Raw genomic sequence first — 227,089 nt, forward strand, 5'->3', positions numbered from 1 at the left:
CTCGACTTCGTCAACAAGTACAACCTCGGCAACACGCCGGTGGTATGCCCCGAGGGCCAGGATCCGACGTCGTTCGTCATCACCGACACCGCCTATGACGGTGACGGCCGCATGATCAATTCGCGCTTCCTCGACGGCATGACCATCGAGCAGGCCAAGGACGAGGTCGCCAAACGTCTGGAAAGCGAGCTGCGCGGCAACGCGCCGGTCGGCGAGCGCCAGGTGAATTTCCGCCTGCGCGACTGGGGTATCTCACGCCAGCGCTATTGGGGCTGCCCGATTCCCGTCATCCATTGCCCGAAATGTGATGTGGTGCCGGTACCGGATGCCGATTTGCCGGTCACGCTGCCTGACGATGCGACCTTCGATAAGCCCGGCAATGCGCTCGACCATCATCCGACCTGGAAGCACGTCACCTGCCCCAAATGCGGCGGCAAAGCCCAGCGCGAAACCGACACCATGGACACCTTCGTGGATTCGTCCTGGTACTTTGCGCGCTTCACCGATCCCTGGAACGAGACCGCGCCGACGACACCCGCCGTCGCCAACCGGATGCTGCCGGTCGACCAATATATCGGCGGCGTCGAGCACGCGATCCTGCATCTGCTCTACAGCCGCTTCTTCACCCGCGCGATGAAGGCGACCGGGCACATCGCGCTGGACGAGCCGTTCGCCGGCATGTTCACGCAAGGCATGGTGGTGCACGAGACCTACCAGAAGGCCGACGGCACCTATGTGCAGCCGGCCGAGGTCAAGGTCGAGGTCGGCGGAAATGGCCGCCGCGCAACGCTATTGACGACGGGCGAAGACATCCAGATCGGCCCGATCGAGAAGATGTCGAAATCGAAGAAGAACACGGTCGATCCCGATGACATCATCGAGACCTACGGCGCCGATGTCGCCCGCTGGTTCATGCTGTCGGATTCCCCGCCCGACCGCGACGTGATCTGGAGCGACGAGCGCGTCCAGGGTGCCTCGCGTTTCGTGCAGCGGCTGTGGCGGCTGGTGAACGATTCCATTGAGCTCGGCAAAGCCGCGCCGGCGGCCCGGCCGGCCAGCTTCGGCCCGGACGCGACTGCCTTGCGCAAGGCCGCCCATGGCGCGCTCGACAAGGTCACCACCGGAATCGAGCGGCTGCACTTCAACGTCTGCCTGGCCCATATCCGCGAATTCGCCAATACCTTCTCGGAGATCCTGCAGCGACCCGGCCAGCCCGCTGCAGATTTGGCCTGGGCGATCCGGGAAGCCAGCCAGATCCTGGTCCAGCTGTTCTCCCCGATGATGCCGCATCTTGCCGAAGAGTGCTGGCAGGCTCTGGGCCAGAGCGGGCTGGTTTCCGAGGCCAATTGGCCGCAAATCGAACGCGATTTGCTGGTTGAAGACAGCGTGACCCTCGTGGTCCAGGTCAACGGCAAGAAGCGGGGTGACGTCACAGTTGCAACAGCGGCCCAGAATCCGGAAATCGAGGCTGCCGTTTTGGCTCTCGATGCAGTAAAACTGGCCCTGGACGGCAAGCCCGTCCGCAAGGTGATCATCGTCCCCAAGAGGATCGTAAATGTTGTCGGCTAGGATCCGCATCGCAGCCCGCTTGCTGGCGGTCGCCGCATTGGCGGCGCTGACGGCTGGTTGCTTCCAGCCGATGTATGCCGAGCGTGGCGACGGCACCCCCGGCTTGCGCGAGAAGCTGATGGGGGTCGAGCTCCCGCCGATCGCCAAGCCCAATGCCTCCCGCGAGGCCCGCATCGGTGTCGAAGTCCGCAATGCTCTCGCCTTCAAGCTCTACGGCACTGCGACGGGAATGCCACCGACCCATCGGCTGGACATCCGCTTCATCTCCAGCCGTTCTTCGCTGATCGTCAGCGCCACGACGGGATTGCCGACCAGCGAAAACCTCGGCATCGACGCCCAGTACAATCTGATCGAGGTCGCGACCGGCAAGTCGGTGATGACCGGCACCACGTTCTCGCGCGTGTCCTATGACATGCCCGGGTCCTATCAGCGCTTCTCCCGCACCCGCGCCGTCCGCGACGCGGAGGATCGTGCCGCCAACGAGATCGCCGAGAACATCACGACCCGGCTCGCCTCGTTCTTCACCGCTGGCACCTGATTATTCCCGTCATTCGGGGCTCGCGAAGCGAGAACTACGGTGCGCAATTGCGCACCTGAGAATCTCGTTTCCCAACCTCTGGATTCCGGGTTCGCGCTTCGCGCGCCCCGGAATGACAAGGCAACAGGCAACATGGTCGCGCTGCGTGGAAAAGAGATCGACGCCTTCCTCGCCCGCCCCGATGCGGGCCGCCCGATCATCCTGCTCTACGGTCCCGATGCCGGCCTGGTGCGCGAGCGCGCCGATGCGCTGATCGCATCGGCAGTCGATGATCCCAACGATCCGTTCTCGCTGGTCAAGCTCGACGGCGACGAGCTCTCCGCCGAGCCCTCGCGCCTCGTCGACGAGGCCATGACGGTGCCGCTGTTCGGCGGCCGCCGCGCCATCCGCATCCGCGCCGGCTCGCGCAGCTTTGCCAGCGGCATCGACACGCTGGCCGAGATGAGCGTGAAGGATTGCCGCATCGTGATCGAGGCCGGCGAGCTGCGTCCGGACTCGCCGCTGCGAAAAGCCTGCGAGAAGGCCAAGGCCGCGGTGGCGATCGGCTGCTATCCCGACACGGAGCGCGACCTCGCCAAGCTGATGGATGACGAATTGCGCATCGCCAATTTGCGCATCGCGCAGGATGCCCGTGCGGCGCTGATGTCGTTCCTCGGCGGCGACCGCCAGGCCTCGCGCAACGAGCTGCGCAAGCTGACGCTCTACGCCCACGGCAAGGGCGAGGTCACGCTGGATGACGTGATGGCCGTGGTCGCCGACGCCTCCGAGCTGAAGCTCGACCCGATCGTCGACGGCGCCTTTGCCGGACGGCCCGACATCGTCGAGACCGAATTCGCAAAAGCCATGATCGCCGGCACCTATCCCGGCGTGATCATTTCCGCCGCGCAGCGCCAGGCTGCGTGGCTGCACAAATCCGCGCTCGCGATCGCCGAGGGTCAGCCTGCCTCCGCTGTGCTCGACGGCGGCTATCCGCGCCTGCATTTCTCACGTAAGCCCGCGGTCGAAACGGCGCTGCGAAATTTCAGCGTGGCGCGGCTCGCCGCCATTATCGAGCAGCTCGCAACCGCGGCGCTCGACACCCGCAAGCAGTCCACGCTAGCCGCCGCCATCGCCCAGCGGACATTGATGGCCATTGCTGCGAATGCAAAGCGGCGGGGCTGAGCCACGCTGTCATCCCCGCGAACGCGGGGATCCATAATCACAGGAAGTGGTTTGGCGAAGACTTGCAGTCCGGTACTGCGCCCCCGGCCCGATCGCTAAATCACGCGGTATGGGTCCCCGCGTTCGCGGGGACGACAGCGAGGGCTTGGCCTACAGCGCGCCCTTGGCCAGCCGCTTCATCACCTCGTCGAGCTGATCGAGGTTGCGGTAGCTGATCTGGACCGAGCCGCCGGGGTCGCGGTGATTGACGGTGACCTTGAGACCGAGCGCGTCGCTGACGCGCTTCTCCAGGTCGATCGTGTCGGGGTCCTTTTCCTTGCCCCCGATAGCGCGCGCCTTCTGCGGCTTGCGCTCGGGCACGCCCTCTTCATGCGCGAGCGCTTCGGCCTGGCGGACGTTGAGGCCCTCCTCGACGATGCGCTTGGCGGCGGCGAGCGGATCCGGCACGCCGATCAGGGCGCGGGCGTGACCTGCGGTCAGCTCGCCGGTCGCGATGAAGGCCTGCACCTCCGCCGGCAGCTTCGTCAGCCGCATCATGTTGGCGACGTGGCTGCGGCTCTTGCCGACGACTTTTGCGATGTCGTCCTGGCTGCGTTTGAACTCGTTGGCGAGCGCGTGATAGCCTTGCGCCTCTTCCATCGGGTTGAGGTCCTCGCGCTGCACGTTCTCGACGATCGCGAACTCCAGCGCATCGCTGTCGCTGATGTCGACCGGGACGATCGGCACCTCGTGCAGGCCGGCCATCTGCGAGGCGCGCCAGCGCCGCTCGCCGGCGATGATCTCGAAGCGATCCTGTGCGCCCTTCACCGGACGCACCACGATCGGCTGGATCACGCCGTGCTGCCTGATCGACTCGCTGAGCTCCTTCAGCTCGGTGTCCGAAAAGGTGCGGCGCGGATTGCGGGGATTGGCCTTGATGAACTCGATCGGCACCTTGCGCTGCGCGCGCGGCCGATCGACATGCTGGGCCTCGCCGCCGACATCACCGATCAGACTTGCAAGACCCCGGCCCAGTCGCGAACGCGCTTCGTCGGCCATCGCCAGCTCCCTTGGATTCACGCTACAGCACTCCAGAACTGAATTTCGAACGTAGGGTAGGCAAAGCGCAGCGTGCCCACCGGTTGCTTATGCGGTGAAGATGGTGGGCACGGCGAAGACGCCTTTGCCCACCCTACGGCACCGTCAATGCGTGACGCGTAGCTCGCGCTCGCGCTGAATCACTTCAGTGGCAAGCCGCAAATACGCTTCGCTGCCGACGCATTTGAGATCGTAGACCAGCACCGGCTTGCCGTAGGACGGCGCTTCGGAGATGCGCACGTTCCGCGGGATCATGGTCTTGTAAACCTTCTCGCCCATGAACTGCCGGACGTCGGCGACGACCTGGTTCGAGAGGTTGTTGCGCGAGTCGAACATGGTCAGCACGATGCCGTGGATCGACAGGTTCGGATTGAGCGTCGAACGAACCTGCTCCACCGTCTGCAGCAATTGCGACAGACCTTCGAGCGCGAAGAACTCGCACTGCAGCGGCACCAGGATCGCATCGGACGCCGCCATCGCGTTCACCGTGAGCAGGTTGAGCGAGGGCGGGCAGTCGATCAGTACATAGGTGTAGTCGGCGTCCGGAGAGACGTTGTTGTTGAGCGCTCCGATCGCGTCGCGCAGCTTGAAGGCGCGGCCTGGCGTGGTGCCGAGCTCGAGCTCGAGGCCGGAGAGATCCATGGTCGAGGGCGCGATGTGCAGCCGCGGCACCGCGGTCGAGACCACGGCCTCGCGCAGCGGGGCTTCACCGATCAGCACGTCATAGGTCGAGCATGAGCGGTTGCGGCGATCGATGCCGAGGCCGGTCGAGGCGTTGCCCTGCGGATCGAGATCGACGATCAGGACGCGCTCGCCGATCGCAGCGAGCGCCGTGCCGAGGTTGATCGCTGTGGTTGTTTTTCCCACACCGCCCTTCTGATTCGCCAGCGCCAGGATGCGCGGATGGCCATGCGGCACCTCGCTGGTCGGTTCTTGGGTCTGTTCTTGCTGCGGCTCGTCAATCACGGTCATCGAAATTTTCCCCACTCAACCCCTGAGCGCCTCAGCTGCGCCGTTCGGCGGCATCGAGCTCCACGATCCAGCCGTCACCCGTGCGGCTTTGGTGGAGCCGAGGCTCGATATTCCAATATTTAGCGGCTTCGGTCAATTCAGCCTCTACATCTTGACCCTTAGGAAATAACGCCTTTGCGCCCTGGCGCATCAGCGGCTCCGCAAAGCCGATGAGTTGATGTAGCGGAGCCAGCGCACGCGCGGTGACGCAATCGACGGGGCCGGTGATTCTATCCACATTATCCCCGATCTCAGCGAGATGTACGACTCCCGGAGATGTGGTGACGCGAATTGCTTCGCGCAGAAATGCCGCCTTCTTGGCGATTCGCTCGACGAGGTGAACTTTCGCGTCCGGCGACGCCGCCATAGCGCAGGCCAGCACGACGCCGGGAAAACCGCCGCCGCTGCCGAGGTCAGCCCAGCGCTTTGCGGTCGGCGCGAGATCGACAAGCTGGAGCGAATCGGCGATGTGCCGGGTCCAGAGGTTTGGCAGGGTCGAGGGCGCGACGAGATTGGTCTTGGCCTGCCACTCCCGCAGCAGCGCAATGTAGCGGTCGAGCCGTATCTCGGTTTCACGTGAAACGGGCGCGAGTTTGAGCGCCGCGATCTTGTCCGCGGCGATGATGGCATCGAGCGACTGATCATTGGCGCTGCTGGCCTTGTCGATCTTCGGTCTTGCCGGCGGTTCGCTACGCCGCCCAGCGCCCTCACCCGTTCCGGGTCGTCGCGATAGCGGTCTGTCCCCGCCCGGTCCGCGCTGTTTCACGTGAAACGCCTATGCGATTGCCTGGGAAGTCTTCCGTGCCTCGCGGCGGAGATAGGCCGCGAGAATACCGAGTGCCGCCGGCGTCATGCCATCGATGCGGCCGGCCTGACCGACCGTGAACGGCCGTGCCTTCGCCAGCTTGGCGCGCACCTCATTGGAGAGCCCGGGCACCTGCTGGTAATCGACGTCCGCCAGCACCAGCCCCTCGTCGCGCCGGAAGGCTTCGACGTCGGCGCTCTGGCGCTCGAGGTAGACATCGTACTTGGCGTCGATCTCGAGATGGGTGGCGATAACAGGGTCGATGGCCGACAGCTCCGGCCAGATCGCGCGGATCTGGCTCCAGCCGATATCCGGGTAGGCCATCAGCGAGAACGCCGACCGGCGTTGGCCGTCCCGATTCAGGGACAGTCCGTGCTTGATCGCCTCGTTCGGGGTGATCGCCAGCGACTTCGAGAGCGTCCTGGCCGCGTTCAGGGCGTCCATCTTGGCACGGTGATGCTGGGTCCGGGCACTGCCGACGCACCCCAAAGCGATCCCCTTCTCGGTCAGGCGCTGATCAGCATTGTCCGCCCGCAGTGTCAGCCGGTACTCGGCCCTAGATGTGAACATTCGATAGGGCTCGCTGATCCCGCGGGTCACGAGGTCGTCGATCATCACGCCGAGATAGCCATCGGCGCGGTCGAACACGGTCAGTGCGGCCCCGCTCGCAGCCAATGCCGCGTTCAGGCCGGCCACGATGCCCTGCCCGGCGGCCTCTTCGTATCCGGTGGTGCCGTTGATCTGTCCGGCCAGGAACAGGCCGCGCAGACGCTTGGTCTGCAGGGTCGGATCGAGCTCGCGGGGATCGATATGGTCGTATTCGATGGCATAGCCCGGGCGGACCATCTTGACCCGCTCCAGGCCAGGAATGCTGGCGAGGATCGCGAGCTGGACTTCCTCGGGCAGCGAAGTCGAGATGCCGTTGGGATAGACCGTGCTGTCGTCGAGCCCTTCCGGCTCCAGGAAGATCTGGTGACCGTCGCGATCGCCAAAGCGGACGATCTTGTCCTCGATCGAGGGGCAATAGCGGGGACCAGAGCTCTTGATCTGGCCGGAGTACATCGGCGAGCGATGAACATTGGCCCGGATCACCTCATGGGTCGCGGACGTGGTCCGGGTGATGCCGCACTGGATCTGCGGGGTCGTGATCCGCTCGGTCATCACCGAGAACGGCTCCGGCGGCTCGTCGCCGGGCTGCATTTCGACCGCCGACCAGTCGATCGTGGTGCCGTCCAGACGCGGCGGAGTGCCGGTCTTGAGCCGTCCCAGGGTGAAGCCGGCGCGCTCAAACGAGCCGGAAAGACCCATCGCGGGCGCCTCATCGACGCGGCCGGCCGGCCAGTTCTTCTCGCCGAGATGAATGAGACCGCGGAGGAAGGTGCCCGTGGTGACAACCACAGCCCCTGCCCGAAGCTCACGGCCATCGGCCAGGCGCAGACCGGTGACTCGGCTATCGGCCACGATCAACTCGTCAGCCTCGCCCTCGATGACCGAGAGACCCTCGGTCTGCCGGATCGCGGCCTGCATCGCGGCGGCATAGAGCTTCCGGTCTGCTTGGGCGCGAGGACCGCGGACGGCGGGACCTTTGCGGCGATTGAGCACGCGAAACTGGATGCCGCCGGCATCGCCCACGCGACCCATCAGACCGTCCAGCGCATCGACCTCCCGAACCAGATGACCCTTGCCGAGGCCGCCGATCGCGGGATTGCAGGACATCGCACCGATCGTGGAGAAACGATGCGTCACCAGAGCGGTCGTCGCGCCCATCCGGGCGGCCGCAGCCGCGGCTTCACAGCCGGCGTGGCCGCCGCCAATCACGATGACGTCGAAGCTTTCTCGCACTGTTCGCATGGCGGACTTCTAGCTCAGTGTCGGGAAAGCCGGAAGAAGAAACTCGTGGGCGGATGTTTCACGTGAAACACGGATCAGGGGGCCCAAGCGATTTCGCGAAAACTACCCCATGCACAGTAGAATGACAGTTGGATTGGCTCGTGTTTCACGTGAAACGAAATCGGCATTCCCCGGACAAAGTGCCGACCGGTGGATGTTGGGTCCGCTCGCCGCCACACTCTTCATTGCGAACAAAGCGCAATCCAGAATCCCTCCTCAGAAGGCAGTCTGGGTCTCTTCGTCGCGAGGTTCCTCGCAATGACTGGGCGAGCGTAGCGCCGCTGAAGCGGTCCTTTGTGCACAGAGAGAGGGAACTTCCATTCGCCGTGCTCGCGCTGTGCCCATCCGAACTTCAAAGCGGATCCAGATATCGAGCGACAACGAGCCCTGGAATGTTTCACGTGAAACACAAAGAATGGAACAAGGGCTAGTTCTACAATGAAGAACTAGACTTACTTTCCGATACAGAACTTTTGGAAGATGGCTCCGAGGACGTCTTCGACATCCACCCGGCCCAGCAATCGGCCCAAGGCATAAGCGGCAGCGCGCAGCTCTTCGGCCGCAAGCTCCTCGCCGTCTTCTACAAGGTCCAGGCTCCGGCGCAAGCTTTCTGACGTCCGGACCAACAGATCCCGCTGGCGAGCCCGGGTCACCAGCGCGCCCTCGGTGGCTCCGAAAAACTCAGAGGCGAATTTAACCAGCGCGTCCACAAGGTCCGGGACACCATCCCCCCGGCTCGCGGAGATCTCGAACTCGGCCCGCGGTACGACGCCCTCGCTCAGGTCGATCTTGTTGCGGACGATCCAGACCGGTCCACCGGACGGATCGCCCTCATCAGACGTCCGCGGCGACCGCATCGCACTGGGATCGACGGCCTGCTCCGCCTCCACCAGCCACAGCACGAGGTCGGCGTCTTCGGCGCGGGCCCTCGCCCGGCGCACGCCCTCCTGCTCGACCGGATCATCCGTCTCGCGAATGCCGGCAGTGTCGATCACCGTGACGGGATAACCATCGAGATCGAGCTGGACCTCGATCACGTCGCGCGTCGTGCCGGCATAGGGCGAGACGATCGCGACCTCGCGGCGCGCGAGCTGATTCATCAGGGTCGACTTGCCGACATTCGGCTCGCCCGCGATCGCAACCACGAGGCCCTCGCGCAGACGTTCAGAATGTCCCTGTGCTGCAAGGACTTCTGCAATTTCATCGTGCAGCGCTTTGATCGCTTGCACCGCCGGCGCCCTTAGCTCCGCCGGCACATCACCCTCATCGGAAAAATCGATGCCGGCCTCGATCAGCGCCGACGCCTCGATGATGCGCTCGCGCCAGTCGCGCGCACGGTCCCCGAGCAGGCCCTGCAGCTGGCGCAGCGCCTGACGGCGCTGGCGGTCGGTGTCGGCGTGGATGAGATCGTCGAGGCCCTCGGCTTCGGTGAGGTCGAGCTTGCCATTCTCGAAGGCGCGCCGCGTGAATTCGCCGGGCTCGGCCGCACGCGTATTCGGAATTACAGAAATAGCAGCAAGCAGCGCGGCCAGGACCGCGCGGCCGCCATGCACGTGGAATTCGGCGACGTCCTCGCCGGTCGCGCTGGCCGGCCCCGGAAACCACAGCACGACCGCATCGTCGATCGGCTGGCCCGCGCCGTCACGAAGCAGCCGGCGGCTGGCCTGCCTCGACGCCGGCAGCTTCCCCGCCAGGGTCGTCAACGCCAAGCCGGCCTGTGGACCCGAAATGCGCACCACGGCGATCGCACTCGGCGCCCGGCCGGACGACAGTGCAAAGATGGTCTGGTCTCGCGGATGCATGGCCTATTTGTCCGGCTCGCGACGAAAAGGCAAACGGGGCCATTCCCTAGACCGCGGCGGGTCGGTTTTGCTGCGATTTTGCCGCAGCAAAGATCATATTGCATTGCAGCAAAGACCCAGGAATTTGCTGCAAAAATCTCGCCGATTGGAAGGTCCACCCAACGCACGTCAAATATTGTGTAGACATATCAACATCTTCCGAGCAGCCCGGATCTGCGCTTCGATATAGCTCCATGCTGCACCTTCGCTGCAGCAAAGCTGCACAACAAAAAGGGCGCCCGAAGGCGCCCTTAAATTTCATATTGCACTGCAATCAGGTGTTCATGGAGTCGAAGAACTCCGAATTGCTCTTGGTCGAGCGCAGCTTGTCGAGCAGGAAGTCGATCGCGTCCATCGTGCCCATCGGGTTGAGGATGCGGCGGAGCACGTACATCTTCTTGAGCACCTGCGGATCGGTGATGAGCTCCTCCTTGCGAGTGCCGGAGCGCGAGATGTCGATCGCCGGGAAGGTGCGCTTGTCCGAGACCTTGCGGTCCAGGATCAGCTCCGAGTTACCGGTGCCCTTGAACTCTTCGAAGATGACTTCGTCCATGCGGCTGCCGGTATCGACCAGCGCGGTCGCGATGATGGTCAGCGAGCCGCCCTCCTCGATGTTGCGGGCGGCACCGAAGAAGCGCTTCGGGCGCTGCAGCGCGTTGGCGTCGACACCGCCGGTCAGCACCTTGCCGGATGACGGCACCACGGTGTTGTAGGCGCGACCGAGCCGCGTGATCGAATCGAGCAGGATCACGACGTCGCGGCCATGCTCGACCAGACGTTTTGCTTTTTCGATCACCATCTCGGCGACCTGGACGTGACGCACCGCCGGTTCGTCGAAGGTCGATGACACGACCTCGCCCTTCACCGAGCGCTGCATGTCCGTGACTTCTTCCGGACGCTCGTCGATCAACAGCACGATCAGATAGCATTCGGGATGATTGTGCGTGATCGAGTGCGCGATGTTCTGCATCAGCACGGTTTTACCCGTGCGCGGCGGCGCGACGATCAAGGCGCGCTGGCCCTTGCCGATCGGCGCGACGATGTCGATCACGCGTGCAGACAAGTCTTTCCGCGTCGGATCGTCGATCTCCATGCGGAAACGCTGATTCGGAAACAGCGGCGTGAGGTTGTCGAAATTGACCTTGTGCTTGGCCTTTTCCGGGTCCTCGAAATTGAGCGTATTGACCTTCAGCAGCGCGAAATAGCGCTCGCCCTCTTTCGGGCTGCGGATGTGGCCTTCGATGGTATCGCCGGTGCGCAGGCCGAAACGGCGGATCTGCGACGGCGAAACGTAGATGTCGTCCGGGCCCGGCAGATAATTCGCATCGGGCGAGCGGAGGAAGCCGAAGCCGTCGGAGAGAACCTCGACGACGCCCTGGCCGACAATATCGGTCTCGGCGAGCGCGAGCTGCTTGAGGATGGCGAACAGCAGCTCCTGCTTGCGCATGGTGCTGGCATTCTCGACCCCATTCTCCTCCGCGAACGAGACGAGCTCGGCCGGCGTTTTGGACTTGAGGTCTTCGAGTTTAATTTCCCGCATTGGGGTGGTCCTGTGGGGTAACCTTGGGAGGGGTGCGAGGAGGCTCTGAAATGCGGACGTGAGAAGATAAGGTCCGCAGGTCTGGCAAGGTTAAGTGCCGATGAGGCTTCAAACCTGATGCGGTGTCCGGCCTCTGGAAAGCTCAGACACAACCACATCCGCCTGCGTTGGGTGGGATATCGATAATATAGAAAATCGCTCCCCGCTCCGCAAGCCGAAGCGCTGAGCTAATCGTCGCGCGTCTTGCCTAGAACGGCTTCACGATCACCATGATGACGATGAAAATCATCAGAACGGTCGGCACCTCGTTGATAATTCTATAGAATTTCTGGGTCCGAGAGCGCCGGTCGGCGGCGAAATCCTTCAGCCAGCGGGAAAAAAAGCCGTGGACCGCCGACATCGCCAGGACCAGTGCCAGTTTTACGTGCAACCAGCCGAATGAGAACCAATGGCCGGACCAGGCAAGATAAAGGCCGGCGAGCCAGGTGACGGTCATGGCCGGGTTGATGATGGCCTTGAGCAGCCGGCGTTCCATGATCTTGAACGTCTCGGACTGTTTCGAGCCGATTTCGGCCTCGCTGTGATAGACGAACAGCCGCGGCAGATAGAGCATGCCCGCCATCCAGGCGATGACCGCAATCACGTGCAGCGCCTTGATCCAGAGATAGACGTCTTCAAACATTTTCTGCTTCCGGATTTCCGACCCAGCCGAGGGAACGCTGGGGATAGTAAGAACTCGTTAAGGTCTTGCCTGCACACATATCCGTCCGTAGCGCCTTCCTCAAATCTAGAATCTTAGATTCTTAAGGTTTGAGTCTATGTGACCGTGGATTGGACTCACGCAATTCCGTCCGCGCATTCACGCGCGCTTGTTCACATCCATCAACATATCCCTGATCGCTCTGGCGACTTGCGATAAGTCGGCCAGCTTCAAAGGCTTGCGCCTTTCTGTCGGCAGCTTATCAAGGGGGTTGTCCGCGCAATCCCGTTTCCCTGCAGCGAGGGCGCCGGACTTGTCCTGACGGGCAGCGGTGTGAAGAAAATTGGCACTTGTCCCGCCCCTGGTGTCGCGCAACCCTTTCCGAGGGGTTAAGCTCCACAGAAATCCACAAATCACCCCGCCTTCATCCAAAGAGTTTTCGTGCCAACCTCGAACAATTATTTCCATCTGCACCTCGTGTCCGACTCCACCGGCGAGACGCTGATCACCGTGGCCCGGGCCGTCGCCGCGCAATACGCCAACGTCACCCCGGTCGAGCACGTCTATCCGCTGGTGCGCAGCCAGAAGCAGCTCGACCGCGTGCTCGACGAAATCGAGGAAGCGCCGGGGATCGTACTGTTCACGCTGCTGGAGAAGGATCTGGTCTCCAGGCTCGAGGACAAGTGCAAGGAGATCAATGTTCCGAGCCTGTCGATCATCGGTCCGGTGATGCAGCTGTTCGAAGCCTATCTCGGGGCTGCGACCACCGGCCGCGTCGGCGCCCAGCACGTCCTCAACGCAGAATATTTCAAGCGCATCGATGCGCTGAACTACACCATGATCCATGACGATGGTCAGCATGTCGAAGGCCTTGACGATGCCGACGTCGTGCTGGTCGGCGTGTCCCGCACTTCCAAGACGCCGACGTCGATTTATCTGGCCAATCGCGGCATCCGCACCGCCAACGTGCCACTGGTTCCCGGCATCCCGGTGCCTTCGCAACTGGAGACGCTGACGCGGCCGCTGGTCGTCAGCCTGCACGCGACGCCGGAACGCCTGATCCAGATCCGTCAGAATCGCCTGCTCTCGATGGGGACCGATTCCGGCAACGACACCTATACCGACAGGCAGTCAGTCACCGAGGAAGTTGCGTTTGCGCGCAAGCTCAGCGCCAAGCACGATTGGCCGCTGCTGGACGTCACGCGACGCTCGATTGAGGAAACCGCGGCGGCGATCATGAAGCTCTACAGCGATCGTCAGCGCAACCGGCCTTCCGGATAGCTTTCGCGATGGGTCTGTGGCTCGGCAAATCTCCGTTGATCCTGGCCTCGCAGAGCAGCGCGCGAAAAATGCTGCTGGCCAATGCCGGGCTGGAGTTCAAGGCTGTTACCGCCGATATCGACGAGCGCGGTATTCAAGCCGCTTCAGCGCTTTCAAATCCGCGCGAGATCGCTCTGCTGCTGGCGCGCGAAAAGGCCAAGGCGATCTCGGCCAATCATCCCGGAAGCTACGTGATCGGGGCCGATCAGACACTGGCTCTTGGCAACCGTCTTTTCAACAAGCCTGCAGGCCGTCCGCAGGCATTGGCGCAATTGCGCGATCTCGCCGGCAACAGCCATGAGCTGAATTCCGCCGTGGCCGTGGCACATGACGGCCAGATTGTTTTCGAAGACGTCGCGGTCGCCCGCATGACCATGCGCGAGATGACCGAGGACGAGCTTTCAGCCTATCTGGACGCTGCCGGTGACGCCGTCACCACCAGCGTCGGGGCCTATCAGCTTGAAAGCCTGGGCATCCATCTGTTCGAGCGGATCGAAGGCGATCATTTCACCATTCTCGGTCTGCCGCTGCTGCCGCTGCTTGCGTTCCTGCGAGGCGAGCGGCTAGTTGCGGTGTGAATGACAGACAGGGCTGAGCGCTGATGCGGATCCTGGGACTGACCGGCTCGATCGGGATGGGAAAATCCACCACCGCGAAACTGTTCGCGGAGGCCGGCGTGCCCGTCTACGATGCCGATGCAGCCGTGCATCAGCTCTATGAGGGGGAAGCGGCGCCCGCCATCGAGGCAGCTTTTCCCGGCACCACCGCGAACGGCAAGGTGGACCGGCCAAAACTGTCGGCGCGCGTCGTGCACGATCCGGCCGCAATCAAGCAGCTCGAGCAGATCGTCCATCCGATGCTCGGTGCGTCCCGGCAAAAGTTCTTCGCCGCGGCGGAAGCCGCCAAGGCGCCGGTCGTGGTGCTGGACATCCCGCTGCTGTTCGAGACCGGCGGCGAGAAGCGGGTCGACGCCGTGGTCGTGGTCTCGACCTCGCCGGAACTCCAGCGCGAGCGAGTGCTGGCCCGCGGCACGATGGACGAGGCCAAGCTCGACGCGATCATCGCCAAGCAGACGCCGGACGCGGAGAAGCGCAAGCGGGCCGATTTCGTGGTGGATACGTCACATGGACTTGACCCGGTGCGCGCGCAAATCGCCCACATCCTGGCCGAGGTCGTTAAGATGCCGCAGCGGCGGGCCTGATTCGCCGCCGCACACGGCTCTCAAGACGCTGCTCTCACGCCACTGATCTCAAGACATGCGCGAAATCGTTCTCGATACCGAAACCACCGGCCTCGATCCGCTTCGCGGCGATCGTCTGGTCGAAATCGGCTGTGTCGAGATCCTCAATCGCATGCCGACCGGGCAGACGTACCACGTCTATATCAATCCTGAACGGGACATGCCGGCGGAAGCCTTTGCGGTGCATGGGCTGTCGGCCGAATTTCTGTCGACCAAGCCGCTGTTCCACGAGGTCGTCGATGCGTTTCTGGAGTTCATCGGCGATGCGCCGCTGGTGATCCACAACGCCTCGTTCGACATCGGCTTCATCAATGCCGAGCTCGACAAGATCAAGCGCGCGGCGATCCCGCGCGAGCGGCTGGTCGATACGTTGCTGCTGGCGCGGCGCAAGCATCCCGGCGTGTCCAACCGGCTCGACGATCTCTGCTCGCGCTATGCGATCGACAATTCACACCGCACCAAGCACGGCGCGCTGCTGGACGCCGAGCTGCTGGCCGAGGTCTATGTCGATCTGGTCGGGGCGCGGCAGTCGCAGCTGCTCCTGGCGTCGGACGCTCAGGAGATTCGCGTCAATGCGGCTGGCGATGCGCCGCGGCGGCAACGTCTGGTGCCGCTCGCGCCGCGGGTTTCCGATGCCGAGCGCGAGGCCCACAAGGCCTTCATTGCAACGCTCGGCGACAAGGCGATCTGGAACGAGTTTTTGCCCGCTCCATCTCCTCCGGCTGGTTAGGCCTGGCCGCTCGGCTGAGCGGCCATTTGCCGCTCCATGTTCTGGCGGTAGAGACCGACGAAGTCGACCGGATCCAGCATCAGGGGCGGGAACCCGCCGTCGCGCACCGCGGTCGCGATGATCTCGCGGGCGAACGGGAACAGCAGGCGCGGGCACTCGATCATGACCAGCGGATGCAGATTCTCCTTCGGCACGTTGGCGATGCGAAACACGCCGGCATAGGCGAGCTCGAACGAGAACATGATCTTGCCCGCGGTCTCGGCCTTGCCTTCGACCGACAACGTCACCTCGAACTCCTGTTCGCTGAGATTGTTGGCGCTGACATTGATCTGGATGTTGATCTGGGGGGGCTGGCTCTGCTGCTGGAGCGAGCTGGGCGCGTTCGGATTTTCGAACGAAAGGTCCTTGGTATATTGCGCCAGCACGTTGAGCTGGGGAGCCTGGGCCGCCTCGGGAGGGGTGCCGTTACCGTTGGTCATGAGAGTCTCTCCTTACCCGATTTGGGCTGAATTTCGCGGCGGTTGGCTAACATAGGGCCGCCTCGTTCCACAAGGACGAACGGTCCCGGAGGCGGGATTCCGGCCGCGCCGCAACTGCCGCGTTCATCCTGCCTTTTCCGCAAATCTGCGCCTTAAATGATTGAAGATGCGCGATTTCCGGGCAGGATCGGGTTTCCCCTTAAGCATAAAACGCGCTACACTCGGTGCTGTGCCAAAAGGCGCCATTGGCCGGGCAAGATTTCGTGCCTACATCCCACGGACCTGACGCGGACCTAAAATGGTGATGTAGACTTGCCGTTCCCGTATGGAACGGTCTACTGGCCGGATTGATTTTCCCGGCGACGACCCCAAAGCAAAGACCCAGAGCAAAGACCAGAAAGCGAATCCGACGTGGACATCTACACCATCATCTTCCTGGCGCTGGCGGTCTTCATCTTTCTGCGGCTGCGCAGCGTGCTCGGGCAGCGGACCGGCAACGAGCGGCCGCCGTTCGATCGGACTGCCGCGCGCAATGCGCTCGGGGGTACCCAGGACAACAACGTCGTGACCATGCCGGGCAAGGTGATCGACCAGGCCCCGCTGGCGCCGACGGCCGAGCCGACCCCACCCTCCGATCGCTGGAAGGGCCTGACCGAGCCGGGCACCGCGCTGGCGCAGGGCCTCGATGCCATCGTCGAAAAGGATTCCACCTTCGACCCGCGGCATTTCATCTCGGGCGCCCGCGGCGCCTACGAGATGATCGTGCTGGCCTTTGCCAATGGCGACCGCCGCGCGCTGCGCGACCTGTTGTCGTCGGACGTCTATGACAGCTTCGAGGCCGCGATCAAGGAACGCGAGAAGAACGAGCAGAAGACCGAGACCCGCTTCGTCTCGATCGACAAGGCCGAGCTCGTCGGCGCCGAGCTGCGCGACCGTACCGCCCAGCTCACGATCCGCTTCGTCTCGCAGATGATCTCGGCCACCCGAGACAAGGCCGGCAACATCGTCGACGGCAGCGCCGACACGGTCGCCGACATCACCGATATCTGGACTTTCGCCCGCGACGTCACCTCTCGCGATCCGAACTGGAAGCTGGTTGGCACCGGAAGCGCGAATTAAGGTCTATCTGAAGACCGGCGCGACGGCGCTTTGCGCAGGTGTCGTCGTGCTGTCGTCGTTTTCGCTCGGCGCCGAGGCGGCGCGGCGCCACTATCGCAGCCATCACCATCATGCTCCAGCGTTGCCTGCCGCTCCGCCGCGGGCCTTGCCCTATCCGCAGCTCCCGCTGCCGTTCGAAATTCCGGGCGCGCAATATCTGCCGCTGGCCTGGGCGGACGTGAAAGGCTGGAGCGATGACAATCATCTCGCGGCGTACAAGACGTTCCGCGCCAGTTGCAAGACGATCAATGCACAAACCGGCGCGACTGAACCGAAGGCGCTGGCAGGCTCGCTGAACGAACCTTGCCGGTCGGCAAAAGCGCTCGATCTCAGCGACGACGCCAAGGCAAAGACCTTCTTCGAGGAGAACTTCGCGCCGCTGCGGATCTCGCGACTCGGCGAGCCCGACGGTTTCGTCACCGGCTATTACGAGCCGGTGTTGGAGGGATCGCGCACCCAGACCGACGTCTACAATGTTCCGGTCTACCGCCGTCCGTCGAATCTGTTCGTGCGCGGCTACAAGCAGGATTCGGTGAGCCTGCCCAACAAGGGCCCGGTCTATCGCAAGATCGGCCGCCGCAAGCTGGTGCCCTATTACGACCGCGGCGAGATCGAGGACGGCAAGATCGCGGGCCGCGGGCTCGAGATCGCCTGGCTGAAGGATCCGACCGATCTGCTGTTCGCGCAGATCCAGGGTTCGGCGCGGATCAAGTTCGACGACGGCAGCTCGGTTCGGCTCAATTACGACGCTTATAACGGTTATCCCTACACCGCCGTCGGGCGCATCCTGATCGAGCGCGGCATCATTCCGAAGGAAGAGATGTCGATGCAGAAGATCAGGGAGTGGATGACGCAAAACCCTGATGGCGCCAAGGAGCTGCGGCGCGCGAACCGCGCCTACATCTTCTTCCGCGAGATCAATCTCTCCGACAAGGACGAGGCGGTGGGCGCACAAGGCATTCCGCTAACGGCGGGACGCTCGATCGCGGTCGACAAGGCGCTGCATGTCTACGGCACGCCGTTCTTCATCGAGGGCGAGCTGCCGATCGATTCCGAGCGCTCCAAGACACCGTTCCATCGGCTGATGATCGCGCAGGACACCGGCTCGGCCATCATCGGACCCGCGCGCGCCGATCTGTTTTTCGGCGCGGGCCAAGAGGCCGGCCGCGTCTCCGGCCGGCTGCGCCATCCCATGCATTTCGTGATGCTGGTGCCGAAGGGCCTCGATCCCTCGGCGCGGGCTGTGCGGCTGCCGGTGCCCGATCCGCGGCCCTCGGAGAAGATCGCAAAGCTGTTTCCGCAGACCGATCCTGGGAAGGTGACGGCCAAGCCCGCTGCTGCCGCCGGTCCTGTGGAAGCCAAGACCGACACGGTCGCTATCGCGGGTCCAGTCCCGCTGCCCACGCCGCGTCCCGTGATCGAGCCCGCTTCCGAACCGCAGCGGCCGGCGAAGAAACGTCCCCATCGGCAGCAATGAAGCGATCGTCCCGTCCGCCCGTGCTGGAGCCTCGCCCCTCGCCGCGCCGCCGCGCGCTGAGCGAGGAGGAGCGCGCGCTGTGGGAGGTCGTTGCCAAGCAGGTCAAGCCGCTGCGGAAGCACCGCGCGGCGAAGGCGCATGCCGCTCCGCGCACAGAGCCTTTGCCCGCAGCCCCGGTCACGCGGCCTGCGTCATCGCCACGGCCGGTCGCTGCTGCACCGGCGCCGCGCGCCGCAAAACCGGCCGTCCCGCCTCTGGCGCCGCTCGGCAAGCGCGAGCGTACAAAACTGTCGCGCGGCCGCAGCGAGATCGAGGCGCGGCTCGATCTGCACGGCATGACCCAGACCCGCGCGCATCGCGCCCTGACCGGCTTCCTGCACCGCGCTCATCACGACGGCATGACCTTCGTGCTCGTCATCACCGGCAAGGGCCGCAGCGGCGGCGAAAGCGGCGTGCTGCGCCGCCTGGTGCCGGAATGGCTGAGCCTGCCGGAATTCCGCGCCTTCGTCGTCGGCTTCGAGACGGCGCATATCGGCCATGGCGGCGAGGGCGCGCTGTATGTGCGGATCAGGCGGGCGAGATTCTAAAACGGCCGGATGATTCCGACGCGCGGGATCAGCGTGAGGATCAGGCCGAAGACGTTGGTCTTCCGATCCTCCGTCGGGATCAGCGCTGTCTCACGCGCGGCCGGCAGCATCTTCACGGCATGCAGGATCAGGAACATGCAGACCGCCCAGTTCGAGATCCAGCGCGAATAGTCGAACACCATCGCGAACATCACGAGATAGGCGAGGCTGACGCCGGTCAGCGCCGCGAGCACGAGGCGGCGGTGCGTCTCGCTTGCGAGCGCGGCGATCAGCCTGGCAAAATAGCGCCACAGCGGCGTGTGCAGCCAGATCAGCAGCGCGAACACGGGCACGCCGAGGATGTTGTGCGGCAGGCGCCCCCAGGTATCCGAGACCTCCTTCGCCAGCGGCTGGTACCAGATGTAAGCGAATTGCAGCAGGTCGGTTCGCGACGGGTCGGCCATCCGCGTTTTCAGATACGCGACGAAATCCGCTTCGGGAATTGGCATCGTTCCCAAAAATTGCGCCGCAAAGAACAGCACCGCGACGATGAGCAGGGCGACGATGCCGAAGGCGACGTTGCCGCGATTGAGCCCGCAAGCGAGATAGTGCCTGATCACGACGATGGTGACGATCGTCGGCACATACATCAGCAGGTGAATGTGGTGGATCAGCACGAGAACGATCGCGAACAGCGCAGCCGTCGCCACGAACAGCAGCGATCCCGCCGGCATCAGCAGCAGGACGATCGCCAGCGCACAACCATAGATGTCGAAATGGCCGAGCGTGTGCATGAAATTTTTCAGGAAGAACGGCGAGCCCGCGACGAAGACGAACAGCGGCAACGTCTTTGCGGTGAAGCCAAAGCTCTTCTGAAACAGCCTTGCGTAGAGGGCCAGCGTCACCAGCCACGTCACCCCGCCGATCGCGAACACCGACCAGACCGGCACCTTGTCCGTGAACAGCGCGACGATGGCCCCGATCAGCGCGCGCTTGATGAAGCCGAAATGGTAGTCGACCACGAGATGGATGTAGGGGACGTAAGGCGGCAGCTGGATCTTGTGAACGAACACGCCGACGAGGATGGCGGCGTTGACCACGAGCAGAAGGCGCCAGGGATTTTTCTGAATTTGAGCGATCACGCCGCACCTGAGCTGGCGCGATCGACCACCGCTGTCGTCCCGGGCAAGCGAAGCGCGACCCGGGACCCATAACCACAGGACGCTGTTTGAGCCAAGGCTGGAGCCGCCATCTTTTCTAACAAGGACCGCTGGTGGTTATGGGTCCCCGCGCCCGTGCGCAATAGCGCACTAGGCGGGGACGACAGCGGAATAGATAGCGGACTGAATCCAAATTACAAAATAAACCGGCTCAAATCCGCGTTCTTGGCGAGATCACCCACGTGCTTCTGCACGAAATCCGCATCCACCTTGACGGTCTCGCCGCTGCGGTCGGGCGCGGTGAAGGAGATCTCGTCCAGCACCCGCTCCATCACGGTCTGCAGCCGGCGCGCGCCGATGTTCTCGACGGTGGAGTTGACGGCGACCGCGACGTCAGCGAGCGCGTCGATGGCGCCGTCGGTGATGTCGAGCGTCACGCCCTCGGTCTGCATCAAGGCGACATATTGCTTGATCAGCGAGGCCTCGGGCTCGGTCAGGATGCGGCGCATGTCGTCGCGGGTCAGCGCCTGCAATTCGACGCGGATCGGCAGGCGGCCCTGCAATTCCGGCAGCAGGTCCGACGGCTTTGCGACGTGGAAGGCGCCGGAGGCGATGAACAGGATGTGGTCGGTCTTGACCGCGCCGTGCTTGGTCGAGACCGTGGTGCCCTCGATCAAGGGCAACAGATCGCGCTGCACGCCCTCGCGCGAGACGTCGCCGGCGGCACGGCCTTCGCGCGCGCAGATCTTGTCGATCTCGTCGAGGAACACGATGCCGTTGTTCTCGACCGCGTTGATCGCCTCCAGCGTCAGCTGATCGGTGTCCAGCAGCTTGTCGGATTCCTCGTTGACGAGGATCTCGTGCGAGCCCTCGACCGTCAGCCGCCGAGTCTTGCTGCGCCCGCCCAGCTTGCCGAAGATGTCGCCGATCGAGATCGCGCCCATCTGCGCGCCCGGCATGCCCGGGATCTCGAACATCGGCATGCCGCTGCCGCCGCCTTGCGTCTCGATCTCGATTTCCTTGTCGTTGAGCTCGCCGGCACGCAGCTTCTTGCGGAAGGATTCACGCGTCGCGGAAGAGGCATTGGCGCCGACCAGCGCGTCGAGCACGCGCTCCTCGGCGGCGAGCTGCGCGCGGGCGTGCACGTCCTTGCGCTTCTTCTCGCGGACCTGGGCGATCGCGACCTCGACGAGATCGCGCACGATCTGCTCGACGTCGCGGCCGACATAGCCGACCTCGGTGAATTTGGTCGCTTCCACCTTCAGGAACGGCGCATTCGCCAGCTTGGCGAGTCGCCGCGCGATTTCCGTCTTGCCGACGCCGGTGGGGCCGATCATCAGAATGTTCTTCGGCAGCACCTCCTCGCGCAAGGAGCCTTCCAGCTGCTGCCGGCGCCAGCGGTTGCGCAGCGCGATCGAGACGGCGCGCTTGGCGTCGGCCTGGCCGACGATGAAGCGGTCGAGTTCGGAAACGATTTCGCGGGGAGAGAAGTCTGTCATGTCTGTCTAGCTAGGGCGGGAGGCGGTTAAGGACAAGTCGCTTTTTAGCTCAGATGATGGGCGGACCCGATTGCCATTGCTTCACGGCTTCGATCGGATGGATCAGCATCAGGATATTGAGCGTCAGATTGTCGCGAATGTGCAGCGCCAGCATGATCTCGAAGGCGAGCCCGAGCAGAACCGTCGCACTGACAGGCAGCGCGCGTGCAGCGAGGAACCCCAGGATCATGGCCAGATTGTCGGAGACCGAATTGACGATGCTGTCGCCGTAATAATCCAGCGAAATCGTGCCGGCGCGGTAGCGCTCGATGATGAAGGGCGAGTTCTCGACGATCTCCCAGGCGCCTTCGATCAGCATGGCGATGATGAGGCGGGCCGGCCAGGACAGAGACAGCAGGGGCAATCGCGCAAACAGCAGCCAGGTCAGGCCGTAGAACAGGAAGCCGTGGAGGACGTGCGAGAAGCTGTACCAGTCGGCGATGTGCTGGGAGTTCTCCGAGCTGTTCACCACGCCGTGCCACAGCTTGACATAGCCGCAGGTGCAGATCGGCACCCGCCCCATCGCGAACAGGATCGCAGCCTGCAGCGCCAGCAGCAGCAGCGCGATGCCGGCCCAGGCGAGCGGCGGAAACGCTGTCTTGACGGTGGTGGTTGCGGCAAGCGTCATGGCTCTCGGATCATCAGGAGGGCGGGACCATCGGGCGTAACGATCTCGTGCTGCGGCACGAATCCAGCCTTCTCATAGGCACGAATTGCGCGCGGATTGGCGGGGCTGGGGTCGATCACGATGCGCGGCACGCCGCGGGCAAAGAGCTGGTCGATGAAAGCGCGGATGAAAGCGGAGCCGTGGCCGCATCCGAGCATGTCGGCCTCGCCGATGAACTGATCGAGGCCGCGGGTCCCTACGGGCTGCGGGCCGAAGCTGACATGCCAATCGCTCATCTGGTAGCACTGCAGATAGGCGAAAGACCGGCCGTCAAGGCTGACGATGAACTGCGCCAAGTCGGGATGCTCGAGGTCGCCGCCGACGAGCTCGAGCGTCTCCGGATCATGCCACCATTCGGCAACATGCGGCGCGTCCAGCCAGCGCCGGATCATCGGCAGATCGGCCGCGGTCATCGGGCGGAAGGTGTAGGCAGGCGCCATGGCCTATCCCGCTGCCAGGCTCTCGATCGTCAAATTCCGGTTGGTGTAGACGCAGATGTCGGCGGCGATGTCGAGGGAGCGGCGGACGATGGTCTCGGCGTCCTTGTCGGTGTCGAGCAGGGCCCGTGCCGCCGCCAGCGCGTAATTGCCGCCGGAGCCGATCGCCATCACGCCGGCCTCGGGTTCGAGCACGTCGCCGGTGCCTGTCAGCACCAGGGAGACTTCCTTGTCGGCCACGATCATCATGGCCTCCAGCCGCCGCAAATAACGGTCGGTGCGCCAGTCCTTGGCCAGCTCGACCGCGGCCCGGGTCAGCTGCCCCGGATATTGCTCGAGCTTGGCTTCCAGCCGCTCAAACAGGGTAAAGGCGTCGGCGGTGGCCCCGGCAAAGCCGCCGATCACGTCGCCCTTGCCCAGTTTCCGGACCTTCTTGGCGTTGGACTTGATCACGGTCTGGCCGATCGAGACCTGGCCGTCGCCGCCGACCACCACCTTGCCGCCCTTGCGGACGGTCAAGATCGTGGTGCCGTGCCAGCCTGGCGAGCTGTTCTGGGAATCCTGCATGAATGATCCTCGTTGTTCGGCCTGATTTAGGCGGTCGGGGGCGGGGGCACAACGGGCCGTTCCGGGCCGAATTTCGCTCACCATAGGTGGAAGTGCCGGCCTGCCAAGGCGATCCCGCGGTAGCGAAGGCGTCATTTGGCTGTTAAAAGACCGGCGTTTTCGGCCCCGAGCCAGGATGAGAGCTAGTTTCAATGCGCACCGCGACGATCAAGCGCAAGACCAAGGAAACCGACATCGAGGTCTCCGTGAACCTCGATGGCACCGGCGTGGCCAACATCACGACCGGCATTGGCTTTTTCGACCATATGCTCGATCTCCTCGCCCGCCATTCCCGTATCGACCTCACGGTCAAGGCGGTGGGCGATTTGCACATTGATTACCACCATACCACCGAAGACACCGGCATCGCGCTCGGCCAGGCGGTCAAGCAGGCGCTCGGCAACATGGCTGGCATCACCCGCTATGCCGGCGTGCACATGCCGATGGACGAGACGCTGTCGCGCGTGGTCATCGACATCTCGGGCCGCCCGTTCCTGGTGTTCAAGGCCGACTTCCCCCGCGACAAGATCGGCGAGTTCGACACCGAGCTGGTGCGCGAGTGGTTCCAGGCCTTCGCCATGAACGCCGGCGTGACTCTCCACGTCGAGACCCTATATGGCGATAACAGCCACCATATCGCCGAGTCCTGCTTCAAGGGCCTGGCGCGGGCGCTGCGCACCGCGGTCGCGATCGATCCGAAAGCGGCGGGAGAAATCCCGTCCACCAAGGGCTCGCTCGGCGGCTGACCTCTTTCGGCTAGCGGCACGCGCCGCTTGCGGCATCACTGAATCCTTAAGAACGGGGCATTACCATGCCTGTCTACACAGTTCATGCTCCCTCCCCTGCCGGAGCCGATCTGCGCGCGACCGACAAGTTCGTGTTCGTGCGCGACGGATTCCATTTCTGGGCGATGATCCTCGGCCCGTTCTGGCTGCTGTGGAATCGGCTGTGGCTGGCGCTGATCGGCTGGGTGGTTTTCGTCGCGGCGTTCAACGCCGGACTGTCCAGCCTCGGCGTCGGACGCGGCTCGATCTTCTTCGCCGATCTCATCGTCGCGCTTCTGATGGGCTTCGAGGCCTCGAGCCTGCGCCGCTGGACGCTGTCGCGCGGCAAGTGGCGGCAGCTCGACGTGGTGGTTGGCGATGACGAGGACACTGCCGAGCGCCGCTTCTTCGAGCGCTGGAGCCAGAAGCAGCACGGCATCGTCAACGATCAATGGGCCGTCGATCGCGGCGGCCCGCCGCCGACCCGCAGCGTGCCGGGTCAGCAATTCTCGAATCCGCCGCCGCTTCCGGCCGGCGGCATCATCGGGTTGTTTCCAGAACCGGGAGGGTCAAGATGAGCGTCGCCATCATCGATTACGGTTCCGGCAATCTGCATTCCGCCGCCAAGGCGTTCGAGCGCGCCGCGCGCAGCCTCGAAAATCCGCAGAAGGTCTTCGTTACCAGTGATCCCGATCAGGCCTATGAGGCCGACCGTCTGGTGCTGCCGGGCGTCGGCGCCTTTGCCGATTGCCGGCGCGGGCTCGACGCCGTCAACGGCATGGTCGAGGCGATCACCGAAGCGGTGCGCGTCAAGGCGCGGCCGTTCTTCGGCATCTGCGTCGGCATGCAGTTGATGGCGACCCGTGGCAAGGAGCATGTCACGACCGATGGCCTGAACTGGATCGGCGGCGATGTCGAGAAGATCACGCCGCGCGACGAATGCCTGAAGATCCCGCACATGGGCTGGAACACGCTCGACGTGCTGCAGGAGCATCCGGTGCTGAACAAGCTGCCGCTCGGTCCGAAGGGCCAGCACGCTTATTTCGTGCACTCCTACCACCTCAACGCCGCCAACGAAGCGGACGTGCTCGCGCGCGCCGATTATGGCGGGCCTGTCACCGCGATCGTCGGCAAGGACACCGCCATCGGCACCCAATTCCACCCCGAGAAGAGCCAGCGCTTTGGCCTCGCTCTGATCTCGAACTTTTTGCGATGGAAACCGTGATGCCTACCGCTCTTGTTACCTCCCCCCTTGTGGGGGAGGTCGAATGCGCAGCATTCGGGAGGGGGGTAGCGGCAACGGCGGTGCCCGTGGCTTACCCCTCTCCCCAACCCTCCCCCACAAGGGGGGAGGGAGCGCACCCTGTGCGCGGAAAAATTCTGGCTCAATCATGATTCTCTTTCCCGCGATCGATCTCAAGAACGGCCAATGCGTGCGCCTCGAGCAAGGCGACATGGCGCGTGCGACGGTGTTCAACCTCAATCCTGCCGCGCAGGCGCAGAGCTTTGCCGAGCAGGGCTTTGAGTATCTCCACGTCGTCGACCTCGACGGTGCCTTCGCCGGCAAGCCGGTGAATGCCGAGGCCGTCGAGGCGATGCTGAAGACGATCAAGATTCCGGTGCAGCTTGGCGGCGGCATTCGCGATCTCGCCACCGTCGAAGCCTGGCTCGACAAGGGCATCACCCGCGTCATCATCGGCACCGCCGCGGTGCGCGATCCGGAGCTGGTGAAGGCTGCCGCGAAGAAATTCCCCGGCCGTGTTGCGGTCGGGCTCGACGCCCGCGACGGCAAGGTCGCGGTCGAAGGCTGGGCCGAAACCTCGCAAGTGACCGTGCTGGAGATCGCAAAGCGCTTCGAGGATGCCGGCGTTGCCGCCATCATCTTCACCGACATCGCGCGTGACGGCCTGCTCAAGGGCCTGAACCTCGATGCGACCATTGCGCTGGCTGATGCCATCTCGATTCCCGTGATCGCCTCCGGCGGCCTCGCCTCGATCGAAGATGTGAAAGCCATGCTGACGCCGCGCGCCAGGAAGCTCGCCGGCGCGATTGCCGGCCGGGCGCTCTATGACGGCCGGCTCGATCCAGCTGCGGCCCTCACCTTGATCCGCGACGCGCGCAGGAGCTGACACATGTTCAAGGTGCGCGTGATCCCCTGCCTCGACGTCAAGGACGGCCGCGTCGTCAAGGGCGTCAACTTCGTCGATCTCAGAGATGCCGGCGACCCCGTCGAAGCCGCCATCGCCTATGACGCCGCCGGCGCTGACGAGCTCACTTTCCTCGACATCACCGCGACCCATGAGAACCGCGGCATCATGCTGGACGTGGTCCGGCGCACGGCGGAAGCCTGCTTCATGCCTGTGACCGTCGGCGGCGGCGTGCGTGAGGTCAACGACATCAAGACGCTGCTGCGCGCCGGTGCGGACAAGGTCTCGATCAACAGCGCCGCGGTATCCCGGCGCGAGTTCGTCAAGGAAGCGGCCGAAAAATTCGGCGAGCAATGCGTGGTGGTTGCGATCGATGCCAAGCGCGTCAAGCGCCCCGGCGGCGACCGCTGGGAGATCTTCACCCATGGCGGGCGCAACTCGACCGGCATCGACGCGATCGAATATGCCCAGGAAGTGGTCTCGCTCGGTGCCGGTGAAATTCTGCTGACGTCGATGGACCGCGACGGCACGAGGCAGGGATTCGACATCCCGCTGACCCGGGCGATCGCCGACAGCGTTGCCGTCCCCGTGATCGCCTCGGGCGGCGTCGGCAATCTCGACCATCTCGTTGACGGTATCCGCGACGGCCACGCCACGGCCGTGCTTGCCGCCTCGATCTTCCATTTCGGGGAATTCACCATCCGCGAAGCCAAGGAGCACATGGCCCGGCGCGGACTGGCCATGCGCCTCGATGCATGACGACTCCCGTTCATAAAAGTGCTACATGAGGTAGCGGGGAATGGCCTCCGTGGCCAAGTGTGTTGCCAAGCGTGTTTCCGAGTAATTCCGATGCCGCGTTTCACGATCCACGATCTGGCCGAGACCATCGACGCCCGTGCGGCGGCGGGCGGCGAAGCGTCCTATACCCGCAAGCTCCTCGACAAGGGCGCCGAGCATTGCGCCAAGAAGTTCGGTGAGGAAGCAGTCGAAACCGTAATCGCAGCAGTCGAAAACGATCGCGCGCATCTGATCGCGGAGAGCGCAGACCTGCTCTATCACTTCCTTGTCTTGCTCAAGGCCCGCGGCGTAAAGCTGGAAGAGGTGGAAGCGGCGCTCGACAAGCGGACGAATATGTCAGGGTTGGAAGAGAAAGCGTCGCGTAAGGGCTAGTATAAGCCGCAACGGAAAGGTCGCGTTATGGATATCCGCGCACCCGAGCAGCAGTATAATCCGTACCGCATCTATTCGCGTGAGGAGTGGGCGCGTCTGCGCGACGATACGCCGATGACGCTGGAGCCGGGCGAGTTCGACCGGCTGCGCTCGCTGCACGATCGCCTCGATCTCAAGGAAGTCGAGGATATTTATCTTCCGTTGTCACGCCTGCTCTCGATCTATGTCGATGCGATGCAGCGCCTGTATTATGCGGAGCGCCAGTTCCTCAACATCCGCGACCGCAAGGTGCCCTACATCATCGGCGTCGCCGGCTCGGTCGCGGTCGGAAAATCCACCACGGCCCGCGTGCTCCAGGCCCTGCTGGCGCGCTGGTCGCCGCGTCCGAAGGTCGAACTCATCACCACCGACGGATTCCTCTATCCGAACGCCGTGCTCGACCGGCAGGGCATCATGCAGAAGAAGGGCTTTCCGGAAAGCTACGACCTGCCGCTGCTGCTCAGCTTCCTGTCCGACATCAAGTCCGGCCGCCGCCATGTGCGTGCGCCGGTCTACTCGCATCTGACCTACGACATCGTGCCGAACCAGTGGGCCGAGATCGACCAGCCCGACATCCTGATCGTCGAGGGCGTCAACGTGCTGCAGACCGGCAAGCTGCCGCGCGACGGCAAGGCGGTGCCCGTGGTCTCCGACTTCTTCGATTTCTCGGTCTATATCGACGCCGACGAAGCCGCGCTGCGGCAATGGTACATCAAGCGCTTCCTGGCGCTGCGCGACACCGCATTCACCAATCCGAAGTCCTACTTCAACCGCTATGCGCTGTTGTCGGACGAGGAAGCCACTGCCACCGCGATCGCGATCTGGGAACGCACCAACCTCGCCAATCTCGAGGACAATATCCTGCCGACCCGCCCTCGCGCGACGCTGATCCTGAAGAAGGGCGCCGACCACACCGTGGAGAGCGTGGCGCTCAGGCGTCTGTAATCGCGGCGGTCGGCGGATCCTGCGCGTTCGTGCAGCGGTATCTTTTGTTGCAGACCGACGAGAGGTATTGGGCTAAGACCTTGGAAAACGCGAGGTCTCGATGGTTGATCGTCTCAGAAGTGCTGCGGAACAACTCGAAGCACCGACCTGTCCGGATTGCCATGTCGAGATGAGGTGGTTCCGCTCGGAACTGCTCGCGGACGAGCCGGTTCCGGTGATCGCGCATCTCTTCGTATGCCCGCATTGCAAGCGGGCGGCAAAAACGGACACCGTCTTCCAGAACACTCCGGGGCCGCCCGACAAGCTCTCCGCGCCGCGCTTCATCGCTTACGCCGCGTAGCAGGTCATTTCCGGGCTTCCTGTTGCTCTTTCGAGCGGACGTAGACCTGCCAGGCCGTCAGGAACATGGCCGCGACGAGTGGGCCGATGACGAAGCCGTTTGCACCGAAAGCCGCAAGGCCGCCCAGGGTGGCGAGCAACACAATGTAGCTTGGCATCCGGATCGACTGCCCGACCAGGATGGGGCGAAGAAAGTTGTCCGCAAGGCCAATCACGAAGGTGCCAAAAGCGAGCAGGATGATTCCCTTCGTGACTGAGCCTGCCACGAGCAGATAGAGCCCGGCCGGAAACCACACCAGTGCGGAGCCAAGCACGGGCAGAAGCGAGAGCAGCGCCATCAGCGCGCCCGCCAGGAGCGGTGCGGTCAGTCCGAGCAACCAGAAGATCACCCCGCCAAGCGCGCCCTGAATCAGGGCAACGAGGATGATTCCCTTGATCGTCCCGCGTACCGCCAGGGTGAACGCAGTCAGAATCTCGGCGCTGTGGCTCGCACGCAGCGGCAGGGCGTCGCGGATGCGCGCGTTCAGCTCGTCACCGTCGCGCAGCAGAAAGAACAGCAGGTACAACATCACGAGCAAGCTTGCGACGAATTCGAGGGTCAACTGACCGATGTTGATCGCGTGCCCGGCCAGCTGTTGGCCGGCCGGGACGAGCAGACCCGACAGGCGTTCCTTCAGGGCCGAAAAATCGATGCTGGCGAGGCGATCCGCCATGGGAGCAGCCCAGTCAGGCAGTGCGGATTTCAGCTGCTGAAGCGGATGAGCAAAGCTGATCTCCCCCGACTGAACCCGCTGATACAGCTCCCCTCCCTGGTCGATGAGCGAGGCGATGACGATCGCGACAGGGATCAAGACGATCACCACCACGACGACAACGGTGGAGAATGCGACAAGGTTACGCTTTCCCGGCAGGGTTTCCAGGAAGCGTCGATAGAGCGGGGCGAAGATGATGGCCAGCAGCGTGGCCCACAGCAATGCTCCGGAGAAAGGCCAAAGCACCCAGCCAAACGCGACCGTGATTGCGGCAAGCAATGCGAGAAATGAGCGGTCTTCCGATGTTCTCACCTGTTCGCCAGCCTTTCAGTCGGAACTCGCAAGACGTGGGTATCACAAGACGATCGTGCGGGGGCAAGTCGGACAAGGTCAATCTGTCCGCGGCGTGTCGGCAATGTCTCGGCAAATCTCAGTTGCCGAGACATTGGCCGGATACCCTCCACGTGAGCCGGCTCGTCGAGGCCGGGGAAATCCGGCCCCTCCATCACACCAGCGAACAGGGTCGAATGCGGGCGCTTCACTTGCCGGCTTTGGCGCTCCAATCCGCAGGCTTGATGCGTCCGGCAAAGGTGGCGGGGCCGGCGCTGCCGGCCTTGTAAACGAAAGCCTCGCCTTCCCCGACGTCGCCGGCCTCCTTGCCAAAGGCATCGGCGATGTTCGTCTTGTGGGTGACCAGGAAATTGTTGGTACCAGCTTTCGGCGGCGCGTCGACGAGCTGGCGCACCGCCTGTCCGGCCTTTGCATTGGCGCCGGTCGGGTTTGCCATTCCCGATGCGCTGGCGTTGCTGCTGTCCGTCAACGCGTCAACCGGCTTGACCTCGCGGCCGGAGATCAGCTTGCCGGCCTCGATCGCACGGTTGAGTCGGCTGGTGTAGACATCGCCGATCGGGATCTCGAGGTCCTTGACCGCTGCCCCGATCTGGCGCGCCATGTCCCTGCCCTTTTCGCTGAGCTGACGCTGGGCGCTCATGTCGTCGAACTTGAAGGGGTAGACGTCCTTTTGACTGTCGTCGGTGGCGGTGTGCCGAAAGATCAGCACGTAGCCGCCTTGCTTGAGCGAGGTGATGAGCTCCGGCGTATCGGCCGCGGCGTGTCGGGAAAATCCAGCGAGAAGAACAATGAATACGAGGCGGCAAAGCACGTTCATGCGCGAAACCCTCCTGCAAAGGCCCCCGGAGAATGGTGGCGCGCAACGCGGTCGATTTCAATTATCGATTGCTGATGGGATGAGGTTCCCGTGAGGTTTTCGGATCAGACTGCCAGCCGCCGTGACGCCGCCAGCCCTGCCAGCGCTTCGTCCAGCTTGTCGCGATCGAGCGGCTTGATCAGGAATCCGTTCATGCCCGCCTCGAAGCAGGCATAACGGTCCTCCACCAGCGTATTGGCGGTGAGCGCGAGGATCGGCGTGTGGTGGCCGCCGGTCGCGGCCTCATGCGCGCGGATGCGCTTCGTCGCCTCGATGCCGTCGAGCTGCGGCATCTGGATGTCCATCAGCACGAGATCATAGGGCGTGCCGGCCGATGAAGCGGCGAGCCAGGACTCCAGCGCGGCCTCGCCGTGCACGGCGATGACGACGCGATGGCCGAGCTTCGTCAGCAGCGAGCGCATCAACAGCGCGTTGATCTCGTTGTCCTCGGCGACGAGGATCGACAGGCCTTTGGTCGCTGCTTTGGCCGGTGTCGCGCCGGCAGCTTCCGCCGGCGGTTCCGGCGCCAGATCGGGCGAGGCCACCTCCGGCGTCATCGCAAGGCGCGCGGCAAGCGAGGCCGCCCGAAGCGGCTTCACCAGAAAACCGGTGAAGGCCGGCGACAGCTTTTCGTGGCGCGAGCTGGAGGTCAGCAGCACGAGGCGCTGCAGCGCATGCGCGCGGGCCAGTTCGCCCAGCTGGTCGGCCGCGGCAGGGCCGATCGCACGATCGATCAGCACCGCGTGCCATGAGCGTTCCGGCAGCAGCGCTTCGGCGACCGCGGCATCCGCAACCATGCAGGTCTGGCCACCCCAGCGCTCGAGGCGCCGCGCGATCAGCGAGGCCTCGATGCCGTCGGCGACGAGGAGCATCGACTTGCCGGTGAGGTCGGGGCTCGGAAAGGCCGTCTGTCCCGCACTGGCTTGCGAGGGCGGAAGCGGCACCGCGATCTCGAAGGTCGAGCCTTTGCCCGGCTCGCTTGCGAGCGTGATCCGGCCGCCCATGCGCTTGACGATGCGTTCGCTGATGGCAAGGCCAAGCCCGGTGCCGCCATAAGTGCGGGCGACGCGCTCGTCGGCCTGCTCGAATTCGCGGAAGATGCGCTGCTGCGCCTCCGGCGCAATGCCGATACCGGAGTCGCGGACCAGGAAGCTGATCTCGTTCGGCCAGATACCGGGCTCGACGATCAGCGCGACGCCACCGCTCCCGGTGAACTTGATGGCGTTGCCGGCGAGATTGAGCAGCACCTGGCGCAGCCGCGCCGCATCGCCGACCACCTCCAGCGGCAGGCGCTCGTCGACATAGGCGGCGATCTCCAGCGTCTTGGCCTGCGCGCGGGGCGCGAGCAGCTCGGTGATCTCCTCGACCAGGGTCGAGAGCGCGAAGGGACGCTGCTCCAGATCAAGCTTGCCGGCCTCGATCTTGGAATAGTCGAGCAGTTCCTCGATCAGCGCCATCAAGGCTTCGCCCGAGGTTTTCACCGCCCTGGCGTACGTCCCCTGCTCCGGAGTCAGATTGGTGTCGAGCAGGAGGCCGCCCATGCCGATGATGCCGTTCAGCGGCGTGCGGATCTCGTGCGAAGCCATCGCGAGGAAGCGCGATTTGGCGCGGTTGGCAGCGTCGGCCTGGTCGCGCGCGTCGGATAGAGCGCGTTCGGTCTCGGTGCGGTCGGTGACGTCGCGCCCCACGCTCTGCAATTCGGCGGGCTGTCCGGCATCGAGGCGGACATAACCTTCGCGCCAGGCGATCCAGCGCGCGCCGAGCGGGGCTGCGATCTTCTGGTCGTGGATGCGTGTGCCGCTGCTCTCGCGGGCGCTGTCGCCCTGCTCCAGCACGTCGAAATCGAAACGCGTGCCGACCAGCGCGCTGCGCGCTTGTCCCGCGAGCGCGCAATAGGCTTCGTTGGCAAAAGTGATGCGGCCATCGGTAGCGCGCAGCACGATGAGGTCGCCTTGCTGCTCGAACAGACTGCGGGCGCGTTCTTCCGCCTCCTTCAGCTCCCAATTGCGGTCGATCAGCGCCTCGTTGTGGGCGGCGAGGGTGCGCAGCCGCTTGTTCACGAAACGCAGGCGCATGCTCAGCGTCGCAAGGCCGAGGCAGGCGAGCGCGAACAGGAAGCTCGCGCCGATCGCAAAGGTGTGGGGATCGTAGCCGGAACTTTCGGACCGGCTGCCGGACACGAAACCATAGGCGCCGCCGAACGTCGCCGAGAAGATCATGAAAGAGCGGATCGCGAAGGCGATGCGGGGATGCTGTCGCCTGAAACGGCGCATGCGCACCTTGATCCGGAACGTCCGACCCATCGCACCGACCCCGACTCTTTTTCGAATTCCGCCACCCGCCGTCTGCGACGATGTCGCGCCGACCTTGCGAACAGCTTGAGGCTTTGGCGCTGCCTCCAAACAGGGTTGACGAGGTGTTAACGCTTCAGAGCGAGGCGGCCTGGAGCGGGAGCGGGCGATGGCCACCATGGGCGCCGACGATCAGCGCCGCGGCCTCGCGCTGCGAGAACGACTTCGAGCGCACATAGATGCGGTAATCCGCCGGCCCTTCGGTGGAGAGATAGATCACCTGGCCGCCATCGACGGGCTGAGCGGCAATCGAGACCAGGCGCGTCGAGGGATTGGCCTGACAGGAATCCGGCTCGGAACCGAGACCGTCGTCGACCACGGCGAAGTCCGCAGTATCGGCATCGTCGGTGATCTGAACCCGCACTGTGGCCCGGGCGGGATCTTCGGTGAAGGCGACATGGACGGCGGCCGTCCAGAACAGGGAGGTGAGCTCGACCGAGGTTTCGCCGAGGGCGATGCAGGGATGCGAGACCGAACCGATCTCCGCGCGGGCGAACACCGCAGCCGCCAACAAGGGAACAACCGAGGCCAGGAACTTGAAACGCAACATGACACTCTACCCGTCCGGGCCCGGGGAACTCATTGGGCCTTATGGTTTGCAGAGCGTAAAGGAAACTCGTTACCGCCGGGTTGATGCGCGGAATGATCAAGCCATCTGCCGCACATCCTCCGCGAGTGCGCGGTAGGACAAGGCTTCGGCGAGATGCAGCCGGCCGATCTTGTCGGCGCGATCGAGGTCGGCCAGCGTGCGCGCCACCCGCAGCACGCGGTGATAGCCGCGCGCCGACAGCCGCATGGTCTCGGCGGCGTCGCGCAGCAGCTTCTGGCCCTGCGCGTCCGGCTTTGCGATCTCCTCCAGCACGGAGGCAGGAGCCTCGGCATTGGTCCGAACCTTGGGCAGGCCGGCATCGGCATAACGCGCGAGCTGAATGTCGCGCGCCGCGGCCACGCGGGCGGCGACCTCCGCGGAGCCTTCCGCCGGCGGTGGCAGGATCAGATCCGCCGCGGTCACGGCCGGCACTTCGATGCGCAGGTCGATGCGGTCCATCAGCGGGCCGGAGATGCGCGCCTGATAGTCGCCGGTGCAGCGGTCGACGCGGCCGCGCTTGCAGGCATAGCCCGGCTCGAACGCGTTGCCGCAGCGGCACGGATTCATCGCCGCGACCAGCATGAAGCGGGCAGGATAGGTGACGCGGTGATTGGCGCGCGACACCGCGACTTCGCCGTTCTCCAGCGGCTGCCGCAGTGAATCCAGCACGCGCGGATCGAACTCCGGCAATTCGTCGAGGAACAGCACGCCCTGATGCGCCAGCGAGATCTCGCCGGGTTTTGCACGCATGCCGCCGCCGGTGAGCGCGGCCATGCTGGCGGAATGATGCGGCGAGCGGAACGGCCGCCGCGCGGTCAGCGCGCCGCCCTCGATCTCGCCGGCGACGGAGGCGATCATCGAGACCTCGAGCAGTTCGCTCGGTGACAGCGGCGGCAGGATCGAGGGCAGGCGCGCCGCCAGCATCGACTTGCCGGCGCCGGGCGCGCCGATCATGAGCAGATGATGCCCGCCGGCGGCGGCGATCTCCAGCGCGCGCTTGGCACTTTCCTGACCCTTGATGTCGCGCAGGTCGAGCGTCGAGGCCGCGGGCTCATGCACCTTCGGTGACGGCCGCGACAGCACCTGCGTGCCCTTGAAGTGGTTGGCGATCTGGATCAGCGAGCTTGCTGCGATGATCTGGATGTCCGGGCTCGCCCACGCCGCTTCAGAACCGCACGAGACCGGGCAGATCAGCCCTTCCTCGCGCATATTGGCGCCGAACGCGGCGGGAAGAACGCCGGCCACGGGCGCGATCGAGCCGTCGAGGCCGAGCTCGCCGAGCACGGTGAAGCCGGTCAGCGCATCCGGCGGGATCGCGCCGATCGCCGCCATCAGGCCGAGTGCGATCGGCAGGTCGTAATGACTGCCTTCCTTCGGCAGGTCGGCCGGCGCCAGATTGACGATGATCCGCCGCGCCGGCAGCGCCAGGCCGGAGGCGATCAGCGCCGAGCGCACCCGCTCGCGCGCCTCCGACACCGCCTTGTCCGGCAGGCCGACGATCGCAAAGGCAGGTCGTCAATGACAAATATTTGGGTCCCATCTGGTCGCGTGGACCCTATTTTGGCCTTTCCCACCCTCTCGGCTTCAAATCTACTTGCCTTTAAGGTGCTGCCGCCGCCCGGCTCCAGCCTGCCGACAGGTTCCGGTCGAGGCGTAGCCGTGATACCAAGTTCGTCGGTAATCGCTGCCGTAAGGACGGTCCCTCCCAAAGCCCATGAATTGGTCAGCATTCTTTCCTGTTCCCGCCTTCATCAACGGGGCACGCAGCACCGTCCTGCAAACGCTTTCCTGGATGATGGTGCTTCTCATCACAGCCCTCGTAGCTTCTGGTATCGCCCACGTATCCGAGTGGCTTCTTGTGCTGCTCGCCGTTCTGCTCTCTATCAACTTCCTCGTGTTCATCCTTGCCTATTTGTATTTTGCTAAGACCAATCCGGAATTCCTTCGGTCCGAGCAGTTCGCAATTCGTAAGCTGGAAATCGAGCACCGGCTTGTGGGCGACGACACCACCGGCCCTATGGAAGACATAGTGGACGGTGAGGTCATTGAGGAGCCTCGTAGGCTCGGGAGGCCTCCGCAACTCATTAGCGCGAAGCCTGCAGCGTCGAAGCGGTCCAAGCCGAGAGGCACCAAATGAGCCGCTTCATTGTTGCTACAGACGACATGACTAAAGACCAAGAGCGCGCGTTCCTTGAGTATCTCAAAGAGAACCGGGTGGGCTGGTGGCACTACCTGAAAAACCTCTGGCTGGTCGATACCACTCGCTCGGCGTTCACTGCCGCTGCAATTCGGGACAAGTTGGCCGATGAAATTGCGCCCGGTGTGAACCTTTTGGTCTTCCGCATAGACGGGACGACCGACTGGGCGGGCATGGGCCCGGACGATGAAAAGAGAAGCATGTTTCGGTGGCTCCTCCACAACTGGAAAGACCCGACTTAGTTTGCTCCTCCTAAGTGCTTAGACGGGCCGAGTTTCTCAGCCCCTGAATGGGTCCCCTTTTTACTACCGGGCCCCTTTCAGAGCGACCCGGCCCCCCCGACTTCAAACTGCTCGGCTTCAAGGGGCGGCCGCCGCCGAACTTGCATCAGCGGCTTCGCTCCCCGATCTCCGGAGTTGCGCAACAGGGCTTGTATTGCGTTAAGTTGCAATTCAATAAATTGTCGTACTGATCAGCGCTCGCGTGGGGCAAACGGGTCTCGAAATGCCAACGGTTTCGCCGTACGCGGCGACCTCTCACAGACAGGATGAGTTCTCAGGGGCCTACATTCGGGCGGTGTGTGCCGCTGCCGGGTGTTCGCTGTCAGTGCCCAGCATCGATCACGACAAGATTGACTACTCCGTAAAATCGCGGGTGATAGGGTTGGTCAGGACAAAGCCTCAAATTGACATCCAAGCTAAGTGTCAAATGAGCGGCCTCGCGTCATCGGACCCGATTTCCTATCCGCTGGATCTTGAGACTTATGACAATCTGCGGGACCCATTGGTCAGCATTCCAAGAATACTGGTGCTGGTCTTAGTTCCGCCTAACGTCAACGAGTGGCTTAGTCAGTCGCACAGGGAGCTTGTAATGAGCCATTGCGCCTATTGGCTTTCGCTCAAGGGCGCCGCCGAGAGTTCGAACACCACCACGCAAACGGTTCATCTTCCGAAGAACAACGTCTTCAATCCGGCCGCCTTGCAAGTCATGATGTCCAACACGAGCAACGGATTAGACCTCTCGTGAGAGCAGTCATAAAGGACGCACAGGCTATTGGCTCGCTGACGCCAATCAATGTCGTTGGCTACCTGCGTTCGCGTGGCTGGCAAAGGTTCAGCGAGGTGCCCGGAAAATTCTCTGTGTGGTTCCATAGCGCACATCCGGAGGCCGAAATCCTCGTCCCCGCAACGAGAGACGCGCGGGATTATGTCACTCAGATTTCTGAGGCGCTCCAAGAACTGGAGACCGTCGAGAACCGATCCCAGCTCGACATCCTCAAGGACCTGCGCAATTCCGGGTTCGACGTCATTCGGCTCGCTGCGCGCGGTGCAAGCACTCAAGACGGTACTGTCCGCATCGATGCTGGCGTGCGGCTCTTCGAGCAGGCACGAGAACTCCTTCTTTCCGCTGCATGCGCTACGGTAAGGCCTCGGCCCGTATTTCACTCGCGAAAGCCTCAGCCTGCACTGGAGTACATGTCGAAGGCCCGGCTTGGCCAAACCGAACACGGAAGCTACGTGCTAACGGTGCTCTCTCCAGTATCCCCCCAGCTCACCTTCCACAGCGACACCGACCTCTTTCCGGAGGAGCCCTTTGAACGCTCGGTCGTCAAAATGCTTACCGGAGCGGTGGAGCGAGCGATGAACGCCGCTGCAGCTTCTTCGATTTCTGAGGAGCAAGACTTCGGGCCTTTCCAACGTGCTGTTGACGGCGGCGTTAGTGCCAACCTGTGCGAAGCGATTGCCGGCTTCTTCGGGCCCATCGATGCTTCTGCGATTGATCTTACGGTAGCGTGGTCTCTTAACCGGCCTCTTCCTGCGGACAGCGTGCCAGCGAGGGTGCGGATAAACTCAGATTTTGTGCCCACCCTCCAGGAGGCGGCGCGTCTTTTTCGGCAATACGACAGGCTCGGGGGCTATTTGATAGAGGGCCCGGTCGTGAAGTTAGAAAGGGACGATGGGGACGACTTTGGGTTCGTTACGGTGTTCGCGCGGGTAGAGGGCACGATGCGCAAGGTTACGGTCGCCCTACCCGATGCCGACTATAATAGAGCCTTGATGGCGCATCGCGCATACCGTCCTGTAAAGGTCACGGGCACGGTCGTACGGGAGGGGCGCTCGTATAGGCTTTACAACCCCACGGCCTTGGAGATTGCGCACGATGACGAGGATCCTGCCGAGGAGGCTTAGCTGACACTACCGCACGGGGTCCACGGTGGCCCTCGACGGTTTCGTTAGAGCATTATCGCCACCTCAATATCCCGAAGATAGTCATAAACTGGGACTGCAGGGCCGTCCGGCGCTTGCGCTGGGTGGAGTTAGCCTTGAGGGAGGCTTGGCTTCCTCTCGCGATGTAATATTAGTTCCGTTTCGGCCCTAAAGCCAGCGTATTCCGAGGGTGCAATTTGCACGTCCTGTATTTGCACTCCTTCAGAACTCGAGGTCCGGAGGTGGGTTGGTGATCCGTGCTGCCAGCTCCGTGATCAGCTCTGGATAGTCCCCGGCCCATTCTTCGATCAGAGCTTCAGGCAACCTCTCGCTCAACATCCTAAGCGCCATGGCAGCAATCTCGATGTCTGCCAGCAACCCAATCTCAGCATTGTGTCGCCTGATAAGTTCAGCGACCTCTTCCGCCTTCTTTTCCTTCCAAGTATCAGCGTCAAAGTCCGCGTCTGGCTCGATCCCTTCGCGGAGGTCTCTGGCCGCCTTCCAAGTTATCGTCGGGAGCTTCTCCCGCTGCTCATCGCTTAGGTCCGTGCGCGCGTTCAGCTCCTTCCAGACCTGTTTCATGGCGAATGCGGTCCGGCGGGAAATGGTGGTGTGCTCGGCCACCTCGTCGGCGGTCAGGTTTCCGATGTTTTCCTTTGTGATCCTCCAAGCCGCTGCGCTCTTTTGGCCCGGCGTCATGCGTAGCTTGTCTCGGACATTGCCTGCGATAGCCCGCAGCCGCGCCTGATCCAATGTGCCGGTGAATACCTCCACCGGGATGTCCTTCTTCCACTTCGCGGTGTCATACGCGCCAAGGCGATGGTGGCCATCAATCACGTAAAATCTTTTCCCTACTTGCCAGACCAGTAGGCGCGTTAGGGGTGCCTTTTGGTTTCGCAGGTCTTTCGCGAGTGTGTAAATGTGGTTCTCGCGCTCCCAGCGGTCTTGCTTTGGACCCCCGCGCCACTGGAAGGCCTCCTCGGCAACGTAAATGGCGCTGCGCGGCAGCGAGCGCTTCACCGGCCCTTGTGTCGGCTTTGCCTTCTCGCTGTCAGCCTTCAACTCTGCGGCCGTCTTCCCGCTATCCTTTGGCATTACGATGTCAGCACGTGTCACGCGTGGGCCTCGCGGTGCCCGCTGCACCTTCTTGTTGGTTTTCTTGGCCACTCGGCTCACCCTTCTTTCGTGTTCGTTGGATGTGTGTGGTCAGGAAACAATGCGCGCATTGGCGGCTTCGTTTCCCGAAAGTCTTCCCAACTCATGTGTCGAGTAGCACACGGAACGTCCTGCACTTCGTCAGAGTGGTGCCACCGGACCCAGAGGTGTCCCTGCTCCGGATCGAGCACAACGCGTCGTATGGCGTCCCTCAGGACCCCATTGATCTCCACGGTGTCTGTGTTGCCGCTCAGTGCGCGTTCCACCGCCTTGAGGCGGTCCTTAACGCTGGCGGTGGTCAGCGTGTCCCTTTGAGCCCTCAGGTCCCGAAGTTCCTTCTTAAGGCTCTTGAGGCGCTGCTCCACCTCTCTCAGTTTTCGCGACGCTGCCGTCGCCTCAGGTGTCCCCCGCTCTTCGGCGATTAGCTGCAGCAAATCGGATGCAAGGGTTTCCATTCCGTCCGCCTCAGCCTGCGTCCGCTCAATCAGCTTTTCCAGCGCTGCGGTGCTCTTCCCTCTGGGCGCATCCTTGACCAGCCGCCGTGCGTTCTCTCTCAGCGCCTTCTCGACGGTGTCATACCGCACGGCCTGATAGGGGTGTCCGTCCGCTCGCATGTTGGCTCGGGAGCACACGAGGTACACGTACTGACCCTTGGCGACCCTCGTGACCGCGTGTCCGCAAGTGGCGCAGAACACGATGCCGGCCACGATGGATTTCGGCGCCTGTCTGGCGTTGCGCCCGCGTGCCGCCGTTGTGCTGAGCTTGCGGTGAACTCTCCAGTATGTGTCCGCATCGACAGCGGCCGGAAACAGGTTCTCCACGGGTGCCATAGGTTCGTCACGGCGCGCTCGGGTAACCTCATCATGCGTTGTAGTGTGTGGCGTGAAGGTCCCAATAGGTGCGGTACTCGTGAGCACCTTGCGGATGTAGCTCGTGCGCCAGTGATCTGCGGTTCTCTGCTTTCCGCTTCTGCCCCACGTCGGGACGCCGCGTTGGTTGAAGTCGCGGGCTATGCGCTCAAGCCCGTCACCCGCGTCCATGCGCTTAAACATTTCGCGCACGAGGTCGGCACGCTCCTTGATCAAGGTGTATCGCTGATCGTCCTCAGACCACCTGATCCAAGCGGGTGTCTGCCGGGTGTATGGCTTGCCTTCAAGTCCGTGTTCTGCAAGTCGCTTTTTCTTTCGCGCCTTGGCGTCGCCGATGAGTTGAGCTTTCCGCACGCTCTCTTTGTTCGCGCGGATCAGCTCCAACACAACGAGCAAGAGGGCCTCTGGCTCGCGTTCGAGGCGCGCCAATGAGTAGGCCTCAAAGTTCGTCAAGGTGACCACGGTGATGCCGCTGACGATCAGTTGGCTGAACAGCGCCTGTGCGGTGATGATGTCGGCACGCGACAGACGATCCATGTTCTCGATCAGCAGGTAGCTTCCCCGCTCGACATAACCTTTCCGAACGGCCTCAAGGAACTCCCCGAGCGCCCCTGTGCGGGCGTTCTTACCGCGGAACGCGGACACGCCCAGGTCGGTCATGTTCAACTCGGTGTCCAACGTCAGCCCATGCTCAAGTGCATACTTGGCCGCCTTCTCGCTCTGACGCTGCAGGCTGGCTCCAGCGGCTTGCGAAGGTGTCGAGAACCTGACGTATGAGTACGCCTTGGTCTGGGCTTCGGTGTACGGAGGGGCGTCCATGGCTCAGCCTCGGTCCGTAGCGTCGGCTCTCAGGGCTTCCAGCGGCTCGGTCGTATCCGCCAGTCCCCCGTACGCCTGCCGCTGTACGACGCGCTCTCCAAGGCTCCCAAGGCCTTCCAGCGGCCGCGCCACCGGAGCCATGACACAAACAGGCTTACTGGTGCTCTTCAGCGCAACGATGCTAACCGGGTTCCAAAATTCCATTGCAATCTCCGTGTGATACTGATTGCCGCCGCCGTATAGCGTTGGCATTCACACTCTGCAATGGCGAAGGCCGGCAAGCCCGGCGCGACCTGCACCTGCACGTCGACCGCACGGGCCTCGATCCCCTCAAAGGCGACGGTGGAAACCCGCTGAACCATGCTCAAACCAGCCTGCCCCTCTCGCACAATTAGGGGTAGCAGAGGCGGGCCGCTTCCGCAAGAACAATACGGGAACGATCCCGAACGGGCAGCAAGCCCTAACCAAACGTAAACACCACGCCGACACTAAGCCTCGAATGCCAGCTTCTGTCCTCAGCACATTCCAACGAATGTCCGCTACTCCTAAGGCTGCGGGATGGGCCGTGGTCTAACGGGTGAACAATTCAAATGCTTGCAAATCGCCGGAGAAGCGAACGTCGGGTATGCAGCCGGCTCGCCAAGATCCATTTTGGCGCGGGCTCGCTGCCGCGGGACTGCACGATCACCGATATTTCGGATGGCGGCGTGAAAGTGGTGGCGGAATTCCTGGAAGTGCCGCCGCAATTCACCATCATCTTCGCACCCGATTATTCCCGCCAGTGCCGCCTGCGCTGGCGCATCGGCTGCGAATTCGGTGCCGAGTTCACCGACTAAAGCGCGACGCGATGAGGATGAATCGCATCGCGCTTTAGGTTGTTGTTCAAGCAAGGTCTTTTCGGAAAACCGCTGCGCACTTTTCCGGATCATGCTTTGAGATCTCCCAAGCCGCGTCCTTAACGAGAATTTAGCGTTAATCGGTAAGCATCTCTGATCAGTTGCCGAGTGATCAGAGTATGTCCAAGCGTTCGTCCCTCGCCTCTCCCCCGGCGAGATTGCTGCTTCCCGCACTTCTGGTGCTCGCCTTGGGTGGCTGCCAGACCGCCGGCATCGAGGATGTGACCGGCGCGCTCGGTGTCAGATCGGAAACGGCCGTCAAGGCCGATGCCAAGCCGGAAATGGATGCGTTGCGCGAGCGCTATCGCGCCAAGCCCAGTGATCCCAACATTGCGCTCGCCTACGGCAAGGCGCTGCGCGAGTCCGGCCAGCGCGCGCAGGCGGTTGCGGTCATGGAGCAGGCGGTGCTCGCCCATCCCAGCAACAAGGCGCTGCTCGCCGGCTATGGCCGCGCGCTCGCCGACAGCGGCAATTTCCAGCAGGCCTTCGACGTCCTCAGCCGCGCGCATACGCCCGAGGATCCGGACTGGCGCATCCTGTCGGCGCAGGGTGCGGCGCTCGATCAGCTTGGCCGCAACGAGGAGGCGCAGCAATATTATGCCGCGGCGTTGAAGATCGTGCCGGACGAGCCGACCGTGCTGTCCAATCTCGGCCTGTCCTATATGCTGCAAAACAATTTGCCGAAGGCCGAACAGGTGCTCGGCCGCGCTTATCAGCGCAATCAGAACGATGCGCGGGTCCGCGCCAACCTCGCGCTCGTGCTGGGATTGCAGGGCCGCGAGGCCGAGGCCGAAATCCTCATGAAGGCCGATTTGCCGCCGGACCAGGCCGCGGCCAAGGTCGCGGCGCTGCGGCAGCTGCTGGCGAAGAAGCAGCAGCGGGCGGACAAGTAATCCGCCCCTTTTGGTGTACGCTTACGACGCCTTGCGATGCGGCGCCGAGTTGCGGCTTGACTTGCCCTTCAGCTTCTTCAGCAGCGGTCCGAGCAGCGAGCGCTTCGGCTTCTTCACCTCGCCGCGCCCGGCGAGGCGGTTCGCCATGTTCTGGAACAGCTCGGTGGTGCGGTGGCTCTTGGAGACCTCCGCGATCATCTGGCCGTTATTGGCTGCGGTGGAGAACAGTTTCGAATCGAACGGGATCACCGCGATCGGCTGGCTTTCCATGGTCTTGGCGAACGCCTTGACCTCGATCTCTGCGCGCTTGTGCATGCCGACCTGGTTGAGGCAGTACAGCGGTGGCCGGTCGTTCGGCCGCGCCGCCTTCAGCACGCTCAGCATATTCTTGGTGTTGCGCAAATTGGCGAGATCGGGCTCGGCCACGATGACGATGTCGTCGGCGTTCACCAGTGCGCGCCGCGTCCAGCCGGACCATTGGTGGGGAACGTCGAGCACGATGCAGGGCGTGGTCATGCGCAGCGTGTCGAACACGGCGTCGAAAGCTTCGGCGCCGAAATCATAGACGCGGTCGAGGGTGGCAGGCGCCGCGAGCAGGCTGAGGCGCTCGGTGCATTTGGAGAGCAGGCGCTCCATCAGCGCCGTGTCCGGCCGGTCCTGCGACAGCACCGCGTTGGCGATGCCCTGCACGGGGTCCTGGTTGTAGTCGAGGCCCGCGGTGCCGAAGGCGAGGTCGAGGTCAATCACGACGGAATCGAGCGCGAGGTCACGCGCGATGGTCCAGGCCACATTGTGCGCGACCGTGGAGGCGCCGACGCCGCCCTTGGCGCCGACCACCGCGATGACGCGGCCGGTGATGATGGCCTCGGAGGCCGAGAACAGGCTGCAGATCGAGCGGACGACGTCGAGGGTTTCGACCGGTCCCACCACGTAATCGTTGACGCCGCGGCGCACCAGCTCGCGATAGGGCGCGGTGTCGTTGGGATTGCCGATCACGACCACGCGGGTGCCGGGGTCGCAGACGCCGGCGAGGTCGTCCAGTCCCTCGAGAATGTCGCGCGTACCGTCGGATTCGATCACGATCACGTTCGGCGTCGGCATCGATTCATAGACTTCGATCGCCGCGGCAAGGCCACCGTCCTTGGCGGTGAGGTGCGCCTTGGCGAGCCGGCGGTCCTGCCCTGCCGCGGTCACCGCGGCGAGCGTCTTATCGGTCTCGCAAAAAGCCTGCACCGAGATGCGGGGAACCGGCGCAATGTGTTCCTCGGGGTGCTGCGGATCGTCCGCTTCTTCGTCGTGAATGCCCGTCATTTGCCTGTGTCGCTGAGCTTGGCCTTGTCGGCCTCGGAATTGGGAGTCGAGATCGCAGTGCCCTTGCGATAGCGATCAAAGGCGATGTCGCGCCGCGCGGTATAGGCCGGCGTCTCGGATCGCGGCTGCTCCAGGTCGGCCGGATTGTCGATCATCGCGGCGAGATTACGCTGGCTGGCGCAGCCCAGATTGAAGTAGGGCCGATTCTCGTTGTAGCCGGGATCGAGGATGTTAGGACCGAGGTCTTCCGGCCACAGCCCGCAAGGGCCGGCGACCGCGGCGATCTTCGAATAGCTCAGACGGATGGTGGGCAGCAGCCCGGGATCCTCAGGGCGATAGGGGTGCTGGACGATGGCACGCGACGGCACGCCACCGGATGCGAGCACGGAACGGATTTCCCGATAGGTCGCAGCCGCCGCGCGCGAATTCGCGCTGTCGACGGGAACGTCGACGACGACGGAGCCGGTGCCTTCTCGCACCCAGTCCCGGGCGATGCCCGCGACGTCCGAATGCTGCGCGGCCGACAGGCCACCCCTCGCCTTGCCGACGAAGATCACGATTGACTTCTTGCCTTCCTGCACCGCGATCGGGTGGCGCTGGCGATAGTCGGTCGGCACCGTCTGGGTGACGATCTCGCCGGTGGTGTTGCAGGCGCCCAGCATGAGGGAGAGTCCCGTCAGTGCCAGCGCGACGCCCAGATTGCGACGTCGATCGGCTGTCGTCTTCGTCATCGCTTCATCCCCTCTTGCCCCAAATCCCGCCCCGTTCCCCAGCCGTCCGTTCGTCTCAGTCGATGATGAAGCCGAAATCGCCGGGCGCGCCGGCGATCGGATCGACGCGACGCGCGATGCCATAGAGGCGGTTCATACGGCCGAGCAGCGCGGTCTGCGCGTCCGAGGCCGGGGCGAAGCCGTCGTCGGGCCGCGCCAATTCCTTCTGAGCAACCGCGCGCACCACATAGGGCGTCACGATCACCATCAGCTCGGTCTCGTTGTTGACGAAGTCCTGGCTGCGGAACAGCGCGCCGATGATCGGCACCTGGTCGACGCCGGGCAGGCCGTTGATCGCCTGCTTGGTCTGTTGCTGGATCAGGCCGGCCATCGCCATCGAGCCGCCGGAGGGAATCTCCAGCGTCGTCTCGGCGCGGCGGGTCTGGATCGAGGGGATGGTGATCGAGTTGCTCGAGGTCGAGGACACCGCCTGCGTCAACGTGATCGAATTCGTATTCGACAGCTCCGAGACCTCGGTCATCACGCGCAGGCTGATGCGGCCTTCGCTGAGCACGACCGGGGTGAAGTTCAGGGAGATGCCAAACTTCTTGTAGGTGACCTGGGTGGTGCAGACGTGGGTGACCGGATCGCAGGAATAGCCTGCCGGAATCGGGAATTCGCCGCCGGCAATGAAGGTGGCGGATTCGCCTGAGATCGCGGTCAGGCTCGGTTCGGCGAGCGTGCGCATGACGCCGGCGCTTTCCATTGCGCGCATGGTGGCGCTGACGGTGGCGACGCCCTTGGCGAGGCCGGCAACGCCGAGCCCGTTGCTGCCGACGATCGGGCCGCCCGAGACCGAGAACGGGTTGGAATTGTTGAAATTCACCACCGCGGTGCCGGCGTTCAGGCTGGCGCTGAGATCGACGCCGAGCTGCTTGACGATGTCGCGGCGCACTTCGCCGACGACGACCTTGAGCATCACCTGGTCACGGCCGCGCACGACGATGCTGTTGACGACCTTGTCCGAGCCGCCGACCAGCTTTGCGGCGACCTCGCCGGCCTGCTGGGCCTCGACCGGGCTCGACACCGATCCGGTCAGCATCACGCTGTCGCCGACGCCTTCGATCTGGACGCCCGGCAGCGACTGGCGCAGGGCCGCGCGCATGCCGTTGAGGTCGCGCTTCACTGCGATGTCATAGGAGGCGACCTGCTGGCCGTCGGCGGTGAAGAACACGACGTTGGTCTGGCCGACCTGACCGCCGATGATATAGGCGCGCTGGGCCGAGCGGATCACTGCATTGGCGATCTTGGGATCGGCCACCAGCACGTCCTTGACCTCCCGAGGCAGGTCGATGACGACGGACTTGCCGACGCCAAGCGAGAGAAAACGCGTCTTCGCCGGTGCGATGGTCGCGACCGACGACACGCCGAAATCCGGTGCCTGCATCGGCGCCTGGTCGCCGACCGGCGCATCCGTCGCGCTGACCAGGTCGGGGGCTGCGAGCAGCCCCAGCATCAGCATCGTCCCCGTCCAGAACGAGCGCGTGCGCTTCCCCCGAGGGCGCACGCCCGTCCGATCATCCCCGTAGTTCATGCTATCCCCATCATCACTTCTGTGACGTCAATTGCCGTGCCTGCACCCCGTAACGGATTACGTTCACGCCGCCCGCACGCTTGATCCCCTGGTCCTCAGGCGTGCCGTCCACTGCGTTGGCATCGACGATGCTCCGCAGCGCGAGCTGGAGCGTGCCGCCCTGACGCGCGGCTGCGAGCACTGCGACCTGGTCGGGCCGGAGCTCAAGCGTGACGGTCTTGCCGACGACGGCGTTCTGGCCGTCCTTCTCCTTCGGCGCCTGGTCGATCGCGAGCACGCGGATATTGGTCAGGATGACCTCGGACAGGACGAGATCGTTGCCGCCGGTCGGACCGTTGTTGTTGGCGCCGTCGGGGTTCTTCAGGCGGCGGGTCAGGACGATGTCGACGCGGTCATTCGGAAGGATGAAGCCGCCAGCGGCGGTCTCGGCTGAGATCTCGGTGGAAACGGCGCGCATCCCGGCGGGCAGGATCGCGGCCATGAATCCGGAGCCGTCGGCCTTGACCAGCTTCTGCTCGCGGATCGGCTCACCCTGCATCAGCGGGACGCGGGCGATCGAGCCGGCGATCTGGGTTTGCGCCTCGGGCCTGCTGTCGCGGCGGATGAAGGCGCTGCTCGCGGTCGCTGCCGGCCAGGCCTGCCATTGCAGGTCCTCGGGCTTCACGGCCTGGCCGAGCCCGATGTCGGACTTGGCGACGAGGACCTCGACGGTCGGCAGCTTCTCGGCGGCGGGCAGAACGATTGCGGGCTTGTTGTCGAAGCCGCTCGCCAGATACGCCGCGACGCCGCCGGCGCCCAGCGCGATGACGAGAACGACAATGCGTGCGGTATTCATACGCTTTTACTCATACGCGGGGCACTCGAACCGCACCTGGCGTGTTCCCCCGCGTCGATGAGTAGGGAGTAAAAGTATAAGGGGTGTTGCGAGGCCGAATGCGATGGCCGGCCACGATGCTGGTTTTCGGCAGATGGTGAACGCGGCGTTATCCGGTCGGCCAGCGGCCCCGTAGATTCACGCAGTACGGAGCGTCCGTTCGAATGACATGCGCGGCGTCATGGTGAATGGGTGGTTAGTGGTGGGTGGGTGCGATCATGCCAATGGGATCGCAGCAGCGCTCCACAACATCGGTGTCGTCCCGGCGAACGCCGGAACCCATAACCCCAGGGAGCAGTTTGACGAAGATTGAGCGCCCGGTACCGCGACCAAGCTCCCCGGATAGATTCCGCAGTATGGGTCCCGGCGTTCGCCGGGACGACGTTGAGGAGAGTTCGCGCGCTCCCCAACGTCATCATTGCAGAGTGCTACTTCGCCCGCTTCTGCTCGATCACGTCCCACACCTTCGCCGCCACATCCGGCCCGCCAAGCCGCGCGATCGCGCGGATGCCGGTCGGCGAGGTCACGTTGATCTCGGTGAGATTGCCGTTGATGACGTCGATGCCGACGAACAGCAGGCCCTTCTCGCGCAGCGCCGGGCCGACGGTGGCGCAGATCTCGCGCTCGCGCGGGGTGAGCTCGGTCTCCTGCGCCGCGCCGCCGCGCACCATGTTGGAACGGAGGTCGTCGGTGGCCGGCACGCGGTTCACTGCGCCAGCGAACTCGCCGTTGACCAGGATGATGCGCTTGTCGCCGTGCTTCACCTCGGGGATGAATTGCTGGATCACCCAGGGCTCCCGGAACGTCACCGAGAACATGTCGAACAGCGAGCCGAAATTCATGTCCTGCGGCATCACGCGGAATACCGCCGCGCCGCCATGGCCGTGCAGCGGCTTCATGACGACGGCGCCGTGCTTGTCGCGGAACGCGTTGATCTCATCTAAGTCGCGCGAGATCAGGGTCGGCGGCATCAACTGCGGAAAATTCATTACGAACAGTTTTTCCGGCGCGTTGCGCACCGAGGCGGGATCGTTGACCACCAGCGTCTTCGGATGGATGCGCTCCAGAAGATGCGTCGAGGTGATGTAGGCGAGGTCGAACGGCGGGTCCTGGCGCAGCAGCACCACGTCGAAGCCGTTCAGCGCCTCGCGCCTGGGTTCGCCGAGCGTGAAATGGTCGCCGGACTCGTCGCGCACGGTCAGGAGCTGAACCGGCGCCACGATCTCCTCGCCGACCATCGAGAGCTTGTCGGGCGTATAATAGGACAGGCCGTGGCCGCGCTTCTGCGCCTCCAGAAGCAGCGCAAAGGTGGAATCGCCCTTGATGTTGATGCGGGCGATGGGGTCCATCTGGACGGCGACGTTCAGTTTCATGGTCTGCCTTTCAGGTCGAGGCGTCGAATGCCGCCAACACATGGCGCGGAAGTGAGCGCGGCGCAATCAGCATGGCGTCGAATCGCAATTCGAATTCGGCATGCTCGGGATGCGCCACGAGCCAGCCTTGCGCGGCGGCGATGATGCGCTGCTGCTGGCGCGGCGTCACGGCGAAGGCGGCGTCATCCAGCGTGGCCCGCGCCTTGACCTCGACGAAGGCGATCAGATTGCGGCGGCGTGCCACGATGTCGATCTCGCCATGCGGGGTGCGGTAGCGTTTGGCCAGGATGCGGTAACCCTTGGCCATCAGATAGGCCGCTGCGCGGCTCTCCGCGGAGATGCCGGTGTGAAACGCGGCGACGCGCTCGGGCGAGGCGACCTTCGGTTCCGCCGGGACCTCAGTCTTTGCCATCGCCGCCCCTTAAGTCTTTGGCAAGCTCGAGCGCGCGGGCATAGACTTCGCGGCGCGGCCGGCCCGAGAGCGCGACCGCATGCGCCACGGCGTCCTTGACGCTGTGCGCGGCAAGCTGTTCGCGCAGGAGATCGTCCAGCGCATCCGATGTCAGCATCTCGGCGTCGGCCGCTGGCGGAGCGATCACCAGCACGAACTCGCCGCGCGTCTCCAGCGTATCGGCCTCGCGCGCCAGCTGGCTCAACGGTGCGCGCGAAATCTCCTCGTGCAGCTTGGTCAGCTCGCGGCAGATCGCGGCCTCGCGCGCTCCCATGATCTCGGCGAGCTCTGCGAGCGTGTCCTGCACGCGGTTGCCGGACTCGAACATCACCAGCGTCGCATCGATGCGCGCGAGCTCGGTCAAGCGCGCCTTTCGCGCGGCTGACTTCGCCGGCAAAAAGCCTTCGAAAAAGAAGCGGTCGGTCGGCAGTGCCGCGACCGACAGCGCCGCCAGCACCGAGGACGGGCCGGGCAGGGCATACACCGCATGGCCGGCGGCGCAGACCTCGCGCACCAGCTTGAAGCCGGGATCGGAGATCAACGGCGTGCCGGCGTCGGAGACCAGTGCAATCGAGCCGCCCTGCCCCAGCGCCTCCAGGATTTTTGGACGCGCGGCTTCCGCATTGTGCTCGTGATATTGCTTGAGCTGCGCGGCGATGGCGTAGCGCTCGGTCAGGCGCCGGGTGATGCGGGTATCCTCGCAGGCGATGACATCGACGCCAGCGAGGGTCTGGAGCGCCCGCAGCGTGATGTCGCCGAGATTGCCGATCGGGGTTGCGACCAGATGGAGGCCCGGTGCCGCCTTCGGCGCCGCAAGCCGATGGGCATCGATGGAGAAACCGCGCGAGGCGGCGTCTTGAGCTTCAGGCGTATTTATCGGGGCCGGCTTTGCGCGCATAATGAAAGCAACTTAGGCACGATCCGCAGGGCTGGGAACCGGCTCGCCGAAAAAGATCGTGCCGAGGTGAGGGGCGAGGAACGGACGGGAATGTGATCGATCCAGGATCACGTCGAGGGGGAGTGAGGGCTCTCACGCCATATTCGCGACCGAAACGCCGCCTTGATGCTGAATGAGCGAGGGCAAACAGCTGCCGGGACAGCAAGGCGGCCGCGTTAAGCGGCTATTATCCTTTTGTTTCGGTTAACTATTTGCCGACAATATGCCTGAATCCGCGGCTTGTGTCGTGGAAAGAATGTCGTGACTGGCCGGCGCCGGCGGGTCAGAAGAGAAGCTGAAATGGTGGGCCCGCTTCATCCAAAATCTCCCGTTCCGGGGTCCCTGATGTCAGGGGCGACCCGCCGGAGCGCGCTCGGCCTGTTGCTCGGCACGCCCCTGCTGTCGGCCTGCGCCGGCGTGCAGCAGAGCCTGAGCCAGTTCTCCAACCCGTTCTCGAGCTCGACGCCGCCGGCTCAACCCGCAGGTCCCCCGCAACAGGCGACGACCGCCGGCACCGGCGGCGTGAAGGTCGCCGTGATCCTGCCGCTCTCGGCCGCCGGCAATGCCGGCTTGGCCGCACAATCCATGCGCAACGCCGCCGAGATGGCGCTGGCCGAGTTCCAGAACCCGAACATCCAGCTGCTGATCAAGGACGACAATGGCAGCCCGCAGGGCGCGCAGGCGTCCGCGCAGCAGGCCGTCGACGAAGGCGCCGAGATCATTCTGGGACCGCTGTTCGCGCAATCGGTGCCGGCGGTGGCGCAGGTCGCGCGCACGCGCGGCATCTCGGTGATCGCGTTCTCGACCGATTCCAGCATCGCCGGCCGCGGCGTCTATCTGCTCTCCTTCCTGCCAGAGTCCGACGTCAATCGCATCGTCGAATATTCCGCCAGCATCGGAAAGCGTTCCGTCGCCGTGCTGGTGCCCGACAATGCCTATGGCAATGTCGTCGAGGCCGCGGTGAAGGCGGCCGTGCCGCGCCGGGGCGGGCGCATCGTCGCCTTCGAGAAATACGGCGCCGATCGCGCCACACCGGCGCGCACCGTGGCGCAGCAGCTCGGCAGCGCGGATGCGTTGTTCATTGCCGATGACGGCGATGCCGTGGTGACGGTCGCAGATGCGATGACCGCGGCGGGCGCGAACTTACGCAACATCCAGCTGCTCGGCACCGGCCTGTGGGACAATCCGCGGGTCTATGCGAATGCGAACCTGCAAGGCGGCCTCTATGCCGCGCCCGACCCGGCCGGCTTCCGCGCCTTCTCCGGTCGCTACCGCACCAAATACGGCGCGGAGCCGATTCGCACCGCAACGCTGGCCTATGACGCGGTCGCTCTGGTCGCCGCGCTGGCGCGGACGCAAGGCACCACGCGCTTCTCGCCCGACGTGCTGACCAATCCGTCCGGCTTCGCCGGCATCGACGGCCTGTTTCGTTTCCGCGCGGATGGCACCAATGAGCGCGGGCTTGCGGTGATGAAAGTGACGAACGGCGGCGGCGTTGCGGTCGCGGGCTCGCCGAAGAGTTTTGGGGCGTAGCTCAGGACGACGGTGCCGTAGGGTGCGCAAAGCGAAGCGTGCCCACGAACTTCATGCGAATTGCTGAGAGAAGGTGGGCACGGCGCAAGTGCGCCTTTGCCCGCCCTACGGCATCTCGCTACGCCGCGAGATCCGCGACCACCGCATCCAGCACCGGAAAACCGCTGCTGGTCACGCGCAGCCGGCCCGTCGCATCCACCGTGATCGCGCCTTCCTCGCGCAGGAGCGCGATGCGCTTCGGATCGAGCGGGCGACCGGAGAGGGCTTTGTAGCGCTCGGGGTCGATGCCTTCGGCGAGACGCAATCCCATCAGCAGGAATTCGTCGGCGCGCTCTTCGCTGTTGAGGAGATCGTCGGTGACGACACCATGGCCGTTGGTCTCGACCCGCATCAGCCAGGCCTCGGGACGCTTCTCGGTGGCGGTCGCATGCCTGACGCCGTCGATGTCGAGCCGGCCATGCGCGCCGGGGCCGATGCCGGCATATTCCTCACCGCGCCAGTAGACCAGATTGTGCCGGCACTCGGCGCCGCGCCGCGCGTGATTGGAGATCTCGTAGGCGGGCAGGCCGAGCTTGTCGCAGGTCTCCTGCGTGACGTCGTAGAGCGCGCGCGAGACCGCTTCGTCCGGCGTCTTCAATTTGCCGGCCTGGTGCAGGCCGAAGAACGGCGTGCCCTCCTCGATCGTCAATTGATAGAGCGACAGATGCTCGGCCGCTTCGTCGATAGCGAGACGCAGTTCATCGGCCCACATCGCCGGCGTCTGGTCGGGACGGGCGTAGATCAGATCGAACGAATAGCGATCGAACGAGCGGCGCGCGATCGCGACCGCATCGAGCGCCTCGCGCGCGCTGTGCAGGCGGCCCAGAGCTTTCAGCGAGGCATCATCGAGCGCTTGTACGCCGAGCGAAACGCGGTTTACGCCGGCGGTGCGATAGCCGGCAAAGCGCGTGGCTTCGACGCTGGTCGGATTCGCCTCCAGCGTCACCTCGACATCGCCGGCGACGGTCCAGTGCTTGCCGATCGCGTCGAGCACCGCGCCGACGGTTGCGGGCTGCATCAGCGAGGGCGTGCCGCCGCCGAGAAAGATCGAGGTGACTTCACGGCCGGGCGAGCGCTCGGCGGTGGCCGCGATCTCCTGCGCGAAGGCGGATGCGAAGCGCGCCTCGTCGATCGCGGCGTGACGGACATGGCTGTTGAAGTCGCAATAGGGACACTTCGACAGGCAGAACGGCCAGTGCACGTAGACGCCGAAGGCTGCGGATTCTTGTTTTGACGCGTTTTCCTGGCGCGAACCGGTATCCACTTCGCTCGAAAACGCTCTATCGCGGCTCAAGGCAGATCTCCGCCAGTTTCACGAAGGCGCGGGCGCGATGCGACAGGCCGAGGCCAAGCGGCGGCAGGCCGTGCTTCTCGATGCTCTCCATCTCGCCGAAGGTGCGATCATATCCGTCAGGCAGGAACATCGGATCGTAACCAAAACCGGCGGTGCCGCGCGGCGGCCAGACCAGCGTGCCGTCGACGCGCGCCTCGACCTCATCGAGATGATCGTCGGGCCAGGCGACGCAGAGCGCGGAGACGAAATGCGCCTTGCGCTTCTCCGGGCTCGTCGCGCCACGCTCCTGCAGCAGGCGTTCGATCTGTGCCATCGCCGCGTTGAAGTCTTTGCCTGGGCCGGCCCAGCGCGCGCTGTAGATGCCGGGCGCACCATCCAGTGCGTCGACCACGATGCCGGAATCGTCGGCAAAGGCGGGAAGCCTGGTCGCCTGCGCCGCCGCGATCGCCTTGATCGCGGCATTGCTGCGGAAATCGTTGCCGGTCTCGTCCGGTTCGGCGAGGCCGAGCTCACCGGCCGACACCGCCTCGATGCCGTACGGCGCGAGCAGCTCCTTCATCTCGGCCAGCTTGCCGGGATTATGGGTGGCGATGACGAGCTTTCCGGTGATTCGGCGGTGCATGGGCCTATTGACTACGCCACAGCCAGTTTCTGCAAGTCCACGAGACGCGCGATGCCTTTTTGCGCCAAGGCGATCAGCTTCAGGAACTCGTCCTGCGTAAAAGGCTCGCGTTCCGCGGTGCCCTGCACCTCGATGATGCGGCCATCGCCGGTCATGACGAAATTGGCGTCGGTCTGGGCTTCCGAATCCTCGGCGTAGTCGAGATCGAGCACCGGCGTGCCGTTGTAGATGCCGCAGGAGATCGCGGCGACGTTGTCGCGCATCACGTTGGCCTTGATCATGTTGCGCGCCTTCATCCAGTTGATGCAATCGGCGAGCGCGACCCAGGCACCGGTGATCGAGGCCGTGCGCGTGCCGCCGTCGGCCTGGAGCACGTCGCAATCGACCGTGATCTGGCGCTCGCCGAGCGCTTCGAGATCGACGATGGTGCGAAGCGAGCGGCCGATCAGGCGCTGGATCTCGACGGTGCGGCCGCTCTGCTTGCCGGCGGAAGCCTCGCGGCGGGTGCGCTCGGAGGTCGCGCGCGGCAGCATGCCGTATTCGGCGGTGACCCAGCCGCGGCCCTGGCCCTTCAGCCACGGCGGCAGGCGATCTTCCAGCGTGGCGGTGACCAGCACATGGGTGTCGCCGAACTTCACCAGGCAGGAGCCTTCCGCATATTTGACCACGCCGCGCTCCAGCGTCACGGGGCGCAATTCGTCGGGCGCACGGCGGCTTGGCCGCATGGGAAATCCTCCAAAACTCGTCGGTATAGGGCTGTTCGCGGTGCTTGTAGGTGGGGTGAGGGTATGCGGCAAGGGGAAAGGACAAGGCTTTTTCACCCTCGGTTTTCCACCCTGCAAACGCGACGCTTGTCAGAACCCTCCTGGATGGACAAATTATGAGCATCTGAGAGGAGTTACCGTCTGTGGCCCATCACGATCCGATCCATCTGATCGCGCCGCGCGCAGGCCTCGCCCAGCTCAACGAGCGTTCTCGCGACATCTTTCGTCAAATTGTCGAAAGTTATCTCGCGACCGGTGAGCCCGTGGGCTCGCGCAATATCTCGCGCCTTATCGCCATGCCGCTGTCGCCGGCCTCGGTCCGCAACGTCATGGCCGATCTGGAACAGCTCGGTCTGATCTACGCCCCGCACACCTCCGCCGGCCGGCTGCCGACGGAACTCGGCCTGCGTTTCTTTGTCGATGCCCTGATGCAGGTCGGCGACCTCAACGAGGCCGAGCGGCAGTCGATCCAGAGCCAGCTCACCTCCGTCGGCCAGGCCCAATCGGTCGAGGCAGCGCTGGACCAGGCGCTGACGCGTCTGTCCGGCCTCACGCGGGCCGCCGCGGTGGTGCTGACGCCGAAATCCAATGCGCGGCTGAAGCACATCGAATTCGTCCGGCTGGAACCCGAGAGGGCGCTGGTGATCCTGGTCGGTGAGGACGGCCAGGTCGAAAACCGCGTGCTGTCGCTACCCCCCGGAGTTCCCTCCTCGGCAATCACCGAAGCCGGCAATTTCCTCAATGCGCGCATCCGTGGCCGCACTCTGGCCGAGGCGCGGCTCGAGCTCGAGACGGCACTTGGACAGGCCCGCGCCGAGCTCGATCAGCTTGCACAGAAGGTGATTTCCGCCGGCATCGCCAGCTGGTCCGGCGGCGAGAACGAGGATCGCCAGCTCATCGTCCGCGGCCACGCCAATCTGCTCGAAGACCTGCACGCGCTGGAGGATCTGGAACGGGTGCGCCTGCTGTTCGACGATCTCGAGACCAAGCGCGGCGTGATCGACCTGCTGGGACGCGCCGAGACCGCCGAGGGCGTGCGCATCTTCATCGGCAGCGAGAACAAGCTGTTTTCGCTGTCGGGATCCTCCACCATCATCTCACCGTATCGGGATGCCGCCGGCCATATCGTCGGCGTTCTGGGCGTGATCGGGCCGACACGGCTGAATTATGCCCGTGTGATCCCGACCGTGGACTACGCCGCCCGCATCGTCAGCCGCCTTTTGGGAGGCTGACCGGCGTTTCCGCCGATCACGGGCGCTTGATTTTCGGCGCTTTAGGCACGATATCCGGGCCAACAATCCCTGGAAACGAGTTCGAGATTAGAGCCGATGACCGAGCAAGACCGGCAACCCGAAGACACGACTGCAGCGACCGGCGAGCCCGTGGTGTCAAAACCCTACATCATGCCCGACGATCCCGAGCCCGGCTCGGTCGAGCTGTTGCAGAAGGAAGCCGCCGAGGCGCGCGACCGCATGTTGCGGACGCTGGCCGAGATGGAGAATCTGCGCAAGCGCACCACCAAGGAGGTCGCTGACGCCCGGCTCTACGGCATCACCGGCTTTGCCCGCGACGTGCTCGACATCGCGGACAATCTCCAGCGCGCGCTCGATGCCGTCCCGGCCGAGGCCCGTGCCGCGGCCGATCCCGGCCTGATCGCGCTGATCGAGGGCGTCGAGCTCACCGAGCGTTCGCTGCTCAACGCGCTGGAAAAGCACGGCGTCAAGAAGCTCGATCCGCAGGGCCAGAAGTTCGACCCGAACTTCCACCAGGCGATGTACGAAGTGCCCGATGCGTCGGTGCCGTCAGGCACCGTGGTGCAGATCATGCAGGCCGGCTACACCATCGGCGAGCGCGTGCTGCGCCCGGCCTTGGTCGGTGTCGCCAAGGGCGGCGCGAAGGCGGCGGCCGCGGCGAACAACAACGAGTCGAGCGGCGCGGCGAATTGAGTTTCAGACCCTCATGGTGAGGAGCCGCGCGTTTGCGCGGCGTCTCGAACCATGAAGGCCAAGATGTAACGGCGGGGCCTTCATCCTTCGAGACGCGCGCGAAGAAGCGCGCTCCTCAGGATGAGGGTCTGACAGTGTCGCGCGTGTCCTACGCGCTCACCGCGATGTCCGCAGACTGAATCCGCTTCACGCCGGCCTTGGCCATATCGGCCCAGGCTTTTGCCAGCGAGCCCTGATTGTCGATGCCGCGGCAGGCGTCTTCCACCACATAGACCTCGAAGCCAGCCTTGCGCGCGTCGAGCGCGGTCCAGGCGACGCAGAAATCCGTCGCGAGCCCTGCGACGAAGACGCGCTTGATCTTGCGCCCCTTGAGATAGCCGGCAAGTCCGGTCGAGGTCTTGCCGTCGGCTTCGAGGAAGGCCGAATAGCTGTCGACGTCCTTGTGAAAGCCCTTGCGGATGATCAGCTCGGCGTGCGGGATCGCAAGGTCCTTCGACAGCGAAGCGCCGTCGGTGCCCTGCACGCAATGGTCGGGCCACAGCACCTGCTTGCCGTAGGGAAGGTCGACGGTCTCGAACGGCTTCTTGCCGGAATGCACCGACGCAAACGAGATGTGGCCCGGCGTGTGCCAGTCCTGCGTCATCACCACGTTGGCAAACGCCTTCGAGATCTTGTTGATGACGGGCACCACCTGCTCGCCTTCCTTCACGGCGAGGCTGCCGCCCGGCAGGAAGCAGTTCTGCACGTCGATCACGAGCAGCGCGGAGGCATCGTCCGGCTTGATCGATGCCGCTGCAAAGAGCGCGTTGGGCGCGAGAGTCACCAGCGCCGTCGTTCCAAGCATTGCCAAGACTTGTCGCCGATCCAGCATCGTTCGCCTCCCTCCAGGATGATCCAACGGAGACGAAGCCTAGTTCCGTTCGTATACGAACAGAAGCCCGAAAATGCGGCCGGTAGTGGCGAGGGGGGCTCTTGCCGCGTGCTCGGTGCAACCTCTCCCGCTTGCGGGGGAGGTCGCGCGAAGGGCCGGGTGGGGGCTCTCTCCACATCGGGAGTGCCCCTATGCGGAAGCACCCTCTCCCCAACCCTCCCCCGCAAGCGGGGGAGGGAGCGCATTTCGTTCGGAGATGTAGCCTAGCCCTTCGGCTGAATCCCGTCGCGCACGGCGCGGAAGCGGGTGAAGGCGGCCAGCCACTGGTCGCGCGGCGCGCTGGCGATGATGCGCAGCGAGGCGCCGCCGCTCGAGAAGCGGATCCACTGCACCACGGTCACCGGGACCTTGTCCTTGCCGCTGACGCCGTCGATCCGGGTCTCGAAGCCCTGCTGGCCGTTGATGCGGATCGGCTCGGACATGGTGACGCGCGATTCACGCACGCCGGGGATCTGCAGCGCCGCCTCCTGGGCGAAGCGGGCGCGGTCGTCGGCGGCTTGCGGCGTGGCGCCGATCAGACCGAGGATCATGAATGGCTTCGACTCATAGCCTGCGCTCTCATTGCCGTCGGCGAGGATGATGCTGCTGCCCGGCGCGAGGGTCCGGATGTCCTTGAATTCGGCGAGATCGGTGATCCTGAACGGCATCAGCGCGATCTGCTCCTCGACCGAGACCTGCTTGCGGGTGACGGTGCTGGCGAACATCTGCCGCACCGCCTCATCCGTGTAGATCTTGGTCGCATTCTCCGGGACCTGCACCGCGACATAGCCGGAGAAGCCGGCGCCCGGCACGATCATCGAATAGCGCTTCACCGGGGTGTCGCCGGCCTTGCCGCTTTCGGTGGTGAAATAGGCGAGGCCCGCCGGCGTCTCGATCTTGTCCTGCTTGACGCCGCCGGCGCCGGCCGGATTGGAATTGAAGGCGCTCACGACCTCGCCATAGGCCGCCGGCGGCAGCTCGGTGATCAACACCTTGACGCTGCCGTCCTCGCTCTCGAAGCCCGGAAAGGTTTTTGCCGTGCTGAGACCGACCAGCGGCACCATGCCGAGGCGCAAGCCGGGCGGAAACACGGCATCGGCGGCGAGGGCCGGAAACGCGGAGGCGATCAGGAGGGCGAGCGCGGCGAGGGGGCGGTTCAGCTTCATGGGCACTCTGATTGGTTCACATTGAGGCCGTTCGATGGTCGGCCACCGGGCCGCATTGTCGCGCGAAGCAGCTGTGGCGGCTGACCGGCCGGTCCGCCTTTTACCGGGTTTGGGCGTGCGGCAACAGGGCGGGCGGACTTGCGGTAGCGGGGGCTTGCTGAAGCCTGAACCTGTTAATAATTCCTCACCCGCAAGGGCGGTTGAGCCCGGATATCATCGTCCAAAACCCAATGTTTTCACGGCAGAAACGTAGCTTCGGTCCTTGCGGGCCCCTCCCCCCCTCCTATATGAGCCTCAATCATCGCAATATCGCGGATGTTTGATCTTAGGGGGTTTCGGTCGGGTGCCTTCTGGGCCCAGCCAACCTGCCGCAAAAACAAGGATATCAGGACCATGGGAAAGGTCATTGGGATCGACCTCGGCACCACGAACTCGTGCGTCGCCGTGATGGATGGCAAGAACGCCAAAGTCATCGAGAATTCCGAAGGCATGCGCACGACGCCTTCGATCGTCGCCGTGACGGACGACGGTGAGCGCCTCGTCGGCCAGCCGGCCAAGCGCCAGGCCGTCACCAATCCCGAGCGCACCTTCTTCGCAGTGAAGCGCCTCATCGGCCGCCGCTACGACGACCCGATGGTCGAGAAGGACAAGAAGCTCGTCCCCTACAAGATCGTGAAGGCTTCCAACGGCGACGCCTGGGTCGAGGCCGACGGCCAGACCTACTCGCCCTCGCAGGTCTCGGCGTTCATCTTGCAGAAGATGAAGGAGACCGCGGAAGCCCATCTCGGCCAGAAAGTCGATCAGGCCGTCATCACCGTTCCCGCCTACTTCAACGACGCCCAGCGCCAGGCGACCAAGGACGCCGGCAAGATCGCGGGCCTCGAAGTGCTGCGCATCATCAACGAGCCGACCGCGGCCGCGCTCGCCTATGGCCTCGACAAGACCAAGACCGGCACGATCGCCGTGTACGATCTCGGCGGCGGCACGTTCGATATTTCGATCCTCGAGATCGGCGACGGCGTGTTCGAGGTGAAGTCGACCAACGGCGACACCTTCCTCGGCGGCGAAGACTTCGACATGCGCCTGGTCGGCTATCTCGCCGACGAATTCCAGAAGGAGCAGGGCATCAACCTGCGCAACGACAAGCTCGCCTTGCAGCGCCTGAAGGAAGCCGCTGAAAAGGCCAAGATCGAGCTGTCCTCGACGACGCAGACCGAGATCAACCTGCCGTTTATCACCGCGGACCAGACCGGCCCGAAGCATCTGACGATGAAGCTCACCCGCGCCAAGTTCGAAGCGCTGGTCGACGACCTCGTCCAGAAGACCGTCGAGCCCTGCCGCAAGGCGCTGAAGGACGCCGGCGTCACCGCCGGTGAGATCGGCGAAGTGGTTCTGGTCGGCGGCATGTCGCGCATGCCGAAGGTCCAGGAAGTCGTGAAGCAGCTGTTCGGCAAGGAGCCGCACAAGGGCGTCAACCCGGACGAAGTCGTGGCGATCGGCGCTGCGATCCAGGCCGGCGTGCTCCAGGGCGACGTCAAGGACGTGCTGCTGCTCGACGTCACCCCGCTGTCGCTGGGCATCGAGACGCTGGGCGGTGTGTTCACCCGCATCATCGACCGCAACACCACGATCCCGACCAAGAAGAGCCAGGTGTTCTCGACCGCCGAGGACAACCAGAACGCGGTCACCATCCGCGTCTTCCAGGGCGAGCGTGAAATGGCGGCCGACAACAAGATGCTCGGCCAGTTCGACCTGATGGGCATTCCGCCGGCTCCGCGCGGCATGCCGCAGATCGAGGTGACCTTCGACATCGACGCCAACGGCATCGTCAACGTCTCGGCCAAGGACAAGGCCACCGGCAAGGAGCAGCAGATCCGCATCCAGGCCTCCGGCGGCCTGTCGGAAGCCGACATCGAGAAGATGGTCAAGGACGCCGAGGCCAATGCCGAGGCCGACAAGAAGCGCCGCGAGGCCGTCACCGCCAAGAACGAGGCGGATGGTCTGGTGCATTCGACCGAGAAGGCTTTGGCCGAGCACGGTTCGAAGGTCGGCGAGACCGAGCGCCGCGCCATCGAGGATGCCGTCGGCGACCTCAAGGAAGCGCTGAAGGGCGACGATGCCGAGGCGATCAAGGCCAAGACCCAGACGCTGGCCCAGGCTTCGATGAAGCTCGGCGAGGCCATGTACAAGCAGCAGGCCGAGGCCGACGCCAAGAAGGACGCGGCCAAGGACGACGTCGTCGACGCGGAATTCACCGAAGTCGACGACGACAAGAACAACAAGAAGTCCGCCTGAACCCCAAGAGGGTCATGATGCGGACGGCTTGGACCCCACACGCTCTACCGGCCTCCTCCTTCGCGGGGGAGGCCGCCGTGTCGGGACGGACGGGCGGGTCGCCCGTTACGATCGATCAATTCCCAGCCGTTATGCTGAACGCCGCCACGCCGCCCTCTGCCGCCAAGCAGAAGGCTGCCTATATCGTCGTGTGGCGACGTCGTTTCGCTCCGACTTGAATCGCGATTGGATAGACCGAGTCCCACATGTCCACGTCCACCAAGCGCTGCTATTACGAAACCCTCGAAGTCGAGCGCGATGCCGACGAATCCGTCTTGAAATCGTCGTTCCGCAAGCTGGCGATGAAGTTCCATCCGGACCGCAATCCCGGGGACGACACCAGCGAAGTCAAGTTCAAGGAAATCAACGAGGCCTACGAGGTCCTCAAGGACAAGGACAAGCGCGCCGCCTATGACCGTTACGGCCATGCCGCCTTCGAGCAGGGCGGCGGCGGCGCCGGCTTCGGTGCGGGCTTTGCCTCTTCCTTCTCCGACATTTTCGAAGATCTGTTCGGCATGGCCGGGCAGCGCGGCCGCGGCGGCCGCGAGCGCGGCGCCGACTTGCGCTACAATATGGAAATCACGCTCGAGGAAGCCTTCGGCGGCAAGACCGCGCAGATCGAGATTCCGGTCTCGGTCACCTGCGAGGCCTGCTCGGGCATCGGCGCCAAGGCGGGAACCAAGCCGAAGACCTGTTCGAGCTGCGGCGGCGCCGGCCGCGTGCGGCAGTCGCAGGGCTTCTTCACGCTGGAGCGCACCTGTCCGGGCTGCCAGGGCCGCGGCCAGATGATCGAGGATGCCTGCCCGTCCTGCTCGGGCCAAGGCCGCGTGACCCGCGAGCGGAATCTTTCGGTCAACATTCCCCCGGGTGTCGAGGACGGCACAAGGATCAGGCTCGCCGGCGAGGGCGAGGCCGGGGTTCGCGGTGGTCCGCCCGGCGACCTCTATATCTTCCTGTCGCTGGCCCAGCACCAGTTCTTCCAGCGCGATGGCGCCGATCTGCATTGCCGTGTGCCGATCTCGATGGTGACGGCCGCGCTCGGCGGCGAATTCGAGGTGCCGACCATCGAGAAGAGCAAGGCCAAGGTGAAGGTGCCGGCCGGGACCCAGTCGAACCGCCGGTTCCGCATTGCATCAAAAGGCATGCCGGTGCTGCGGTCGCGCCAGATGGGCGACATGTATGTTCAGGTCGTGGTCGAGACCCCGCAGAACCTCACCAAGAAGCAGCAGGAATTGCTGGCTGAGTTCGAAAAGCTGTCCTCCGGCAACACCCAACCGGAATCCGAGGGCTTCTTCGCCAAGGTCAAGGATTTCTTCGGTAATCGGGCGAGTTGACCCGGCTTGACCATACCGCTTTCGGCCTATACGTCTTTATGACCATTTTCTGACACGCGGTCCCGCGGTCCCGTCCGGTCCTGACATGCCATTGCCATCGTCCGCGCGTGCGTTGAAGAAGCCTCGTCTCGATGACGAGGTGCGCTTCCTCAGATCATGGATCGAAAAGCCCCTGCACATGGGCGCCGTGATGCCGTCGGGCAAGCTGCTGGCCCGGACCATGGCCCATTATGTCGATGTCGATTCAGACGCGCCCGTGGTCGAGCTCGGGCCTGGCACCGGCGCCATCACCTCAGCCCTGATCGAACGCGGCGTCGACCAGAAACGTCTCGTCCTCGTCGAATACAATCCCGGCTTCTGCGCGCTGCTGCGCGACCGCTATCCGCACGCCAAGGTTGTGCAGGGCGACGCCTATCGCCTGCGTGACACGCTCTGGAACGTCCTGAGCGCGCCGGCCTCCGCGGTCGTCTCCGGCCTGCCGCTCGTGACAAAACCGATGCTGACGCGGCTGCGGCTGATCCGCGACGCCTTCACGGCGCTCGCGCCGGGCGCGCCCTTCGTCCAGTTCACCTATGCGGTGGTACCGCCGATCCCGAAATCGCTGCCCGGCGTGTCCACAGAGGCGTCGGAACGGATCTGGATGAACCTTCCGCCGGCCCGCGTCTGGGTGTATCGCAAGGACTAATTCCGCCGGCTTGGTTCTTTGCGCGGCGGGCTCGTTTCGCCGAACGCATTGGATTGAATGTCAGCTCCCAAGATCCTGATCATTCCCGGCTCGCTGCGCACCGGCTCGCACAATGCGAAGCTGGCGGCCGTCATAGCCTATGAATTCGCCCGGGCCGGCGTCGACGTCACCCGCATCTCGCTCGCCGATTTTCCGCTGCCGATCTATGACGGCGATCTCCAGGCCAAGTCCGGCCTGCCCAAGCACGCGATCAACCTCAAGCGCATGATCGGCGCGCATCATGGCGTGCTGATCGTCTCGCCCGAATACAATGCCTCGGTGCCGCCGCTGCTCAAGAACGCGATCGACTGGGTCAGCCGCGTGCACGATCTGCACGAGGCGCGCGGCGATGTGTTTCGCAACCGCGCCTTCGCGCTCGCCGGCGCCTCGCAGAGCCGGCTCGGTGCGGCTCGCGCGCTGCAGGCGTTGCGGCTGATCCTGACCTCCTGCCACGCCAATGTGATTGCCAGCCAGCTCACGCTCGCCTTTGCCGACCAGGCCTATGACGATATGGACAGGCTCAAGAACGAGGGCGACATCGCCGCGTTGAAGGAGCTGGTGGCGCGATTGATCGACATTTCTCAACGCATGATGTGAGGTGACATGACGCCAGCCGAGATCGCCCCCAAGGACCGCCTGATCGTCGCGCTCGATCTGCCCAGCGTCGATGCCGCGGAGGCGACGATCAACCGCCTCGGCGACAGCGTCAGCTTCTACAAGATCGGCTACCGACTCGCTTATGCCGGCGGATTGCCGCTGGTCGGCAGGCTCGCCGACAAGGGCAAGAAGGTCTTTCTCGATCTCAAGCTGCACGACATCGGCAACACCGTGATGCAAGGCGTCGAAAGCATCACCAGGCTTGGCGCCACATTCCTCACCGTGCACGCCTATCCGCAGACCATGAAGGGCGCGGTCGAAGGCCGCGGCAATTCCAGCCTGAAGATCCTCGCCGTCACGGTGCTGACCTCCTACAACGAGGACGATCTGCACGCGGCCGGCTATCGGCTCGGCGTCTCCGAGCTGGTCGAGGCCCGCGCGCAGCAGGCCCAGGTGCTTGGCATCGACGGACTGGTGTCCTCGCCTGAGGAGGTTGGGGCCTTGCGCAAGATCGTCGGGCACCAGATGCATCTCGTCACCCCCGGCATCCGGCCGGTCGGTTCGGCGACCGGCGACCAGAAGCGCATCATGACGCCGGGCCGCGCGATCGCGGCCGGCGCCGATTATCTCGTCGTCGGACGGCCGGTCGTCGAAGCCGCCGATCCGAAGGCGATTGCGGAAGCCATCCAGGCCGAGATCGCGCAAGCGCTCGGCTAATCAACAAACAAGGGAGAAGAACAATGGCAAAAGGCTACTGGATCGGGCGCGTCGATGTGAGCAGTGACGAGGGCTACAAGCCCTATGCCGTCGCCAATGGTCCGATCTTCAAGAAGTGGGGTGGCCGCTTTGTTGTCCGCGCCGGCAAGTTCACCACCGTCGAAGGCGCTAGCCGCACCCGCAACGTCGTGATCGAATTCCCGGACTACGAGACCGCGATCGCCTGCTACAATTCGCCGGAGTACCAGGCCAACATCAAGGTGCGCCAGCCCCACTCGGTCGCCGATCTCATCATCATCGAGGGCTATGACGGTCCGCAGCCGTCTGACTCGTAGATTTCGACTGCGGCGCTCTCTTACCCTCCCCTGGAGGGGGAGGGTCGATCGCGCGCAGCGCGAGCGGGGTGGGGTGATCTCTCCACTCGGGCACTGTGCGCCGGGGAGAGACCGTCACCCCACCCCGCTGTGCATTCCGCTTCGCTGCATGCCCAGCGACCCACGAGCGAGCTACGCTCGTCTCGGACCCCTCCCAGGGGAGGGTGCAAGCATGCCGCGCGTTCCTGCCCCTCGGTTGCCGGAACTGCGTCCCCCCGCTACAACGGCCGTGAGAGGATCACACCATGTCCGACATGCGCCTGATTGTTGCTGGAGCCGGTGGCCGGATGGGCCGCGCGCTGGTGCGGGCGATTGCCGAGAGCAAAGGCGCGGTGCTGGCCGGCGCGCTCGAGGCCCCCGGCTCGGAGCTGCTCGGCAAGGATGCCGGTGTGCTCGCAGGGCTGCCGGCCAACGACATCAAGCTCTCCGCTGACCTCTGGGCGATGTCGAAGGAGGCCGACGGCATCCTCGACTTCACCGTTCCGGCGGCGACCATCGCCAATGTCGCGATCGCGGCACAGCGCGGGATCGTGCATGTCGTCGGCACGACCGGGTTGTCCGGCTCCGACAACGCCGTGATCAAGAGCGTCACCAACCGCGCCGTCGTGGTGCAATCAGGCAATATGAGCCTCGGCGTCAATCTGCTGGCCGCCGTGGTCAAGCGCGTCGCCAAGGCGCTCGACCAGAGTTTTGATATCGAGATCGTCGAGACCCATCACCGCATGAAGGTCGACGCGCCATCCGGCACCGCGCTGATGCTGGGGCAGGCCGCAGCCAGCGGTCGCGGCGTCACCCTCGATGACCATTCCGAGCGCGGCCGTGACGGCATCACCGGCGCGCGCAGGCCGGGCAATATCGGTTTCGCCTCGTTGCGCGGCGGCACCGTCGCCGGCGATCACAGCGTCACCTTCCTCGGCCCGTTCGAGCGCCTGACGCTGTCGCATCAGGCCGAGGACCGCATGCTGTTCGCCCATGGCGCGCTGAAGGCGGCGCTCTGGGCACACGGCAAGAAGCCCGGGCACTACTCCATGGCCGACGTGCTCGGCCTGTCCGACATCTAATCGAACTTAACGGAAAGCAGTCAATGAGCGAACGTCTTCTCGTGCTCGTGCGCCACGGCCAGAGCGAATGGAATCTGAAGAACCTGTTCACGGGTTGGAAGGACCCTGACCTCACCGAGCTCGGCGTCAAAGAAGCCACGGAAGCCGGCCGCAAGCTGAAGGCGCAGGGCCTCGTGTTCGACGTCGCCTACACTTCGGTGCTCACGCGCGCGCAGCACACGCTCGACCTCATTCTCGGCGAGCTCGGCCAGGAGGGCTTGCCGACGGCCAAGAACCTCGCGTTGAACGAGCGCGACTACGGCGATCTCTCCGGCCTCAACAAGGACGACGCGCGCAAGAAATGGGGTGAGGACCAGGTGCTGATCTGGCGCCGCTCCTACGACGTGCCGCCGCCCGGCGGCGAAAGCCTGAAGGATACGCTCGCGCGCGCGCTGCCGTATTACGTGCAGGAGATCCTGCCCGGCGTGCTCAACGGCAAGCGTACCCTCGTCGCCGCCCACGGCAATTCGCTGCGCGCGCTGATCATGGTGCTGGAAAAGCTCTCGCCCGAAGGCATCTTGAAGCGCGAGCTGGCGACGGGTGTGCCGATCATCTACCGCCTCAACGCGGATTCGACCGTGGCCTCGAAGCTCGATCTGGCGGGTTAAGGACGGTCCCGTAGGGTGGGCAAAGGCGCACAGCGCCGTGCCCACGATCTTTCCATGATAGCTGACGTAAGGTGGGCACGCTTCGCTTTGCCCACCCTACGGCAGTGTGCTTGCGGTGCCTACTGCATCCCCAGCTGTCCGGCCTCCCAGCCCAGCATCGCCTGCTTGCGGGTGATGCCCCAGTGATAGCCGGTGAGCGTGCCGCTCTTGCCGAGCGCGCGGTGGCAGGGCACGACGAACGAGACCGGGTTCTTGCCGACTGCCGCGCCGACGGCACGCGAGGCCTTCGGGCTGTTGATGTTGCAGGCGATGTCGGAATAGGACACCGCGCGCCCCATCGGGATTTTCAGCAGCGTCTCCCACACCCGGACCTCGAAATCGGTGCCGATCATCACCACGCGCAGCGGCTGGTCCGGCCGCCACAGCTTCGTATCGAAGATGCGCGCAGCGAGCGGCGCCGTGCCTTCGTGATCCTCGACATAGGTGGCGTTCGGCCAGCGCCGGGTCATGTCAGCGAGCGCAATCTTCTCCTCGCCGTGATCGGCGAAGGCAAGCCCCGACAGGCCGCGGTCGGTCGCGATCACGATCGCGGTGCCGAACGGCGAGGGGTGAAAGCCGTAACGCAGGGTCAGGCCAGCGCCGCCGTTCTTCCATTCGCCTGGCGACATGGCTTCGTGGGTCACGAAGAGATCGTGCAGCCGTCCCGGGCCTGACAGCCCGGAGTCGAGCGCGGCGTCGAGAATGCTCGCGGAATCGCGCAAGAGGCCTTTGGCGTGATCGAGCGTCAGCGCTTGCATGAAAGCCTTCGGCGTGATCGAGGCCCAGCGGCGGAACAGATGGTGCAGCTCATCCGGCGTGACCCCGGCCGCATCCGCCATCGCCTCGATGGTCGGCTGCGCGCGCCAGTTCTCCGAGATGAAGGCGATCGCCCGGCGCACCGAATCATAGTCGCGCAGCGCGGCGTTCTGGGTGCCCGGCCTGGCCAGGCGCTGGTCATGTATGGCGAGTGTCATCATGACTGGAAATGTAGGAGAGGGACGGGTGGGAAACCACCCGATTTCTGACTGCGCTCAGGTCACCGGATTGTAGGTCGGGCCGCGCCGGGCGGCATTCAGGGCGCCGACCAAAGCATTGTAAAAACTCGCTTTTTCCTCCGGCCCGAGAAAGCCGGCAATGAGAATCCGGCGGCCGCGCGAGATCAGATAGAGGTGCTCGATGCCGTATTCCTCGTCGACCTCCTGGTCGATCCGGACCCAGAGCGGATTGAACGTCCATTCCGAGACCTGGCCGCGATGGCTGACGCGGCGCACGCGCAGCTCCGACGGCGTGACCACGATCTCCTCGCTGGCCCGCGCCGCGCGGAAATTGGCCTTGAAGGCCCACCAGATCACGAGAACGTCGAGGCCGAAGAAACCGAACACCGGCCAGGCACCCATCATCAGGAAGGCGAGGCCCGTGACGAAGCTGACCACGCTCAGGAACAGCATCACGGCGAGGAAGCCGGTGCGGTTCAGCGAGCGGTGCGGCGTCAGCAGCGCGGAGAAGATCTGCGCGTCGCGCGGATCAGGATCGCTGCCGTCAATTTCGTTGCCTGTGCTCATCGTCCCTCAGTATATCCCGATCATGGCGAAAATCACCCGCAAGCCGGCTCCGCGCAAAGCGCCGGTGCCGAAGAAGAAGGCAAAGGCGGTCGTCGCAAAGCCGAACGCGCCCACCAAAAAGACGCTCAAGGCGATAAAGCGCTGGACGCCCGCCGAGGTCCATGAAGTCTTCAGCCGTTTCCGCAAGGCCAATCCGGAGCCGAAGGGCGAGCTCGAGCACGTCAATCCGTTCACGCTGCTGGTCGCCGTGGTGCTGTCGGCACAGGCAACCGATGCCGGCGTCAACAAGGCGACGCGCGCCTTGTTCGAGGTCGCCGACACCCCGCAGAAGATGCTCGATCTCGGCGAGGAGTCTTTACGCGAGTACATCAAGACGATCGGCCTCTACCGCACCAAGGCCAGGAACGTGATCGCGCTGTCGGCCAAGGTGCTCAGCGAGTTCGGCGGCGAGGTGCCGCGCACGCGCGCCGGGATCGAGTCGTTGCCCGGCGCCGGCCGCAAGACCGCCAACGTCGTGCTCAACATGGCCTTCGGCGAGCACACCATGGCGGTCGACACGCATGTCTTCCGCGTCGGCAATCGCACGGGACTTGCGCCCGGCAAGACGCCGCTCGAAGTCGAGCTTGGTCTCGAAAAGGTGATCCCGGCCGAGTTCATGCTGCATGCCCATCATTGGCTGATCCTCCATGGCCGCTATACTTGCCTCGCGCGCAAGCCGCGCTGTGAGGTCTGTCTGATCAACGATCTGTGCCGGTGGCCGGAGAAGACGGTGTGATGGCGGTGAGAGCAGAGCGTCTTGGGGTAAAATCGTGAGTCAACAGGAACAAGTCCCACCCCCGGCTGCCGCTGCAACGCCTGTCCCACCACCGAAGCCGACGCAGCGGCCAGCGACTTCGCTGGGGAGCCGGTTCGCGATCCCGCTATTCGCTGTGATCGTCGCGCTCGGCTTCGTCGCGCTGGCGACGCTGCGCTTCGACGAATGGGTCGGCAATGCCGTGATCCAGACCACGAATGATGCCTATGTGCGCGCCGAGCTGACACGGCTTTCGAGCCGCGTCTCGGGTGAAGTGCTGACCGTCGCCGTCACCGACTTCCAGCGGGTCAAGGCCGGTGATCTCCTGATCCAGATCGATCCCGCCGATTACGAGGCCCAGGTCGCGCAGTCCGAAGCTTCGGTCGCCGCCGCTCAGGCCGCGCTCGACAATCTGGCCAACCAGGTCGAGCTGCAATATGCGACGATCGCGCAGGCGCAGGCGGCGCGGCTTTCCGCGGAAGCCATGGAAGTCGAGGCACGGCAGGAGCAGGAGCGTCAGCAATCGCTGTCGCAGACCGAATCCGGCACGCGGCAGCGGCTCGAGCAGGCGGTGGCTGCTTACGCCAAGGCGCAGGCCGATGTGCGTGCGAGCCGCGCCGTGATCGCCGCCCAGCAGCACCAGCTCGAAGTCCTGCAAGGCACCCGGAAGCAGCGCGCCGCCGATGTCGCAGCGGCCAAGGCAACGCTGGCGGGTGCGAAGCTCAAGCTCGGCTACACCAGAATATCGGCGCCGTTCGACGGCGTCGTCGGCGAGCGCCAGGTGCAACCTGGCGACTACGTCAATATCGGCACCAACCTCATCAACGTGGTGCCGCTGCCGCAGGTCTATGTGATCGCGAATTACAAGGAGACCCAGCTCACGCACGTGGCGCCGGGCCAGCCGGTCGAGATCACCGTCGACAGCTTTCCGCGCGAGACGCTGCGCGGCAAGGTCGAGCGCATCGCGCCGGCGACGGGATCACAGGTCGCGCTGCTGCCGCCTGATAACGCCACCGGCAATTTCACCAAGGTCGTGCAGCGCATTCCCGTGCGGATTCAGCTCGACGACGGCCAGCCGCTGCTGGCGCGGCTGGTGCCGGGCATGTCGGTCGTCACCCGTATCGACACCAAGGCTGCGAATGGCGGAAAATGACGACGCCGATCGCGGACCGCTCTCGCGCGGCGGCGTCGCGCCGCGGCCGCTGTTCGCCGTGGCGGCGGTGCTGCTCGGCTCCTTCCTCGCCAATTTCGACAGCCGGCTAACCACGGTTGGCCTGCCCGATTTGCGCGGCGCGTTCTCGCTCAGCTTCGACGAAGGCGCCTGGCTCTCCACCGCCGGCATCGGCTCGCAAATCTTCATCGCGCCCGCAGTGGCATGGCTCGCGACCGTGTTCGGGCTGCGCCGCGTGCTTGGCATTCCGAGCCTGATCTATGCCGTCGTCTCGCTGATCGTTCCCTTCGTGCACGACTATCCAACGCTGCTCGCGCTCAGCGTCGTGCATGGCCTCCTGCTCGGCACCTTCGTGCCGGCGACGCTGATGATCGTGTTCCGCAATCTGCCGATCCGGTGGTGGCTGCCGGCGATCTCGATCTATTCGATCCGCGTCGGCTTTGCGCTCGATACCTCGAGCTCGCTGGTCGGCTTCTATGTCGACCATCTCGGCTGGCAATGGCTGTACTGGCAGAGCGTCGTGATCGCGCCCCTGATGGGGCTGATGGTCTATCTCGGCACACCGAACGAGCCCGTGAATCGCGCGCTGCTGCGCGAGGCCGATTGGGGCGGCATGCTGCTGCTCGGCGCATCCGTTTCGATGATTTATGCCGGGCTTGATCAGGGCAATCGATTGGACTGGCTCGGCTCGGGGACGGTGATGGCGCTGCTCGCCAGTGGCGCGGTGCTGTTCGCAGGCTTCCTCCTCAACGAGTCGCTGGTGCGGCAGCCCTGGGCGCATGTGAACGTCTTGTTTTCGCGCAATATCGGATTGGGGCTGGTGCTGATCCTGCTCTACACGTTGACGAGCCTGTCCAACGCCTCGCTGGTGCCGAACTTCCTTGCCGCCATCGCGCTGCTCAGGCCGGAGCAGAGCGGCTTGCTGCTGCTCACCTATGGCGCATTGCCGATGTTCGTGCTGGTGCCGCTCTCGATCTGGCTGCTCAGGCATTTCGATACGCGCACCGTGATTGTCGTGGGTTTCGCCTGCTTCGCCGCCGCCAATCTCTGGGGCACGCAGCTCACCCATGACTGGGCGCGCGAGGACTTTGTCGGCATCGTGCTGCTCCAGGCGATCGGGCAGTCGCTGACCTTGCTGCCGCTGATCATCACGCTGCTGTCGAACTCCGATCCGAGCCGCGCCACTTCCTTTGCCGCCTATATCCAGATCATGCGGCTCGGCGGCGCCGAGATCGGTGTGGCGCTGATGGGAACATGGCTGCGCGTGCGCGAGCAGGTCCATTCCTTCTATCTCGGCCAGAACCTCGGCGTCGGCGACGTCGATGTGGTCCGCGTCCTGAAGCAGCTTGCCGATCACTTCGCTGCCCACGGTGCCGGGCTGGCGCAGCCGCGCGCGCTCGGCACGCTGGCGGGCATCGTGCAGCGCGAGGCCAATGTGCTCGCCTATATCGACGGATTCTGGCTGTGCTTCTGGCTCGCGGTGGCCGCGCTCGGTGTCCTCGCGTTGATCACCCGTGCGCCGGCCGGCCCGTTCACGCCGGCGCCATTCGGCTTCGCCAAGACGGTGCTGCGGAAGTGCGGGATGCAGGTGACGTGAAGCGCGTTACCGCATCTGCCGCGCCGGCTCGATCAGCTCGGGCCTCGGGCCCGACAGCCGCTTGTGCATGTGGACCATGAAGGCCATGCCGAAGATCGGCGTCGCCAGATTCACGATCGGGATCGAGACGAAGGCGGCGATGAAGAGGCCGGCGGTGAAGATCGTGGCGGCATTTTCGCGCCGCATCGCCTTGGCCTCTTCCGGCGGTCGGAAGCGCATCGCGGCGAGCTCGAAATATTCGCGGCCGAGCAGCCAAGCGGCGGCGATGAAGAAGATCAGGAAGCCTGCGCCGGCGAAAAGCACCAACGGCAACGCGATCAGATAGACCAGGATGGTCAGGAGCGCGGTCTTGATGCCCTCGAAGATGGCCTGGCTGAACGGCAGCGCGAGCCCCGGCTGCTCGGCGGGATAATGCTCGCGCTCGACGATGTCGGCGACGTCGTCGACGAACAGGCTCGCCACCAGCGAGGTGATCGCGGGCATCAGGAAGACGCCGCCGAACACGACGCCGAGGCCCGCCGCGATCGAGACGATCCAGGACAAGACCTCGAGAGAGGTGTGCCAGCCCGGCCCGAGCAGGCCTTCCAACCAGACCTCGCCATGGGTCGCAAACCAGCTGAGCAGCCGCTGCAAGCCGATCGCCAGCGCGGTGATCAGCACGAGCGCAAGCCCGATCGACCGCCACAGGATCGAGCGCATCGGCGGCGAGATCATTTGCGACAGCGCCTTCACGGCGGCGTCCAGCATCGGAGGGGCCCTCTGAGGTAAACACTGCGCGAGAGGTAGACACCCAATGCGGGTTCGGCAAGGGCGGGCTTGCCGCGCTGCTGACGGCCGCAAACGCGGCGCGAGCCCTTGCTTACCTCCCCACGGGCACTGTTCGACGCGGAGAGACCGTCATCCCACCCCGCTCGCGCTGCGCGCGATCGACCCTCCCCCTCCAGGGGAGGGGAAGAGCCGCTACGCTCTCCTAGAATAGCCTACTCGTGCCGGTGCCCATGCTTTCGCGCCTTCACCGCCTTGCCTTCGCCGGTCGGGATCATCATCACGCGGCCGTAGCGGACGCCGCGTTCGGCGATGATATGGTCGGCGAAATGCTTGACCTCATCCGCCGACCCCCGCAGCGCCGTCATCTCCATGCAATTGTTGTCGTCGAGATGGACGTGCAGGGTCGCCAGCGCGAGGTCGTGATGACCGTGGAATTCCTGCACCAGGCGTTTTGACAGATCGCGGGCGGCGTGGTCGTAGACATAGACGAGACCGGCCACGCATTGGCCGGTCTGGGCGGTGTCCTCGGTGCTCTGCTGCAGGCCGGCGCGGGCGAGGTCGCGGATGATCTCGGAGCGGTTCTGGTAGCCGCGCGCTTCCGCCGCCGCATCGATCTCGGCCAACAGATCGTCCTCGATCGTGATGGTAATTCGCTGCATCAGATATTCCCCGCGTGCCTCGCCTGTGTCCCGTGAACCGTAGCCCGGATGTAGCGGAGCGCAATCCGGGACGGTGCCAATTTGCGGGCAGGACCCCCGGATTTCGCTTGCGCTCCATCCGGGCTACGCAGTGTCCTCACAGCCGCGTCGCCCGCAGCCGCAGCGCATTGCCGACCACGCTCACCGAGGACAGTGCCATCGCCGCCGCGGCGATGATCGGCGAGAGCAACAGACCGAACGCCGGATAAAGGATGCCGGCCGCGATCGGAATGCCGGCGGCGTTGTAGATGAAGGCGAAGAACAGGTTTTGCCGGATGTTGCTCATCGTCGCCTGCGACAGCTTTCGCGCCCGGACGATGCCGACGAGGTCGCCCTTGAGCAAGGTCACGCCGGCGCTCTCCATCGCCACATCCGTGCCGGTGCCCATGGCGATGCCGACTTCCGCGGCGGCCAGCGCCGGCGCGTCGTTGACGCCGTCACCGGCCATGGCGACGCTGCGGCCGGCCTTTTGCAGCTTCGTCACCACCGCGCTCTTCTGATCCGGCAGCACCTCGGCCTCGACTTCGGCGATGCCGAGCCGGCGCGCCACCGCTTCCGCCGTGGTGCGGTTGTCGCCCGTCAGCATGATGACCTTGATGCCTTCGGCAGCTAACGCCTTCAGTGCCTCCGGGGTCGAGGCCTTGACCGGATCGGCGATCGCGAACAGGCCGGCGAGCCGGCCGTCGACGGCCATGTTGATCACGGTGGCACCATCGCCGCGCAGGCGCTCGGCCTCGGCGTCGAGCGTTTTGGTGTCGATCCCGATCGACGTCAGATACCTGGCATTGCCGAGCACGATGGTCTTGCCGTCGACCTTGCCGGTGGCGCCCTTGCCGGTCGGCGAGTCGAAGTGCTCGACCTGGCCGAGGGCCAGTTGCCTCTCCTTGGCCGCGCGCACGATGGCATCAGCCAAAGGATGCTCGCTGGCGCGCTCGATGCTGGCGGCAAGCTTGACGATATCATCCTCCGCAAAGCCTGACGCCGGCACGATCGCGACCACCTTGGGCTTGCCCTCGGTCAGCGTGCCCGTCTTGTCGACCACCAGCGTGTCGATCTTCTCCATCCGCTCCAGCGCCTCGGCGTTCTTGATCAGCACGCCGCCTTGCGCACCGCGGCCGACGCCGACCATGATCGACATCGGGGTTGCGAGGCCCAGCGCGCAGGGGCAGGCGATGATCAGCACGCTGACGGCGGCGACGAGACCGAAGGCCAGCCGCGGTTCCGGACCAAACCAGGCCCAGGCGCCGAAGGCGGCGAGGGCGACGACGATCACCATCGGCACGAACCAGCCCGCGACCTGATCGGCCAGCCGCTGGATCGGCGCGCGCGAGCGCTGCGCGTCTGCGACCATCTGCACGATCTGCGACAGCAGCGTCTCGCGTCCGACCTTGTCGGCGCGCATGATGAAGCTGCCCGACTGGTTCAGCGTGCCGGCGATCACCTTCGCGCCGCTCTCCTTGGTGACGGGCATGGATTCGCCCGTGACGAGCGATTCGTCGAGCGAGGAGCGGCCCTCGAGGATCACGCCGTCGACCGGCACCTTTTCGCCCGGACGGACGCGCAGACGTTCGCCGGCATGGAGCGCATCGATTTCGACCTCGTGCTCGCTGCCGTCGTCATCGACGCGGCGCGCGGTCTTCGGCGCAAGCTGAAGCAGCGCCTTGATCGCGCCGGAGGTTGCGTCACGGGCGCGCAGCTCCAGCACCTGGCCGAGCAGCACCAGCACGGTGATGACGGCAGCCGCCTCGAAATAGACGGCGACCGCACCCTCATGGCCGCGGAACGTTGCGGGGAAGATCTGCGGCACGACGGTGCCGATGATGCTGTAGACATAGGCAACGCCCGTGCCCATCGCGATCAGCGTAAACATGTTGAGGTTGCGCGTCAGCAGCGACTGCCAGCCGCGAACGAAGAACGGCCAGCCGGCCCACAGCACCACGGGGGTGGCGAAGGCGAGCTGGATCCAGTTCGACAGCGTCTGATCGATCCAGCTGTGCGGGCCCGCGAGATGGCCGCCCATCTCCAGCACCACGGCCGGCAGCGCCAGCGCGGCGCCGATCCAGAACCGCCGCGTCATGTCGGCAAGCTCGGGGTTGGGGCCGGTCTCCAGGCTTGCCACTTCCGGCTCCAGCGCCATGCCGCAGATCGGACAGCTGCCGGGGCCGACCTGGCGGATCTCCGGATGCATCGGGCAGGTGTAGATCGTGCCAGCCGGCATCTCCGGCTCCGGCGCCTTGTCCTTGGCGAGATATTTTGCGGGATCGGCGGCGAACTTGGTGCGGCAGCCGGCCGAGCAGAAATGGAAGGTCTCGCCGTGATGATCGAAGCGGTGCTTCGAGGTCGTGGGATCGACAATCATGCCGCAGACGGGATCGTGCACCTTACTGACCGCATCGCCATGGTCATGCGCGTGATGATGGTCGTGGCCGGCATGATCGCCGTGCCCGCCGCAGCAGGAGGCCGCCGGCTCGGCCGCTTCCGTCTTGGCCGCTTCCGATTTGGTGGAGCAACCGCATCCGGAATGTCCGTCCGCGCCCTGATGATGCCTGTGTTCGTTCATTGCCTTGCTCCGGCCTTGTACCCTGGGTCTTGCAACCCATACCCGGTAGGGGTATATAGACCCCATGCGCAAGGACATCAAGGCATCTGTCGGAAAACGCCTCGGCCGGATCGAGGGCCAGGTTCGCGGCCTCTCGAAAATGGTAGAGGAGGACCGCTACTGCATCGACATCGTGACGCAGATCTCGGCGGTGCGAGCCGCACTGCGCCGGGTCGAGGAAGAGGTCCTGAAGGATCACGTCGCCCATTGCGTCGAGCACGCGATCGCGAGCGGCGACAAGGCCGACCAACGCGAGAAGATCGCGGAGCTGATGGCGGTGATCGGACGGGCGGAGCGGTAGGTCTTTACTCCCGTCCTTGCGAGCGAAGCAATCCAGACTGTCCCCCGAGAAAGTAGTCTGGATTGCTTCGTCGCAAGAGCTCCTCGCAATGACGGTCGTTGAGGTGCTCGCGCCACACTCACAGGCGTCGTCCCCGCGAACGCAAGGATCCATAACCCCAGGGAAGGGTTTGACGAAGACTGGGAGTTCGGGATTTCTACCGTGCGCAGCCGATAGATCACGCGGTATAGGTCCCTGCTTTCGCAGGGACGACAGCCGTTACGCCGCCCTCTCGCGCACCCGGCCACGGCGCCTCGGGCGGTACATCGCCAGCTTCTTCAGCAGCGGGACATGCCCGGGAACGCGTTCAGACGTCCCCGCAAGGCACTCACTCATTTGCGCAGCCGGAATTTCAGCCGGCGCTTCTTGGTCAACCGCCTCAGGAACGAGCGGCGGCGCACTGATCGTTTCTGGAAACACACTGAATGTGCCCGCTACCTCCTCGAGCGGCTTCTGCTTGTCGGCCCAGTGCAGGGCGGTGTAGTCGAACCCGTGCACGATGGTGGGTTTGACGACTTCGAAATAGGGCGAGATGTCGAAGTCGCGGGGCATGTAGAGCGAGGAATCGCGGATGTGCAGGATCTCGCGGCGGGCGGCGCGGCTGCCGGCCTTGGTGATCTTGGGCAGGATCGGATAGCGCACCGCGTCGAACGCCTGTGCGATCAGCGCCGAGCAGATGATCTTGGTCGGATCGCCCGAGCCGATCGCGATCATGCGTCGCCGCCAGCGCTGCGGTACCGGCAACGGGAACAGAAAGCGCATGAGGTCGACGATGTTCTTGGTGTCGTAGCCGAAGCCGATGCGGTTGATCGCATAGCGGCAGACGGTGGTGCGGTCCTCGTAGGACAGCCCGACCGGGCGGCAGAGGCGGGTGTGATAGGGGAAATATTTCGACAGCGGCGCAGAGGTGACGCCTTCGCCGATATTGGCCTCGATCAGCACATGCGGTTCGCCGTCAGGCTCCGCGGCGCCCTCGACCGGGCCGACATAGAGCGCGGCATGCGACCAGGTCGACTGCGTCAGATATTTGATGATGCCGGAGATGCGGTTGTTGCCCTCGACCAGCAGCACGTCGCCTGGCTCGATCACGCCGCGCAGGTGCTCCGGGTCGCTCGGCGTGAACGGCTCGTAGCCCGGCACCTCCTTGGAGAGGTACGCGGCAATCAGCTTGCCGACTGAATCTAGGACCGTCCCCATTTCCAACTCCCCCCACGGCCTTTTGCGGCCGTCTTTTTCCCTTCTCTATCATGGTCGAAACGTGTTGCAATTCGGTTCATCACTCCGTGACATCAAGCACGATTGATTCACCATGATGGTTGCCGTGCAACATCAGATGCGGCAAGGTTCGCTGACTGTTCCCGTTCGCCGCAAGTCCTCGGAAACCATGACATGACAATCACGCGCCGCGGTTTTCTTGTCGCGTCGGCGGGCCTTGCCGCGATGCCGGTCCTGCGCGCATCCGCCGCGCCTCTGCCGCGCGAGGCCGACATCGTCGTGATCGGTGCGGGAGCCGCGGGAATCGCTGCGGCGCGGCGCATCATGGCGACGGGCCGCAAGGTCGTCGTGATGGAAGCGGCATCGCAAGTCGGCGGCCGCTGTATCACCGACAGCACAACCTTCGAGGTGCCGTTCGACCGCGGCGCACGCTGGATGCACAATCCCGACACCAATCCGATGATCCGGCTGGCGCGCAGTGTCGGGCTGGACGTGCTGTCGGCGCCATCGGGCCAGAAGATGCGCATCGGCCGCCGTAACGCGCGCGCGGGCGAGACCGAGCAATTCCTGGCGGCGCTGGTGCGCGCCAACCGCGCCATCGACGATGCCTCGCGGGCTAAGCTGGATACCTCTTGCGCCTCCGTGCTGCCGAAGGATCTCGGCGACTGGGCGGGCGCGGCCGAGTTCATGCTGGGCGCGGGCTTTGCCGGCAAGGACCTGAAGGAGCTGTCCGCGATCGATAAGGGACGCGCGCAGGATCGCAACGCGGCGATCGCCTGCCGTCAGGGTCTGGGCACGCTGATCACCAAACTCGGGGAGCAGGCGCCGGTGGCGCTGTCGACGCCGGCGAGCCGCATCAGCTGGAGCAACCGCGACGTCAGCGTGGAAACGCAAGCCGGCAAGATCGCCGCACGCGCCGCCATCGTCACGGTCTCGACCAACGTGCTGACATCGGGCGCGATCAAGTTCACGCCCGACATTCCCAAACGCACGTTAGACGCGGCGTCGAAGCTCGGCCTCGGCAGCTATGATCGCATCGTGCTGCAATTGCCGGGCAATCCGCTCGGCCTGTCGCGCGACGATATCCTCATCGAGCAAAGCAATTCGACACGCACGGCGCTGATGTTCGCCAATATCGGCGGCTCTTCGCTGTGCTCGATCGACGTCGGCGGCGCGTTCGGCCGCGATCTCTCCGAGCAGGGTGAGAAGGCAATGGTCGCCTTCGCCAGGGAATGGATCACGAAATTGTTCGGTAGCGAGGCTGCGGCTACCGTCGGGAAGACCAGCGCCACGCGCTGGAACGCCTCGCCCTACGTCCTGGGTGCGATGTCGGCGGCTTCCCCCGGCGGTCAGCTGTCGCGAAAAATCCTGAGCGAGCCGATCGGCAATGTGTTCCTCGCCGGCGAAGCTACGCACGAGACGCTGTGGGGCACCGTCGACGGCGCCTGGGAAAGCGGCGAGCGCGCCGCGGACGCAGCCTTGCGCAAGATCGGTGCGCTCAAGGACGATTCGGCGGATGTGCCGACGCAGTCGACGAAGAAGCGGCGGGCGCCAAGGTAGTAAGGCAGTCAAGCCGCCAAACACTCCGCCGTCGTCCCTGCGAACGCAGGGACCCATAACCACAGGGAGACGTTTGACGAAGCCTCGCAGTTGAGAGATCGTCGTCGGGACTGTCACTTGTGTCTTATCGATAGATCACGCGGTATGGGTCCCTGCGTTCGCAGGGACGACAGCGGTAATTACCGCAACACCCCGTCCAGCACCGGCAGCCCTGCAATCACCGCCAGCGCAATCAGCGCATAGCAGATGCTGCGAAACACCTGCTCGCTGGCGCGGCCGAACAGTGAGGCGCCGAATGCGACGCCGATCGCATAGACCGGGCCGACGATCAGCGAGAGCGCGAGCGATTCGCGGCTGATCAGCCCCGTGGCCGCGTAGCTGATCATCGAGAAGAAGTCAGACGCGCCGAAGAACAGCACGATGTTGGCGCGCGCGACGATCGGCGCGATCGGACGGCCGAGCCAATAGCCGACGATCGGCGGGCCGCCGGTCTGCGCGAGACCGCTGCAGAAGCCGGAGAGGCCGCCGATGCCGACCGAAAGCCAGGTGTGGTCCTTGCCACGATAGCGCCAGCCCGACAGCAGCAGGAGCAACAGCGCCGCGACGAAGCAGGAGATGATCCAGCGCGTGGTGACGGGTTCGAGTACGCTGAGAAAGTATGTGCCGACGGGCACGCCGACCAGCGCGCCCAGCACAATCACCGCGGTCGCCTTGCGGTCCGCCTTCCGCCACGCGTCCGGCAGCAGCGGCGCCGCCGCGACGAAATCGATCACCAGAAGCAAGGCGGCGACGAGCCGTGGCGCAGCAATGCTGCTTGCCAGCGGCATGAAGATCAGCGCCGAGCCGAAGCCCGAGAAGCCGCGTGCAGTGCCGGAAACGAAGGCGACGGCGCAAAGCGCCATCGCAATGGTGAGGCTGACGTCCTTCGGAAGGAAGTCCGCAAGGGTCATGCTTTATTTCTGGAGCATGATGTTGTCCGAAAACCGCTTCGCACTTTTCGGCATCATGCTCTCAGCGTGCCGCCGGTCTTCTTCGTGACCTCGGCCACGACCTTCGCCGCGACAGCCTCGATCTCCTGATCGGTCAGCGTCTTCTCGCGCGGCTGGATCGTCACCGCGATTGCGATCGACTTCTTGTCGTCGTCGATGCCCTTGCCCTCGTAGACGTCGAACACGTTCACGCCGGTGATCAGCTTCTTGTCGACACCCTGCGCGGCGCGAACGATGTCGCCCGCCTTCACGGTGCGATCGACGATGAAGGCGAAGTCACGCGAGACCGGCTGGAACGCCGAGAGCTCGATCAGTGGCTTGGCGCGGGTCGGCTTCTTCTTCGCTTCCGGAATACGGTCGAGGATCACCTCGAACACCATCAGCGGGCCGTCGGCGCCGAGCGCCTCGAGCGCTCTGGGATGTACCTCGCCGAAATGGCCGAGCACGTTCTGCGGTCCGATCTGGATCGTGCCGGAACGGCCCGGATGCAACCATGCCGGACCGCCGGCGACGATCTGCAGCGCCTGCATCGGCGCACCGGCCGCAGCCAGCACGGCCAGCGCGTCCGCCTTGGCGTCGAACACATCAGCCTGGGCCGAGCCCGACCAGTGCCGTCCGAGACCTTCAGAAGAGGCAAAGCCGCGGCGCACGCCGCTCGCCGCCATGAACTGATCCTGCGGGCGATCGCCCTTGAAAATTTGGCCGACTTCAAACAGCGCGACATCGCTGACGCCGCGATTGGCGTTGGCTTGTGCGGCCGCGATCAGGCCCGCGAGCAGCGTCGGGCGCATGTCGGAGAGATCAGACGCGATCGGGTTGGCGACTTCGAGCTCGCGCTGGCCGCCGCCGAACAATTTTGCCGCGGACTTCGTGATGAACGACCAGGTCACCGCCTCGATGATGCCGCGGCTCGCGAGCGCGCGCCTGGCGCGGCGGGTGCGCAGCTGCAGTGGCGTCAGCACCGGTTTGCGCGCGTCCTCGCCGCGCTCGAACGGCGTCATCGGCACCTTGTCGACGCCGAAGATGCGGACGATCTCCTCGACGATGTCGGCCTTGCCGTGGACGTCCGAGCGCCAGGAGGGCACCGCGACCTTCACGATGGGGCCGGGGCCCGCCATCATGAAGCCGAGATGGGTCAGGATGCGCTTCATCTCGACCTGCGGCACCTCGATGCCGGAGAGGCGCTTGACCTCCGTCACAGGGAAGTCGATCACGCGGTCGTCGCCGAAGGATTTGCCGACCACGACGGTCTCGGACGGCGTGCCGCCGCACATCTCCATCACCAGCTTGGTCGCCAGCTCCAGACCCGGCACCATGAAGGCCGGATCGACGCCACGCTCGAAGCGGTAGCGCGCGTCTGAATTGATGCCGAGCTTGCGGCCGGTCTGGGCGATGTTGATCTCGTTCCACAGCGCCGATTCGATCAGCACGTCGGTGGTGTCATCGTCGCAGCCGGAGGCTTCGCCGCCCATAATGCCGGCGAGCGATTCGACGCCGTGCTCATCCGCGATCACGCAAATGGCGGGATCGAGATTGTAGGTGCGGCCGTCGAGCGCGAGCAGGGTTTCGCCCTCACGCGCGCGGCGCACGACCAGATTGCCCTTCACCTTCCTGGCGTCGAACACGTGTAGCGGCCGCGCGCGGTCGTAGGTCATGAAGTTGGTGATGTCGACCAGTGCGTTGATCGGGCGCAGCCCGATCGCGGTCAGCCGCTTCTGCAGCCATTCCGGCGACGGACCGTTCTTGACGCCACGCACGAGGCGGAGCGCGAAGCCCGGACACAGCGTGGAATCCTCGACCGTAACCTTCACGGGGCACGCGAATTCGCCCTTGATCAGCTTGATCGCGGGATCCCTGAACTTGCCCATGTCGGCGGCGGCAAGGTCGCGCGCGATGCCGTGCACGCCGGTGCAGTCCTGCCGGTTCGGCGTCAGATTGATCTCGACCACGGGATCGCCGAGCGCGGCCCAGTCGGCATAGCCGGCGCCAACAGGCGCATCCGCCGGCAATTCCATGATGCCGTCATGGTCGTTGGAGATCTGCAGCTCGGCCGCCGAGCACAGCATGCCGCGGCTCTCGACGCCGCGGATAGTGCCGACGCCCAGCGTGATGTCCTTGCCGGGAATGTAGGTGCCGGGCGGCGAGAACACGCTGACGAGACCCGCACGCGCATTCGGCGCGCCGCAGACGACCTGCACCGGCGCGCCGCCGTCGCCGGTATCGACCATGCAGACGCGCAGGCGATCCGCATTCGGATGCTGCTCGGCCGAGATCACCTTCGCGATCGTGAAAGGCTTCAGCGCCTTCGCCTTGTCCTCGATGTTCTCGACCTCGAGCCCGATCATGGTGAGCTTCTCGGCGAGCTTGTCGAGCGGCTCGTCGGTCTCGAGATGATCCTTCAGCCAGGAGAGGGTGAATTTCATGGCTGTTTCTTCTCCACGGAGACGGTCTGCTCCCTCTCCCGCTTGCGGGGGAGGGTTGGGGTGGGGGCTCTCTCCGCGACGGTGGTCGCGATGGTTTCGAGAACGCCGCCACGATTTGTCATGACATCGAGATTGCTGAAGCGGAGCACCTTGAAGCCCATCGCTTCGATTGCGGTAGAGCGACGCGCGTCGGCGCGCTCGCCATCATTCGAGAAGTGTTGGCCGCCGTCGAGCTCGATGACGAGCTTGGCTGCGTGGCAGATGAAATCGGCGATGTAATTCTCGATCGGCACTTGGCGGCGAAAGCTCACGCCATTCAGCCGGTTGCCACGTAGCTCCGACCAGAGGATTCGCTCTGCATCTGTTGAGTCGCGCCTGAGCGCACGAGCATTGGTTCGCAGCTTGGCCGAGATCTTCCAGTCCGGATGCTTGGGATCAACCATCGGCAGCCCCATTGCGGAGAAACCCTCTCCCCAACCCTCCCCCGCAAGCGGGGGAGGGAGCTCGACCTGTCGAGCGACAGGAGAATACGTACCCATACGACGAACGCCACACACTCGCTCTATCCATTCCCTCCCCCGCTTGCGGGGGAGGGGCAGGGAGAGGGCTGTCTCCGCAGAGGGAACGGAGAGAGTCTTCGCAAGCTCTGGCGCGAGGGCGAGCATCACGAGCTCAGCCCCCCAGCCAGCGTCGGCACCTCCAGCGGCTTGAAGCCGTAGTGGGTCAGCCAGCGGACGTCGCTGTCGAACAGCTGGCGGAGGTCGGCGATGCCGTATTTCAGCATGGCGATGCGGTCGATGCCCATGCCCCAGGCGAAGCCCTGATACTCGTCGGGGTCGATGCCGCAGGCGCGCAGCACGTTCGGGTGCACCATGCCGCAGCCGAGAATCTCCAGCCAGTCCTCGCCCTCGCCGAAGCGGATCTCGCCCTTGTCGCGGCGGCACTGGATGTCGACTTCCAGCGACGGCTCGGTGAACGGGAAGAACGACGGTCGGAAGCGCATGTTGATGTGGTCGACCTCGAAGAACGCCTTGCAGAACTCGTGCAGGATCCACTTGAGGTGGCCGAGATGCGAAGTCTTGTCGATGACGAGGCCTTCGACCTGGTGGAATTGCGGCGTGTGGGTCGCGTCCGAATCGATGCGGTAGGTGCGGCCCGGGCAGATCACGCGGATCGGCGGCTTCTGGCTCAGCATCGTGCGCACCTGCACCGGCGAGGTGTGGGTTCGCAGCAGCATGCGCGAGCCGTCCTCCTTCGGATGGAAGAAGAAGGTGTCGTGCATCTCGCGCGCCGGATGGCCTTCCGGAAAATTCAGCTTGGTGAAGTTGTAATCGTCGGTCTCGATGTCGGGGCCTTCGGCAACCGAGAATCCCATGTCGGCGAAGATGGTGGTCAGCTCGTCCCAGACCTGGCTCAGCGGATGAATGCGGCCGGCTTCCGTCGGCGCATCGCGCAGCGGCAGTGTGACGTCGACGGTCTCGGAGGCGAGCCGCGCATCGAGCGCGGCCGATTTCAGCACGTCGCGCCGGGCGGCGAGCGCCTGGGTGACCTCGTCCTTGGCCTGGTTGATCGCAGCGCCTTGCGTCTTGCGCTCGTCCGGCGACATCTTGCCGAGCGTTGCAAGCAAGGCTGAGATCGAGCCCTTCTTGCCGAGCGAGGCAACGCGGACGGCTTCGAGGGCCGCTTCGTCGCCGGCAGCACTGATCTGCGCGAGGATGGATTGAACGAGACTGGCGAGGTCGGACACGGTCGGATCCCTCAAACTTGCAAAAGGCTGCCGGGTTGTGGCCGCAGCCGGGGCGGAACGTCAAGCCGAATGGACGTCGTAAATGCGGGGCATTTGAACCGTAAAGGCATGGCTGGCACCAACCTGAACGCGAAGGAGGGGACGATGCGTTTGCGATCCTGCGTGGCCGGCCTGGCCCTGGTTCTCTTGCAAGGCTTTCTGGGAGGCGCAGCTCTCGCCGCCGAAGAATGCCAGGCCAAATCCACGTCGATGGATGACATCATCGTGGCCCTGAACGCGGCGCCGGGCTGCGAGCGTGCCATGAAGCAGTTCGAAGCCTGCGCATACGGCGCCAGCGGCGACGTACAGTTCGGTGAGGTGGTCGAGAAGAAGTGCGAGGCCGATTTCATCGGTCAGCTGCAGCCGCCACAGAAGCTCAGCTACCAACGCGAGTTGCGGGTCTGCGACCAGAAGTACCGGAGCAAGTCCGGCACCATGTATATCTCGGCCACGGCCTTCTGCCGGGCGGAGGTCGCCCAGCGCTACTCGCAACATGCGCTGAAGGCCGGCAAAGCCGGCCGCTAGCGCCGCAGGGCTCAGGCGGCGAGCGCAGCCTTGGCCTTCTCGGCGATCGCCTGGAACGCCGCGGGCTCGCTGATCGCGAGATCCGACAGCACCTTGCGGTCCACGGTGATCCCGGACTTGGCCATGCCGTCGATAAATCGGCTGTAGGTCAGGCCGAACGGACGGACGGCAGCGTTGATGCGCTGGATCCAGAGCGCGCGGAAGGTCCGCTTCTTGCGCTTGCGATCACGGAACGCGTACTGCTGGGCCTTTTCCACGGCCGGCTTGGCGGCGCGGATGGTGTTCTTGCGGCGGCCGTAGAAACCCTTGGCGGCCTTGTAGACTTTCTTGTGCTTGGCGTGGGCGGTCACACCGCGTTTGACGCGAGACATGACAAAATCCTTCAGAGGTGACTTTGGTTATCGGATTGCCGCGCAAGACGCGGCACGGTTGGCAATGATCGTGGACGCGATCAGGCGTTCGGCAAGAAGTACTTCTTGACGTTGTCGCCGTCGGTCTTGAACAGCACCGCGGTGCCGCGCAGCTGACGGATCTGCTTCTTCGTCCGCTTGATCATGCCGTGACGCTTGCCGCGATGGGCGAACATCACTTTGCCGGTGGCAGTCACCTTGAAGCGCTTTTTAGCGCCCGATTTGGTCTTCAGCTTGGGCATTTGGCTCTCCTAATGGCCACAGAGTTCCGCCCGCGAAGGCGGCTGGCCGTCAAAATGCTCGTTAGAGCGTTGATTGTGCTCAGGTTTTACGAACAAGCGCAAACCCGCACGAAACACCGCCACGGCAGCCCTTAATCAGCCGGGCGATGAAGGCTGGGCTTATGACAGAGGACAGGCCGATTGGCAACGATGAACCGGCAGAACCAGCCCGGCGACTATTCGGAATTGCGACCCTCATGTCCAAGCCCGTCGCCTGGAGCAGGACCAAAATGGCCCATTTTTCCCGATCACTTCCCTCTTTGCCTGCTTTCGCCCGTCCGCGCCATCTGGCGCTTCTGGCCGTGCTCGCCACGGCCGCGCTGCCGTCGACGGCCGATGCCCGCGTCGGCGGCTATGACGGCGTCTGGAATGTCACCTTCGCCACCACGCGGGGCAATTGCAGCTCCGGCTACAGCGTCCCCTTCACGGTGACCGGCAGCCGGGTGTCGTCCGCCGGCGGCGGCCGGGTCTCCGGCAAGATCAATCGCGGCGGTGCCGTTGCGGTCCAGGTCTCGGTCGGCGCGTCCCATGCCAGCGGCGGCGGCCGGCTCGCCGGCGTGAACGGAGCCGGCTCGTGGAGAGGTGTCATTTCCGGTGACCAGTGCAGCGGCACCTGGCAGGCGACACGGACGTAGCTGTCGCCGGGAAAGCTGCTGCGCACCTCCCTGCCTGCAGGGAGGTGAAAACAAAACGGCCCGCCGGAGATCCGGACGGGCCGTTGAACTCTTGAGTTCCAAACAACCGGCGTCAGCGCGGCGCCAGAACCATGACGACCTGACGGCCCTCGAACCTGGCGTCCTGCTCGACCTTGGCGAGCTCGGCGACGTCGGTCTTGATCTTGTCGAGCAACTTGGTGCCGATCTCCTGGTGCGCCATTTCGCGGCCGCGATAGCGCAGCGTGATCTTGACCTTGTCGCCCTCTTCGAAGAACCGCTGCATCGCGCGCATCTTCACGTCGTAATCGTGGTCGTCGATCATCGGGCGGAGCTTGATCTCCTTGATCTCGACGATCTTCTGCCGCTTGCGGGCTTCGGCGGCTTTTTTCTGGGCCGAATACTTATACTTCCCGTAGTCCATGATCTTGCAGACGGGAGGGCTGACGTTCGGCGAGATCTCGACCAGATCCATGCCGGCTTCCTGGGCCATCCGGATGGCCATGACGGTCTCGACCGTGCCTTTGTTGTCACCGGCCTGATCGATCAGCTGGATCTGCGCATTGCGAATATCATCATTGATGCGCGGCCCATCTTTGCTGGCGACGGGCGGGGCTTTATTGGGACGGCGAATGGGTGGTTCTCCAAAGTTGTGAAAGAGGCTGCTATTTTGCAGGAAGATGCGTTTGCCGGCAAGCAATTCGCTCCTGCGCGAAACGAAAAACCCTCAAATGCGAGGTATTTCGGCCACGCCTGGGCACGCTGACCGACATAGACACCTTGCTTCCGTTCCGCAAGCGTCCCAAAGGGACAATGCCGGTCTCCGGCGCTGCGGAAGACGACCCGACAGTTCAAACCGCGCAGCCAGGTTAAACGTTCCATGAGCCATGCAATTCCCGATGCCGTACTCGATACCATCGACGTGGGTGAGGGCCCGTCAGCACGCAGGATCGCGGTGCGCAGCCGGCGCGGGCAGGGGCCCGGGCTGGTCTGGCTCGGCGGATTCAAATCGGACATGCAGGGCAGCAAGGCCCTGGCACTGGACGCCTGGGCCCGAGACCACGGCCGCGCCATGGTCCGGTTCGACTATTCCGGTCACGGCGAATCCGGCGGCGATTTCGCCGATGGAACCATCGGACGCTGGCTGGAGGAGTGCGTGGCGGTGTTCGAACGGTTCTGCGACGGCCCGCAGGTCCTGATCGGCTCCTCCATGGGCGGCTGGATGGCGTTGCTGCTCGCGCGCGAGATCAGGAAGCGATCCAGCAAGGGATCGCTGGCAGGCCTCGTGCTGATCGCGCCGGCGCCGGACTTCACCGAAGAGCTGATGTGGAAGAATTTTTCGCCAGCGGTGAAGCAGGAGATCGAGACCAAGGGTCTCTGGCTGCGGCCATCCGAATATGGCGACGGCTCGCCCTATCCGATCACGCGGAACCTGATCGAGGAAGGCCGCAATCATCTCGTGCTCGGCAGCGCCATCGATCTCGGCTGCCCGGTCCGCATCCTGCAAGGTGCGAAGGATCCTGATGTCCCCTGGCAGCACGCTTTTGCGCTGACGCATCGCCTGCCGGCCGACGACGTCGTGCTGACCATGATCCAGGACGGCGATCACCGCCTCTCGCGCCCGCAAGACATCGCGCGCATTCTTGCCGCGGTGGCTGAGATCGGGTGAAGTGCCTTCTTCCTTCAGGAGGCAATCAATGACCACCACCGCCATGCTGCGCGCCTTCTGCGATGCTGTCGAGCAGCGCAACGGCAAAGCGTTCGCCGAGCTGTTCACCGAGGACGGCGTCTATCACGACGTGTTCTACGGCGCCTTCGCAGGCCGCGAGAAGATCGCCGAGCTGATCGACGACTGGTTCTATCGCACGGCGACCGATTTCCGCTGGGACATGCACGATCCCGTCACCGACGGCACCACGCTCTATGCGCGCTACACCTTCAGCTATCGCTCGATCTTGCCGGAAGCTGGCGGTGCGCGGGCGATGTTCGAGGGCGTTGCGATCATGACGCTGAACGGCGGCAAGATCGTGAGCTATCACGAGGTCGCCAATACCGCGCCGGCATTCATCGACCTGAAGTTCGCACCCGAGCGGATTGCCAAGATCGTCGCCAAGCAGGGCGCGGCGCTGAAGGCGCGGCCGGAGATGCAGCGGCATCTCGCCTAGTCGTCATTCCGGGGCGCGCGGAGCGCGAACCCGGAATCTCGAGCTTGCTGCGCGAGATTCCGGGTTCAGCCCTGCGGGCTGCCCCGGAATGACGGCAAGCTCCTATCGCTTCGAAGGATTGGCCATCGGCTTGCGCTGCGCTAGCGCGGCCACCGTCGCGGTGCCGATCGGACCCTGTTCGTCATAAAGCCAGCATTCGCCGATCGCGACGCCGTCGGTGGCGTGATGGTTCACCACCTCGAAGCCGATCCAGTTCGTCACCGGCAGGCGGTGCAGATAGATCGTCACGTCGCTGTTGATGTAGCCGAGCCCGTTGTCGCCGGCGTTGGCAAAGGGGCTGGCGAAATCGGCGCCGGTGGCAACGTGGACGAACGGCGTCATCGGCACGCCAGCGACGAGCTCGCGCACCTCGCTCATCCAGAGTTTTCGCGGACCGAGCGAGCCCATATGACCGACAATGGGGCGCGTCGTCCATTTGCCGTTCATGCCGAGCCTGGGATCGGTGGGTTTTGGAATGTCGGCCGGCTTCGGCACGTCCCAGTTCGGCGGCGACCAGACATTGCCATCAGGATTTTGCGTCTTGCGCAGCAGCTGGCACGAGGCCCGCGCCATGCTGACGCCGCCGGAGACGAATTCCGCTTCGACCACGCGGATGCGCAGGCCGTCACGCACGAGGCGCGTCGTTACCTCGATCGGCTTGTCGATGGTCGGCAGCCGAAACATGTCGACGGTGAGCCGCGCCGGCACCAATTCGGGACCCGAATGGCGCTCCTCGATGGCGAAGCCGAGCAGCCCGACGACGACGCGCCCGTGCAGCGATTTCGGATCCCACGGACCGTTGGCGGCTTCCGTCGGATGGAATGTATCGCTGTTGCGGGTGAAGAAAGGCAAGTTTGTCATGCGCGCGAGATTGAAGAAACGCGCGGGGAAATCAAGGGTGGTGGTGCCGTCGTGAGAGTCAGGCCGCGCAAGCTATCGCCACAACAACAGGTGTCATCGCCCGCGAAGGCGGGCGATCCAGTACTCCGAGACCGCGGTGATTGAGTCGAGAAGCCGCGGCGTACTGGATTCCCCGCCTTCGCGGGGAATGACACCGAGGATTAGGCGACGGTCTGCCACTCCTCGCGCACGCTGTCGTCGCGTTCGTGATCTAATGCAGCGACCTTCATTGCCTCAAACTCTTCCCGTCCTAGCAACTGCCCCAGCGCCCACACCGCAGCGCCACGCACCAGCGGGCTCGCATCCTCCAGCAACCGTCGCGCTTCCTCGGCCAGCGCCGCCTCGCCCGAGTTACCAATCGCAATCAGCACATTCCGCAAGAACCTATCGCGACCAATCCGCTTCACCGGCGACTTCGTGAACAGCGCGCGGAACGCGGCGTCGTCGAGGCGTGCCAGCTCGGCGAGTCCAGGCGCGCGCAATTCGCTGCGCGCGGCGAGCTTGGCTTCGCGCCCCTCCCGCGCGAACTTGTTCCAGGGACACGCAGCGAGGCAATCGTCGCAACCATAGATGCGGTTGCCGACGGCTTTGCGAAACTCGTGCGGGATCGGTCCCTTGTTCTCGATGGTGAGATAGGAAATGCAGCGCCGCGCATCGAGCTTGTACGGCGCGGGAAACGCCGCCGTCGGGCAGATGTCGAGACAGGCCTGGCACGAGCCGCAATGATCGATCTCGGCGGCGTCGCGCGGCAGCTCCAGCGTGGTGTAGATCGCGCCGAGGAACAGCCACGAGCCGAATTCGCGCGAGACGAGGTTGGTGTGCTTGCCCTGCCAGCCGAGACCCGCGGTCTGCGCCAGCGGCTTCTCCATCACCGCGGCGGTGTCGACGAACACCTTCACGTCTGACGGCGCGGTCGCGACCAGCCAGCGCGCCAGCGCCTTCAGCCGCTTCTTGATGAGATCGTGATAGTCGTCGCCCTGCGCATAAACCGAGATCGCCGCGCGCGCGCGCTGCTCGAGAATCGCGAGCGGATCCTGGTCCGGGCCGTAATTGACCCCGAGCATGATCACCGAGCGCACGTCAGCCCACAGCCCGCGCGGATCGACACGACGCTCCGGCTGCGCTGCGAGCCAGTCCATGTCGCCATGACCGCCGGAGGCAATGAATTCCAGAAAGTATTTGCCGGCGCTCTCGATCGTGCCTGGCATCGTGATGCCGATGCAGTCGAAGCCGAGCGCGCGCGCCTCGCGCGTGAGCGCCGCCTTCAGTTCAGTCGGATCGGAGTTCAGAAATCCAGGTCCACGTAGGTCCGCGACGCCGGCACGCCGGCCAGCCATTCGCTCAGCAGCGGACGGAACGACGGGCGGGATTTCACCCGCGCGTACCACGCCTTTGCTGCGTCGTCCTCGCTCCATGGCACGTCGCCCAGATAGTCGATCGCCGAGAGATGCGCCGCGGCGGCGAGATCCGCGTAAGTGAGCCGGTCGCCGGCGAGGAAATTACGGGTCTGCGCCAGCCAGCCGATATAGGCCAGATGATAGCGCACATTGGCCTTGGCGGCGCGCATTACGTCGGCCGAGGGCGGCCCGCCGCCGTTCTCCTCGCTCATGAAGCGCTTGTAGATGCGCTCGGTGACGAGAGGATGCGAGACCTCCTCGAAAAATTTTTCGTTGAACCAGGCCATCAGCCGGCGAACCTCGACGCGCTCGCCGATGGATTCCGGCATCAGGCGCTTGGGTCCCATCTCGGCGCCATAGGTCTCGTCGACATATTCGGCGATGATCGCAGCGCCCGGGATCGGCGGCTGCTCGTCGTCCACCATCACAGGCGTCGTGCCTGCCGCATTGAGCAACAGAAACGCCTCGCGCCGCTCCCAGCTGCGCTCCTCGACCAGCTTGAGGTCGAGCCCGTATTCGCCCGCGATCAGGCGGATGAAACGCGAATGCGGACAGAACGGATGATGAAACAGCGTAAACATGAAGCCTTTGACTATTTGATGGTGCTTAAGATTCCATCAATGTTTGTGCGGCGCCACACTAGTCCTTCAAAACCGCGAGGCAAGGGCGTGATTTCGCATTTTGCGATTGCGGCATGGGGACGAATAGGCGAGAAGGGCCCCGCTTTTCCAGCCGAAATGGACCGTAAATATGTCAGACGCAATACGGGCAGTGATCCTCGGCATCATCGAGGGTGTGACCGAGTTCCTTCCCGTATCCTCGACCGGCCATTTGCTGCTCGCGGAACGCTTCTTCCATCTCGGCGAAGGCGCCTTCTGGGATTCGTTTACGGTTTTGATCCAGCTGGGTGCGATCCTCGCGATCGTCGGGCTGTACTTCAAGAAGCTCTGGGATGTCGTGATCGGCTTCTTCACGGGCGACACCTATTCGCGCCGCTTCGTGCTCGGCGTGCTGGTCGCGTTCCTGCCCGCTGTGATCGTCGGCCTCGTCGCCGGCAAATACATCAAGAGCGTGCTGTTCAATCCCTGGGTCGTGTGCTTCACGCTGATCGTCGGCGGCGCCATCCTGCTCTGGGTCGACAAGCTCGATCTCAAGCCGCGCGAGCATGACGCCACGAGGTTTCCGCTGCTGATGTATCTCTATATCGGCATCGCGCAGTGCGTGGCGATGATCCCGGGCGTGTCGCGTTCCGGCGCCAGCATCGTAGCCGCGATGTTCCTCGGCGCCGACAAGCGCGCGGCGGCGGAGTTCTCATTCTTCCTCGCCATCCCCACCATGATCGGTGCGTTCGCCTACGACTTCTACAAGAGCCGCTCCGAGATGACGATGGACCATATGGGCATCGTCGCGATCGGCTTCGTGGTGTCGTTCATCACCGCGATCATCGTGGTCAAGTCGTTCCTGGAATATGTCACCCGCCACGGCTTCGTGGTGTTCGCCTGGTGGCGCGTCATCGTCGGCACGCTCGGCCTGATCGCGCTGGCGCTGGGGCGGTAGGTGTAGGCCTGTAGCCCGGATGAAGCGCAGCGTAATCCGGGGCCAGCGTTCCTTGTGGCAGGATCCCCGGATTGCGCTGCGCTCCATCCGGGCTACGACTCCACCAGGCCTTCAACGCAAAATAAGCTTTTGATCGGTAGTCAGTTCCAACGCCGGGCGGCGCGCGCCCGGCACAGGAGCTGAGCCATGACCCTCGTCAGCGGCTGGGGCCGTTTCCCGGTCGTCGATAGCGACGTGCTGCGCCCGCGCTCGTTCGCGGCGGTCGGCGAGGCTGTCTCGGCCGGCACCGTCGCGCGCGGCAATGGCCGCGCCTATGGCGATGCCGCGATCGGCGCCGTCAGGACCGTCACGATGACCGGCTTCGACCGGGTCAGGTCGTTCGATCCGGCAACCGGGCGCATCCGCCTGGAAGCCGGGGTTCTCCTGTCGGACCTGATCGACACCTTTGGCCCGCGCGGCTTCCTGCCCTTCGTCGTGCCCGGCACCCGCTTCGTCTCGATCGGCGGCGCCATTGCCGCCGACGTCCACGGCAAGAACCATCATTGCGAGGGCGGCTTCGGCCGCTATGTCGACAGCCTCCTGCTGCGCACCGGGCAGGGCGAGGTCATCGAGGCCTCGCGCGAACAGAACTCCGACGCCTTCTTCGCGAGCGTCGGCGGCATGGGCCTGACCGGCATCATCCTCGAAGCGACGATGCGGCTGCGCCGGGTCGAGACCGGGTGGATCCGCGAGCGGGTGATCTCCGCGTCCGATCTCGATGCCGCGATGCGCGCGCTCGAGGCGGGGGATGCCGCGACCTATTCGGTGGCCTGGATCGATTGCGCGGCACGCGGGCGCGATCTCGGCCGTTCGCTGATCTATCTCGGCGAGCACGCGGGCAGGGGCGAACTGGCGGAAGGCGTCGATGCATTTCCGGTCGGCAAGGAGTCTCGCCTCAGCGTGCCGGTCGACCTGCCGTCGATGGCGCTGAACCGCACCAGCGTCCGCGCCTTCAACGAGCTTTACTATCGCATGGGCGCGCGGCGCGCCGGCGGCAGCCACGTGGTCTCGCTCTATCCGTATTTCTTTCCGCTCGACAGCGTCGGTGAGTGGAATCGCATCTATGGCAAGCGCGGCTTCCTGCAGCATCAATGCGTGATCCCGCAAGCCGGCGCGCGCGCCGTGCTCGGCGATATCCTCGATCGCGTCGCACGGCGCGGCGATGCCTCCTTCCTCGCCGTGCTCAAGAAGCTCGGACAGGGCGACGGCATCCTGTCGTTCCCGCTGCCCGGCTACACGCTCGCGCTGGATTTCCCGGTGAAGGGCGACATCCTGAATTTCCTCGACGAGATCGATCGGCTCGTCGTCGCCGCCGGCGGCCGGCTGTATCTGGCGAAAGACGCACGCCAGTCGCGTGCGACCTTCGCGGCGGGCTATCCTGCCGTGCCGCGTTTCAACGCGATCCGCAAATCGCTCGATCCCGCCGGCAACATCCGCTCGAAACTTTCACAGCGTCTGTTTGATGAGGTCTAGGCCGTGACGTCACGCAAATCTGTATTGGTGCTCGGCGGCTCCTCCGACATCGGCCGCGCCGCCGCGCGTGCCTTTGCCAAAGCCGGCTACGATGCCGGCCTCGCAGGCCGCGACGTCGCCGCGCTGGAGCCTGACGCGGCCGATCTGCGCGCGCGTTACAATGTCGACGTCGGTCTCTACAAGTTCGACGTGCTCGACACCGCCACGTTCGAAAGCTTTGTGAACGGCCTGCCGGCATTGCCCGACGTCGTCATCTCGATCGTCGGCCTGCTCGGTATGCAGCAAAATGCCGAGAGCGATCTCGCCCACGCCACCGCGATCATGCGCTCGAACTACGAGGGCCCGTCGCTGATCCTCGGCCTGTTCGCCGAAAAATTCTTGGGCCGCGGCAGCGGCACGCTTGTCGGCGTGTCCTCCGTCGCCGGCGACCGCGGCCGTGCCTCGAACTATGTCTATGGCTCGGCCAAGGCTGGCTTCTCCGCCTTCCTGTCGGGCCTGCGCGCCCGCGCCAGCCGTGGCGGCGTGCATGTCGTCACGGTCAAGCCTGGCTTCGTCCGCACCAAGATGACTGATGGCATGAAGCTGATCGGCCCGCTCACCGTCGAAGCGCCGGTCGTCGGCGATGCCATTCTCCGGGCGGTCGAGAACAAGACCGACGTCGTCTATGTCAGCGGCAAATGGCGCCTCGTGATGCTGATCATTAAGACGCTGCCGGAAGCGGTATTCAAGAAGCTGAAGTTCTAAGTCGCCGGCCGCGCCGGTGGTGCACTCCCTCTCCCGCTTGCGGGGCTGGGGAGGGGGTAGCTCCGCGGGCGAGAACCCCCAAGAGGAGAAAGCCCTCACCCGGATTGCTTCGCAATCCGACCTCTCCCGCAAGCGGGAGAGGTGACACCACCCTCACACGCTCATACGCTGGAACTGACCGGCGGCGCGGAAGCGCCAGAGATATTGCGGGGCGATCGCTTCCAGCGAATCCGGCGTAATGCCGAGCCCTTCAAGCGTGAGCCCGGCGGCCTTGGCCGCGTCCGACACCACATTGTCGCGCTCGAGCATCGTGACCTGGTCCGGCGTCAGCTTGAAGGCGCCCGGCGCGAATTGCAGGAAGTTCGCCTGGAAGCGGGCGAGGCCGAACGGCAGCGGGATCAGCGCCGGCTTGCGCGCGGTGATCTCGAGGATGGCCTCGATGATCTCGCGCATGGTCAGCACTTCCGGCCCGCCGAGCTCGTAGGTCGCGCCCGCCTTGGCCTTGCCGTCGACGGCGTCCGCGATCGCGGTGGCGACGTCGCCAACATAGACCGGCTGCATCCTGGTCTCGCCGCCGATCAGCGGCAGCACCGGCGACATCCGGGCCAGCGCGGCAAAACGGTTGGTGAACTGGTCCTCGGGGCCGAACATCAGGGAGGGGCGGAAGATCGTCGCCGACGGCACCGCTGCCCTCACCGCGGCTTCGCCGGCCGCCTTGGCCTTGGCATATCGCGAGGGCGATTCGGCATCGGCCCCGATCGCCGAGACATGCACCAGGCTGGCGCCGGCCGCGGCCGCCGCCTTGGCGACGGTTTCGGCGCCCTTGGCCTGGACCGCGTCAAAGGTCTGCGCGCCGCTCTCGGTCAGGACGCCTACGAGGTTGATGACGACGTGCGAATCACGCAGCGCCGCCTCGACCGAGGCCGGATAGCGTAAATTCGCCTGCACGGTATGGACCTGCCCGACCTTGCCGGAGGGCTGGAGGTATCCGGCGAGTTCCGGCCGCCGCACCGCGACCCGGACCCGGTAATCCCGCTTGCACAGCGCGCGGACGACATTCCGGCCCAAAAACCCCGATCCGCCGAAAACCGTGACGAGCGTGTCCAGATTCGATGCCATGGGAGCCGTTCCTGCGGAAAAGAGTGCGTCTTGTCAGGCTTGTATCGGGCCGGTTTGCGATGCGCAATCGGCATCCCCAAACCCGGGTCACGCATGAATTGACAACGGCGTCACCGAACCGTAGTAACCGCCTCCGTGCCCCAAACGGCATGCCCAGGTGGTGGAATTGGTAGACGCGCTGGCTTCAGGTGCCAGTGGCTTAACGGCCGTGAAGGTTCGAGTCCTTTCCTGGGCACCATTTTGCGGAATTCGGACGCAAATTAAGACGGCTCCCGATCCGCGAAGATAGCGGAGCGGCGATTGCTGCATCGCCGTCGCGACGGTCCCCCGGTACGCCAGTTCGTCCCGTTTCCCCTTACACCACCCTTTTCCCCGTCCGCTCCGCCACCGCCCTCTGCACAAAATACATAGCTACCAGCGAGACGATCGCCGATGCTACGACGACGTAGCCGATCCGGTCGAAATGGATCAGCGAGCCATCCGCCCCTTCCGTGATGATGCCGGCGGCGAGCACCGAGCCGAGGCCGCCGGAGAGCTGCTGTAGCGAGGCGCTGACCGCGCTGAACGAGCCGCGCTGGTCGGGATCCGGGATTGCGGACATCAGGGCCTGCGACGGGATCATGCGCGAGAAGATGCCGACGAACATCAGCACGTTGACGAGGATCGCGGTCACCAGCGTGACGTGGCCGAGATGGGTGTAGATCAGCACCATGATGACGGACACCACGCTGCCGAACACGAAGGTCGGGTATTTGCCGAACGCATCGCTTGCCCTGCCGACCAGCGGCCCCGTGACGATGCTGAACAGGCCTGAGACGAGATAGATCGTCGGCAGATGCGTGATGTCGATGCCGAGATTGTGCACGGTGAAGGCGCTGGAGAACGGCATCAGCATGTAGCCGCCGGTCGCCAGCAGCGTCGTGACGAAGAAGGCCAGCGTGTAGCGCGGCTGCCCGACGGTCGAGATCAGATGGTGGAACGGGTTCTTGTCCTGTTTCCGCTTCAGATGCGCGTCGACCGGCTCCATGGCGAAGGCGATGATGGCGATCGCCGCGATCGACACCACGACGATCGCAATGAAGCAGACGTGCCAGCTCCAGTGATTGGCGAGAAACAGGCCGGCGGGAATGCCGAGCACCTGGCTTGCTGCAAACGCGGTCTGGATGAAGCCCATCACGCGGCCGCGCAGATGTAGCGCGAACAAATCGGTGACGATGGCGAGCACCACTGAGCCGATCACGCCGCCGAACAATCCGGTCACGATCCGGCCGAGCAGCAGCACATGATAATTCGGCGCGATCGCGCAAAGCAGGGTCCCGAGCGTGAAGCCGACATAGAAGAACAGCAGCAGGCGCTTGCGATCGAAGCGATCGGCAAAGCCGGCGGCCAGCACGCCCGAAATGCCCGCGCTGAACGCGTAGGCCGACACCGCGACGCCGAATTGGCCGGCCGTGATGTCGAGCGCGGGCATCAGGATGGCGCCGAGCGGCGACATGATGATGAAGTCGAGGATGATCGTGAACTGCGTGAACGCGAGCAGCGCGATCAGAAGCGCCTGGTAGCGCGAGAAGCCGCGTTGGCGTTCTGACGGGTCGTCGATCGGCGCGGCGAGCGTCTGTTCGGTCATGGATCTCGATTCATGGGTCGCGGGGAGGGAAACTGGCAGATGGGGTGGGCCCGCACGATTTCCACGGGCCGCGCGCCACAGGCTCCGCCGAAACGGGCAGTTCGCGCGCCGCTGTGGGTTCCGTGCAACAGCCCTGTTCTCGCGGCTTCCGGCAGCCCGATTAAGCCGCCCTTAGCGAATGCTCCCCTAGTGTCATGACCGTCCATTTCCCTGCTCCCCGGCCCTGAGCCGGTCAGTTTGCGGCAAGTCAGAGCGTATTCGGATGGAGCAGCCTGCCCGGCAGTATGATCCTGGCGTGCCCGAGCCGTTGGTCACGGCGGCGGCTGCGCGGACGCTCGTCATCGATCTCGAAGGCGGCCTGCTGCGGTCCGAGCTGCTGATGGAGGCGCTGTTCTCCAGCCCCGGCCGCATGCTCGCCCGCTTCGGCGCTGGCGGACGTCCGGGAATGGCGGCACTCACGGATATCCTGGCGCGCGCCGAGATCGACTACGCCCATCTGCCCTACGAGCCCGACGTGCTGAACCGGGCTCTCGCGGCGCGGGCGCGGGGCGCGAAGATCTATCTGGTGGCCGGCCGGTTCACCCACCATGCCGCCGGCGTTGCCGCACATCTCGGCTTTGACGGCGTCGTTGCGCCGGCTGATCTGGCTGCAGGCGAAAAGCTGCCGTTCGATCCCGGCGCTATCGAGCGCATCGCCGCGCGCAGCAGCAAGCGTGCGAGCCTCAAGATCTGGGCCAAGGCGCTGCGTGTCTATCAATACGCCAAGAACACGCTGGTGTTCGTGCCTGTCATCACCGCGCATCAGCTGAATTTTGCCAGCTTTGGCTCCGCGCTGCTGGCGTTCCTGGCGTTCTCGGCCTGTGCGTCGGGCGCCTATCTGATGAACGACCTCCTGGATCTCGCAGCGGACCGGCAGCATCCGACCAAGCGCCATCGCGCGCTGGCGGCCGGAGATCTGCCGATCTCGTCCGCGCTATCAGCGATCCCTGCGTTGTGGCTGTTCGCGGTCGTGGCCGGCCTCTGCATCTCGCCTTTGTTTCTCGGCGTGCTCGGCGCCTATCTCGTCACCACGATTGCCTATTCGCTCGCGCTCAAGCGCAAGATGCTGGTCGACATCGTCACGCTCGCCGGTCTCTACACGCTTCGCATCGTCGCCGGCGCGGTCGGCGTCGGCGTGGTGCTGTCGGAATGGCTGTTGATCTTCTCGCTGTTCGTGTTCACCTCGCTGGCGCTGATCAAGCGCTTCAGCGAGCTCAGCATGCGCGAGAGCGCCGGCCTTTCCGATCCTTCCAACCGCGACTATCGCGTCACCGACCTGCAAATCATCGCGGCGATGGCGGCGGCGAGCGCGATGAACGCGGTGACCGTGTTCTCGCTCTACGTCTCCTCGACCGCGGTGACGCCGCTGTACAGCCGTCCCTGGCTGCTGTGGCTGCTCAATCCGCTGCTGCTCTACTGGTTCGGCCGCGCCCTGATGATGGCGCATCGCCGCGAGATGCCCGATGACCCGATTCTGTACGCCTTCCGCGACGGCCCCAGCCGCATTGCGGTTGCTGCGATGATCTGCATCATGCTGGCGGCGATCTGAGCGAAGCCCGTGCTTGCGCGGCCCGCCGGCAATGGCTACATCGCGGGCAATCCGAATTCGCTATTGTGCCGACGCACCGATTAGACCCGAGGTTTTGAAACGCCATGACCGTACGCCTGCATCGCGGCGACCTGCCCGACCTGTCCCGCTACACCGGAGCGGTTGCGATCGACACCGAGACCATGGGGCTGAATCCGCACCGCGACCGGCTCTGCGTGGTGCAGCTCTCGCCCGGCGACGGCAGCGCCGACGTGGTCCAGATACCCAAGGGCCACACCGACGCGCCGAACCTGAAGGCGCTGCTGGCCAATCCCGCCATCACCAAGATCTTCCACTTCGCGCGGTTCGATGTCGCGGTGCTGTACCAGACCTTCGGCGTCATGACCGGCCCGATTTATTGCACCAAGATTGCCTCGCGCCTGACCCGCACCTACACCGATCGCCACGGCTTGAAAGACCTCGTGCGCGAGGTGCTCAATGTCGATCTCTCCAAGCAGCAGCAATCCAGCGATTGGGGTTCCGACAGCCTGACCGAGCCGCAGCTCGCTTATGCCGCCTCGGACGTGCTGCACCTGCATGCCTTGCGCGAGCGGTTAGATGCCATGCTGGTGCGGGAGGGCCGCACCGCGCTGGCCAAAGCCTGTTTCGACTTCCTGCCGACCCGCGCCCTGCTCGACCTCCAGGGCTGGGCGGAGGAGGACATTTTCGCGCATTCCTGAGCCCTCGACCGCCGGTTAGACTTCGGGCTGCGCCCCGTTTCGGACACTTTCGTGCGGCCTGTCCGAGCCTGATATGTCCAAGGCTGATATGTACAAGGCTGCATATTGCGGCGCTGACGGGTACAATGGAGCGGCCTGCAACCCGGCCTGGCGAGCGGCACCTCAGGAGCTCAGGTGAATTCGGCCCACAATCCCACCTACGACGCCGCGCTTGCGGCGAAGTTTGCCAGCGCGGCGCGCCACAGCCGTCTGGTGCGGATTCTGCGCCTCGCGGTGCCGGCTGCAGTGCTGTTGTCGATGGCCGCCATCGTCGGCGTCTCGGTCTTCAATCCGTTCCGCATGCTGATGCCGAAGCTGCCGCTCGATTCCGGAAACCTGGTGGTGTCGGGCACCAAGATCACGATGGAATCGCCGCATCTGGCGGGCTACACGCCGGACCAGCGACCCTACGAGCTCTGGGCCAAGACCGCGACGCAGGACATCACCGATCCCGATCATGTCGATCTCTCCGACCTGCGCGCGAAGGTGCTGATGGAGGATCAATCCACCCTGTTCCTCGATGCCCGCACCGGCCGCTTCGACAACAAGCAGCAGCAGCTCGATCTGCACAAGGACATCTTCCTGCGCACCTCGACCGGCTACGAGGCGCGGCTGAACTCGGCCTTCGTCGACATGGGCAAGGGCACGGTCTCCTCGGACGAGCGTGTCGACGTCAAGCTGACCAACGGCACGCTGACCGCGGACAAGCTGCGCATCACGGAAGGCGGTGACGTCATCCGCTTCGAGGGCAATGTGGTGATGCATCTGGACAAGCTGGATGACCCCGCCGCCGCTCAGCCTGCGCCAGCCGAGCCCGCGGCGAAGACGCGCACGCCCCAGAACAAGTCTGCCAACTCAAGATGATTTCCATGATCAGGTTTTTTCCGCGCAACGACAACAAGCGCAGTGCCATCATCCGTGCGGCTGTGCTGGGCCTAGGTCTCTTGATCGTAGCCGATGCGGCGCGTGCACAGAACTCGACGAATGCGCCGAACAACGCGCTTCAGGGCTTCTCGCAGAACCGTGATCAGCCGATCCAGATCGAAGCGGCCTCGCTCGAGATGCGCGACAAGAAGAAGGAAGCGACCTTCTCCGGCAATGTGAAGGTCATCCAGGGCGACACCACCATGACATCGAAGACACTGGTGGTGTTTTACGAGTCGGGCGGCGGCGACAAGCCGGCGACACCGCAGCAACCGGCGGCGAAGGGCGCAAAATCGACGGCGCCGATGCAGTCGGCGCAGCCGGGTCCGGGCGGCAGCTCCTCCATCAAACGCTTGGAGGCGCACGGCAATGTCGTGGTCACCCAGAAGGACCAGGTGGTGACCGGTGAGACCGCCGTGTTCGACACCAAGACCAACCTCATCACCATGTTCGGCGGCGGCTCGGGCCAGGTGGTCATGACGCAGTGCAAGAATGTGATGCGTGGCGATCGGCTGAAGGTCGACATGACGACCGGCGTGTCGCGGGTGGAATCTGATAGCGGCCGGGTGCAGGTCTTGCTGCCGCAGGGCGCCGGCAACGATTGCGGTTCGGGCAAGCCCGGCGGGGCGCCGCCTTTGCAATTGCCGGGCGCAACTAAACCGAAATAAATTCAATGGCTTGGTCCGGACGCTCCCGAACCGAGGTTGAAGCTTGGCCGGTGAGACTGTATCTAGCGCGCAGGGCTTTCGAAGCGGGGTCCGCCGCTTTTCGGGCGTGTTTCACTGGGCATGAGACATCCCTTCACTCATGCTGCATCGGCCAGTCGAACGGCCGGTGCGGCAGATCGCGCGAATTCGCGCAGGATCGTCGCGAAAGGCTTAGAAGGCGGGGATGGTCGATCTCTTCAGCATGTTCCGTCGGCGCCCCGCCAAGCGCGGCCGGCCAGGATTTGCGCGTCAGGACATCACCGCGCTTGGTGACGGCGTCGGCGGGCTCGTGACGAGCCCGATCCGGGACGCGCCGATGGCCCGCGACCAGGCGATCCATGCGCCCGATCAGTTCCAGGGTGACTATCAAGGCGACTATCAAGCCGAGGCGCCGCGTCAGCCGGCAGTTCACCCCGTCAGGGCCGCCGCCAAGCCGAACGGCGGTGGGCCGCAGCTCCTGAAGCGGCCCGGCTTTCTGGCTGTGCATAGCGTGGAAAAGGCCTTCGGCAGCCGCCAGGTCGTGCGCGGTGTCAGCATCTATGTGCGCCGCGGCGAAGCAGTCGGCCTGCTCGGTCCGAACGGCGCCGGCAAGACCACCGTGTTCTACATGATCACCGGCCTGATCAAGGCCGATCGCGGCGCCATCGAGCTCGACGGCCACGACGTCACCAAGCTCCCGATGTATCAGCGCGCGCGGCTCGGCATCGGCTATTTGCCGCAGGAAGCCTCGATCTTCCGCGGCCTCACCGTCGAGCAGAACATCCGCGCCGTGCTCGAAGTGGTGGAGCCCTCGCGCAAGAAGCGCGAGCAGCAGCTCGATTCGCTGCTCGACGAGTTCAACATCACGCGGCTCAGGAAATCGCCCTCAATCGCTCTGTCGGGCGGCGAGCGCCGCCGCGTCGAGATCGCGCGCGCCCTGGCGACGCGGCCGAATTACATGCTGCTCGACGAGCCCTTCGCCGGCATCGACCCGATCGCGGTCGGCGACATCCAGGACCTCGTCCGCCATCTCACCAATCGCGGCATCGGCGTCCTCATCACCGACCACAATGTCCGCGAGACGCTCGGCCTCACCGACCGCGCCTACATCGTCTATGCCGGCGAAATCTTGACCGAGGGGAGCCCGGATGAGATCGTCGCCGATCCGGACGTGCGCCGCCTTTACCTTGGCGAGGAATTCCGCCTCTAGCCCGTTTTTGCGTTCGTCAAGACGTGTACATCGGGCTCGGACTAAGATAAGCAAAAATCGGACCAATTTTTGGGAACGGTTCTTGCTTCATGGCTCTCACGCAGAGATTAGAGTTCCGGCAGTCGCAGTCGCTGGTCATGACGCCGCAGTTGATGCAGGCGATCAAGCTGCTGCAACTGTCCAATCTCGATCTCACGACCTTCGTGGAAGAGGAGCTCGAGCGTAACCCCCTGCTGGAACGGGCCAATGACGAGGCCCCCGCGGGCGAGCCCCCGGCCGAGGCCGGCCAGTACAGCGATGGCGAGGAGTCCGGCGGCCAGGGCGATGACGGCTTTGGCGGCGGCGACGCCTTCGAGCCGGGCCAGGAAGAATGGATGAGCAAGGATCTCGGCACCCGCGCCGAGATCGAGCAGACCCTCGACACGGGCCTCGACAACGTCTTCTCCGAGGAACCGGCCGAGGCCGCGGCGCGCAACGCCCAGGATGCCGCGCCGACCACCTATACGGAATGGGGCGGCGGCGCCTCCGGCGACGAGGACTACAATCTCGAGGCCTTTGTCGCGGCCGAGTTGACGCTCTCGGACCATCTCGCCGAGCAGCTCTCGGTGGCCTTCACCGCGCCTGCCCAGCGCATGATCGGCCAGTATTTGATCGACCTCGTCGACGAGGCCGGCTATCTGCCGGGCGATCTCGGCCAGGCCGCCGAGCGCCTTGGCGCGACGCAAGCCGACGTCGAGAGCGTCCTTGCCGTGCTGCAAAAATTCGATCCGCCCGGGGTCTGTGCGCGCAATTTGAGCGAATGCCTGGCGATCCAGCTCCGCGAGCTCGACCGCTACGACCCCGCGATGCAGGCTCTGGTCGAGCATCTCGATCTCCTGGCCAAGCGCGACATCGTGGCCCTGCGCAAGATCTGCGGCGTCGATGACGAGGACATCGCCGACATGATCGGCGAGATCCGCCGCCTCAATCCCAAGCCCGGCATGAAGTTCGGCTCGGCGCGTCTGCAGACCATGGTGCCCGACGTCTATGTCCGCCCGGGTCCCGACGGCGGCTGGCATGTCGAGCTCAACAGCGACACCTTGCCGCGCGTGCTGGTCAACCAGACCTACTATTCCGAGCTGTCGAAGAAGATCGGCAAGGACGGCGACAAGTCCTATTTCACCGACGCGCTGCAGAACGCGACCTGGCTGGTGCGCGCGCTCGACCAGCGCGCCCGCACCATCCTGAAAGTTGCAACCGAGATCGTGCGCCAGCAGGACGGCTTCTTCACCCATGGCGTGGCGCATTTGCGGCCGCTCAATCTGAAGGCCGTGGCCGATGCCATCCAGATGCATGAATCCACGGTGTCGCGTGTCACCGCCAACAAGTACATGGCGACCAATCGCGGCACGTTCGAGCTGAAATATTTCTTCACGGCCTCGATCGCCTCGGCCGACGGCGGCGAGGCGCATTCCGCCGAAGCCGTCCGCCACCACATCAAGCAGCTGATCGATTCGGAGGAGCCCGCGGCGATCCTGTCGGACGACACCATCGTGGAACGCTTGCGCGCCTCGGGCATTGATATTGCCCGCCGCACGGTCGCGAAGTACCGCGAAGCCATGCGCATTCCTTCCTCGGTGCAACGTCGCCGCGACAAGCAGAGCGCTCTTGGTAACGTCCTCACCACCGCCTTGTCCGATCGCTCCCGCAACACCGAACCGGCCTGATTGCGCTGGCGCGAAATCGCGCTACTCTCGACCCCCCGTCGAGACGGATCCAAGCACACGCATGATCCGGAAAAGTGTCCAGCGGTTTTCCTTCCCGACAAACGCCGAAGGCGTTTGCGGGGAGAGCATGCGCAGGAAATCTTCCAAAGGTGCGATGACGTGGCATCGCACCGCGAGCACGTGAACCAAGCGAGGCATCACATGACTCTCAGAATCTCGGGAAAGAGCATCAGCGTCGGCGAGGCCCTGCGCGGCCGCGTTTCCGACCGCACCGACGAGGTGCTGCGCAAATATTTCGACGGCAATTATTCCGGCCACATCACGCTCAGCAAGGACGGCTTCGGCTTCCGCACCGATTGCGCCCTGCATCTCGATTCCGGAATTACGCTGGAGGCCGATTCGAACGCGCCGGATGCCTATGCCAGCGCCGACCAGGCGCTGCTGATGATCGAGAAGCGGCTGCGCCGCTACAAGAACCGGCTCAAGGACCGCTCCGCCCGCAAGGCCCATGTCGCCTCCGAAGCAATGGCTGCGCTCGATGCCACCAGCTACGTGCTCGAGGCGCCGGAGGGCGAGGACGAGGTCACCGGCTACAGCCCCGTCATCATCGCCGAGGCCACCACTTCGCTGAAGCCGCTGTCGGTCAGCGAGGCCGTCATGGAACTCGACCTGAGCGGGGCTCCCTGCCTGGTCTTTCAGCACGGTTCCAGCGGCCGGGTGAACATCATTTACCGCCGGGCCGACGGCAATGTGGGCTGGATCGACCCGCCCGGAGCCAAAACGGATGCCGGCGCGGATGGCAAGGGGAACAGCGCGGCCGGGGGATAGGCAAAGCCCGGCCCCGTACCATCCGCAGGCCTTAACAATGACCGGGGCAAAGCCGCACGCGGGAGTTGGCACCGGGATTGCGTTGGAGTAGAAGCGCCCCACATCAGGACTTAACGGGATTTGGGCTAAGTCCTCCTCCTGCTTGACCTTCTTGACGCCGGCCCGGCGTGGTTTCTCTCCAAGCCGGCCAATTCGGAACCTGACGGTTTAATTCACCTCGGAAACCCTCCATGCCGATTACCGATCTGGTCGCACCCGAGGCGATTCTCCCGGCATTGAAGGTCAACAGCAAGAAGCAGGCCCTGCAGGAGCTCGCGGCGAAGGCCGCCGAGCTGACCGGGCAGAACGAGCGCTCCGTGTTCGAGGTGCTGCTGCAGCGGGAGAAGCTCGGCACCACCGCGGTCGGCTATGGCGTTGCCATTCCGCACGGCAAGCTGCCCAAGCTCGAAAAGATTTTTGGCCTGTTCGCACGTCTCGACCGTCCGATCGATTTCGAGGCGATGGACGGCCAGCCGGTCGATCTCGTCTTCCTGCTGCTCGCCCCCGAAGGCGCCGGCGCCGATCACCTCAAGGCCCTCGCCCGCATCGCCCGCCTGTTGCGCGACCAGGACATCGCCAAGAAGCTGCGCGCTTCGCGCGATGCCCAGGCGATTTACTCTGTGCTGGCACTGCCGCCGGCCACCGCGGCGTAACTTCGCGGTCAAAGGCCGGATCGACTCTGGCCTCCCGGATCGCCCGGCATTGCCGGCGTCGCGCCCTGCCCTGGGGGATCTGCAGGTAGACGCTCCGAAATTTTTCCCGCTTGAGACGCACGGCATATTGGGCGGCGTCAAAATCCGCTAACAGTCGTTCGAAGCTGTGGACTGAGCGGACGTGATTTGGAATGGAAATGCGTCGTTGCGCATTGGCGCGGCGGGGGGAGAACGGCGCGGGGAACCGGGCCTCGGCCGGCGGATGCCCGGCGTATCGTCCAGAAGCTACCCGCCTGGCAAGACGCCCAGGAGATCCCCTCGGTGCCGGCGTTGGAGCCGGCGACAAACCGCCAATCATCGATATCGTTGGGTTCAGGCTGCGCTTTTGCTCGAATTGATGTCCGGGCCAATCGAGGCCCGCTCGCGGCGCACGTCCCGGGAATGTCGACCGCGCGAAGGCGGTCGCGACGCTCGGTAGGGGACATCGGCCGTGCTTCAGGAAGGTCAGCTCAGGGCCAGCCCACAAATCGGTTCGGATTCCGAGGCATACGAAAGCGCGATCTGGAAAGCGCGCAGCGTCGGTGTGGAGAAGCTTGCCAGAAACGTGATCCGCGGTTCGATCACCGTCAACGTGGTCGCGTCGATGGGGGTCTTCCAACCCGCGCTGCTTCCCGCAGAGTGGAGCAATCTGCAACAGGCCGTTGCGCTCGTGATGTGGGTCATCCTGATCTACGCCAGTGTCTTCGTGCGTCCACGCGTACGCGTGCAGCCGAATCCCGATCTCATCGCGCTGGTGGCATTCTATTCCCTCGCTGCCATTTCCGTTCTCTGGACCAGTCTCGCCGTTGCGGCGATCATGAAGAGCGCGGCACTTGTGGTGACGACCTTCGGTGCGTACTGCCTCATTACCCGTATCGACGTGGACGAGATCGTCGGATCGACGGCACTCGGGTTCTTCATTCTGGTCGCCGCCTCGGCCTTGTGTGCCGTCTTCGTGCCCGAGATCGGCGTCGACCAGAGCTGGATGCACAATGGCCAGTGGCAAGGAATCTACGAATCGAAGCAGACGCTCGGTTTCATCAGCGCATATCTGATGTTCTTTGCCTGCTATCAGAAGATGACCGGGCAGGGATGGATCGCTTTTCTCGCGACGTTTCTCTTGGCGTCGACGTGCGTCATCGCCTCGGAATCCCGTGGTGCCGGCGCCGTTGCCGTTGCCGCGTGTGGGCTGCTCGTCACCTCGATGTGGTCGATCCGCTGCATGAGAGTCTATGCGGTGCTGCCATTCATCATGTGCATTCTGGCCGCCCTGCTGTTTCTGTATTTCTATCTGACGGGGTACGATTCCTTTCATCTCGGCGGCGAATCGACCATCGACTTGACCGAGCGGACTTTCATTTGGCAGTACGCCATCAGCCATTTCAACGACGCGCCCCTGCTGGGCTTTGGCATCAACGGATTCTGGACGCGCCCCGCGATTTACGACTACTTCAACCAGAACCATGGCTGGGTGCTCGACAATTATCATAGCGGTTACATCGCGGTGGCGATTGAAACGGGATTTCTGGGATATTTGCTGTTTGTCGCGAGCGTCTATCTGTTTTCGGAAAAGGTCCTGTATTTGATCGCCACCCGGTCGATCGATCGTTCCCATTGCGCTCTCATCATCGGATTTGTCGTCCTGAGCTTTCAATCGAATTTCACGGAGACGATGTTCCTCCGCTCGACGATGTTCACGTCGGTGCTTCTCGTCGCGTTCTTCTTCGCGGTGTGCAGGCCGGTGCCGCAGCAATCCCTGCGGCCATGATGGAGAAAGCAGCATGAATGCCATCTGCGCCCGCTGGTTGGTGACCTTCCGTCTCACCTTGGCGATCGCCATGCTCGCGATCTGCTCTCAGGCCGACGCAGCCAAGCAGGGCACCGCGCGCACCCCCGGAGAATTGGGGCGCGGCATCAACATCCTCGGCTACGACGGCATCTGGGAGGGAGGCCGGAACGCGCCATTTCGTCTGGACAACCTCACTGCGATCAGAAACGCCGGGTTCTCGCACGTTCGGATCAATTTCTTCGGCTTCAAGTTCATGGGCGAAGGGAATCTGCTGGATGAAATCGTCTTGAGACGGCTTGATGCGGTGATCGAAGACGTGCTCGCCCGGAAGCTCATCCCCATTCTGGACGAGCACGATACGGATACTTGCCAGCGCGACGTGTCCGGATGCGCCGAGAAGCTGAAGGCATTCTGGACGCAAATCGCCGGGCGCTATGCCGGAAGATATCCGAAGCTTGTCTTCGAGGTCCTCAATGAGCCCGGCGGGCAGATGACGTCGACCAGCTGGAACGCCCTTCTGAACGAGTGTCTCGGCATCATCCGCACCAGCAACCCCGGACGGACGGTCATTGCTGCCGTTCTCAACGTCGATGACATGCCGGTCGAGGAACTGGCCCTGCCATCAGGTGACAGAAATCTCATCGTGACGTTTCACTATTACGCGCCGATACGTTTCACGCATCAGGGTGCGCCGTGGTCCCCAACGTTCTCGCGGCTCGGGCCACTCGATTGGGGCAGTCCGGAGGACGAACGGAAGGCTCTCGCCGACTTCGAAAAGATTCGTATCTGGTCCGAAAAGGAAAAGCGCCCGATCTATCTCGGCGAGTTCGGCGTGTACGAGCGCGCTCCGACGGACGCCCGGACGCGATATCTGTCGTTCGTGGCGCGAACTGCGGATCGGCTTGGCTGGGCATGGGCCTATTGGCAGTTCGACCATGATTTCGCGGCCTTCGACAGCGCGCGTCAAACCTGGAAGCCGGACATCCTGCGGGCGTTGATCCCGGCGGTGCATTGAAGCGCGTGTTCGGGATCGAGAGTTGAGCCTACTGCGGCCTCACGCACCGTCATTGCGAGGAGCGTCATCGTGTCAAAATGAAAACGGGCACGCCTTCGCAAGAAGGCATGCCCGCTGGAAACTCTGTTCGTGCGACGTGCGCTCAGTGCACGCTGACGGCTTGCAGCTCGTTGCTCCAGGCGTTCGCGATCGCGGCTTCGCGGCTGTCGGTCAGCATGATCGGCGTGCCGTCGGCGGCGTGGAGCGCGAAGAGTTTTAAGCCCGGCGCGATTTTCGGCGCTTCGGGAAACAGGCCCGGCACGTCCTCGGAGCGGATCTGCTTCACATAGGCGATATGGCCTTCGCCAAGGGTTGCCAGCGTCTCCGGGGAGACGTTCTTGGCTTCGTATTCGAACGCAACGTGACCTTCACTCATGGTCTCGACTCCTCTGGAACACTAAGCGGTCGAGTCCGCTACTCGTTCCATTATTCGTGCTCATTGATAGCGATTGTCTTAACGATCCTCTCCGGTTCAGGCCGGGCCAGATCGATCGACAACAACCCGTTCTTCAGATCCGCACCCAGCACCAGCATCCCCTCCGCCAGCACGAAGGTGCGCTGGAAGTGGCGCGCGGCGATGCCGCGATGGATGTATTGCCGGGACTTGTCGTCCTGCTGCCGCCCGCGGATCACGAGCTGGTTTTCCTCAATGGTTACATCGAGTTGGTCGCGCGTAAATCCGGCGACCGCCAGCGTGATACGTAAGCGCTCGGGCTGGCCGTCCGCGCCGCCACACCTCTCGATATTGTAGGGAGGGTAGCCGTCGGCGCCTTTGACGACGCGATCGAGCACGCGCTCAATCTCGTCGAAGCCTAGAAGGAACGGACTGGATAACGTGGGAACACGAGACATAGTTTACAAAGTCCTCGCAGAAGCGACTTTGGTGCATCAGGGCCCGTAGAGGCGCCCCTTGATCAGCAATATGGGCATGTTCCTGTGCTGGTTCAAGCAGGTAGCCGGGGAGCTGTGGATTGGCCATCTCCAGCCGTCATGACTGGGACGAGCCCGGGCATGACGAATTCAGCTGGCGATTTATCTCAACAAAAACAGACCCCCTTCTACTGTGCATGGGGTTGTTTTTGCGTTTTGTGGTTTCCGGCCCCTCGGAACGGATCAGGCCTCCAGCCGCGTCCGGCCGTCGCCGCTGAACAAATGCAGCTTCGTCCGCACCGCCGCCACCCGGATTTTCGCGCCGATCGCTGGGGCCTCGGTTCCGGGAATGCGGACGATGATCTCGCCGGGCGGCAGCTCGCCGGGGGTGGCGGCGACGCGCTGCTCCTCCTGCTCGCGCGAGCCATAGACGAAGGTCTCGGCGCCGACGCGCTCGATCGCTTCCACCGTCAGCGGCAATGCGACGCCGCCGGCCGGGGTCTGGTCGGTGATGACGAAGTCTTCCGGGCGGATGCCGAGGATGCCGGCGTCCGCCGCCGCGCTGCCGGCGAGCTGCGATCTGATCTCCTCGGGGCGCGTCGACATCAAATTCATCGGCGGTGCCCCGATGAAGGAGGCGACGAAGGTGGTCGCCGGCTTTTCGTAGATCGCGAGGGGATTGCCGACCTGCTCGACCTGGCCGCCATTCATCACGACGAGAATGTCGGCGAGCGTCATGGCTTCGAGCTGGTCGTGGGTGACGTAGATCGACGTGGTGTTGAGCCGGCGCTGCAATTTGCGGATTTCGACCCGCATCGCGATGCGCAGTTTCGCATCGAGATTCGACAGCGGCTCGTCGAACAAAAACACCTTCGGCTGGCGCACGATGGCGCGGCCCATGGCGACGCGCTGGCGCTGGCCGCCGGAGAGCTGGCGCGGCTTGCGTTCCAGCATCGGTGACAGCTCGAGCACGCGCGCGGCTTCCTCGACGCGGGTTTTGATCTCGGCTTCCGCCATGCCGCGGTTGCGCAGGCCGTAGGCCATGTTGTTGTAGACGCTCATATGCGGATAGAGCGCGTAGTTCTGGAACACCATCGCGATGTCGCGATCGGCGGGCTCGACCTGGTTGACCACGCGGCCGCCGATGTCGATCTCGCCGCCGGTGACGGTCTCGAGGCCCGCGACCATGCGCAGCAAGGTGGACTTGCCGCAGCCGGAGGGGCCGACCAGCACGCAGAACTGTCCGTCGCCGACATCGACGTTGACGCCCTTGATGGCCTCGAAGCCGCCGAGATAGGTCTTGCGGACGTTGCGCAGGGTGACGTTAGCCATGTGTTGCACCAGCGAATAGCGAATAGGGAGTGGCGAATAGGGAGTAACGAGAGAGCAAGGCAGAAGCAGCGACCCCATTCGCTACTCGCCATTCGCAATTCGCCATCATCACTTTTCCGTCTCGACCAGGCCGCGCACGAACAATTTCTGCATGGCGACGACGACGAACACCGGCGGCAGCATGGCCAGCATGGCGGTCGCCATCACGATCGGCCATTCGGTCAGCGCGTCGGTGGTGGTGATCATCTTGCGGATGCCGACCTGGATGGTCTGCATGTCGTCGCGGGTGGTGATGAGCAGCGGCCAGAGATATTGATTCCAGCCGAGGATGAACAGGATCACGAACAGCGCCGCCATGTTGGTGCGCGACAGCGGCAGCAGTGTATCCCAGAAGAAGCGCAGGGGACCCGCGCCGTCGATGCGCGAGGCCTCGAGCAATTCGTCCGGCACCGTCATGAAGAACTGACGGAACAGCAGCGTCGCGGTGGCCGAGGCGATCAGCGGCAGCGCGAGTCCCGCGTAGCTGTCGAGCATGTGCAGATCGGCGACGATCTTGTAGGTCGGATAGATGCGGACCTCGACCGGCAGCATCAGCGTGATGAAGATGATCCAGAAGATCGGCATCCGGAACGGAAAGCGGAAATACACGATCGCATAGGCCGAGATGATCGAGATCGCGATCTTGCCGACCGCGATCAGCAGCGCCATCACCAGCGAGTTCAGCATCATGTTGCCGACAGGCTCGCGGGTCGAGCCGCTCGTGCCGACGAAGATGGTTTGATAATAGGTCTCGAAGAAATGACCGCCCGGCAGCAGCGACATCTGCCCGTTCGCGATCAGCGCGTTGTCCTGGGTCGAGGCGACGAACGCGATGTAGACCGGGAAGGCGACGATCGCGATCCCGATCCAGAGAATGATGTGCGCGACGTAGCGCCGAAAGCCCTCTTCCTCGACCATCAGTAGGTCACCTTGCGTTCGACGAAGCGGAACTGGATTCCCGTCAGCACGATGACCATGACCATCAGGATCACCGATTGCGCCGCGGAGCTGCCGAGATTGCCGCCGAGCAGGCCGTCGGAATAGACCTTGTAGACCAGCGTTTCGGTCGACTTGCCGGGTCCGCCGCGGGTCATGGTGTCGATGATGCCGAACGTGTCGAAGAAGGCGTAGACGATGTTGACGACCAGCAGGAAGAAGATGGTCGGCGACAGCAGCGGAAAGGTCACGGTCCAGAACCGGCGCATCGGGCGCGCACCGTCGATCGCGGCGGCTTCGAGCACGCTTCGCGGGATGCTCTGCAGGCCGGCGAGGAAGAACAGGAAATTGTAGGAGATCTGCTTCCAGGCGGCGGCGAGGACGATCAGCGTTGCCGCCTGGTCACCGTCGAGCAGCGGATTCCAGTCGATCCCGAGCGCGCGCAGGTAGCGCGCGATAACGCCCAGCGAGGGATGCAGCATGAAGATCCAGAGCACGCCGACGACCGGTGGCGCCACCGCATAGGGCCAGATCAAGAGGGTGCGGTAGAGCATCGAGCCGCGCAGGGGCTTGTCCGCCATGACGGCGAGCAGCAGCGCAAAGGACAACGACGAGACCGCGATGGCGAACGAGAAGAAGAAGGTGCGGAGGATCGCCTCGAAATAGGCGGGCTCCCTGAACAGATCGAGATAGTTCTCGAACCAGACGAAGCTCGTCGACAGGCCGAAGGCGTCCTGGAGCAGGAAGGACTGGATCACCGCCTGCAGGGCCGGCCAGTAGAAGAATAGCAGGACGATCGCGAGCTGCGGCGCAACCAGCACGTAAGGCAATAGCTTGGATTGGAAAATGGCTTGCTTTTGCATGGTGTCCGCCGAAAGCGGCAGGCCGGGGGACCGGCCTGCCGCTCATCGCCTCACTTGACGGCGGTCTTTTCGAACTGCCGCAGCATCGTGTTGCCGCGCTCGACGGCGGCATCCAGCGCCTGCTTGGCGGTCTTCTTGCCGGCCAGCGCCTGCTCGATCTCTTCCGACCAGACGTCACGCAGCTGGACCATGTTGCCGAGGCGCAGACCGCGCGAGTTCTCGGTCGGCTCCTTGTTGGTCAGCTCGAGCAGCGGGGTCTCGAGATAGGGCTGGTCCTTGTAGAAGCCCTCGGCCTTGGCCTTCTCATAGGCCGCCTTGGTGATCGGCAGATAGCCCGAGGCCTTGTGGATGTAGACCTGACGATCGGTGTCCGAGAGGAAGGTCAGGAATTTTGCGACGCCCTTGTATTCATCGGCCGGCTTGCCGCCCATGACCCAGAGCGAAGCGCCGCCGATGATCGAGTTCTGCGGCGCGCCCTTTGCCTCCGGATAATACGGCATCGGCACAGCGGTGAAGTTGAACTTGGCCTGGGCCTTGACGTTGCCGAAGAAGGCCGACGAGGTCAGGTAGATCGGGCATTCGCCCGAGGTGAAGCGGCCTTCGCCGGTGTTGGTGCGGCCGGCATAGTCGTAGACCTTGGTCTTCTGGAGCTCGACCAGGTTTTCGAGATGCTTGACCTGGAGCGGCCCGTTGAACTCGAGCTTGGTGTCGAAGCCGTCGAGGCCGTTGGCCTTGCTGGCGAGCGGCACGTTGTGCCAGGCGGAGAGCTGCTCGAGATTGACCCAGGTGACCCAGGAGCCGGAGAAGCCGCAGGTGTCATGACCGGCAGCCTTCAGCTTCTTGGCGGCCTCGAACGTTTCGGGCCAGGTCTTCGGGATCGCGACATTGGCCTTCTTGAGCTCGTCGAGATTGACCCACATCACGGTCGACGACGAATTGAAGGGGAACGACAGCATCTCGCCCTTCGAGGTCGAGTAGTAGCCGGTGATGGCGGGCAGGTAGATCTTGGGATCGAACTTCTCGCCGGCCTCGGCCATCAGCTTGTAGACGGGCTTCACGGCGCCGGTCGCAGCCATCATGGTGGCGGTGCCGACTTCGAACACCTGCATGATGTGCGGCGCGTTGCCGGCACGGAACGCCGCGATGCCCGCGTTCATGGTGTCGGCGTAATTGCCCTTGTAGGTCGGAACGACCTTGAAGTCGCTCTGCGACGCGTTGAAGTCGTTGGCGAGCTTGACGATGACGTCGTTGTTGGCGCCGGTCATCGCGTGCCACCACTGGATTTCCGTCACGGCCAGCGCCGGCGAGGCCGTCATGCCAACCGTGAGTGCAAATGCGGCAGCCGCCCCAAAGTGTCGAAGAGCCATCAAGTAAACCTCCCTTGGCCGTCAAAAGAAGCGCTTGCGCTAGCAGCGCCATATGACGTTCACATGACTGTGTAAGCGGCCGAAACGAAAGCGGCAAGCGCTGGAAAAGGGAAGCCGGCAAATAGGCGAAGACGGCACGGGCGGCCGCATTGGTTCGCGGTGCACCTACGTGGGTCGCGCCGCAGTGCGGCATTGATGTGAGGCAGGCGATCAGGCTGCGGGCTCGAAAACCTCTCCCGCTTGCGGGAGAGGTCGCGCCGAAGGCGCGGGTGAGGGTTCTATCCTCTAGGGGATTGTCCCGTTGCGGAGGCACCCTCTCCCCACCGCAAGCGGGAGAGCCACCTAGCGCTTGCGCTCGGGACCGCAGACGGTGCCCTTCTCGACCATCGCGTCGATCTCGGCCTTGGAGTAGCCGAACTCGCCCAGCACCTCCTGGGAGTGCTGGCTGAATTTCGGCGGCAGCCGGCGCAGGCTCGGCTTGCTGCGGTCGAGCCGGATCGGCGAGGCCACGCCCTTGTACCAGTCCTTCTCGATAATATCGCCGCGCGCGATCGTGTGCGCATTCGTCAGCGCCTGGTCGATCTTCTGCACGGGCCCTGCGGGCAGGCCCGCGGCGAGCAGGCGATTGCACAGCGGCTCGGCCTCGTGCTGGCTGAACACGGCGGCAAGCTCGGCGCGCAGCGCCTCGCGGTTGGCGATGCGGTCCTTGTTGCGGGCAAAGCGCGAATCGGTGCCGAGCTCGGGCTTGCCGATCTCCTTGGCGAGCTTGCGGAAGGTGCCGTCATTGCCGACGCCGATAAAGATGTTGTCGGTCTTGGTCGGGAAGATCGCGTAAGGCACGAGGTTCGGATGCTCGTTGCCGGTGAGGCTCGGCGGCTTGCCATGCATGAAATAATTCGCGGTGTGCGGATGCATGATGGCAAGGCCGGTCTCGTATAGCGTCGTCTCCAGGAATTGGCCCTTGCCGGAACGCTGCCGCTCCGACAGCGCCATCAGGATGCCGATCGCGGCATAAAGTCCGGTGGTGATGTCGACCAAGGGCACGCCGATCCGCATCGGTCCGCTCTCGGGCGAGCCGGTCGCGGCGATCATGCCGGTCATGGCCTGGATGATGGCGTCATAGCCGGGATTGCCGCCGCGCGGGCCGTCGGCGCCGAAGCCGCAGATCCGGCAATGCACGAGGCGCGGAAATTTCTTGCTGAGCACGTCGTTGCCGATGCCCCATTTCTCCAGGGTGCCCGGCTTGAAATTCTCGATCAGGACGTCGGCTGTCTTCAGCATCTTGAGCAGCACGGCACGTCCGCCCTCGGAGGCGAGGTCGAGGCCGATCGAGCGCTTGTTGCGGTTGATGCCAACGAAATAGGCCGCGTCCTCCTCGTGGAAGGGAGGGCCCCATTCACGCACCTCGTCGCCCGCGGGCGGCTCGACCTTGATCACGTCGGCGCCGTGATCGGCGAGGATCTGGGTGCAGTAGGGGCCGCCGAGCACGCGCGTGAGATCGATGACGCGCAATCCGCTCATTGCGCCCAATGCGGCTTCAGAACTGGCGGCTTCAGAACTCATGCCTTCGCTTCCCCTGTGTCGATATTTGGTCCCAGGCCTAGCGAGGTTCGCACAAGCCAGCAATGGCCTGTTGCGTAGGGGCGTATGCAGTGCCCGACCGCATGCCGCGGCGTGGCAAATCAGGATTGGCAGATCAACGGAAGCGGCCGGCCCGAGGGGGATCCCGGGCCAGCCAATCCGCCGTCGCGATCAGACGACCGTCAGGCGAACGTCGACATTGCCGCGCGTGGCATTGGAATACGGGCACACCTGGTGCGCCTTCTCGACCAGCGCCTCGGCTTCCGCGCGGGCGAGGCCCGGCAGCGAGACGGCGAGATCGATGTCGAGACCGAAGCCGCCCTCGGAGCGCGGGCCGATGCCGACGGTCGAGGTGACGGAGGCATCGGCCGGAACCTTCGGCCCGCCCTGCGACGACACGAACTTCATCGCGCCGATGAAGCAGGCGGCATAGCCGGCCGCGAACAGCTGCTCGGGATTGTTGCCGGCGCCGCCGCCGCCGCCGAGCTCCTTCGGCGTGGTCAGCTTGACGTCGAGCGCGCCGTCGAGCGTAGCAGCATGGCCATCGCGGCCGCCGGTGGCCTTGGCGCTGGTCTTGTAAAGGACGTTCACGGACATTGTCGTCTCCTCGGGTCTTCCGGTTGGGGTGCGCTCTGTATCGCAAGCAATTTGATTGTGCGCAATCTAAATTAGCATGGCTCACATTTAATTGTTCGCAATTGAATAAGCCGCCCGCCGGCCCCAGAATGGGAGGAAATCCCGTGAGATTCTCCATGCCCCGGAAGCTATCGACCCTCGATCCGCAACGCCTCGACAACCAGATCTGCTTCGCGGTCTATTCGGCCGCGCACGCCTTCAACCGCGTCTACAAGCCGCTGCTGGATCGGCTCGGCCTGACCTATCCGCAATATCTGGTGATGCTGGTGCTGTGGGAGCGCGACGACGTGCCGGTCAAGGACATCGGCGAGCGGCTGTTCCTGGATTCGGGCACGCTGACGCCGCTGCTCAAGCGGCTCGAGGCCGCCCATCTCGTCAAGCGCACCCGCTCGAGCGAAGACGAGCGTCAGGTCCTGATCGCGCTGACGGCGCAGGGCCATGCACTGAAGGAAAAAGCCCGCAGCGTGCCGCAGTCGATCCTGGCGGCGTCGGACTGCTCGGTGTCGGAACTGGTCACGATGAAGGACGAGATCGTCGCGCTACGGGACCGGCTGAATGCGGTGATCGGGGAGTAGGGGGTTCGGCGATCAGAAATGCTTCTTTGCGAAAGCGCGTCCTGAGCCAGATTTCAGATATCGCTCGAACGCAACAGCGCGTGCAGCGTCGAAGGCGAAATAGGTCCTAATTCGCCAAGGTCCAAATTTGGAGGTGTGCGGTACTTCGCCTGCGTTGTGCTTCGCCAAGCGTGCCCGCAAATCATCCGTGATGCCGACATAGAAGTGCTCGGAATCGAGACTTTCGAGGATATAGACGTATTTCATTCTGCTTCCTCCCCGGAGGGTAGGATAGCAGCTTCAAGGCACGTTTAGCGTGTTGCTTCGATGCAGCGTGGATATCAGCTTGAGCCCGCCGACGCCCTTCGGGCTATGGCGGGGCAGCCTTCGCTCACTTCGCTACGAGAGACTTCCCCAGGCTTGCCTAGCCGAAGCTCGCGAAGCGAGCGAAGGCTGGTGGAGCCAGGCGGGATCGAACCGCCGACCTCTTGCATGCCATGCAAGCGCTCTCCCAGCTGAGCTATGGCCCCTTAGTCCTTGCGGGGATCCTGGTGGATCACCCGCACCGGCGAGTCCTGGTGACTCGCGCGGTGCACCCTTTTTCACAGATCAGGGCTGATCTCAAGTCTCTTCATCACCTCCGACATCACCAATGATGTCGGTCACGTCCTCATCGCCCTCTTCTTCGTCGGCAATGAAGGTCGAATCATCGTCATCGTCGTCATCGAGGGTCTCATCGACCTCGATATCGTCCTCGGATTCGGGCACGGCGGCCTTGACCTTGCCGGTGTTCTCCTCGGCGTCGGCCTCCTCGAGCGAGACCTCCTCGACTTCTGCCGGCTCCGGCGTGGCGTCCGCCGTCGCTGCGTGCCGGGCTTCGGCGCCGCGGGGCATGCGCGCGGGCGCGACCGGGGCGATCGGCACGACTTCGCCGGTATAGGGCGAGATCACCGGATTCTTGTTGAGGTCATAGAACTTCTTGCCCGTGGTTGGGCAAATACGTTTGGTTCCGAGTTCGGACTTGGCCACGGCAGGAATCCTGGGAATGTCTGAAAAGCGGTGTTTCACTTGGCTAGTTGGCGGCCCGCTGTCAATAGCGCATTACGGGAGAACGACATGCCCGTGACGGGGCGCAGACCATGTGGTACCTGCCCCCAGCCCCTCGAGGGCGCATCCAAGGACACAATCGTGACCCATTCCGACCAAACGAGGCCGCTCCAGGCACGCGCCAGCGGGCCCCTGACCGGGAAAGTACGGGTGCCCGGGGACAAATCGATCTCCCACCGTGCCCTCATCCTCGGCGCGCTCGCTGTTGGCGAGACCAGGATTTCGGGCCTGCTGGAGGGCGAGGACGTCCTCAACACCGCCAAATCGATGCAGGCGCTGGGCGCCACCGTGGAGCGGACCGGCGATTTTGCCTGGAAAGTGCAGGGCGTCGGCGTCGCGGGCTTCGCCCAGCCCAAGGAAGCGCTGGATTTCGGGAACTCCGGCACCGGCTGCCGGCTGGTGATGGGCGCCGTCGCCGGCTGCCCGATCTCGGCGGTTTTCGACGGTGACGCCTCGCTGCGCAGCCGCCCGATGCGCCGGATCCTCGATCCCCTGGAAAAGATGGGCGCCAAGGTCATCTCCGGCAGTGAAGGCGGCCGTCTGCCCCTGACCCTCCAGGGCGCGCGCGATCCACTGCCGATCACTTACAAGACCCCCGTCGCCTCGGCCCAGATCAAATCGGCGGTGCTGCTGGCGGGCCTCGCCGCCCCTGGCACCACGACGGTTATCGAGACCGAGGCCAGCCGCGACCACACCGAATTGATGCTGAAGCATTTTGGTGCCGACATCACCTCGGCACGGGAGGGCGTGCACGGCCGCCGTATCACGCTCAAAGGCCAGCCCGAGCTGCACGGCGCCAATGTGGTGGTGCCGGCCGATCCCTCCTCGGCGGCCTTCCCGGTGGTCGCAGCGCTGATCGTCGAGGGCTCCGATGTCACCCTGTCGGATGTCATGACCAATCCGCTGCGCACCGGCCTGTTCACCACACTGCGCGAAATGGGCGCCTCGATCGAGGAGAGCGAAGTTCGCGGGGACGCCGGCGAGCCGATGGCGAAGCTGCGCGTGCGCGCCTCGAAGCTGCGCGGCGTCGTGGTGCCGCCGGAGCGCGCGCCCTCGATGATCGATGAATATCTCGTGCTGGCTGTGGCAGCCGCCTTCGCCGAGGGCACGACGATCATGCGCGGCCTGCAGGAGCTGCGCGTCAAGGAATCGGACCGCCTGGAGGCCACGGCCGCCATGCTCCGCGTCAATGGCGTGAAGGTCGAGGTCTCCGGCGATGATCTGATCGTCGAGGGTCGCGGTCACGTCCCCGGCGGCGGCACCGTCGCGACCCACATGGACCATCGCATCGCGATGTCCGCCTTGGTGATGGGCTGCGCCTCCGATCAGCCGGTGACCGTCGACGACACCGCCTTCATCGCCACCAGTTTCCCGGACTTCATTCCGATGATGCGTTCGCTAGGGGCCGAGTTTTCATGATCATCGCCATCGACGGACCCGCGGCCTCGGGCAAGGGGACGCTCGGCAAGCGTCTCGCCCACCATTACGGCTACCGTCATCTCGATACCGGCGTGATCTATCGCGCGGTGGCCTATGCCCTGATGCAGTCCGGTCACGATCTCCGGGACGAGGCGGCTGCGGTCGCCGCGGCGCTGGAACTTGATCCCGAGAAGTTCGGCAATCCGGCCCTGAAGACCCAGAAGGCCGGAGAGGGCGCCTCCATCGTCTCGGCGATCCCTAGGGTTCGCGAAGTCCTGGTCAATTTTCAGCGGCAATTCGCCGCCGATCCACCTGGAGCGGTGCTGGACGGCCGGGACATTGGAACCGTGATCTGCCCGCATGCCGACGTGAAGATTTTCGTCGTCGCCGACCCAAAAGTCCGGGCCCGCCGCCGGACCATGGAGGCCAAGGCGAGGGGGGAGGAGGCCGACGAGGCCGCCGTGCTGGCCGACATCATCCAGCGCGACGAACGCGACAAGAACCGGCCGATTGCCCCCCTGAAACCGGCCGCGGATGCTTACTTGCTAGATAACTCCCAACTGGATATAGAAGGCGGCGTCCGGGCCGCCATCGACATTATCGAGGCCGTCCGAGCGGGCCGGTCGCGGGGTTAAGCCGCCGCCGTCATTGGAGGAAGTGCCCGCTCCCGCTCTTTGAGGTCGATACCTCGGTCCCCTGTTTGGGGCCGACGCGATCCAGGCTCCGGACACAAGATTTCCACGTACCGAACGCGCGGGCCTCAGCCGGCCCGCTTCCGCTGTTCCGCCTCTCAGGCCGGAGCAGCGAGCGGTCGCTCGAAGGTCTTGCGGACCTTCCGACACTGCGCGTGCGATGCGCCCATGAACCCAACGGCCGGCACGACATCCGCAACTGGAGAACAAATGGCTTCGACTTCTGCTGATACCTATAGCCCGTCGCGCGACGATTTCGCCGCGATGCTCGACGAGTCCTTCGCAGGTGGCAACCTGCAGGAGAGCTCCGTCGTCAAGGGCAAGGTTGTTGCAATTGAAAAGGACATGGCCGTCATCGACGTCGGCCTGAAGACCGAGGGCCGCGTCGCCCTGCGCGAATTTTCCGGCCCCGGCCGTGACAGCGAACTGAAGGTCGGCGACGAGGTTGAAGTGTTCCTCGATCGCATCGAGAACGCGCTCGGCGAAGCCGTGCTGTCGCGCGACAAGGCCCGCCGCGAGGAGAGCTGGGGCAAGCTCGAGAAGGCGTTCCAGAACAACGAGAAGGTCAACGGCGTCATCTTCAACCAGGTCAAGGGCGGCTTCACCGTCGACCTGGACGGTGCCGTGGCCTTCCTGCCGCGCTCGCAGGTCGACATCCGTCCGATCCGTGACGTTGCGCCGCTGATGAACAACTCGCAGCCGTTCCAGATCCTGAAGATGGATCGCCGCCGCGGCAACATCGTCGTGTCTCGCCGCACGGTTCTCGAAGAGACCCGCGCCGAGCAGCGTCAGGAGCTGGTGCAGAACCTCGAAGAGGGTCAGGTCATCGACGGCGTGGTCAAGAACATCACCGATTACGGTGCGTTCGTTGATCTCGGCGGCATCGACGGCCTGCTGCACGTCACCGACATCGCGTGGCGCCGCGTCAACCACCCGACCGAGGTGCTCTCGATCGGCCAGACCGTGAAGGTCAAGATCATCAAGATCAACCACGAGACGCACCGCATCTCGCTGGGCATGAAGCAGCTGCTGGACGATCCGTGGCAGGGCATCGAAGCCAAGTACCCGCTGGGTGCCCGCTTCACCGGTCGCGTCACCAACATCACCGACTACGGTGCGTTCGTCGAGCTCGAGCCGGGCATCGAAGGCCTTATCCACGTCTCCGAGATGTCGTGGACCAAGAAGAACATGCACCCCGGCAAGATCGTTTCGACCTCGCAGGAAGTCGAAGTGCAGGTGCTGGAAGTCGATTCCGTCAAGCGCCGCATCTCGCTCGGCCTCAAGCAGACCATGCGCAACCCCTGGGAGGTCTTCGTTGAAGGTCACCCGACCGGTTCGACCGTCGAGGGCGAGGTCAAGAACAAGACCGAGTTCGGTCTGTTCCTGGGTCTCGAGGGCGACGTCGACGGCATGGTCCATCTCTCCGACCTCGACTGGAAGCTTCCGGGCGAGCAGGTGATCGACAACTACAAGAAGGGCGACATGGTGAAGGCCGTGGTGCTCGATGTGGACGTCGAGAAGGAGCGCATCTCGCTCGGCATCAAGCAGCTCGAAGGCGACCCCTTCGCCGAGCCGGGCGATGTCAAGAAGGGCGCGGTCGTGACCTGCGAAGTGCTCGAAGTGAAGGAAAGCGGCATCGAGGTGAAGATCACCGGTACCGACTTCTCGACCTTCATCAAGCGCTCCGAGCTCGCCCGTGATCGCAACGACCAGCGCGCCGAACGCTTTGCCGTCGGCGAGAAAGTCGATGCCCGCGTGATCCAGTTCGACAAGAAGGCCCGCAAGGTCCAGGTGTCGATCAAGGCGCTCGAAGTCGCCGAAGAAAAGGAAGCCATCGCGCAGTACGGCTCCTCCGATTCGGGAGCAACGCTCGGCGACATCCTCGGCACCGCGCTCAAGAACCGCGACAGCAAGTAAGCGAGACGTTCGTTTCGCTGCATCAAAGCCCCGGCGTGAGCCGGGGCTTTTTTGTTTGCTGTCTCCACAAACTTCGCTGTCGTCCCGGACAAGCGCAGCTTAGATTCGGGACCCATAGCCACCGGATTGAGTTTGGCGAAGACCCGGAGTGCGAGCTTTGCACGACAACTTCTCCCTGTGGTTATGGGTCCCTGCGTTCGCAGGGACGACAGCAAGGGTGTGGCGGGGTACCGGGCTCCCACCGCGCTCACAGCCTTGTTTTCTTCAAATTGCGCCGCAATTGATGTATCCAGATAGGGCGTTGGTCACGCTGTGAGGGCACAACGCGTTCGGCCTTTCATTTGGAGATATCTAGATGTCGCTCGATTCGGACATCATCGTCGATCGCCGCAGGATCCGCCGCAAGCTGACGTTCTGGCGCGTGGTGGCTGCGCTGATCGCGATTGCGGCGATTGCGGGCTTTGCGCTGGTCGTGACACCGGGTACGCGGGGCACGTTCGCGTCCGCCGGCTCGATCGCGCGGGTCCAGATCGAGGGCCTGATCCGCAGCGATTCCGATCGTACGCAGGCGCTGGAGCGGCTGGAGAATTCGCAGGCCGCCGCCGTCATCATTCACATCAACTCGCCGGGCGGCACCACCGCCGGCTCCGAGCAGCTCTACGATTCACTCGTCCGGCTGAAGGCGAAAAAGCCGCTCGTCGTGGTGGTTGAGGGCCTGGCTGCCTCCGGGGGCTACATCACGGCGATTGCGAGCGACCACATCATCGCGCAGCAGAGCTCGCTGGTCGGGTCGATCGGTGTGCTGTTCCAATATCCCAACGTCAGCGAGCTGCTGAAGACCATCGGCGTCAAGGTCGAGGAGGTGAAGTCGTCGCCGCTGAAGGCTGCGCCCAACGGTTTTGAGCCGACCAGCCCGGAAGCACGGGCCGCGCTCGATGCGCTGGTGAGGGATTCCTATGCCTGGTTCAGGGGATTGGTGAAGGAGCGGCGTGGCATGGATGACACGCAGCTCGAGAAAGTGGCCGACGGCCGCGTCTTCACCGGACGCCAGGCGATCGACCTCAAGCTGATCGATCAGATCGGCGACGAGAAGACGGCGGTGACCTGGCTGGTCGAGCAGAAGGGTGTCAAGAAGGGGCTCTCCGTGCGCGACTACAAGCTCCAGCCGCGCTTTGGCGATCTGCCATTCCTCAAGACGGCGGCCGCCGTTACGCTGGAAGCGCTCGGTTTGGGCTCGATTGCGCATCAAATCGGGCAAACCGGCGTCGCGCAGGCGGTCGATCGGTTCGGAATGGATGGAATGCTGGCCCTGTGGCAACCGGCCACCTCAAATTGAGGGGGTTGGGCGAGCGCCTGAGGGTTTTCCCGTTTGACGGGCGTCGGGCCAGCCCGCTTTTTCGGCATTTGTCACGCAATTTCACGACGCTCAACCTTGATTTAGCGTCTTGACAGATCAAGGTATTTTCACGGAAATGGTCATCCGCACGCTTCCGGGTCCTATCTCTCGATGATCAAATCCGAACTTGTTCAGCGTATCGCCGAGCACAACCCGCATCTGTACCAGCGGGATGTCGAGAACATTGTGAATGCGATTCTCGAAGAGATCGTAGCGGCCCTCGCGCGCGGTGACCGCGTCGAGTTGCGCGGCTTCGGTGCCTTCTCGGTCAAGCACCGCCCCGCACGCGCCGGGCGCAATCCACGCACCGGCGCGCATGTGCCCGTCGATCAGAAGAGCGTTCCGTTCTTCAAGACCGGCAAGGAAATGCGCGAGCGGCTGAACCGCGACCATCCGGATCCCGGCGCGCCCGACTGAGGCTGTCGTCGTCGGGGTTTAACCTGATAGCCGCATGATGCGGCCGCAAGCTTGATTCAAGACGAGCGATCGCGATGCGAAAGTTCCTGACCGCGCTGATCGTGATTCCGCTGGGCCTGATCCTGGTGGCCTTCGCCGTTGCCAACCGGCACTTCGTCACGGTCTCGTTCGACCCGTTCATTGCGAACGACCCGTCATTGTCGGTCACGCTGCCGCTGTTCCTGCTCCTGATCCTGGTCGCCGCCCTCGGCGTCTTCGCCGGCGGCTCCGCCGTCTGGCTCGGTCAGCGGCACTGGCGCCGCGCGGCGCGCCGGCACGAGGGGGATTCGCGGGCGGCCAAGGCCGAACTGGCCGATTTGCGGGCCCAGGCGGCCGCGGCAAGGCCCGGCTCGCAGCGCCTGCCCGTTCCCTCCGGGGTCGGGCTTTACGGGCCCATCGGGCGAGACAAGCAGCGCGCGACGTTGTAGAAGCGGCCCCGACCGAAAACCCTGTTTTCCGGCCGCACCTTGCGGCCTCCATTTGCTTTGAGACCATGTCCCTGCTCGTCAAGATCTGTGGCCTGTCCACGCGCGAGACGCTTCAAACGGCGCTCGAGGCGGGTGCGGATATGGTGGGGTTCGTGTTCTTCCCGCCTTCGCCGCGGCACCTGTCCCTGGAGCTTGGTCGCGACCTCGGCCGCCAGGTGAAGGGGCGTGCGCTCAAGGTGGCGCTCACGGTCGATGCCGACGATGCGACGCTCGACAACATCATGGACGCGCTGTCGCCGGACATTTTCCAGCTGCACGGCAAGGAGAGCGTGGCGCGGCTGCGCGACATCAAGCAGCGGTTCGGCCGCCCGGTGATGAAGGCGGTCCCGGTCGCGACCGCGGCGGATCTCGCCGTGTTGCCCGGCTATGCCGCGATCGCCGACCGCATCCTGTTCGATGCCCGCGCGCCGAAGGATGCGACCCGGCCCGGCGGCCTCGGGGAGCCCTTCGACTGGCACCTGCTCGAAAACCTCGACCTGAAGCTACCCTACATGGTCTCGGGCGGGCTTCATGCCGATAACCTCGCGGAAGCTCTCCGCGTCACCCGCGCCGGCGGCGTCGACGTCTCCTCCGGCGTCGAGAGCGCCCCTGGGGTCAAGGATCCCGAGATGATCAAGGCCTTCATTCGCGCCGCGCGCGCCAGCCAAGAGCCCCGTCAAGAGTCCAGCCAAGAGTTGAGTGTTCGATGAACGTCGCCAAACCCAATTCCTATCGCAGCGGTCCCGACGATCGCGGCCATTTCGGCATCTTCGGCGGCCGCTTCGTCGCCGAAACCCTGATGCCGCTGATCCTCGATCTGGAGAAGGCCTACACCGAGGCCAAGGCCGATCCGGCCTTCCAGGCCGAGATGAACGGCTACCTCACGCATTATGTCGGCCGGCCCTCGCCGCTCTATTTCGCCGAGCGCCTGACCGAGCATCTCGGCGGCGCCAAGATTTACCTGAAGCGCGAAGAGCTCAACCACACCGGCTCGCACAAGGTGAACAATGTGCTCGGCCAGATCATGCTGGCGCGGCGCATGGGCAAGAAGCGCATCATCGCCGAGACCGGCGCCGGCCAGCACGGTGTCGCCACCGCGACGCTGTGCGCGCGCTTCGGGCTCGAATGCGTGGTCTATATGGGCGCCGTCGACGTCGAGCGGCAGCAGCCCAACGTGATCCGCATGGAGATGCTGGGTGCGACGGTGGTCCCGGTGCAGTCGGGCACGCGCACGCTGAAGGACGCCATGAACGAGGCCCTGCGCGACTGGGTCACCAACGTGCACAACACCTTCTACTGCATCGGCACGGTGGCCGGCCCGCATCCCTATCCGACGCTGGTGCGCGACTTCCAGTCGATCATCGGCAACGAGACCAAGGCGCAGATGCAGGAAGTCGAGGGTCGCCTGCCGGATTCGCTGGTCGCCTGCATCGGCGGCGGCTCCAACGCGATGGGCCTGTTTCACCCGTTCCTCGATGATCCTTCCGTCGAGATCTTCGGCGTCGAAGCCGCGGGCCATGGGTTGACGCAACTGCATGCGGCGTCGATCGCGGGCGGCCGTCCCGGCGTGCTGCACGGCAACCGCACTTATCTCTTGATGGATGCCGACGGCCAGATCCAGGACGCGCATTCGATCTCGGCGGGCCTCGACTATCCCGGCATCGGCCCCGAGCATTCCTGGCTGCACGAGATCGGCCGTGTGAACTATCTCTCCGCGACCGATGACGAGGCGCTCGCCGCGTTCCAGTTGCTGTCGCGCCTCGAAGGCATCATCCCCGCGCTCGAGCCCGCGCACGCCATCGCCAAGGTGATGGAGCTCGCGCCGAAGCGGCCGAGAGATCACCTGATGGTCGTCAACCTCTCCGGCCGCGGCGACAAGGACGTCCCGCAGGTCGGCGATATCCTGAGGGGCAAGAAGTGACCACGCGTATCGACACCCGTTTCGCCGAATTGAAGAAAGAGGGCCGCGCGGCCTTTGTCACCTATGTGATGGCCGGTGATCCCGATCTCGCGACGTCGCTCGAGGTCGTCAAGGCGCTGCCCAAGGCAGGCGCCGACGTCATCGAGCTCGGCATTCCCTTCACCGATCCGATGGCGGATGGCCCGTCGATTCAGGCTGCAGGTCTGCGTGCGCTCAAGGCCGGTATGACCTTGAAGAAGACGCTCGACCTCGTGCGCGACTTCCGCAAGGACGACAACATCACGCCGCTGGTGCTGATGGGCTATTACAATCCGATCTACATTTACGGCGTCGACAAGTTTTTGGCTGACGCCAAGACGGCCGGCGTCGACGGTCTCATCATCGTCGATCTGCCGCCGGAGGAAGACGACGAACTCTGCATTCCCGCGCTGAAGGCGGGCCTGAACTTCATTCGCCTGGCGACCCCGACCACCGACGACAAGCGTCTGCCCGCGGTGCTCGCGAACACATCCGGCTTTGTCTATTACGTCTCGATTGCCGGCATCACCGGTGCAGCGGCGGCGGACGCGAATGCCGTCGGTGAAGCTGTCGCGCGCATCAAGCGGCATACCAAGCTGCCGATATGCGTTGGTTTTGGCATCCGCACGCCGGAGGCGGCGCGCGCCATTGCGGAGAAGGCCAATGGTTCGGTGGTCGGCACCGCGCTGGTCGATGCGCTCAAGAACAGCCTCGACGCCGAGGGACGGGCGACCGGCAAAACCGTTAACGCCGTGGCCGAGCTGACGGCCGCCCTGGCTCAAGGCGTCAAGGGCGCGCAGCAGGCGGCGGAATAGGCCATAATTCCGCTTTAGCTCTTGAGTTTGAGCATGATCTTGTCGGAAAACCGCTTCACACTTTTCCGGATCATGCTCTAAGGCGGACGACACGGCGGCTTGCCGGGCAGCGGCCTGGTCGCCATATATCCCTTCAGGCGATCCGCGAGGCGGCATCGCACATCGGAGCAAACCATGAACTGGCTTACCAACGTGGTCCGGCCGAAGATCCGCAACATGCTGCGGCGGGAGACGCCGGAGAATCTGTGGATCAAGTGCCCGGATTCCGGGCAGCTCGTGTTCTACAAGGACGTCGAGGCCAACCAGTTCGTCATCCCCGGCTCGAACTACCACATGCGCATGGGCGCGGTGGCGCGCTTGAAGTCGATCTTCGACAACGAGACCTGGTTCGACGTCGCGCTGCCCGAAGTCACGCCCGATCCGCTCAAGTTCCGCGACGAGAAGAAATACGTCGACCGCATCAAGGACGCGCGCGCCCGAACCAATCTGAATGATGCGATCAAGGTCGGTTACGGCAAGCTCGAAGGCTCCGCCGTGGTCGTCGCCGTGCAGGATTTCGATTTCATGGGCGGCTCGCTCGGCATGGCCGCGGGCGAAGCCATCGTCCGCGGGCTCGAGCTCGCAGTCGAGAAGAAGTCGCCGTTCATCGTGTTCGCCGCATCCGGCGGCGCACGCATGCAGGAAGGCATCTTGTCGCTGATGCAGATGCCGCGCACGACGGTCGCGGTGCAGATGCTGCGCGAGGCCAAGCAACCCTATATCGTCGTGCTGACCAACCCCACCACCGGCGGTGTCACCGCGTCCTATGCGATGCTCGGCGACGTGCAGATCGCCGAGCCCGGCGCGCTGATCGGCTTTGCCGGCGCCCGCGTGATCGAGCAGACCATCCGCGAGAAGCTGCCTGAAGGGTTTCAGCGCGCCGAATATCTGAAAGAGCACGGCATGGTCGACATGGTCGTGCATCGCCACGAGCTGCGTCCGACCCTGGCGCGGCTCTGCCGTCTGCTGACCAAGGCGCCGGCGCTGGAGACCGCGTCGAAGCCGATGCAGCCGGTGCTCAGCCCGGCGCAGATCGTATCGGCCGCCGAGACGGCGCCGGCTGCGCCGCACGCGTGAACGCGTCCTCTGACAGCGCGAAGACGCCGCTCGGTGAATTGATCGGGCGGCTGTCGGTCCTGCATCAGAAGCGCATCGATCTCGGGCTGGAGCGGATGCACCGCCTGCTCGAACGGCTCGGCCACCCCGAACGCAAGCTGCCGCCGGTGATCCACATCGCCGGTACCAACGGCAAGGGCTCGACACTCGCCTACCTGCGCGCGACGCTGGAGGCCGCGGGCTTACGCGTCCACGCCTATACCTCGCCCTATCTCGTCAGGATCAACGAGTGCTTCCGGCTCGGCCGCGTTGGCGGCGGCATGCTGGTCGGTGACGACGAATTGCGCGCGGCCCTGGAAGAGGTCGAGCGCGTCAATGCCGGCGAGGCCGCGACATTGTTCGAGCTGAAAACGGCGGCTGCCTTCCATCTGTTCGCACAGAACCCGGCCGACGTAGTGCTGCTCGAAGTCGGCCTCGGCGGCCGGCTCGATTCGACCAATGTGGTCGATACGCCCGCGGCCTGCGTGATCACGCCCGTCAGCATGGACCACATGGATTTCCTCGGGGACACCCTGACAGCGATCGCCGGCGAGAAGGCAGCGATCATCAAGCGCGGCGTGCCCGTGATCTCTGCGGAGCAGGCGGGCGAAGCCATGGCGGTGATCGAGGCGCAGGCCAGGCGCATGCGCGCGCCGCTGTTTGCGGCGAACGAGAGCTGGCACGTCAATGTCGAGCACGGCCGCCTGGTCTACTCCGACGATCGCGGCCTGATGGATCTCACCGCGCCGCGGTTGTTCGGCCGCCACCAGTTCGACAATGCCGGCCTCGCGATCGCGACGCTGCGGGCGATTCCGAACTTTGGGATCAATCAGGCGGCGTTTGAGGCCGGCATCGTCGGTGCCGAATGGCCGGCGCGGATGCAGCGCCTCACCTCCGGCGAGCTGCTCGCTCTCGGACCGCAGGGCTCGGAGATCTGGCTCGATGGCGGGCACAATGCCGAAGGCGGCCGTGTCGCGGCCGCCGCGCTCGGCGATCTCGAGGAGCGGGTGTCGCGACCGCTGGTCGTCATCGCGGGCATGATGGCCAACAAGGACGCGCAGGGCTTCCTCGCCAATTTCGCCGGCCTCACCCGTCACATCATTGCGGTGCCGATCCCCGACACCGAGAACGCGATGCCGGTCGATCGCCTCGCCGACGCCGCGCGCAGCCTCGGCATGCGCGTCGAGACCGTCTCGGGCGTCGAAGCCGCACTGCGTGGCCTGTCGAAGCTCGCCTACGAGGTGCCGCCGCGCATCCTGATATCAGGCTCGCTGTATCTGGCCGGCCACGTGCTGGCGATCAACGGCACGCCTCCTGCATGAGGCTTCAATGCGCTTTGCCGCCATCGCCGACGTCCACGGAAACTATCTCGCGCTGGAGGCGGTGCTCGCCGACATCCGGGCCCACGGCATCACTGACATCGTCAATCTCGGCGACATGCTGAGCGGGCCGCTCGATGCGCGCCGCACCATCGAGATCCTGATGCAGCTCGACGCCGTGCACGTGCTCGGCAATCATGACCGCTACCTGCTGGATCGTCCGCCGGAGAAAATGGGCTCGTGGGATCGTCCCGCCCACGCAGCGCTCAACGCCGCGCAACTGGACTGGCTCCGCGCGCAGCCGATGACGCGGGTGTTTCGCGAGCAGGTGTTCCTCTGCCACGCGACGCCCGAGAACGACGAAGCCTATTGGCTCGACACCGTGCATCCCGACGGCACGGTGGCGCTGTCGCCGCTCGACCGGATCGAGCAGTTCGCGCAAGGCGTCACGCGGTTGCTGATCCTCTGCGCCCACACCCATCTCGCCCGCGCGGTGCGACTTCGCGATGGCCGGCTGATCGTCAATCCCGGCAGCGTCGGCAGTCCCGGGTATCGCGATAAGCATCCGTATCCGCATGTGGTGGAAGCCGGCACGCCGCATGCGCGTTATGCCATTCTCGAGCTTGCGAATGGCGCCTGGCAGGTGACGTTCCGCAATGTCGCTTATGATCACGAGGCGATGGCGGAGCTGGCGCGGCGCAACGGTCAGCCGGAGCTGGCGAACGCGCTCGCGACGGGATGGATCAATTAAGACGGCACGGGCTGCTCACTTCAGCAGCTTCATCGGATCTGCGGCCTTCTGCTTCAACTGCTCGAAGCTGCATTGCCGCGGCGCCTTGTCGGGGCGCCAGCGCAGAATCGAGGTGCCGTGGCGGAAGCGTTCGCCGCTGAAATGGTCGTAACAGACCTCGATCACCAGCTTCGGTTTGAGCGGACACCATATTGCCGAGCGCTCGGTGGACCAGCGGCTCGGCCCGCCCGGCGCGTTGCCGGTGAAGCCGGGCTCTGCGATCAGCGCCTCCACCCGGTCGGTCAGCGCGGGCTTCTGGTCTGCCTTGATCGCGGATGTGAAGCCGACATGGTGCAGCAAGCCACCATCGTCGTAGAGCCCGAGCAGCAGCGAGCCGACCATCTTTCGCCCGGCGATCTTGTTGGTGGCGTAGCGGAAGCCGCCGACCACGCAATCGGCGCTGCGGAATTTCTTGATCTTCTGCATGCCGTCGCGATTGCCGGCCTGATAGGGCAGGTCGACGCGCTTGGCGATGACGCCGTCCGAGCCGCCGCCGGATTGCGCCAGCCATTTTTTCGCGGTGGCGTAGCTCGTCGTCGCCGGTGACAGGCGGAAGAGGCTCCCCTTCAGATTGGCCTTCGCAAAAGCCTCCAGTACTGGTCGGCGTTCGCTGAGCGGTTTGCTGGCAAGCTGCTTCTCCCGGGCAGTCGCGAGAAGATCGAAGGTGAGATAGAGCGCCGGTGTCTCCTGCGAGAGCTTCGTCACGCGGCTTGCAGCCGGGTGAATGCGTTGCAGCAGCGCGTCGAATGAGAAGCTCTTGCCGTGCGGTACGACGATCTCGCCGTCGAGCGTGAAGCGGTCGGCCTTCAGCTTCAGCGCGGCAGCGACCACTTCCGGGAAATAGCGGGAGAGATCCTCGCCGGATTTGGAGCGCAGATCGACATGGCCGCCGTCGCGCGACAGCAGGCAGCGAAAGCCATCCCATTTCGGCTCGTATTGCCATTCCTTGCCGCGTGGAATTTCGTCGACCGACCGCGCCTCCATGGCAACGAGAGAGGTCGATCTTCGCGCGCGCTTTGTGGGAGGGGCAGGCAAGGGCCGGGACTCGTCATACGCTGAACACGTCCCGTCAACGCAAACGGCCGGCATTTCGCCGGCCGTTGTCGAAAATAAACTTGTGCGAGGCGGATCAGACCGCGGAGGTGATCCACTGCTGCAGCTTCGCCTTCGGCGCTGCGCCGACCTGGCGGGAGGCCATCTCGCCACCCTTGAAGATCATCAGGGTCGGGATCGACATCACGCCGTACTTCGACGCGGTCTTCGGGCTCTCGTCGACGTTGAGCTTGACGATCTTGACCTTGTCGCCCATAGCGCCGGCGATCTCGTCGAGGGCGGGCGCGATCATGCGGCAGGGGCCGCACCACTCGGCCCAGAAATCGACGACCACGGGGCCGTTCGCCTTGAGCACTTCGGCTTCGAAATCGGCGTCGGAAACCTTGCTAACGGCCATTGGAGTACCTCACTCGGTTGAAAGAATCGGCGCGCATGGGAATCGCGCCCGGGATCATGGGGTCAACCTATGAACGGCTCCTTGCCGGGTCAAGGACGCTCACACCGAGATGAAGGGATGCCAGCGCCGCGTCCAGCGCGGGGGCTGAAATCTCCATATATTCAAGGGCCTCCGTCCAGAGCAGGACGGCGCGGATGGGCTTTTGGGGATAAAGCTGTGCCAGCACCGCCCGGTACAGCGCAAGCTGCCGGACATAGGCGGCGGGCGCTGCGGCCGCGTTCTTGGGCGCCGCCTGGTTGGTCTTGAAATCGACGATCAAAACCTCCTCTGGACGAACGACCAGTCGGTCGATCTGTCCCGACACCAATGCTGGAGTACGGCCCGGCCGCTCCAGCCGGCCGGCGATGGCCACCTCGGCCCGGCTGCCGGCGGCAAACACCGGCGCAAAGCGCGGTTCAGTGATCAAAGCCAGCACCTTGTCGGCCAACGCGGCGCGGTCGGCCTCGGTCCAGTCGGAGGCATTGCGCGCCATGAAGCCGAGCGCGGCCTCGCGCCGGCGCTCCGCGGCGATATCAGGTAGGGATTGCAGCAGCCGGTGCACCAGCGTGCCGCGCTGCAGTGCCAGCGCGCGCGATTGCACCGATTCGCCTGTCCGCACGCTGCGGCCTTCTTCAGCTGACTGGCCGGACGGACGCACCAGATCGTCGTCAACGGTCTCGTGCGGCGCCGGGGTTCGCAGCCAGGCGGGCAGCGCGACCGTCTGGTCCATGGTCGCCGCCGGGATACCCAGCGCGGCGACGTCCTCCGGTCGGGCGAATCGGGTCACCTTGCCGAGCGGCGTCTCGATCGTCTGCTTGTCCAGGCCCGAGCCGGCGAGACCAGTGTCGACCAGGTCGTACCAGCTGAGCTTGCGGACCGTCTTCATGTTGCCGGGCATGCAGCCGCCGACGATTAGCCGGTCGGCCGCACGTGTCATCGCGACATAAAGCAGGCGGCGATATTCGTCCTCGGTTTCCTCGAGCATGGCCCTGCGCGCGTCGGCGACAGGCTTGGGGTCGTCGGCCTTGCGACCGGCCCAGACCACGACCTCGCCGCCATTGCCGCGCGGCACGTGGATCAGCCGGACCCGCTGCGAATCCGCGGGCGACGATGTGGTGTCGACCATGAACACGACCGAAGCCTCCAGGCCCTTGGCGCCGTGCACGGTCATCACCCGTACCTCGTCGCGCGAGATCTCCATGTCGCGCTTCACCTCGGTGTCGGCCGAGCGCAGCCAGGCCATGAAGCCTTGCAACGATGCCGGCGCCTTGCGCTCACAGCTCAGCGCCAGTTCCAGGAATTCGTCGAGCGCGTCGTTGGCTTCAAAGCCGAGCCGGCGCAGGATGCGCGCACGTCCGCCGTCGCCCCCTAACAGCCAGGCGTAGAAGGCGAACGGCGTCTCCTCGCGCGCGCGAATCTCGCAGGCTTCCAGCCGCCGCAGCACGGCCGCAAACTTCTCGCTTCCCTTCGCATGCTCGCCGAGCGCGCGGCGCAGCGATCCCTTGCGGTCGTGGGCAAGCTGGAACAGATCGTCGTCATCGAGGCCGAACAGCGGACTCTTCAGCGCCACCGCCAGCGCGAGATCGTCCTGCGGCAGCAGCAGGGCATCAGCGAGGTTCATCAGGTCGATGATCGCGATGTGCTCGGTCAGCTTGAGCCTGTCGGCGCCGGCCACCGGAACGCCAGTGTGCTTCAGCGCCTGGATCACGGCATCGAAGGCATTGCCGCGGCGGCGCACCAGGATCAGCATGTCGCCATAGCGCAGCGGTCGGCGCTCGCCTTCGTGCCCGGTCAGCGTGCCACTCTCGACCAGCCGCTTGATCTCGGCCTGGATGCGGCGCGCCAGCTTGACTTCTGGGCTGGTGACAGCGACGCCGTCAAACGGCGCGCGCCAGCCTTCGATCTCCTGGCGGTCGTCGGCGACAGCCAGATCCCACAGCTCGATCACGCTCGGACCGGCATCGGCGAGCGCGTTGTGCAGGGGATGGCCGATCTCGACCGAATGGATGCTCTTGTAGATCTCCTGCTCGCGGAAGACGTGGTCGACCGAGTGCAGGATCGCGGCGCCCGAGCGGAACGAATAGGTGAAGGCCACGGGGTCGAACTTCAGCCCGGCGGCGGTGAACTTGCGGTGCAGCTCTCGCCGGCGCGCATCGAATTCGTGGGGGGCTGCGCCCTGGAACGAGAAGATCGACTGCTTCTCGTCGCCGACCGCGAACACCGTGCGGTTCAGCCCCTCGCGCGCGCCTTCCCCGGCGGTGAATTCGGAGATGATGTGCGCGACGATGTCCCATTGCCGCGGGCTGGTGTCCTGGGCTTCGTCGATCAGGACGTGATCGACGCCGCGGTCGAGCTTGTAATGCACCCAGCCCGACGAGACGCGATTCAGCATCGCCAGCGTCTTGTCGATGAGGTCGTCGTAGTCGAGCAGACCGCGCTCCTGCTTCTCGCGGCGGTAGTTGGCGGCGGCCGCGGTCGCGATATGCAGCAGGGCCGCGGTGCGGTCGCGCATGGTCACGGCGCGGCGCTTCTCGATCAAGCCGCTGATGCGCTGCGCCTCGTTCTCGAACAGGCGGGCGACGGACGGATTGTGGTCGCCAAATTTTTTCGTCAGCACGGCCTTGCGCGGCAGCTTTTCGTCGGTGAGGAAGACGCAGAGATAGGCATCGACCTGCGCGCTGCCGGAGAACGCCTTGGCCTCGCGGAGCCGGCTGGCCTGGTCGTTGTCGGACTTGCTGCCGTCCTCCAGCGCAAAGGCGATGTCGTCCCAGCGCGATCGCGGCAGATAGGGTCCATCGAGAATCTCCGTCTCGACGTCCTCGATGCGGTCGCTCGCATCAACGCCCAGCGCCGACGCCATCTGCGTCGCCGCGGCTTCGGCGTTGCCGGCCTCATCCGTCCAGGCCATGAAGTGATCGCGGCTCAGGCACGCCTCGCGCACGACCTCCTTGAAGGTGACGTCGGCGGCGCTGGCCATTGCGGTCAGCAATGCGCGGCCGGTGACGCTCTCGGGATCGCGCGCGGCCTCCAGCAGCACCTTGAGATTGGCGCGCTCCATCATGTCGGTCTGGTCGCGCTCGTCGATCACGGCAAAGCGCGCGGGAACGTTGGCCTCGAACGGGAATTGCTGGAGCAGGCGCGTGCACAGCGCGTGGATGGTCTGCACCTTCAGCCCGCCCGGCGTTTCCAGCGCGCAGGCGAACAGTTTTCGCGCGTCGCGCCGAATTTTCGCGCTGGGATGCGGAATGCCGACAGCGCGGATCGCTGCGTCGAGCCCGGTATCATCCAGCGTCACCCAATGACCGAGCGTGGTGAACACGCGCTCGGCCATGTTGGCGGCGGCGGCTTTGGTAAAAGTGATGCAGAGGATCTTCTCCGGCGGCACGCCCGACAGCAGCAGGCGGATCACCCGCTGCACCAGCACATGGGTCTTGCCCGAGCCGGCATTGGCCGACACGAACGCCGACGCGGTCGGATCGGACGCACGCGCTTGCCGCGCGCGCACCTCGTCGGGAATGGGACGTGGCAGCTTCACCATTCCTCGATCCCCAAACCGCCGGCCGCAGACCATTCCTTGATCCGGGCGAGATCGTCATAGGTGCCGTAGCGGTTGGACCACATCGGCAGGTTCAGCGAGGTGTAGGGCTGGTTCTCGTCATCGAAGGCACGGATCAGGGCCTCAAGCTTGGCGCGCGCTTCGGCTGCTGCTGTGTCCGGCGGCTGCGGCTCGTCGCCGGGTTTGTACTTGAGCTCGAGGATGCGCTCCTCGCCCGGCGGATTGTTGCCGCTCAGGCGCACATAGACGAGCTGGCTCACCGACGCGCCGGCGTCGATATCGGGAAAGCCACCCTCGCGCAGGATCGCGGCCTCCAGGGTGAGCTGCGGCGACAGGCCCATGCGAACCTGCTTGCCGGTCGGCGGCTGTCCGGTCTTGTAGTCGAGGATGGCATAGCCGCCGCCCTGGCGCCGCTCGATGCGGTCGGCGCGTGCCGAAAGACGGAAGCTGCGCGCGCTGTCGAGCACGATTGAAATCTCGCCGCGCGTCTCCGCGACGATGGCCTCGATCGCGTCGCGGCGCGCGGTCTCCCATTCGCCGAACCAGCGCGCGATGCGCTGGAAACGCGGCCACCACAGCGCCCGCGCCTCGGGTCGCTCCATCAGCGGCGCGAAATGTTTCTCGCCGATCGTGCGCAGCACGCGCGCGGGATCGTCGGGCAGACGCGCGGCATAGCTCTCGGTGAACTCGCCGATCGCATCATGAATCGCCGAGCCGCGGTCGGCGGCCGACAGCGGCATGTCGACGGGATCGAGCGCATCGAGCCGCAAAATGTGTTTTGCGTAGATCGTGTAGGGATCGCGCAGCCAGTCTTCGATCGCGGTCACCGACATCCTGAGCGGCCGCGTCGCCCGCGGCGGCCGCGGCTCCGGTTGCTTGATCGGCCGGACCTCGTCCGGTTGGTCGAGCGCGCCCGCGAACTGCACATATTTCTCGCCGGCGCGAACGGCCGCCTTCCAATGATCGTCGCCCGCAACCGCCTCCAGCCGATGAAGGAAGCGCGAAGCCACCGCAGGTGCGCCGCCGGCCTTGGCGGAATGGGTGAGGATCACCTCGTCGCCGCCGAGCAGCTGAGCAAAGTCGTGGGCGGAGAGGCCGATGCGGCGCTCCGGCAGATCGAGACCGAGCTCGTGCCGCATCGGCCGGCTGAGCCAGGGGTCGATGCGCGGAGCCGGTGGCCAGACGCCTTCGATCAGGCCGCCGACGATGATGCGGTCGGCCTGCATCAGGCGCGATTCCAGCGGGCCGTAGATCTGCAGCCGCGCGCCCGGCTTGTCTCGCCGCCTCACGGCGCGATCGCTGAAAGCGGTCTGGAAGACGTCGGCATAATCAGGCAGCGTCACCATCAATCCGCTGATCGTGCCGCCGCGCAGGAGATCGTCGAAGGCGCCGGCGAGCGCGAGGCCTTCGCGCTCCTCGAAGGCGAGCGGGGTGCCCTGCTCGTCGCGCGACAGCTCGATCATGATCTCGCGATGCCGGTGCGCGAGTTCGGCAAAGTCATATGGCTTGGCCGACACCAGATTCTCGATCGGCGCCAGCGCCTTCTGCAAGGTGTCGATCAGCGTCTGGATGCGGTCGATATTTTCGACCTTGAGACGCGCACGGGGCTCGGCCTTGTGAAGCGCGGAGACCTCGCTGCGCCACAGCTTTGTCAGCTCGTCGCGAAAGCGGTTGAATTCGCGCAGCAGGCCGCCGGTGCCCGCGGGCGGGCGCGTGCCGCGCAGGACTGCAAGCTCGAGATCTTCGATCGCCGCCTTCCATGCGCCAGGCAGCCGGCCGAGCCGGCACAGCGGATGCTTCAGCATCGCCAGCAGCGTCGGTGGCTCCAGTCCCTTGGTCGCGGCTTCCGCCGTGAAACGCGCAAAGACGCCGGCGGATGTTTCCATCAGCACGTCGCCGCCGGAATCATCGAAGGCGAGATCCCATCGGGTCAGCGCGGCCATCACCCGCCGCGCCAGCGCGCGGTCCGGCGTCACCAGCGCTGCCGATTTGTCGAGATGCCGTGCTTCGCGCATGGCGATGGCAATGGCGAGCGCTTCCATTTCAGGATTGGGTGCTTCGACGACAGCGAGATTCTTCATGCCACCGGCGATCTTCGCCGCGACGTCCGGCTGCTTCAGCCGATCGTGCCAGACTTCCGTCTTGGCCGACGGCCGCATCGATTCCGATGCGAGCAGATCGCGGCCGCCGTCCGTTGGCGGCTGGAGAATCTCGACGTCACTGCGCTTGATGCCAAAACGATCCAGCAGTGCGTTCATCGCGTATTGCGGATGGTTTGACGCCGGATGCTCCGCGAACTTGCCGAGCGAGTCGCGCACGCCGCCGATGCTGCGCCAGGCGTCGTCGTCGAGATCGGTGTCGAGGCCCGGCAGCACCACTGCGCCATGTGGCAACGAGGCGACCGCATGCAGGAATTTCGCGGTGGCCGGCATCGAGCCGGTCGAGCCCGCTGCGATCACGGGCCCATGGGGATGTGCGGTCAGGCGCTTGGCTTCCGCCGCGATCAGGAGATCGCGCCGGGCTGCGGGTTCAATCCGGTTGATCTCGGTGAGATGACCGGGCCAGGCGATGCGTGCGATCCGCAAAAATTCGAGCGAGTGCTGCCAATAGCGGTCGAGGTTGTCAGGTACGAGACCGTCGAGCGCGCTCCAGTCGACGCCGCGCGTCACCATGTCGTCGATCAGGCGCGCGAGGTCGCCGGCGAGCGCCAGCGTCGAAGCGGGCCCGCCGACCACCAGTGGCGACAGCACCGGGCCCTTGGCCCAGGCTGCGACCAGTTGCGCCAGCGTCAGCCGTCGTTCGAGCTCGCCGAGCCGCGGCGGTATGTCGAGCGGCGTTGCGCCGGAGAACTGCTCGCCCTCGTCGGCGAAGGCGAGCTCATCCTCGTCGATGTCGCCGAGCGCGACGATGCGCGGCAGCACGACGGCATCGGCCTTCATCTCGTCGAGGAAGATCTCGCGCACCACGCGCATCGCGCGCCGTGTCGGGAGGTATAGCGTCGCATCCGCCAGACGCGCTGGTTCCTTGCGCGCCTCGAATCCCTCGACCAGTCGTCCCTCGAGCAGGCTCGCGACGACCGTGCGCAGGAACGGAACTGAGAGGGGGACGCTGAAGACGCGCATGAGCTGCCTGATTCGAAGGATCAGGCAATATAGGGAGGCGGGGTCAAATGGTCATGGGGCGGGGCGAAATCGTCCCCGCTGTTCGCGCGCTTCGTAGCCCGGATGGAGCGTAGCGCAATCCGGGATTCGTGCCACAAGTGATGGTGGCCCCGGATTACGCTGCGCTCCATCCGGGCTACGGCACTGTTCGCGGCGCCACCGCTCTCGTGCCCCGGACGCAGCGCAGCACGCAGTGGTGCGCTGCTGAGCCGGGGCCCAATCTGCTTTCCGAAAGTGAGGATGGAGTGGGTCCCGGCTCTGCGGAGCGGCACTTCGTGCCGCACCGCGTCCGAGACAAAAGACCGGCCTTACGCCACGCTCTCCAGAAACGCCTCTTCCGCGGCGTGCACGGCGTCGGGCGTGCCGACATGCATCCAGACGCCGTCGAGGCGGAGGCCGAACAGCCGCTCCTGCTCGTTGGCGCGGTCGAACATTTTTGTCAGCGAGAACTCGCCCTGCGGCGCGCCTTCGAAGATCGACGGTGACAGGATCGCAGCGCCAGCATAGACGAACGGAACGACTTCCTTTTCCTTGCGCTTGCGCAGGGCGCCGTCGGGCAGCATGCCGTAGTCGCCGCGACCGCCGTAGCCGATGCTGGTTGCGGTCGGCGCCATCAGCAGCAGGATGTCCATGCGCGCGGGGTCGAAATTTTCGGCAAGCCGCGTCAAATTGGAGCGCACGCCGTCGATCCAGAGCGTGTCGGAATTGACGTGGAAGAACGGCGCGTCGCCGAGCAGCGGCAGCGCCTTGACCACGCCGCCGCCGGTGCCGAGCACCTGGTCGCGCTCGTCCGAGATGGTCACGCGCGGAAGCTGGCGCGATGCGACGTGATCGATGATCTGGTCCGGCAGGTAATGCACGTTGACCACGGCCTCGGTCACGCCCGCCTGGCCGAGCTTGTCGAGCACGTGGTCGAGCAGCGGCTGGCCGGCCACCGGCACCATCGGCTTCGGCATCCTGTCCGTCAGGGGACGCATGCGCAGGCCAAACCCTGCAGCGAGCACCATGGCTTTGGTCGGTTTGACGGACATCCTTCGCTTTCTCAGACCTTTCGCGTTCGCAGCAATCCTAACACGAGGTTCGATCAGCCGCACCGCATCTCAACCGCCTTAGCCACCCGCCGTGACGGTTGTACGACGGGTGTTGCCATCATGCCCCGACGGCTGTGGAACGCGCCTTTTTCTTCTTGTCGCCGAGCTTGAGGAAATTGACCCCGATCTGGTCGCCATTGACCCAGGCCAGCTCGCAACGCCGGTACGCAAGTCCGGTGGACGACAGCAGCAGAAAGAACTCCTTCAGATGGAGGCCCTCGACCGAGCCGTCGATGGTCAGCTTGGCGCCGGTCTCGGAGACGTCCTCCATGGTGCAGTCGCGCCGCCAGGTGCCGTCGATCCCCATCATCTGGGCCGAGATCCCGCGCTCGAAAACGACCCGGCTGTTGCCGCGCTGGTCCGTCTTTACCGCCATCTGCCCGCTCCAGCCCGTAATGATCCGGCTGCCTGGCCGCCAGAATACCGGCGTCTTGGCTAACAGCTGGTAAATCGGGCCCCGAATCAAGCCTTTGGCGGCCTTTGGGGCGGCGGGACGTTGGCGAGATACCAGTCGCGCAAAGAGCTCAGCGCGGGATGCGCCAGCGAGCGCTCGAGATAGGTCCAGATCCGCGGCTGGTGACGCAAATAATGCGGCTTGCCATCGCGGCGGTTGAGGCGGGCGAAGGTGCCGAGCAGCCGCGTGTTCCGCTGTGCCGACATGATCGCGTAGAGCTCGGCGAAACCGGCCGGATCGAAGCCGGCATCGCCAGCGCGCCGCGCCTTGATGTAGCGCGACAGCAGCGTCAGCTCGAGGCTTTCGGGCACGTCGATGCGGGCGTCCTGGAGCAGCGACACCACGTCGTAGGATTGCGGACCGAGTACGGTGTCCTGGAAATCGATCACGCCGACGCGCGCGATGCCGGTGCGATCGCCAAGCCAGATCAGATTGGGCGAGTGATAGTCGCGGATGATCCACGTCTTCGGCGCGGCCAGCGGCTTCTTCAGCAGCTCTCGCCACATCGCGAAAAATTCGGCGCGCTTCTCTTCGCTCAGCGGCGCGTTGCGATCGGGCAGGTACCATTCCGGCATCAAGCCGATCTCGATCAGCAGCGCCTCGGTATCGAAGAGGGGAATGGCGTAGCTCTGATCCGCCAGCGGCAATGTTTCCGGCAGCGTCTTGCCGTGCAGCACGGCCAGCACGTCGGTCGCAGCTTCGTAACGTTCGGCGATCGGGCGCGGCGGATCGCCTTCGATTACGCCTTCGCTGCCAAAATCCTCGGAGATCAGGAAGCCGTGGTCGAGATCGTAATGGTGGATCGCGGGTGCCGAGACGCCGACTACGCGCAAGCCTTCGTCCATGGCAACGAAAGGCCTGATGTTCTCCGCAAGATGCACCGCGGCGCTGTAGGACTTCCCGTTGTACATCGCCGCGCCATCTGGCCGCTGCGGAGAGTTCATGAGGATGACGCTCTCGCCCTCGCGCAGCAGCCGCGCATAGGAGCGCGTCGAGGCATCGCCCGCCATGCGCTTGCGCGTCGCATCCAAGTAGCCCGCTGCGTCCAGGAATTCACGCAATGCCTGCAGCCGCGCGACCGTGGCCGCGCTCTTGCCGTGACCGGTGATGTCGGCGGCGCGCGCGTTCGAGCCCAATGCGGGACGATGCGTCAGCGCGATGTCGATGCGATCCTGTGGCATCGCCGACGGCGCGCGCTCCGGCCATTCGATCAGGACGAGTGTGGCATCGGGCAGGGGCGACAGCCCGATCTCCTCGAGCTCGCTCTCGTCCTCGACGCGGTAGAGATCGGCGTGCATCACCGGGAGCGGCGGCAGCTCATAGCCCTGCACCAGGGTGAAGGTCGGGCTCGGCACCTCCAGCTCCTCGTCGCCGGCGAGGTAGCGGATCAGCGCGCGGGCGGCAGCTGTCTTGCCGGCGCCGAGATCGCCAGTCAGCGTAATGACATCGCCAGGGCCGACCAGCAGCGCGAGGTCGGCCATCAATTGTGCGGTGGCCGTCTCGTTGTGAAGCGCGACGGAGAATGTGGTGGGCGCGCTCATTCGGCGGCGTCGCGATGCGCCGCCTGGTCGGTCGGGAAGTCGCAGATCACGACCGTGCCCCGGCCGACGATCGAATCCACCCGCACCTTGCCGCCATGCAGCTCGACGAAGGAGCGCACCAGCGACAGGCCGAGCCCGGCGCCGCGGTGACGCGAGCCCTGCGAGCGGCTTTCGAACCAGTTGAACACCTTGTCCTTCATGTCGGCAGGTATTCCAGGCCCGGAATCTGTCACAGTGAAGACCACGCTGCGTTCGGTGCGGCGCGCGCTGATGCCGACCGTGGAATCCTGTGGAGAAAACCCGACGGCGTTGGCGAGGAGGTTATAGAGCACCTGCACCACGCGTTTCTCGTCGCCGACGAAGCTTCCGACATCGGGCGCGATCTCGACCTTGAGGCGGATGCGGTCGGTGGCGAGTCGGTCCTGGATGCCTTCGGCCGCGAGCTCGATGGTCTTGCTGACGTCGACCGGGCCGAGTTCCAGCTTCATGGCGCCGGCGTCGATGGTGGCGAGATCGAGGATGTTGTTGGTCAGCGCCAGCAGCGCGTTGGTCGATTTGGTGACGTAGTCGAGATATTCGGCCTGCTTCGGCGTCAGCGGCCCGGTCGAGGGATCGCTGAGGAAATGCGCGAAGCCGATGATGGTGGTGAGCGGCGAGCGCAGCTCGTAGGAAACGTGGTGGACGAAATCCACCTTCATCTGGTCGGCAGCCTCCAGCGCCTCGTTGCGCTCGCGCAGTGCGCGCTCGACGTTCTCGGTGTCGGTGATGTCCTGGAACGTCAGCATGGTCGCGCCGTCATGCAGCGGGCGGATCATGCCGTCGAGCACGCTACCGTCCTTGCGCTCCAGCTTCAGCGGCACGTCGGCGCGGCTCTCGATCGAGGTTACGGCCTCGCGGATCTGACGCCAGACCGTGGGGTCGTCGAACAGCTGATGGCACCAGCCTTCCACCGTCTGGATGTGCGGCTCGTCGCGCATGGCATCGCTCGACAGCTTCCACATCCGGACGAAGGCCGGGTTGAACAGTTGCGCCTTGCCGTTGCTGCCGAACACCGCGACGCCCTCGGCGAGGCTGTCCAGCGTCTCGCGCTGGACCCGGATCATGCCGTCGAAGCGGCGGGCGAGCTCGAGGCTCTCGGTGACATCGTCGAACAGATAGGTGACGCCGCCTTCCGGGTTCGGCGTGGTCACGACCGAGAGCGCGCGGCCGTCGGGCAGGTACCAGGTGTCCTTGGTGGTCTCGACCGCGCGATAGGCCTCGTGCAGCTTGGATTTCCAGGCACGGAAGTCCGGCTGCTCCGGCAGCTTGCGCGCGGCGCGGAGCTGGTCGAGCACGCTGGAATCATCGGGATTGGCGTCGAGGAAGGTGCGGTCGAGGTCCCACAGCCGGCGGTAGGAATCGTTGTAGAAGGCGAGCCGACGCTGACCGTCGAACACGGCAACGCCGGAGGAGAGCTGGTCGAGCGTGCGGCGATGCGCCTCCGCCATCCGCACCAGCGCCGAGCTGAGCGCATCCGCCTCGCTGGCATCGATGGCGACGCCGACGCTGCCGCTGCCGACATTGACCGCGCGCACGTCGTAGATGCGGCGCTCGCCGCTGATCACGATCGGCAGCCGCGCGTTGAAATTGGCGGTGTCTTTCAGTCCCCGTTCCATCGCGGTGCGATCGGCGCTGTCGAGCAGCTCGAGCTTGCGCTCCTGCGCGTCGGTGACGTTGTTCGCCTCGGTGGCGCGGACATAGGCCGGGTTGGCGTAGGTCAGCGCGCCGTTCTCGCCCTTGGCCCAGATCGGCCAGGGTGCGTTGGCGGCGAAGCCGCGCAGCATCTCGGTCTCGTCGGAGAGCGCGTTGTAGCGCAGATTGGTCTCGGCCAGATCGCGGCGGAGCCCCGAGAGCTCGCGAATCCGGACAATGGCCTGGCCGCCGATGGCGCGGCCGATGGCCTCGAGCGTGTGGCCATGCGAGGTGGTCAATGTCAGCTGGAACCCGTCGCCGCGGTCACGCAGCGCATCGACGGCATGATCCATCTGGAGCGCGGGTTCCGGCGGCAGCCAGGTTCCGAATGCGAGCACGCGTTGCGGCGAGGAGTCGCGCGGCAACACCATGGAGATGTCGCCCGAGATCTGCGCGCGATTGTCGCCGGCCGGCCAGGAGATCAGGATCTGCGGCTCGGCGAACAGCAGCGCGCCGAAACGGTCGGCCTGGAGCTGGAGTTCCCCGATTCGGGCACGCAGCCGCGCCTCGTTCTTCGCCGTGCGCACGCGCGTGCGCATCAAGAGAATCGCAGCCACCACCGAGAAGCCGAGCAAGGCCAGCGCGGTGGCGAGCACCGCGAGTTCCTGCCGGTTGAAATCCAGCATGATGGAGAGGGTGTCGATGAGGTCGGCCGCCTCGGCCGGCGCAGCCGGCAGCAGCGCTGCAAGAGCGCCTCCCAACAAGCCGTTGCGCACGAGCGATGTGCACGACAGCAGCGTCCGACGCATCGACACGATCACGCCTGACATAGTTGCCCCAAGATCGCACAGATTTGCGCGCGGCGACCCCCGTCGCGCGCGAATCAAACGACAATACCCTCACCGCGACTCCGGCGGTAAGAGTCCAGATCGTGAACGCAAAGGCGGCCCCAAAAAAATGCCGGGCTCAATGTTCCACCTCACGTAATTCTTCGGATGATTCGGCTGGAACTGCCGTGCGTTAGCGCCTGAGATGAGACACCACGGGCTCTCCGACGGAGGTGCGTTCCCTCCCCCCTTGTGGGGGAGGGTTAGGGAGAGGGGGTAGCCCAGGAAGAAGTGCCAATTATTGACGATGCAAAGAGAAACGGTGCGCGATTGAAAGAGTCCCCCCTCCCTGCCCCTCCCCACAAGGGGGGAGGGAGCGGAGAGAGCGCCCGATTGATCGGACTCTGTTCGAGTTCAACCCACCACGACTTAGCGGCCGGTCGAGCCGAAGCCGCCGGCGCCGCGATCGGTGGCCGACAATGTGGCCACCGGAACCAGCGCGGCCTGCACCACGGGCGCGATCACCATCTGGGCGATGCGCTCGGCGCGCTTGATCACGAACGGCGCCGTGCCGTGATTGATCAGGATCACCTTGATCTCGCCGCGATAGTCCGCGTCGATCGTGCCCGGCGAGTTCAGCACGGTGACGCCGTGCTTGGCGGCAAGCCCCGAGCGCGGTCGCACCTGCGCCTCGTGCCCGGCCGGCAATGCGATCGCAAGGCCCGTCGGCACCAGCGCATATTGGCCGGGGGCGAGCGTCATCGGCTCGCTGTCCGGCACCGCCGCCATCAGATCGAGGCCGGCAGCCTCGGTGGTTTGATAGGCCGGCATTGGCAGGCCTTCCGCATGGGCCAGGCGTTGCAGTTCGACAGTGACCTTCGTGCTCAAGATGCCGGCTCCAGGGATTTGTCGGTCACGCTTCGGGCGACATGCGCGACCAGTTCGATGGCGACCTGTTCCTTGGTCATCACCGGCCAGGAATCAACTGCAATCTCGCCGTCCTTCTCACCATTCTTGCGACTGATCAGATGCACGGTGTTGCGGTCGCCGCCCATCACGCCGGTGGCGGGCGAGACGTCGTTGGCGACGATCCAGTCGCAGCCCTTGCGGGCCAGTTTTGACTTGGCGTTGTCGATCAGGTGCTCGGTCTCGGCGGCAAAGCCGATCACCAGCGGCGGGCGCTTGTCGGTCAGCTTCGAGATCGTGGCGAGGATATCGGGGTTCTCGATCAGCTGAAGCGGCGGCATGCCGGCCGAAGTCTTCTTCAGCTTCTGCTCGCCTTCATTGGCAACGCGCCAGTCGGCGACCGCGGCGGCAAAGATCGCGATGTCGGCGGGAAGCGAGGCCTGCACCTGCTCCAGCATCTGCCGCGCCGATTCGACGTGCTTGACGGTGACGCCCTGGGGATCGCTGAGGTCGACCGGACCGCTGACCAAAATCACCTCGGCGCCGGCGGCTTGTGCGGCGGCGGCAATGGCAAAGCCCTGCTTGCCGGAGGAGCGGTTGGCGATATAGCGCACCGGATCGATCGGCTCGTGGGTGGGACCTGCGGTGATCAGCACGCGCTTGCCGGCAAGTGGCTTCGGCACCGGCGGCCGCAGCAGGCGCTCGGCAGCGGCGGCGATCTCGATCGCTTCCGACATGCGGCCGACACCAGCTTCGCCCGCTTCCGCCATCTCGCCGGAATTGGGTCCGATCAGCACCACGCCGTCGCGCTGCAGCTGCGCGACGTTGCGGCGCGTCGCCGTATTGTTCCACATCAGCGGGTTCATTGCCGGTGCCAGCAGCACCTTGCGGTTGGTCGCGAGCAGGATGGCGCTGGCGAGATCGTCGGCGTGGCCGTTGGCCATCTTGGCCATCAGGTCGGCGGTCGCGGGCGCGACGACTATCAGGTCGCAGTCGCGCGCGAGCCTGATATGGCCGGCGTCGAACTCGCTCTGCGGGTCGAACAGGTCGGTATAGACGCGCTCATGGGAGAGGGCGCTGACCGCCAGCGGCGTGACGAATTGCTGGGCCGCCTTGGTCAGGACGCAGCGGACCTCGACGCGGCGCTCCTTCAGCCTTCGGATCAGGTCGAGCGATTTATAGGCCGCGATGCCACCGCCGATGATCAGGGTGACGCTGGCCTCGGGAACGGCGCCGGTGCGCTGGAGTGCGGGGGCGGCGGATGCCGCGGGTGGTACCGCAAACGGCGTCAGCGGCTCCTCGCGGCCCTCGATCAGCTCCCGCAGGATGACCCGGACCTCTTCCTCGACCGACCTGCGGTTCTTGGCCGAGCGCAGCCGCAAATAGGTTTTGACGGCGTCGTCGAGCTTGCGGATGGTCAGGCTTGCCATGACGCCCCTCCAGCACGGAATGATAGCGATGCTATCACTTGTGTGATTTCAATGCAATCAAGCTTTTGGCAATCACAGATTCCGGACGGCGATCAGGATCCCGATGAAGGTCGCGGCGATGATCCAGAGCGCGACGGTGCGCCAGCGATTCTTGCGGCCCTCGGTGCGGCCCATCGCGGCGATGCTCTCGGGCGACAGCCTGATGCCCTCCCGCGTCATGGTCTCGAGCTGCTCGAGCACCTTCACGGACCGCTCGGCGATCTCCGGCATGCGCATCAGCACGCGCGCGATGTCTCCGGTCCCGGCGAGCGCGCCTTGCACCCGGCCGATCGGACCGAGATTGCGCTCGATCCATTCGCGTACCACGGGGTCGGCGACCTTCCAGATGTCGAGCCTGGGATCGAAGCCGCGCGCCACGCCTTCGACCACGACCATGGTCTTCTGGAGCAGGATCAGCTCGGGGCGCGTGGTCATGTCGAACAGGCCGGTGACCTCGAGCAGCAGCGTCAAGAGCCGCGCCATCGAGATCTCTTCCGCCGTGCGGTTGTGGATCGGCTCGCCGATGGCGCGAATCGCTTGTGCGAAGTTCTCGACCGAGTGATGTGCGGGCACGTAGCCCGCCTCGAAATGCACCTCGGCGACGCGGCGATAATCGCGGGTGATGAAGCCGAGCAGGATTTCGGCGAGGAAGCGCCGCTCCTTCATGCCGAGCCGGCCCATGATGCCGAAATCGACCGCGACGAGCCGCCCCGCGTCATCCAGGAACAGGTTGCCCGGATGCATGTCGGCGTGGAAGAAGCCGTCGCGCAGCGCGTGCCGCAGGAAGCTCTGGATCACCTTGCGGCCGAGATCGGGCAGGTCGACCTGCGATTCTGCCAGACGCTTGTGATCGTTCAGCGCGATGCCGTCGATCCACTCCATCGTCAGCACGTTGTGCGTGGTGCGGTCCCAGTCCACGGCCGGCACGCGGAAATCAGGATCGCCCTGCGTGTTCTCCGCCATCTCCGACAGCGCCGCAGCTTCCAGCCGCAGATCCATCTCCATCGCGACCGAGCGCGACATGGTGTTGATGACCTCGATGAGGCGCAGGCGCCGTGCTTCGGCCGAATAAGCCTCGGCCTTGTGCGCGACGAAGAAGAAATCGGAGAGGTCGCGGCGGAAGCGCGTAGCGACGTTGGGCCGGAGCACCTTGACCGCGACCGACTTGCGGATGCCGGCTTGCAAGATCTCGCCGCGATGCACCTGCGCGATCGAGGCCGCAGCGACGGGAGGGCCGAAGCTCACAAACACGTCCTTCAGCGGCCGCTCCAGCGAGGTCGCGATCGCGGCTTCGGCTTCGTCCTGCGGAAACGGCGGCAGGCGGTCCTGGAGACTTTCGAGGTCGCGCGCCATGATGACGCCGACGACGTCGGGGCGTGTGGCCAGGAATTGTCCGAGCTTGAGATAGGCGGGCCCCATCCGCGTCAGCGCGCGCGATATCCGCGGGCCGTGCTTGACGCCACGTCGTTCGACGAGGCGCGCCAGCTTCAGAGCGAGCTGTCCCGGCGGCGGCACCAGGCTCGGATCGACCGAGCCGAACACGCCCTCGCGCGCAAACACGAACGCGGCGCGGATCAGGCGCGCAATGTGGGTGAAGGCAGAGATCACAAACGCCAGCCCGAATGCAGTGCGACGATGCCGCCGGACAGGGTCTGCCAGCTGACGCGGGCGAAGCCGGCGTCGCGGATCATGTCGGCGAAGGCGTTGGGTTTCGGAAACTTGCGGATGGACTCGACGAGATATTGGTAGGACTCGGCGTCGCCCGTGATCATCCGGCCGAGCGGCGGGATCACCTTGAACGAGAACAGGTCGTAGATCCGGTCGAGCCCGGGCATCTCGACGGTGGAGAATTCCAGGCACAGGAAGCGGCTGCCGGGCCTCAGCACGCGATGGGCTTCGCGCAGCGCCAGATCGATCCGGGGTACGTTGCGAATGCCGAAAGCGATCGTATATGCGTCGAAGCTGCGATCGGCGAAGGCGAGTGCTTCGGCATTGCCTTCGACGAAATCGACCCGGGTGTCGAGATGGCGCTTCGCGGCGCGCTCGCGGCCCACCGCCAGCATGTCGGTGTTGATGTCGCAGACGGTGGCATGGAAGCCGGGCCCCGCGGCCTTGGCGGCACGGAACGAGATGTCGCCGGTGCCGCCGGCTACGTCGAGCAACGCGAACGACCGGTCGCTCCTCGGCGGGTCGAGCGCGGTAATCATGATGTCCTTCCAGACCCGGTGCAGGCCACCGGACATCAAATCGTTCATCAAATCATAGCGCGACGCCACGCTGTGAAACACATCGTTCACCAGCGTCTGCTTGTCCCCCAGGGGGACGTCCCTGAAGCCAAAATGCGTGGTTTCGCCCGGCCGATCCATTACTCTACTCCACTGGGCGAACCATAGCGCGCCCGCCGCAATGGCGCTATCACACCGCCCTCATAAGGTGAATGCCTGACCATGCCTGAATTGCCCGAAGTCGAGACCGTCCGCCGCGGCCTTCAGCCTGTGATGGAGGGTGCGAAAATCCTGGTGGCGGAAGCCCGCCGGCCGGACCTGCGCTTTCCGTTCCAGCCGGATTTCGTGGCCCGGCTCCAGGGGCAGGTCGTCACGGGGCTCGGCCGCCGTGCAAAATATCTCATGGCCGATCTCGCCTCCGGCGATGTGCTCTTGATGCATCTGGGCATGTCGGGCTCGTTCCGCGTCATCAAGCCGGACAACGAGGCAGCTCCCGGCGAGTTTCACTATCCGAGGGGTAAGGACTCCACGCACGACCATGTGCTGTTTCGGATGTCTTCCGGAGCCGACGTCGTCTTCAACGACCCGCGCCGCTTCGGTTACATGAAAGTGATCGCGCGTAACGCACTCGACGAGGAGCCGCTGCTGCGCGACCTCGGCCCCGAGCCGCTCGGCAACGAATTCGACGCCGCGATGCTGGCGCGGTCCTGCGAAGGCAAGACCACCAGCCTGAAGGCCGCGCTGCTCGACCAGCGCGTGGTGGCGGGGCTCGGCAACATCTATGTCTGCGAAGCCCTGCATCGCTCGCATCTGTCGCCGCGCCGGATCGCGGCGACGCTCGCGACCAAGGGTCGCAAGGGCGTTGGCGGCGGCGAGCCGACCGATCATGCGAAGCGATTGGTGAGTGCGATCCACACGGTGCTGAACGACGCCATCAAGGCCGGCGGCTCGTCCTTGCGCGACCATCGTCAGACCTCGGGCGAGCTCGGCTATTTCCAGCATTCGTTCAAGGTCTACGACCGCGAAGGCGAGAAATGCACGACGCCGGGCTGCGGTGGCACCGTCAAGCGGTTCACGCAGAACGGACGCTCCACCTTCTGGTGTCAGAAGTGTCAGAAGTGACCTAGCCCGTAGCCCGGATGGAGCGCGGCGAAATCCGGGGCGAGCGTGACCGCGGAGAGACTTCCCGGATTGCGCTGCGCTCCATCCGGGCTACGACACGAAAATAGAGCGTCGACAAAACCGCGAAGCGAAGCAATCCGGCCGGGCTGGTGGCCGGATCGCTTCGTCGCTGGGGCCCTTCCGGATGATGAAGGGCCGACTGCCGTCAGAGCGATGCCCCGCTCAGGACGCCAGTGTCGTGGTCTCGTCCGCTGAAAGATCGGCCGCGACATGCAGCATGCCGTCCGCAGGCGACATCACCTGGTTGATCAGGACATTGGTCGTGGCTTCGAGCTCGAGCCGGGTTTCGATCCAGCGCCACAGGCCGCGGATCTCGTTCGCCGACTTGCCGTTCGGCGCGAATTCGCTGACGGCAAGGCCGCTCGCGAGCGAATCCTGGTGATCGTTGCGCATCACGATCAGCGGGCGCGCGAGCACGTCCGAAAGATCGAGCGCGGCTTCCTCGGCGAGCGTGTTGGCGGCATTGTCGATGCGCTGGCCGCGGATCGGCGTCTGGTTGAGCACGAAGCTGTAGGGCCGCTTCCAGGCTCGCGCGACGCTGAGCGTCGAGGCGGTCGCCTCGATGTCGGCGACGCTCGGGCGGGCCGGGATCAGGCAGAGATCGGAATGGCGGATCGCAGCGGTGGTCGCGGCGCTGAGGCCGGCGGCGGTGTCGACGATCGCAAGCTGCAGGCCGCCGTCAGCCAGCATCTTCAGGCGCGGCTCGATGTCGGCGGCATGATAGATCGGCTCGACGACGAGATCATCGGTGGTGCGGCGGCGCTGCCAGTTCGACAGAGTGCCCTGCGGGTCGGTCTCGATCAGGCGGACGGTGAAGCCGGCCTGCTTGGCCGCGAGCGCGAGGCCGATGGCGAGCGTGCTCTTGCCGCTGCCACCCTTTTGGGTGGCCAGTACGATCGTGTGCATTTGAAGATCAATCCTTTGGAATGCTTGGGTCAGGAATACGCCACGCGAACGTGCATCGATCTCGATGCTGAGCCTTCTCGCTCAGGACGTGCCGGCCCGATCCAAAGGGGGATCGCGGAGGTCCGAATCAACAGTAACGATGATGGCGGAATGGGGATGGCCAGCTAATCCGTACCATTACTGGACCAGTAGTCGTACGTGTGATGATGCTCGCCGAGGAGTTGATCTCGTGCCCCGGACAAAGCGCAGCACGTCAGTTATGCGCTGTTGAGCCGGGGCCCAGAAAGCTGCCAGCTCGGCTTCGGAGACGTGGGTCCCGGCCAGCGGAGCGGCATGTCACGCACCGCGTCCGGGACACGAGAGAAGCGCTATCCTTGCGGAGGTTTACTTCCGCACGCAGATCACGCGCACGACGGCGGCCTTTGCGTCCGTCGACGTACCGTTCACCGTGACCTGTTTGGCCTTCAGGAAATCGCGCACGGCGTCCGCGGACACCATCACGGCCTGCGAGGCCGGCACCGATGTCGCGGGTCCTGCCACCATGGTCGGCTTCAACAACGCAATGCCGGCGAACTTGCCGTCGCCATCGATCGCCGGACCACCGGAAAATCCCACCGCCGGCGGAGGCGACAGTGCGGACTCGCTGCTCGTGACCGGTGCGAGTGCGCCCTTGACGGTCGAGACACCCGCCGCGCCGCCCTGGCTCTGCGGATCGGCGATGCCGACGACATCCACGTTCGTCTTGGCCGCGCCGCCAGTAAGGCTGAGCGGCTTCAGGCCGCGTGCGCCGTAGATATGAAGCAGTGCGAGACCGCGCTCCTTGTCCTCGGCGAGGCGATCGGCGCTGCCATAGCCGGCGATCGTGATCGCGAGGCAGCCGTCGGTGACGAGCCGGTCGGCGACAATCGCGCCGTCATCGCTGACGACGAGGCCGGTGCCGTATTCGATGGGCTTGCGCGGCGGCGGCCCGGCTTGCGGTCCGGACGGAAACGCGTTGAACGCGCTCGACATCGCGATCACGACCGGCTCGACCGTGTTCTCGGTCGCCTGGTCGTAGAGGATCGTCATGGTGCGGACCTCGTCACCTCTAAAGGTGCCGCGGATGTAAAACTTCTTCAGGCCCTGCAATCCCGAGAGCACGAAGAAATCGGGCTTCACCACGGTGTAATCGACCTTGCGCCCGGACGGCTCCTTCTCCAGCTCCGCGAGTTTTGCCGCGGTCGGGTTCGCCTCCTTGCGGCGGCTGAGCAGCACCTGAACGGTTCCGGTCGGCGAGGTCCATTTCGAGCCGTTGGCGTCGCTCGCCTGCTGCGGCACCAGTTTCGAGGGGATGCCGAGCCGGGCGCCGCTGGTCGGCTCCGTCACGATCTTCCAGCCGACGCCGTCCTGCTTCTTTCGCGCCATCTCGGCCAGCGCGGCGCGCTCCTGCGGATTGAGCACGCCGGTCGGCTTGCCGCCCTTGGCCTTCTGGTATTCCTTGATGGCGTTGACCAGGCGCGCGCTGACGTCGCCGGTGATGGCGCCGTTGTACTGGCCGACCCAGGCGAGGTCGGATTGCAGCGACAGCCGCTCCGCTTGCGCCATCGCATCCGCCGTCGCCGATGGCGTCTGCGTGGCCGGAGGCCGGATCGGCACGGTCTGGACCAGCTTCGGCTTGGTACCGGGGATCTGCGGCGTCGTCATCTGGGCGTGCGCGCCTGTGGCAGCCGCAAACATCAAGGTTGCCGCAAGCATCGATCTCATGACAAATCCAACCAGCCCATTGAACGCAATGCCATTGAAGCACATCTCGTTGGTCGCGAACAATGTTGAGGTGGTTCAGGCCTAAGGTCGAGCCGCGTACAGTGAGAGCGACGGCTTGGTAGGAGAGGCGTACGACGATGCTGAGCCCGGACGAACTGGAACGCTATGCCCGCCATATCGTGCTGCGCGACGTCGGCGGACCGGGCCAGGCGGCGCTGAAGCGCGCCTCTGCGCTGGTGATCGGCGCCGGCGGGCTCGGCGCGCCGGCGCTGATGTATCTGGCCGCCGCCGGCATCGGCACGCTCGGCGTGGTCGATGACGACGTGGTGTCGTTGTCCAATCTGCAGCGCCAGGTGATCCACACCACGCCCGATATCGGCCGGCACAAGGTCGAGAGCGCCGCCGAGCGGATTGCGGCGCTCAATCCGCATGTTCGCTTCGTCGGCCACGCCACCTGGCTGAATGCGGACAATGCGCTCAGCTTGATCGGCGACTACGACCTCGTGCTCGACGGCTCCGATAATTTCTCGACACGCTATCTGGTCTCGGACGCCTGCTTCTTCGCGAAGCGGCCGTTGATCACGGCCGCGCTCGGCACCTTCGACGGCTCGCTCACTACCATCCGCGCGCACGAGACCAACGAGCAGGGCGAATTCAATCCGACCTATCGCTGCCTGTTTCCGGAGGCGCCGCCGCCGGGTACCGTTCCTGCCTGCGCGGAAGCCGGCGTCATGGGTGCGCTGGCGGGCGTGCTGGGATCGATGATGGCGATGGAGGCGATCCGCGAGATCGTCGGTTTCGGCGACGGCCTGGTCGGCCGCCTCCTGATGATCGATGCGCGCGCGATGCGCTTCGAGACGCTGCGCTATTCGCGCGATCCGGCCAATCCGCTCAACGGCGACGGGCCTGTGGTCACCGACCTCAGCGCCCATCGCACGTGATGGGCTGCGTTACGCCGTGGCCGGCTTCTCGCTATCGAGATGGGCCATCTGCTCGGCGGCGTAACGCGTGCCCGAGGCGACATCCGGCGGAAACGCCTTGGCCAGCGCCGCAAGATGCGCCGGTGTCAGCGTGACCCTGGTCGCGCCAAGCGCTTCGACGAGACGGGTGCGGGTCTTGGCGCCGACCAGCGGCACGATCTCTTTTCCCTGCGCCGCGACCCAGGCGATTGCGACCTGCGCCGGCGTTGCGCCGATTTCGCCGGCGATGGTACGCAGGGACTCCACCAGCGCGAGATTGGCGTCGAGATTTGCGCCCTGGAAGCGCGGCGTCATCAGCCGGTAGTCCTTGCCGGCCTTGCCCGAATCCTTCGACCAATGGCCGCTGATCAGGCCGCGCGCCAGGACGCCATAGGCGGTGATGCCAATGCCGAGCTCGCGGCAGGTCTTGAGAATGTCGCGCTCGATGCCACGCTCGATCAGCGAATATTCGATCTGGAGGTCGACGATCGGATGCACGGCATGCGCGCGGCGGATGGTGTCGGAGCCGACTTCGGACAGGCCGATATGCCTGATGTAACCGGCCTTCACGAGATCGGCGAGGCCGCCGATGGTCTCTTCGATGGGAACGTTGGGGTCGAGCCGTGCCGGGCGGTAGATATCGATATAGTCGGTGTCGAGCCGCTGCAGCGAATAGGCGAGGAAATTCCGGATCGCGGCCGGGCGACAATCCATGCCGGTGAATTCGCCGGCAGGGCCGCGTAGCGCGCCGAACTTGACGCTGATCTGCACCCTGTCGCGCGCCACTTCCTTCAGCGCATCGCGGATCAGCATTTCATTGTGACCCATGGCGTAGAAATCGCCGGTGTCGAGCAGCGTGATGCCGGCGTCGAGCGCCGCGTGGATCGTGGCGATGCTCTCGCCGCGATCGGCCGGGCCATAGGCGTCCGACATGGCCATGCAGCCGAGACCAAGGGCAGAGACGCGGGGGCCGGTTGAACCGAGTTTGTGCTGTTCCATGATGGCTCTCCTCGAAAGGCGGCAGGCTGATTGCGCCGCGCGACGGGCTGGATATGCACCTGGTCCATTGCGCCGATAAGCTGGACAATGCCGAATGGCTTGTTCATTGTAACGAACAATGACTGAGCCTGATCTGCGCGATCTCGACGTCTTCGTGGCGGTCGCCCGCACCCGCAATTTCCGGCGGGCGGCGGTCGAAATTCGCGTGTCGGTGTCGAGTCTTAGCCAGCGCCTACGCGACCTCGAGGAGCGCCTTGGCGTCCGCCTGATGAACCGCACCACCCGCAGTGTCGCCTTGACTGAGGCGGGCGAGCTGCTGCTGTCGCGGGTGGCACCTGCGCTACGCGACGTCGGCGATGCCCTGGCGGAGGTGCGGGGCCTGCGCGAGGTGGCTTCCGGCCGCCTGCGCATCAACGCGCCGCCCCCGGCGGTCGATCTCGTGCTGGCGCCGATGGTCGGCCCGTTCCTCGCAGCGCATCCGCAGGTCGATCTCGACGTCGTGTCCGAAAGCGGTTTCGTCGATATCGTGAGCGGGGGCTACGATGCCGGCGTGCGTTATGGTGAGCATCTCGCGCAGGACATGGTGGCGATCCCGCTGAGCGGTCCGCAGCACTATGTCGTCGTCGCCTCGCCCGATTATGTCGCGCGCCGCGGCGAGCCGAAGCATCCCAAGGATCTGCTCGATCATGATTGCATCCGCGCCCGGTATTCGAGCGGCGTGATGCATGATTGGGAGTTCGAGAAGGCCAGCCAGATCGTGAAGGTCGATCCGCCGGCAAAGCTGATCTCCACGAACATGACCCTTGCCCTGCGAGCCGCGCTCGATGGTGTGGGCGTCTGGGCAACGATCGACGGTTATGTCGGCGATGCCGTGAAGTCCGGCGCGCTGGTCAGCCTGATGGAAGATTGGTGCGAGCCGTTTCCCGGCCCGTTCCTGTATTACCCGAGCCGGCGCCAGACGCCGCCCGCGCTGCGCGCCTTCATCGATTTCGTCGCCGACTGGCGCAAGCGCGAGACGCGCGGGAAATAAACCTCAGAGCATGCTCGGCAGCACGCGATCCGGCGGCTTGTGCGCGTCGAGGAAGGTGCGGATGTTGATGATCACCTTCTCGCCCATCTCGACGCGGCCTTCGATCGTGGCCGAGCCCATATGCGGCAGCAGCGTCACCTTGCCGGCCTTGGCAAGCCGCACCAGCTTGGGGTTGACTGCAGGCTCGTGCTCGTAGACGTCGAGCCCGGCGCCGCCGATCTCGCCGCCTTCGATCAGCTTGATCAGCGTGTCCTCGTCGGTCACCTCGCCGCGCGCGGTATTGACGATGTAGGCGTCCTTGCGGATCAGCTTCAGCCGCCGCGCCGAGAGCAGATGATAGGTCGCCGGCGTGTGCGGGCAGTTCACCGAGATGATGTCCATCCGCGCCAGCATCTGGTCGAGGCTTTCCCAATAGGTCGCGCCAAGCTCTTCGGCGATCTTCGGCGCCACGGGGCGGCGGTTGTGATAGTGGATCTGCAGCCCGAAGGCGCGGGCGCGGCGCGCCACCGCCTGGCCGATGCGACCCATGCCGATGATGCCGAGCCGCTTGCCGCCGATACGGTGGCCGAGCATCCAGGTCGGCGACCAGCCCGGCCAGGGTTTTCCTTCGGTCAGGATCGAGGCGCCTTCGATCATCCGCCTGGGCACGGCGAGGATCAGCGCCATGGTCATGTCGGCGGTGTCCTCGGTCAGGACCTTCGGCGTGTTGGTGACGGTGATGCCGCGGGCATGCGCGGCCTCGACGTCGATATTATCGACGCCGTTGCCGAAATTGGCGATCAGCCGCAGCTTGCAGTCGGGCTGGTTGATGATGTCGGCGCTGATATGGTCGGTGACGGTCGGAACCAGCACGTCGGCGGTGCGTGCGGCTTCCGCGATCTGGTCGGCGGACATCGGCGTGTCCTCGAGATTGATCCGCGCGTCGAACAATTCGCGCATCCGCGTCTCGATCGAATCCGGCAGCTTGCGCGTCACCACGACGAGGGGCTTTTTCTTCACCGACATGTCCTGCTCTCATGAGGCGTCGCAAGCCGCCTCTGTCGCCAAAGGCCGGTCGTTGAGGTCTCATTAACCCGGTTGTTCGACACTGCCCTTGCCGTGTCCGTCCCCGGCGTTTCCTTCAAGCTCTCCCGATATTTCCGGCCGGAAAATCGGGGCAAACTGGTTGTTCAAGTGCCCGTCCTCTCTAGCAGAAGGCCGGGCCAAGACAAGAACCACGGGTCAAGGCTTCAAGGAGCCCGGTTTGGGGAACACCCGCGTGGGGCGGGTCAGGGGATTGCGCGGCAGGTTTTGGAATTTGGGGTGAGGACCGGGCTCGGGCCGGGTCTTCGACAGGAGACGGGTTGATGGCGTTGGGGCGTTTTTGTTCGGTAATGGCGCTCGTTTGCACCTGGTTGAGCGCTTCGGTCGGCCCCTCGCATTCGGCCAAGGACACCACGCCCCAGACCGCCAGCGGCCTGCCGGTGCCGCGCTATGTCAGCCTCAAATCGGATCACGTGAACGTCCGTGCCGGCCCGACCAAGGACAATGACGTGGCCTGGGTCTACACCCGTTCGGGCCTGCCGGTGGAAATCACCGCCGAATTTGAGAATTGGCGCCGGGTGCGCGATTCCGAAGGCGCCGAGGGCTGGGTCTATCACTCGCTGCTGTCGGGCCGCCGCACCGCGGTCGTCACCATGAAGCACAAGGACGACCTCGCCCCGATCTACGATCGCGCCGATCTCGACAGCGCGGTTGCAGCAAGACTCCAGGCCGGCGTCGTCACGCAGGTAAAGAAGTGCGCTGCAAACTGGTGCCGCGTCACCGGCAACGGTTTTGACGGCTGGATCCAGCAGGAGCGCCTCTGGGGCGTGTATTCGGACGAGCAGGTCAACTGACCCGAAGGGTCATCCCGGGGCGATGCGCAGCATCGAGGATTTCGAGATTCCCCGGTGCGCAATTGCGCGCCTGAGGTCTGGTGCTGCGCACCATCCCGGAATGACGGCCTAAAACGACAATGGCCGGGACGAGCCCGGCCATGACGATCGCATCAGCAATCTAGAATTAGTTCAGCGCTTCTTGCGCAGGCGCACGACCATGTCGATGCGCGCGATCTCGTAACCCTCCGGCACTTCCGGCATCTTGGACAGCGCCAGATGCGGATCCTCGATGTCGACCAGCTCATGGCTGTTCTCGAGGTAGTAGTGATGGTGGGTGGTGACGTTGGTGTCGAAATAGGTCTTGGTGCCGTCGACGCTGACCTGGCGGAGCAGGCCGGCATCGGTGAGCTGGTTCAGCGTGTTGTAGACCGTCGCCAGCGACACCGGAACCTTGGCGAGCGTCGCTTCCTCGTAGAGCATTTCAGCCGTGAGGTGGCGAGCACCTTTGCCGAACAACAGCCAGCCCAGTGCCATGCGCTGACGCGTCGGACGGAGCCCGGCGGACTGGAGCATTTCGTTGACGTCGTGCCAGGGGCAGCCGGTGAGAGCCGGCTGGCGGCCGGACAGCAGGGCCGCGGAGTGGACGTCGTCGTCGTGATGGGGCGCAGTATTCTCGCTCATTTCCAGATTTCGGGCACGCGTGAACAATATCTCTCAGCAATATAAGAACAGAAAGATGCAGATGCAAGTTTCTCGCAACTAGAGAGGTTCTAATAAGGCTTGGAACCGGGCCGGTATCGCGTCATTTTACCTTCATGGATGCACTTTGCTACCCGAAATGGCCTGTGTTAGAGAGCGCGCGGTTCCGCTTAGCCGATTTTGGCGCAGCCGGGCACGAGGCCCGGTCCGCAGTCCATCCGGGGCATGCGGACGCAGCGCCTGACAGTGGCAATTGGCGTTGCTCTCCGACCGAGACGGGGCCCATTTTCGCCAAAAAGCGCCGCTCAATCGGAATTCAAACAGAGGCTCTGCATGCTGAACAGGCGCAACGGTTACGAATACGAAGATCTGCTGGCCTGTGGCCGCGGCGAGATGTTCGGCCCGGGCAATGCCCAGCTGCCGTTGCCGCCGATGCTGATGTTCGACCGCATCACTGACATCAACGACAATGGCGGCGAGTTCGGCAAGGGGCTGGTGCGCGCCGAGCTCGACGTGAAGCCCGACCTCTGGTTCTTCGGCTGCCACTTCAAGAACGATCCGGTGATGCCCGGCTGCCTCGGCCTCGACGCGCTTTGGCAAATGGTCGGCTTTTACCTGGGTTGGACCGGGGGTGAAGGTCGTGGTCGCGCGCTTGGCCTGAACGAGCTGAAGTTCAGCGGCCAGGTGCTGCCCGAGGCCCGCAAGGTTGTGTACAACGTCGATATCAAACGCGTGATGCGTTCAAAGCTGGTGCTCGGTATCGCCGACGGGTGGCTTTCGGTCGATGACCAGATTATTTATCGCGCCAAGGACTTGAAGGTCGGCCTGTTCAAGCAGGGCACGAGCCTGGGCTGAGCGCATCACCAAGACAACAACGATTGAGGCGAGGCTGTCATGAGGCGGGTTGTGGTCACCGGGATGGGCATCGTCTCGTCGATCGGAAACAACACCCAGGAAGTGCTTGCGAGCCTTCACGAGGCGAAGTCGGGCATTTCGCGGGCTGAGAAATATGCCGAGCTCGGCTTCCGTTCGCAGGTAGCGGGCGCGCCGTCGCTCGATCCCGCGACGGTGGTCGACCGCCGCGCGATGCGTTTCCTCGGCCAGGGCGCGGCGTGGAATCACGTCGCGATGGAGCAGGCGATCCAGGACTCCGGTCTGTCGCCTGACGAAGTCTCCAACATCCGCACCGGCATCATCATGGGCTCCGGCGGCCCCTCCGCCCGCACCATCGTCGAATCCGCCGACATCACCCGCACCAAGGGACCGAAGCGCGTCGGACCTTTCGCAGTGCCGAAGGCGATGTCGTCCACGGCCTCCGCGACGCTTGCGACCTGGTTCAAGATCAAGGGCGTGAACTATTCGATCTCGTCGGCCTGCGCGACGTCGAACCATTGCGTCGGCAATGCCTATGAGACGATCCAGATCGGCAAGCAGGACGTCATCTTCGCCGGCGGCTGCGAGGAGCTGGACTGGTCGCTCTCCGTGCTGTTCGACGCCATGGGCGCGATGTCCTCGAAATACAACGACACGCCCGCCACCGCCTCGCGGCCCTACGACGTCAACCGCGACGGCTTCGTCATCGCCGGCGGTGCCGGCGTGCTGGTGCTGGAAGAGCTCGAACATGCCAAGGCGCGCGGCGCCCGCATCTACGGCGAGATCGTCGGCTACGGCGCGACCTCGGACGGCTACGACATGGTCGCGCCCTCGGGCGAAGGCGCCGAGCGCTGCATGCGCATGGCGATGTCGACGGTGAAGACCAAGGTCGACTACATCAATCCGCACGCGACCTCGACGCCGGCCGGCGATCCGCCGGAGATCGATGCGCTCCGCCGCGTGTTCGGAAGTGGCGAGAAGTGCCCGCCGATCTCGGCGACCAAGGCGCTGACCGGCCACTCGCTGGGCGCCACCGGCGTGCAGGAGGCGATCTACTCGCTGCTGATGATGAATAACGGCTTCATCTGCGAGAGCGCACATATCCAGGAGCTCGATCCCGTGTTCGCCGACATGCCGATCGTGCGCAAGCGCATCGACAACGCCAAGATCGGCACCGTGCTGTCGAACTCCTTCGGCTTCGGCGGCACCAATGCCACGCTGGTGTTCAGCCGGCTGGATGTGTGATTAACGACCCTGTCATGCCCCGCGAAAGCGGGGCATCCAGTACGCCGCGGCTTCTCGATCGATCATGACCGTCACTGGAATACTGGATCGCCCGCCTGCGCGGGCGATGACCTCAGGATAATGGGAACGACAATGGAAGGTCTGATGAAAGGCAAGCGCGGTCTGATCATGGGCATCGCCAATGATCATTCGATCGCCTGGGGCATGGCGAAGACGCTGCACGCGCACGGCGCCGAGCTTGCCTTCACCTTTCAGGGCGAAGCCTTGGGCAAGCGCGTCAAGCCGCTGGCGGAGCAGCTCGGTGTCGACCTCGTGCTGCCGTGCGACGTCGAGGACATCGCCAGCGTCGATGCGACCTTCGATGCGCTCCGTGAAAAATGGGGCAAGCTCGATTTCGTCATCCACGCGATCGGCTTTGCCGACAAGAACGAGCTGAAGGGCCGCTATGCCGACACCAGCCGCGAGAACTTTTCACGTACCATGGTGATCTCCTGCTTCTCGTTCACGGAAGTGGCGAAGCGCGCCGCCGAGCTGATGACCGAAGGTGGCAGCATGATCACGCTGACCTTCGGCGCCTCCGAGCGCGCGATGCCGAACTACAATGTGATGGGCGTGGCCAAGGCGGCGCTGGAAGCCTCCGTGCGCTATCTCGCCTCCGATTTCGGACCGCGCGGCATCCGCGTCAACGCGATCTCCGCGGGCCCCATCCGCACGCTCGCGGGCTCTGGCATCGGCGAGGCGCGCGCGATGTTCGCCTTCATGCAGAAGCATTCGCCGCTCCGCCGCGGCGTCACGCTCGACGAGCTCGGCGGCTCGGCGCTGTACCTGCTGTCGGATCTCTCCGGCGGCGTGACCGGCGAGATCCACTATGTCGATTCCGGCTACAACATCGTCCTGATGCCGCGGCCTGACGATTTGAAGACGGAATAGACGAAGCTGCCGTAGGGTGGGCAAAGGCGCGCAAGCGACGTGCCCACGATCTCTCAGCGGTCGCCATAGATAGAAGACGTGGGCACGCTACGCTGTGCCCACCCTACGATAGTTCGGCTAACCCGCCGCGATCTTCTCCGCGCGCTGGAACGCGGGCCGAGCCATGCAGCGCGCGATATAGGCATCGAAGGCGGGGCGCGACGGCACCATCTTGAACAGGCGCACCGCGTAATTCAGGCCCGAGCCGATCGTGATGTCGGCGGCCGAAAACTCCTCGCCGAGAATCCACGGCCCCTTGGCAAGCGCAGCCTCCAGCACGTCGAACACCTGCGTCGCGCTGCCCCAGGCGGCGGTCGAGGTCGGGATCTCGATCTTGGTGAAGATCTGGATGATGGCGGGCTCGATGCAGCCCGGCGAGAAGAACAGCCATTGCAGATAGCGGGCGCGGCGCGGATCGGTTACGGCAGGCGCAAGCTTCGTCTCGGGATAGCGGTCGGCAATGTAGGCGCAGATTGCGGCGGCTTCGCCGAGCGCGGCGTCGCCGTCGCTGAGCGCGGGAACCTTGCCCATCGGATTGATCTTCAGATAGTCCGGTGCCTTCTGGGCGCCGGTCGAGATGTCAGTCAGCACGCGTTCATAGGCGAGGCCGCTCTCTTCCATCAGCCAGAGCGTCGTGAACGAACGCGAGCGGGGTGACCAATAGAGCTTGATCATGGCGCGGAACCTTCCATCTGCGTGAGGCGGGCGAGGCTATTCATCGCGTGTCTGCTTCGAAATCGCAACGCACTACGGTTGGTCTGATGCAGCGTTCGGTGGTCAACATCTTGGTCGACGCGAATGAGTGCGTGTCAGTCTTGCTTCAGATAGCCGGGAAGCCCCCGATCGAGCCTGTCGGTGATGAGCGCCCGCGTTCTCTCGCGCAGGATCGCGCTGCTCGAAGCGGTCGCGGGCGGGTTGGGGAACTGGTCATTGTCGAGCTTGTTAAGCGGGTCTTCGGTCAGTCGCATACTTGCGGCGAAGTTCGCGCCGAAATTTACAAAGGGGCGCTTGATCTCCTCGTAGCTCCGGCCGTCGATCAGGTTGATCGAGATGTTCGCGAACAAATGCGAATGCCGGATCAGATTTCCGAGCCCTTGATTGAATGTGCCGATGCCGTTCAACATCATGCGGCTGCCCGGCAATTCTCCCTTGTACGTCGTCGCAACCAGATAGCGATCGCAGCTCACGTTCGGCGTGATGCCACGCACGATCGCTGGCAGGCGTTCGTTGGGATCGGGAATGAATCGCGATTTCGGATGATAGAACGGTTCGAAGGCACCCTTGGGGTAGGCGATCCTGCGAACACCGGGATCGCCGCCTGTTGCCGCTTTCACGCGCGCAAATACGAGATCGTCGAGACCCCAGTCGATAGGAACTTCGGCCTCCTCGTTCTCGAAGATGGTCAGCCCGAATTTCTGGACGGAGTAGCGCTCCCCGATCACGGAGATTACGCCGAGCTTGCAGGGGCCGACGTCCACCGCTTGCGGCTTGTTCGCTGCCGGCTGCTTGGACTTCGGCGCAGCCTTTTTCGCAACAGGCTTGGCTGTTGCCGGGGGTGTGGCAGTTGGTGGAGCGGAGGGAGATTGGGCCCATCCGGTCGATGCACAAAGCGACGCGAACAGGGCGGCGACGGCGAGATTGCGTAACATGAATCGGTAGCGGAAGTTGCTGAGATGTAATCCGCAAACTAGAGCGTGCGGGGCGCCTCCGCAAGCAGAACCTATGACGTCTTCTGCCACCGGTAATATTTCATCATGAACCCGTTCGACGGCTCGATCTCCTCTTTCTCGAACACAAAACCTTCGCGCTCGTACCAGCGCCAGGCTTTTTCGTTCTCGCGGACGCAGCGCAGATGCATCTCATCCGGCATTTGCGTGCGGGTGAAGGCGAGCAGCTTTCGCCCGAGCGACTGCCCCTGATAAGCGGGTCCAACGAAAAGCATATCCAGATAGAGTTTTGGCACATGCAGCGCCAGCATGGCGGCGATCGTGCCGCGATCATCGGCGACGAACAGGCTCCAGCCGTTCTCGATCTCGCGTCGGATGCGGGCGCGGAGATTGGCGAGCAGAAAGTCGCTGGCCTCGCCGAGCCCGGTCGAGACCCAGCTCTCCATCCAGACGCGGCCGACCTCGTCATATTCGTCGGCGCAGGCGAGGCGGATGATCGGTTGCGACATTGGAGCCTCAGGCCCGCTGGCTGCGTACAGGTGGGCGTGCGCGCACCTTGCCGGCCGACAGGCACACCACTTCGGAGATTTGCAGCAGTTGCCGCGCCAGCGGGCTGGTCTTGCGCCAGACCATGCCGATGGTGCGGGATGGCTGCGGATCGCGGAAGCGCGCGAGCGAGACCGAGGCCGATCGTGTCTCCACCGGCACCGCCATCTCCGGGATCAATGTGACCCCGATGCCGGCGCTGACCATCTGGACCAGCGTCGACAGCGAATTGGCATCCAGCATCTCGCGCGGCGGCGCCGACTGCATGTTGCAAAACGACAGCGCCTGATCGCGGAAGCAGTGTCCCTCTTCGAGCAGCAACAGCCGCATCTCCCGCATCATCTCGCGCGACGGCGCCGAGGTCCCTTCATCCGCGCTCGGCCGGACCAGCAGGAATTTCTCCTCGAACAGGGCGACCTCGGTGAGCGAAGGCTCGGACACCGGCAGCGCCACGATGGCGGTGTCGAGCCGCCCTTCCACCAGCTCCTGGATCAATCGCGGCGTCATGGTCTCGCGCACACGGATGTCGAGCTCCGGATGCATGTGCGTGAGATTCTTGGTGATGGTGGGCAGCAGATACGGCGCGATCGTCGGGATCATGCCGATGCGCAGGCGGCCGGCGAAGCGGTCCTGCGAGGCGCGGGCGAAATCGCCGAGCTCATCGACCGAGCGCAAAATGTCGCGGACGCGTTGCGCGAGCTCCTCGCCGAACCGCGTCAACGCCACCTGCCGGGCGCTGCGCTCCAGCAGCAGGCCGCCGAGCGTCTCCTCCAACTCCTTGATCTGCATCGACAAGGCCGGTTGCGAGATGGAGCAGGACTCGGCCGCGCGGCCGAAATGGCCGTGACGCGCCAGAGCGTCGAAATACCGGAGCTGGCGCAGCGTCAGGTTTATCATCAGAAAATCCTATCGCAGCGATCATTAAAGTCAACTTTACCTGATAGGACGCGACGCTTAGAGTGGTTCTACCTGGTCAAAGGCGCGAGTTCGACGCCACCAGAGGAGGTATTCATGGACGACACTTCGAAGTGCCCGTTTTCGGGTGGAAAACGCGTGCCAGCGAACCGCGATTGGTGGCCAACTCAGCTCAGCATCGAGATGCTGCACAAGAATTCCGGCCTATCCGATCCGATGGGCGACGAATTCGACTATGCCAAGGAATTCAAGACGCTCGACCTTAAGGCGGTGGTCAAGGACCTGACCGCGCTGATGACGGACTCGCAGGAGTGGTGGCCCGCCGATTTCGGTCACTATGGCGGTCTCATGATCCGCATGGCTTGGCACAGCGCAGGCACCTACCGCATCACCGACGGCCGTGGCGGCGCCGGTGCCGGCCAGCAGCGTTTCGCGCCGCTCAACAGCTGGCCCGACAACGCCAACCTCGACAAGGCGCGCCGGCTGCTGTGGCCGATCAAGCAGAAATACGGCCGCAAGCTCTCCTGGGCCGACCTGATGGTTCTCGCCGGCAACGTCGCGCTGGAATCGATGGGCTTCAAGACCTTCGGCTTTGCCGGCGGCCGCGCCGACGTCTGGGAGCCGGAAGAGCTCTATTGGGGTCCCGAGGGCACGTGGCTTGGTGATGAGCGCTACAGCGGCGAACGCCAGCTCGCCGAGCCGCTCGGCGCGGTGCAGATGGGCCTCATCTACGTCAATCCGGAAGGCCCGAACGGCAAGCCGGATCCGGTCGCTGCGGCCAAGGACATCCGCGAGACCTTCGCCCGCATGGCGATGAACGACGAAGAGACCGTTGCACTGATCGCCGGCGGCCATTCCTTCGGCAAGACACACGGCGCCGGCGATCCTTCGCTGGTCGGTCCGGAGCCGGAAGCGGGCGCGCTCGAGGATCAAGGCCTCGGCTGGAAGAGCAAGCACGCTTCGGGCCTCGCCGGTGATTCCATCACCAGCGGTCTCGAAGTGACCTGGACGGCGACGCCGACCAAGTGGAGCAACAACTTCTTCGAGAACCTCTTCAACTTCGAATGGGAGCTGACGAAGAGCCCGGGCGGTGCGAACCAGTGGACGGCCAAGGGCGCCGACGCGATCATTCCCGACGCCTTCGACAAGTCGAAGAAGCATCGGCCGACCATGCTGACCACCGACCTCTCGCTGCGCTTCGATCCGGCCTACGAGAAGATCTCGCGTCGCTTCCTGGAGAACCCGGATCAGTTCGCGGACGCCTTTGCCCGCGCCTGGTTCAAGCTCACCCATCGCGACATGGGGCCGATCCAGCGCTATCTCGGCCCGCTGGTGCCGAAGGAGACGCTGATCTGGCAGGATCCGATTCCGGCCGTGAATCACGAGCTGGCCAGCGAGCAGGACATCGCTGCGCTGAAGACCAAGATCCTGGCGTCGGGTCTGTCGGTCTCCGAGCTGGTCTCGACCGCCTGGGCGTCGGCCTCGACGTTCCGCGGCTCGGACAAGCGCGGCGGTGCCAACGGAGCGCGCATCCGCCTTGCCCCGCAGAAGGATTGGGAGGTGAACCAGCCGGCTCAGCTCTCCAACGTTCTCGGCAAGCTCGAAGCGATCCAGAAGGACTTCAACGCGTCTTCAGGCGCGAAGAAGGTCTCGCTCGCGGACCTCATCGTGCTCGGCGGTACCGCCGCGGTCGAGAAGGCCGCCAAGGATGCCGGCGTCGACGTGAAGGTCGGCTTCACGCCGGGCCGCATGGATGCCTCGCAGGAGCAGACCGATGCTGAGTCCTTCGCGCCGCTCGAGCCGCGGGCCGATGGCTTCCGCAACTATGTCGGCAAGAAGCATCAGTTCCTGCAGCAGGAAGAAGCCCTCGTCGATCGCGCCCAGCTGCTCAGGCTCACCGGTCCGGAAATGACGGTCCTGCTCGGTGGTCTGCGCGTGCTCGGCGCCAACGCGAACGGTTCAAAGCATGGCGTTCTCACTTCGAAGGTGGGCACGCTCAGCAACGACTTCTTCGTCAATCTGCTCGACATGAGTGCGCAGTGGACGCCGGCGGCCGACGGCAGCTACGAGGCCCGCGACCGCAAGACCAACGCGGTGAAGTGGACTGGCACGCGCGTCGATCTGATCTTCGGTGCGCACTCCCAGCTCCGCGCCTTCGCCGAGGTCTATGCCACCTCGGACTCCAAGGAGAAGTTCGTAAAGGACTTCGCCAAGGCCTGGACCAAGGTGATGAACCTCGACCGCTACGACATCGTGGGCTGAGGTCGGCTGATCTCACCTCGGGCTCGGTGCAACCTCTCCCGCTTGCGGGGGAGGTCGCGCCGAAGGCGCGGGTGGGGGCTCTCTCGTCGTTGGGAGTCTCTTTGCGGAAGCACCCCACCCCAACCCTCCCCCGCAAGCGGGAGAGGGGCGCATCTCGCCCGGAGCGGCACAAACAAAAAGGGCGGCCTTTCGGCCGCCCTTTCGTTTTCTGCAGTGTAGGGAGGCTTACTCGCCGGCTGCTTCGCGCGGGGCCTTCTCGCCCTCGCCGCCCTTGTCCTTGCCCTCGAGGTCTTCGCCGGTGGTCTGATCGACCACCTTCATCGACAGGCGGGTCTTGCCGCGATCGTCGAAGCCGAGCAGCTTGACCTTGACCTTGTCGCCTTCCTTGACGACGTCGGAGGTCTTCTGCACGCGGGCCGACGCGAGCTGGCTGATGTGGACGAGACCGTCCTTGGAGCCGAAGAAGTTCACGAAGGCGCCGAACTCCATCACCTTGACGACAGTGCCGTCATAGATCTGGCCGACTTCCGGATCGGAGGCGATCGACTTGATCCACTTGATCGCAGCCTTCATGGCCTCGCCGTCGCTAGAGGCGACCTTCACGGTGCCGTCGTCCTCGATGTTGACCTTGGCGCCGGTCTTCTCGACGATCTCGCGGATCACCTTGCCGCCGGTGCCGATCACTTCGCGGATCTTGTCGGTGGCGATCTTGAAGGTCTCGATGCGCGGCGCGTATTCGCCGAGCTCGGCACGGGCGTTGGTGAGCGCCTTGGCCATCTCGCCGAGGATGTGGATACGTCCATCCTTGGCCTGGGCGAGCGCGACCTTCATGATCTCTTCGGTGATGCCCTCGATCTTGATGTCCATCTGGAGCGAGGTGATGCCTTGCTCGGTACCGGCGACCTTGAAGTCCATGTCGCCGAGATGGTCCTCGTCACCGAGGATGTCCGAGAGAACCGCGAAGCGCTTGTCTTCGAGGATCAGGCCCATCGCGATGCCCGCGGTCGGCCGCTTCAACGGCACGCCGGCATCCATCAGCGCGAGCGAAGCGCCGCAGACCGAAGCCATCGAGGACGAGCCGTTCGACTCGGTGATCTCCGACACCACGCGCGTGGTGTAGGGGAATTCGTGGTGCGGCGGCAGCACCGGGTGGATCGCGCGCCAGGCCAGCTTGCCGTGGCCGATCTCGCGACGCTTGGTGCCGCCGAGGCGACCGGTCTCACCGACCGAGTAGGGAGGGAAGTTGTAGTGCAGCAGGAACGTCTCTTTGTACGTTCCCGACAGCGCGTCGATGTACTGCTCGTCCTCGCCGGTGCCGAGCGTGGTCACGACCATCGCCTGGGTCTCGCCGCGGGTGAACAGCGCCGAACCGTGAGCGCGGGGCAGCACGCCGACTTCGGCGACGATATTGCGCACGGTCTTGCTGTCGCGACCGTCGATGCGCTTGCCGGTGTCGAGGATGTTCCAGCGAACGATCTTGGCTTCGAGCTCCTTGAACACGCCGGCGATGCGCAGCTTGTCGTATTTCGGCTCCTGCCCTTCCGGGAAGTAGTGGGCGATCACCTTTTCCTTGACCTTGCCGACCGCAGCGTAGCGATCCTGCTTGACCGGAATGGCGTAGGCGGCGCGCAGCTCCTGCTCGACCAGGCCGAGCATTTCCTTCTCGAGCGCCGAATTGTCGATGACGGTGACTTCGCGCGGCTCCTTGGCCGCCTTCTCGGCGAGCTCGATGATCGCGTTGATCACCGGCTGGAAGTGGCGGTGACCGAACATCACGGCGCCGAGCATGATGTCTTCGTTCAGTTCCTTGGCTTCCGATTCCACCATCAGCACCGCGTCGGCGGTGCCGGCGACGACGAGGTCGAGCTGGGTGTCGACCATCTCGTCGAGCGTCGGGTTGAGGATGAATTCGTCATTGGCGAAGCCGACGCGAGCGGCGCCGATCGGGCCCTTGAAGGGCGCGCCGGACAGGGTCAGCGCAGCGGACGAAGCCACCAGCGCGACGATGTCAGGGTCGTTTTCCATGTCGTGCGACAGCACGGTGGCGATCACCTGGGTCTCGTTGCGCCAGCCGTCGACGAACAGCGGACGGATCGGACGGTCGATCAGGCGGGAGACCAGCGTCTCCTTCTCGGTCGGACGGCCCTCGCGCTTGAAATAGCCGCCGGGAATGCGGCCCGCAGCGTAGGTCTTCTCCTGGTAGTCGACGGTCAGAGGCAGGAAGTCGACGCCTTCGCGCGGCGCCTTCGCCGCGACGACGGTGGCGAGCACCACGGTCTCGCCATAGGTGGCGACGACGGCGCCGTCGGCCTGACGGGCGATCTTGCCGGTTTCCAGCTTGAGAGTGCGTCCACCCCAGTCGATCTCGACCGAATGCTTATTGAACATAGATGTCTTCTTTCATGGGTTCTCGAAAGAAGGACGGCTCGAAAAACAAAAACCATGCGCAAGATTGCGGGGCGCTGATCGAAGCGGGTGATCAGCGTCCTGCGATCCTGCCATGGTTTTTAGATTTCGGATGGCGTCCATCCTTTCGGGTCATACGGGCGCCTTGCCCGTTGTGCCCAGCCGCCGGATTGCTGCTGGACTGTCAGTCGGCACGAATGCGAACACCGAACCGCGGTCTTCGCTGATCGTGCCCCGGATGCGAATCATCAACGATCCGTCTCCGACGTGCGCGCAACCTCGATCAAAAAGCTAAAAATAAGCGCTTTCGTTCGAAACCACGTGCGAAAACGCGCGCCGTTGGCGCGCGCAAGAACTCTTAACGGCGAATGTTGTGCTTCTCGAGCAGCGCCTTGTAACGCGCCTCGTCCCGCTTCTTGAGGTAGTCGAGCAGCGAGCGGCGGGTCGAAACCAGCTTCAAGAGGCCGCGACGCGAATGGTTGTCCTTCACGTGGGTCTTGAAATGGTTGGTGAGGTTGTTGATGCGTTCCGACAGGATCGCGACCTGAACCTCGGGCGAGCCGGTGTCGCCGGCCTTGTTGGCATTCGTCTTGATGACTTCCGCTTTGCGTTCTGCGGCAATCGACATCGTCAATTTCTCTCGTTGCGACCGGGGCTGGCAGTCAGGCCGGTCAGGTTGAACACACGCTTGGGGATGATTTCGCCATTGCCGACTTCAGCAAGCGCGAGAAGACGGCCTGCCACCGTGACATAGACTGTGCCGCTACAAGTGGGCGCATCCCGTCCGCGCAACAAAACGGCCTGGCCCCGATGGAGCCTTGCCGCATCAGCCCGTGTGACGGCCAGTGCCGGGATGTCGTCCAGCGCGGTCTCAACGGGCATAAGCGCGTCGGCGAGGCTACCCTCGCCGGACGCGGCTCTATCGCACAAAGCCTCCAGCCGATCCAGCGGAATCATGTCGTTTTCGCCAAATGGGCCGACCAGGGTCCGCCTGAGCGCGCAGATATGGCCGAAAGTGCCGAGAATCCGGCCCATATCGCGGGCCAGTGCCCGGACATAGGTGCCCTTGCCGCATTCGGCCTCGAATACGGCCCGATCTCTATCCGGTTGATCCACAAGGGTTAATTGATGAATCTCGACCGGGCGGGGGGCCAGCTCCACGACCTCGCCGTCGCGGGCGAGGTCGTAGGCGCGCTCGCCCTGGACCTTGATCGCGGAATAACGCGGCGGGATCTGCTCGATCACCCCGGTGAAGCGGGGCAACAGGGCCAGGATGGCCTCGCGGGTCGGACGCTGGTCGGAGGTCGCGGTCACCCGGCCCTCGATGTCGTCGGTGTCGCGCTCCTCGCCCCAGCACACCGTGAACTGGTAGCGCTTGCGGCCGTCCATGACGAAGGGAACGGTCTTGGTGGCTTCCCCGAGCGCGATCGGCAGCCCGCCCGAGGCGAGCGGATCGAGCGTGCCGGCGTGTCCGGCGCGCTTGGCGTTGAACAGGCGCTTGAGCACCGCGACCGCCTGCGTCGAGGTCATGCCGATCGGCTTGTCGAGCACGACCCAGCCATGGACGTCGCGCCGGTCGCGGCGAACCTGGTTGCCCTTCTGCTTGGCATTGGCACGCGGATCGTTGTTGACGCGGCGCGGCTCCTGATGCGGCTGGGAATTGCCGCCCAGGCCCGCAAAATTGTCGTCCGCAAAATTATTTTTCTGCACGTCGCGCTGATCGGCCTGTTCGCCGCTGATCGTGTCGTGAGCCGGGTCCATCGTCATCGTTCTTCTTCCCGATCCGTCTCCGGATCCTGTTCCAAATCCTGTTCGAGGTCCTTCTGAACCGCAGGTGTTCGCAAAAGCTTCTCGATCCGTTCCGCTTCGTCGAATCGTTCGTCGACGCGGAAACGAAGATCAGGTGCAAATTTCAGGTTAACGCGCCGCGCGACCTCGCCGCGCAGAAACTTCTTGTTGCGTTCGAGCGCAGCAATGACGACCGCGGTGTCGTGGCCACCGAGCGGCATCACATAGACTGTCGCGAGCTTCAGGTCGGGCGACATCCGCACCTCCGGCACGGTGATGATGTGACCTTCGAGATCCGCATCATGCACATTGCCTTGCGCCAGAATATCGGCCATCGCGTGGCGAACCTGCTCGCCGACGCGCAACTGACGTTGCGAGCCTCCGCCGGATGCGGAATTTTTTTTCTGATGATGGCGTGGCATTCTCGAAAATCACCTCGTCATGCCCGCGTTTGGGACACGAGCATTGTCATTTGTCCTGTTGAAACGAATGCGGTGCGATGGCCGGAATAAATCCGGCCATCGCACTCCCGCAATTTCAGCTCAAAAAGATCCAGTCGCTTCGGTAAGATTTGGACTTACAGGGAGCGCTGGATCGTCTCCACGCGATAACACTCGATGACATCGCCTGCGCGCATGTCGTGGTAGTTCTCGAAGGCCATGCCGCATTCCTGACCGGACTGGACTTCCTTCACTTCGTCCTTGAAGCGCTTCAGCGTCGATAGCTTGCCTTCGTGCACGACGACGTTGTCGCGGATCAGGCGCACATTGGCGCCGCGTTCCACGGTGCCATCGGTGACGCGGCAGCCGGCGACCTTGCCGACCTTGGAGATGTTGAAGATCTCCAGGATGGAGGCATTGCCGAGCATGGTTTCGCGCAAGGTCGGCGCGAGCAGGCCGCTCATCGCCTTCTTCACGTCGTCCACGAGGTCGTAGATGATGTTGTAGTAGCGGATCTCGATGCCGTTGCGCTTGGCGGCCGCAGCGGCCTCCTTGTTGGCACGAACCGAGAAGCCGATGATCGCGGCGTTGAAGCCTTCGGCCAGCGTCACGTCGGATTCCGAGATGCCGCCGACGCCGGCATGCAGGATGCGGGCTGCGACTTCGTCGGTGCCGAGCTTCTCCAGCGAGCCGAGGATCGCTTCCAGCGAGCCCTGCACGTCGGCCTTGATGATCAGCGGGAATTCCTTGCGGCCCGCGGTCTTCAATTGCGACATCATCTGCTCGAGCGAGCCGCGCATGCCGGAGATCGAGGCAGCCGCGTTCTCGCGCTTCTGGTGCGCACGGTAGCTGGTGACCTGGCGGGCGCGGGCTTCGTTCTCGACCACGGCGAGACGATCGCCGGCTTCCGGCGGACCGTTGAAGCCGAGCACTTCGACCGGCACCGAGGGACCTGCTTCCTGCACGGTCTCGCCCTGATCCGAGATCAGCGCGCGGACGCGGCCCATCTCGGCGCCTGCGACGATGATGTCGCCGACCCGGAGTGTGCCGCGCTGGACCAGCACGGTCGCGACCGGACCGCGGCCGCGGTCGAGCTTGGCCTCGATCACGGTGCCCTCGGCCGGCCGTTCCGAATTGGTCTTGAGGTCGAGGATGTCGGCCTGGAGCGCGATCATCTCGAGCAGCTTGTCGAGATTGGTCTTGTTCTTGGCGGACACTTCGACGTCGACGACTTCGCCGCCGAAGGATTCCACCTGCACCTCGTGCTGGAGCAGCTCGGTGCGCACGCGCTCGGGCTTGGCATCGGGCTTGTCGATCTTGTTGATGGCAACGATGATCGGCACCCGCGCCGCCTTGGCGTGGTTGATGGCTTCGATCGTCTGCGGCATGACGCCGTCATCGGCCGCAACCACCAGCACGACGATGTCGGTCACCTTGGCGCCGCGGGCGCGCATCGCGGTGAACGCAGCGTGGCCGGGCGTGTCGATGAAGGTGATCTTCTTGCCGCTTTCGGGCGACAGCACCTGATAGGCGCCGATATGCTGGGTGATGCCGCCGGCTTCGCCGGAGACGACGTTGGCATGACGGAGCGCGTCGAGCAGCGAGGTCTTGCCGTGGTCGACGTGACCCATGACGGTCACCACGGGCGAACGGGTCTCGGTGTCGGTCGAATCGTCGATGGCGTCGAACAGACCCTCTTCAACGTCGGACGCAGCAACGCGCTTGACGGTGTGGCCGAGCTCTTCGGCAATGAGCTGCGCGGTGTCGGCGTCGATCACGTCGGTGATCTTGTGCATCGCGCCCTGCTTCATCAGCATGCGGATGACGTCGACCGCGCGCTCGGCCATGCGGTTGGCGAGTTCCTGGATTGTGATCGCTTCCGGAATGACCACCTCGCGGATGAGCTTTTCCTTCGGCTCGTTCGAGGCGTGGCCCTTCAGGCGCTGGGTACGCCGGCGGAACGAGGCGATCGAACGCTCGCGGACTTCGTCGGCATTGAGCGCGGTGACCACGGTCAGGCGGCCGCGCTCCTTCTGCGGGCCGGGCTTGTGGGTGGGTTTGGGGGCTACCACGGGACGCGCGGCGCCGCCGGGACCGCGGCGGATCTGGCGCGGACCATCGTCCTCGTCCGGGCCGGCAGCAACCGCGGGAGCGCGGCCCAACGGGCCACCTGCCGGTCTCGCTGTGGTCGTTCCCGGGCGCGCGGTCGATGTTCCCGGGCGTGCCGTGGTGGTACCAGGGCGCGCTGCGGGGGCGCCGGGGCGCGGCGCCGGAGCGGCCGGGGCGGCGGCTGCGGGGCGCGGCGCGGATGCCGGCTGCTCGCCTTCGCCAAAACGCTTCTTGGCCTCGGTCTCTGCCTTGCGCTTGGCTTCGTCCTCGTGACGGTGACGCTCTTCCTCGGCCTTGCGGCGGGATTCGGCAGCTTCGCGCTCGACGCGTTCAGCGGCTTCGCGAACAGCGCGGCGCTGGGCCTCTTCCTCGGCCTGGCGGCGCTCTTCGACTTCGCGCACCTTGGCATCGGCCAGCGCGCTGGCGCGGGCGGAACGTTCGTCCTCGGTCAGCGTACGCAGCACCACGCCGGATCCGGCGTTGCGCGGCGGCGCGGGGCGCGACGGAGCGGGCGTCGGAGTTGGCGCGGCCGGCGCCGGCTTCGCGACGACCGTGGGAGCCTGCGGTTCGGCACTGCCGTCGATGCGGCGCTTGCCGCGCTTCTCGACCACGACCTGCTTGCTGCGGCCATGGCTGAAGCTCTGGCGGACAGTGCCCGTTTCGACGCGCGGCTTGAGCGATAGCGTCTTGCTCGGAACGCTCAGCTTCTTGTCGTCAGGGGTCTTGGTATCAACCATTCAGCAGTCCTAATCCTGATTTATCAGTGTTGTGCGTTGCCGCACCGTCCTATCGGGTCGTCGTATCTCTCAGAAATCCTGGCCGGGCTTTTCGGCAGTCTTGTCAGCGTCCGCCATCCGGTATCGGACCAGCATCTGGCTACGTGACAGGAATGACTTGCTCGCCGGGCCCGCGAGCAGGGCAGCATGTATCACATTTGACCGGGTCAGTGCCAAATCCAATTCTAACGATTTCAACGCGGTGACGACGGGAATCTGCGGCTTGGCGCCGCGATTTCCGGCATTTTGACGCGCCAGCATGTCCAATTTGCGGATTCCGTCCGCGGCCCCGTCGCTGGCGTGGATCAGGACCCCGGCCGTGCCTTCCCGAAGGGCGCTTTCGACCTTGCCGAAGCCGGCCACGACCTGACCCGCTTTGGCGGCGATCCCAAGGGCTTCCGTCACGCTCCGAACCAGGAGCGCCTCGATATCGGCAGGAAGCGTCTGAGGGATGCGCAGCTCGCGCTTGAAGGCCTTGCTAAATTGGTGACGCCGGACGGCTTCCGCAACCACCCCGCGTGAGGCGGTGAGCCACATGCCGCGTCCGGGCAGCTTGCGCTTGAGATCTGGAACTACGTCGCCTTGCGGCGAAATGACGAAGCGGATCAGCTCGTCGATCGGGCGGACCTGCCGACTGACCGCGCACATCCGCATGGTCGCGGACCTTTCGGTCCGCGGGCCATGGTCGAGTTCGGGATCAGTATCGGTGAGCATCCGGGCGACATTCTCCTTTGCCCTTAAGCCGGCTGATCTTCGGTCGCCTCAGCCTCCTCGGCGGGCTTGGCCAGATCGGCCTCGGTGATCCAGCCGGCCTTGACGCGGGCCTGCATGATCATCGCCTCGGCATCGTCACGGGAGATGTCGATACCGTCGAGCGCGCCGGGGAACTTGGTCTGCTCGCCGCCTTCCTTGCGTTCGGTCCAGCCGACCAGATCGTCGGTGGCGCAGCCGGCGAGGTCGTCGACCGTCTTGATGTCGTTCTCGCCGAACTTCACCAGCATCTTCGAGGTGACGCCGGGCACGTCCTTGACCGCGTCCTCGACACCGAGCTCCTTGCGCCTGGCCTCGATCTCAGCTTCCTGCTGCTCGAGATATTCGCGGGCACGGCTCTGCAGCTCCTGCGCGGTCTCCTCGTCGAAGCCCTCGATGCCGGCGAGTTCCTTGAGGTCCACCATGGCGAGTTCCTCGACCGAGGTGAAGCCTTCGGACGCCAGCAGCTGGCCGACCACTTCGTCGACGTTGAGCGATTCCATGAAGACGCGGGTGGAGTTCTCGAAGTCGGCCTGGCGGCGCTCCGATTCCTCCTGCTCGGTCAGGATGTCGATGTCCCAGCCGGTGAGCTGCGAGGCCAGACGCACGTTCTGGCCGCGGCGGCCGATCGCCAGCGAAAGCTGGTTGTTGGTGTCGGGCACGACCACCTCGATGCGCTCGCGGTCTTCGTCGATCACGACCTTGGAGACTTCGGCCGGCGCCAGCGCGTTGACCACGAAGGTCGCGATGTCGGGCGACCACGGAATGATGTCGATCTTCTCGCCCTGCAATTCGTTCACCACGGCCTGCACGCGCGAGCCGCGCATACCGACGCAGGCGCCGACCGGATCGACCGAGGAATCGCGGGAAATCACGCCGATTTTCGCGCGCGAGCCCGGATCGCGGGCAACCGCCTTGATCTCGACGATGCCGTCATAGATTTCCGGCACTTCCTGCGCGAACAGCTTCGCCATGAACTGCGGATGGGTGCGGGAGAGGAAGATCTGCGGACCTCTCGTCTCGCGGCGGACGTCGAAGATGTAGGCACGGACGCGGTCGCCGTTGCGGAAGACTTCGCGCGGCAGCATCTCGTCGCGGCGGATGATGGCTTCGCCGCGGCCGAGGTCGACGATCACGCTGCCATATTCGACGCGCTTGACGACGCCGTTGACAATGTCGCCGATGCGATCCTTGAATTCCTGATATTGCCGGTCGCGCTCGGCCTCGCGCACCTTCTGCACGATGACCTGCTTGGCCGATTGCGCGGCGATGCGGCCATATTCCAGCGGCGGCAGGGTGTCGGCGATGGTGTCGCCGACCTGGGCACCGGGATTGGCGCGTTGCGCGTCCACCAGCGAAATCTGGTTGGAATGGTTTTCGACCTTCTCGACCACCAGCATGTGGCGCGACAGCCGCAGCTCGCCCTTCTTCGGGTCGATCTCGGCATGAACGTCAGTTTCGCTGCCGTAACGGGCGCGCGCCGCCTTGGCGATGGCGTCCTCCATCGCCGCGATGACGATGCCGCGGTCGATCGATTTCTCGCGCGCAACGGCATCGGCGATCTGGAGCAACTCAAGTCGATTGGCGCTGACTGCCATGGCTAGTCTCCTTCGTCAGGCTCGATCTCGCCCCGTCGCGCGCGTTCGGCGGCCAGGCGATGCTTCTTCGTATTGGTCGGGGCCGGCTTCTTCTTCGGCCTGGTGTTCTTGGTGGTCTTTTCGCTGATCTTGGCGTGCGGCGCCTGCGGCGGCTCCAGGCCGAGATCGCGGCGCATCTGGCGCTCCTCGGCCTTGCCGCGGCGCATCGATTCGGCGATCAGCTCGTCGGTCAGCACCAAGCGGGCCTCGCCGATATCCTCCATCGTCAGGAGCACGTCGGGATCGTCGCCCGCCTTGACGTCGTCGCGACGCAGATGCACGCGATCGCCTTCGACCGGACCGATCATGCCGCGGAACCGCTTGCGCCCCTCATGGGCAACCGCCATCTCGATCTTCACCAGATGGCCGGAATAGCGCTCGAAATCGGAACGGCGGACCAGCGGCCGGTCGATTCCCGGCGAGGAGATTTCCAGCCGGTAGGCGCGATCGATGGGGTCGGCAACATCGAGCACGGGCGACAGCGCCCGCGAGATCGCCTCGCAATCCTCGAGCTGCATCGAGCCGTCCGGCCGCTCGGCCATGATCTGCACGGTGCAGCCGGCTTCCCCGGAAATGCGGATCCGCACCAGACGGTAGCCCATGCCCTCGAGCACCGGTGCTGCGACCGCGGACACACGTGCTGCCACGCCCGGCTCGACCACGAGCCTCGGCTCGGCCAGCAACTCGGCATCCGTGGAACCAGTGTTCGGTTCGGTCATATCAGGGGTCAAGGCGCTCGATGGTTAAGGCTTGGTTACGATTTTCAAAGCCCGCTTCGGAACTTCCCGACAGCGCGTCGGGCCGCATCTTCCGCCAAGCCGCGTTCGGGTAATAAAAAAGAGCGGGTCCTTTCGGGCCCACTCTCACTACGCGGATCGTATGAGAAGATGAATTGGCGCTGATATAGCGCTTTCTGTCCTCCCGGACAAGGCCCATCGCGGGCCAGACGGGGCTTTTTGCGCCCGATTCGCGGCGCCCCGGGCCTAACGCTTCCTTCACCTCGGGGGGCTAAATTCCCTGATTGTGGGGCGGCTTGGACCAAGGGCGCGCCCGCGGCGTGCCCCCTACGAGTTGCGTTTTCATGACCGTTGCCACGTCGCTCATTCCCGGACTGGACGATATCGTCAAACGCGGCGATCCGCGGCGACGCGGCGAAATCGCGCGCGCCATCTCCGAGCTGTTCTTCCAGGATTCCGCCAATCTTCGGCCCGAGCTCATCGATCTCTTCGACAACCTCCTGATCGATCTCGTCCCGCATGCGGAGCTTGCCTCGCGCGTCGACCTCGCCGAGCGCTTCTCGCACCTGAACAACGCGCCGCCGCATCTGGTCAATCAACTCGCGCGCGAGAACGAGATCATGGTGGCCGGCCCCGTGCTGCGCCGCTCGCCCGTGCTCGATGATGCCGCGCTCGTCGAGATTGCGCGGTTGAAGGGCCAGGGACATTTGCTTGCGATGACGGAGCGCCCGGCTTTGTCTCCCGTCATCACCGACGTGCTGGTGGAGCGCGGCGATCGCGACGTGGTGCGCCGCGCCGCGGGCAATGCCGGTGCGGTGTTCTCGCCTGGCAGCTATTCCGAGCTGATCAAGCGTGCGGCGCAGGACGGTGTGCTGACGCTCAAGATCGGCCAGCGTCGTGATCTCTCGGGCGAGAACCTGAAACAGCTTCTCGACGGCACGCTCGACGTCATCCGCCGCCGGCTCTCCAGCGTGGTCAATCCCGCGCGCCAGGTCGAGATCAAGCGCGCGATGGTGGCCATCGAGGAGGCCGCGCTGCCGCCGGGACCGCGGCGCGATTTCTCCGCAGCCCAGCGCACGGTGCTCAACCTGCATCGCGAGGGCCATCTCGGCGAGAGCGCACTGCTCGGCTTCGCCAAGGCGAACAAATACGAGGAATCGATCGCCTCGCTTTCGGCGATGTCCGGCGTTCGCCTCTCTGTGCTCGACCGCCTGATCGCAGGCGACCGCTACGACCCGATCCTCATTCTCGGCCGCGTGCTGAATCTCGGCTGGCCCACGGTGCGCGCGCTCATCCTGCTCTGGTACGGTCCGCATCGCACGCCGGCCGATGCCGATATCGAGGCCGCGCGCGTGAACTTCACGCGCCTGATGCCGACGACCGCCGAGCGCGTCGTCAATTTCTGGCGCAACCGGCAGACGATCTAGAGTCGTCTGAACCGCAAATACGCAGCCTTCCGTCCTTCGCGCGCGGCCTTCCGGCCGTAGCGCGTCATGGTGTAGCCCGCCCACGGCTGCCTGAAATCGTCGGAGCGTTCGGCCAGCCAGACGAAATCCTGCGAACGCGCAAGATGCGACAGCGTCCAGGCGCAGTAATCGTCGATGTCGCAGACGAAGCGGAATTCGCCGTTCGGCTTCAGCACGCGCGCCATCGCGGCGATCGTCCTGTCCTGGACGAAGCGCCGTTTCCAGTGCCGCCGCTTCGGCCAGGGATCGGGATGGATCAGGTCGATCCGCGACAGCGATGCCTTGGGCAGCCAGGCCAGCAGCTCGGCGGCATCGCCCGCGAACAGGCGGATGTTGCCGATGTTGGCGGCCTCGATCTGCGCGAGGATCTTGGCCATGCCGTTGACATAGGGCTCGCAGCCGATGAAGCCTGTCGTGGCGAAGCTCTGGGCCTCGGCCGCGAGATGCTCGCCGCCGCCGAAGCCGATCTCGAGCCGCACGTCTTCGGTCGCGGAGCCGAAGATCTCGCTTGCATCCGCCGGCGCCTCGCCGTCGATGTCGAGCGCCAGATGCGGCAGCAGTTGACCGATCAGCTCGGCCTGATGCTGCCTGAGCTTGTGCCCCTTGCGGCGTCCGAAGAACGCGCGCTCGCTGTCATCGCGACCGGGCTCCGATTTGCGCTCGCTCATCGCAGCGTCTGGTACAGGCGGTGGAGCAGCCGCGCGCGCGGCGCGAGCGACGAGATATGGAGCTGCTCATAGTGAGTGTGCGCGCCCTTGCCGTCGACGCCGAGGCCGTCGAGCGTTGCGGTATGGGCCGCGGTGAAATTGCCGTCCGAGCCGCCGCCGGTGTGGGTGTCGACCAGATCGAAGCCGATCTCGCCGGCGAGTGTCTTCGCGTGCTCGTACAGCGAGGCGCCTGCGTTGCTCTTTTCGTAGGGCGGACGGTTGAGCTCGCCGGTGACGGTGACGGTGACGCCGTCGGTCTTCGACGTCAGCCCAAGGATCTTGCCGACGAACTCCTCGGCGTCCTTGAGGCTCAGCACGCGCAGATCGACCTCGGCATAGGCCGCTTCCGGCGTGACGTTGGGGCGCGTGCCGCCACGCACCACGCCGACATTGACGCTCACGCCGCGTGTCAGGTCGTTCATCCCTTCCAGGGCGAGGATGACGTTGCCAAGCTCGCGCACGGCGCTGCGGCCGTCTTCCGGCCGCGAGCCGGCATGCGCGGGCACGCCCTTGATGAACACCTTGAAGCGTCCGACGCCCTTGCGCCCGGTGACGATCTTGCCGCCGTCGCGCGCCGGCTCCGTCACCAGCACGTATTTGGCCCTGCGCCCTTCTGTCTCGATGAGTGCGCGCGAGGTGGGACTTCCGATCTCCTCGTCGGAGGTGAACAAATGCGTGATGCCGAGCGGCGAGCGATCGGCTGTGGCACACAGCGCGGCAAACGCGTGATGGGCGATGTAGGCGCCGCCCTTCATGTCGTAGATGCCGGGACCGTACGCGACGTCGCCTTCGACCTTGAACGGCAGACGTTCGATGAATCCCATGGGATGGACGGTATCGAGGTGGCTCAGCACCAGGATGCCCGGCCGGTCCTGCCCCCAATTCGAGCGCGCCATGAGATGATCGCCGCAACCATCGACGCCGGCGACGCGTTCGAGCGTGACAGGCAGATCGCGGTACTGCTCCGCGACCATTGAGATCAGCCTGTTGACCTGTTCGGGCGCTTCCGTCGGCGTCTCGACCTCCACCCAGCGGCGGATGCCATCGAGAATAGTTTGGGAATCGAACCAATTGGAGCTGGCCATGGACGCATCTGTGCCTTTGAATCGCATCATCGAAGCGGACGCGCATCAAAGCGCGGCCACAAATGACGACATAGGCCAGATTTGACGCCGTCTCAAATCGCCATTGAGCTGGCGATCAGCGCTTGTCGGGACCTTCGCGAGCCGCAATCTGCTCGACGAGATCGACGATCGAGCGGCGCATCTTCGAATCGGTAATTCGCGTGAACGCCTTGGTCAGTGCAAGTCCTTCGGACGTCGCGAGAAAGTCCGACACATAGGAAGGCGAGGCGCCTTCGCTGAAGCCATCCGGACCCGGCACGCCGCTCGGGCCGCCCTCGAACAGGAACGACACCGGCACCTGGAGAATTTCGGCGATCTGCTGGATGCGGCTCGCACCGACCCGGTTCGTGCCCTTCTCGTATTTCTGGATCTGCTGGAAAGTCAGGCCCAAAGCTTCACCGAGCTTTTCCTGGCTCATGCCCAACATGATGCGGCGCATACGCACGCGACTGCCGACATATTTGTCAACAGGGTTGGGCGCTTTCGACATTTCCTCAGCCCTCCAAACACCACCTTCAGCGCAATCAACTGGAGTGCCTCAGGTGCAAGCATCGTCAAATCAGACCCTCTTATTGGGAAACATTGCGGAGAAATTTAGCAATGCCCACTGTCTTTTGCAGCCGGTGCAGAATGGGGAGCCCATGTGCAGTCTGTCAACCGTGGGACTACGGTTGTCAAAAGTTTCCGGCCGCCTCCGCGGCGACGGCGCGATCAGGCCTTCCGCTTGGTGACACGTCGGCGGACCGCTAGAATCACGGCCAGCGCGACGAGCATGGCGGCCGGCACATCGCCAACCCGCGCATAGACGGTCGGTGATATCGCGGCAGGCAGGCTTGCATCCAAAATGCCTTCGATGCCGAGACCGAGGCTGGCGACGGTGCGGCCCATTGGATCGATCACCGCAGAGATACCGGTATTGGCAGAGCGGACCAGCGGCAATCCCAGCTCGATCGCGCGCATGCGCGACTGCTCCAGATGCTGATAGGGGCCGGTCGAGATGCCGAACCAACCGTCATTGGTGAGGTTCACGATCCAGCCCGGACGTTCGTTGCGTCCAGCCACCTCGCCGGGAAAGATTGCCTCGTAACAGATCAGCGGTAGCGCGGGCGGCGCGCCGGGCACCTGCAGCGCATGCCGCACCGTGCCGGGAATGAAGCCGCCGCGCACACGCGTCAGTTGCTCGAAGCCGAGCTTCTCCATCAGTGCCTGGTAGGGAAGAAATTCTCCGAACGGCACCAAATGCAACTTGTCGTACACTGCGAGCACGCTGCCGTCGTGATCGATGACGTAGATCGAATTATAGGCACGCGTGATCGGCGTGCCGCGCGGCAGGTCGGGCGCGCGGACCGACCCCGTGATCAGCACCGTGCCCTTGGGCAGAAGATCGGCGATCTGTGCCATCGCGTCGGCTTCGCGGGTCAGGAAGAACGGAAATGCGGATTCCGGCCAGATCAGGATGGTGGCATCGCGCACGCCGGTCGATTGCGGGCCGGAGGCGCGGTCCGACAGCGCCAAATATTTTTTCATCACCTCCGACTTGGCGGCGTAATTGAATTTGGCGTCCTGCTGCAGGTTCGGCTGCATCAGGCGCAGCTTGGCGCCTGAGACCATCGTGGTCGGATGCAGCGACAGGCGGATCGCGCCGAAGATGCTCATGACAAGCAGGAGCGCGATTGCAGCCGCCGGCGCCCGCCACGCCAGGCGGCGATCGGGCGTGCGGTCGATCAGCGTCGCGGGGCTCGCGAAGATCGCAACCGTCAGGAACGTCATGCCCCACAGGCCGACCAGCGAGGCCGTCTGCGCCAGCGGCAGCGGCTCGGACAGCGCATAGCCGAACGCGTTCCAGGGAAAGCCGGTCAGCAGGTGGCCGCGCAGCCATTCGCTGATTGTGAGGCTTGCCGCAAGTGCAAGCACGCGGGTGGCGTTCTTGGTCCAGAGCAGGCGCGCCAGCGCAAAGCCGATCGCCGTGAAGATGGACAGATAGGCCGGCAGGCCGAGCACGGCGAACGGCGTCAGCCAGGCGAACACGTCGGCCTCGACGAAGAAGGCGTAGCCGATCCAATAGAGGCCTGGGACGAAATAGCCGAGCCCGAACCAGTAGCCGGTCAGCGCCGCGGCGGGGACGCCGCGATAGCGTCCGGCGCCGGCGCCGTCGATCAGCCAGACCAGCACCGGGAAGGTGATGAACAGCACCGGGAAGAGGTTGAACGGCGCGAGCGCCAGCACCGACAGCGCTCCGCACCCCATGGCGATGACGGCGCGTTTCCATCCCCAGGCAAGGATGATGGCAAGCGCAATCTGCCGAAGTCGCTGGAACGGGCTCACTGTTGGCCGGTCCCGTCGCTTGGCGGCGGGCTGGGCGTGTCATTGGCCGGCGAAGTACCGCTGTCCGGCGCAGCCTCGCGGCGCCGGCTCTCGCGCTGAGTGCGCGGCGCGGGACGCTCCTTCCGCGTCGAGATGCGCAGCCGCTTGACGCGGCGCGGATCGGCATCGAGCACCTCGATCTCGTAATTGCCGGGACCCGAGATCACCTCGCCGCGTACCGGCAGGCGCCCGACGAAGCTGACGAGATAGCCGCCCAGCGTCTCCACTTCCTCGCCGGCCTCGCCGGTGACGAAATCCTCGCCGATCACCGAGCGGACGTCGTCGAGGCTGGCACGGGCGTCAGCGATGAAGGCATTGTCGGGCAGGCGCACGATCGAGGGCGGCTCGTCGCTGTCGTGCTCGTCGTCGATCTCGCCGACGATCTGCTCGACGATGTCCTCGAGCGAAACCAGCCCGTCGCTGCCGCCATATTCGTCGACCACCAGCGCGAGGTGAATGCGCGTGGCCTGCATCTGCGCGAGCAGGTCGATCGCCCGCATCGACGGCGGCACGTAGAGCAGCTTGCGGATGATGCGCGCTTCCTCGAGCGGCAGCGCGAGATCGACGGCGCGGAGGTCGAGCCCGGCCGGCAGCGGCTTCTTGCGCTTGGTCTTGGTGGCTTCCGACACGCGCGCACGCGCGGTCATGAAGGCGAGCAGGTCGCGGATGTGGACGATGCCGACGGGATCGTCGAGCGTCTCGTTGTAGACCACGAGGCGCGAATGGCCGGCGCTCTCGAAGCGGTCCATCAACTCGCCGAGCGGGATGTCGCGCTTCACCGCGACGACGTCGGCGCGATGGACCATGACGTCGGCGATGCGGCGCTCGTGCAGACTGAGGATGTTGCGCAGCATGGTGCGCTCGACCGCCGAGAAGCCGGTGTCGTCGGGCGTGGTCGCATCGAGCACGACCTGGAGGTCGTCGCGCACCGATCCCGCCTTCCAGCCGAACAGCGTGCGGATGGCGCGCAGGAGCCAGCCATCGGCGGTCGGGCGCATCACCTCGCCCTGGGTCACCACGGCCGGCAGATTGGCCGTGTGGCGTGGGTTGTCGTGAATCGGGTCGGAGTCCGGCATCTCAGTGCGTCCCTGCGCGGTCTGCATAGGGATCGGGAATTCCAAGGTGAGCCAGGATCTGCGTCTCCAGGGCTTCCATCTCCTCGGCGTCGCTGTCGTTCTCGTGATCGTAGCCGATCAGGTGCAGGAAGCCGTGCACGGCGAGGTGGCTCAAATGGTGGTCGAACGGCTTGTGTTCCTCGTCCGCCTCGCGCCGCATGGTCTCGTAGGCGATCGCGATATCGCCGAGCATGCGCGGCGCATCGCCCGGCTTCCACTCGCCCTCCGGCTGGAGTGCGGGAAACGACAGCACGTTGGTCGGCTTGTCGATGCCGCGCCAGTTGCTGTTGAGGGTGCGGATGCCGGCATCATCGGTCAGCATCACCGCCACTTCCGCGTCGGCGACGTCTTCGTCGACACTCTCGGCGGCGGCCGCAACCGCGCGCTGGATCACGGCTTCGGAATTGGGCTCGCGCTGCCAGCAATCGGCGACGACGAGGACCTCGGTCATGGGAAGGTTCGGATGTGACATTGTCTTTGTTCGGAACGGTGAGGCGCCTTCATCCGCGTCCTCTGGGTCCGGCTGTTGCCTCGTCAGGATTTGCCGGCGGCCGGCCGCTGCGGCGAGCCTTCGTAAGCGGCGACGATTCGCGCCACGAGTTCGTGGCGGATCACGTCCTCGGCTTTGAAATGAACCTGGGCAATGCCCTCGACGCCGCCCAGGAGGCGGGTCGCCTCGGCCAGGCCCGAGGTCTGGCCGTTCGGCAGGTCGATCTGCGAGGGATCGCCGGTCACGATCATGCGGCTGTTCTCGCCGAGGCGCGTCAAAAACATCTTCATCTGCATCGACGTGGTGTTCTGCGCCTCGTCCAGGATGATGGCGGCGTTGGTGAGGGTGCGGCCGCGCATGAAGGCGAGTGGCGCGATCTCGATCTCGCCGGTCTGGAGCGCGCGCTCGACGATGCGCGCATCCATGAGGTCGTAGAGCGCGTCGTAGATCGGGCGGAGATAAGGATCGACCTTCTCGCGGAGATCACCGGGCAGGAAGCCGAGCCGCTCGCCGGCTTCCACCGCCGGCCGCGACAGGATGATCTTGTCGACCTCCTTGCGCTCGAACAGCTGCGCGGCATGTGCGACCGCGAGCCAGGTCTTGCCGGTGCCGGCCGGGCCGATGCCAAACACCAGCTCATGGCGCTTCAGCGCGCGGATATAGGAGTCCTGGGCGGCGGTGCGCGCGCGCACCGGACGCTTGCGCAGATTGATGCTGTCGAAGGTCGCCCCTTTGGCCGATTTGGCGTCGAACTCAAACAGCGAGCCTTGCGCGATGACCGCGCGGATCGCGCCCTCGACCTCGCCCTGGTCCAGATCCTGCCCCTTCACGGCCTGCGCGTAGAGCATCTCCAGCACGCGGCGTGCGGCGTCGCAGCCGTCGCGCGTGCCGCCGATCGTGATGTGGTTGCCCTTGGAATCGACGACGACGCCGAGCCGCCGCTCGATCTGCGCCAGATGCTGGCCGTAGGGGCCGACCAGCGCGGAAGCGGCGCGGTTGTCGTCGAAGTCGATGACGACCTGGGTCTCGGGCGGAACTTGCATGTCGCGGTCAAATTTGCGGCTGGGAGCGAGAGAAGACGAATCCGATGCGCTTTTTGGCAAGGGTTCAGGCTCCGATGGCTGGCGATAAAGCGGGCTCGCGCGCCCCACGCGGCGTCACGAGCTCACCGAGAAAGCTGTAACGTTCGAGGCTGTCGATCCTGACAGGCAGGATGTGTCCGATGATGTCGGGCGAGGCCATCACATGGGCGGGCTGCAGGAATGCGGTGCGGCCGACGATCTGGCCGTCCTTGCGAGCCGGACGCTCGAACAGCACGTCGACCGTTGAGCCAATCGCGGCCTTGTTGAAGGCCGATTGCTGGCTGTCGATCAGTTCCTGGAGCCGCTCCAATCGCTGGTCCATCTCGGCGGGGGACACCGTCTCCTGCATATCCGCGGCCGGCGTTCCCGGCCGGGCGGAGTATTTGAACGAATAAGCCGCAGCGTAGCCGATTTGCGTGACAAGCGCGAGGGTGGCGAGAAAATCTTGCTCGTCCTCGCCGGGGAAACCCACGATAAAATCTGATGAAAAAGCAATGTCTTGGCGCGCGGCGCGGAAACGGTCGATGACCCGCCGATAATCATCGGCGGTATGTTTCCGGTTCATGGCCGCCAGAATGCGGTCCGAACCCGATTGCACCGGCAGGTGCACGAACGGCATCAGGGCACCGAGATCGCGATGGGCGGCAATCAGGCTGTCGTCGACGTCGCGGGGGTGGCTGGTCGAATAGCGCAGCCGTGCGATGCCGGGAATTGTCGCCAGATGCTCGAGCAGCCTGCCGAGCGGCCAGGTTTTTCCGTCCGGTCCCTCGCCATGATAGGCGTTGACGTTCTGTCCGATCAGCGTCAGCTCGCGCACGCCGTTGTCGGCGAGCCGCTTCACATCGTCGACGATCTTGGCGACAGGGCGCGAGACTTCCGAACCGCGCGTGTAGGGCACGACACAGAAGGTGCAGAACTTATCGCAACCTTCCTGCACCGTGACGAAAGCGGAAATGCCGCGCGCCCGGATCGCGTCAGGCCTGGGTTGAGCCAGGAAGCCGAACTTGTCCTGGGCCGGAAACTCGGTCTCGATCGCGCGGCCTTCGTTGCCGGCGCGCTTCAGCAGCTCCGGCAGGTGATGATAGCTCTGCGGTCCGACCACGACATCCACGACAGGCGCGCGGCGCACGATCTCCTCGCCCTCGGCCTGCGCGACGCAGCCCGCGACCGCGATCTGCATGGCTCGCCCGCCGCGCGCAGCCTCGTCCTTGGCGACACGCAATCGGCCCAGCTCCGAATAGACCTTTTCGGACGCCTTCTCGCGGATGTGGCAGGTGTTGAGGATGACGAGGTCGGCGTCTTCAGCGCTGGCCGTCTCCACGAATCCTTCCGGAGCCAGCGTGTCCACCATGCGCTGGGCATCGTAGACGTTCATCTGGCAGCCATATGATTTGATGTGCAGCTTGCGCGGCGGCGTCATGGAACCTGGAATGGAGGTGGAGAACGGCCTTCAAATATAGGTTGGAGGGACGAAAATCCAGCGAATGGAGCCTCTTGAGCCGTCATTCCGGGGCGCGACGCAGTCGCGAACCCGGAATCCGGGAGGTTTTGGGCGAGATTCCGGGTTCACGCCTCCGCGCGTGCTCCGGAATGACCGGGAAGAAGCCCCTCAGCCCGCCAGGACATCCGCGCCGACCCGCCGGACCAACTCCGGCAATTGATGCATGTCGGCAAAGGTCAAGTCAGCGCCGGCCTGACGCAGGGTCTCGGCATGGCCCTCCCCGCAGTGGCTGCCCCCGTAAAAGCCGAACACCGTCATGCCGGCGGCCCGGGCGCCGGCAATTCCGGCCAGGCTGTCCTCGATCACGACACAACGTTCGGGCGGCAGGCCCATTTCGTTCGCCGCGAACAGGAACAGGTCCGGCGCCGGCTTGCCGTTCTTCACCTGCGAGGCCGAGAAGATATTTGGCGCGAGACGTTCGTAGAGGCCGGTGCTTCCCAGGCTGACGCGCATGCGCTGGTGCGAGCCGCTAGAGGCGACGCAGACGGCTTGCGTGACGACATCAAGCACATCGCGAATGCCGCGGATCGCCTCGAGGTCGGCCTCGAACGAGCGGAACAGCTCGTCCTGCAGATCGCCGTGATAGGCCTCGGGCAGCTTGCGGCCAAGCTCGGTCTCGATCTCCAGATTGGCCTGCCGCGTTGAGCGGCCGAGGAAACGTTCGAACACCTGCTCCGAGGTGATCGGATAGCCGTGCCGCGTCAGCACGTCGGCATGGGCGCGACAGGAGATCACCTCGCTGTCCACGAGTACACCGTCGCAATCGAAGATGATGAGGTCTATCGGCACTAAGGCATGATCCGGAAAAGTGTGTAGCGGTTTTCCCGCGCGATAAACGCGAAACGCGTTTGCGCGGAGATCATGCCACTCAAGACGTCGGCTTGTCGTCGTCGAGCGGGACGCAATAGAGCTCGAGCCGGTGATCGACCAGCCGGTAGCCGAGCTTGCGGGCGATTTCCGCCTGCAGCTTCTCGATCTCCTCGGAGGTGAACTCGATCACCTTGCCGTCGCGCAGATTGATGAGGTGATCGTGATGGCTGTCGCGCATCTGCTCGTAGCGCGCGCGGCCCTCGCGGAAATCATGGCGCTCGATGATGCCGGCATCCTCGAACAGCTTGACGGTGCGATACACGGTCGAGATCGAGATCTTGTCGTCGACGGCAACGCAGCGACGGTACAGTTCCTCGACATCGGGATGATCGATCGCCTCCGCGAGCACGCGGGCGATGACCCGGCGCTGCTCGGTCATGCGCATGCCGGTGGCGGCACAGCGCGCCTCGATGCCGGACGCCTTGGACGCGGAAGAAGGTTTCAGTGCGGTCATAGTTTGTCTGCCTGGCGGGGGCGCTTTCTGCCACCAATGTTACGACAAGTCACGTCGCATCAGAAGGGCGTTCAATTGTTCCCCGTTCGGCTGCTTATAGTAGCGTTCGCGGCGCCCGACCACCACGAATCCGGCCCTCTCGTAGAGCCGCCGCGCCGGCTGGTTATTTTCCTCAACTTCGAGAAATATTGTGCGCACGCCGCGCCCCGCGAGGTGGCCGAGATGGGTCATCAGTAGCGTGCGGGAGAGGCCGCGGCCGCGATAGGCCTCGTCCACCGCGATCGAGAGGATTTCCGCTTCATCCGCCCCGATCCGCGACACCGCAAATCCGACGGTCCTGCGGCCGAGGCGCAACCGGTGCACCAGCGTGTTGCGCTCACTGAGCATGCTCTCGAATTCGCCCTCGCCCCAGCCGCGCGCGAAGGAGGCGCCGTGAAGCTGCGCCAGCTGCGCGGCGTCACGCACGGATGCGGGCTCGACGGCGGCGGTGCCGCCGCGCCACCATTCCGACAGCCATCTCATCATGGGGTCGCGGCTTGTGCTGCAAATGGCGGCTGTGCCGCCGGCTTGGCGTCGGGTGCCTTCAGATAGAACGGCCGCGCCGGATTCGTCGTGGGATCGGCGGCAGCGCCGAGCCATGCGACCCAGCCGATATCGGGCGCGGGCTGCGCGTCGACCGCGACCGGCTGCGGGACATCCTTCGGCCAGCGGTCGGCGAGGATGTTTGCTGCATTGCCGACCAGATGCGGCGCGCCGAATTGCGAGGCCGCGATCGCATCGTCGATGGGAGCGACGCTCGGCCGCACCAGCTGGCTGCCGTCGCCGGCGACGATCTGGAAATAGACGTGGTCATGCCGCGCGTCGATTGCAGAGATCACGGGTGCCGATTTGCTCTGGCCGACGATGGCGGCGGCATAGGCCGACAAGGTGGTCAGGCCGATCGCCGGCCGCTCGGCCGCAAGCGCAAGGCCGCGCGCCGCCGAAATGCCGACGCGCAGGCCGGTGAAGCTTCCGGGGCCGATAGTGACCGCGATGCGGTCGAGCGAGGTGAAGGCGAGATTGGCCGATTGCATGACGCGCGCAATCATCGGCATCAGCGCCTCGGCGTGGCCGCGCTTCATCAGAAGCTGCTCCTGCGCAACGAGCTCGGCCGTTTCGGTGTCGAGTACGGCGACGGAGCAGGCGTCGAGCGCGGTATCGATGGCGAGGATCAGCATGGACAAGCGAATGGCGAGTGGTGAATGGCGAACAGTCTAGCGAACCAGTCGCCGATACGCCATTCGTCACGCACGATTTGCAGGCCTCCGATATGACTTACTTCGTAGGGTGGGCAAAGGCGCACTTGCGCCGTGCCCACCACCTTTATCTTATGGCGGAAATGGTGGGCACGCTTCGCTTTGCCCACCCTACGGCACCTACGATGCCGCGCTTACATCGGCCGGACTTCGACCACGTCGGGCACGAAGTGCTTCAGCAGGTTCTGGATGCCGTGCTGGAGGGTCGCGGTCGATGACGGGCAGCCGGAGCAGGCGCCCTTCATGTTGAGATAGACGATGCCGTCCTTGAAGCCGCGGAAGGTGATGTCGCCGCCGTCATTGGCCACCGCCGGCCGCACGCGGGTCTCGATCAGGTCCTTGATCATGTCGACCGTTTCGGCATCGGCCTCGTCGAAGAACTCGTCCTCGTCGTCGAGATCGGCATCGCTGTGCGCTTCGCCTCCGGCGAGCAGCGGCGCGCCGGACATATAGTGCTCCATGATGGCGCCGAGGATCGCGGGCTTGAGCTGCTGCCATTCACCGTTCGCCTTGGTCACGGTGATGAAGTCCGATCCGTAGAACACGCCGGTGACGCCGGGCACCTCGAACAGCTTTTCGGCCAGCGGCGAGCGGGCGGCGGCTTCGCGGCTCGCAAATTCCATCGGGCTGCCGTCGACCACGACGCGGCCCGGAATGAACTTCAGCGTGGCGGGATTGGGGGTGGCTTCGGTTTGAATGAACATGGTTTTCTCCAGACGTCGCCGGTTCAAGGCCGGCGCGTGCTCTATCCACTAGCAGATGGCGACGGAGAACGCACGATCAAGGGGATGTGAGATATTAGTCTATGAATTTCAGAGGGTTGGCTTCGCTTTACCCTCCCCTGGAGGGGGAGGGTCGATCGCGCGCAACGCGAGCGGGGTGGGGTGATCTCTCAACACGGGCAGTGTGCGAGGTGGACAGACCGTCACCCCACCCCGCTATGCATTCCGCTTCGCTGCATGCGTAGCGACCCTCCCCCTCCAGGGGAGGGTAAGAAGAGCAGCAGCCTACGATAGCGAATCCACGCTCTGGTCGCTGAGCGCGCCGGAAATGATGGTCACGGGAATCGGGAAGGTTCCGACCGCGTGGGCCAGCAGCGCGACCAGGGGGCCAGGCCCTTCCGCGCCCGGATTGGCGGCGAGCACCAGCATGGCGATATCAGGGTCCTCGTCGATCACTGCCAGCAGTTGCTCCATCGGCACACCCTCGCGGATCTCCCGCTCCGGCGTGATTGCGGCGATGCCGTTGGCGCGGCCGGCGGCACGGTCGAGCGCGGCCTCCGCCGCTTCCTGCGCTTCGGCGCGCATGATGTCGGCGACCCCCAGCCATTCCTGGCTCTGCTGTTCGGGTTCGATGATGCGCAGCATCACTACGCCGCCGCCGGCGCGGATCGCCCAGCGGCTGGCATAGTAGACCGCGCGATCCCATTCGGCGGTGTCGTCGACGACGACGAGGCATTTGGGCTTGTGACCCGGCTCGAAGCAAAGGCGCTTGCTGGTCATGCATCTCCCGGCATGTGCACGGCCGGCATGCTGCCACACTCCCGCAGGGTTGGGGAGAGGAGATGCGGCCGGCGCACTGCGCCGACCGTCTCTATCGTCGGCGGATGAAGCCGACGATGTCCTTGGAGAGCTTCATCGTCTCGTCGGCGATGGCGCGGGCCCGGTCGGAACCTTCATTCAGGATCGAATCGATATGGCCGGGGTCGGCGACGAGGCGCTTCATCTCGCCGGCGATCGGCGCCAGCTTGGTGACGCACAGCTCCGCCAGCGCGTTCTTGAAGCTGGAGAACTGGCCGCCGCCGAATTCGCGCAGCACGTCCGCCTTGGGGCGGCCGGCGAGCGCGGCGAAGATGCCGACGAGGTTGTCGGCCTCGGGGCGGGCTTCCAGGCCCTTCTCCTCTGACGGCAACGGCTCCGGATCGGTCTTCGCCTTGCGGATCTTCTGCGCGATGGTGTCGGCATCGTCGGTCAGATTGATGCGCGAATTGTCCGACGCATCGGACTTCGACATCTTCTTGGTGCCGTCGCGCAGGCTCATCACCCGCGTCGCGGGGCCCGTGATCAGGGGCTCCGGCAGCGGGAAGAACAGCCCGTCATTGGCCCCGAGGTTGCGGATCGAGTCGCCAAAGTCGTTGTTGAACTTCTGCGCGATGTCGCGCGAGAGCTCGAGATGCTGCTTCTGGTCCTCGCCGACCGGCACATGGGTGGCGCGATAGAGCAGGATGTCGGCCGCCATCAGCACGGGATAGTCGAACAGGCCGACGGAGGCATTCTCGCGGTCCTTGCCGGCCTTTTCCTTGAACTGGGTCATGCGGCCGAGCCAGCCCATGCGCGCGACGCAGTTGAAGATCCAGGCGAGCTCGGCATGGCCGGAGACCTGGCTCTGGTTGAACACGATGTGCTTCTTGGGATCGATGCCGCTCGCGATGAACGCCGCGGTCACCTCGCGGGTGTTGCGCGCGAGCTCGGCCGGCCCGCCCCAGACGTCCACCCCTTGCGTGATCGCGTGCATGTCCACGACGCAATAGATGCAGTTGTGGGTTTCCTGCATCTTCACGAAGTTGACGATGGCGCCGAGGTAATTGCCGAGATGCAGATTGCCCGTCGGCTGGACGCCCGAAAAGACCCGTTCAACGAATGGCATGGTAAGCCTTCCCATAGGTATTCGGCCGTCGTTTCCAACAGCGGCGCTGCCCCGTCAAGGGCAATTCGCAATTGCAGCCCGTTCAGGCGGGCCGCTTCAAGGCGGCAGCCGCCTCGCGCCACGAGGCCGCGCCCAGGATCTGCAGCAGCAGGCCATAGACCGCGATGCCGGCCCCGATCTGCAGGCCCAGCACGACGAAGCGGATGAAGCCATGCGCGTCTGAAGGCACAAGGCCCGTGGTCAGCCAGAGCAGGGCGCCCATGGCGGCTGCGGCGAGCACGATCCGCGGCAGCCGGTTGCGGGCAGCAGTGTCGACCGAGAATCCGAACTCCCTGGTGCCCTTCCGAAGCAGCGAGAGCGCGCCGCTCCAGGCGCCGGCCGCGATGCTCGCCGCGATCCCGCTGGCGCCAAAGAAATGGTCGAGCAGCACGGCAAGCACGACCGCGACCGCAATGCCTATGGCGGTGGCCCTGAGCGGCGTCATCGTGTCGCTGCGGGCATAGAAGGCCGGCGACAGCGCCTTGATCAGCACATGGGCCGGCAGACCCAGTGCCAGCCACATCAGCGCGTGCGCGGTCGCCATGCTGTCCCCGGCGCCGAAAGCGCCATGCTCGAACAACAGCCGCACGATCGGCTCGGCCAGCACGATCAGGCCGAGCGTGGCGGGGAGTGCCAGCCCGGTCGCAAGCTCCAGCGCGCGCGATTGTGCATGCGCCACCGCATCACGGTCACCGCCGCTCACGGCGCGCGTCAGTTCCGGCACCAGCACGGTGCCCATGGCGACGCCGACAATGCCGAGCGGCAGCTCGATCAGGCGGTTGGCGAAATAGAGCCAGGACACCGCGGACGGCGTCGCCGATGCGATGATCGCGCCCGCGACCATCAGCCATTGCGGTCCCGAGCTTGCGATCATGCCGGGGATCGCCTTGGCGAAGAAGCTGCGCATCTCCTTGTCGAAACTGACGCGCAGAGGCGTGGCAAGGCGCGCACTGCGCTGCGACAGCAGCATCAGGAGTTGCAGCAAGCCGGCGATGCCAACGGTGGCCGCCAGCAGCCACGCGGCGAAGCCGGCGTCGGCGTGCCAGACCAGGAGCAAAGCGATCGCGGCGATCAGCGCGATGTTGAACAGCAGCGGCGAGAACGCGGTGAGCGCAAATCGCCCTTGCGCATTCAGCAGGCCCATCAGCACGGTGACGGGACCGGCGAAGGCGAGATAAGGCAGCATCAGCCGCGCGTTCTGGACCGCGAGATCGAGCGTGCCGGTACCGAGAAAGCCGGGCGCGATGACCGTCATGATCAGCGGCATCAGCAGGGCAATCACGAGCGAGATCGCAATCAGCGCCGCACTGACCGTGCCGAGCACGCGTCCGGCGAACGCCGCCGCAGCCGCCGGGCCGTCGCGGTCACGGATGCGCAGCCAGGCCGGGACCAGCGCCGCGTTCAGCGCGCCTTCGCTGAGCAGGCGGCGCACCACATTGACCAGCTGGAAGGCAGCCAGGAATGCGTCCGCCACGGCGCCGGTGCCAAGCAGCGCCGCGATCAGGGAATCGCGGGCAAAGCCCAGCAGCCGCGAGGCCAGTGTTCCCGTCGAGACGGTCAGGAAGGAGCGGATCATCGGCTCTTTATCATACCGTTGCTTGCTCGCGCAGGCCCGGTCGTGATAGGCCGCGAGCCAGATTTCAGGCCGACAGGAAGCGGATTTCCGCAGGGTTCGCAATCCGCCAAACAGGATCAAGGTGAATGGCTGACGTGAAATATGACGTTCTCGGCATCGGCAACGCGCTGTTCGACGTGCTGGTCAGGACCGACGAGGCCTTTTTGGGCAAGCATGGCATGACCAAGGGCAGCATGTCCCTGATCGACGAGGCGCGGGCGGCCGCCATCTACAAGGACATGGGGCCGGCCACGGAAGTCTCGGGGGGATCTGCCGCCAACACCATCGTCGGCATCGGCAGCTTGGGGGCACGTGCCGCCTATGTCGGCAAGGTCAAGGATGACCAGATCGGCAAGCTCTATGTCCATGACATCCGCGCTGCCGGCGTCGCCTTCAACACGCCCGCCGCGCAGGACGGCCCCGCCACCGGCTGTTCCTACATCCTGGTCACCGGTGACGGCGAGCGCACCATGAACACCTATCTCGGCGCCGCCCAGGATCTTTCGCCCGCCGACATCGATCCGGCGGAGATCGCCGGCGCCGGCATCGTCTATCTCGAGGGTTATCTCTGGGACCCCAAGAACGCCAAGGACGCCTTCGTCAAGGCGGCCAAGATCGCCCATGATGCCAAGCGCAAGGTGGCGCTGACGCTGTCGGATTCCTTCTGCGTCGATCGCTATCGCGACGAGTTTCTCGCGCTGATGCGCAACGGCACCGTCGACATCGTCTTTGCCAACGAATCCGAGCTGCATTCGCTCTACATGACCTCGGATTTCGACACCGCCCTGAAGCAGCTGCGCAACGACGTCAGTCTCGGCGTGGTCACCCGCAGCGAGAAGGGCTGCGTCGTGGTGACGCCGACCGACGCCGTCGCAGCCCCGGCCTCGCCGGTCACGAAACTGGTGGACACCACCGGCGCCGGCGATCTCTTCGCAGCGGGCTTCCTCTACGGCCTTTCACGTAACCTCGCGCACAAGCAGTGCGGCGAGCTCGGCGCGCTCGCGGCCGCCGAAGTGATCCAGCACATCGGCGCACGTCCGCTTGTGTCGCTGAGGGAGCTGGCCCAGCAGCGCGGGCTGACGGTTTAGAAAAGTCGCGCACCAGCCTCGCTGTCATCGTCCGGCTCGACCGGGCGATCCAGTATTCCAGAGGCGGTTGTGATTGAATCGAGAAGCTGCAGTGTACTGGATTCCCCGCCTCCGCGGGGAATGACAGCGATTGCGTGGCAAAGTGTTCAGTCCTCACGCTGTCTTCGCCGCTTTCAGTCCCAGCCGCTCCTCAACGGCATCGCGCATCACGAATTTCTGGATCTTGCCCGTGACCGTCATCGGGAATTCATCGACGAACTCGACGTACCGCGGGATCTTGTTGTGGGCGATCTGGCCGTCGCAGAAGGCGCGGACCTCCTCGGCCGTCAGCGTCTCGCCCGGCCTGACGCGGATCCAGGCGCAGAGCTCCTCGCCGTAGCGGGTGTCGGCGACGCCAAAGATCTGCACGTCCTGGATCTTGGGGTGACGGTATAAAAACTCCTCGATCTCGCGCGGGTAAAGGTTCTCGCCGCCGCGGATCACCATGTCCTTGATGCGGCCGACGATGTTGCAATAGCCGGCGGCATCGATGGTGGCGAGGTCGCCGGTGTGCATCCAGCCATTGGCGTCGAGCACGTCGGACGTTTTTTCCTTCTCCTCCCAATAGCCCAGCATGACGCTGTAGCCGCGGGTGCAGAGCTCGCCGCGTTCGCCCCGCTTGACGATTTTGCCTTCGAGATCGACGACCTTGACCTCGACGTGTGGATGAATGCGCCCCACCGTGGAGACGCGCCGTTCGAGCGGATCGTCAGTCGCGCTCTGGAAGCTCACCGGGCTGGTCTCGGTCATGCCATAGGCGATGGTGACCTCGCGCATGTTCATCTCGGTGTTGACGCGCTTCATCACCTCGATCGGGCAGGGCGCGCCGGCCATGATGCCGGTGCGCAGTGATTTCAAATTGAAATTCTTGAATTCGGGGTGATCGAGCTCCGCGATGAACATGGTCGGCACGCCATACAGCGCGGTGCATTTCTCCTGCTCGACCGCGCGCAGCGTCGCGAGCGGATCAAAGCCCTCGCCCGGGTAGACCATGGTGGTGCCGAGCGTGACCGAGGCAAGGTTGCCCATCACCATGCCGAAGCAATGATAGAGCGGCACCGGAATGCAGATGCGATCCTGCTCCGTCAGCCGCATCGCGCGTCCCGTGAAATAGCCGTTGTTGAGGATATTGTGGTGGGTCAGCGTGACGCCCTTTGGCGATCCCGTGGTGCCGCTGGTGAACTGGATGTTGACGGGGTCGTCGAACTGGAGCGCAGCACCGAGCGCGGCAAGTTTTTCGCGATGCTCCGCTCGGCCCATGCGCGCGACCTCCTCGAACGCGACAGTGCCTGAGGCCGCCGGGCCGCCGATCTGGATCACCATCCGCAAGGCCGGCAATCGCGCCGCCTGCAGCTGTCCGGGCTTTGCGCCCGCCAGCTCCGGCAACAGCGTGTTGAGCATGTCCATGTAGTTGCTGGTCTTGAACGCGGTTGCCGTGACGATTGCAGCGCAGCCGACCTTCTTCAGGGCGAATTCGAGCTCGCTGAGGCGGTAGGCCGGATTGATCGTCACAAGGATCAGGCCGGCTTTGGCGGCGGCGAATTGGGTCAGCGTCCATTCCGGCCGGTTCAGCGACCAGATGCCGATCCGCTCCCCGCGTTCGAGCCCGAGCGCGAGAAAGCCGGCGGCGAGCGCATCGACCCGCTCGGCGAATTCTCTCCAGGTCCATCTGACGCCGTGGCTGGGCGAGACCAGCGCCTCGCGATCGCCCCAGCGCCGCACGGCGCGGTCGAGGCTGCGGCCAATGGTGTCGCCGAGCAGCGGCGTGTCCGAGATGCCGCAAACGTAGCTGTCGGCTTTATGTGCCAGATCGTCCGCCAAGTTCGTCTCCTCAAAGCTGGTGCCTCGTGCCTGAAGCCGATGGCCTTGGGCACGAGGTTATCGATTGCGGCGAAGGCGCGCGACGCCGCGCACCTCATACTAAGTGGCTAGGCCGCCTTCTGCCCGCTCCCCGCATCGAGCCCGGCGTACACCCCGCGCTCGAAGCCCGCGAATGTCTCCAGGCACTTTCCATCCGCGAACGGCAGCAGCTGCATCAGGATCACCCCGGTGACGTCACGCGCCGGGTCGATCCAGTAATAAGTGTTGGCAAGGCCCGCCCAGGCGAGGCTGCCGGCGCTGCGGCCTTCAGCCGTCTTGGCGGTGTTGATCATGAAGCTGAGGCCCCACTTCTTGACCTGCTCCGGATAGAGATCGACGTCGTTGGTGTACATGGGCGCCGCCGTCGTCATCTTGGTCATGTTGAGATCGCCCATCTGGTTCTGGCTCATCATGGCGATCGTATCGGCCTTCAGCACCTGGTTGCCGTTGCCGCTCCCCTTGTTCAGGATCATCTGGGTGAATTTGATGTAGTCGGCTGCGGTCGAATAGAGGCCGCCGCCACCCATGTGGAATTCCGGATTCTGCTCGAGCTCGAACGGGATCGATGCGAGCTGCCCGTCCTCGCCGCGCGCGTGCATGCCGACGAGGCGCTTGCGCATGCTGTCGGTGATCTTGAACGCCGTGTCGCTCATGCCGAGCGGCGCGAAAAGATTGTCGCGCAGGTAGGCGTCCAGCCGCTTGCCGCTGACGGCTTCCACGGCCTTGCCGACGAAATCGATGTTGGTGCCGTATTCCCAGCGCGTGCCGGGATCGGTCATGACAGGCGTCTTCAGCGCCGCGTTCTGGCAGGTGGTGATCGCGGGAATGCCGTTCTTGTCGAGATAGACCGCCAGATCGCCGTTCCACATGTTGTAGCAGAAGCCGGCGGTGTGGGTCATCAGCTGGCGCAGCGTGATCGGCCCCTTGGCCGGCCGTAGCTTCGCCTCGCCCTTGGCATCGAAGCCCTCGAGCACTTGCGGATTGGCGAGATCGGGCAGCACGTCGCCGATCGGCGCGTCCAGCGACAGTTTGCCCTGCTCGACCAGCTGCATCGCGCCCGCCGATGTCACCGCCTTCGTCATCGAGGCGATCCAGAACACGCTGTCCGCTGTCATCGCGTCGGGCTTGGACAGGTCGCGCTTGCCGAACGAGCCCTGATACAGCACGTCGTTACCGCTGGCGGCGATGGCGACGACGCCGGGGATCTCCTTGGCGTCGCTCTTCTGACGCAGAATCTCGTCGATCTCAGCTCTGCTTTGCATGGCGTTTCCTCGAGTTTGATTATTGTTGGCAGTAATCGATTGTCCTCCCGCACGCTCCGCGCGGCAAGCGCGTCCAGATGCCCGCTTCGGTCGCGATGTCGTGACTTGACGGTCCGTGCCCCACGCAGGACGACAAGCAGGCCGAACGGCAACACTCCGTCACAATCTGCGGTGGATGACCGCATCTCGCCGTGACCGTGAATGGGCGCTGGCGATATGATTCCTGTGTTTGAAGCACTTGAAACATTTTGTGCGTTGCGGCGTTCAGCACTCGGCCAATCGACGGCCGACGTTAAGACTTGATGCAAATTTGGCGGTCGCCGAGCGGCCGCGAGGGGGGACCTCAGATGATTTCGACCTGGAGCGAATGGAAGCGCTATCCCCGTCCCGGACGGGGCGAGAACCTGGAGGCGCCGATCTCGCCTGGGATCTACGAGGTGCGGATCGCCGGGACCGGCGCGCTCTATTCCTTCGGTGCAGTCGACAATCTGGCGCAGGCGCTGGCGCTGCTGCCGGTGGGCTCGAAGAACTGGTTTGGCCGCCGCAACCCGTCCGACGTTCCCGATCTCGAATACCGTACCTGCGCAACCTCGTCGAAGGCCGACGCCAAGGCCGCAGCCGAACGCATGATCGGTCGCCGCGAGACCTATATGAGCGGCGCGGCCTAAGGCCGCTGCCGGTTTAGCTCCCATCAGATGTGCGTTGTGGGACGGTGCATTGCGCGCTGCTTGTCCCTATATTCCGGCCGATCCGATCGCCCCGAAATGATCGTTCGAGGAGTAACGCCATGACCCCGCCCGCTGCCGCACGCGCCACGCAAGCCACCGCCACCCTGCGCGACCGGTTGAAAGACCCCTCGCTCCTGAAGGAGGCCTGCTACATCGACGGCACCTGGGTCGGCACGCCGCTCTTTGCCGTCAACAATCCCGCGACCGGTGTCGAGCTTGCAAAAGTGCCGCAGCTCGGTGCCGACGATACCACCAAGGCGGTCGAGGCCGCTCAGCGTGCCTTTCCGGCCTGGGCCAAGCACACCGCCAAGCAGCGCTCCAACATCCTGCGCAAATGGTTCGAGCTGATCATCGCCAACCGCGAGGATCTCGCGCTGATCCTGACCTCTGAGCAGGGCAAGCCGCTCTCGGAAGCGCTCGGCGAGGTCGATATCGGCGCGGCCTATATCGAGTTCTTCGCGGAGGAAGCCCGCCGCGTCTACGGCGAGACCATTCCGACGCAGCGGCCCGACGCGCGGCTGCTCGCGATCAAGCAGCCGATCGGCGTCTGCGGCGCGATCACGCCATGGAATTTCCCGAACTCGATGATCACCCGCAAGGTCTCCCCGGCGCTCGCCGCCGGTTGCACCGTGGTGCTCAAGCCCGCCAACGAGACGCCGCTGTCGGCCCTGGCGCTCGCCGTGCTTGCCGAGAAGGCCGGAATCCCCAAGGGCGTGCTCAACATCATCACCGGTGACGCGCCGCCGATCGGCAAGGTGCTGTGCGAGCATCCGGCAGTGCGCTTCGTCGGCTTCACCGGCTCGACCGCCGTCGGCAAGATCCTCTACCAGCAGGCCTCCGTCGGCGTGAAGCGGCTTGGCCTCGAGCTCGGCGGCAATGCGCCCTTCGTGGTGTTCGACGACGCCGATATCGACGCTGCGGTCGAAGGCGCCATCGTCTCGAAATATCGCAACATGGGTCAGACCTGCGTCTGCGCCAACCGCCTCTACGCCCAGGACAAGATCTACGACGAGTTCGTGCAGAAGCTGTCGAAGAAGGTCGCCGCGATGAAGATCGGTGACGGCACCGAGAGCGGCGTCACGCAGGGCCCGCTGATCAACCTGAAGGCGGTCGACAAGGTCGAGCGCCACATTGCTGATGCGGTGAAGCGCGGCGCCAAGGTCGTGACCGGCGGCAAGCGCAGCGAGCTCGGCCGCTCGTTCTTCGAACCCACCGTGCTGGCCGACGTCAAGTCGGACTCGCTGGTGTCGCAGGAGGAAACCTTCGGCCCGCTCGCGCCGGTGATCCGCTTCAAGGACGAAGCCGACGTGGTCGCGATGTGCAACGCCTCGCCGTTTGGCCTGGCGTCGTACTTCTACTCCCGCGATCTCGGCCGCGTCTGGCGCGTCGCCGAAGCGCTGGAGTCCGGCATGGTCGGCGTCAACACCGGTCTCATCACCACGGAAGTCGCACCCTTCGGCGGCGTCAAGGAAAGCGGCCTGGGGCGCGAGGGCTCACGTCACGGCATGGAAGAATATGTCGAGATCAAATACGTGATGATGGCTGGGATCTGACCGGCAATCGAGGCTCCCGCGCCGGCGATTTGGACTCGCCGGCGCGAAGGCATCAGCGGCACACGTAGGCGCCGTTCACATAGACGCGGACGCATGCTGCGCCGGCGGCTGCCGCACCCACAGCCGCGCCACCGACGACCGCGCGCCGCGTGGTTCGGCGTGCAACGCCGGCAACGCTCGCTGGGGTGGCCGGTCGGCCGACCCTGGCTTCGGCGCTTGAAACGCCGAACACGATGCCGGCGTCGTTTGACCATTCGGTTGAGCCGAAAATTCCGCAGCCCAGAACGGCTGCAAAAAGTAGCGTTCGCTTGATGCCGACCAGCCTCATGGCAACCTCCCTCGTTGTTGTATCAAGCCGAGGTGATCAGCTTCCTTTTATCGTTGGCTCCCGGTTTGATCTGGATCAATGGAGTCGAGATCGCAGCCCAGATGGGGCCAAAGCGCCGCCCTAAGGACGAGCTCCACTTAAATCCGAATTCTCTGCTCGTCGGACGGTTCCCGATCTGCGCTACGCTTGTCCGGGACGACAGCGAAGTGTGAATGACGGTCGACGTAGGAGGCGGGGCGTGCGGCAGTATCGCGCCTAGATCTTCAGCTCCGTGCCCGTCACCCGCCGATACGCCTCCAGATAGCGCTTGCTGGTCGCGTCCACCACGCTTGCCGGCAATGGCGGCGGCGGGGCGTCGCCGTTCCAGCGGCCGGCACGGCGCTCGACGTCGAGATAGTCGCGTAGGGGCTGCTTGTCGAAGCTCGCCTGCGGCTGGCCGGGCTTGTAGGCATCGACCGCCCAGAAGCGCGAGGAATCCGGCGTCATGACTTCGTCGATCAGGATGATGCGGCCGTCCTTGTCCTGGCCGAATTCGAACTTGGTGTCGGCGATGATGATGCCCTGCTCGCGCGCCAGCTCCTCGCCGAGCGTGTAGATCGCGCGCGTCATGCTCTCCAGCGTGTAGGCGACCTCGTCGCCGACGACCTCGCGCATTTTCGCAATCGTGATGTTCTCGTCGTGGCCGGTCTCGGCCTTGGTCGCCGGGCTGAAGATCGAAGGCTCGAGCTTCTCGCTCTCGACGAGGCCGGCCTTCAGCTTCTCGCCCGCGAGCGTGCCGCTGGCGGCGTACTCCTTCCAGGCCGAGCCTGAGATATAGCCGCGGATCACGCACTCGATCGGGAATACGGTGGTGCGCTTGCACAGCATGGCGCGGCCAAGGATCTCGGCGCGGTGCGGTTTCAGCGCCGGCACGGCCGCGATGATCTCGTCGGTATCGGCGCTGATCATATGATGCGGCACCACGCCTTCCAGCTTGCCGAACCAGAACGCGCTGATCTGCGTCAGCACCGCGCCCTTCATCGGGATGGTCTCGCCCATCACCACGTCAAAGGCGCTGATGCGGTCGGTGGTGACGAGCAGCAGGCGGTCGTCGTCGACGGCGTAGATATCGCGCACCTTGCCGCGTCCGATCTTGGTCAGGGGCAGGTCGCTGGAGAGCATGGTGGTCATCGGCAAAGCTTTCGCGGACTTGGCTTTCAGGCAGGATATCCGGCCGCACTGGACAGCACGGCCGGCAACCGGGTTAGCCTATTCCGGCAGCGGAATGAACTCATGTTCCTGCGGAACTGCCGCGAAACGGCCGGTTTTCCAGTCCTGCTTGGCCTGCTCGATCCGCTCCTTGCTGGAGGACACGAAATTCCACCAGACGTGGCGCGGCCCCTCCAGCGCATCGCCGCCGAGAAACATCATCCGGGTCGCTTTCAGCGCCTTCACGGTGATGCGGTCGCCCGGGCGGAAGATCAGCAGTCGCGGCGCCTCGTAACGCTCGTTTGCGATCTCGACCTCGCCGTCGACGATATAGATCGCGCGCTCCTCATGATCGGGATCGAGCGGCACGCTCGCGCCGGCGGCGGCCGTGACCTCGGTGTAGAACCAGGGCGACACCATCGCCACAGGCGACGTGATGCCGAACGACGTGCCTGCGATCACCCGCGCGGTGAAATCGCGCTCGGAGATCATCGGCAAATCGCCGGCGCCGTAATGCTGGAACGACGGCGCGATCTCTTCCGATCCCGCCGGCAGCGCGATCCAGCTTTGCAGGCCCAGCATTTTCTGGCCCGAGGCGCGCTGCGCTTCGGGCGTGCGCTCGGAATGCGCGATGCCGCGCCCGGCCGTCATCAGGTTCATCGCGCCGGGCGCGATCTCCTGGACGTTGCCCTCGCTGTCGCGATGCATGATCGCGCCATCGAACAGATAGGTGACGGTGGCAAGTCCGATATGCGGATGCGGCCGCACGTCCATGCCCTTGCCGGAGACGAACTGGACGGGGCCGAAATGGTCGAAGAAGATGAAGGGCCCGACCATCTGCCGCTTGCCATGCGGCAGCGCACGCCGCACCGCGAACCCGTCGCCGAGATCGCGCGTGCGCGGCACGATGACGAGATCGAGCGCATCGCAGGACATGGGATCGCCGAGCACGGGATCGTTCGAGGGTTGCCAGCTCATGGTGGATTCCTTCCGTATTAAGCGAGCGCGATCGTAGCAGGATTTGACGTCGCCGTCGCGACAAAGGCCGGGGGCCGTCGCCGGGGGCAATAGCTCCACATACTCCGCTGTCATGCTCCGCGAAAGCGGTGCATCCAGCCGTAGGGTGAGCAAAGGCGCGCTAGCGCCGTGCCCACCATCTTTCTCTGATCGAGAAGAAGCGGTGGGCACGCTTCGCTTTGCCCACCCTACGATCTGTGAAACCGGGCGCTGACTGTTTGTGAGTAAGGATGGTCCTTGAAAAAATAACGCCAACGAACGATGTTCGGCTGGTTCCGACCACTCCCGTTCGCCCCAGCCGATGACCCTTGCCGCAACCGAGCTCGCCTTCCGCGCTGCCAGCGTTGCGCTGCTACTGATGCTGGCGGCGTCGCTGTTGCACGACTTTCGCAACGTGCTGGCAGCCCGCCTCGGCGCCGCCTTCGCGCTCAGCTCGGCCGCGCATGCGGTGAGCTATTCGGTGGATGTCACCTCGCCGATCGCGCTCTGGCATGCACCGCTGATCGCGTTGTCGACTGGCACCATCGTGGTGTTCTGGCTGTTCACACGCTCCCTGTTCGACGACGAGTTTCACCTGCGCTGGTGGCACGGATGGGTCTGGGCGCTGGTGACGGCCTTCAGCTTCGCAGGCTGCGTCTGGATTGCGCCCAACGGCCATGTGCGCTTCTCGGTGACGGTGGTCAATCTGATCGTGCTCGGTTTCATCGCCCTTGCAGTCGGGCAGATGATCGCCTCCTGGCCGGTTGACCTGGTCGAGCGCCGCCGCAGCGCTCGTGTCTTCGTCGTCTGTGCAATCGCGCTTTATGGCGGGCTGAACGCGGTGCTCCAGATCGCCGTCGTCGGCCACCACGTCGGCGATGTCGCCGAAACCATCAATGCCGGCGTGCTCGCCTGCACCGTCGCGGCGATCGTCTATACCATGATGCGCATCGATGGAGCGGATCTGTTTCCGGCCGCGGTGGCGCCCGCCCCGCCGGTTGTTTTCAGTCAGCCTGCGGCCGATGATTCCGCCGATCAAAAACTCATCGACGCCCTGATGCGGCTGATGGCGGACGAGCGGATCTATCGTCAGGAGAACATCACCATCGGCGTGCTGGCGGGTCGGCTGAAAATTCCGGAATACCGGCTGCGCCGGCTGATCAACCAGCGGCTCGGTTATCGCAACTTCAATGTGTTCCTGAACAATCACCGGATCGAGGAGGCCAAGGCGGCGCTTGCCGATCCCGCCCAGGCCGAGGTCCCCGTCATCACCATCGCGATGGATGCCGGCTTCCAGTCGCTCGGCCCGTTCAATCGCGCTTTCAAGGCGGTGACTGGGGTGACGCCGACGGAATATCGGCGGCTGAAGGTGAATGCGGCCTAGATTTTTAGACCTTTGAAATCACGTAAGAATTCCGAAATCGACTAGCCTCGATCAGTTTCGACGAGGTCATTTTTCAAATCCGGCGAGCGCGTATCGCCAGCCTCCGGCCTGCTCTCCCGCACTCGCCCCAAAGCCGGAGAAAGTCCGTGACCCGCCGCCGCAAGATCATTCTCCTCACCACCACCATCGCCTGCGCCGGCCTCGCGCTCGGCGCCGCACGCGCCCGCGACGCGCCGAAGGTTGCGACCGGCTTCATCGCCCACACGCTCTGCTCGGAGATATTCGTCTCCGGCCTCGATCTCATGCGCGACCTCGCCGAGACCACCGACGCGATGCCGGGCGCGGGTCTGCTCACCTGGGCGATGGATCTTCGGGTCGATCGCACGCGCAAGGATGTCACGGTGTCCCTGTTCGGAATCGGCCGCAGCCATGCCGTCTATCGCGAGGGACTTGGTTGTACGCTCGAGCACGGGCAGGGGACCGCCGATGTCGCGTTGCCGCCTGACGACAGGCAGCCCGCGCTGCTCCCCGAGATCGCCGGCCCGGGGATCGTGCCGCCGCAGAGTGACGGCCTGGCAGCCGCGCTCGACCGCGCCTTCGCCGAGCCCGCGCAGCCGCCCTATCGTCGCACCCGCGCGATCGTCGTGATGAAGGCCGGCCGCATCATTGCCGAGCGCTATGCCGACGGCATCGGGCCGGAGACGCAACTGCTCGGTTTCTCCATGACGAAGTCGGTGATGTCAGCGCTGACAGGCATTCTGCTGCGCCAGGGCAAGTTGAAGCTCGACGGTCCCGCGCCCATCGCCGCCTGGCAAAATCCGGATGATCCGCGTCATCCCATCACCGTCGATCAATTGCTGCGTCACACCGCAGGCATTGCGCTCGGAAGCTCGCTGGAGGCCTCGCTCGGCGCCGCGCTGGAACCGGTCAACACCATGAAATACGCCGAAGACGATATGGCCAGCTTTGCCGAGCGCGCGCCGCTTGCGACCGCGCCGGGCACGGCGTGGAATTATCACGACGGCAACTTTCTCGTCCTCGCGCATCTGCTGCGGGATGCCGCTGGCGGCAAGCCCGCTGATGCGCTCCGCTTCGCACGCCGCGAATTGTTCGCGCCACTCGGCATGGTCAACGTCACGCTTCAGCTCGACGCTTCAGGCACGATCGAGGGCTCCGGTGAAATGCTGGCCTCTGCGCGCGACTGGGCACGCTTCGGCCAGCTCTATCTCAACGACGGCGTAGCCGGGGGCAAGCGTATCCTGCCCGAGGGCTGGGTGACCTATTCGGCCACGGCCACGCCAAATGCCTGGGTCGGCATCGGCGCCGGCTTCTGGACCAACCAGGGCGGCAGCATTGGTGCAAAGTTTCGCATCGCGCACGGCTGGCCGCGCGATGCCTTCTTCGCCAAGGGCACGATCGGGCAGTACGCGATCATGATCCCGTCGGAGAAGTTGGTGATCGTGAGGCTCGGTCGCTCACCGAACGGGCCGCTGGGGGCCGATGGCGTGTTCGATCTGGTGCGGGATGTGGTGGCCGCGACGCGCGAGAAGGGGAAGCTGGCGGGGGTGAATTGAAAGTAGAGCTTGGCGCTACTTCCCCTCTCTCCTTGTGGGAGAGGGTGGCTCGCCGCGTAGCGGCGAGACGGGTGAGGGGTCTCTCTCCGCACGCCTCCCATGCAGTTGATTGCGCGGAGACGTACCCCTCATCCGGCGCTTCGCGCCACCTTCTCCCACAACAAGGGGAGAAGGGAAGGAAAGAGCCGTCGCTTCTACCGCCCCAGCTCCGTCGCCTTGGCCACGCGGTCGAATCGCTCCAGCGTCATGATCGCATCCGCGAATTTCTCCGCGCGCGCGTTCAGCACGGGGCGCGCCAGCGTCAGGAATTTCTGCTGCATGGCCTGCGCGTCCGGGAACGAATTCGGCTCGCCGGACGGGTCCGCATAGAGCCGCTCATGCACACCATCGTCCGTCGTGATGCTGACGCGGGCGCCGAACGGATGGGTGCGGCCGATCTCGAGCCGGTCGTCCTGCACCACGTCGAACTTGTCGGCGAGCGCGTCGATGGCGGCATCGCCGAGGCGGTTATAGTCGTCCCAGCCGAACGAACCCTGGTCGAGCGCGAGCGCGCCGGTGAAGAACATCGAGAACTGGCCGCCGACGATCGAGGTCGGATGACGCTTGGTGGCGGCATCGCCGGTCAAGGTGATGCCGTTCCGATGCAAACCGATCTCGACGCGCTTGACCTGGTCGGGCGTCAGATTGTGCTCGCGACGCATCGCGATCAGCGCGTCGATCGCCGCATGGGTATAGCGGCAGCTCGGATACGGTTTGACGCCGATCTTCATGGTCTCGTAGGTCTTGCCGAGCTCGGCCACCGCCTTGTCCGGATGCGCATCGTCGGTGTAGCCGGCGAGCAGGCCGTGCTTGCCCTCAACTGATTCCGTCGCGCCGACGAAATCGTTGCGCGCTAGCGTCGCGGCGATCACGCCGTTCATCGCGGCGGCGCCGACCTGGTAGCGCTTGTTCCAGGCGCCGTTGACCAGGAATTGCAGCGAGCCGGCGGCTTGGCTGCCGGAGACACCGAAGGCGGCGATGAGCTGCTGCTCGGACAGCCCGAACAGTTTGCCAGCGGCGGCCGCCGCGCCATAGGTGCCGGCGGTCGCGGTCGGGTGGAAGCCGCGCGCATAATGCGAGGTCGGGTCGAGTGCGTTGCCGAGCCGGCAGCAGACCTCATAACCCGCGACGATCGCGGTCAGCACGTCGCGGCCCGATGCGCCGACCATCTCGCCGACGGCGAAGGCAGCCGGAACGACCGGCGCGCTCGGATGCAGCGAGGAATCCGCGTGGGTGTCGTCGAAGTCGAGGGAATGGCCGAGCGCGCCATTGAGCAGCGCGGCCACCGCGGGCGTCCAGGTCTTGGAGTCGCCGAACACGGTGGATTCGCCCTTGGTGTCGAGCGCCAGCGCCACCAGCATTTTCAGCATCGACGGGGTCGACTCCGCCTCGCGCCTGGCCCGGATCGCGCTGCCGAGGAAGTCCAGCGTCAGCACCTTGGCGCGATCCAGCACCTCGGCCGGAATATCCTGGTATTTCAGGTTGAAGACGTAGGCGGCGAGCGTTGCGGTTTCGTGGGCCATCGTGTTTCCTCGTTTTGGCGCGCAAGTTAGGCGGGCTGATTTGGCCTTTCAAGCGACCTTGGGGCCGCGGGCATCAGCCATGCTTTTGCTTGGCCTCAGAAGATTGGGACGTCTGACGATGGCATTCGCAGGACAGGTGTGGGAGCGGATCAGGTCGCGGCGGACGCAGCTCGGGCTGGCGATCCGGGTCACGGTGGCCGCGACCGCGGCCTATGCGCTGGCCACCGCGCTGCATCTGCTATTGCCGCTTTGGGCGGTGCTGACCTCGCTGATCGTGACCCAGATGAGCGTCGGCCGCTCGTTGAAAGCGACGCGCGACTACATGCTCGGCACCATCGGCGGCGCCATCTATGGCGGCGCCATCGCGATCCTGATTCCTTATTCCAGCGAGGCAGGCCTGCTCGGCCTGCTGGTGCTCTCGGTCGCGCCGCTCGCCTTCATCGCCGCGATCAATCCGAGCCTCAGCGCCGCCACCGTGACCGCCGTGATCGTGCTCCTGGTTCCGACCATGCATCATTCCGATCCCATGACCTCGGCGATCGATCGCGTCAGCGAGGTCGCGGTCGGCGCCATTACGGGATTGCTGGTCTCGTTCCTGGTGCTGCCCTCGCGCGCGGTGCGGCAGATCCGTGCCAGCGCCGCGATCCTGCTCGAGCTGATCGCGGACGCGTTCACCGAGCTGCTCGCGGGCCTCACCCGCGGCCGCGACAACGACGCGCTGCACCGGATCCAGGACGGGATCGGCATCGCGATGGTTGGTCTCACTGCGATCGGCGCTGAAGCCGAGCGCGAGCGCGCCGCGCGGCTGTCGAGCGGTCCGGACACCGGGCCGCTGTTGCGCACCGTCCTGCGCCTGCGCCATGACGTCGTGATGATCGGCCGCGCCACCGTGGTGCCGTTGCCGATCGAGGTGCAGACGCGGCTCGCAGCTCCGCTGACGGAAGTGTCGGCCGTGATCGCACGCTTCTTGCGGTCGGCCGCGGCGGCCTTGCGCGAAGGCGCCGGCGCGCCGCCGATCCATCCCGTCCATGTCGCGCTTCAGCACTACGCCGAAGCGGTCGCCGCCGTCCGCCACGACGGCCTGATCCGCGGTCAGCCCGGCGACACTGCCGAACGCTTCTTCGCACTCGGCTTCTCGCTGGAGCAGATGCACCAGAATCTCTGCGACCTCGATCGCGTCGTCGGCGAATGGTCGGAGGCCTCGGCCGACAAGTCCGCGCGCGTTGCGGAGTGAGTTCGGCGCGTTCTCGTGAACGTCGGCTTTCGACAGCAATGCGCATGTCGTGCGGCTTGCTCTGATCGACTGCCTGCGACCCTTGAGACGATGCGCGCGCAAGGTTCCATCGGGTCATGCTGCTGACGCAATCTCTGTCTTAGTCGGTGTGAAGCAAAAACACGACGTGAGGACCACCCCGGTTCCCACGACGGTTCCGTAGCCAGGGGTTGGCTCGAATCCGCAAAACGATTGGCGCAAGTTCATGAACGCTTCTGCGTTCGCTTGACCACGTTTGCGGTTCTGGAACCGGACAATCCAAAAAATCACAGGACTTATGATGCTATTCCGCTCGAGCGCCGCAATTTGCGGCGCCCTGGTTGCGCTCGCCTTCTCTGTTGCCGTTGCTCGAAGTGAAACACGCGGGGATCACTCAAGTGACGTCGTCGATGCCGCCTCCGGCGATGCGATCGTTGGCGCGGCGTCCACATACAATCCGTTCAAGCCCGGCAAGGAGGAGGGCGGTCCGAAGACAGCCACCGGCGAGCGTTATGATCCCTCTGCCTGGACGGCTGCCATCAAGACGAGCTTGCGTCGCAAATTCGGTGGGGTTCAATTTGGCGCGAGGCCGAAATATGCCCTCGTCGAAGCCGTGGGCAAGAAGGTCATCGTCAAGATAAATGACGTGGGGCCACTAAGACCTGGCCGCATCATTGACCTCAATGAGCGGACGATGCGCCATTTCGATCCAAGCATGGACCTCGGGGTCATTCCCGATGTGAGAGTGAGTCCGCTTGCAGGGGACAATTGGACCCCGGGGCCGGTGGGCTGAACACGGGCGGTGTTCGTCAATGTCGGCCCGGACGCTTCGTCAGCCCCTTGCCCTGCATGCGCCAGAGCAAGAGATCGATGCGGTCCTGGCCGAAGAACGGCTCGTTCTCGAATACGAAGGTCGGCACGCCCCAATGGCCGGAGGCGGCGTGATCCTTCTCGTTTCCGGCGATCACCTGCTCGTAGCGATCCGCGTCGGCGCTGATCGCTTCATCCATCGCGGCGAGGTCGAAGCCGGCGCTCTCGGCGGCGCGCGCGAGATGATCGCCTTCGTTCCAGCCCGCCACCGAGCCGTCCCACAGCACGCGCGCGATCGCGGAGGTGAATGCGAGCGAGCGTCCCTCGAGCTGCGCCATGGCGCCCAGGCGGGTCAGGCGGTGGATGTAGGGCTGCTCGGCCGCGACATCGAACGTCGTCTTGTCCTGCACGATCGGATCGGGCCGGGGAAAGCGGAACGGAATGCCCTCGTGCTGCGCCACGCGCGTGCTGTCGAGCACCACATAGCGAATGAAGTTCGGGCTGGCCTTCTTGAAGAAGCCGGGCACGCGGACCGCGAGCGGATAGACCGGCCGCAGGTTGACCGCGAGATCGTAGTCTTCGACGAGCTTCAGCGTCTTCGGCAGCGCCAGATAGCTGAAAGGGCTGCGGAAGGAGAAGAACAGGTCGACGGACAGCGTCATCGCGCCGGCTCCACGATCCGCCCCATCATGGCGCGGACGACGAGCTTGTGGAAGGGTGTGATGAGGGCGAGGTAGGTTCGGCCCAGAAGATTATGCGTCCGCACCAGCGTGGTCGAGGTCACCTGCCGGCTTGTGGCACCTCCTGCAACATCGACCACGATGCGGAAGTCGAGGTGGTAATCGTCGAAGCCCGCGACCAGACGCTCGGGCGTTTCGTCGACCACCGGAAACAGGCCGATCAATCCGTGCGGAGCCGGTGCGCCTTCGCCCGATGTCTTCAGCCCGAACGGCGTCACCAGAATGTTGCGCAGGCGCAGCAGCACGTCGATCCAGCGCGGTCCATGCAGCACCATCCGGGTGCAGGCCTCGCGGGCATTCACCGTCGCTGCGCCGATCTCGACGCGAAACGCGTCGACGAATTGCGCGCCTGCCAGCAGCGTGATGGCATCGACCTCGGGCGTGACTTCGCGGACGGTCCCGTTCATCCCGCCAGTCTGCGCGTCAGCATCCGGAAGCGCAAGATCAAGAGCCCGGCATAAACGAACGTCCCGAGCGAAAACCCGACCCAGACGCCGACCGCGCCGAGCCCGGCGTTGAAGGCCAGTACCCAGGCGATGGGAAAGGCGATGCCCCAGTAGCCGATTGCCGCGAACAGCAGCGTCATTCTCGTATCGTTGATGCCGCGCAGCGCGCCGCCCATGATGGTCTGCAGGCCGTCGGCGATGAAGAAGGTAGCGCCGACCAGCAGCAGCGTTGCGGTCAGCTCGATGGTGGCCGCGCTCGCCTCGCCGCTGCCGAAGAACAGCCGGCCCAGCTGATAGCGGCCGAGGATGATGGCGATCGTCAGGGCGGACACGAGCGCCATGCCGAGCACGGCGGCGACGAGCCCGGCGCGCTTCACCGCCGCCGGCTCGCCGCGGCCGAAGGCATGGCCGACCCGCACGGTGGCCGCCATGCCGATGCCGAGCGGCACCATGAACAGCACGGCGGTGATTTGCAGCGCGATCTGATGCGCGGCAATCGCGGCGGTCGAGATCAACCCCATCAGCAGCGCCGCCGAGGAGAACAGGCCATATTCCAGCAGCAGCGAAAACGAGATCGGCGCGCCGATCGCAATCAGCTGGCGCATCAGGGGCCAATCGATCCGCCATAGGCGGGCGAGCGGGCGGTAGTCCGAAAACGGCTTGCACAGCCCTGCGATGGCGAGCACGGCGATGAACGTGCCGAGATTGACGATCGTGGTCGCAAGTCCGGCGCCGAACAGGCCGAGCTCCGGCAGGCCGAACAGGCCGTGGATCAGGGCATAGACCAGCGCGGCATTGACCGGAATCGCCGCGAGCGTGATCCACAGCGGCGGCTGCGGCCGGTTCACTGCGCTCATCATGCTGCGCAGCGCGATGAAGCCGAGCGCCGGCGCGATGCCCCAGGCCAGGCCGTTGAGATAGCGCTGCGCCAGGGCGGCCGATTGCGGCGCCTGTCCGAGCGCGAGCAGGATCCGCTCGCCATAGAGCGGCGAGGCCATCATCGGCAGCGAGATCAGCAGCGCGACCCACAGGCCGACGCGCAAGGAGCGGCGGATCAGCCTGACGTCTCCGGCGCCGAATGCCTGCGCGGCCAGGGGCGACACCGCAGCCATCAATCCGAGCCCGAAGGTGAAGCTGACGAAATAAACGGTGTGCGCCAGCGCCGCCGCGGCTACCGCATCCTCGCCAAGCCGTCCGATCAGCGCGAGATCGGTCGTGATCATCGCGATCTGCCCGAGCTGCGTCAGCATCATCGGCACGGCCAGCCGCAGCGTCTCGACGAATTCTTCGGCGAGATGGTTTTGCGGCACGCCGGCTTGCGGCTGCGATCGATGTTGCACGGTGTCGAGCATTGCGGCTCATTAGCACGGCCGCGCGACGAAAACATGGCCCGTGAGAACGAGAGGTGAGGTGCTCTATCCGCTAGCTCGGTCTCGTAGGGTGGGCAAAGGCGCGTTTGCGCCCGTGCCCACCACCTCGTCAATATTGCAACAGAAGCGTGGGCACGCTTCGCTTTGCCCACCCTACGATACTGTGGTTGGGATGAGGGCGAGCCTCAGCCCTTCCGCTCCGGCACGCGCGTGATCTTCGCGCCCAGCGCGTTCAGCCGTTCCTCGATGCGCTCATAGCCGCGCTCGATCTGGTCGGCGTTGTTGATGGTGGAGGTGCCCTGGGCGCACACCGCGGCCAGCAGCATCGCCATGCCGGCGCGGATGTCGGGTGAGGTCATTGTCGCGCCGTGGAGGCGGCTGGGCCCTGCGATGATGGCGCGGTGCGGGTCGCACAGCACGATGCGCGCGCCCATTGCGATCAGCTTGTCGACGAAGAACATCCTGGATTCGAACATCTTCTCGAACATCAGGATCACGCCCTCGCATTGCGTGGCGGTGACGATCGCGATCGACATCAGATCGGCCGGGAAGGCCGGCCAGGGCTGGTCTTCCAGCTTCGGCACGTGGCCGCCGAAATCGTCCTGGATCTTCAGCGTCTGGTTCGCCGGCACGATCAGATCGTCGCCCTCGACGCGGCAGACGATGCCGAGCCGCTCGAAACCCATGCGGATCGAGCGCAGATGCTCGACGCCGGCGCGCGTGATGCGAAGCGGCGAGCGCGTCACGGCGGCAAGCCCGATCAACGAGCCGACCTCGATATGGTCGGGCTGGATCCGATAGGTCGCTTCTCCCAGCGTTGCGGGCCCATGAATGATCATGGTGTTGGTGCCGATGCCCTCGATCTTCGCACCGAGCGCGACCAGGAAGTTGGCGAGATCCTGCACATGCGGCTCGGAGGCCGCGTTGCGCAAATGGGTGACGCCGTCGGCGGCGACGGCCGCCACCAGCGCGTTCTCCGTCGCGGTGACGCTCGGCTCGTCCAGGAACACGTCCGCGCCGGCAAGCTTGGGCGCGCGGAATTCGAGCCGGTCGGTCGCGGTGACCCTGGCGCCGAGCTGCTCCAGCGCCAGCACATGGGTGTCCAGGCGGCGGCGGCCGATGACGTCGCCGCCGGGCGGCGGCAGCATCACCTCGCCGCAGCGCGCCAGCAGGGGGCCCGCGAGCAGGATCGAGGCGCGGATGCGCACGCACAGCTCAGGGTCGAGATCGGCAGCGCGGATGCTCTTGGCATGGATGTGAAGCGTGTTGCGCCCGGTCCATTCCGCCGCCGCGCCGACCGAGCGGATCAGCTCGACCAGCGTCTCGGTGTCGCGGATCCGTGGCACGTTCTCCAGCGTCACCGGATGCTCGGTGAGCAGCGCCGCGGCGATGATCGGCAGCGCCGAATTCTTGTTGCCGGACGGCTCGATCGAGCCCGAGAGCCGGTGACCGCCCTCGACGATGTATTGGATGGGCGCCACGGGGTTCTCGCTGTCTTGTTGGGTGGGCGGGCCTGTTTCGGGCGGAAACTACAAAGAATTGAGCAGGGGAGCAATTCCGCACTTGTTGCGGCGGAAGGCCACTCGGCGGCCGAGGAAACCCGTCGGACCCGCGTTTAGAACAGACCGATAACATTCGCCACCACATAAAGGATGACGATCAGCATCAGCACGCCCATGGCCAGGAAGGAGATTTCGACGGCAATGGCGCCGGCCCCAAGCGCGGCCGCGACGCCGGCCAGCAGCCGCTCTTCGCGAAACACCAGCGCGAGGACCGAGAGCAGGATGGCAAGCAGGCCGAGCGAGATCGCAGCGATCGAGGACGCCTCCCTCAATTGGCTCCCCGTCGACTTCTCCCGCGGCGGGGCTTGGTACTCGACGCCCTTGACGCGTGCGATCAGGCGATCCTTCAGTCGATGGCCGGTGTCGACGATCACTTTGTCCGCCGGCGGTGGCGGGTAGATCGCAGGTATGACCCAATGCGGCAACACGGCCGCGATCAGCGCCAGCACGCCGACGATGCTACCGATCACGCCGAGACGGCGGGATGGCGCGGCGGAACTGGTCGTTGCAGAGGCGGTCATGGCGTGACACTTCCCGGCCGGAATTGGCCTTGTGGGTCGGTTCAGGGAGCTGCGGTGGACAAGCGAGAGAGGTCCGCCGCGCTTCAATTGCGGAACAAGTTGATGACGCCGCCCTCGCCTTTGACTTCGAAATACATCAGATCGATGTAAATCGCAGCGGCAAGAACCAGCGCTCGCTCATCTTCCGTCAGACCGGGGTCTAGATATTCCACGAGAAAACTATCGCGGTCCGTAAACAGTTCGGAGGCAAGGCCGGACCATTTTTTCGCGACGCGCGCGTGCTCGTTCGCTCCACGCATGAACGGGAACGTCCACACGCGCCAAAATGGCGAACTGACCTCGAGCACCACTCTCCCCTGCGCATCGATCACATGGAATGTCTTGGTGAGAATCGTAAACTGACGCTCGATCGTTCCGATGAGCCGGCCGTCGCGCGAATGCAGTTCCAGACACTGAAAGAACCAGCGGAAGGGATGAACCCCGCGCATGACCGGCTGTCGGGTGTTGTCGAAAAAATGGATCTCGAAAGAGCGCCAATGTCCAAATACTTGGCGCCCCAAGAAGCCGAGAAGTCCCTTTTGCTGTTCAGCCGCATAGAGCAGATCGCGACCATTTTGATCGCAGATGCGGTACTTATTGCGGGTTTCCAAACCGAAGAGCTCGGCCAATTCGAAGGCCTGCTGCACGAACATTTGGCGCTGGCCAGCTAAAGTCGACAACATTCGTTCGGACCTCTTCCAGTGCCGGCTACGTCATTTTGTCGCGATGGCAGGTGGGGAGGTTCAGGTGATGGTGTTGCGGTGAAGGTGGTGCGCCCCCTCTCCCGCTTGCGGGGGAGGGCTGGGGTGGGGGTGTCTCCGCATCGGGATTGTTGAATTTACCGAGAGTATCCCCGCGAGGAGAATGCCCTCACCCGCCGCGCTCTGCGAGCGCGTCGGCCTCTCCCGCAAGCGGGAGAGGCGAAGCAAACCTCAGATATCGATCGTCGCGCTGAGCGAATGTTCCTGGATGAAGTCGCGGCGCGGTTCGACCACGTCGCCCATCAGCTTGGTGAAGATGTCGTCGGCCTCGTCGACCTCCTTGACCTTCACCTGCAGCAGCGAGCGCACGTCGGTGTCCAGCGTCGTCTCCCAGAGCTGCTCCGGGTTCATCTCGCCGAGACCTTTGTAGCGCTGCAGCGAGATGCCCTTGCGGCCGGCCTCGGTCACCGCCTCGAACAGGTCGACCGGGCCATGGACCATGTGCTCGGTATCCTTGCGACGCAGCTTGCCGGAGCGGGCGTAGACGTCCTGCAGCTTCGTCGTGTACTCGTCGAGCTTGCGGGCTTCGGCCGAGCCCAGGAAGGCATCGTCGATCACAGCGGCTTCCTTGACGCCGCGCACGGTGCGCTCGAACAGGAAGCCCTGGCCTTCCACGTATTGCCCGATCCAGCCGCGCTCGACCTCTTCGGCCTGATTGTCCAGCCGGCTCGCGATGTATTGGGCGGCGGCCGCGGCGTTCTCGGGATTGCCGTAGATCGATTTGTTCAGCACGCCGGTGATGGCGGCCTGCTCGATCACCTTGCGGTTATAGCGGCTATGCAGGTTGCGCAGGATGCTGCGGACCACGCGCGCGTCCTCGACCAGTGAGCGCAAATCGCGGCCGGTGCGGTCGCCGCCGGTACCGGGAATGTAGACGCAGTCATCCAAGCCGGCGTCGATCAGATAGTCTTCCAGCGCCCGTTCGTCCTTCAGATACTGCTCGGACTTGCCGCGGGAAACCTTATAGAGCGGCGGCTGGGCGATATAGAGATAGCCGCCGTCGATGATGTCGCGCATCTGCCGGTAGAAGAAGGTCAGCAGCAGCGTGCGGATGTGGGCGCCGTCGACGTCGGCGTCCGTCATCACGATGATCTTGTGGTAGCGCAGCTTCTCGACCGAGAATTCGTCGCTGATGCCGGTGCCGAGCGCGGTGATCAGCGTGCCGATCTGCTCCGACGACAGCATCTTGTCGGGACGGACGCGTTCGACGTTGAGGATCTTGCCGCGCAGCGGCAGTACCGCCTGGAATTCGCGGTTGCGGCCCTGCTTGGCGCTGCCGCCTGCCGAGTCACCCTCGACGATGAAGAGTTCGGATTTGGCCGGATCCTTCTCCTGGCAGTCGGCGAGCTTGCCGGGCAGCGAGGAGACCGAGAGCGGGCTCTTGCGCGTCAGCTCGCGGGCTTTTCGCGCGGCCTCACGCGCGGCGGCGGCCTGGATCACCTTGCCGACGATCATCTTGGCTTCGCTCGGATGCTCCTCGAACCAGGCCTGGAGCGCCTCGTTGAGGACGTTCTCGACCACGGGACGCACTTCCGAGGACACCAGCTTGTCCTTGGTCTGCGACGAGAATTTCGGATCGGGCACCTTCACCGACAGCACGGCGGTGAGGCCTTCGCGGCAATCGTCGCCGGTCAGCGCGATCTTTTCCTTTTTCGCATTGGCCTCGGCATAGCCGTTGACCTGGCGCGTCAGCGCGCCGCGGAAGCCGGCCAGATGGGTGCCGCCGTCCCGCTGCGGGATGTTGTTGGTGAAGCACAGCACGTTCTCGTGGTAGCTGTCGTTCCACCACAACGCCGCCTCGACGCCGATGCCGTTGGCTTCCGCGCGCACCATGATCGGCGCCGGCACGATCGCCTTCTTGTTGCGGTCGAGATATTTGACGAATTCCTCGACGCCGCCGGAATAGTGCATCTCCTCGCGCTTCTCGACCGCGTGACGCATGTCGGAGAGGGCGATGTTGACGCCGGAATTGAGAAAGGCGAGCTCGCGCAGCCGATGCTCGAGCGTGGCGAAATCATATTCGATGTTCTTGAAGGTCTCGGTCGAGGCGAGGAACGTCACCTCGGTGCCGCGTTTGCCCGGCGCGTCGCCGACCACCACCAGCGGTGCGACGGCATCGCCATGGGCGAACTCGATGTAGTGCTCCTTGTTGTCGCGCCAGATGCGCAAGCCGAGCTTGCTCGACAGCGCGTTGACGACGGAGACGCCGACGCCGTGCAGGCCGCCGGAGACCTTGTAGGAGTTCTGGTCGAACTTTCCGCCGGCGTGCAGCTGGGTCATGATGACCTCGGCCGCCGAGATGCCTTCGCCCTTGTGGATGTCGACGGGAATGCCGCGGCCGTCGTCGCGCACGGTGACGGAATTGTCGGCATTGAGCACGACGTCGACACGCGTGGCGTGGCCCGCCAGCGCCTCGTCGATCGCGTTGTCGACGACTTCGTAGACCATGTGGTGCAGGCCGGAGCCGTCGTCGGTGTCGCCGATATACATGCCCGGGCGCTTGCGGACGGCATCGAGACCCTTGAGCACGCGGATCGATTCCGCGCCGTAATCGCTCGCGGTGGAGGGCTCGTTTTCGGCAGCGGGCTGCCGAGCAGGTTCTGTCATGAGAGGCCTTCGAGATGTCGCCCGAATCAGCGGCGCAAAAGGCGCTGATTTGCGAGCTATTTGTGCCACGAAAGAGGGCCTGCGCCTAGCGCAAAGTATCTTCCGTCAACCCTTTGACTAAATGGGGTTTTTAGGCCGGTTTTCAAGGCGTTCGAAGGCCGATTCCGAGGCTGGCCAAAAGCCCGATTCGAGGCCTCTTTTGGGCCCGCTGAGGCGGGGTTTTTGCGGGCGCGCGCAGGCCTGTTCCGAGGCGGCGCCGTGGTGTTCCGGAAGAAGCCTGGGTTCAGTAGATCTGGTCCGACTTGCTGTCGTCACTCAACCTGAGGGACCAAGCCTCGCCTGCGGCCAAAGTGATGGTGTCGGTGTGCACCATGTGACCCGACACGCGTAGCGCGTAGGAGTACGTGCCGGGCGGCAGATCCAGCACTTGTGGATGGTTGACGCCGCCCGCGATCTCGATGGTCTGGTCGTTGATCGTGAGCGAGGCCACGTCAGGTACGAGATAGCCGAAGATCAGCCGCGCGTGTCCTGCTATCGGCAGGAAGTTTGCCTTGGCCACGACCTCCGTATTTCGCTGCACGAGGTCGACCGTGGTCTCGCCCTTGGCGCGGTCGAGCGTCAGCATGCCCGGCCCTTTCGGCGAGGCGAAGACGAGCAGCGCGTGATCGGCGGCGACCATCGCGCCATCAGGCTTCTCCTGCCAGCCGCGCTTTCCGAGTTCCGCGCGATAGAAGGCCAGTACGTCGCTGAGTTCTGCGGGCACATGGGCTTTGAGCTCGAGCCGGAACGGGATTTCGATGCCGGACGCGTGCGCGGTGCTGAAGCTTGCGTGACTGGCTCGCGTCGGCACGGGCATGTCGGCGTGGGAATCTGCTGCGGTAAGCGGCTCCTGCGAACAAGCTGCAAGAAGAGGGAGGCCGCACATCAATAGCCACCACCGTGACGGGACCTTCGTCCCGCGCCTTACCGTCGTCATGCCTACTCTCCAGGAATGCCGCGATCTTCGCGCAATACAGCGGCTGCGACACCGTCGCCGCCGCCTCTCGACGACTAGTCGGCCCACGAACCGGACAGGTTCAACCTGGTCGTTACAGGCGCAAGCGGGGTCAATACATCTGCAACGGCAGTACGTCACCGCTCGGCCCCACCAGCAGGCCCCAGGCGTCACCGGCAGCGACGGTGAGGGTCTCGGTGTGGGCCGGGCGCCCGGGCATGCGCAGGGCGTACTGGTAGGTGCCCGGCGGCAGGTCGAGCATCGGGCCTTTCGGCGATTGCGGACCGCCGGCGCCGGCCGCGATCTTCACCGTCTGCTTGTTGATGGTCAGCGAGGCTTCCTTCGCCCCGATATTGCCCAGCATCAGCCTGGCCTGGCCGGGCTTCGGCATGATGTCGGCCTTCACAGCGGCATCCGGATTCTTCTGCGCCAGACTGACCGTGGTCTCGCCCTTGGCGCGGCCGAGCTTGAGCACGGCCGGGCCTTGCGGCGAGGTGAAGTCGATCTGCGCGCGTTCGGCGGACACGGTGGCGCCGTCGGCCTTTTCCTGCCACCCGAGCTTGGAAAGCTCGGCCCGGTAGAAGGCCAGGACATCGCCGAGCGGGGCCGGGATGCTGGCTGCCAGCTCGCGGCGGAACGGCATCTCGCTACCCGGCATTTTGGTGGTGGCGAGCGAGGTCGAGGACCGCTGCGTCGGCACGGGGAGCTGGGATTCAGGGTCGGGCTTGAGCGGCTCGGAGGATTTGGCCTGCACGTCCGCGGTGGCCGCCGGCTTCGCGGCGACCATCACCAGCCCCGATCCGTCGGCGCGCACGCTCACCTTCGGACCCATCTGCATCACGGTCATCGAGATCGATTTGCCGCTCTTGGAGAATTCCATCACCGCCATGTTGGGCTGGTTGATGACGGAGGGCTGCTCCTTCCAGCCGGCGGGCTTGAGCGATGCGCGATAGAACGCGGTGAGCGCCTTGACGCTCGAGGCGGAGGAGAATTCGAGATGGCCGTCGTCGCCCTCGAATTTCACGCCTTCGGCGTTTTCGGGCAGCGGCACCGGCGTGTTGCTGCCCGCGAGCGCAGTGAGTGGCGCATCCGACAGGGAGGCGGCCTGTGTCTTGCGCCTGGCCCCGTCGGCGGCAATGAGCTGCTGGGCCGCCCCCAAGGCATCGCCGAGAAATCTCTCGTCGGCCTCCTTCTTCGCCTTGGCGCGGGCCGCAAGTGCGGAGTCCTTCACCTGCGCGGTCAGGCTGATCATGGTGAAATCATATTTGCGGCCGAGCCGCAGCACGCCAGTTTCCTCGGCGTTGGAGATCTTGATCGCGACGTCGTCGCCGGGCGCGAGCGGCGCATTGCCATCTTCCTGCCAGCCACGCGCGGCGAACTCGCGGTGATAGAACGCGAGCACGGCGGGCAGCTCGGCCATCGCGGCGGCCGACATCTCGCGCTTGTTGGAGCTCGCGCTGCCGAGGCCTCTCGCCGATTTGGTCGGCTTCGGCCGCGGCAAGCCCGCCATGTCATCGTCGGCCTCGAGCTCCTGGGGCAGCGCGAACGGCGCCACCCGGATGTCGACATTGGTGCGGCCGTCGTCGCGTCGTGTCAGGGTCAGCATCACCGGCTTCTGGTAGATGTGCGTCGCGTCGCGATCGGGGTGGTCGTAAAAGACGCGCACGCCGTTCGGGACGGTCCCGTCAAGATCGGCGTTCGGCCAGCGCGAGGACGTTTCAGGCGTGAGCTTGCGCCATCCCATGGCCGCCATGTCCTTGGCAAAGAACTCGGAGGTCGCCTCGAACGCACCGGGCGCGATGCAGCCGAGATAGGGTCGGGTCTCGTCGAACACGAGATCGGTCGCGCCGTCCGGGAACGGCACGTTCGCATAGATCCGGTTCGGCGTGTAGAACACGGCGGATTGGTCGGAGCGCCCGCGTGCCTGTGTGAAGGAGACGCGCAGCCCCTGCTGTCCTTTCTTGAAGGTCAGCGCGGCACTCTTCTCGTCCAGCGGATACACATAGGGCACCCAGCCGTCGGCGCTCAGCAGCTTCTTCGTGGCGTCGGACGTGGCGGCAAGGGCGGTCGGGACGGTGTAGATGACGCGATAGGTGTCGGGGCGCGAAGTATCCTCCACCGCGCCGTCCAGCCGTGGCAGCGTATGGACGTCGACGAAGCTGTCGTCTGCCGCGTCCGCGGGATACGACGTGCTCGCCATCGCGAGAACGCCGCAGGCAAGCAGCAGCCATCTTGCCGGGACTTGCGCCCCAAGCGGGATCATCCGCATCGTCAAACTCCTGGGTGTTGCGCGGGCCGTCGCCCTGCGCATGGGCAGGCTGCGACACCTCGGCGCGCGGCCTCAGACGAGAAGTCGCGATGGGAACCGGAGAGGTTCAACGGACGGCGTACGAGCGGCGTCATGGGCCTGATCAGGCAGGCATGGCTCAATACAGCTGGAGCGGCGGCCAGGCGTCTCCGTCGCGTCCGATCGTGAGCTCCCAGGCATCGCCGACGGCAAGGGTGAGGACGTTCGTAGTGGCTGAATGGTCTGGCCCGCTCAGTTCGTAGGAATACTTGCCGGGCGCCAGGTCCAGCGATACCGCATTGGCGCCGGCGGCGCGCTTGACGGTTCGTGCGTTGATCGTGAGCGCCGCGTCCCTCCCGCTGATGTTGCTGAACACCAGTTTCGCCTGGCCGGGTTCGGGCATGATATTGGCCCGGGTCGCCGCATCGGCGTTCTTCTGCACGAGATGGATCGAGGTACTGCTGTCCTTGCGGGCGAGCTGCAGCGCGGCCGGCCCCAGCGGGGAGGCGAAGGCGAGCTGGGCGTGATCGGTTGCGATCACCGCGCCATCGGTCTGTTCCTGCCAGCCAAGCTTTCCAAGCTCCGTGCGATAGAAGCTGAGGACGTCGCCGAGCTCTGCGGGCACGGTGGTTTCGAGCCTGGTGCGGAGCGGGGCTTCGACGCCGGGCATCACGGTGGTGTGGGTCCCTCGATAGAGGTAGCGGGTCGGCGCGGGCAGCCGCGCATCGGGATCCGGCGTGAGCGCGGCCGAGAACAGTGGCGACAAATTCGATACCCAGGCGCCGGCGCTTGCCGCGAGCAGGCAGCTCGCGAACAGGGCGAGGCCGCACGCAAGAAGTTGCCATCGCGCTGGAGCTGTCGCCCCATGCCTTACCGTCGTCATGCCTATGCTCCAAGCATCGCGTGTGTGTGAAATACTGCGCGATTGCACAACGGCGACACCGTCGGCGCCGCTTCAGACAGCTAGTCGCTGATGGAACAGGGCGGGTTCAACCCGGAGGCCTAACGTCGAGACGAGACCTGTCCGCTCTCGACGTCGAAGACTTCGCCTCCAGCGCCGATCTCGGTGAAGGCCGCCGGGTCCGCGCCGGTCAGCCACACTTGCGCGCCGAGCTTGCGCAGCTCGTCGAACAGCGCGGCGCGCCTGCTAGGATCGAGATGGGCGACGACCTCGTCGAGCAGCAGCAGCGGCACGATTCCGGTCATCTCGGCGACCAGGCTCGCATGCGCCAGCACGAGACCGATCAGCAGCGCCTTCTGCTCGCCTGTGGACGCATCACGCGCGGGCATGCTCTTCGGCGCATAGATCACCTGGAGATCGGTGAGATGCGGACCGTCGGTGGTGCGGCCGGCGATTGCATCGCGCGGCCGGTTGTCGCGCAGGATCTGGCGGTAGCGATCCTCGACCGACGTCGCCGTCTCAGTCAGCAGCGCGTTCTCCATCCAGCCGTCGAGCGCGATCTGCGCCGAGGGAAAGGCGGAGGCCTGCGCGCGCGCATTGAGCATGCCGGTGAGCCTTGCTGCGGTCTGGCCGCGCGTCGCTGCGACCGCGACGGCAAGCTCCGCGGTCTCGCGCTCGATGGCGTCGCACCAATGGTCGTCGTAATTGCGGGTTTCGAGCAGGCGGTTGCGCGAGCGCAGCGAGCGCTCCAGCGCGTTGATGCGGCTCGAATGCTCATTGTCGATCGCCAGCACCAGGCGGTCGAAGAAACGCCGCCGCTCCGAGCCCGCGCCCATGAACAGCCCGTCCATCGCCGGCGTCAGCCACACCATGCGGATATGGTCGCCGAAGGCCGTCGCGGACCCCACCGGCTCGCGGTCGATGCGGCAGCGCCGGCTCACCGCGCTGTCGGGGCGCGGCGCATCGATACCGGTGCCGAGCGTGGCCAGCCCCAGCGCGCCCTCGACCTGCGCCGAGACGGCCCAGGATCCGTCGCCCTGGTTGTCGGCGACGTCTTCCAGCGTCGCCCTCCGCAAGCCGCGTCCGGGCGACAGAAACGAGATCGCCTCGATGCAATTGGTCTTGCCCGCCCCGTTCGGCCCGACCAGCGCCACCATGTCAGCCGCCGTCTCGAGCCCCGCCGCCCGATAATTGCGAAAATGCGTCAGCGTCAGGCGATGAATGCGGGAGGGGGTCATCAGTTATTCGATCTGGCGCGATTCTTCCCCCTCTCCCCTTGTGGGAGAGGGTGGCGCCTCACGCAGTGAGGCGACGGGTGAGGGGTATCTTACCGCCCGGCAAGCTTTGCAAGGATATCCTCTAATACAGAAGCGGGCTGCTGTAGCACGTCGTTGTTCCAGTAGCGCAATGTCCAAAACCCTTCGGCAGCAAGCGTCGCCTCTCGCGTCGCGTCACGTTGTGATTCTACGTGCTGGCTACCGTCGATCTCGATCACAAGGCGCTTTTCGAAACAGACAAAATCGAGAATGTAGTTTTTGAATGGTACCTGTCGGCGAAACTTGAAAGTGGAGACCCGACGATCCCTCAGCAAGCGCCACATTGCGGTTTCAGCATCGGTTGGTTCGTGCCGCATGTTCTTCGCGAATTGGCGGAGACGCTTGGCGACTGGCCGATGGGATGGCTCCTGCGGCACGAACCCCTCACCCGACTGAGTGTGTATCCGCCACCGGAGCTGCCCTCTCCCACAAGGGGGGAGGGCACAACAACGTGCGTCGCGCTTGTGGCGACAGGAAAGGCTGTAGCTTCACCCTCTTCCCTCGTGGGAGAGGGTGGCTTCGCGCACCGAAGCCGGGTGAGGGGTTGTCTCCGCGTACAAGGTATCGCGAGAGGGGGAGCACGTCCCTCACACCCGCATCGGCATCAGCACATACAGCGCGCTCTTGTCGTCGCGGTCTTGGACCAGGGTCGGGGAGCCGGGATCGGCGAGCCTGAGTGTTGCGACGTCGCCTTCGATCTGGGCGGCGATGTCGAGCAAATAGCGCGAGTTGAAGCCGATATCGAGGGCGTCGGAGGCGTATTCGACTTCGAGCTCTTCGGTGGCGCTGCCGGAATCCGGATTGGTCACCGACAGCACCAGCTTGCCCGGTGACAGCGACAACTTCACCGCCCGGCCGCGCTCGCTCGAGATCGTCGAGACGCGGTCGACCGCGTTCTCGAAATCCTTCTTGTCGACGACGAGCTCCTTGTCGTTGCCCTGCGGGATGACGCGGCCGTAGTCGGGGAAGGTGCCGTCGATCAGTTTCGAGGTCAGCACGACATTCCCGATCGTAAAGCGGATTTTTGCCTGCGACAGCTCGATCGTCATCTCGGCGTCGGTGTCCTCGATCAGGCGCTGCACCTCGCCGACGGTCTTGCGCGGCACGATCACGCCGGGCATGCCCTCGGCGCCTTTGGGCTGCACCAAATCGAGCTGGGCGAGGCGGTGACCATCGGTGGCGACGCCGCGTAAGGTCGCGGCCTTGGGCGTGCCGGCGGCGTGCAGGTAGATGCCGTTGAGATAATAACGGGTCTCCTCGGTGGAGATCGCGAACTGGGTGCGGTCGATCAGCCGCTTGACGTCCTTGGCGGCGAGCGAGAACGAGTGCGACATGTCGCCGGCGGCCAGATCCGGGAAATCATTCTCCGGCAGGGTCTGCAGCGTGAAGCGCGAGCGACCGGCGCGGATCGCCAGCACGGCGCGGTCGCCGTCGGCCTCCAGCACGATCTGCGAGCCGTCCGGCAGCTTGCGCACGATGTCGTAGAACATGTGCGCCGGCACGGTGGTGGAGCCCGCGGTCGCGGTTTCCGCCGGCAGCGTCTCCGTCACCTCGAGGTCGAGGTCGGTCGCTTTCAGCGACAATTTGGCGTTCTCGGCCCGGACCAGCACGTTGCCGAGGATCGGAATCGTGTTGCGGCGCTCGACCACGCGGTGGACGTGGCCCAGTGACTTCAGGAGTTGCGCGCGTTCGACCGTAACCTTCATTGCACTACTCGCCCGATCCCCAAATGAAGAAGCCGGGCGGTCGAAAAGCCCCGCCGCGGCACCGATGACCCCGGCAGGTCAGGGCCATCCAACCGATATGACCAAAGCCGCCAGGGTCGCGCAAGGTGGCTCGGATGGCCCCCGGATTCAAGGGATCGGGAGCCAGTTCCGCACGATTCCCACGATTTACCGCCCAAACGAAAGCCGCCGCCCAGGCATGGCCGGGGCGGCGGGAGAATGGCAGGAGCGCCTTAGGCGTTTATTCCTGAAGCTGGCGCTTCAGCGACTCCACTTCCTCTGACAGTGCGGTGTCCTTGGAGACCAGGGACTCGATCTTGCGCACGGCGTGCAGCACCGTGGTGTGGTCGCGCCCGCCGAAGCGGCGGCCGATCTCGGGGAGCGAGCGCAGGGTCAGCGTCTTGGCGAGATACATCGCCACCTGGCGCGGGCGCACCACATTGGCGGTGCGGCGGGAGGAGAGCAGGTCGGAGCGGCTGACATTATACTGCCGCGCCACCACGCGCTGGATGTCCTCGATCTTGATCCGCTTCGGCTCCTGCGGCCGGACCAGGTCGCGCACCTCGTGCTCCGCCATCTCCAGCGTCACCGGCCGGTTGTTGAGCTTCGAGTGCGCCAGCAGGCGGTTGATCGCGCCTTCGAGGTCGCGGCCATTATGGGTGATGGTGCGCGCCAGATAATGCAGCACCTCCTCCGGCACCTCGAAGGTCGCATGATGGGCGCGGGCCGCGGCGACGCGCGACTTGAGGATGCCGTGGCGCAGCTCTTCGCCGAGCGAGCCCATCTCGACCACGAGGCCGCCGGCGAGCCGCGAGCGGACGCGGTCGTCGAGGCTTTCAAGATCGGACGGCGGCCGGTCGGCCGCGATCACGACCTGGCGGCCGGCATCGATCAGCGCGTTCAGCGTGTGACAGAACTCGGCCTGGGTCGACTTGCCCTGCAGGAACTGCAGATCGTCGATCACCAGCACGTCGATGCCGCGCAGCGCTTCCTTGAAGGCCAGCGCCGTCTGCGTCTTCAGCGCGGCGACGAAGCCGTACATGAATTTCTCTGCGGTGAGATACAGCACCTTGCGCTCGTTGCCGGAATTGCCGGCCCAGGTCACCGCCTGGAGCAGGTGCGTCTTGCCGAGGCCGACGCCGGCATGGATGTAGAGCGGGTTGAACATCACGGGGTCGCCGCGGCGACCTTCGGCGACCTGGCGCGCGGCCGCATGCGCCAGCGTGTTGGAACGGCCGACGACGAAGCTCGCGAAGGTCAGGCGCGGATCGAGCGGCGAGCCGCCGAGCGCATCATGATTGGCCGACACCGGCGCGGTCGCGGTCGAGCGCAGCTCCGGCGTGGGCGTGCGTCGCGTCTCGACCGGCGCGGGGGCTTCCTTCGGCTGTATCACCGGGCGCACGGCCGAACGCACCGTGAGGTCGATGCGATGCACTTCCGGCATCTCGGCCTGCCAGCACGACAGCACGCGCTCGGCATAATGAGCCTGAATCCAGCTCTTCAGGAACCGGGTCGGCACCGAGAGCCGCACGCTCTCCTCCTGCACGCCTTCCAGATCCATGCGCGCAAACCAGCTCGTGTAAACGTCTTCGCCAACGCTCGAGCGCAGCCGACCCTTCACGCGTGACCAGCGATCCTGTTCCATTGTCATCGTCAGAAAACTTCTCTTGAGAGATAAGGTTGCGTGGTGAGCGCCAAGCAGGGTTTCCTGTCATGGCGCGACCTCAAGCGAGTCCATCGTCAGGCATAGCTCGACCGTTCGGCGCAAACGCCGCAGGTCAGATCAGCGATGTCGGAGATGGAGAGTTCGCGAGGTCAGCGCGTACTCGACGCGCTCTCGCATGTGGGAGGCTGAACGCAGGACGGATCGGAGACGGCATCGTTGAACGATGGAACTTGTGTCAATACCGCGTTGAATCCGTAGGACATGATACCTCCCCGTCCTGCCGTGATCGCTCACGACAAGGTCCTGCTTCTGAAGACGCCCGCGACGAAAATCGCTGATGCCCCTGCCCGTCTGCACTGCTCGTCCGCTCGGCTTCGCCATCGCTCGTGTCGGGGTAACTTTGCGATGTCCGTGCGCCTCGCGAGATCGGGATACGCAAGATCCCGCTAGGAGACATTCAGACAAAGAGATACCATTCCCATATTGCTATGGGTTTTTGATCCGACATTCGCTTTTTGAAGCGTCGCCTACGTGCACACCGCCGCCGATTTGCACGCTCGCCCCGTTTCCTAAACCGCGCTGGTCTGAAGATCGTGGGCGCCGCTGACGACTTAAGGAATACACTATGCGGAAAGACTCGCAACGAAATTGATTCACACTTGAGGCGTCAAAAAACTTGACCTCGGTTAACGCCGCGCGGGAGTTGTTCACAGGCTCGGAAGCAAGTTTTTGGATTCGTGCACAGAATCGAGAATGCCGGGCATCATGTGACAATTCTCCGTCACTGCTAAAAAAATTTTTACAAATTCGTCACGCGCCGGACGTGTCGGCGAATTTTTCAAATGCTTGCGGTCGCTATGTCGATAAGTGATTAGCGAGACATCGCTTTTTGAGTCTCGTTTCACAGGGTAACTCCAAGCCGTGCGCGTTCCGGTGAATCTACGGTGTGCAGAACTTCTTGCGCGCGCGAATTCATCTTAGCCCCGCAGCACAGGGGTTTTTGCAACGCGGTGAAAGTTTCCACTGTTGCAAGTTACCGGCAGGTAGAACTACGGAACGAAGAATAGCGCAGGCGGTGCAAACCTTCCGATCGAAGATCGACTGTGGCGTGACCGGTTGCGTGAATATGACGGGCAACAAAAAAGCCCGGCGCGATGCCGGGCTGTTTGACGCATGCGATGTTCGATCGGATCGGCCGACCGATTGGTTCGCCGTTACCTGGCTCGTTACTTGGCGAGCTTGGCGATCTGCGCGGTGAGGCGCGAGACTTTGCGGCTGGCGTTGTTCTTGTGAATGATGTTGCGCTGGGCGGCGCGCATCAAGGCGGGCTCGGCATTCGCCAG

The 227,089-nt window shown here is 64.7% G+C and carries 211 protein-coding genes, 2 tRNA genes and 2 pseudogenes (2 of these 215 only partly in view); 87 read left to right on the forward strand and 128 right to left on the reverse strand.

Features of this window, described 5'->3' with window-relative positions; translation table 11 throughout:
- The 3 genes from leuS to holA all read left to right on the forward strand — a co-directional run.
- Positions 1 to 1,569, forward strand: partial view of a leucine--tRNA ligase gene (leuS, locus tag BM190_RS00270; protein WP_092251311.1) — the 3' portion only. The gene continues 1,056 nt to the left of window position 1, outside the view; only the last 1,569 of its 2,625 coding nucleotides appear in the window; the start codon falls outside the window, past its left edge; it ends in the stop codon at positions 1,567 to 1,569.
- Positions 1,556 to 2,107: an LPS assembly lipoprotein LptE gene (lptE, locus tag BM190_RS00275; RefSeq protein ID WP_092251312.1), complete on the forward strand. Its 552-nt coding sequence runs from the start codon at positions 1,556 to 1,558 to the stop codon at positions 2,105 to 2,107. The genes leuS and lptE overlap by 14 nt, the downstream gene beginning before the upstream one ends.
- A gap of 132 nt (positions 2,108 to 2,239) precedes the next feature.
- Entirely contained in the window at positions 2,240 to 3,268 is a 1,029-nt protein-coding gene (gene holA, locus BM190_RS00280; protein WP_092251317.1) for a DNA polymerase III subunit delta, read from the forward strand.
- 150 nt (positions 3,269 to 3,418) lie between these two features.
- Here the strand turns inward: holA and BM190_RS00285 are convergent, their stop codons facing one another.
- From BM190_RS00285 to hemJ, 7 genes are all read right to left on the reverse strand, one after another.
- On the reverse strand, positions 3,419 to 4,306 hold the full coding sequence (locus tag BM190_RS00285; RefSeq protein ID WP_177236834.1) for a ParB/RepB/Spo0J family partition protein: 888 nt from the start codon (positions 4,304 to 4,306) through the stop codon (positions 3,419 to 3,421).
- Positions 4,307 to 4,450: 144 nt separating this feature from the next.
- Positions 4,451 to 5,317 carry a ParA family protein gene (locus tag BM190_RS00290; RefSeq protein ID WP_091965364.1) on the reverse strand — a complete coding sequence of 289 codons (867 nt, stop codon included), beginning with the start codon at positions 5,315 to 5,317 and terminating at the stop codon, positions 4,451 to 4,453.
- A gap of 31 nt (positions 5,318 to 5,348) precedes the next feature.
- Positions 5,349 to 6,023: a 16S rRNA (guanine(527)-N(7))-methyltransferase RsmG gene (gene rsmG / locus BM190_RS00295; RefSeq protein WP_177236883.1), complete on the reverse strand. Its 675-nt coding sequence runs from the start codon at positions 6,021 to 6,023 to the stop codon at positions 5,349 to 5,351.
- A gap of 108 nt (positions 6,024 to 6,131) precedes the next feature.
- Positions 6,132 to 8,012 (reverse strand): tRNA uridine-5-carboxymethylaminomethyl(34) synthesis enzyme MnmG, encoded by a 1,881-nt coding sequence (gene mnmG, locus BM190_RS00300; RefSeq protein ID WP_092251320.1) that lies wholly within the window; start codon positions 8,010 to 8,012, stop codon positions 6,132 to 6,134.
- Between the two features lie 491 nt (positions 8,013 to 8,503).
- Positions 8,504 to 9,853, reverse strand: coding sequence for a tRNA uridine-5-carboxymethylaminomethyl(34) synthesis GTPase MnmE (mnmE, locus tag BM190_RS00305; protein ID WP_092251321.1), 1,350 nt, complete (start codon positions 9,851 to 9,853; stop codon positions 8,504 to 8,506).
- A 313-nt stretch (positions 9,854 to 10,166) separates the two neighbouring features.
- A complete protein-coding gene (rho, locus tag BM190_RS00310; protein WP_008133567.1) occupies positions 10,167 to 11,432 on the reverse strand; it encodes a transcription termination factor Rho in 1,266 nt (421 codons plus the stop codon).
- A gap of 247 nt (positions 11,433 to 11,679) precedes the next feature.
- Positions 11,680 to 12,114 (reverse strand): protoporphyrinogen oxidase HemJ, encoded by a 435-nt coding sequence (gene hemJ, locus BM190_RS00315; RefSeq protein ID WP_092251322.1) that lies wholly within the window; start codon positions 12,112 to 12,114, stop codon positions 11,680 to 11,682.
- A 459-nt stretch (positions 12,115 to 12,573) separates the two neighbouring features.
- Between hemJ and BM190_RS00325 the strand changes: the two genes are divergently transcribed.
- The 4 genes from BM190_RS00325 to dnaQ are packed head-to-tail and all read left to right on the forward strand — an operon-like array spanning position 12,574 to position 15,422.
- Positions 12,574 to 13,413, forward strand: coding sequence for a pyruvate, water dikinase regulatory protein (locus tag BM190_RS00325; RefSeq protein ID WP_018323540.1), 840 nt, complete (start codon positions 12,574 to 12,576; stop codon positions 13,411 to 13,413).
- An 8-nt stretch (positions 13,414 to 13,421) separates the two neighbouring features.
- Positions 13,422 to 14,030 (forward strand): Maf family protein, encoded by a 609-nt coding sequence (locus BM190_RS00330; RefSeq protein WP_018323539.1) that lies wholly within the window; start codon positions 13,422 to 13,424, stop codon positions 14,028 to 14,030.
- A gap of 23 nt (positions 14,031 to 14,053) precedes the next feature.
- The gene (gene coaE / locus BM190_RS00335; protein ID WP_018323538.1) at positions 14,054 to 14,653 is read left to right on the forward strand and encodes a dephospho-CoA kinase; all 600 of its coding nucleotides are present in this window, start codon (positions 14,054 to 14,056) and stop codon (positions 14,651 to 14,653) included.
- Between the two features lie 55 nt (positions 14,654 to 14,708).
- Entirely contained in the window at positions 14,709 to 15,422 is a 714-nt protein-coding gene (gene dnaQ, locus BM190_RS00340) for a DNA polymerase III subunit epsilon (protein WP_092251323.1), read from the forward strand.
- On the opposite strand, the gene secB is transcribed toward dnaQ, so the two are convergent.
- A complete protein-coding gene (secB, locus tag BM190_RS00345) occupies positions 15,419 to 15,901 on the reverse strand; it encodes a protein-export chaperone SecB (protein WP_018323536.1) in 483 nt (160 codons plus the stop codon). The genes dnaQ and secB overlap by 4 nt on opposite strands.
- Before the next feature lie 411 nt (positions 15,902 to 16,312).
- Between secB and BM190_RS00350 the strand changes: the two genes are divergently transcribed.
- The 3 genes from BM190_RS00350 to BM190_RS00360 are packed head-to-tail and all read left to right on the forward strand — an operon-like array spanning position 16,313 to position 19,123.
- Positions 16,313 to 17,020, forward strand: coding sequence for a Tim44/TimA family putative adaptor protein (locus BM190_RS00350; protein ID WP_092251324.1), 708 nt, complete (start codon positions 16,313 to 16,315; stop codon positions 17,018 to 17,020).
- Positions 16,998 to 18,536, forward strand: coding sequence for a murein transglycosylase A (gene mltA / locus BM190_RS00355; RefSeq protein WP_177236835.1), 1,539 nt, complete (start codon positions 16,998 to 17,000; stop codon positions 18,534 to 18,536). The genes BM190_RS00350 and mltA overlap by 23 nt, the downstream gene beginning before the upstream one ends.
- Positions 18,533 to 19,123 (forward strand): Smr/MutS family protein, encoded by a 591-nt coding sequence (locus BM190_RS00360; RefSeq protein WP_092251326.1) that lies wholly within the window; start codon positions 18,533 to 18,535, stop codon positions 19,121 to 19,123. The genes mltA and BM190_RS00360 overlap by 4 nt, the downstream gene beginning before the upstream one ends.
- Here BM190_RS00360 and BM190_RS00365 read toward each other — a convergent pair.
- The 5 genes from BM190_RS00365 to hslV all read right to left on the reverse strand — a co-directional run bounded on the left by BM190_RS00365 (position 19,120) and on the right by hslV (position 23,471).
- Positions 19,120 to 20,244, reverse strand: a complete 1,125-nt coding sequence (locus BM190_RS00365; RefSeq protein WP_092251327.1) for a hypothetical protein — start codon at positions 20,242 to 20,244, stop codon at positions 19,120 to 19,122. The genes BM190_RS00360 and BM190_RS00365 overlap by 4 nt on opposite strands.
- Before the next feature lie 212 nt (positions 20,245 to 20,456).
- Positions 20,457 to 21,761 (reverse strand): ATP-dependent protease ATPase subunit HslU, encoded by a 1,305-nt coding sequence (gene hslU, locus BM190_RS00370; RefSeq protein WP_092251328.1) that lies wholly within the window; start codon positions 21,759 to 21,761, stop codon positions 20,457 to 20,459.
- Between the two features lie 49 nt (positions 21,762 to 21,810).
- Complete coding sequence (locus BM190_RS00375) at positions 21,811 to 22,428, reverse strand: DUF2585 domain-containing protein (protein WP_092251329.1); 618 nt, start codon at positions 22,426 to 22,428, stop codon at positions 21,811 to 21,813.
- Positions 22,425 to 22,907, reverse strand: a complete 483-nt coding sequence (locus BM190_RS00380) for a GNAT family N-acetyltransferase (protein WP_092251330.1) — start codon at positions 22,905 to 22,907, stop codon at positions 22,425 to 22,427. Before BM190_RS00380 ends, BM190_RS00375 begins: the two co-directional genes overlap by 4 nt.
- A 3-nt stretch (positions 22,908 to 22,910) precedes the next feature.
- On the reverse strand, positions 22,911 to 23,471 hold the full coding sequence (gene hslV / locus BM190_RS00385) for an ATP-dependent protease subunit HslV (RefSeq protein ID WP_092251331.1): 561 nt from the start codon (positions 23,469 to 23,471) through the stop codon (positions 22,911 to 22,913).
- 191 nt (positions 23,472 to 23,662) lie between these two features.
- Here hslV and hisB point away from each other — a divergent pair, with 191 nt between their 5' ends.
- The 8 genes from hisB (at position 23,663) to BM190_RS00425 (ending at position 28,915) form a co-directional block, all read left to right on the forward strand.
- Positions 23,663 to 24,256, forward strand: coding sequence for an imidazoleglycerol-phosphate dehydratase HisB (gene hisB / locus BM190_RS00390; protein ID WP_092251332.1), 594 nt, complete (start codon positions 23,663 to 23,665; stop codon positions 24,254 to 24,256).
- Between the two features lie 65 nt (positions 24,257 to 24,321).
- A complete protein-coding gene (locus BM190_RS00395; RefSeq protein ID WP_018323526.1) occupies positions 24,322 to 24,852 on the forward strand; it encodes a DUF2628 domain-containing protein in 531 nt (176 codons plus the stop codon).
- Entirely contained in the window at positions 24,849 to 25,499 is a 651-nt protein-coding gene (hisH, locus tag BM190_RS00400) for an imidazole glycerol phosphate synthase subunit HisH (protein WP_092251333.1), read from the forward strand. Before BM190_RS00395 ends, hisH begins: the two co-directional genes overlap by 4 nt.
- Positions 25,500 to 25,665: 166 nt before the next feature.
- Positions 25,666 to 26,403, forward strand: coding sequence for a 1-(5-phosphoribosyl)-5-[(5-phosphoribosylamino)methylideneamino]imidazole-4-carboxamide isomerase (gene hisA / locus BM190_RS00405; RefSeq protein ID WP_092251334.1), 738 nt, complete (start codon positions 25,666 to 25,668; stop codon positions 26,401 to 26,403).
- Between the two features lie 3 nt (positions 26,404 to 26,406).
- Positions 26,407 to 27,180 carry an imidazole glycerol phosphate synthase subunit HisF gene (gene hisF, locus BM190_RS00410; protein ID WP_018323523.1) on the forward strand — a complete coding sequence of 258 codons (774 nt, stop codon included), beginning with the start codon at positions 26,407 to 26,409 and terminating at the stop codon, positions 27,178 to 27,180.
- 90 nt (positions 27,181 to 27,270) lie between these two features.
- Entirely contained in the window at positions 27,271 to 27,591 is a 321-nt protein-coding gene (locus tag BM190_RS00415) for a phosphoribosyl-ATP diphosphatase (RefSeq protein WP_018323522.1), read from the forward strand.
- A 27-nt stretch (positions 27,592 to 27,618) separates the two neighbouring features.
- Positions 27,619 to 28,575 carry a type I pantothenate kinase gene (gene coaA / locus BM190_RS00420; RefSeq protein ID WP_018323521.1) on the forward strand — a complete coding sequence of 319 codons (957 nt, stop codon included), beginning with the start codon at positions 27,619 to 27,621 and terminating at the stop codon, positions 28,573 to 28,575.
- A gap of 100 nt (positions 28,576 to 28,675) precedes the next feature.
- Positions 28,676 to 28,915 (forward strand): SIR2 family protein, encoded by a 240-nt coding sequence (locus tag BM190_RS00425; RefSeq protein WP_092251335.1) that lies wholly within the window; start codon positions 28,676 to 28,678, stop codon positions 28,913 to 28,915.
- 4 nt (positions 28,916 to 28,919) lie between these two features.
- On the opposite strand, the gene BM190_RS00430 is transcribed toward BM190_RS00425, so the two are convergent.
- From BM190_RS00430 to BM190_RS00450, 5 genes and pseudogenes are all read right to left on the reverse strand, one after another.
- Complete coding sequence (locus BM190_RS00430) at positions 28,920 to 29,978, reverse strand: AI-2E family transporter (RefSeq protein WP_092251336.1); 1,059 nt, start codon at positions 29,976 to 29,978, stop codon at positions 28,920 to 28,922.
- Positions 29,979 to 30,204: 226 nt separating this feature from the next.
- Complete coding sequence (locus BM190_RS00435; protein WP_092251338.1) at positions 30,205 to 30,834, reverse strand: histidine phosphatase family protein; 630 nt, start codon at positions 30,832 to 30,834, stop codon at positions 30,205 to 30,207.
- 104 nt (positions 30,835 to 30,938) lie between these two features.
- On the reverse strand, positions 30,939 to 33,176 hold the full coding sequence (locus BM190_RS00440) for an ATP-binding protein (protein WP_092251339.1): 2,238 nt from the start codon (positions 33,174 to 33,176) through the stop codon (positions 30,939 to 30,941).
- Between the two features lie 124 nt (positions 33,177 to 33,300).
- On the reverse strand, positions 33,301 to 33,774 hold the full coding sequence (locus BM190_RS00445; RefSeq protein ID WP_092251340.1) for a hypothetical protein: 474 nt from the start codon (positions 33,772 to 33,774) through the stop codon (positions 33,301 to 33,303).
- Between the two features lie 96 nt (positions 33,775 to 33,870).
- Positions 33,871 to 35,325 (reverse strand): annotated as a pseudogene (locus tag BM190_RS00450) (YifB family Mg chelatase-like AAA ATPase); the annotation flags it as partial.
- A gap of 202 nt (positions 35,326 to 35,527) precedes the next feature.
- Here BM190_RS00450 and BM190_RS00455 point away from each other — a divergent pair.
- The 4 genes from BM190_RS00455 (at position 35,528) to BM190_RS00470 (ending at position 38,199) form a co-directional block, all read left to right on the forward strand.
- Entirely contained in the window at positions 35,528 to 35,950 is a 423-nt protein-coding gene (locus tag BM190_RS00455) for a hypothetical protein (RefSeq protein ID WP_092251341.1), read from the forward strand.
- Entirely contained in the window at positions 35,947 to 36,252 is a 306-nt protein-coding gene (locus tag BM190_RS00460; protein WP_143108990.1) for a hypothetical protein, read from the forward strand. The genes BM190_RS00455 and BM190_RS00460 overlap by 4 nt, the downstream gene beginning before the upstream one ends.
- A 262-nt stretch (positions 36,253 to 36,514) precedes the next feature.
- Positions 36,515 to 37,036 (forward strand): DUF4365 domain-containing protein, encoded by a 522-nt coding sequence (locus tag BM190_RS00465; RefSeq protein ID WP_143108991.1) that lies wholly within the window; start codon positions 36,515 to 36,517, stop codon positions 37,034 to 37,036.
- Positions 37,033 to 38,199, forward strand: a complete 1,167-nt coding sequence (locus BM190_RS00470) for a hypothetical protein (RefSeq protein WP_092251344.1) — start codon at positions 37,033 to 37,035, stop codon at positions 38,197 to 38,199. The genes BM190_RS00465 and BM190_RS00470 overlap by 4 nt, the downstream gene beginning before the upstream one ends.
- A gap of 240 nt (positions 38,200 to 38,439) precedes the next feature.
- On the opposite strand, the gene BM190_RS00475 is transcribed toward BM190_RS00470, so the two are convergent.
- The 3 genes and pseudogenes from BM190_RS00475 to BM190_RS41825 form a co-directional block, all read right to left on the reverse strand.
- Positions 38,440 to 39,384, reverse strand: coding sequence for a ParB N-terminal domain-containing protein (locus BM190_RS00475; protein ID WP_143108992.1), 945 nt, complete (start codon positions 39,382 to 39,384; stop codon positions 38,440 to 38,442).
- 5 nt (positions 39,385 to 39,389) lie between these two features.
- On the reverse strand, positions 39,390 to 41,060 hold the full coding sequence (locus BM190_RS00480) for a recombinase family protein (RefSeq protein WP_092251353.1): 1,671 nt from the start codon (positions 41,058 to 41,060) through the stop codon (positions 39,390 to 39,392).
- Between the two features lie 263 nt (positions 41,061 to 41,323).
- Positions 41,324 to 41,422: pseudogene (locus BM190_RS41825) on the reverse strand (ATP-binding protein); the annotation flags it as partial.
- A gap of 228 nt (positions 41,423 to 41,650) precedes the next feature.
- On the opposite strand from BM190_RS41825, the gene BM190_RS00490 reads away from it, so the two are divergent.
- Positions 41,651 to 41,896 carry a PilZ domain-containing protein gene (locus BM190_RS00490; RefSeq protein ID WP_011083489.1) on the forward strand — a complete coding sequence of 82 codons (246 nt, stop codon included), beginning with the start codon at positions 41,651 to 41,653 and terminating at the stop codon, positions 41,894 to 41,896.
- A gap of 179 nt (positions 41,897 to 42,075) precedes the next feature.
- Entirely contained in the window at positions 42,076 to 42,849 is a 774-nt protein-coding gene (locus tag BM190_RS00495; RefSeq protein WP_092251356.1) for a tetratricopeptide repeat protein, read from the forward strand.
- 21 nt (positions 42,850 to 42,870) lie between these two features.
- Here the strand turns inward: BM190_RS00495 and BM190_RS00500 are convergent, their stop codons facing one another.
- The 7 genes from BM190_RS00500 to rsmI all read right to left on the reverse strand — a co-directional run bounded on the left by BM190_RS00500 (position 42,871) and on the right by rsmI (position 50,060).
- Positions 42,871 to 44,160 carry a CpaE/TadZ family protein gene (locus BM190_RS00500; RefSeq protein WP_092251357.1) on the reverse strand — a complete coding sequence of 430 codons (1,290 nt, stop codon included), beginning with the start codon at positions 44,158 to 44,160 and terminating at the stop codon, positions 42,871 to 42,873.
- On the reverse strand, positions 44,157 to 44,891 hold the full coding sequence (locus tag BM190_RS00505) for a CpaD family pilus assembly protein (RefSeq protein WP_092251359.1): 735 nt from the start codon (positions 44,889 to 44,891) through the stop codon (positions 44,157 to 44,159). The genes BM190_RS00500 and BM190_RS00505 overlap by 4 nt, the downstream gene beginning before the upstream one ends.
- A 55-nt stretch (positions 44,892 to 44,946) precedes the next feature.
- Positions 44,947 to 46,464, reverse strand: coding sequence for a type II and III secretion system protein family protein (locus BM190_RS00510; RefSeq protein WP_092251361.1), 1,518 nt, complete (start codon positions 46,462 to 46,464; stop codon positions 44,947 to 44,949).
- A gap of 13 nt (positions 46,465 to 46,477) precedes the next feature.
- Positions 46,478 to 47,299, reverse strand: a complete 822-nt coding sequence (gene cpaB / locus BM190_RS00515) for a Flp pilus assembly protein CpaB (protein WP_092251363.1) — start codon at positions 47,297 to 47,299, stop codon at positions 46,478 to 46,480.
- Between the two features lie 467 nt (positions 47,300 to 47,766).
- The gene (gene gshB / locus BM190_RS00520) at positions 47,767 to 48,711 is read right to left on the reverse strand and encodes a glutathione synthase (RefSeq protein WP_092251365.1); all 945 of its coding nucleotides are present in this window, start codon (positions 48,709 to 48,711) and stop codon (positions 47,767 to 47,769) included.
- 10 nt (positions 48,712 to 48,721) lie between these two features.
- Positions 48,722 to 49,123: a YraN family protein gene (locus BM190_RS00525; RefSeq protein ID WP_092251366.1), complete on the reverse strand. Its 402-nt coding sequence runs from the start codon at positions 49,121 to 49,123 to the stop codon at positions 48,722 to 48,724.
- Complete coding sequence (gene rsmI, locus BM190_RS00530) at positions 49,110 to 50,060, reverse strand: 16S rRNA (cytidine(1402)-2'-O)-methyltransferase (protein WP_092251369.1); 951 nt, start codon at positions 50,058 to 50,060, stop codon at positions 49,110 to 49,112. Before rsmI ends, BM190_RS00525 begins: the two co-directional genes overlap by 14 nt.
- A gap of 339 nt (positions 50,061 to 50,399) precedes the next feature.
- On the opposite strand from rsmI, the gene BM190_RS00535 reads away from it, so the two are divergent.
- Entirely contained in the window at positions 50,400 to 51,632 is a 1,233-nt protein-coding gene (locus BM190_RS00535; RefSeq protein WP_177236836.1) for a penicillin-binding protein activator, read from the forward strand.
- A 118-nt stretch (positions 51,633 to 51,750) separates the two neighbouring features.
- Here BM190_RS00535 and hemW read toward each other — a convergent pair whose 3' ends face one another.
- The 3 genes from hemW to rph are packed head-to-tail and all read right to left on the reverse strand — an operon-like array spanning position 51,751 to position 54,312.
- The gene (gene hemW / locus BM190_RS00540) at positions 51,751 to 52,935 is read right to left on the reverse strand and encodes a radical SAM family heme chaperone HemW (RefSeq protein ID WP_092251371.1); all 1,185 of its coding nucleotides are present in this window, start codon (positions 52,933 to 52,935) and stop codon (positions 51,751 to 51,753) included.
- A 16-nt stretch (positions 52,936 to 52,951) separates the two neighbouring features.
- The gene (gene rdgB, locus BM190_RS00545) at positions 52,952 to 53,587 is read right to left on the reverse strand and encodes an RdgB/HAM1 family non-canonical purine NTP pyrophosphatase (protein ID WP_092251373.1); all 636 of its coding nucleotides are present in this window, start codon (positions 53,585 to 53,587) and stop codon (positions 52,952 to 52,954) included.
- 11 nt (positions 53,588 to 53,598) lie between these two features.
- A complete protein-coding gene (rph, locus tag BM190_RS00550) occupies positions 53,599 to 54,312 on the reverse strand; it encodes a ribonuclease PH (RefSeq protein WP_018323503.1) in 714 nt (237 codons plus the stop codon).
- 182 nt (positions 54,313 to 54,494) lie between these two features.
- Between rph and hrcA the strand changes: the two genes are divergently transcribed.
- Positions 54,495 to 55,583, forward strand: coding sequence for a heat-inducible transcriptional repressor HrcA (gene hrcA / locus BM190_RS00555; protein ID WP_018323502.1), 1,089 nt, complete (start codon positions 54,495 to 54,497; stop codon positions 55,581 to 55,583).
- A gap of 96 nt (positions 55,584 to 55,679) precedes the next feature.
- A complete protein-coding gene (gene grpE, locus BM190_RS00560) occupies positions 55,680 to 56,297 on the forward strand; it encodes a nucleotide exchange factor GrpE (RefSeq protein ID WP_018323501.1) in 618 nt (205 codons plus the stop codon).
- A 148-nt stretch (positions 56,298 to 56,445) separates the two neighbouring features.
- Here grpE and pncA read toward each other — a convergent pair whose 3' ends face one another.
- Together pncA and BM190_RS00570 are read right to left on the reverse strand one after the other, a co-directional pair.
- Entirely contained in the window at positions 56,446 to 57,168 is a 723-nt protein-coding gene (gene pncA, locus BM190_RS00565) for a bifunctional nicotinamidase/pyrazinamidase (RefSeq protein ID WP_092251374.1), read from the reverse strand.
- Positions 57,169 to 57,431: 263 nt separating this feature from the next.
- Positions 57,432 to 58,373, reverse strand: coding sequence for a hypothetical protein (locus BM190_RS00570; RefSeq protein ID WP_177236837.1), 942 nt, complete (start codon positions 58,371 to 58,373; stop codon positions 57,432 to 57,434).
- Positions 58,374 to 58,766: 393 nt separating this feature from the next.
- On the opposite strand from BM190_RS00570, the gene dnaK reads away from it, so the two are divergent.
- The 8 genes from dnaK to BM190_RS00615 all read left to right on the forward strand — a co-directional run bounded on the left by dnaK (position 58,767) and on the right by BM190_RS00615 (position 66,161).
- Positions 58,767 to 60,668: a molecular chaperone DnaK gene (gene dnaK, locus BM190_RS00575; RefSeq protein WP_092251376.1), complete on the forward strand. Its 1,902-nt coding sequence runs from the start codon at positions 58,767 to 58,769 to the stop codon at positions 60,666 to 60,668.
- 245 nt (positions 60,669 to 60,913) lie between these two features.
- A complete protein-coding gene (dnaJ, locus tag BM190_RS00585; RefSeq protein ID WP_018323497.1) occupies positions 60,914 to 62,041 on the forward strand; it encodes a molecular chaperone DnaJ in 1,128 nt (375 codons plus the stop codon).
- Between the two features lie 85 nt (positions 62,042 to 62,126).
- Positions 62,127 to 62,726, forward strand: a complete 600-nt coding sequence (locus BM190_RS00590) for a class I SAM-dependent methyltransferase (protein WP_092251377.1) — start codon at positions 62,127 to 62,129, stop codon at positions 62,724 to 62,726.
- Positions 62,727 to 62,783: 57 nt separating this feature from the next.
- Entirely contained in the window at positions 62,784 to 63,362 is a 579-nt protein-coding gene (locus BM190_RS00595; protein WP_092251379.1) for an NADPH-dependent FMN reductase, read from the forward strand.
- A gap of 6 nt (positions 63,363 to 63,368) precedes the next feature.
- Positions 63,369 to 64,079, forward strand: a complete 711-nt coding sequence (gene pyrF, locus BM190_RS00600) for an orotidine-5'-phosphate decarboxylase (RefSeq protein ID WP_018323494.1) — start codon at positions 63,369 to 63,371, stop codon at positions 64,077 to 64,079.
- A 23-nt stretch (positions 64,080 to 64,102) separates the two neighbouring features.
- Entirely contained in the window at positions 64,103 to 64,414 is a 312-nt protein-coding gene (locus tag BM190_RS00605) for a DUF1330 domain-containing protein (RefSeq protein ID WP_092251380.1), read from the forward strand.
- Between the two features lie 284 nt (positions 64,415 to 64,698).
- On the forward strand, positions 64,699 to 65,514 hold the full coding sequence (dapB, locus tag BM190_RS00610; protein WP_026202940.1) for a 4-hydroxy-tetrahydrodipicolinate reductase: 816 nt from the start codon (positions 64,699 to 64,701) through the stop codon (positions 65,512 to 65,514).
- Positions 65,515 to 65,537: 23 nt separating this feature from the next.
- Positions 65,538 to 66,161, forward strand: coding sequence for a 2,3-bisphosphoglycerate-dependent phosphoglycerate mutase (locus BM190_RS00615; RefSeq protein ID WP_092251382.1), 624 nt, complete (start codon positions 65,538 to 65,540; stop codon positions 66,159 to 66,161).
- Between the two features lie 119 nt (positions 66,162 to 66,280).
- Here BM190_RS00615 and BM190_RS00620 read toward each other — a convergent pair whose 3' ends face one another.
- Positions 66,281 to 67,177 (reverse strand): methylated-DNA--[protein]-cysteine S-methyltransferase, encoded by an 897-nt coding sequence (locus BM190_RS00620; RefSeq protein WP_092251384.1) that lies wholly within the window; start codon positions 67,175 to 67,177, stop codon positions 66,281 to 66,283.
- 54 nt (positions 67,178 to 67,231) lie between these two features.
- Positions 67,232 to 67,762 carry a DUF2244 domain-containing protein gene (locus tag BM190_RS00625; RefSeq protein WP_092251385.1) on the reverse strand — a complete coding sequence of 177 codons (531 nt, stop codon included), beginning with the start codon at positions 67,760 to 67,762 and terminating at the stop codon, positions 67,232 to 67,234.
- Between the two features lie 22 nt (positions 67,763 to 67,784).
- Here BM190_RS00625 and nth point away from each other — a divergent pair, with 22 nt between their 5' ends.
- The 3 genes from nth to BM190_RS00640 are packed head-to-tail and all read left to right on the forward strand — an operon-like array spanning position 67,785 to position 71,323.
- The gene (gene nth, locus BM190_RS00630) at positions 67,785 to 68,537 is read left to right on the forward strand and encodes an endonuclease III (RefSeq protein WP_177236838.1); all 753 of its coding nucleotides are present in this window, start codon (positions 67,785 to 67,787) and stop codon (positions 68,535 to 68,537) included.
- Between the two features lie 34 nt (positions 68,538 to 68,571).
- Positions 68,572 to 69,708: an HlyD family secretion protein gene (locus BM190_RS00635; protein WP_092251387.1), complete on the forward strand. Its 1,137-nt coding sequence runs from the start codon at positions 68,572 to 68,574 to the stop codon at positions 69,706 to 69,708.
- The gene (locus BM190_RS00640) at positions 69,695 to 71,323 is read left to right on the forward strand and encodes an MFS transporter (protein ID WP_092251390.1); all 1,629 of its coding nucleotides are present in this window, start codon (positions 69,695 to 69,697) and stop codon (positions 71,321 to 71,323) included. Before BM190_RS00635 ends, BM190_RS00640 begins: the two co-directional genes overlap by 14 nt.
- 6 nt (positions 71,324 to 71,329) lie before the next feature.
- Here BM190_RS00640 and BM190_RS00645 read toward each other — a convergent pair whose 3' ends face one another.
- The 3 genes from BM190_RS00645 to BM190_RS00655 form a co-directional block, all read right to left on the reverse strand.
- Positions 71,330 to 72,070 (reverse strand): sulfate transporter family protein, encoded by a 741-nt coding sequence (locus BM190_RS00645; protein ID WP_092251391.1) that lies wholly within the window; start codon positions 72,068 to 72,070, stop codon positions 71,330 to 71,332.
- A 233-nt stretch (positions 72,071 to 72,303) separates the two neighbouring features.
- Entirely contained in the window at positions 72,304 to 72,750 is a 447-nt protein-coding gene (nikR, locus tag BM190_RS00650) for a nickel-responsive transcriptional regulator NikR (RefSeq protein ID WP_092251392.1), read from the reverse strand.
- Positions 72,751 to 72,886: 136 nt separating this feature from the next.
- On the reverse strand, positions 72,887 to 75,349 hold the full coding sequence (locus BM190_RS00655; RefSeq protein ID WP_092251394.1) for a heavy metal translocating P-type ATPase: 2,463 nt from the start codon (positions 75,347 to 75,349) through the stop codon (positions 72,887 to 72,889).
- 64 nt (positions 75,350 to 75,413) lie between these two features.
- On the opposite strand from BM190_RS00655, the gene BM190_RS00660 reads away from it, so the two are divergent.
- Positions 75,414 to 75,689 (forward strand): metal-sensitive transcriptional regulator, encoded by a 276-nt coding sequence (locus tag BM190_RS00660; protein ID WP_007598521.1) that lies wholly within the window; start codon positions 75,414 to 75,416, stop codon positions 75,687 to 75,689.
- Between the two features lie 258 nt (positions 75,690 to 75,947).
- Here BM190_RS00660 and BM190_RS00665 read toward each other — a convergent pair whose 3' ends face one another.
- Entirely contained in the window at positions 75,948 to 76,925 is a 978-nt protein-coding gene (locus tag BM190_RS00665) for a YiiX/YebB-like N1pC/P60 family cysteine hydrolase (protein WP_092251396.1), read from the reverse strand.
- Positions 76,926 to 77,117: 192 nt separating this feature from the next.
- Here BM190_RS00665 and BM190_RS00670 point away from each other — a divergent pair, with 192 nt between their 5' ends.
- Positions 77,118 to 78,503 carry a flavin monoamine oxidase family protein gene (locus tag BM190_RS00670; protein WP_092251398.1) on the forward strand — a complete coding sequence of 462 codons (1,386 nt, stop codon included), beginning with the start codon at positions 77,118 to 77,120 and terminating at the stop codon, positions 78,501 to 78,503.
- Between the two features lie 179 nt (positions 78,504 to 78,682).
- On the opposite strand, the gene BM190_RS00675 is transcribed toward BM190_RS00670, so the two are convergent.
- The 4 genes from BM190_RS00675 to pheS all read right to left on the reverse strand — a co-directional run bounded on the left by BM190_RS00675 (position 78,683) and on the right by pheS (position 83,662).
- A complete protein-coding gene (locus tag BM190_RS00675) occupies positions 78,683 to 79,453 on the reverse strand; it encodes a sulfite exporter TauE/SafE family protein (RefSeq protein WP_092251400.1) in 771 nt (256 codons plus the stop codon).
- Between the two features lie 53 nt (positions 79,454 to 79,506).
- Positions 79,507 to 81,915 (reverse strand): phenylalanine--tRNA ligase subunit beta, encoded by a 2,409-nt coding sequence (pheT, locus tag BM190_RS00680; RefSeq protein WP_092251402.1) that lies wholly within the window; start codon positions 81,913 to 81,915, stop codon positions 79,507 to 79,509.
- Positions 81,912 to 82,358 carry an endonuclease domain-containing protein gene (locus tag BM190_RS00685; protein ID WP_092251909.1) on the reverse strand — a complete coding sequence of 149 codons (447 nt, stop codon included), beginning with the start codon at positions 82,356 to 82,358 and terminating at the stop codon, positions 81,912 to 81,914. The genes pheT and BM190_RS00685 overlap by 4 nt, the downstream gene beginning before the upstream one ends.
- A gap of 221 nt (positions 82,359 to 82,579) precedes the next feature.
- Positions 82,580 to 83,662: a phenylalanine--tRNA ligase subunit alpha gene (pheS, locus tag BM190_RS00690; RefSeq protein WP_092251911.1), complete on the reverse strand. Its 1,083-nt coding sequence runs from the start codon at positions 83,660 to 83,662 to the stop codon at positions 82,580 to 82,582.
- Positions 83,663 to 83,731: 69 nt separating this feature from the next.
- Between pheS and BM190_RS00695 the strand changes: the two genes are divergently transcribed.
- The gene (locus tag BM190_RS00695) at positions 83,732 to 84,226 is read left to right on the forward strand and encodes a hypothetical protein (protein WP_312012688.1); all 495 of its coding nucleotides are present in this window, start codon (positions 83,732 to 83,734) and stop codon (positions 84,224 to 84,226) included.
- A gap of 11 nt (positions 84,227 to 84,237) precedes the next feature.
- On the opposite strand, the gene rplT is transcribed toward BM190_RS00695, so the two are convergent.
- Positions 84,238 to 84,597, reverse strand: a complete 360-nt coding sequence (rplT, locus tag BM190_RS00700) for a 50S ribosomal protein L20 (RefSeq protein WP_027561620.1) — start codon at positions 84,595 to 84,597, stop codon at positions 84,238 to 84,240.
- An 80-nt stretch (positions 84,598 to 84,677) separates the two neighbouring features.
- Positions 84,678 to 84,878: a 50S ribosomal protein L35 gene (gene rpmI, locus BM190_RS00705; RefSeq protein ID WP_008143958.1), complete on the reverse strand. Its 201-nt coding sequence runs from the start codon at positions 84,876 to 84,878 to the stop codon at positions 84,678 to 84,680.
- Positions 84,879 to 85,147: 269 nt separating this feature from the next.
- Between rpmI and BM190_RS00710 the strand changes: the two genes are divergently transcribed.
- The gene (locus tag BM190_RS00710; RefSeq protein WP_092251915.1) at positions 85,148 to 85,552 is read left to right on the forward strand and encodes a hypothetical protein; all 405 of its coding nucleotides are present in this window, start codon (positions 85,148 to 85,150) and stop codon (positions 85,550 to 85,552) included.
- Positions 85,553 to 85,664: 112 nt separating this feature from the next.
- Here the strand turns inward: BM190_RS00710 and infC are convergent, their stop codons facing one another.
- Complete coding sequence (infC, locus tag BM190_RS00715) at positions 85,665 to 86,204, reverse strand: translation initiation factor IF-3 (protein ID WP_080670072.1); 540 nt, start codon at positions 86,202 to 86,204, stop codon at positions 85,665 to 85,667.
- A gap of 246 nt (positions 86,205 to 86,450) precedes the next feature.
- On the opposite strand from infC, the gene BM190_RS00720 reads away from it, so the two are divergent.
- Both BM190_RS00720 and BM190_RS00725 read left to right on the forward strand, forming a co-directional pair.
- The gene (locus BM190_RS00720; protein ID WP_092251403.1) at positions 86,451 to 87,239 is read left to right on the forward strand and encodes an alpha/beta hydrolase; all 789 of its coding nucleotides are present in this window, start codon (positions 86,451 to 86,453) and stop codon (positions 87,237 to 87,239) included.
- Between the two features lie 28 nt (positions 87,240 to 87,267).
- On the forward strand, positions 87,268 to 87,735 hold the full coding sequence (locus BM190_RS00725; RefSeq protein ID WP_092251404.1) for a nuclear transport factor 2 family protein: 468 nt from the start codon (positions 87,268 to 87,270) through the stop codon (positions 87,733 to 87,735).
- A gap of 102 nt (positions 87,736 to 87,837) precedes the next feature.
- Here the strand turns inward: BM190_RS00725 and BM190_RS00730 are convergent, their stop codons facing one another.
- The 3 genes from BM190_RS00730 to BM190_RS00740 form a co-directional block, all read right to left on the reverse strand.
- A complete protein-coding gene (locus BM190_RS00730) occupies positions 87,838 to 88,635 on the reverse strand; it encodes an acyl-CoA thioesterase domain-containing protein (protein WP_092251405.1) in 798 nt (265 codons plus the stop codon).
- A 200-nt stretch (positions 88,636 to 88,835) separates the two neighbouring features.
- A complete protein-coding gene (gene queG, locus BM190_RS00735; protein ID WP_092251406.1) occupies positions 88,836 to 90,011 on the reverse strand; it encodes a tRNA epoxyqueuosine(34) reductase QueG in 1,176 nt (391 codons plus the stop codon).
- Positions 89,960 to 90,652 (reverse strand): glutathione S-transferase family protein, encoded by a 693-nt coding sequence (locus tag BM190_RS00740; RefSeq protein WP_092251407.1) that lies wholly within the window; start codon positions 90,650 to 90,652, stop codon positions 89,960 to 89,962. Before BM190_RS00740 ends, queG begins: the two co-directional genes overlap by 52 nt.
- A gap of 169 nt (positions 90,653 to 90,821) precedes the next feature.
- Here BM190_RS00740 and BM190_RS00745 point away from each other — a divergent pair, with 169 nt between their 5' ends.
- The 3 genes from BM190_RS00745 (at position 90,822) to BM190_RS00755 (ending at position 93,884) form a co-directional block, all read left to right on the forward strand.
- Positions 90,822 to 91,628 (forward strand): undecaprenyl-diphosphate phosphatase, encoded by an 807-nt coding sequence (locus BM190_RS00745; RefSeq protein WP_092251408.1) that lies wholly within the window; start codon positions 90,822 to 90,824, stop codon positions 91,626 to 91,628.
- A 186-nt stretch (positions 91,629 to 91,814) separates the two neighbouring features.
- Positions 91,815 to 93,140 carry an FAD-binding oxidoreductase gene (locus tag BM190_RS00750; RefSeq protein ID WP_092251409.1) on the forward strand — a complete coding sequence of 442 codons (1,326 nt, stop codon included), beginning with the start codon at positions 91,815 to 91,817 and terminating at the stop codon, positions 93,138 to 93,140.
- Between the two features lie 3 nt (positions 93,141 to 93,143).
- Entirely contained in the window at positions 93,144 to 93,884 is a 741-nt protein-coding gene (locus BM190_RS00755) for an SDR family oxidoreductase (RefSeq protein ID WP_092251410.1), read from the forward strand.
- Between the two features lie 153 nt (positions 93,885 to 94,037).
- Here BM190_RS00755 and BM190_RS00760 read toward each other — a convergent pair whose 3' ends face one another.
- Positions 94,038 to 95,003: a complex I NDUFA9 subunit family protein gene (locus tag BM190_RS00760; protein ID WP_092251411.1), complete on the reverse strand. Its 966-nt coding sequence runs from the start codon at positions 95,001 to 95,003 to the stop codon at positions 94,038 to 94,040.
- Between the two features lie 151 nt (positions 95,004 to 95,154).
- On the opposite strand from BM190_RS00760, the gene BM190_RS00765 reads away from it, so the two are divergent.
- A tRNA-Leu gene (locus BM190_RS00765) sits at positions 95,155 to 95,241 on the forward strand.
- A gap of 117 nt (positions 95,242 to 95,358) precedes the next feature.
- Here BM190_RS00765 and BM190_RS00770 read toward each other — a convergent pair.
- Positions 95,359 to 96,630, reverse strand: a complete 1,272-nt coding sequence (locus tag BM190_RS00770) for an MFS transporter (RefSeq protein WP_092251412.1) — start codon at positions 96,628 to 96,630, stop codon at positions 95,359 to 95,361.
- Between the two features lie 295 nt (positions 96,631 to 96,925).
- Here BM190_RS00770 and BM190_RS00775 point away from each other — a divergent pair, with 295 nt between their 5' ends.
- The 10 genes from BM190_RS00775 (at position 96,926) to BM190_RS00820 (ending at position 107,865) form a co-directional block, all read left to right on the forward strand.
- Complete coding sequence (locus BM190_RS00775; protein WP_244550557.1) at positions 96,926 to 98,218, forward strand: UbiA family prenyltransferase; 1,293 nt, start codon at positions 96,926 to 96,928, stop codon at positions 98,216 to 98,218.
- Positions 98,219 to 98,322: 104 nt separating this feature from the next.
- A complete protein-coding gene (locus BM190_RS00780; protein WP_018323452.1) occupies positions 98,323 to 98,937 on the forward strand; it encodes a ribonuclease D in 615 nt (204 codons plus the stop codon).
- A 174-nt stretch (positions 98,938 to 99,111) separates the two neighbouring features.
- Positions 99,112 to 99,840, forward strand: a complete 729-nt coding sequence (lptC, locus tag BM190_RS00785) for an LPS export ABC transporter periplasmic protein LptC (protein ID WP_092251414.1) — start codon at positions 99,112 to 99,114, stop codon at positions 99,838 to 99,840.
- Positions 99,841 to 99,845: 5 nt separating this feature from the next.
- Positions 99,846 to 100,568: an LptA/OstA family protein gene (locus BM190_RS00790; protein ID WP_177236839.1), complete on the forward strand. Its 723-nt coding sequence runs from the start codon at positions 99,846 to 99,848 to the stop codon at positions 100,566 to 100,568.
- Between the two features lie 223 nt (positions 100,569 to 100,791).
- Positions 100,792 to 101,796: an LPS export ABC transporter ATP-binding protein gene (gene lptB, locus BM190_RS00795; RefSeq protein ID WP_092251416.1), complete on the forward strand. Its 1,005-nt coding sequence runs from the start codon at positions 100,792 to 100,794 to the stop codon at positions 101,794 to 101,796.
- Positions 101,797 to 101,885: 89 nt separating this feature from the next.
- Positions 101,886 to 103,502, forward strand: a complete 1,617-nt coding sequence (rpoN, locus tag BM190_RS00800) for an RNA polymerase factor sigma-54 (protein ID WP_092251417.1) — start codon at positions 101,886 to 101,888, stop codon at positions 103,500 to 103,502.
- Between the two features lie 201 nt (positions 103,503 to 103,703).
- On the forward strand, positions 103,704 to 104,330 hold the full coding sequence (gene hpf, locus BM190_RS00805; protein ID WP_018323447.1) for a ribosome hibernation-promoting factor, HPF/YfiA family: 627 nt from the start codon (positions 103,704 to 103,706) through the stop codon (positions 104,328 to 104,330).
- A gap of 230 nt (positions 104,331 to 104,560) precedes the next feature.
- Positions 104,561 to 105,022 (forward strand): PTS IIA-like nitrogen regulatory protein PtsN, encoded by a 462-nt coding sequence (gene ptsN / locus BM190_RS00810; protein ID WP_008141251.1) that lies wholly within the window; start codon positions 104,561 to 104,563, stop codon positions 105,020 to 105,022.
- Positions 105,023 to 105,512: 490 nt separating this feature from the next.
- Positions 105,513 to 106,829: an O-antigen ligase family protein gene (locus BM190_RS00815; RefSeq protein WP_244550558.1), complete on the forward strand. Its 1,317-nt coding sequence runs from the start codon at positions 105,513 to 105,515 to the stop codon at positions 106,827 to 106,829.
- Between the two features lie 13 nt (positions 106,830 to 106,842).
- Positions 106,843 to 107,865 carry a glycoside hydrolase family 5 protein gene (locus BM190_RS00820; RefSeq protein ID WP_092251418.1) on the forward strand — a complete coding sequence of 341 codons (1,023 nt, stop codon included), beginning with the start codon at positions 106,843 to 106,845 and terminating at the stop codon, positions 107,863 to 107,865.
- A gap of 142 nt (positions 107,866 to 108,007) precedes the next feature.
- Here BM190_RS00820 and BM190_RS00825 read toward each other — a convergent pair whose 3' ends face one another.
- The 8 genes from BM190_RS00825 to BM190_RS00860 form a co-directional block, all read right to left on the reverse strand.
- Positions 108,008 to 108,280: a BQ00720 family protein gene (locus BM190_RS00825; protein ID WP_007598581.1), complete on the reverse strand. Its 273-nt coding sequence runs from the start codon at positions 108,278 to 108,280 to the stop codon at positions 108,008 to 108,010.
- Positions 108,281 to 108,330: 50 nt separating this feature from the next.
- On the reverse strand, positions 108,331 to 108,756 hold the full coding sequence (locus tag BM190_RS00830) for an Hsp20 family protein (protein ID WP_018323442.1): 426 nt from the start codon (positions 108,754 to 108,756) through the stop codon (positions 108,331 to 108,333).
- Between the two features lie 261 nt (positions 108,757 to 109,017).
- Positions 109,018 to 110,106, reverse strand: coding sequence for a sn-glycerol-3-phosphate import ATP-binding protein UgpC (locus BM190_RS00835; RefSeq protein WP_092251419.1), 1,089 nt, complete (start codon positions 110,104 to 110,106; stop codon positions 109,018 to 109,020).
- A 108-nt stretch (positions 110,107 to 110,214) separates the two neighbouring features.
- A complete protein-coding gene (gene ugpE / locus BM190_RS00840; RefSeq protein WP_092251420.1) occupies positions 110,215 to 111,063 on the reverse strand; it encodes a sn-glycerol-3-phosphate ABC transporter permease UgpE in 849 nt (282 codons plus the stop codon).
- Complete coding sequence (gene ugpA / locus BM190_RS00845; protein ID WP_092251421.1) at positions 111,063 to 111,944, reverse strand: sn-glycerol-3-phosphate ABC transporter permease UgpA; 882 nt, start codon at positions 111,942 to 111,944, stop codon at positions 111,063 to 111,065. Before ugpA ends, ugpE begins: the two co-directional genes overlap by 1 nt.
- 50 nt (positions 111,945 to 111,994) lie before the next feature.
- Entirely contained in the window at positions 111,995 to 113,311 is a 1,317-nt protein-coding gene (ugpB, locus tag BM190_RS00850) for a sn-glycerol-3-phosphate ABC transporter substrate-binding protein UgpB (RefSeq protein ID WP_018323438.1), read from the reverse strand.
- A 342-nt stretch (positions 113,312 to 113,653) separates the two neighbouring features.
- A complete protein-coding gene (locus BM190_RS00855; protein WP_092251422.1) occupies positions 113,654 to 114,874 on the reverse strand; it encodes a CaiB/BaiF CoA transferase family protein in 1,221 nt (406 codons plus the stop codon).
- Between the two features lie 189 nt (positions 114,875 to 115,063).
- Complete coding sequence (locus BM190_RS00860) at positions 115,064 to 115,489, reverse strand: organic hydroperoxide resistance protein (protein WP_018323436.1); 426 nt, start codon at positions 115,487 to 115,489, stop codon at positions 115,064 to 115,066.
- 155 nt (positions 115,490 to 115,644) lie between these two features.
- On the opposite strand from BM190_RS00860, the gene BM190_RS00865 reads away from it, so the two are divergent.
- Complete coding sequence (locus tag BM190_RS00865) at positions 115,645 to 116,103, forward strand: MarR family winged helix-turn-helix transcriptional regulator (RefSeq protein ID WP_026202929.1); 459 nt, start codon at positions 115,645 to 115,647, stop codon at positions 116,101 to 116,103.
- Positions 116,104 to 116,115: 12 nt separating this feature from the next.
- Here the strand turns inward: BM190_RS00865 and BM190_RS00870 are convergent, their stop codons facing one another.
- The 3 genes from BM190_RS00870 to BM190_RS00880 form a co-directional block, all read right to left on the reverse strand.
- Positions 116,116 to 116,349, reverse strand: a complete 234-nt coding sequence (locus BM190_RS00870) for a GIY-YIG nuclease family protein (RefSeq protein WP_092251424.1) — start codon at positions 116,347 to 116,349, stop codon at positions 116,116 to 116,118.
- Positions 116,350 to 116,536: 187 nt separating this feature from the next.
- Positions 116,537 to 116,612, reverse strand: a tRNA-Ala gene (locus tag BM190_RS00875).
- A gap of 91 nt (positions 116,613 to 116,703) precedes the next feature.
- Complete coding sequence (locus BM190_RS00880; protein ID WP_018323433.1) at positions 116,704 to 117,111, reverse strand: TIGR02300 family protein; 408 nt, start codon at positions 117,109 to 117,111, stop codon at positions 116,704 to 116,706.
- A 159-nt stretch (positions 117,112 to 117,270) separates the two neighbouring features.
- Here BM190_RS00880 and aroA point away from each other — a divergent pair, with 159 nt between their 5' ends.
- The 12 genes from aroA (at position 117,271) to BM190_RS00940 (ending at position 129,494) form a co-directional block, all read left to right on the forward strand.
- The gene (gene aroA / locus BM190_RS00885) at positions 117,271 to 118,608 is read left to right on the forward strand and encodes a 3-phosphoshikimate 1-carboxyvinyltransferase (RefSeq protein ID WP_177236840.1); all 1,338 of its coding nucleotides are present in this window, start codon (positions 117,271 to 117,273) and stop codon (positions 118,606 to 118,608) included.
- Positions 118,605 to 119,243: a (d)CMP kinase gene (gene cmk / locus BM190_RS00890; protein ID WP_018323431.1), complete on the forward strand. Its 639-nt coding sequence runs from the start codon at positions 118,605 to 118,607 to the stop codon at positions 119,241 to 119,243. The genes aroA and cmk overlap by 4 nt, the downstream gene beginning before the upstream one ends.
- Positions 119,244 to 119,510: 267 nt before the next feature.
- Complete coding sequence (gene rpsA, locus BM190_RS00895) at positions 119,511 to 121,217, forward strand: 30S ribosomal protein S1 (protein WP_028139473.1); 1,707 nt, start codon at positions 119,511 to 119,513, stop codon at positions 121,215 to 121,217.
- 355 nt (positions 121,218 to 121,572) lie between these two features.
- Entirely contained in the window at positions 121,573 to 122,553 is a 981-nt protein-coding gene (sppA, locus tag BM190_RS00900) for a signal peptide peptidase SppA (RefSeq protein ID WP_018323429.1), read from the forward strand.
- A gap of 171 nt (positions 122,554 to 122,724) precedes the next feature.
- Positions 122,725 to 123,030, forward strand: coding sequence for an integration host factor subunit beta (locus BM190_RS00905; RefSeq protein WP_007598410.1), 306 nt, complete (start codon positions 122,725 to 122,727; stop codon positions 123,028 to 123,030).
- 74 nt (positions 123,031 to 123,104) lie between these two features.
- Complete coding sequence (locus BM190_RS00910; protein WP_018323428.1) at positions 123,105 to 123,497, forward strand: DUF1049 domain-containing protein; 393 nt, start codon at positions 123,105 to 123,107, stop codon at positions 123,495 to 123,497.
- A 65-nt stretch (positions 123,498 to 123,562) separates the two neighbouring features.
- Entirely contained in the window at positions 123,563 to 124,246 is a 684-nt protein-coding gene (locus BM190_RS00915; protein ID WP_092251427.1) for a phosphoribosylanthranilate isomerase, read from the forward strand.
- The gene (gene trpB, locus BM190_RS00920) at positions 124,243 to 125,457 is read left to right on the forward strand and encodes a tryptophan synthase subunit beta (protein WP_092251428.1); all 1,215 of its coding nucleotides are present in this window, start codon (positions 124,243 to 124,245) and stop codon (positions 125,455 to 125,457) included. The genes BM190_RS00915 and trpB overlap by 4 nt, the downstream gene beginning before the upstream one ends.
- Positions 125,454 to 126,290 carry a tryptophan synthase subunit alpha gene (gene trpA / locus BM190_RS00925; RefSeq protein ID WP_092251430.1) on the forward strand — a complete coding sequence of 279 codons (837 nt, stop codon included), beginning with the start codon at positions 125,454 to 125,456 and terminating at the stop codon, positions 126,288 to 126,290. Before trpB ends, trpA begins: the two co-directional genes overlap by 4 nt.
- 174 nt (positions 126,291 to 126,464) lie before the next feature.
- On the forward strand, positions 126,465 to 127,406 hold the full coding sequence (accD, locus tag BM190_RS00930; RefSeq protein WP_092251431.1) for an acetyl-CoA carboxylase, carboxyltransferase subunit beta: 942 nt from the start codon (positions 126,465 to 126,467) through the stop codon (positions 127,404 to 127,406).
- The gene (locus tag BM190_RS00935; protein ID WP_092251432.1) at positions 127,403 to 128,746 is read left to right on the forward strand and encodes a bifunctional folylpolyglutamate synthase/dihydrofolate synthase; all 1,344 of its coding nucleotides are present in this window, start codon (positions 127,403 to 127,405) and stop codon (positions 128,744 to 128,746) included. The genes accD and BM190_RS00935 overlap by 4 nt, the downstream gene beginning before the upstream one ends.
- 7 nt (positions 128,747 to 128,753) lie before the next feature.
- Positions 128,754 to 129,494: a metallophosphoesterase family protein gene (locus BM190_RS00940; protein WP_092251433.1), complete on the forward strand. Its 741-nt coding sequence runs from the start codon at positions 128,754 to 128,756 to the stop codon at positions 129,492 to 129,494.
- A 15-nt stretch (positions 129,495 to 129,509) separates the two neighbouring features.
- Here the strand turns inward: BM190_RS00940 and BM190_RS00945 are convergent, their stop codons facing one another.
- The 12 genes from BM190_RS00945 to ubiE all read right to left on the reverse strand — a co-directional run bounded on the left by BM190_RS00945 (position 129,510) and on the right by ubiE (position 148,064).
- Positions 129,510 to 130,517 carry an ATP-dependent DNA ligase gene (locus tag BM190_RS00945; RefSeq protein WP_092251434.1) on the reverse strand — a complete coding sequence of 336 codons (1,008 nt, stop codon included), beginning with the start codon at positions 130,515 to 130,517 and terminating at the stop codon, positions 129,510 to 129,512.
- 145 nt (positions 130,518 to 130,662) lie between these two features.
- A complete protein-coding gene (gene trxA / locus BM190_RS00950) occupies positions 130,663 to 130,983 on the reverse strand; it encodes a thioredoxin (RefSeq protein ID WP_008540017.1) in 321 nt (106 codons plus the stop codon).
- 67 nt (positions 130,984 to 131,050) lie between these two features.
- On the reverse strand, positions 131,051 to 134,560 hold the full coding sequence (gene addA / locus BM190_RS00955; protein WP_177236841.1) for a double-strand break repair helicase AddA: 3,510 nt from the start codon (positions 134,558 to 134,560) through the stop codon (positions 131,051 to 131,053).
- A complete protein-coding gene (gene addB / locus BM190_RS00960; RefSeq protein ID WP_092251436.1) occupies positions 134,554 to 137,700 on the reverse strand; it encodes a double-strand break repair protein AddB in 3,147 nt (1,048 codons plus the stop codon). Before addB ends, addA begins: the two co-directional genes overlap by 7 nt.
- A 347-nt stretch (positions 137,701 to 138,047) precedes the next feature.
- The gene (locus tag BM190_RS00965; RefSeq protein WP_092251437.1) at positions 138,048 to 138,770 is read right to left on the reverse strand and encodes a nucleotidyltransferase family protein; all 723 of its coding nucleotides are present in this window, start codon (positions 138,768 to 138,770) and stop codon (positions 138,048 to 138,050) included.
- Positions 138,771 to 138,888: 118 nt separating this feature from the next.
- Positions 138,889 to 139,206: a PilZ domain-containing protein gene (locus BM190_RS00970; protein ID WP_018323417.1), complete on the reverse strand. Its 318-nt coding sequence runs from the start codon at positions 139,204 to 139,206 to the stop codon at positions 138,889 to 138,891.
- 86 nt (positions 139,207 to 139,292) lie between these two features.
- Positions 139,293 to 140,825 carry a tRNA (adenosine(37)-N6)-threonylcarbamoyltransferase complex ATPase subunit type 1 TsaE gene (gene tsaE, locus BM190_RS00975; protein ID WP_092251438.1) on the reverse strand — a complete coding sequence of 511 codons (1,533 nt, stop codon included), beginning with the start codon at positions 140,823 to 140,825 and terminating at the stop codon, positions 139,293 to 139,295.
- Positions 140,822 to 143,326 carry a sensor histidine kinase gene (locus tag BM190_RS00980; protein WP_092251440.1) on the reverse strand — a complete coding sequence of 835 codons (2,505 nt, stop codon included), beginning with the start codon at positions 143,324 to 143,326 and terminating at the stop codon, positions 140,822 to 140,824. The genes tsaE and BM190_RS00980 overlap by 4 nt, the downstream gene beginning before the upstream one ends.
- A gap of 426 nt (positions 143,327 to 143,752) precedes the next feature.
- Entirely contained in the window at positions 143,753 to 144,211 is a 459-nt protein-coding gene (dut, locus tag BM190_RS00985) for a dUTP diphosphatase (RefSeq protein ID WP_092251453.1), read from the reverse strand.
- Complete coding sequence (gene coaBC, locus BM190_RS00990; protein WP_092251454.1) at positions 144,208 to 145,659, reverse strand: bifunctional phosphopantothenoylcysteine decarboxylase/phosphopantothenate--cysteine ligase CoaBC; 1,452 nt, start codon at positions 145,657 to 145,659, stop codon at positions 144,208 to 144,210. The genes dut and coaBC overlap by 4 nt, the downstream gene beginning before the upstream one ends.
- A gap of 72 nt (positions 145,660 to 145,731) precedes the next feature.
- Positions 145,732 to 147,306 carry a 2-polyprenylphenol 6-hydroxylase gene (gene ubiB, locus BM190_RS00995; RefSeq protein ID WP_092251455.1) on the reverse strand — a complete coding sequence of 525 codons (1,575 nt, stop codon included), beginning with the start codon at positions 147,304 to 147,306 and terminating at the stop codon, positions 145,732 to 145,734.
- Positions 147,303 to 148,064, reverse strand: a complete 762-nt coding sequence (gene ubiE, locus BM190_RS01000) for a bifunctional demethylmenaquinone methyltransferase/2-methoxy-6-polyprenyl-1,4-benzoquinol methylase UbiE (protein ID WP_092251457.1) — start codon at positions 148,062 to 148,064, stop codon at positions 147,303 to 147,305. The genes ubiB and ubiE overlap by 4 nt, the downstream gene beginning before the upstream one ends.
- 81 nt (positions 148,065 to 148,145) lie before the next feature.
- Here ubiE and mutM point away from each other — a divergent pair, with 81 nt between their 5' ends.
- Positions 148,146 to 149,045 carry a bifunctional DNA-formamidopyrimidine glycosylase/DNA-(apurinic or apyrimidinic site) lyase gene (gene mutM, locus BM190_RS01005; RefSeq protein ID WP_092251459.1) on the forward strand — a complete coding sequence of 300 codons (900 nt, stop codon included), beginning with the start codon at positions 148,146 to 148,148 and terminating at the stop codon, positions 149,043 to 149,045.
- Positions 149,046 to 149,267: 222 nt separating this feature from the next.
- On the opposite strand, the gene BM190_RS01010 is transcribed toward mutM, so the two are convergent.
- Positions 149,268 to 150,011, reverse strand: a complete 744-nt coding sequence (locus BM190_RS01010) for a nucleotide-binding protein (protein ID WP_092251461.1) — start codon at positions 150,009 to 150,011, stop codon at positions 149,268 to 149,270.
- Between the two features lie 384 nt (positions 150,012 to 150,395).
- Positions 150,396 to 151,754: a peptidoglycan-binding protein gene (locus BM190_RS01015; RefSeq protein WP_177236842.1), complete on the reverse strand. Its 1,359-nt coding sequence runs from the start codon at positions 151,752 to 151,754 to the stop codon at positions 150,396 to 150,398.
- 137 nt (positions 151,755 to 151,891) lie between these two features.
- Between BM190_RS01015 and BM190_RS01020 the strand changes: the two genes are divergently transcribed.
- The gene (locus BM190_RS01020; protein ID WP_018323407.1) at positions 151,892 to 152,695 is read left to right on the forward strand and encodes a HesA/MoeB/ThiF family protein; all 804 of its coding nucleotides are present in this window, start codon (positions 151,892 to 151,894) and stop codon (positions 152,693 to 152,695) included.
- A gap of 9 nt (positions 152,696 to 152,704) precedes the next feature.
- On the opposite strand, the gene BM190_RS01025 is transcribed toward BM190_RS01020, so the two are convergent.
- Positions 152,705 to 153,712 carry an aldo/keto reductase gene (locus BM190_RS01025; RefSeq protein ID WP_092251465.1) on the reverse strand — a complete coding sequence of 336 codons (1,008 nt, stop codon included), beginning with the start codon at positions 153,710 to 153,712 and terminating at the stop codon, positions 152,705 to 152,707.
- A 118-nt stretch (positions 153,713 to 153,830) separates the two neighbouring features.
- Here BM190_RS01025 and BM190_RS01030 point away from each other — a divergent pair, with 118 nt between their 5' ends.
- A complete protein-coding gene (locus BM190_RS01030) occupies positions 153,831 to 154,742 on the forward strand; it encodes a LysR family transcriptional regulator (protein ID WP_092251467.1) in 912 nt (303 codons plus the stop codon).
- Between the two features lie 3 nt (positions 154,743 to 154,745).
- Here the strand turns inward: BM190_RS01030 and BM190_RS01035 are convergent, their stop codons facing one another.
- A complete protein-coding gene (locus tag BM190_RS01035; RefSeq protein WP_018323404.1) occupies positions 154,746 to 155,747 on the reverse strand; it encodes a 2-hydroxyacid dehydrogenase in 1,002 nt (333 codons plus the stop codon).
- Positions 155,748 to 156,088: 341 nt separating this feature from the next.
- Between BM190_RS01035 and BM190_RS01040 the strand changes: the two genes are divergently transcribed.
- On the forward strand, positions 156,089 to 156,619 hold the full coding sequence (locus BM190_RS01040; protein ID WP_018323403.1) for an SH3 domain-containing protein: 531 nt from the start codon (positions 156,089 to 156,091) through the stop codon (positions 156,617 to 156,619).
- A 171-nt stretch (positions 156,620 to 156,790) separates the two neighbouring features.
- Here BM190_RS01040 and irrA read toward each other — a convergent pair whose 3' ends face one another.
- On the reverse strand, positions 156,791 to 157,282 hold the full coding sequence (gene irrA, locus BM190_RS01045) for an iron response transcriptional regulator IrrA (RefSeq protein ID WP_014490952.1): 492 nt from the start codon (positions 157,280 to 157,282) through the stop codon (positions 156,791 to 156,793).
- 351 nt (positions 157,283 to 157,633) lie between these two features.
- On the opposite strand from irrA, the gene fabA reads away from it, so the two are divergent.
- The 3 genes from fabA (at position 157,634) to fabI (ending at position 160,348) form a co-directional block, all read left to right on the forward strand.
- Complete coding sequence (fabA, locus tag BM190_RS01050; RefSeq protein ID WP_018323402.1) at positions 157,634 to 158,155, forward strand: bifunctional 3-hydroxydecanoyl-ACP dehydratase/trans-2-decenoyl-ACP isomerase; 522 nt, start codon at positions 157,634 to 157,636, stop codon at positions 158,153 to 158,155.
- A gap of 39 nt (positions 158,156 to 158,194) precedes the next feature.
- Positions 158,195 to 159,418 carry a beta-ketoacyl-ACP synthase I gene (fabB, locus tag BM190_RS01055; RefSeq protein ID WP_018323401.1) on the forward strand — a complete coding sequence of 408 codons (1,224 nt, stop codon included), beginning with the start codon at positions 158,195 to 158,197 and terminating at the stop codon, positions 159,416 to 159,418.
- Between the two features lie 132 nt (positions 159,419 to 159,550).
- The gene (gene fabI / locus BM190_RS01060; protein WP_092251468.1) at positions 159,551 to 160,348 is read left to right on the forward strand and encodes an enoyl-ACP reductase FabI; all 798 of its coding nucleotides are present in this window, start codon (positions 159,551 to 159,553) and stop codon (positions 160,346 to 160,348) included.
- A gap of 117 nt (positions 160,349 to 160,465) precedes the next feature.
- On the opposite strand, the gene BM190_RS01065 is transcribed toward fabI, so the two are convergent.
- From BM190_RS01065 to BM190_RS01080, 4 genes are all read right to left on the reverse strand, one after another.
- Complete coding sequence (locus tag BM190_RS01065) at positions 160,466 to 161,062, reverse strand: glutathione S-transferase family protein (protein ID WP_092251470.1); 597 nt, start codon at positions 161,060 to 161,062, stop codon at positions 160,466 to 160,468.
- Between the two features lie 134 nt (positions 161,063 to 161,196).
- Positions 161,197 to 162,126 (reverse strand): hypothetical protein, encoded by a 930-nt coding sequence (locus BM190_RS01070; protein WP_244550559.1) that lies wholly within the window; start codon positions 162,124 to 162,126, stop codon positions 161,197 to 161,199.
- Positions 162,108 to 162,563 (reverse strand): GNAT family N-acetyltransferase, encoded by a 456-nt coding sequence (locus BM190_RS01075; protein ID WP_092251472.1) that lies wholly within the window; start codon positions 162,561 to 162,563, stop codon positions 162,108 to 162,110. Before BM190_RS01075 ends, BM190_RS01070 begins: the two co-directional genes overlap by 19 nt.
- 7 nt (positions 162,564 to 162,570) lie before the next feature.
- Entirely contained in the window at positions 162,571 to 163,497 is a 927-nt protein-coding gene (locus BM190_RS01080; protein WP_092251919.1) for a hydrogen peroxide-inducible genes activator, read from the reverse strand.
- Between the two features lie 114 nt (positions 163,498 to 163,611).
- Between BM190_RS01080 and katG the strand changes: the two genes are divergently transcribed.
- Positions 163,612 to 165,777: a catalase/peroxidase HPI gene (gene katG / locus BM190_RS01085; protein ID WP_177236843.1), complete on the forward strand. Its 2,166-nt coding sequence runs from the start codon at positions 163,612 to 163,614 to the stop codon at positions 165,775 to 165,777.
- A 225-nt stretch (positions 165,778 to 166,002) separates the two neighbouring features.
- Here katG and pnp read toward each other — a convergent pair whose 3' ends face one another.
- The 8 genes from pnp to rimP all read right to left on the reverse strand — a co-directional run bounded on the left by pnp (position 166,003) and on the right by rimP (position 176,402).
- Positions 166,003 to 168,165, reverse strand: a complete 2,163-nt coding sequence (pnp, locus tag BM190_RS01095; RefSeq protein ID WP_018319413.1) for a polyribonucleotide nucleotidyltransferase — start codon at positions 168,163 to 168,165, stop codon at positions 166,003 to 166,005.
- 376 nt (positions 168,166 to 168,541) lie between these two features.
- Positions 168,542 to 168,811, reverse strand: a complete 270-nt coding sequence (gene rpsO, locus BM190_RS01100; RefSeq protein WP_008131787.1) for a 30S ribosomal protein S15 — start codon at positions 168,809 to 168,811, stop codon at positions 168,542 to 168,544.
- Positions 168,812 to 168,813: 2 nt separating this feature from the next.
- Entirely contained in the window at positions 168,814 to 169,950 is a 1,137-nt protein-coding gene (truB, locus tag BM190_RS01105) for a tRNA pseudouridine(55) synthase TruB (RefSeq protein WP_177236844.1), read from the reverse strand.
- Complete coding sequence (gene rbfA, locus BM190_RS01110; protein WP_092251476.1) at positions 169,947 to 170,393, reverse strand: 30S ribosome-binding factor RbfA; 447 nt, start codon at positions 170,391 to 170,393, stop codon at positions 169,947 to 169,949. The genes truB and rbfA overlap by 4 nt, the downstream gene beginning before the upstream one ends.
- A 155-nt stretch (positions 170,394 to 170,548) precedes the next feature.
- Positions 170,549 to 173,257, reverse strand: coding sequence for a translation initiation factor IF-2 (gene infB / locus BM190_RS01115; protein WP_092251478.1), 2,709 nt, complete (start codon positions 173,255 to 173,257; stop codon positions 170,549 to 170,551).
- Positions 173,258 to 173,326: 69 nt separating this feature from the next.
- Positions 173,327 to 174,010 (reverse strand): RNA-binding protein, encoded by a 684-nt coding sequence (locus BM190_RS01120; RefSeq protein WP_018319417.1) that lies wholly within the window; start codon positions 174,008 to 174,010, stop codon positions 173,327 to 173,329.
- 23 nt (positions 174,011 to 174,033) lie between these two features.
- A complete protein-coding gene (gene nusA / locus BM190_RS01125; RefSeq protein WP_018319418.1) occupies positions 174,034 to 175,644 on the reverse strand; it encodes a transcription termination factor NusA in 1,611 nt (536 codons plus the stop codon).
- Positions 175,645 to 175,646: 2 nt separating this feature from the next.
- On the reverse strand, positions 175,647 to 176,402 hold the full coding sequence (gene rimP, locus BM190_RS01130; RefSeq protein ID WP_018319419.1) for a ribosome maturation factor RimP: 756 nt from the start codon (positions 176,400 to 176,402) through the stop codon (positions 175,647 to 175,649).
- Between the two features lie 362 nt (positions 176,403 to 176,764).
- Here rimP and BM190_RS01135 point away from each other — a divergent pair, with 362 nt between their 5' ends.
- Positions 176,765 to 177,847 (forward strand): DUF2336 domain-containing protein, encoded by a 1,083-nt coding sequence (locus BM190_RS01135; protein ID WP_092251480.1) that lies wholly within the window; start codon positions 176,765 to 176,767, stop codon positions 177,845 to 177,847.
- On the opposite strand, the gene trmB is transcribed toward BM190_RS01135, so the two are convergent.
- The 16 genes from trmB to murJ form a co-directional block, all read right to left on the reverse strand.
- Entirely contained in the window at positions 177,844 to 178,554 is a 711-nt protein-coding gene (trmB, locus tag BM190_RS01140; protein WP_092251482.1) for a tRNA (guanosine(46)-N7)-methyltransferase TrmB, read from the reverse strand. The genes BM190_RS01135 and trmB overlap by 4 nt on opposite strands.
- Positions 178,551 to 179,708 (reverse strand): M20 family metallopeptidase, encoded by a 1,158-nt coding sequence (locus tag BM190_RS01145; RefSeq protein WP_092251483.1) that lies wholly within the window; start codon positions 179,706 to 179,708, stop codon positions 178,551 to 178,553. The genes trmB and BM190_RS01145 overlap by 4 nt, the downstream gene beginning before the upstream one ends.
- An 85-nt stretch (positions 179,709 to 179,793) precedes the next feature.
- A complete protein-coding gene (locus BM190_RS01150; protein WP_018319423.1) occupies positions 179,794 to 180,207 on the reverse strand; it encodes a helix-turn-helix domain-containing protein in 414 nt (137 codons plus the stop codon).
- A gap of 221 nt (positions 180,208 to 180,428) precedes the next feature.
- Positions 180,429 to 182,042, reverse strand: coding sequence for an apolipoprotein N-acyltransferase (gene lnt / locus BM190_RS01155; RefSeq protein ID WP_092251485.1), 1,614 nt, complete (start codon positions 182,040 to 182,042; stop codon positions 180,429 to 180,431).
- Entirely contained in the window at positions 182,039 to 183,157 is a 1,119-nt protein-coding gene (locus tag BM190_RS01160; protein ID WP_244550560.1) for a hemolysin family protein, read from the reverse strand. Before BM190_RS01160 ends, lnt begins: the two co-directional genes overlap by 4 nt.
- Before the next feature lies 1 nt (position 183,158).
- The gene (gene ybeY, locus BM190_RS01165; RefSeq protein ID WP_244550561.1) at positions 183,159 to 183,647 is read right to left on the reverse strand and encodes an rRNA maturation RNase YbeY; all 489 of its coding nucleotides are present in this window, start codon (positions 183,645 to 183,647) and stop codon (positions 183,159 to 183,161) included.
- An 83-nt stretch (positions 183,648 to 183,730) separates the two neighbouring features.
- Positions 183,731 to 184,729 carry a PhoH family protein gene (locus BM190_RS01170; RefSeq protein ID WP_018319427.1) on the reverse strand — a complete coding sequence of 333 codons (999 nt, stop codon included), beginning with the start codon at positions 184,727 to 184,729 and terminating at the stop codon, positions 183,731 to 183,733.
- A 64-nt stretch (positions 184,730 to 184,793) separates the two neighbouring features.
- Positions 184,794 to 186,188, reverse strand: a complete 1,395-nt coding sequence (miaB, locus tag BM190_RS01175) for a tRNA (N6-isopentenyl adenosine(37)-C2)-methylthiotransferase MiaB (protein ID WP_092251491.1) — start codon at positions 186,186 to 186,188, stop codon at positions 184,794 to 184,796.
- A 189-nt stretch (positions 186,189 to 186,377) separates the two neighbouring features.
- Positions 186,378 to 187,058 carry an HAD family hydrolase gene (locus BM190_RS01180; RefSeq protein WP_092251493.1) on the reverse strand — a complete coding sequence of 227 codons (681 nt, stop codon included), beginning with the start codon at positions 187,056 to 187,058 and terminating at the stop codon, positions 186,378 to 186,380.
- A 79-nt stretch (positions 187,059 to 187,137) separates the two neighbouring features.
- A complete protein-coding gene (locus BM190_RS01185; RefSeq protein ID WP_018319430.1) occupies positions 187,138 to 187,593 on the reverse strand; it encodes a Fur family transcriptional regulator in 456 nt (151 codons plus the stop codon).
- A gap of 39 nt (positions 187,594 to 187,632) precedes the next feature.
- Positions 187,633 to 188,118, reverse strand: coding sequence for a ribosomal protein S18-alanine N-acetyltransferase (gene rimI / locus BM190_RS01190; protein WP_018319431.1), 486 nt, complete (start codon positions 188,116 to 188,118; stop codon positions 187,633 to 187,635).
- Complete coding sequence (gene tsaB / locus BM190_RS01195; RefSeq protein ID WP_092251495.1) at positions 188,115 to 188,810, reverse strand: tRNA (adenosine(37)-N6)-threonylcarbamoyltransferase complex dimerization subunit type 1 TsaB; 696 nt, start codon at positions 188,808 to 188,810, stop codon at positions 188,115 to 188,117. The genes rimI and tsaB overlap by 4 nt, the downstream gene beginning before the upstream one ends.
- Positions 188,811 to 189,022: 212 nt before the next feature.
- The gene (locus tag BM190_RS01200; RefSeq protein WP_018319433.1) at positions 189,023 to 189,592 is read right to left on the reverse strand and encodes a NifU family protein; all 570 of its coding nucleotides are present in this window, start codon (positions 189,590 to 189,592) and stop codon (positions 189,023 to 189,025) included.
- 303 nt (positions 189,593 to 189,895) lie between these two features.
- Positions 189,896 to 190,390 carry a universal stress protein gene (locus BM190_RS01205; RefSeq protein ID WP_177236845.1) on the reverse strand — a complete coding sequence of 165 codons (495 nt, stop codon included), beginning with the start codon at positions 190,388 to 190,390 and terminating at the stop codon, positions 189,896 to 189,898.
- A 91-nt stretch (positions 190,391 to 190,481) separates the two neighbouring features.
- A complete protein-coding gene (gene trpS / locus BM190_RS01210) occupies positions 190,482 to 191,534 on the reverse strand; it encodes a tryptophan--tRNA ligase (protein ID WP_028139524.1) in 1,053 nt (350 codons plus the stop codon).
- An 82-nt stretch (positions 191,535 to 191,616) separates the two neighbouring features.
- Positions 191,617 to 193,149 (reverse strand): murein biosynthesis integral membrane protein MurJ, encoded by a 1,533-nt coding sequence (murJ, locus tag BM190_RS01215; RefSeq protein ID WP_092251923.1) that lies wholly within the window; start codon positions 193,147 to 193,149, stop codon positions 191,617 to 191,619.
- 125 nt (positions 193,150 to 193,274) lie between these two features.
- On the opposite strand from murJ, the gene BM190_RS01220 reads away from it, so the two are divergent.
- Entirely contained in the window at positions 193,275 to 194,276 is a 1,002-nt protein-coding gene (locus tag BM190_RS01220; protein ID WP_092251499.1) for an adenosine kinase, read from the forward strand.
- 153 nt (positions 194,277 to 194,429) lie between these two features.
- Here the strand turns inward: BM190_RS01220 and BM190_RS01225 are convergent, their stop codons facing one another.
- Both BM190_RS01225 and BM190_RS01230 read right to left on the reverse strand, forming a co-directional pair.
- The gene (locus BM190_RS01225; protein WP_092251924.1) at positions 194,430 to 196,124 is read right to left on the reverse strand and encodes an AMP-binding protein; all 1,695 of its coding nucleotides are present in this window, start codon (positions 196,122 to 196,124) and stop codon (positions 194,430 to 194,432) included.
- A gap of 119 nt (positions 196,125 to 196,243) precedes the next feature.
- Positions 196,244 to 197,437, reverse strand: a complete 1,194-nt coding sequence (locus BM190_RS01230; protein ID WP_092251501.1) for a serine hydrolase domain-containing protein — start codon at positions 197,435 to 197,437, stop codon at positions 196,244 to 196,246.
- Between the two features lie 347 nt (positions 197,438 to 197,784).
- Between BM190_RS01230 and BM190_RS01235 the strand changes: the two genes are divergently transcribed.
- Together BM190_RS01235 and BM190_RS01240 are read left to right on the forward strand one after the other, a co-directional pair.
- Positions 197,785 to 198,105, forward strand: coding sequence for a hypothetical protein (locus BM190_RS01235; RefSeq protein WP_018319440.1), 321 nt, complete (start codon positions 197,785 to 197,787; stop codon positions 198,103 to 198,105).
- A 119-nt stretch (positions 198,106 to 198,224) separates the two neighbouring features.
- The gene (locus BM190_RS01240) at positions 198,225 to 199,718 is read left to right on the forward strand and encodes an NAD-dependent succinate-semialdehyde dehydrogenase (protein ID WP_092251503.1); all 1,494 of its coding nucleotides are present in this window, start codon (positions 198,225 to 198,227) and stop codon (positions 199,716 to 199,718) included.
- Between the two features lie 52 nt (positions 199,719 to 199,770).
- On the opposite strand, the gene BM190_RS01245 is transcribed toward BM190_RS01240, so the two are convergent.
- The 3 genes from BM190_RS01245 to BM190_RS01260 all read right to left on the reverse strand — a co-directional run bounded on the left by BM190_RS01245 (position 199,771) and on the right by BM190_RS01260 (position 202,212).
- Positions 199,771 to 200,046, reverse strand: a complete 276-nt coding sequence (locus BM190_RS01245) for a hypothetical protein (RefSeq protein ID WP_092251505.1) — start codon at positions 200,044 to 200,046, stop codon at positions 199,771 to 199,773.
- A gap of 255 nt (positions 200,047 to 200,301) precedes the next feature.
- Positions 200,302 to 201,216, reverse strand: a complete 915-nt coding sequence (locus BM190_RS01255) for a phosphoribosylaminoimidazolesuccinocarboxamide synthase (RefSeq protein ID WP_092251509.1) — start codon at positions 201,214 to 201,216, stop codon at positions 200,302 to 200,304.
- A 78-nt stretch (positions 201,217 to 201,294) separates the two neighbouring features.
- Positions 201,295 to 202,212, reverse strand: coding sequence for a pirin family protein (locus BM190_RS01260; protein WP_018319445.1), 918 nt, complete (start codon positions 202,210 to 202,212; stop codon positions 201,295 to 201,297).
- Between the two features lie 340 nt (positions 202,213 to 202,552).
- Between BM190_RS01260 and BM190_RS01265 the strand changes: the two genes are divergently transcribed.
- Both BM190_RS01265 and BM190_RS01270 read left to right on the forward strand, forming a co-directional pair.
- Positions 202,553 to 203,614 (forward strand): helix-turn-helix domain-containing protein, encoded by a 1,062-nt coding sequence (locus tag BM190_RS01265; RefSeq protein WP_092251511.1) that lies wholly within the window; start codon positions 202,553 to 202,555, stop codon positions 203,612 to 203,614.
- A gap of 146 nt (positions 203,615 to 203,760) precedes the next feature.
- Entirely contained in the window at positions 203,761 to 205,188 is a 1,428-nt protein-coding gene (locus BM190_RS01270; RefSeq protein WP_092251512.1) for a serine hydrolase domain-containing protein, read from the forward strand.
- Positions 205,189 to 205,382: 194 nt separating this feature from the next.
- Here BM190_RS01270 and BM190_RS01275 read toward each other — a convergent pair whose 3' ends face one another.
- Complete coding sequence (locus BM190_RS01275) at positions 205,383 to 206,750, reverse strand: MmgE/PrpD family protein (protein ID WP_092251514.1); 1,368 nt, start codon at positions 206,748 to 206,750, stop codon at positions 205,383 to 205,385.
- A 118-nt stretch (positions 206,751 to 206,868) separates the two neighbouring features.
- Between BM190_RS01275 and BM190_RS01280 the strand changes: the two genes are divergently transcribed.
- Together BM190_RS01280 and BM190_RS01285 are read left to right on the forward strand one after the other, a co-directional pair.
- Positions 206,869 to 207,984, forward strand: a complete 1,116-nt coding sequence (locus tag BM190_RS01280) for an FUSC family protein (protein ID WP_092251516.1) — start codon at positions 206,869 to 206,871, stop codon at positions 207,982 to 207,984.
- Between the two features lie 316 nt (positions 207,985 to 208,300).
- The gene (locus BM190_RS01285) at positions 208,301 to 208,795 is read left to right on the forward strand and encodes a septal ring lytic transglycosylase RlpA family protein (protein ID WP_018319450.1); all 495 of its coding nucleotides are present in this window, start codon (positions 208,301 to 208,303) and stop codon (positions 208,793 to 208,795) included.
- 16 nt (positions 208,796 to 208,811) lie between these two features.
- Here the strand turns inward: BM190_RS01285 and BM190_RS01290 are convergent, their stop codons facing one another.
- The 15 genes from BM190_RS01290 to rpsT form a co-directional block, all read right to left on the reverse strand.
- Entirely contained in the window at positions 208,812 to 209,474 is a 663-nt protein-coding gene (locus BM190_RS01290; RefSeq protein WP_092251518.1) for a 2-hydroxychromene-2-carboxylate isomerase, read from the reverse strand.
- The gene (locus BM190_RS01295) at positions 209,471 to 209,959 is read right to left on the reverse strand and encodes a DUF2867 domain-containing protein (RefSeq protein ID WP_018319452.1); all 489 of its coding nucleotides are present in this window, start codon (positions 209,957 to 209,959) and stop codon (positions 209,471 to 209,473) included. Before BM190_RS01295 ends, BM190_RS01290 begins: the two co-directional genes overlap by 4 nt.
- Positions 209,956 to 211,350 (reverse strand): MATE family efflux transporter, encoded by a 1,395-nt coding sequence (locus tag BM190_RS01300; RefSeq protein ID WP_092251520.1) that lies wholly within the window; start codon positions 211,348 to 211,350, stop codon positions 209,956 to 209,958. The genes BM190_RS01295 and BM190_RS01300 overlap by 4 nt, the downstream gene beginning before the upstream one ends.
- 203 nt (positions 211,351 to 211,553) lie before the next feature.
- Positions 211,554 to 212,849, reverse strand: a complete 1,296-nt coding sequence (gene murA / locus BM190_RS01305; protein WP_092251522.1) for a UDP-N-acetylglucosamine 1-carboxyvinyltransferase — start codon at positions 212,847 to 212,849, stop codon at positions 211,554 to 211,556.
- 134 nt (positions 212,850 to 212,983) lie between these two features.
- Positions 212,984 to 213,451 (reverse strand): inner membrane protein YidI, encoded by a 468-nt coding sequence (gene yidI, locus BM190_RS01310; protein ID WP_018319455.1) that lies wholly within the window; start codon positions 213,449 to 213,451, stop codon positions 212,984 to 212,986.
- An 83-nt stretch (positions 213,452 to 213,534) separates the two neighbouring features.
- The gene (locus tag BM190_RS01315) at positions 213,535 to 214,173 is read right to left on the reverse strand and encodes a phospholipid scramblase-related protein (RefSeq protein WP_092251523.1); all 639 of its coding nucleotides are present in this window, start codon (positions 214,171 to 214,173) and stop codon (positions 213,535 to 213,537) included.
- A 249-nt stretch (positions 214,174 to 214,422) separates the two neighbouring features.
- On the reverse strand, positions 214,423 to 216,858 hold the full coding sequence (gyrB, locus tag BM190_RS01320) for a DNA topoisomerase (ATP-hydrolyzing) subunit B (protein WP_018319458.1): 2,436 nt from the start codon (positions 216,856 to 216,858) through the stop codon (positions 214,423 to 214,425).
- Positions 216,859 to 217,141: 283 nt separating this feature from the next.
- Positions 217,142 to 217,714 carry a hypothetical protein gene (locus BM190_RS01325; RefSeq protein ID WP_092251524.1) on the reverse strand — a complete coding sequence of 191 codons (573 nt, stop codon included), beginning with the start codon at positions 217,712 to 217,714 and terminating at the stop codon, positions 217,142 to 217,144.
- 250 nt (positions 217,715 to 217,964) lie between these two features.
- Complete coding sequence (locus BM190_RS01330; protein ID WP_092251525.1) at positions 217,965 to 220,121, reverse strand: hypothetical protein; 2,157 nt, start codon at positions 220,119 to 220,121, stop codon at positions 217,965 to 217,967.
- Between the two features lie 157 nt (positions 220,122 to 220,278).
- Positions 220,279 to 221,022, reverse strand: coding sequence for a hypothetical protein (locus tag BM190_RS01335; protein WP_092251526.1), 744 nt, complete (start codon positions 221,020 to 221,022; stop codon positions 220,279 to 220,281).
- Positions 221,023 to 221,141: 119 nt separating this feature from the next.
- Positions 221,142 to 222,278 (reverse strand): DNA replication/repair protein RecF, encoded by a 1,137-nt coding sequence (recF, locus tag BM190_RS01340; protein ID WP_018319462.1) that lies wholly within the window; start codon positions 222,276 to 222,278, stop codon positions 221,142 to 221,144.
- An 89-nt stretch (positions 222,279 to 222,367) separates the two neighbouring features.
- Positions 222,368 to 222,733 (reverse strand): endonuclease domain-containing protein, encoded by a 366-nt coding sequence (locus tag BM190_RS01345; protein WP_018319463.1) that lies wholly within the window; start codon positions 222,731 to 222,733, stop codon positions 222,368 to 222,370.
- A 210-nt stretch (positions 222,734 to 222,943) separates the two neighbouring features.
- A complete protein-coding gene (dnaN, locus tag BM190_RS01350; RefSeq protein ID WP_018319464.1) occupies positions 222,944 to 224,062 on the reverse strand; it encodes a DNA polymerase III subunit beta in 1,119 nt (372 codons plus the stop codon).
- A 259-nt stretch (positions 224,063 to 224,321) separates the two neighbouring features.
- Positions 224,322 to 225,731, reverse strand: coding sequence for a chromosomal replication initiator protein DnaA (dnaA, locus tag BM190_RS01355; RefSeq protein WP_026202184.1), 1,410 nt, complete (start codon positions 225,729 to 225,731; stop codon positions 224,322 to 224,324).
- Between the two features lie 1,241 nt (positions 225,732 to 226,972).
- Positions 226,973 to 227,089, reverse strand: the final stretch of a protein-coding gene (gene rpsT, locus BM190_RS01365; protein WP_018319466.1) for a 30S ribosomal protein S20. Its footprint extends 150 nt past the window's final position; 117 of the gene's 267 nt are visible here — the last part of the coding sequence; the start codon falls outside the window, past its right edge; the stop codon is at positions 226,973 to 226,975.

This window comes from Bradyrhizobium sp. Rc3b (assembly GCF_900114915.1).
In the GTDB taxonomy this organism is placed as follows: Bacteria; Pseudomonadota; Alphaproteobacteria; order Rhizobiales; family Xanthobacteraceae; genus Bradyrhizobium.

Coding starts and splice junctions, on each gene's coding strand:
- lptE (WP_092251312.1), top strand. CDS start 1,556: ATGTTGTCGGCTAGGATCCGCATCGCAGCCCGCTTGCTGGCGGTCGCC.
- holA (WP_092251317.1), top strand. CDS start 2,240: ATGGTCGCGCTGCGTGGAAAAGAGATCGACGCCTTCCTCGCCCGCCCC.
- BM190_RS00285 (WP_177236834.1), bottom strand. CDS start 4,306: ATGGCCGACGAAGCGCGTTCGCGACTGGGCCGGGGTCTTGCAAGTCTG.
- BM190_RS00290 (WP_091965364.1), bottom strand. CDS start 5,317: ATGACCGTGATTGACGAGCCGCAGCAAGAACAGACCCAAGAACCGACC.
- mnmG (WP_092251320.1), bottom strand. CDS start 8,012: ATGCGAACAGTGCGAGAAAGCTTCGACGTCATCGTGATTGGCGGCGGC.
- mnmE (WP_092251321.1), bottom strand. CDS start 9,853: ATGCATCCGCGAGACCAGACCATCTTTGCACTGTCGTCCGGCCGGGCG.
- rho (WP_008133567.1), bottom strand. CDS start 11,432: ATGCGGGAAATTAAACTCGAAGACCTCAAGTCCAAAACGCCGGCCGAG.
- hemJ (WP_092251322.1), bottom strand. CDS start 12,114: ATGTTTGAAGACGTCTATCTCTGGATCAAGGCGCTGCACGTGATTGCG.
- BM190_RS00330 (WP_018323539.1), top strand. CDS start 13,422: ATGGGTCTGTGGCTCGGCAAATCTCCGTTGATCCTGGCCTCGCAGAGC.
- coaE (WP_018323538.1), top strand. CDS start 14,054: ATGCGGATCCTGGGACTGACCGGCTCGATCGGGATGGGAAAATCCACC.
- dnaQ (WP_092251323.1), top strand. CDS start 14,709: ATGCGCGAAATCGTTCTCGATACCGAAACCACCGGCCTCGATCCGCTT.
- secB (WP_018323536.1), bottom strand. CDS start 15,901: ATGACCAACGGTAACGGCACCCCTCCCGAGGCGGCCCAGGCTCCCCAG.
- BM190_RS00360 (WP_092251326.1), top strand. CDS start 18,533: ATGAAGCGATCGTCCCGTCCGCCCGTGCTGGAGCCTCGCCCCTCGCCG.
- hslU (WP_092251328.1), bottom strand. CDS start 21,761: ATGACAGACTTCTCTCCCCGCGAAATCGTTTCCGAACTCGACCGCTTC.
- BM190_RS00375 (WP_092251329.1), bottom strand. CDS start 22,428: ATGACGCTTGCCGCAACCACCACCGTCAAGACAGCGTTTCCGCCGCTC.
- BM190_RS00380 (WP_092251330.1), bottom strand. CDS start 22,907: ATGGCGCCTGCCTACACCTTCCGCCCGATGACCGCGGCCGATCTGCCG.
- hslV (WP_092251331.1), bottom strand. CDS start 23,471: ATGCAGGATTCCCAGAACAGCTCGCCAGGCTGGCACGGCACCACGATC.
- hisB (WP_092251332.1), top strand. CDS start 23,663: ATGCGCACCGCGACGATCAAGCGCAAGACCAAGGAAACCGACATCGAG.
- BM190_RS00395 (WP_018323526.1), top strand. CDS start 24,322: ATGCCTGTCTACACAGTTCATGCTCCCTCCCCTGCCGGAGCCGATCTG.
- hisH (WP_092251333.1), top strand. CDS start 24,849: ATGAGCGTCGCCATCATCGATTACGGTTCCGGCAATCTGCATTCCGCC.
- hisA (WP_092251334.1), top strand. CDS start 25,666: ATGATTCTCTTTCCCGCGATCGATCTCAAGAACGGCCAATGCGTGCGC.
- hisF (WP_018323523.1), top strand. CDS start 26,407: ATGTTCAAGGTGCGCGTGATCCCCTGCCTCGACGTCAAGGACGGCCGC.
- BM190_RS00415 (WP_018323522.1), top strand. CDS start 27,271: ATGCCGCGTTTCACGATCCACGATCTGGCCGAGACCATCGACGCCCGT.
- coaA (WP_018323521.1), top strand. CDS start 27,619: ATGGATATCCGCGCACCCGAGCAGCAGTATAATCCGTACCGCATCTAT.
- BM190_RS00425 (WP_092251335.1), top strand. CDS start 28,676: ATGGTTGATCGTCTCAGAAGTGCTGCGGAACAACTCGAAGCACCGACC.
- BM190_RS00435 (WP_092251338.1), bottom strand. CDS start 30,834: ATGAACGTGCTTTGCCGCCTCGTATTCATTGTTCTTCTCGCTGGATTT.
- BM190_RS00440 (WP_092251339.1), bottom strand. CDS start 33,176: ATGGGTCGGACGTTCCGGATCAAGGTGCGCATGCGCCGTTTCAGGCGA.
- BM190_RS00445 (WP_092251340.1), bottom strand. CDS start 33,774: ATGTTGCGTTTCAAGTTCCTGGCCTCGGTTGTTCCCTTGTTGGCGGCT.
- BM190_RS00455 (WP_092251341.1), top strand. CDS start 35,528: ATGAATTGGTCAGCATTCTTTCCTGTTCCCGCCTTCATCAACGGGGCA.
- BM190_RS00460 (WP_143108990.1), top strand. CDS start 35,947: ATGAGCCGCTTCATTGTTGCTACAGACGACATGACTAAAGACCAAGAG.
- BM190_RS00465 (WP_143108991.1), top strand. CDS start 36,515: ATGCCAACGGTTTCGCCGTACGCGGCGACCTCTCACAGACAGGATGAG.
- BM190_RS00480 (WP_092251353.1), bottom strand. CDS start 41,060: ATGGACGCCCCTCCGTACACCGAAGCCCAGACCAAGGCGTACTCATAC.
- BM190_RS00490 (WP_011083489.1), top strand. CDS start 41,651: ATGCTTGCAAATCGCCGGAGAAGCGAACGTCGGGTATGCAGCCGGCTC.
- BM190_RS00495 (WP_092251356.1), top strand. CDS start 42,076: ATGTCCAAGCGTTCGTCCCTCGCCTCTCCCCCGGCGAGATTGCTGCTT.
- BM190_RS00500 (WP_092251357.1), bottom strand. CDS start 44,160: ATGACGGGCATTCACGACGAAGAAGCGGACGATCCGCAGCACCCCGAG.
- BM190_RS00505 (WP_092251359.1), bottom strand. CDS start 44,891: ATGACGAAGACGACAGCCGATCGACGTCGCAATCTGGGCGTCGCGCTG.
- BM190_RS00510 (WP_092251361.1), bottom strand. CDS start 46,464: ATGAACTACGGGGATGATCGGACGGGCGTGCGCCCTCGGGGGAAGCGC.
- cpaB (WP_092251363.1), bottom strand. CDS start 47,299: ATGAATACCGCACGCATTGTCGTTCTCGTCATCGCGCTGGGCGCCGGC.
- gshB (WP_092251365.1), bottom strand. CDS start 48,711: ATGAAACTGAACGTCGCCGTCCAGATGGACCCCATCGCCCGCATCAAC.
- BM190_RS00525 (WP_092251366.1), bottom strand. CDS start 49,123: ATGGCAAAGACTGAGGTCCCGGCGGAACCGAAGGTCGCCTCGCCCGAG.
- rsmI (WP_092251369.1), bottom strand. CDS start 50,060: ATGCGCGCAAAGCCGGCCCCGATAAATACGCCTGAAGCTCAAGACGCC.
- BM190_RS00535 (WP_177236836.1), top strand. CDS start 50,400: ATGGTGGGCCCGCTTCATCCAAAATCTCCCGTTCCGGGGTCCCTGATG.
- rdgB (WP_092251373.1), bottom strand. CDS start 53,587: ATGCACCGCCGAATCACCGGAAAGCTCGTCATCGCCACCCATAATCCC.
- rph (WP_018323503.1), bottom strand. CDS start 54,312: ATGCGGCCAAGCCGCCGTGCGCCCGACGAATTGCGCCCCGTGACGCTG.
- grpE (WP_018323501.1), top strand. CDS start 55,680: ATGACCGAGCAAGACCGGCAACCCGAAGACACGACTGCAGCGACCGGC.
- pncA (WP_092251374.1), bottom strand. CDS start 57,168: ATGCTGGATCGGCGACAAGTCTTGGCAATGCTTGGAACGACGGCGCTG.
- BM190_RS00570 (WP_177236837.1), bottom strand. CDS start 58,373: ATGAAGCTGAACCGCCCCCTCGCCGCGCTCGCCCTCCTGATCGCCTCC.
- dnaK (WP_092251376.1), top strand. CDS start 58,767: ATGGGAAAGGTCATTGGGATCGACCTCGGCACCACGAACTCGTGCGTC.
- dnaJ (WP_018323497.1), top strand. CDS start 60,914: ATGTCCACGTCCACCAAGCGCTGCTATTACGAAACCCTCGAAGTCGAG.
- BM190_RS00590 (WP_092251377.1), top strand. CDS start 62,127: ATGCCATTGCCATCGTCCGCGCGTGCGTTGAAGAAGCCTCGTCTCGAT.
- BM190_RS00595 (WP_092251379.1), top strand. CDS start 62,784: ATGTCAGCTCCCAAGATCCTGATCATTCCCGGCTCGCTGCGCACCGGC.
- pyrF (WP_018323494.1), top strand. CDS start 63,369: ATGACGCCAGCCGAGATCGCCCCCAAGGACCGCCTGATCGTCGCGCTC.
- BM190_RS00605 (WP_092251380.1), top strand. CDS start 64,103: ATGGCAAAAGGCTACTGGATCGGGCGCGTCGATGTGAGCAGTGACGAG.
- dapB (WP_026202940.1), top strand. CDS start 64,699: ATGTCCGACATGCGCCTGATTGTTGCTGGAGCCGGTGGCCGGATGGGC.
- BM190_RS00615 (WP_092251382.1), top strand. CDS start 65,538: ATGAGCGAACGTCTTCTCGTGCTCGTGCGCCACGGCCAGAGCGAATGG.
- BM190_RS00620 (WP_092251384.1), bottom strand. CDS start 67,177: ATGATGACACTCGCCATACATGACCAGCGCCTGGCCAGGCCGGGCACC.
- BM190_RS00625 (WP_092251385.1), bottom strand. CDS start 67,762: ATGAGCACAGGCAACGAAATTGACGGCAGCGATCCTGATCCGCGCGAC.
- nth (WP_177236838.1), top strand. CDS start 67,785: ATGGCGAAAATCACCCGCAAGCCGGCTCCGCGCAAAGCGCCGGTGCCG.
- BM190_RS00640 (WP_092251390.1), top strand. CDS start 69,695: ATGGCGGAAAATGACGACGCCGATCGCGGACCGCTCTCGCGCGGCGGC.
- BM190_RS00645 (WP_092251391.1), bottom strand. CDS start 72,070: ATGCTGGACGCCGCCGTGAAGGCGCTGTCGCAAATGATCTCGCCGCCG.
- nikR (WP_092251392.1), bottom strand. CDS start 72,750: ATGCAGCGAATTACCATCACGATCGAGGACGATCTGTTGGCCGAGATC.
- BM190_RS00655 (WP_092251394.1), bottom strand. CDS start 75,349: ATGAACGAACACAGGCATCATCAGGGCGCGGACGGACATTCCGGATGC.
- BM190_RS00660 (WP_007598521.1), top strand. CDS start 75,414: ATGCGCAAGGACATCAAGGCATCTGTCGGAAAACGCCTCGGCCGGATC.
- BM190_RS00665 (WP_092251396.1), bottom strand. CDS start 76,925: ATGGGGACGGTCCTAGATTCAGTCGGCAAGCTGATTGCCGCGTACCTC.
- BM190_RS00670 (WP_092251398.1), top strand. CDS start 77,118: ATGACAATCACGCGCCGCGGTTTTCTTGTCGCGTCGGCGGGCCTTGCC.
- BM190_RS00675 (WP_092251400.1), bottom strand. CDS start 79,453: ATGACCCTTGCGGACTTCCTTCCGAAGGACGTCAGCCTCACCATTGCG.
- pheT (WP_092251402.1), bottom strand. CDS start 81,915: ATGAAATTCACCCTCTCCTGGCTGAAGGATCATCTCGAGACCGACGAG.
- BM190_RS00685 (WP_092251909.1), bottom strand. CDS start 82,358: ATGGTTGATCCCAAGCATCCGGACTGGAAGATCTCGGCCAAGCTGCGA.
- BM190_RS00695 (WP_312012688.1), top strand. CDS start 83,732: ATGGACGTCGTAAATGCGGGGCATTTGAACCGTAAAGGCATGGCTGGC.
- rplT (WP_027561620.1), bottom strand. CDS start 84,597: ATGTCTCGCGTCAAACGCGGTGTGACCGCCCACGCCAAGCACAAGAAA.
- rpmI (WP_008143958.1), bottom strand. CDS start 84,878: ATGCCCAAGCTGAAGACCAAATCGGGCGCTAAAAAGCGCTTCAAGGTG.
- BM190_RS00710 (WP_092251915.1), top strand. CDS start 85,148: ATGGCCCATTTTTCCCGATCACTTCCCTCTTTGCCTGCTTTCGCCCGT.
- BM190_RS00720 (WP_092251403.1), top strand. CDS start 86,451: ATGAGCCATGCAATTCCCGATGCCGTACTCGATACCATCGACGTGGGT.
- BM190_RS00725 (WP_092251404.1), top strand. CDS start 87,268: ATGACCACCACCGCCATGCTGCGCGCCTTCTGCGATGCTGTCGAGCAG.
- BM190_RS00730 (WP_092251405.1), bottom strand. CDS start 88,635: ATGACAAACTTGCCTTTCTTCACCCGCAACAGCGATACATTCCATCCG.
- queG (WP_092251406.1), bottom strand. CDS start 90,011: ATGGCTGGCCGGCGTGCCGGCGTCGCGGACCTACGTGGACCTGGATTT.
- BM190_RS00740 (WP_092251407.1), bottom strand. CDS start 90,652: ATGTTTACGCTGTTTCATCATCCGTTCTGTCCGCATTCGCGTTTCATC.
- BM190_RS00745 (WP_092251408.1), top strand. CDS start 90,822: ATGTCAGACGCAATACGGGCAGTGATCCTCGGCATCATCGAGGGTGTG.
- BM190_RS00750 (WP_092251409.1), top strand. CDS start 91,815: ATGACCCTCGTCAGCGGCTGGGGCCGTTTCCCGGTCGTCGATAGCGAC.
- BM190_RS00760 (WP_092251411.1), bottom strand. CDS start 95,003: ATGGCATCGAATCTGGACACGCTCGTCACGGTTTTCGGCGGATCGGGG.
- BM190_RS00770 (WP_092251412.1), bottom strand. CDS start 96,630: ATGACCGAACAGACGCTCGCCGCGCCGATCGACGACCCGTCAGAACGC.
- BM190_RS00780 (WP_018323452.1), top strand. CDS start 98,323: ATGACCGTACGCCTGCATCGCGGCGACCTGCCCGACCTGTCCCGCTAC.
- BM190_RS00790 (WP_177236839.1), top strand. CDS start 99,846: ATGATCAGGTTTTTTCCGCGCAACGACAACAAGCGCAGTGCCATCATC.
- lptB (WP_092251416.1), top strand. CDS start 100,792: ATGGTCGATCTCTTCAGCATGTTCCGTCGGCGCCCCGCCAAGCGCGGC.
- rpoN (WP_092251417.1), top strand. CDS start 101,886: ATGGCTCTCACGCAGAGATTAGAGTTCCGGCAGTCGCAGTCGCTGGTC.
- hpf (WP_018323447.1), top strand. CDS start 103,704: ATGACTCTCAGAATCTCGGGAAAGAGCATCAGCGTCGGCGAGGCCCTG.
- ptsN (WP_008141251.1), top strand. CDS start 104,561: ATGCCGATTACCGATCTGGTCGCACCCGAGGCGATTCTCCCGGCATTG.
- BM190_RS00820 (WP_092251418.1), top strand. CDS start 106,843: ATGAATGCCATCTGCGCCCGCTGGTTGGTGACCTTCCGTCTCACCTTG.
- BM190_RS00825 (WP_007598581.1), bottom strand. CDS start 108,280: ATGAGTGAAGGTCACGTTGCGTTCGAATACGAAGCCAAGAACGTCTCC.
- BM190_RS00830 (WP_018323442.1), bottom strand. CDS start 108,756: ATGTCTCGTGTTCCCACGTTATCCAGTCCGTTCCTTCTAGGCTTCGAC.
- BM190_RS00835 (WP_092251419.1), bottom strand. CDS start 110,106: ATGGCTAACGTCACCCTGCGCAACGTCCGCAAGACCTATCTCGGCGGC.
- ugpE (WP_092251420.1), bottom strand. CDS start 111,063: ATGGTCGAGGAAGAGGGCTTTCGGCGCTACGTCGCGCACATCATTCTC.
- ugpA (WP_092251421.1), bottom strand. CDS start 111,944: ATGCAAAAGCAAGCCATTTTCCAATCCAAGCTATTGCCTTACGTGCTG.
- ugpB (WP_018323438.1), bottom strand. CDS start 113,311: ATGGCTCTTCGACACTTTGGGGCGGCTGCCGCATTTGCACTCACGGTT.
- BM190_RS00855 (WP_092251422.1), bottom strand. CDS start 114,874: ATGAGTTCTGAAGCCGCCAGTTCTGAAGCCGCATTGGGCGCAATGAGC.
- BM190_RS00860 (WP_018323436.1), bottom strand. CDS start 115,489: ATGTCCGTGAACGTCCTTTACAAGACCAGCGCCAAGGCCACCGGCGGC.
- BM190_RS00865 (WP_026202929.1), top strand. CDS start 115,645: ATGCCCCGGAAGCTATCGACCCTCGATCCGCAACGCCTCGACAACCAG.
- BM190_RS00870 (WP_092251424.1), bottom strand. CDS start 116,349: ATGAAATACGTCTATATCCTCGAAAGTCTCGATTCCGAGCACTTCTAT.
- cmk (WP_018323431.1), top strand. CDS start 118,605: ATGATCATCGCCATCGACGGACCCGCGGCCTCGGGCAAGGGGACGCTC.
- rpsA (WP_028139473.1), top strand. CDS start 119,511: ATGGCTTCGACTTCTGCTGATACCTATAGCCCGTCGCGCGACGATTTC.
- sppA (WP_018323429.1), top strand. CDS start 121,573: ATGTCGCTCGATTCGGACATCATCGTCGATCGCCGCAGGATCCGCCGC.
- BM190_RS00905 (WP_007598410.1), top strand. CDS start 122,725: ATGATCAAATCCGAACTTGTTCAGCGTATCGCCGAGCACAACCCGCAT.
- BM190_RS00910 (WP_018323428.1), top strand. CDS start 123,105: ATGCGAAAGTTCCTGACCGCGCTGATCGTGATTCCGCTGGGCCTGATC.
- BM190_RS00915 (WP_092251427.1), top strand. CDS start 123,563: ATGTCCCTGCTCGTCAAGATCTGTGGCCTGTCCACGCGCGAGACGCTT.
- trpB (WP_092251428.1), top strand. CDS start 124,243: ATGAACGTCGCCAAACCCAATTCCTATCGCAGCGGTCCCGACGATCGC.
- accD (WP_092251431.1), top strand. CDS start 126,465: ATGAACTGGCTTACCAACGTGGTCCGGCCGAAGATCCGCAACATGCTG.
- BM190_RS00940 (WP_092251433.1), top strand. CDS start 128,754: ATGCGCTTTGCCGCCATCGCCGACGTCCACGGAAACTATCTCGCGCTG.
- BM190_RS00945 (WP_092251434.1), bottom strand. CDS start 130,517: ATGGAGGCGCGGTCGGTCGACGAAATTCCACGCGGCAAGGAATGGCAA.
- trxA (WP_008540017.1), bottom strand. CDS start 130,983: ATGGCCGTTAGCAAGGTTTCCGACGCCGATTTCGAAGCCGAAGTGCTC.
- addA (WP_177236841.1), bottom strand. CDS start 134,560: ATGGTGAAGCTGCCACGTCCCATTCCCGACGAGGTGCGCGCGCGGCAA.
- addB (WP_092251436.1), bottom strand. CDS start 137,700: ATGCGCGTCTTCAGCGTCCCCCTCTCAGTTCCGTTCCTGCGCACGGTC.
- BM190_RS00965 (WP_092251437.1), bottom strand. CDS start 138,770: ATGTCCGTCAAACCGACCAAAGCCATGGTGCTCGCTGCAGGGTTTGGC.
- BM190_RS00970 (WP_018323417.1), bottom strand. CDS start 139,206: ATGGCGGTAAAGACGGACCAGCGCGGCAACAGCCGGGTCGTTTTCGAG.
- tsaE (WP_092251438.1), bottom strand. CDS start 140,825: ATGAGCGCGCCCACCACATTCTCCGTCGCGCTTCACAACGAGACGGCC.
- BM190_RS00980 (WP_092251440.1), bottom strand. CDS start 143,326: ATGTCAGGCGTGATCGTGTCGATGCGTCGGACGCTGCTGTCGTGCACA.
- coaBC (WP_092251454.1), bottom strand. CDS start 145,659: ATGGCAAGCCTGACCATCCGCAAGCTCGACGACGCCGTCAAAACCTAT.
- ubiE (WP_092251457.1), bottom strand. CDS start 148,064: ATGGATCGGCCGGGCGAAACCACGCATTTTGGCTTCAGGGACGTCCCC.
- mutM (WP_092251459.1), top strand. CDS start 148,146: ATGCCTGAATTGCCCGAAGTCGAGACCGTCCGCCGCGGCCTTCAGCCT.
- BM190_RS01010 (WP_092251461.1), bottom strand. CDS start 150,011: ATGCACACGATCGTACTGGCCACCCAAAAGGGTGGCAGCGGCAAGAGC.
- BM190_RS01015 (WP_177236842.1), bottom strand. CDS start 151,754: ATGAGATCGATGCTTGCGGCAACCTTGATGTTTGCGGCTGCCACAGGC.
- BM190_RS01020 (WP_018323407.1), top strand. CDS start 151,892: ATGCTGAGCCCGGACGAACTGGAACGCTATGCCCGCCATATCGTGCTG.
- BM190_RS01025 (WP_092251465.1), bottom strand. CDS start 153,712: ATGGAACAGCACAAACTCGGTTCAACCGGCCCCCGCGTCTCTGCCCTT.
- BM190_RS01030 (WP_092251467.1), top strand. CDS start 153,831: ATGACTGAGCCTGATCTGCGCGATCTCGACGTCTTCGTGGCGGTCGCC.
- BM190_RS01035 (WP_018323404.1), bottom strand. CDS start 155,747: ATGTCGGTGAAGAAAAAGCCCCTCGTCGTGGTGACGCGCAAGCTGCCG.
- BM190_RS01040 (WP_018323403.1), top strand. CDS start 156,089: ATGGCGTTGGGGCGTTTTTGTTCGGTAATGGCGCTCGTTTGCACCTGG.
- irrA (WP_014490952.1), bottom strand. CDS start 157,282: ATGAGCGAGAATACTGCGCCCCATCACGACGACGACGTCCACTCCGCG.
- fabA (WP_018323402.1), top strand. CDS start 157,634: ATGCTGAACAGGCGCAACGGTTACGAATACGAAGATCTGCTGGCCTGT.
- fabB (WP_018323401.1), top strand. CDS start 158,195: ATGAGGCGGGTTGTGGTCACCGGGATGGGCATCGTCTCGTCGATCGGA.
- fabI (WP_092251468.1), top strand. CDS start 159,551: ATGGAAGGTCTGATGAAAGGCAAGCGCGGTCTGATCATGGGCATCGCC.
- BM190_RS01065 (WP_092251470.1), bottom strand. CDS start 161,062: ATGATCAAGCTCTATTGGTCACCCCGCTCGCGTTCGTTCACGACGCTC.
- BM190_RS01075 (WP_092251472.1), bottom strand. CDS start 162,563: ATGTCGCAACCGATCATCCGCCTCGCCTGCGCCGACGAATATGACGAG.
- BM190_RS01080 (WP_092251919.1), bottom strand. CDS start 163,497: ATGATAAACCTGACGCTGCGCCAGCTCCGGTATTTCGACGCTCTGGCG.
- katG (WP_177236843.1), top strand. CDS start 163,612: ATGGACGACACTTCGAAGTGCCCGTTTTCGGGTGGAAAACGCGTGCCA.
- pnp (WP_018319413.1), bottom strand. CDS start 168,165: ATGTTCAATAAGCATTCGGTCGAGATCGACTGGGGTGGACGCACTCTC.
- rpsO (WP_008131787.1), bottom strand. CDS start 168,811: ATGTCGATTGCCGCAGAACGCAAAGCGGAAGTCATCAAGACGAATGCC.
- truB (WP_177236844.1), bottom strand. CDS start 169,950: ATGACGATGGACCCGGCTCACGACACGATCAGCGGCGAACAGGCCGAT.
- rbfA (WP_092251476.1), bottom strand. CDS start 170,393: ATGCCACGCCATCATCAGAAAAAAAATTCCGCATCCGGCGGAGGCTCG.
- infB (WP_092251478.1), bottom strand. CDS start 173,257: ATGGTTGATACCAAGACCCCTGACGACAAGAAGCTGAGCGTTCCGAGC.
- BM190_RS01120 (WP_018319417.1), bottom strand. CDS start 174,010: ATGCTCACCGATACTGATCCCGAACTCGACCATGGCCCGCGGACCGAA.
- nusA (WP_018319418.1), bottom strand. CDS start 175,644: ATGGCAGTCAGCGCCAATCGACTTGAGTTGCTCCAGATCGCCGATGCC.
- rimP (WP_018319419.1), bottom strand. CDS start 176,402: ATGACCGAACCGAACACTGGTTCCACGGATGCCGAGTTGCTGGCCGAG.
- BM190_RS01135 (WP_092251480.1), top strand. CDS start 176,765: ATGACCGTTGCCACGTCGCTCATTCCCGGACTGGACGATATCGTCAAA.
- trmB (WP_092251482.1), bottom strand. CDS start 178,554: ATGAGCGAGCGCAAATCGGAGCCCGGTCGCGATGACAGCGAGCGCGCG.
- BM190_RS01145 (WP_092251483.1), bottom strand. CDS start 179,708: ATGATGCGATTCAAAGGCACAGATGCGTCCATGGCCAGCTCCAATTGG.
- BM190_RS01150 (WP_018319423.1), bottom strand. CDS start 180,207: ATGTCGAAAGCGCCCAACCCTGTTGACAAATATGTCGGCAGTCGCGTG.
- BM190_RS01160 (WP_244550560.1), bottom strand. CDS start 183,157: ATGCCGGACTCCGACCCGATTCACGACAACCCACGCCACACGGCCAAT.
- ybeY (WP_244550561.1), bottom strand. CDS start 183,647: ATGACCGAGGTCCTCGTCGTCGCCGATTGCTGGCAGCGCGAGCCCAAT.
- BM190_RS01170 (WP_018319427.1), bottom strand. CDS start 184,729: ATGCAAGTTCCGCCCGAGACCCAGGTCGTCATCGACTTCGACGACAAC.
- miaB (WP_092251491.1), bottom strand. CDS start 186,188: ATGACGCCGCCGCGCAAGCTGCACATCAAATCATATGGCTGCCAGATG.
- BM190_RS01185 (WP_018319430.1), bottom strand. CDS start 187,593: ATGACCGCACTGAAACCTTCTTCCGCGTCCAAGGCGTCCGGCATCGAG.
- rimI (WP_018319431.1), bottom strand. CDS start 188,118: ATGATGAGATGGCTGTCGGAATGGTGGCGCGGCGGCACCGCCGCCGTC.
- tsaB (WP_092251495.1), bottom strand. CDS start 188,810: ATGCTGATCCTCGCCATCGATACCGCGCTCGACGCCTGCTCCGTCGCC.
- BM190_RS01200 (WP_018319433.1), bottom strand. CDS start 189,592: ATGTTCATTCAAACCGAAGCCACCCCCAATCCCGCCACGCTGAAGTTC.
- BM190_RS01205 (WP_177236845.1), bottom strand. CDS start 190,390: ATGACCAGCAAGCGCCTTTGCTTCGAGCCGGGTCACAAGCCCAAATGC.
- trpS (WP_028139524.1), bottom strand. CDS start 191,534: ATGCCATTCGTTGAACGGGTCTTTTCGGGCGTCCAGCCGACGGGCAAT.
- murJ (WP_092251923.1), bottom strand. CDS start 193,149: ATGATCCGCTCCTTCCTGACCGTCTCGACGGGAACACTGGCCTCGCGG.
- BM190_RS01220 (WP_092251499.1), top strand. CDS start 193,275: ATGGCTGACGTGAAATATGACGTTCTCGGCATCGGCAACGCGCTGTTC.
- BM190_RS01230 (WP_092251501.1), bottom strand. CDS start 197,437: ATGCAAAGCAGAGCTGAGATCGACGAGATTCTGCGTCAGAAGAGCGAC.
- BM190_RS01235 (WP_018319440.1), top strand. CDS start 197,785: ATGATTTCGACCTGGAGCGAATGGAAGCGCTATCCCCGTCCCGGACGG.
- BM190_RS01240 (WP_092251503.1), top strand. CDS start 198,225: ATGACCCCGCCCGCTGCCGCACGCGCCACGCAAGCCACCGCCACCCTG.
- BM190_RS01245 (WP_092251505.1), bottom strand. CDS start 200,046: ATGAGGCTGGTCGGCATCAAGCGAACGCTACTTTTTGCAGCCGTTCTG.
- BM190_RS01255 (WP_092251509.1), bottom strand. CDS start 201,216: ATGACCACCATGCTCTCCAGCGACCTGCCCCTGACCAAGATCGGACGC.
- BM190_RS01260 (WP_018319445.1), bottom strand. CDS start 202,212: ATGAGCTGGCAACCCTCGAACGATCCCGTGCTCGGCGATCCCATGTCC.
- BM190_RS01265 (WP_092251511.1), top strand. CDS start 202,553: ATGACCCTTGCCGCAACCGAGCTCGCCTTCCGCGCTGCCAGCGTTGCG.
- BM190_RS01275 (WP_092251514.1), bottom strand. CDS start 206,750: ATGGCCCACGAAACCGCAACGCTCGCCGCCTACGTCTTCAACCTGAAA.
- BM190_RS01280 (WP_092251516.1), top strand. CDS start 206,869: ATGGCATTCGCAGGACAGGTGTGGGAGCGGATCAGGTCGCGGCGGACG.
- BM190_RS01285 (WP_018319450.1), top strand. CDS start 208,301: ATGATGCTATTCCGCTCGAGCGCCGCAATTTGCGGCGCCCTGGTTGCG.
- BM190_RS01290 (WP_092251518.1), bottom strand. CDS start 209,474: ATGACGCTGTCCGTCGACCTGTTCTTCTCCTTCCGCAGCCCTTTCAGC.
- BM190_RS01295 (WP_018319452.1), bottom strand. CDS start 209,959: ATGAACGGGACCGTCCGCGAAGTCACGCCCGAGGTCGATGCCATCACG.
- BM190_RS01300 (WP_092251520.1), bottom strand. CDS start 211,350: ATGCTCGACACCGTGCAACATCGATCGCAGCCGCAAGCCGGCGTGCCG.
- yidI (WP_018319455.1), bottom strand. CDS start 213,451: ATGACCGCCTCTGCAACGACCAGTTCCGCCGCGCCATCCCGCCGTCTC.
- BM190_RS01315 (WP_092251523.1), bottom strand. CDS start 214,173: ATGTTGTCGACTTTAGCTGGCCAGCGCCAAATGTTCGTGCAGCAGGCC.
- gyrB (WP_018319458.1), bottom strand. CDS start 216,858: ATGACAGAACCTGCTCGGCAGCCCGCTGCCGAAAACGAGCCCTCCACC.
- BM190_RS01325 (WP_092251524.1), bottom strand. CDS start 217,714: ATGCCCGTGCCGACGCGAGCCAGTCACGCAAGCTTCAGCACCGCGCAC.
- BM190_RS01330 (WP_092251525.1), bottom strand. CDS start 220,121: ATGCGGATGATCCCGCTTGGGGCGCAAGTCCCGGCAAGATGGCTGCTG.
- BM190_RS01335 (WP_092251526.1), bottom strand. CDS start 221,022: ATGACGACGGTAAGGCATGGGGCGACAGCTCCAGCGCGATGGCAACTT.
- recF (WP_018319462.1), bottom strand. CDS start 222,278: ATGACCCCCTCCCGCATTCATCGCCTGACGCTGACGCATTTTCGCAAT.
- dnaN (WP_018319464.1), bottom strand. CDS start 224,062: ATGAAGGTTACGGTCGAACGCGCGCAACTCCTGAAGTCACTGGGCCAC.
- dnaA (WP_026202184.1), bottom strand. CDS start 225,731: ATGACAATGGAACAGGATCGCTGGTCACGCGTGAAGGGTCGGCTGCGC.